Origin of the sequence: Alteromonas sp. 76-1 (genome assembly GCF_900654235.1) — a bacterium.
GTDB lineage: Bacteria > Pseudomonadota > Gammaproteobacteria > Enterobacterales > Alteromonadaceae > Alteromonas > Alteromonas naphthalenivorans.
The window spans coordinates 2998338-3229023 of record NZ_LR136958.1; the positions used below are offsets into that span (position 1 = coordinate 2998338).

Annotated in this window: 195 protein-coding genes, 7 tRNA genes, 3 rRNA genes, 2 pseudogenes and 1 other annotated feature (2 of these 208 only partly in view); of the genes and pseudogenes, 70 read left to right on the forward strand and 137 right to left on the reverse strand. The window is 43.8% G+C overall.

Annotated features, from left to right (window positions below; genetic code table 11):
* Positions 1 to 136 carry the final stretch of a DUF1439 domain-containing protein gene (locus ALT761_RS12945; RefSeq protein WP_129739271.1) on the forward strand. It extends 578 nt beyond the left edge of the window, so the window shows 136 of its 714 coding nt (coding positions 579-714); its start codon lies off the left edge, out of view; the stop codon is at positions 134 to 136.
* Here ALT761_RS12945 and ALT761_RS12950 read toward each other — a convergent pair.
* From ALT761_RS12950 to ALT761_RS12960, 3 genes are read right to left on the reverse strand one after another with little or no spacing between them, the layout of a single operon-like run.
* A complete protein-coding gene (locus ALT761_RS12950; protein ID WP_129739273.1) occupies positions 133 to 1572 on the reverse strand; it encodes a wax ester/triacylglycerol synthase domain-containing protein in 1440 nt (479 codons plus the stop codon). The genes ALT761_RS12945 and ALT761_RS12950 overlap by 4 nt on opposite strands.
* Before the next feature lie 3 nt (positions 1573 to 1575).
* Positions 1576 to 2250: a TetR/AcrR family transcriptional regulator gene (locus ALT761_RS12955; protein ID WP_129739275.1), complete on the reverse strand. Its 675-nt coding sequence runs from the start codon at positions 2248 to 2250 to the stop codon at positions 1576 to 1578.
* Positions 2251 to 3459, reverse strand: coding sequence for a DUF445 domain-containing protein (locus ALT761_RS12960; RefSeq protein WP_129739277.1), 1209 nt, complete (start codon positions 3457 to 3459; stop codon positions 2251 to 2253). It lies immediately after the preceding gene.
* A 215-nt stretch (positions 3460 to 3674) separates the two neighbouring features.
* Between ALT761_RS12960 and ALT761_RS12965 the strand changes: the two genes are divergently transcribed.
* Both ALT761_RS12965 and ALT761_RS12970 read left to right on the forward strand, forming a co-directional pair.
* The gene (locus ALT761_RS12965) at positions 3675 to 5135 is read left to right on the forward strand and encodes a DUF3336 domain-containing protein (RefSeq protein ID WP_129739279.1); all 1461 of its coding nucleotides are present in this window, start codon (positions 3675 to 3677) and stop codon (positions 5133 to 5135) included.
* A gap of 59 nt (positions 5136 to 5194) precedes the next feature.
* Positions 5195 to 6628 (forward strand): hypothetical protein, encoded by a 1434-nt coding sequence (locus ALT761_RS12970; protein ID WP_129739281.1) that lies wholly within the window; start codon positions 5195 to 5197, stop codon positions 6626 to 6628.
* Positions 6629 to 6832: 204 nt separating this feature from the next.
* On the opposite strand, the gene ALT761_RS12975 is transcribed toward ALT761_RS12970, so the two are convergent.
* From ALT761_RS12975 to fadR, 5 genes are all read right to left on the reverse strand, one after another.
* Positions 6833 to 7597 (reverse strand): hypothetical protein, encoded by a 765-nt coding sequence (locus tag ALT761_RS12975; protein ID WP_129739283.1) that lies wholly within the window; start codon positions 7595 to 7597, stop codon positions 6833 to 6835.
* Between the two features lie 154 nt (positions 7598 to 7751).
* Positions 7752 to 8111, reverse strand: coding sequence for a phasin-related domain-containing protein (locus tag ALT761_RS12980; RefSeq protein ID WP_057790879.1), 360 nt, complete (start codon positions 8109 to 8111; stop codon positions 7752 to 7754).
* A 91-nt stretch (positions 8112 to 8202) separates the two neighbouring features.
* Positions 8203 to 8595 (reverse strand): VOC family protein, encoded by a 393-nt coding sequence (locus ALT761_RS12985; protein WP_129739285.1) that lies wholly within the window; start codon positions 8593 to 8595, stop codon positions 8203 to 8205.
* Between the two features lie 115 nt (positions 8596 to 8710).
* Positions 8711 to 10816: a S9 family peptidase gene (locus ALT761_RS12990; protein ID WP_129740642.1), complete on the reverse strand. Its 2106-nt coding sequence runs from the start codon at positions 10814 to 10816 to the stop codon at positions 8711 to 8713.
* A gap of 311 nt (positions 10817 to 11127) precedes the next feature.
* Positions 11128 to 11838, reverse strand: a complete 711-nt coding sequence (gene fadR / locus ALT761_RS12995) for a fatty acid metabolism transcriptional regulator FadR (RefSeq protein ID WP_129739287.1) — start codon at positions 11836 to 11838, stop codon at positions 11128 to 11130.
* A gap of 441 nt (positions 11839 to 12279) precedes the next feature.
* On the opposite strand from fadR, the gene nhaB reads away from it, so the two are divergent.
* From nhaB to ALT761_RS13010, 3 genes are read left to right on the forward strand one after another with little or no spacing between them, the layout of a single operon-like run.
* Positions 12280 to 13863, forward strand: a complete 1584-nt coding sequence (gene nhaB / locus ALT761_RS13000; RefSeq protein ID WP_129739289.1) for a sodium/proton antiporter NhaB — start codon at positions 12280 to 12282, stop codon at positions 13861 to 13863.
* A 9-nt stretch (positions 13864 to 13872) separates the two neighbouring features.
* Positions 13873 to 14400 carry a disulfide bond formation protein DsbB gene (dsbB, locus tag ALT761_RS13005; RefSeq protein WP_129739291.1) on the forward strand — a complete coding sequence of 176 codons (528 nt, stop codon included), beginning with the start codon at positions 13873 to 13875 and terminating at the stop codon, positions 14398 to 14400.
* Positions 14397 to 14945, forward strand: coding sequence for a GNAT family N-acetyltransferase (locus tag ALT761_RS13010; RefSeq protein ID WP_063457483.1), 549 nt, complete (start codon positions 14397 to 14399; stop codon positions 14943 to 14945). Before dsbB ends, ALT761_RS13010 begins: the two co-directional genes overlap by 4 nt.
* Here the strand turns inward: ALT761_RS13010 and ALT761_RS13015 are convergent.
* The 13 genes from ALT761_RS13015 to ALT761_RS13075 all read right to left on the reverse strand — a co-directional run bounded on the left by ALT761_RS13015 (position 14942) and on the right by ALT761_RS13075 (position 28198).
* Positions 14942 to 15436: a YcgN family cysteine cluster protein gene (locus ALT761_RS13015; RefSeq protein ID WP_013783448.1), complete on the reverse strand. Its 495-nt coding sequence runs from the start codon at positions 15434 to 15436 to the stop codon at positions 14942 to 14944. The genes ALT761_RS13010 and ALT761_RS13015 overlap by 4 nt on opposite strands.
* A complete protein-coding gene (locus ALT761_RS13020; protein ID WP_129739293.1) occupies positions 15436 to 16098 on the reverse strand; it encodes a fumarylacetoacetate hydrolase family protein in 663 nt (220 codons plus the stop codon). The genes ALT761_RS13015 and ALT761_RS13020 overlap by 1 nt, the downstream gene beginning before the upstream one ends.
* A gap of 1 nt (position 16099) precedes the next feature.
* Entirely contained in the window at positions 16100 to 17089 is a 990-nt protein-coding gene (locus ALT761_RS13025) for a lytic murein transglycosylase (protein ID WP_129739295.1), read from the reverse strand.
* A gap of 2 nt (positions 17090 to 17091) precedes the next feature.
* Positions 17092 to 17388 (reverse strand): YcgL domain-containing protein, encoded by a 297-nt coding sequence (locus ALT761_RS13030; RefSeq protein WP_129740643.1) that lies wholly within the window; start codon positions 17386 to 17388, stop codon positions 17092 to 17094.
* A 21-nt stretch (positions 17389 to 17409) separates the two neighbouring features.
* Positions 17410 to 18567 carry a ribonuclease D gene (gene rnd / locus ALT761_RS13035; RefSeq protein ID WP_129739297.1) on the reverse strand — a complete coding sequence of 386 codons (1158 nt, stop codon included), beginning with the start codon at positions 18565 to 18567 and terminating at the stop codon, positions 17410 to 17412.
* A gap of 56 nt (positions 18568 to 18623) precedes the next feature.
* Positions 18624 to 20276 carry a long-chain-fatty-acid--CoA ligase FadD gene (gene fadD, locus ALT761_RS13040; RefSeq protein ID WP_129739300.1) on the reverse strand — a complete coding sequence of 551 codons (1653 nt, stop codon included), beginning with the start codon at positions 20274 to 20276 and terminating at the stop codon, positions 18624 to 18626.
* Between the two features lie 119 nt (positions 20277 to 20395).
* Positions 20396 to 21235 (reverse strand): alpha/beta fold hydrolase, encoded by an 840-nt coding sequence (locus ALT761_RS13045; RefSeq protein ID WP_129739302.1) that lies wholly within the window; start codon positions 21233 to 21235, stop codon positions 20396 to 20398.
* 158 nt (positions 21236 to 21393) lie between these two features.
* Positions 21394 to 22038, reverse strand: a complete 645-nt coding sequence (locus tag ALT761_RS13050; protein WP_232043453.1) for a Slp family lipoprotein — start codon at positions 22036 to 22038, stop codon at positions 21394 to 21396.
* Positions 22039 to 22398: 360 nt separating this feature from the next.
* Positions 22399 to 22701: a hypothetical protein gene (locus tag ALT761_RS13055; RefSeq protein WP_013783440.1), complete on the reverse strand. Its 303-nt coding sequence runs from the start codon at positions 22699 to 22701 to the stop codon at positions 22399 to 22401.
* A 367-nt stretch (positions 22702 to 23068) separates the two neighbouring features.
* Positions 23069 to 23797, reverse strand: a complete 729-nt coding sequence (tsaB, locus tag ALT761_RS13060; protein ID WP_129739304.1) for a tRNA (adenosine(37)-N6)-threonylcarbamoyltransferase complex dimerization subunit type 1 TsaB — start codon at positions 23795 to 23797, stop codon at positions 23069 to 23071.
* Positions 23798 to 23800: 3 nt separating this feature from the next.
* Complete coding sequence (locus ALT761_RS13065; RefSeq protein ID WP_129739306.1) at positions 23801 to 25720, reverse strand: ATP-dependent DNA helicase; 1920 nt, start codon at positions 25718 to 25720, stop codon at positions 23801 to 23803.
* 224 nt (positions 25721 to 25944) lie between these two features.
* Entirely contained in the window at positions 25945 to 27285 is a 1341-nt protein-coding gene (locus ALT761_RS13070) for an alpha-amylase family glycosyl hydrolase (RefSeq protein ID WP_129739308.1), read from the reverse strand.
* Positions 27286 to 27331: 46 nt separating this feature from the next.
* Complete coding sequence (locus ALT761_RS13075; RefSeq protein ID WP_129740645.1) at positions 27332 to 28198, reverse strand: sulfite exporter TauE/SafE family protein; 867 nt, start codon at positions 28196 to 28198, stop codon at positions 27332 to 27334.
* Positions 28199 to 28375: 177 nt separating this feature from the next.
* Between ALT761_RS13075 and ALT761_RS13080 the strand changes: the two genes are divergently transcribed.
* The 9 genes from ALT761_RS13080 (at position 28376) to ALT761_RS20895 (ending at position 34109) form a co-directional block, all read left to right on the forward strand.
* A complete protein-coding gene (locus ALT761_RS13080; protein ID WP_129739310.1) occupies positions 28376 to 28861 on the forward strand; it encodes a DUF2244 domain-containing protein in 486 nt (161 codons plus the stop codon).
* A 150-nt stretch (positions 28862 to 29011) separates the two neighbouring features.
* Entirely contained in the window at positions 29012 to 29263 is a 252-nt protein-coding gene (locus ALT761_RS13085; RefSeq protein ID WP_129739312.1) for a DUF6482 family protein, read from the forward strand.
* Positions 29264 to 29508: 245 nt separating this feature from the next.
* On the forward strand, positions 29509 to 30393 hold the full coding sequence (locus ALT761_RS13090; protein WP_232043454.1) for a TraB/GumN family protein: 885 nt from the start codon (positions 29509 to 29511) through the stop codon (positions 30391 to 30393).
* A 160-nt stretch (positions 30394 to 30553) separates the two neighbouring features.
* A complete protein-coding gene (locus ALT761_RS13095; protein ID WP_129739314.1) occupies positions 30554 to 31126 on the forward strand; it encodes a YSC84-related protein in 573 nt (190 codons plus the stop codon).
* 401 nt (positions 31127 to 31527) lie between these two features.
* A complete protein-coding gene (locus ALT761_RS13100) occupies positions 31528 to 31947 on the forward strand; it encodes a GNAT family N-acetyltransferase (protein ID WP_129739316.1) in 420 nt (139 codons plus the stop codon).
* Between the two features lie 151 nt (positions 31948 to 32098).
* A complete protein-coding gene (locus ALT761_RS13105; RefSeq protein ID WP_129739318.1) occupies positions 32099 to 32698 on the forward strand; it encodes a thiamine biosynthesis protein ThiC in 600 nt (199 codons plus the stop codon).
* 33 nt (positions 32699 to 32731) lie between these two features.
* Positions 32732 to 33226 (forward strand): arsinothricin resistance N-acetyltransferase ArsN1 family B, encoded by a 495-nt coding sequence (locus ALT761_RS13110; protein ID WP_331903085.1) that lies wholly within the window; start codon positions 32732 to 32734, stop codon positions 33224 to 33226.
* A 23-nt stretch (positions 33227 to 33249) separates the two neighbouring features.
* Entirely contained in the window at positions 33250 to 33762 is a 513-nt protein-coding gene (locus tag ALT761_RS13115; protein ID WP_129739320.1) for a flavodoxin family protein, read from the forward strand.
* 215 nt (positions 33763 to 33977) lie between these two features.
* Positions 33978 to 34109: a hypothetical protein gene (locus ALT761_RS20895; protein ID WP_269472488.1), complete on the forward strand. Its 132-nt coding sequence runs from the start codon at positions 33978 to 33980 to the stop codon at positions 34107 to 34109.
* Positions 34110 to 34203: 94 nt separating this feature from the next.
* On the opposite strand, the gene ALT761_RS13120 is transcribed toward ALT761_RS20895, so the two are convergent.
* The gene (locus ALT761_RS13120; RefSeq protein WP_129739322.1) at positions 34204 to 34560 is read right to left on the reverse strand and encodes a hypothetical protein; all 357 of its coding nucleotides are present in this window, start codon (positions 34558 to 34560) and stop codon (positions 34204 to 34206) included.
* 231 nt (positions 34561 to 34791) lie between these two features.
* Positions 34792 to 34910, forward strand: a sequence feature (His leader region).
* 59 nt (positions 34911 to 34969) lie between these two features.
* Here ALT761_RS13120 and hisG point away from each other — a divergent pair.
* The 9 genes from hisG (at position 34970) to ALT761_RS13165 (ending at position 42817) form a co-directional block, all read left to right on the forward strand.
* A complete protein-coding gene (gene hisG, locus ALT761_RS13125) occupies positions 34970 to 35872 on the forward strand; it encodes an ATP phosphoribosyltransferase (RefSeq protein WP_013783426.1) in 903 nt (300 codons plus the stop codon).
* Positions 35873 to 35885: 13 nt separating this feature from the next.
* Positions 35886 to 37202: a histidinol dehydrogenase gene (gene hisD, locus ALT761_RS13130; protein ID WP_129739324.1), complete on the forward strand. Its 1317-nt coding sequence runs from the start codon at positions 35886 to 35888 to the stop codon at positions 37200 to 37202.
* The gene (gene hisC, locus ALT761_RS13135; RefSeq protein ID WP_129739326.1) at positions 37202 to 38290 is read left to right on the forward strand and encodes a histidinol-phosphate transaminase; all 1089 of its coding nucleotides are present in this window, start codon (positions 37202 to 37204) and stop codon (positions 38288 to 38290) included. The genes hisD and hisC overlap by 1 nt, the downstream gene beginning before the upstream one ends.
* The gene (hisB, locus tag ALT761_RS13140) at positions 38287 to 39357 is read left to right on the forward strand and encodes a bifunctional histidinol-phosphatase/imidazoleglycerol-phosphate dehydratase HisB (RefSeq protein WP_129739328.1); all 1071 of its coding nucleotides are present in this window, start codon (positions 38287 to 38289) and stop codon (positions 39355 to 39357) included. The genes hisC and hisB overlap by 4 nt, the downstream gene beginning before the upstream one ends.
* Positions 39357 to 40001 carry an imidazole glycerol phosphate synthase subunit HisH gene (gene hisH / locus ALT761_RS13145; protein WP_129739330.1) on the forward strand — a complete coding sequence of 215 codons (645 nt, stop codon included), beginning with the start codon at positions 39357 to 39359 and terminating at the stop codon, positions 39999 to 40001. The genes hisB and hisH overlap by 1 nt, the downstream gene beginning before the upstream one ends.
* Positions 40001 to 40738, forward strand: coding sequence for a 1-(5-phosphoribosyl)-5-[(5-phosphoribosylamino)methylideneamino]imidazole-4-carboxamide isomerase (hisA, locus tag ALT761_RS13150; RefSeq protein WP_129739332.1), 738 nt, complete (start codon positions 40001 to 40003; stop codon positions 40736 to 40738). Before hisH ends, hisA begins: the two co-directional genes overlap by 1 nt.
* Positions 40720 to 41529 (forward strand): imidazole glycerol phosphate synthase subunit HisF, encoded by an 810-nt coding sequence (gene hisF, locus ALT761_RS13155; protein ID WP_013783420.1) that lies wholly within the window; start codon positions 40720 to 40722, stop codon positions 41527 to 41529. The genes hisA and hisF overlap by 19 nt, the downstream gene beginning before the upstream one ends.
* Entirely contained in the window at positions 41526 to 42143 is a 618-nt protein-coding gene (gene hisIE / locus ALT761_RS13160) for a bifunctional phosphoribosyl-AMP cyclohydrolase/phosphoribosyl-ATP diphosphatase HisIE (protein ID WP_013783419.1), read from the forward strand. The genes hisF and hisIE overlap by 4 nt, the downstream gene beginning before the upstream one ends.
* A gap of 224 nt (positions 42144 to 42367) precedes the next feature.
* Positions 42368 to 42817, forward strand: coding sequence for a GNAT family N-acetyltransferase (locus ALT761_RS13165; protein ID WP_129739334.1), 450 nt, complete (start codon positions 42368 to 42370; stop codon positions 42815 to 42817).
* 129 nt (positions 42818 to 42946) lie between these two features.
* Here ALT761_RS13165 and ALT761_RS13170 read toward each other — a convergent pair whose 3' ends face one another.
* Positions 42947 to 43414: a hypothetical protein gene (locus tag ALT761_RS13170; protein WP_129739336.1), complete on the reverse strand. Its 468-nt coding sequence runs from the start codon at positions 43412 to 43414 to the stop codon at positions 42947 to 42949.
* Positions 43415 to 43775: 361 nt separating this feature from the next.
* Between ALT761_RS13170 and lepB (ALT761_RS13175) the strand changes: the two genes are divergently transcribed.
* A complete protein-coding gene (gene lepB / locus ALT761_RS13175) occupies positions 43776 to 44417 on the forward strand; it encodes a signal peptidase I (protein ID WP_129739338.1) in 642 nt (213 codons plus the stop codon).
* Positions 44418 to 44709: 292 nt separating this feature from the next.
* Positions 44710 to 47298: a TonB-dependent receptor gene (locus ALT761_RS13180; protein WP_129739340.1), complete on the forward strand. Its 2589-nt coding sequence runs from the start codon at positions 44710 to 44712 to the stop codon at positions 47296 to 47298.
* 38 nt (positions 47299 to 47336) lie between these two features.
* Here the strand turns inward: ALT761_RS13180 and ALT761_RS13185 are convergent, their stop codons facing one another.
* The 5 genes from ALT761_RS13185 to ALT761_RS13205 form a co-directional block, all read right to left on the reverse strand.
* Positions 47337 to 47732 (reverse strand): MAPEG family protein, encoded by a 396-nt coding sequence (locus ALT761_RS13185; protein ID WP_129739342.1) that lies wholly within the window; start codon positions 47730 to 47732, stop codon positions 47337 to 47339.
* A gap of 114 nt (positions 47733 to 47846) precedes the next feature.
* Positions 47847 to 48491: an adenylate kinase gene (gene adk / locus ALT761_RS13190; RefSeq protein ID WP_013783409.1), complete on the reverse strand. Its 645-nt coding sequence runs from the start codon at positions 48489 to 48491 to the stop codon at positions 47847 to 47849.
* 312 nt (positions 48492 to 48803) lie between these two features.
* Complete coding sequence (gene htpG / locus ALT761_RS13195; protein WP_129739344.1) at positions 48804 to 50726, reverse strand: molecular chaperone HtpG; 1923 nt, start codon at positions 50724 to 50726, stop codon at positions 48804 to 48806.
* Positions 50727 to 50835: 109 nt separating this feature from the next.
* Entirely contained in the window at positions 50836 to 51435 is a 600-nt protein-coding gene (recR, locus tag ALT761_RS13200; protein WP_129739346.1) for a recombination mediator RecR, read from the reverse strand.
* Between the two features lie 97 nt (positions 51436 to 51532).
* Positions 51533 to 52480: a hypothetical protein gene (locus ALT761_RS13205; RefSeq protein ID WP_013783406.1), complete on the reverse strand. Its 948-nt coding sequence runs from the start codon at positions 52478 to 52480 to the stop codon at positions 51533 to 51535.
* Between the two features lie 475 nt (positions 52481 to 52955).
* Between ALT761_RS13205 and ALT761_RS13210 the strand changes: the two genes are divergently transcribed.
* Positions 52956 to 54416: a choice-of-anchor L family PEP-CTERM protein gene (locus ALT761_RS13210; protein ID WP_129739348.1), complete on the forward strand. Its 1461-nt coding sequence runs from the start codon at positions 52956 to 52958 to the stop codon at positions 54414 to 54416.
* 22 nt (positions 54417 to 54438) lie between these two features.
* A complete protein-coding gene (locus tag ALT761_RS13215) occupies positions 54439 to 55059 on the forward strand; it encodes a peptidoglycan-binding domain-containing protein (protein WP_129739350.1) in 621 nt (206 codons plus the stop codon).
* A 171-nt stretch (positions 55060 to 55230) separates the two neighbouring features.
* Here the strand turns inward: ALT761_RS13215 and ALT761_RS13220 are convergent, their stop codons facing one another.
* The 6 genes from ALT761_RS13220 to ALT761_RS13245 all read right to left on the reverse strand — a co-directional run bounded on the left by ALT761_RS13220 (position 55231) and on the right by ALT761_RS13245 (position 61556).
* Entirely contained in the window at positions 55231 to 55557 is a 327-nt protein-coding gene (locus ALT761_RS13220) for a YbaB/EbfC family nucleoid-associated protein (protein WP_062087580.1), read from the reverse strand.
* 38 nt (positions 55558 to 55595) lie between these two features.
* Positions 55596 to 58451 (reverse strand): DNA polymerase III subunit gamma/tau, encoded by a 2856-nt coding sequence (gene dnaX / locus ALT761_RS13225; RefSeq protein ID WP_129739352.1) that lies wholly within the window; start codon positions 58449 to 58451, stop codon positions 55596 to 55598.
* Positions 58452 to 58468: 17 nt separating this feature from the next.
* Complete coding sequence (gene apt / locus ALT761_RS13230) at positions 58469 to 59005, reverse strand: adenine phosphoribosyltransferase (protein ID WP_013783400.1); 537 nt, start codon at positions 59003 to 59005, stop codon at positions 58469 to 58471.
* Positions 59006 to 59350: 345 nt separating this feature from the next.
* Positions 59351 to 60100, reverse strand: coding sequence for an HvfC family RiPP maturation protein (locus tag ALT761_RS13235; RefSeq protein WP_129739354.1), 750 nt, complete (start codon positions 60098 to 60100; stop codon positions 59351 to 59353).
* A complete protein-coding gene (locus tag ALT761_RS13240) occupies positions 60097 to 60948 on the reverse strand; it encodes an HvfB family MNIO-type RiPP peptide maturase (RefSeq protein WP_129739356.1) in 852 nt (283 codons plus the stop codon). Before ALT761_RS13240 ends, ALT761_RS13235 begins: the two co-directional genes overlap by 4 nt.
* Positions 60949 to 61019: 71 nt before the next feature.
* The gene (locus tag ALT761_RS13245) at positions 61020 to 61556 is read right to left on the reverse strand and encodes an HvfA family oxazolone/thioamide-modified RiPP metallophore (RefSeq protein WP_129739358.1); all 537 of its coding nucleotides are present in this window, start codon (positions 61554 to 61556) and stop codon (positions 61020 to 61022) included.
* 234 nt (positions 61557 to 61790) lie between these two features.
* Here ALT761_RS13245 and ALT761_RS13250 point away from each other — a divergent pair, with 234 nt between their 5' ends.
* The 3 genes from ALT761_RS13250 to ALT761_RS13260 all read left to right on the forward strand — a co-directional run bounded on the left by ALT761_RS13250 (position 61791) and on the right by ALT761_RS13260 (position 66105).
* A complete protein-coding gene (locus tag ALT761_RS13250; protein ID WP_129739360.1) occupies positions 61791 to 65060 on the forward strand; it encodes an nSTAND1 domain-containing NTPase in 3270 nt (1089 codons plus the stop codon).
* A gap of 12 nt (positions 65061 to 65072) precedes the next feature.
* Positions 65073 to 65438 carry a DP-EP family protein gene (locus ALT761_RS13255; protein ID WP_013783395.1) on the forward strand — a complete coding sequence of 122 codons (366 nt, stop codon included), beginning with the start codon at positions 65073 to 65075 and terminating at the stop codon, positions 65436 to 65438.
* Positions 65439 to 65796: 358 nt separating this feature from the next.
* A complete protein-coding gene (locus ALT761_RS13260) occupies positions 65797 to 66105 on the forward strand; it encodes a hypothetical protein (RefSeq protein WP_129739362.1) in 309 nt (102 codons plus the stop codon).
* 39 nt (positions 66106 to 66144) lie between these two features.
* Here the strand turns inward: ALT761_RS13260 and ALT761_RS13265 are convergent, their stop codons facing one another.
* Positions 66145 to 67101, reverse strand: a complete 957-nt coding sequence (locus tag ALT761_RS13265) for a sensor domain-containing diguanylate cyclase (RefSeq protein WP_232043455.1) — start codon at positions 67099 to 67101, stop codon at positions 66145 to 66147.
* Between the two features lie 492 nt (positions 67102 to 67593).
* On the opposite strand from ALT761_RS13265, the gene ALT761_RS13270 reads away from it, so the two are divergent.
* Positions 67594 to 68385 (forward strand): EF-hand domain-containing protein, encoded by a 792-nt coding sequence (locus tag ALT761_RS13270; RefSeq protein ID WP_129739366.1) that lies wholly within the window; start codon positions 67594 to 67596, stop codon positions 68383 to 68385.
* 233 nt (positions 68386 to 68618) lie between these two features.
* Here the strand turns inward: ALT761_RS13270 and rrf are convergent.
* From rrf to pssA, 6 genes are all read right to left on the reverse strand, one after another.
* Positions 68619 to 68734: ribosomal RNA gene (rrf, locus tag ALT761_RS13275) — 5S ribosomal RNA — on the reverse strand.
* Between the two features lie 235 nt (positions 68735 to 68969).
* Positions 68970 to 71847, reverse strand: a 23S ribosomal RNA gene (locus tag ALT761_RS13280).
* A 734-nt stretch (positions 71848 to 72581) separates the two neighbouring features.
* Positions 72582 to 72658, reverse strand: a tRNA-Ile gene (locus ALT761_RS13285).
* A 4-nt stretch (positions 72659 to 72662) separates the two neighbouring features.
* Positions 72663 to 72738 (reverse strand) — tRNA-Ala (locus tag ALT761_RS13290).
* Positions 72739 to 72838: 100 nt separating this feature from the next.
* Positions 72839 to 74371 (reverse strand): 16S ribosomal RNA (locus tag ALT761_RS13295).
* The 16S, 23S and 5S rRNA genes sit together here with 2 tRNA genes alongside, the layout of an rRNA operon.
* 635 nt (positions 74372 to 75006) lie before the next feature.
* Positions 75007 to 75840, reverse strand: coding sequence for a CDP-diacylglycerol--serine O-phosphatidyltransferase (pssA, locus tag ALT761_RS13300; protein ID WP_129739368.1), 834 nt, complete (start codon positions 75838 to 75840; stop codon positions 75007 to 75009).
* 251 nt (positions 75841 to 76091) lie between these two features.
* Between pssA and xdp1 (ALT761_RS13305) the strand changes: the two genes are divergently transcribed.
* The 3 genes from xdp1 (ALT761_RS13305) to prsT all read left to right on the forward strand — a co-directional run bounded on the left by xdp1 (ALT761_RS13305) (position 76092) and on the right by prsT (position 80976).
* A complete protein-coding gene (xdp1, locus tag ALT761_RS13305; RefSeq protein WP_129739370.1) occupies positions 76092 to 76973 on the forward strand; it encodes an exosortase-dependent surface protein XDP1 in 882 nt (293 codons plus the stop codon).
* Positions 76974 to 77179: 206 nt separating this feature from the next.
* Positions 77180 to 78055 (forward strand): exosortase-dependent surface protein XDP1, encoded by an 876-nt coding sequence (gene xdp1 / locus ALT761_RS13310; protein ID WP_129739372.1) that lies wholly within the window; start codon positions 77180 to 77182, stop codon positions 78053 to 78055.
* A gap of 86 nt (positions 78056 to 78141) precedes the next feature.
* Complete coding sequence (gene prsT, locus ALT761_RS13315) at positions 78142 to 80976, forward strand: XrtA/PEP-CTERM system TPR-repeat protein PrsT (RefSeq protein WP_129739374.1); 2835 nt, start codon at positions 78142 to 78144, stop codon at positions 80974 to 80976.
* A gap of 104 nt (positions 80977 to 81080) precedes the next feature.
* Here the strand turns inward: prsT and clpB are convergent, their stop codons facing one another.
* The 3 genes from clpB to rluD all read right to left on the reverse strand — a co-directional run bounded on the left by clpB (position 81081) and on the right by rluD (position 85533).
* Positions 81081 to 83657: an ATP-dependent chaperone ClpB gene (gene clpB / locus ALT761_RS13320; RefSeq protein ID WP_129739376.1), complete on the reverse strand. Its 2577-nt coding sequence runs from the start codon at positions 83655 to 83657 to the stop codon at positions 81081 to 81083.
* Between the two features lie 99 nt (positions 83658 to 83756).
* The gene (gene pgeF / locus ALT761_RS13325) at positions 83757 to 84491 is read right to left on the reverse strand and encodes a peptidoglycan editing factor PgeF (RefSeq protein ID WP_129739378.1); all 735 of its coding nucleotides are present in this window, start codon (positions 84489 to 84491) and stop codon (positions 83757 to 83759) included.
* A 58-nt stretch (positions 84492 to 84549) separates the two neighbouring features.
* A complete protein-coding gene (rluD, locus tag ALT761_RS13330; RefSeq protein WP_013783383.1) occupies positions 84550 to 85533 on the reverse strand; it encodes a 23S rRNA pseudouridine(1911/1915/1917) synthase RluD in 984 nt (327 codons plus the stop codon).
* A gap of 168 nt (positions 85534 to 85701) precedes the next feature.
* Between rluD and ALT761_RS13335 the strand changes: the two genes are divergently transcribed.
* Positions 85702 to 86469, forward strand: a complete 768-nt coding sequence (locus tag ALT761_RS13335; protein WP_013783382.1) for an outer membrane protein assembly factor BamD — start codon at positions 85702 to 85704, stop codon at positions 86467 to 86469.
* Positions 86470 to 86575: 106 nt separating this feature from the next.
* Here the strand turns inward: ALT761_RS13335 and ALT761_RS13340 are convergent, their stop codons facing one another.
* From ALT761_RS13340 to ALT761_RS13350, 3 genes are all read right to left on the reverse strand, one after another.
* Positions 86576 to 87304, reverse strand: coding sequence for a ChrR family anti-sigma-E factor (locus tag ALT761_RS13340; protein ID WP_129739380.1), 729 nt, complete (start codon positions 87302 to 87304; stop codon positions 86576 to 86578).
* Positions 87297 to 87908 (reverse strand): sigma-70 family RNA polymerase sigma factor, encoded by a 612-nt coding sequence (locus ALT761_RS13345; RefSeq protein ID WP_013783380.1) that lies wholly within the window; start codon positions 87906 to 87908, stop codon positions 87297 to 87299. Before ALT761_RS13345 ends, ALT761_RS13340 begins: the two co-directional genes overlap by 8 nt.
* 129 nt (positions 87909 to 88037) lie before the next feature.
* On the reverse strand, positions 88038 to 88613 hold the full coding sequence (locus ALT761_RS13350) for an LON peptidase substrate-binding domain-containing protein (protein ID WP_126873470.1): 576 nt from the start codon (positions 88611 to 88613) through the stop codon (positions 88038 to 88040).
* Positions 88614 to 88901: 288 nt separating this feature from the next.
* On the opposite strand from ALT761_RS13350, the gene ALT761_RS13355 reads away from it, so the two are divergent.
* Genes ALT761_RS13355 through ALT761_RS13375 form a run of 5 tightly spaced genes read left to right on the forward strand, consistent with a single transcriptional unit; the run spans position 88902 to position 93310 of the window.
* The gene (locus ALT761_RS13355) at positions 88902 to 89327 is read left to right on the forward strand and encodes a nuclear transport factor 2 family protein (RefSeq protein ID WP_129739382.1); all 426 of its coding nucleotides are present in this window, start codon (positions 88902 to 88904) and stop codon (positions 89325 to 89327) included.
* A complete protein-coding gene (locus ALT761_RS13360; protein ID WP_129739384.1) occupies positions 89324 to 90043 on the forward strand; it encodes an SDR family NAD(P)-dependent oxidoreductase in 720 nt (239 codons plus the stop codon). Before ALT761_RS13355 ends, ALT761_RS13360 begins: the two co-directional genes overlap by 4 nt.
* Before the next feature lie 12 nt (positions 90044 to 90055).
* Complete coding sequence (locus tag ALT761_RS13365) at positions 90056 to 91321, forward strand: NAD(P)/FAD-dependent oxidoreductase (protein WP_129739386.1); 1266 nt, start codon at positions 90056 to 90058, stop codon at positions 91319 to 91321.
* Entirely contained in the window at positions 91321 to 92049 is a 729-nt protein-coding gene (locus ALT761_RS13370) for a DUF1365 domain-containing protein (RefSeq protein ID WP_172602888.1), read from the forward strand. Before ALT761_RS13365 ends, ALT761_RS13370 begins: the two co-directional genes overlap by 1 nt.
* A 7-nt stretch (positions 92050 to 92056) precedes the next feature.
* Positions 92057 to 93310, forward strand: coding sequence for an SAM-dependent methyltransferase (locus ALT761_RS13375; RefSeq protein ID WP_129739390.1), 1254 nt, complete (start codon positions 92057 to 92059; stop codon positions 93308 to 93310).
* A 124-nt stretch (positions 93311 to 93434) separates the two neighbouring features.
* Here ALT761_RS13375 and ALT761_RS13380 read toward each other — a convergent pair whose 3' ends face one another.
* Together ALT761_RS13380 and pomA are read right to left on the reverse strand one after the other, a co-directional pair.
* Positions 93435 to 94364 (reverse strand): flagellar motor protein MotB, encoded by a 930-nt coding sequence (locus ALT761_RS13380; RefSeq protein WP_013783373.1) that lies wholly within the window; start codon positions 94362 to 94364, stop codon positions 93435 to 93437.
* Entirely contained in the window at positions 94364 to 95128 is a 765-nt protein-coding gene (pomA, locus tag ALT761_RS13385) for a flagellar motor protein PomA (RefSeq protein ID WP_013783372.1), read from the reverse strand. Before pomA ends, ALT761_RS13380 begins: the two co-directional genes overlap by 1 nt.
* A gap of 282 nt (positions 95129 to 95410) precedes the next feature.
* Between pomA and xseB the strand changes: the two genes are divergently transcribed.
* Genes xseB through dxs form a run of 3 tightly spaced genes read left to right on the forward strand, consistent with a single transcriptional unit; the run spans position 95411 to position 98491 of the window.
* Positions 95411 to 95662, forward strand: a complete 252-nt coding sequence (xseB, locus tag ALT761_RS13390) for an exodeoxyribonuclease VII small subunit (protein WP_372339273.1) — start codon at positions 95411 to 95413, stop codon at positions 95660 to 95662.
* 28 nt (positions 95663 to 95690) lie between these two features.
* Positions 95691 to 96581 carry a (2E,6E)-farnesyl diphosphate synthase gene (ispA, locus tag ALT761_RS13395; protein WP_129739394.1) on the forward strand — a complete coding sequence of 297 codons (891 nt, stop codon included), beginning with the start codon at positions 95691 to 95693 and terminating at the stop codon, positions 96579 to 96581.
* A 32-nt stretch (positions 96582 to 96613) separates the two neighbouring features.
* Positions 96614 to 98491: a 1-deoxy-D-xylulose-5-phosphate synthase gene (dxs, locus tag ALT761_RS13400; RefSeq protein ID WP_129739396.1), complete on the forward strand. Its 1878-nt coding sequence runs from the start codon at positions 96614 to 96616 to the stop codon at positions 98489 to 98491.
* 113 nt (positions 98492 to 98604) lie between these two features.
* Here the strand turns inward: dxs and ALT761_RS13405 are convergent, their stop codons facing one another.
* The 10 genes from ALT761_RS13405 to lpxD all read right to left on the reverse strand — a co-directional run bounded on the left by ALT761_RS13405 (position 98605) and on the right by lpxD (position 107328).
* The gene (locus ALT761_RS13405; protein WP_129739398.1) at positions 98605 to 99105 is read right to left on the reverse strand and encodes a phosphatidylglycerophosphatase A family protein; all 501 of its coding nucleotides are present in this window, start codon (positions 99103 to 99105) and stop codon (positions 98605 to 98607) included.
* Positions 99106 to 99123: 18 nt separating this feature from the next.
* The gene (thiL, locus tag ALT761_RS13410) at positions 99124 to 100089 is read right to left on the reverse strand and encodes a thiamine-phosphate kinase (RefSeq protein ID WP_129739400.1); all 966 of its coding nucleotides are present in this window, start codon (positions 100087 to 100089) and stop codon (positions 99124 to 99126) included.
* A gap of 46 nt (positions 100090 to 100135) precedes the next feature.
* Entirely contained in the window at positions 100136 to 100558 is a 423-nt protein-coding gene (gene nusB, locus ALT761_RS13415) for a transcription antitermination factor NusB (protein ID WP_013783366.1), read from the reverse strand.
* Between the two features lie 13 nt (positions 100559 to 100571).
* Positions 100572 to 101045: a 6,7-dimethyl-8-ribityllumazine synthase gene (gene ribH, locus ALT761_RS13420; protein WP_013783365.1), complete on the reverse strand. Its 474-nt coding sequence runs from the start codon at positions 101043 to 101045 to the stop codon at positions 100572 to 100574.
* 302 nt (positions 101046 to 101347) lie between these two features.
* Positions 101348 to 102448: a bifunctional 3,4-dihydroxy-2-butanone-4-phosphate synthase/GTP cyclohydrolase II gene (gene ribBA / locus ALT761_RS13425; protein WP_013783364.1), complete on the reverse strand. Its 1101-nt coding sequence runs from the start codon at positions 102446 to 102448 to the stop codon at positions 101348 to 101350.
* Positions 102449 to 102470: 22 nt separating this feature from the next.
* Positions 102471 to 103133, reverse strand: coding sequence for a riboflavin synthase (locus ALT761_RS13430; protein ID WP_129739402.1), 663 nt, complete (start codon positions 103131 to 103133; stop codon positions 102471 to 102473).
* A 15-nt stretch (positions 103134 to 103148) separates the two neighbouring features.
* On the reverse strand, positions 103149 to 104240 hold the full coding sequence (gene ribD / locus ALT761_RS13435; RefSeq protein WP_442858149.1) for a bifunctional diaminohydroxyphosphoribosylaminopyrimidine deaminase/5-amino-6-(5-phosphoribosylamino)uracil reductase RibD: 1092 nt from the start codon (positions 104238 to 104240) through the stop codon (positions 103149 to 103151).
* A gap of 134 nt (positions 104241 to 104374) precedes the next feature.
* Positions 104375 to 104824: a transcriptional regulator NrdR gene (gene nrdR, locus ALT761_RS13440; protein ID WP_013783361.1), complete on the reverse strand. Its 450-nt coding sequence runs from the start codon at positions 104822 to 104824 to the stop codon at positions 104375 to 104377.
* 83 nt (positions 104825 to 104907) lie between these two features.
* Positions 104908 to 106164, reverse strand: coding sequence for a serine hydroxymethyltransferase (gene glyA / locus ALT761_RS13445; protein WP_013783360.1), 1257 nt, complete (start codon positions 106162 to 106164; stop codon positions 104908 to 104910).
* A 135-nt stretch (positions 106165 to 106299) separates the two neighbouring features.
* Positions 106300 to 107328, reverse strand: coding sequence for a UDP-3-O-(3-hydroxymyristoyl)glucosamine N-acyltransferase (lpxD, locus tag ALT761_RS13450; RefSeq protein ID WP_129739404.1), 1029 nt, complete (start codon positions 107326 to 107328; stop codon positions 106300 to 106302).
* 212 nt (positions 107329 to 107540) lie between these two features.
* Here lpxD and ettA point away from each other — a divergent pair, with 212 nt between their 5' ends.
* Together ettA and ALT761_RS13460 are read left to right on the forward strand one after the other, a co-directional pair.
* Positions 107541 to 109208: an energy-dependent translational throttle protein EttA gene (gene ettA, locus ALT761_RS13455; RefSeq protein ID WP_057790703.1), complete on the forward strand. Its 1668-nt coding sequence runs from the start codon at positions 107541 to 107543 to the stop codon at positions 109206 to 109208.
* Positions 109209 to 109488: 280 nt separating this feature from the next.
* A complete protein-coding gene (locus ALT761_RS13460) occupies positions 109489 to 109911 on the forward strand; it encodes a PilZ domain-containing protein (protein WP_013783357.1) in 423 nt (140 codons plus the stop codon).
* Here ALT761_RS13460 and radA read toward each other — a convergent pair.
* Positions 109878 to 111245 carry a DNA repair protein RadA gene (gene radA / locus ALT761_RS13465; RefSeq protein ID WP_129739406.1) on the reverse strand — a complete coding sequence of 456 codons (1368 nt, stop codon included), beginning with the start codon at positions 111243 to 111245 and terminating at the stop codon, positions 109878 to 109880. The two genes, ALT761_RS13460 and radA, sit on opposite strands and share 34 nt — an antisense overlap.
* Positions 111246 to 111488: 243 nt before the next feature.
* Between radA and ALT761_RS13470 the strand changes: the two genes are divergently transcribed.
* A complete protein-coding gene (locus ALT761_RS13470) occupies positions 111489 to 114047 on the forward strand; it encodes a PilZ domain-containing protein (RefSeq protein ID WP_129739408.1) in 2559 nt (852 codons plus the stop codon).
* Positions 114048 to 114169: 122 nt separating this feature from the next.
* Here ALT761_RS13470 and serB read toward each other — a convergent pair whose 3' ends face one another.
* A complete protein-coding gene (gene serB / locus ALT761_RS13475) occupies positions 114170 to 115168 on the reverse strand; it encodes a phosphoserine phosphatase SerB (RefSeq protein WP_442858150.1) in 999 nt (332 codons plus the stop codon).
* Positions 115169 to 115294: 126 nt separating this feature from the next.
* Between serB and ALT761_RS13480 the strand changes: the two genes are divergently transcribed.
* On the forward strand, positions 115295 to 115912 hold the full coding sequence (locus tag ALT761_RS13480; RefSeq protein ID WP_129739412.1) for a hypothetical protein: 618 nt from the start codon (positions 115295 to 115297) through the stop codon (positions 115910 to 115912).
* Between the two features lie 102 nt (positions 115913 to 116014).
* Here ALT761_RS13480 and ALT761_RS13485 read toward each other — a convergent pair whose 3' ends face one another.
* The 10 genes from ALT761_RS13485 to rpoE form a co-directional block, all read right to left on the reverse strand.
* Positions 116015 to 116824, reverse strand: a complete 810-nt coding sequence (locus tag ALT761_RS13485) for a TatD family hydrolase (RefSeq protein WP_129739414.1) — start codon at positions 116822 to 116824, stop codon at positions 116015 to 116017.
* Positions 116825 to 116849: 25 nt separating this feature from the next.
* Positions 116850 to 117488, reverse strand: coding sequence for a pyridoxamine 5'-phosphate oxidase (pdxH, locus tag ALT761_RS13490; RefSeq protein WP_129739416.1), 639 nt, complete (start codon positions 117486 to 117488; stop codon positions 116850 to 116852).
* Positions 117489 to 117638: 150 nt separating this feature from the next.
* Complete coding sequence (era, locus tag ALT761_RS13495) at positions 117639 to 118550, reverse strand: GTPase Era (protein WP_129739418.1); 912 nt, start codon at positions 118548 to 118550, stop codon at positions 117639 to 117641.
* Positions 118534 to 119223: a ribonuclease III gene (gene rnc / locus ALT761_RS13500; RefSeq protein WP_126873449.1), complete on the reverse strand. Its 690-nt coding sequence runs from the start codon at positions 119221 to 119223 to the stop codon at positions 118534 to 118536. The genes era and rnc overlap by 17 nt, the downstream gene beginning before the upstream one ends.
* Complete coding sequence (gene lepB / locus ALT761_RS13505) at positions 119223 to 120128, reverse strand: signal peptidase I (protein ID WP_129739420.1); 906 nt, start codon at positions 120126 to 120128, stop codon at positions 119223 to 119225. The genes rnc and lepB (ALT761_RS13505) overlap by 1 nt, the downstream gene beginning before the upstream one ends.
* Positions 120128 to 121924: a translation elongation factor 4 gene (gene lepA / locus ALT761_RS13510; RefSeq protein WP_126873446.1), complete on the reverse strand. Its 1797-nt coding sequence runs from the start codon at positions 121922 to 121924 to the stop codon at positions 120128 to 120130. Before lepA ends, lepB (ALT761_RS13505) begins: the two co-directional genes overlap by 1 nt.
* Before the next feature lie 206 nt (positions 121925 to 122130).
* A complete protein-coding gene (locus ALT761_RS13515; RefSeq protein WP_129739422.1) occupies positions 122131 to 122571 on the reverse strand; it encodes a SoxR reducing system RseC family protein in 441 nt (146 codons plus the stop codon).
* On the reverse strand, positions 122571 to 123773 hold the full coding sequence (locus ALT761_RS13520; protein ID WP_129739424.1) for a MucB/RseB C-terminal domain-containing protein: 1203 nt from the start codon (positions 123771 to 123773) through the stop codon (positions 122571 to 122573). Before ALT761_RS13520 ends, ALT761_RS13515 begins: the two co-directional genes overlap by 1 nt.
* A 35-nt stretch (positions 123774 to 123808) precedes the next feature.
* Entirely contained in the window at positions 123809 to 124408 is a 600-nt protein-coding gene (locus ALT761_RS13525; protein ID WP_129739426.1) for a sigma-E factor negative regulatory protein, read from the reverse strand.
* A gap of 89 nt (positions 124409 to 124497) precedes the next feature.
* A complete protein-coding gene (gene rpoE, locus ALT761_RS13530) occupies positions 124498 to 125076 on the reverse strand; it encodes an RNA polymerase sigma factor RpoE (RefSeq protein ID WP_013783342.1) in 579 nt (192 codons plus the stop codon).
* Between the two features lie 195 nt (positions 125077 to 125271).
* Between rpoE and nadB the strand changes: the two genes are divergently transcribed.
* Positions 125272 to 126933, forward strand: coding sequence for an L-aspartate oxidase (gene nadB, locus ALT761_RS13535; RefSeq protein ID WP_129739428.1), 1662 nt, complete (start codon positions 125272 to 125274; stop codon positions 126931 to 126933).
* A 392-nt stretch (positions 126934 to 127325) separates the two neighbouring features.
* On the opposite strand, the gene ALT761_RS13540 is transcribed toward nadB, so the two are convergent.
* From ALT761_RS13540 to ALT761_RS13550, 3 genes are read right to left on the reverse strand one after another with little or no spacing between them, the layout of a single operon-like run.
* Entirely contained in the window at positions 127326 to 128180 is an 855-nt protein-coding gene (locus tag ALT761_RS13540; RefSeq protein WP_129739430.1) for a MaoC family dehydratase, read from the reverse strand.
* Positions 128170 to 128631 carry a protein YgfX gene (locus ALT761_RS13545; RefSeq protein ID WP_129739432.1) on the reverse strand — a complete coding sequence of 154 codons (462 nt, stop codon included), beginning with the start codon at positions 128629 to 128631 and terminating at the stop codon, positions 128170 to 128172. Before ALT761_RS13545 ends, ALT761_RS13540 begins: the two co-directional genes overlap by 11 nt.
* A gap of 34 nt (positions 128632 to 128665) precedes the next feature.
* A complete protein-coding gene (locus ALT761_RS13550) occupies positions 128666 to 128923 on the reverse strand; it encodes an FAD assembly factor SdhE (protein WP_013783338.1) in 258 nt (85 codons plus the stop codon).
* Between the two features lie 212 nt (positions 128924 to 129135).
* Here ALT761_RS13550 and ygfZ point away from each other — a divergent pair, with 212 nt between their 5' ends.
* Positions 129136 to 130179, forward strand: coding sequence for a CAF17-like 4Fe-4S cluster assembly/insertion protein YgfZ (gene ygfZ / locus ALT761_RS13555; RefSeq protein WP_129739434.1), 1044 nt, complete (start codon positions 129136 to 129138; stop codon positions 130177 to 130179).
* 53 nt (positions 130180 to 130232) lie between these two features.
* Entirely contained in the window at positions 130233 to 130718 is a 486-nt protein-coding gene (locus ALT761_RS13560; protein WP_129739436.1) for an FKBP-type peptidyl-prolyl cis-trans isomerase, read from the forward strand.
* Positions 130719 to 130817: 99 nt separating this feature from the next.
* Here the strand turns inward: ALT761_RS13560 and ALT761_RS13565 are convergent, their stop codons facing one another.
* Positions 130818 to 131156, reverse strand: a complete 339-nt coding sequence (locus tag ALT761_RS13565) for a P-II family nitrogen regulator (protein ID WP_129739438.1) — start codon at positions 131154 to 131156, stop codon at positions 130818 to 130820.
* 5 nt (positions 131157 to 131161) lie between these two features.
* On the reverse strand, positions 131162 to 131995 hold the full coding sequence (nadE, locus tag ALT761_RS13570) for an ammonia-dependent NAD(+) synthetase (RefSeq protein ID WP_129739440.1): 834 nt from the start codon (positions 131993 to 131995) through the stop codon (positions 131162 to 131164).
* A gap of 267 nt (positions 131996 to 132262) precedes the next feature.
* Here nadE and ALT761_RS13575 point away from each other — a divergent pair, with 267 nt between their 5' ends.
* Entirely contained in the window at positions 132263 to 132832 is a 570-nt protein-coding gene (locus ALT761_RS13575) for a GspH/FimT family pseudopilin (RefSeq protein ID WP_129739442.1), read from the forward strand.
* Between the two features lie 51 nt (positions 132833 to 132883).
* Here ALT761_RS13575 and ALT761_RS13580 read toward each other — a convergent pair whose 3' ends face one another.
* Positions 132884 to 133270: a type IV pilin protein gene (locus tag ALT761_RS13580; protein ID WP_129739444.1), complete on the reverse strand. Its 387-nt coding sequence runs from the start codon at positions 133268 to 133270 to the stop codon at positions 132884 to 132886.
* 79 nt (positions 133271 to 133349) lie between these two features.
* Between ALT761_RS13580 and ALT761_RS13585 the strand changes: the two genes are divergently transcribed.
* From ALT761_RS13585 to ALT761_RS13600, 4 genes are read left to right on the forward strand one after another with little or no spacing between them, the layout of a single operon-like run.
* Positions 133350 to 133865, forward strand: a complete 516-nt coding sequence (locus tag ALT761_RS13585) for a prepilin-type N-terminal cleavage/methylation domain-containing protein (protein WP_129739446.1) — start codon at positions 133350 to 133352, stop codon at positions 133863 to 133865.
* On the forward strand, positions 133859 to 134458 hold the full coding sequence (locus ALT761_RS13590; RefSeq protein ID WP_129739448.1) for a hypothetical protein: 600 nt from the start codon (positions 133859 to 133861) through the stop codon (positions 134456 to 134458). Before ALT761_RS13585 ends, ALT761_RS13590 begins: the two co-directional genes overlap by 7 nt.
* Complete coding sequence (locus ALT761_RS13595) at positions 134448 to 135410, forward strand: hypothetical protein (RefSeq protein WP_129739450.1); 963 nt, start codon at positions 134448 to 134450, stop codon at positions 135408 to 135410. Before ALT761_RS13590 ends, ALT761_RS13595 begins: the two co-directional genes overlap by 11 nt.
* A complete protein-coding gene (locus tag ALT761_RS13600; protein ID WP_129739452.1) occupies positions 135397 to 135936 on the forward strand; it encodes a PulJ/GspJ family protein in 540 nt (179 codons plus the stop codon). The genes ALT761_RS13595 and ALT761_RS13600 overlap by 14 nt, the downstream gene beginning before the upstream one ends.
* 4 nt (positions 135937 to 135940) lie before the next feature.
* Here ALT761_RS13600 and ALT761_RS13605 read toward each other — a convergent pair whose 3' ends face one another.
* The 11 genes from ALT761_RS13605 to murJ all read right to left on the reverse strand — a co-directional run bounded on the left by ALT761_RS13605 (position 135941) and on the right by murJ (position 150188).
* Positions 135941 to 136408, reverse strand: a complete 468-nt coding sequence (locus ALT761_RS13605; RefSeq protein ID WP_013783327.1) for a type IV pilin protein — start codon at positions 136406 to 136408, stop codon at positions 135941 to 135943.
* Positions 136405 to 140487 carry a PilC/PilY family type IV pilus protein gene (locus ALT761_RS13610; protein ID WP_129739454.1) on the reverse strand — a complete coding sequence of 1361 codons (4083 nt, stop codon included), beginning with the start codon at positions 140485 to 140487 and terminating at the stop codon, positions 136405 to 136407. Before ALT761_RS13610 ends, ALT761_RS13605 begins: the two co-directional genes overlap by 4 nt.
* Before the next feature lie 14 nt (positions 140488 to 140501).
* The gene (locus ALT761_RS13615; protein WP_013783325.1) at positions 140502 to 141065 is read right to left on the reverse strand and encodes a PilX N-terminal domain-containing pilus assembly protein; all 564 of its coding nucleotides are present in this window, start codon (positions 141063 to 141065) and stop codon (positions 140502 to 140504) included.
* On the reverse strand, positions 141065 to 141907 hold the full coding sequence (locus ALT761_RS13620; RefSeq protein ID WP_129739456.1) for a PilW family protein: 843 nt from the start codon (positions 141905 to 141907) through the stop codon (positions 141065 to 141067). Before ALT761_RS13620 ends, ALT761_RS13615 begins: the two co-directional genes overlap by 1 nt.
* Entirely contained in the window at positions 141904 to 142536 is a 633-nt protein-coding gene (locus ALT761_RS13625) for a prepilin-type N-terminal cleavage/methylation domain-containing protein (protein WP_129739458.1), read from the reverse strand. Before ALT761_RS13625 ends, ALT761_RS13620 begins: the two co-directional genes overlap by 4 nt.
* A gap of 205 nt (positions 142537 to 142741) precedes the next feature.
* Positions 142742 to 143686, reverse strand: coding sequence for a 4-hydroxy-3-methylbut-2-enyl diphosphate reductase (gene ispH / locus ALT761_RS13630; protein WP_129739460.1), 945 nt, complete (start codon positions 143684 to 143686; stop codon positions 142742 to 142744).
* Positions 143687 to 143688: 2 nt separating this feature from the next.
* Positions 143689 to 144156 (reverse strand): FKBP-type peptidyl-prolyl cis-trans isomerase, encoded by a 468-nt coding sequence (gene fkpB / locus ALT761_RS13635; RefSeq protein ID WP_129739461.1) that lies wholly within the window; start codon positions 144154 to 144156, stop codon positions 143689 to 143691.
* Between the two features lie 11 nt (positions 144157 to 144167).
* Complete coding sequence (lspA, locus tag ALT761_RS13640) at positions 144168 to 144713, reverse strand: signal peptidase II (RefSeq protein WP_013783320.1); 546 nt, start codon at positions 144711 to 144713, stop codon at positions 144168 to 144170.
* Complete coding sequence (ileS, locus tag ALT761_RS13645) at positions 144706 to 147525, reverse strand: isoleucine--tRNA ligase (protein WP_129739463.1); 2820 nt, start codon at positions 147523 to 147525, stop codon at positions 144706 to 144708. Before ileS ends, lspA begins: the two co-directional genes overlap by 8 nt.
* Before the next feature lie 109 nt (positions 147526 to 147634).
* Positions 147635 to 148555, reverse strand: a complete 921-nt coding sequence (ribF, locus tag ALT761_RS13650; protein WP_129739465.1) for a bifunctional riboflavin kinase/FAD synthetase — start codon at positions 148553 to 148555, stop codon at positions 147635 to 147637.
* A 76-nt stretch (positions 148556 to 148631) separates the two neighbouring features.
* Positions 148632 to 150188 carry a murein biosynthesis integral membrane protein MurJ gene (gene murJ, locus ALT761_RS13655; protein ID WP_129739467.1) on the reverse strand — a complete coding sequence of 519 codons (1557 nt, stop codon included), beginning with the start codon at positions 150186 to 150188 and terminating at the stop codon, positions 148632 to 148634.
* Positions 150189 to 150598: 410 nt separating this feature from the next.
* On the opposite strand from murJ, the gene rpsT reads away from it, so the two are divergent.
* On the forward strand, positions 150599 to 150862 hold the full coding sequence (gene rpsT, locus ALT761_RS13660) for a 30S ribosomal protein S20 (protein ID WP_013783316.1): 264 nt from the start codon (positions 150599 to 150601) through the stop codon (positions 150860 to 150862).
* 117 nt (positions 150863 to 150979) lie between these two features.
* Here rpsT and ALT761_RS13665 read toward each other — a convergent pair whose 3' ends face one another.
* From ALT761_RS13665 to ALT761_RS13680, 4 genes are read right to left on the reverse strand one after another with little or no spacing between them, the layout of a single operon-like run.
* Positions 150980 to 151732, reverse strand: coding sequence for an SDR family oxidoreductase (locus tag ALT761_RS13665; RefSeq protein ID WP_129739469.1), 753 nt, complete (start codon positions 151730 to 151732; stop codon positions 150980 to 150982).
* The gene (locus tag ALT761_RS13670; protein ID WP_129739471.1) at positions 151729 to 152805 is read right to left on the reverse strand and encodes a phosphotransferase family protein; all 1077 of its coding nucleotides are present in this window, start codon (positions 152803 to 152805) and stop codon (positions 151729 to 151731) included. The genes ALT761_RS13665 and ALT761_RS13670 overlap by 4 nt, the downstream gene beginning before the upstream one ends.
* Before the next feature lie 3 nt (positions 152806 to 152808).
* Positions 152809 to 153708: an SDR family oxidoreductase gene (locus tag ALT761_RS13675; protein WP_232043456.1), complete on the reverse strand. Its 900-nt coding sequence runs from the start codon at positions 153706 to 153708 to the stop codon at positions 152809 to 152811.
* A 42-nt stretch (positions 153709 to 153750) separates the two neighbouring features.
* Positions 153751 to 154656, reverse strand: coding sequence for a bile acid:sodium symporter family protein (locus tag ALT761_RS13680; RefSeq protein ID WP_129739473.1), 906 nt, complete (start codon positions 154654 to 154656; stop codon positions 153751 to 153753).
* Between the two features lie 226 nt (positions 154657 to 154882).
* On the opposite strand from ALT761_RS13680, the gene ALT761_RS13685 reads away from it, so the two are divergent.
* From ALT761_RS13685 to ALT761_RS13695, 3 genes are all read left to right on the forward strand, one after another.
* Entirely contained in the window at positions 154883 to 155788 is a 906-nt protein-coding gene (locus ALT761_RS13685) for a LysR family transcriptional regulator (protein ID WP_129739475.1), read from the forward strand.
* 113 nt (positions 155789 to 155901) lie between these two features.
* Entirely contained in the window at positions 155902 to 156702 is an 801-nt protein-coding gene (locus tag ALT761_RS13690; protein ID WP_129739477.1) for a UDP-2,3-diacylglucosamine diphosphatase, read from the forward strand.
* Between the two features lie 128 nt (positions 156703 to 156830).
* Entirely contained in the window at positions 156831 to 158567 is a 1737-nt protein-coding gene (locus ALT761_RS13695) for a GNAT family N-acyltransferase (protein ID WP_013783309.1), read from the forward strand.
* Between the two features lie 139 nt (positions 158568 to 158706).
* On the opposite strand, the gene dapE is transcribed toward ALT761_RS13695, so the two are convergent.
* From dapE to ALT761_RS13755, 12 genes are all read right to left on the reverse strand, one after another.
* Complete coding sequence (gene dapE / locus ALT761_RS13700) at positions 158707 to 159870, reverse strand: succinyl-diaminopimelate desuccinylase (RefSeq protein WP_129739479.1); 1164 nt, start codon at positions 159868 to 159870, stop codon at positions 158707 to 158709.
* 628 nt (positions 159871 to 160498) lie between these two features.
* Positions 160499 to 162391 (reverse strand): SurA N-terminal domain-containing protein, encoded by a 1893-nt coding sequence (locus ALT761_RS13705; RefSeq protein WP_129739481.1) that lies wholly within the window; start codon positions 162389 to 162391, stop codon positions 160499 to 160501.
* Positions 162392 to 162676: 285 nt separating this feature from the next.
* Positions 162677 to 162949, reverse strand: coding sequence for a nucleoid-associated protein HU-beta (gene hupB, locus ALT761_RS13710; RefSeq protein WP_012518978.1), 273 nt, complete (start codon positions 162947 to 162949; stop codon positions 162677 to 162679).
* Between the two features lie 303 nt (positions 162950 to 163252).
* Entirely contained in the window at positions 163253 to 165607 is a 2355-nt protein-coding gene (gene lon / locus ALT761_RS13715) for an endopeptidase La (protein ID WP_013783306.1), read from the reverse strand.
* Between the two features lie 420 nt (positions 165608 to 166027).
* Positions 166028 to 167305: an ATP-dependent protease ATP-binding subunit ClpX gene (gene clpX, locus ALT761_RS13720; protein WP_057790625.1), complete on the reverse strand. Its 1278-nt coding sequence runs from the start codon at positions 167303 to 167305 to the stop codon at positions 166028 to 166030.
* Positions 167306 to 167383: 78 nt separating this feature from the next.
* Entirely contained in the window at positions 167384 to 168013 is a 630-nt protein-coding gene (gene clpP / locus ALT761_RS13725; RefSeq protein ID WP_013783304.1) for an ATP-dependent Clp endopeptidase proteolytic subunit ClpP, read from the reverse strand.
* A 98-nt stretch (positions 168014 to 168111) separates the two neighbouring features.
* The gene (tig, locus tag ALT761_RS13730; protein WP_013783303.1) at positions 168112 to 169416 is read right to left on the reverse strand and encodes a trigger factor; all 1305 of its coding nucleotides are present in this window, start codon (positions 169414 to 169416) and stop codon (positions 168112 to 168114) included.
* 310 nt (positions 169417 to 169726) lie between these two features.
* Positions 169727 to 169803 (reverse strand) — tRNA-Pro (locus ALT761_RS13735).
* A 54-nt stretch (positions 169804 to 169857) separates the two neighbouring features.
* Positions 169858 to 169942, reverse strand: a tRNA-Leu gene (locus ALT761_RS13740).
* A 7-nt stretch (positions 169943 to 169949) separates the two neighbouring features.
* Positions 169950 to 170025, reverse strand: a tRNA-His gene (locus ALT761_RS13745).
* Between the two features lie 97 nt (positions 170026 to 170122).
* A tRNA-Arg gene (locus tag ALT761_RS13750) sits at positions 170123 to 170199 on the reverse strand.
* Between the two features lie 25 nt (positions 170200 to 170224).
* A tRNA-Pro gene (locus ALT761_RS13755) sits at positions 170225 to 170301 on the reverse strand.
* A gap of 386 nt (positions 170302 to 170687) precedes the next feature.
* Between ALT761_RS13755 and folD the strand changes: the two genes are divergently transcribed.
* The 6 genes from folD to ALT761_RS13785 all read left to right on the forward strand — a co-directional run bounded on the left by folD (position 170688) and on the right by ALT761_RS13785 (position 176690).
* Positions 170688 to 171542, forward strand: coding sequence for a bifunctional methylenetetrahydrofolate dehydrogenase/methenyltetrahydrofolate cyclohydrolase FolD (folD, locus tag ALT761_RS13760; RefSeq protein WP_129739483.1), 855 nt, complete (start codon positions 170688 to 170690; stop codon positions 171540 to 171542).
* Between the two features lie 9 nt (positions 171543 to 171551).
* A complete protein-coding gene (locus ALT761_RS13765; RefSeq protein WP_172602890.1) occupies positions 171552 to 172115 on the forward strand; it encodes a DUF1415 domain-containing protein in 564 nt (187 codons plus the stop codon).
* 157 nt (positions 172116 to 172272) lie between these two features.
* A complete protein-coding gene (tsaA, locus tag ALT761_RS13770) occupies positions 172273 to 172995 on the forward strand; it encodes a tRNA (N6-threonylcarbamoyladenosine(37)-N6)-methyltransferase TrmO (protein WP_129739485.1) in 723 nt (240 codons plus the stop codon).
* 85 nt (positions 172996 to 173080) lie between these two features.
* Complete coding sequence (locus ALT761_RS13775; protein ID WP_129739487.1) at positions 173081 to 174745, forward strand: proline--tRNA ligase; 1665 nt, start codon at positions 173081 to 173083, stop codon at positions 174743 to 174745.
* A 101-nt stretch (positions 174746 to 174846) separates the two neighbouring features.
* The gene (locus ALT761_RS13780; protein WP_129739489.1) at positions 174847 to 175692 is read left to right on the forward strand and encodes an MBL fold metallo-hydrolase; all 846 of its coding nucleotides are present in this window, start codon (positions 174847 to 174849) and stop codon (positions 175690 to 175692) included.
* 53 nt (positions 175693 to 175745) lie between these two features.
* The gene (locus tag ALT761_RS13785) at positions 175746 to 176690 is read left to right on the forward strand and encodes a phospholipase A (RefSeq protein WP_129739491.1); all 945 of its coding nucleotides are present in this window, start codon (positions 175746 to 175748) and stop codon (positions 176688 to 176690) included.
* Between the two features lie 41 nt (positions 176691 to 176731).
* Here ALT761_RS13785 and ALT761_RS13790 read toward each other — a convergent pair whose 3' ends face one another.
* The 5 genes from ALT761_RS13790 to guaB form a co-directional block, all read right to left on the reverse strand.
* Positions 176732 to 177628, reverse strand: a complete 897-nt coding sequence (locus ALT761_RS13790; RefSeq protein ID WP_129739493.1) for a histone deacetylase family protein — start codon at positions 177626 to 177628, stop codon at positions 176732 to 176734.
* A 109-nt stretch (positions 177629 to 177737) separates the two neighbouring features.
* Positions 177738 to 179360, reverse strand: a complete 1623-nt coding sequence (locus ALT761_RS13795; protein ID WP_129739495.1) for a methyl-accepting chemotaxis protein — start codon at positions 179358 to 179360, stop codon at positions 177738 to 177740.
* A 193-nt stretch (positions 179361 to 179553) separates the two neighbouring features.
* Positions 179554 to 181476 (reverse strand): acyltransferase family protein, encoded by a 1923-nt coding sequence (locus ALT761_RS13800; RefSeq protein WP_129739497.1) that lies wholly within the window; start codon positions 181474 to 181476, stop codon positions 179554 to 179556.
* Positions 181477 to 181744: 268 nt separating this feature from the next.
* Positions 181745 to 183322, reverse strand: a complete 1578-nt coding sequence (guaA, locus tag ALT761_RS13805; RefSeq protein WP_129739499.1) for a glutamine-hydrolyzing GMP synthase — start codon at positions 183320 to 183322, stop codon at positions 181745 to 181747.
* A gap of 95 nt (positions 183323 to 183417) precedes the next feature.
* Positions 183418 to 184887 (reverse strand): IMP dehydrogenase, encoded by a 1470-nt coding sequence (guaB, locus tag ALT761_RS13810; RefSeq protein ID WP_013783293.1) that lies wholly within the window; start codon positions 184885 to 184887, stop codon positions 183418 to 183420.
* A gap of 100 nt (positions 184888 to 184987) precedes the next feature.
* Between guaB and xseA the strand changes: the two genes are divergently transcribed.
* Both xseA and ALT761_RS20655 read left to right on the forward strand, forming a co-directional pair.
* Entirely contained in the window at positions 184988 to 186343 is a 1356-nt protein-coding gene (xseA, locus tag ALT761_RS13815; protein ID WP_129739501.1) for an exodeoxyribonuclease VII large subunit, read from the forward strand.
* A gap of 10 nt (positions 186344 to 186353) precedes the next feature.
* On the forward strand, positions 186354 to 187604 hold the full coding sequence (locus tag ALT761_RS20655; protein WP_172602891.1) for a hypothetical protein: 1251 nt from the start codon (positions 186354 to 186356) through the stop codon (positions 187602 to 187604).
* A gap of 151 nt (positions 187605 to 187755) precedes the next feature.
* Here the strand turns inward: ALT761_RS20655 and der are convergent, their stop codons facing one another.
* The 18 genes from der to iscR form a co-directional block, all read right to left on the reverse strand.
* Positions 187756 to 189201 (reverse strand): ribosome biogenesis GTPase Der, encoded by a 1446-nt coding sequence (gene der / locus ALT761_RS13825; protein WP_129739505.1) that lies wholly within the window; start codon positions 189199 to 189201, stop codon positions 187756 to 187758.
* A 163-nt stretch (positions 189202 to 189364) separates the two neighbouring features.
* Complete coding sequence (gene bamB, locus ALT761_RS13830; RefSeq protein WP_083820133.1) at positions 189365 to 190621, reverse strand: outer membrane protein assembly factor BamB; 1257 nt, start codon at positions 190619 to 190621, stop codon at positions 189365 to 189367.
* 31 nt (positions 190622 to 190652) lie between these two features.
* On the reverse strand, positions 190653 to 191273 hold the full coding sequence (locus tag ALT761_RS13835) for a YfgM family protein (RefSeq protein ID WP_013783288.1): 621 nt from the start codon (positions 191271 to 191273) through the stop codon (positions 190653 to 190655).
* 12 nt (positions 191274 to 191285) lie between these two features.
* Positions 191286 to 192566 (reverse strand): histidine--tRNA ligase, encoded by a 1281-nt coding sequence (hisS, locus tag ALT761_RS13840; protein ID WP_129739507.1) that lies wholly within the window; start codon positions 192564 to 192566, stop codon positions 191286 to 191288.
* Positions 192567 to 192643: 77 nt separating this feature from the next.
* Complete coding sequence (gene ispG, locus ALT761_RS13845; protein WP_013783286.1) at positions 192644 to 193762, reverse strand: flavodoxin-dependent (E)-4-hydroxy-3-methylbut-2-enyl-diphosphate synthase; 1119 nt, start codon at positions 193760 to 193762, stop codon at positions 192644 to 192646.
* 8 nt (positions 193763 to 193770) lie between these two features.
* Positions 193771 to 194838, reverse strand: a complete 1068-nt coding sequence (locus ALT761_RS13850) for a RodZ domain-containing protein (RefSeq protein ID WP_129739509.1) — start codon at positions 194836 to 194838, stop codon at positions 193771 to 193773.
* Between the two features lie 8 nt (positions 194839 to 194846).
* Positions 194847 to 195875, reverse strand: coding sequence for a type IV pilus biogenesis/stability protein PilW (pilW, locus tag ALT761_RS13855; protein WP_129739511.1), 1029 nt, complete (start codon positions 195873 to 195875; stop codon positions 194847 to 194849).
* Between the two features lie 24 nt (positions 195876 to 195899).
* Positions 195900 to 197018, reverse strand: coding sequence for a bifunctional tRNA (adenosine(37)-C2)-methyltransferase TrmG/ribosomal RNA large subunit methyltransferase RlmN (locus ALT761_RS13860; RefSeq protein ID WP_013783283.1), 1119 nt, complete (start codon positions 197016 to 197018; stop codon positions 195900 to 195902).
* 481 nt (positions 197019 to 197499) lie between these two features.
* Positions 197500 to 197931 carry a nucleoside-diphosphate kinase gene (gene ndk / locus ALT761_RS13865; RefSeq protein ID WP_013783282.1) on the reverse strand — a complete coding sequence of 144 codons (432 nt, stop codon included), beginning with the start codon at positions 197929 to 197931 and terminating at the stop codon, positions 197500 to 197502.
* A 212-nt stretch (positions 197932 to 198143) separates the two neighbouring features.
* Positions 198144 to 198554, reverse strand: coding sequence for a SufE family protein (locus ALT761_RS13870; RefSeq protein WP_013783281.1), 411 nt, complete (start codon positions 198552 to 198554; stop codon positions 198144 to 198146).
* A gap of 16 nt (positions 198555 to 198570) precedes the next feature.
* Positions 198571 to 199104: a putative Fe-S cluster assembly protein SufT gene (gene sufT / locus ALT761_RS13875; RefSeq protein WP_129739513.1), complete on the reverse strand. Its 534-nt coding sequence runs from the start codon at positions 199102 to 199104 to the stop codon at positions 198571 to 198573.
* A 23-nt stretch (positions 199105 to 199127) separates the two neighbouring features.
* Complete coding sequence (locus ALT761_RS13880; RefSeq protein WP_013783279.1) at positions 199128 to 199484, reverse strand: HesB/IscA family protein; 357 nt, start codon at positions 199482 to 199484, stop codon at positions 199128 to 199130.
* A gap of 9 nt (positions 199485 to 199493) precedes the next feature.
* On the reverse strand, positions 199494 to 200711 hold the full coding sequence (locus ALT761_RS13885; RefSeq protein ID WP_129739515.1) for an aminotransferase class V-fold PLP-dependent enzyme: 1218 nt from the start codon (positions 200709 to 200711) through the stop codon (positions 199494 to 199496).
* A complete protein-coding gene (gene sufD / locus ALT761_RS13890) occupies positions 200708 to 201964 on the reverse strand; it encodes a Fe-S cluster assembly protein SufD (protein ID WP_013783277.1) in 1257 nt (418 codons plus the stop codon). The genes ALT761_RS13885 and sufD overlap by 4 nt, the downstream gene beginning before the upstream one ends.
* Complete coding sequence (gene sufC / locus ALT761_RS13895; RefSeq protein WP_129739517.1) at positions 201961 to 202722, reverse strand: Fe-S cluster assembly ATPase SufC; 762 nt, start codon at positions 202720 to 202722, stop codon at positions 201961 to 201963. Before sufC ends, sufD begins: the two co-directional genes overlap by 4 nt.
* Before the next feature lie 3 nt (positions 202723 to 202725).
* Positions 202726 to 204162: a Fe-S cluster assembly protein SufB gene (gene sufB, locus ALT761_RS13900; protein WP_129739519.1), complete on the reverse strand. Its 1437-nt coding sequence runs from the start codon at positions 204160 to 204162 to the stop codon at positions 202726 to 202728.
* Between the two features lie 263 nt (positions 204163 to 204425).
* Complete coding sequence (locus tag ALT761_RS13905) at positions 204426 to 205604, reverse strand: IscS subfamily cysteine desulfurase (protein ID WP_129739521.1); 1179 nt, start codon at positions 205602 to 205604, stop codon at positions 204426 to 204428.
* A 29-nt stretch (positions 205605 to 205633) separates the two neighbouring features.
* The gene (iscR, locus tag ALT761_RS13910) at positions 205634 to 206119 is read right to left on the reverse strand and encodes a Fe-S cluster assembly transcriptional regulator IscR (RefSeq protein ID WP_129739523.1); all 486 of its coding nucleotides are present in this window, start codon (positions 206117 to 206119) and stop codon (positions 205634 to 205636) included.
* Between the two features lie 348 nt (positions 206120 to 206467).
* On the opposite strand from iscR, the pseudogene ALT761_RS13915 reads away from it, so the two are divergent.
* Positions 206468 to 206713 (forward strand): annotated as a pseudogene (locus tag ALT761_RS13915) (integrase core domain-containing protein); the annotation flags it as partial.
* Positions 206714 to 206776: 63 nt separating this feature from the next.
* Here the strand turns inward: ALT761_RS13915 and ALT761_RS13920 are convergent.
* The 7 genes from ALT761_RS13920 to ALT761_RS13950 all read right to left on the reverse strand — a co-directional run bounded on the left by ALT761_RS13920 (position 206777) and on the right by ALT761_RS13950 (position 224532).
* Entirely contained in the window at positions 206777 to 207655 is an 879-nt protein-coding gene (locus ALT761_RS13920) for a thioredoxin fold domain-containing protein (RefSeq protein WP_172602892.1), read from the reverse strand.
* Positions 207656 to 207659: 4 nt separating this feature from the next.
* Positions 207660 to 208091, reverse strand: coding sequence for a hypothetical protein (locus tag ALT761_RS13925; protein WP_129739527.1), 432 nt, complete (start codon positions 208089 to 208091; stop codon positions 207660 to 207662).
* 18 nt (positions 208092 to 208109) lie between these two features.
* On the reverse strand, positions 208110 to 218483 hold the full coding sequence (locus tag ALT761_RS13930; protein ID WP_172602893.1) for an Ig-like domain-containing protein: 10374 nt from the start codon (positions 218481 to 218483) through the stop codon (positions 208110 to 208112).
* Positions 218484 to 218589: 106 nt separating this feature from the next.
* The gene (locus ALT761_RS13935; RefSeq protein ID WP_129739531.1) at positions 218590 to 219156 is read right to left on the reverse strand and encodes a hypothetical protein; all 567 of its coding nucleotides are present in this window, start codon (positions 219154 to 219156) and stop codon (positions 218590 to 218592) included.
* A gap of 2 nt (positions 219157 to 219158) precedes the next feature.
* Positions 219159 to 220322 (reverse strand): hypothetical protein, encoded by a 1164-nt coding sequence (locus tag ALT761_RS13940; protein WP_129739533.1) that lies wholly within the window; start codon positions 220320 to 220322, stop codon positions 219159 to 219161.
* Positions 220315 to 223782: a carboxypeptidase-like regulatory domain-containing protein gene (locus tag ALT761_RS13945; protein ID WP_129739535.1), complete on the reverse strand. Its 3468-nt coding sequence runs from the start codon at positions 223780 to 223782 to the stop codon at positions 220315 to 220317. Before ALT761_RS13945 ends, ALT761_RS13940 begins: the two co-directional genes overlap by 8 nt.
* A gap of 93 nt (positions 223783 to 223875) precedes the next feature.
* Complete coding sequence (locus ALT761_RS13950; protein WP_172602894.1) at positions 223876 to 224532, reverse strand: PEP-CTERM sorting domain-containing protein; 657 nt, start codon at positions 224530 to 224532, stop codon at positions 223876 to 223878.
* Between the two features lie 281 nt (positions 224533 to 224813).
* On the opposite strand from ALT761_RS13950, the gene ALT761_RS13955 reads away from it, so the two are divergent.
* Complete coding sequence (locus tag ALT761_RS13955) at positions 224814 to 228161, forward strand: CRTAC1 family protein (protein ID WP_129739539.1); 3348 nt, start codon at positions 224814 to 224816, stop codon at positions 228159 to 228161.
* On the opposite strand, the gene ALT761_RS13960 is transcribed toward ALT761_RS13955, so the two are convergent.
* From ALT761_RS13960 to cysE, 3 genes and pseudogenes are all read right to left on the reverse strand, one after another.
* Positions 228139 to 230157 carry a multiheme c-type cytochrome gene (locus tag ALT761_RS13960; RefSeq protein ID WP_129739540.1) on the reverse strand — a complete coding sequence of 673 codons (2019 nt, stop codon included), beginning with the start codon at positions 230155 to 230157 and terminating at the stop codon, positions 228139 to 228141. The two genes, ALT761_RS13955 and ALT761_RS13960, sit on opposite strands and share 23 nt — an antisense overlap.
* Positions 230158 to 230300: 143 nt before the next feature.
* Positions 230301 to 230548, reverse strand: a pseudogene (locus ALT761_RS20805) (PhoH family protein); the annotation flags it as partial.
* A 61-nt stretch (positions 230549 to 230609) separates the two neighbouring features.
* Positions 230610 to 230686 carry the end of a serine O-acetyltransferase gene (gene cysE, locus ALT761_RS13965; protein WP_129739542.1) on the reverse strand. 748 nt of this gene lie beyond the right edge of the window, so only the last 77 of its 825 coding nucleotides appear in the window; its start codon lies off the right edge, out of view — the gene reads right to left on this strand; it ends in the stop codon at positions 230610 to 230612.

The window sequence follows — 230686 nt, forward strand, 5'->3', positions numbered from 1 at the left end:
AAAAGCCATATTGGATAAAATGGCCACACTTCCTCTTCACCATATAATGCGCGAAGATCAATGGCGGGAAGTACTTTTTGCACGCTATGGAAAAGCAGTTAGGGTCGAACCATCTTCGTTACGGTTCTATTTTTAGTGTTCGCTGACAATCGACACAGGCACCGACTCTTCATGTTCCCCTATATCAGTTATGCGCAGCCGAGGGTTATCTATGCATGCCTCCAACATCTCGAAAGCTTCTTGCACATAACCGGCTAACGGCTTCAGTGTACTTATATTTTTGTTGCAGCAAACAATACCTACATTGGCCACCCCTGCGTAGGTCATCAATGTGATATTTACCCCGCCGCCTGGGGTCATGGTGGAAATGGGATAACAGGCAAGTAGCTTACTGTCTTTTAAATACCGCGTATCTCGTGGGCCAGGTATGTTCGATACCAAAATATTAGCGATAGGTTTAACCACATTGGAAATTTTAAGCCATTCAAATACCAAGGCTAAAGATTGGATCACGATGGTGTAACCACTAAAGGAAGCTGGGCGGGCTCGCATCGCGGCATGTTTTACGATTCTATGGTTAATAATAATCTGGCGTAAACGAAGATAAGGGTCTTGATCGCCATGGGCTAGCTGTACCGGCACAATAGCAATTTTATTGCCTGTGGTTTTCTCTCCCGGTTTTCTAAGGTTGATAGGCATATTCGTAAACAATGCTTTTTTAAAAACCTGACCATGATCTTGAAGTAACCGGTGAACCCCAATATCAAAAGCGCACAGAAGAATTTCATTGGCTGATGCTCGCGTGCGTCTGGCTAAGGCTTTTACACGTTTAAAATCGATATCTGTGGTAGTGACTACCCTTCCCGCTTCCACCTGCCCCGTTAGCACGGTTTTCGTGCCTGAAAAAGGCACAGGCATGTAATGAGGGTTCACTCTCAACAGTTTTAAAAAAATGCGTATTAAAATGATTAGCAAATCGAAGCCCGTTTTTATGGCGCTTCCTACACTCACTAAGCGTTTGTAGAAACTGGTGGAAACATTGCGTTTATGACGTAGTCGTTTTACCGCCCAAATAGGCGTGAATTCAGAATTATTGGAAGCCGACACATAACAAGACTGAAACCACCTTACTAAGGTCGCGCCATCGCCATACATATGGTGTACCTTGGCGTAAATGGCATAAGTACTACTGTTAGTATCGAAGATGAAATGGTATTGCCACAGAGGTTTATCAGGGTCTAATCGTGCAGCGTGCAATTGCGCAACAAAATCATCTAGGTTCTGTCGGTCACTCACATCGTCAATGTGATGCAATTGAACATGATAATCCATGTTCAAATGTTTCACTGGCGAAAGCCCTACCGGATAGCCTAACACGGTTTTTACAACGCAATTAAACGGTGACGTCCCTTTTGCAAACCCTTTAATTTCATTATAAATAGCAGGTACATATTCAGGGCTTTTCGCGCCTTCGGGCATCTCAAGTAGCTGAAGACATCCAACATGTTTAGGGTTGTCGTCGGATTCCGTTATCCAAAAGGACTTATCAAGAAAACTAAGTGTTTTACTCATCGACTATTCCTTTGTATTAAACATATCCTGTGGCACATGCTCTGTGACATTGGCTAATGCATGTGAATGCAACGCCTCTAAAATACTATTTTGTTGTGCTTCACTGAGTACTAATCGTGGAAGTAAGCTCACCATCATGAGCGACAGCGCATGATAACGCTGAGATGTTTCATCCATATGGCTGTTAGTTTCATCAAATTGACAAGACTGAGTAATGATGAGGCTAAGTAAATCTACCAGCAACGTCAGATCTGAAGGTGATGCGACCAATACCTTCTTATGGCTTAATGTAGTCAGTAATTGAGAAAGCTGCTTGCGTAAACTTGAAAGAATATTTTTACGGGGCTTTTCAATTAACGGATATTTTTCAACAATATCCGCTGGGCTTCGATAAAAAAACCGAAATACGTGCAAGCTGTCTACCAGCAGATACAAATAATACATTACCTCTTCGGCGGTAAGTGAATCTAAAGCGTTGGGTACCAGCACACGCTGCATTTGCTTTTCATGCATACGCATGAGCGCACTCACCATGCTTTCTTTGCCCTTGAAGTGGTAATACAAATTGCCGGGGCTAATATCTAACTCCATGGCTATGTCTACACTGGTTACACCATTCTCGCCATGTCGATTAAACAGGGTGAGCGCCGTCAGTAAAATCCGCTGCGATGTCTTCATTTACGAAAACACCAAATATAACTGCGCGAAGCCAGCGAGTAGGCCTAATAAGGCACCTGTGACGATGAGCTTCCACTCGTCTTGTTGATAAGCGGGGCGTAACACCCCTTCAAACTCTTCAGCGCTTAAGGCTTGCATTCGTTCGCATAAATCTTGGCCGACGTGCAAAGCATCGTTAGCGTAGTCATAGGCATACAACAGATATTTATCAGAATTATCAAATATCTGCTTTACCGCCAACGCTTTCATTTTGTGATAGTTTTCAGACCCCACACCTAGAGCAAAGTATGGCTGAGTAATAGCGACATAGCGTTCTATAGCATCGTTAACGTGTAGCTCAATTAGCTCCAAAAATTGCGCTGAACCCGAGCCATGCATTATTACGTGGGTAATATTTTTAGGCGTGACCAGCTTCTGTTCAATAATTTCAGCGTACACCTCAGACACTTCTTTTTGCCGTTTAAGAAACATCCCTTGTATGGTGATTGGGCCAAACTTAATAGGTCGTTTAGGCTCAAATATAATTTTTATCGCAATCCAATTTGTTGCGTAGCCCACTAAAAGACCGCCGAGGGGTAAAATCCACCAGTTTTGAAAGAAGTACCATAAAATCATAGTAGGTAGCCCGAACAGGAAACCAAAATAGAAACCTGAGCGCACAATAAAGGGGAATTCTTTGCTGCCTGCGTTAAGAAAAATTTCATTGATTAACGAAGGTGAATTTACCAGTTGCTCAACCACAAGTTCTTTTATGTCGAGAATTTCAGCTACATTGTGCTGAAAGTCATCCACCATCTTGTGAACCACATTGGGAATATCATTTTCGATACGTTGATATACAAGGTTTTTTCCTTGCACGGGAAGCGCTGCCCACAATTGAGGGGCAGACTCAGACATAACGTCGTTAACGACTTTGCGGGTAACTTGCCCAAGCCGTCGTTCTATTGCTTTGGTGAGTTCGCTAGGGTTGATACGCTGTGCGAGTTCTTCAACGCTCAGCAACTTGCCTAAAACAAGCTCAACTTCAATCTCCGCCATTTGTCGGCGCTTGGCAGGAATTAAACCCTGCCAACCAAATATGGGCTTCATCCCGACAAACTCGATGGGATAAAACATCATCTTTACCGCGAGGTAATTCGTTAACCAGCCTACCAAAGCGCTTATCAGCGGAATTGACAGCAAACTCAGTGTTTCTAAATTCCATTCCATATGGCGAACAACTTGCTCGAATTATTTTTCTTCTCTTTCAGGCTACTGAGTGCTTACGAATTGGTCAATGTTTTATCTCTAAATGCGCCAAGGATTGTGAAATTTATTAAAATACGTCAAGTAAAGCCTTCTTGATTTTGGTTACTTTTTGTTAGGTAGCGCATTCTAAATTTCCTTTGTACACTTTTTGTATGCTCACTTGAGACACTGAAAATATGGCTTTATTTGACTTACGTTTAAAAAAATTAGACCAAGACATTGCCCATGCTTCAAGCTATCAAGCGTACCAAGAGGCTTGCTTAGCGCATGACGAAATTTCCGGTGCAGAAGCGTGGAAAGCCGATGATGCATCAGATGATTACGACTACATACTTATTCAAAAACGGGTACAACGCCTGAAAATTGCCAGAGGCAATGGCGACATGCATGCGCTTATGTCAATTATTCATGAAGGCTTGCATGGGAATTTAGGCAATATTGCAAACCCGGCTATACGCCGCAAATGCAAGATGGGCACTAAATATCTTATCGTGCAATTCATTGAAGAGGTAAAGCTAGCCCTCGACCAAATTTACCAAGCTGATGAAGACGATGTAGACTTTTACGAGAAACTGTCATTTTTTGAAGAAACCGCCCATGCATTCGGGCGCAGCTGCCTTATGTTATCGGGAGGAGCTGGGTTGGGGTTCTTTCATTGCGGTGTGGTAAAGTCGCTAAATGAGAAAGAGCTGTTACCTTCTGTTGTGTCAGGCGCAAGTGCGGGTTCTATTATTGCTGCCTTAGTAGGCACACGTACTCATGATGAGCTGCTCGATGCATTAAGCGCTGAAAATATTTATGAAACCTTCAAAAAATGGCGTAGTTGGGCGGGCTTTGGCAAAAATAGTTTGTTTGATAGCACTGCGTTAGAAAATGCGTTAATCAGTCTTTTTGATTTAACCACCTTTGAAGAAGCGTATAAAAAGACCCGTCGCCATGTAACCGTAACCGTATCGCCTGCAGATTTACACCAGCATTCTAGGCTACTAAATGCCAAAACATCGCCCAACGCCATTATCACCCAAGCGGTAAGAGCGTCTTGTGCCGTGCCAGTAGTATTTAGCCCTGTACAGCTTCGCGCTAAAACACCTGCGGGTAATATTGTTCCGTATATTCCTAACCGCCGTTTCGCAGACGGCTCGCTAATGGCCGACTTACCCTTTGATAGACTTGCTAGGTTGTACGGTGTTAACCATAGTATTGTTAGCCAAACCAATCCGCTCGCCGTGCCCTTCATTCAATCTGCACGTATCAACCCTCAATCACTGTGGGGGTTATCAACCCGTCACGTGGGGCAGCTATTAAAAAGCAACAGTATTTTTGCCATCGATATTATTGAAAACATGACTGACAATAAAGGCGCTAAACTTGCTATTCATAAAGTGAAGTCTATTATCGATCAACAATATGTAGGAAACATAAACATTCTCCCCAAGCAACAAATTCGTAATTTGACACAAGTTATTGCTAATCCAAGCCTTGAAAGTATAAATGCGCTCATAGTGAGTGGAGAAAAATCAACTTGGCCACAGCTCGATGTTATTGAAAAAAATACCAAAATTAGCGAAAGTTTGCGGTATTATCTTGGCAAATTGAAACAAAGAGAAGCGGTTGAATTAGGACACAGTGCCTATTAACCCACCCAACGCAGGAATCTGACTGGCATTGGGGTTGAAAACATACACGAAGGATATCGGTGAGCGCACAAATTCAAAGCCCAGACAGCATCTACACGCAGCAAGTTAAAGAGTTAATAAACATGGTCTACCCGCAAGAGGTTGGCTATGGCTCAGTCTTTGAAGATGCGAAACATTTTTTTTCGTTAACCCCTGAGCTAGAAGCCCATGTTGAGGAGTTGAAGGTACAGCTAAAAAAAGCGGAAGCTTCAACTAAGAAAGAAGTTCTTGTAGATCAGCTCAAAAAACAAATTAAAAATTCTAGTCAAAAGCTTGAAGAGGAACGCTTGGCGCGGCTTGCTCGCGTTGATGCAGTGAGCACTAAGCTTATCAAGCTATGTGAGGGAGATAGCTGGCAAGAAACTCAGCAGCTAAGTGCAAAGTTTCTTGGCACTTTAATGTTACTTACCCAAGGTCCAGAGGGTAAGTTTGCCCGCATTCACCAGCGCTTTAAGCCTTTGTATAAAGCCGTACTAGTGTTAAGACTTACTGATAAGTTACTTGATCACGACACCATTGCGCACAAGTACCTTTCAAAATATCGTGATGCGATTTCTCGTATGCGTGGAAACCGCTATTGGCGTGAAAAATGGCGTATAGAATTAGGCCGCCCATTAATTACTGCCTCTTTGCTACAAGACGTAGGTTTACAAAGCCCAGCCGCATTAACGATATTACGTGGTGCAGACAACAAATTAGATGAATTCCGATTACTCGAAGAATCTCAGCGAAGAGACTTGTTGAAGCTGAACTATCACTTCACCATGAAGTACATTACTGAAGGGTTAGGTATTCCAGCCTATGTGGGGAACGTGAGGGAAGAACGTGACCGATTTGTGCAAACCCACAACGAGGCCAATGACTTTGTTAGCCAGTTGGTAAAAGATGCCTTTGTGTCTAAAACTGGCTTAGGTGAGCTGATCAAAATACCGCAAATTTATGCGTCTGTTATTTTCTCAACAAAAGCTGATTACAGCCGAAAAAATTTACCCAAAGGCTACTTACTTATCGAGCAGCTATCTAAAAAAGGCGCGTTAAACAAAAAGCTCGCAGAGGACTTTATTGATCTGGTCGGTTACTTCCCGCAGGGCTTCGGTATTACGTTTATTCCCGTTAACGAAAACGGCCAAGAAAAAGACCAGTATGAATGTGCTGTGGTGATAGGTTTAAATCCAACTAAACCTGCTGAACCCATTTGTAAAGTGACCACGCGCAATCAAAAGCATATCAGCAGCGGTCATATCGAAGTGATTGAGAAAGGCAGAAACCTCTACTTCCCTGCTAGCAGAAAGAAATTGATGAATGTTGATAAAGCGCGCTTGAAAGAAATCATGAGCCAGCTTTCCAGCAATTTCACCTCAGACGCGGTAGATGAATTGATCCCCAGTTTTTGGGAGCCTCACGACTATTTTAGTTTCAAGAAACACCAAAATCTGTGGAGCAAATCGAGCTAGCCCTATAGCGAAAGCGTTAACGCCCGTGACGAAGGGTAAACGCCGTGGCGACGTACTAACGCCCGTGGCGAAGCATTGATAGCCCTGTCGAATGCGACTGCAAAAAAAGAGAGTGCCTACTCTCTTTTTTGTTGCGCCTAACGGTGTAGCCAACAACGTACTACCAAACACTGTCTATCTGCAACACACTATCGTGCTACAGACTTACGAGTCACTATCGGTCTTACTATCGCCAGTGGTTTTGGTTGCCGCTGATGTGCTGCTTGATGTTGAAGGCTGCGCTGCCTGGGGCTTGGCTTCTGTAGCCTTAGCCGAGGTCGCATTCGTCGCAGCTGGCTTCGACGCAGTTGAAGCCGTAGTGGTTGATTTAGTAGCGGCAGATGCTTTTTTAGCTGTGGTGGTTTTACTGGCCGTTCCACTTGACTTAGTGGCTGCAGCTGTCGATTTGGTGGCAGGTTTTGAGGCTACTTTAGGTGTAGCTTTTGCCGCTGTTTTTGGGGTGGCTTTCGCAGTGGATTTTGGCGCAGCCTTTGTTGTCGACTTAGGGGTCGCTTTTGCAGGTGCTTTTGTTGGCGTTTTTGTTGGTGTTTGGGCTTTCTCTGCAGCTTTTTCTGCAGCACGCTTTGCCGCAAGTAAAGCTACTTGCTCTACCAACAAGTCAACTTTAGCGGAAAGTAGTGCTATTTGATGCTCTCTTTCAACCCGTGCTTTCCCACCAGAAAGTAAGCTAAACAGTGGTGTAGACATCACCAACTGTTGTGCGCTATCAACTAATGAAACTGGGTTAAATCGACGTTTCAATTCACCTTCTACTTCAGCGCCCTTGCGCTGCATAGCCTCAATTGAGGAGTGAGTATCATCAATTTTTTTACTTACTGTACTAGCTGTACTTTCAAGTTGTGCTGATATTAAATCAGAACTTGCTGTAAGCCATCCAAATAGTGGTGATGATTTGTGATTATTAGGCATGTAACCTCCCGCTTCAAAACGAATAGGGCAAGGTAGTTATTACGTTCTATTAGTATCAGTATTAGCATTGGCACTAATACCTTTGTAAGTAACAGGACTACAAGAAACTACAGCAACTACCTTGCTAAAAAATAGCAACCAAAAAACTTATATGCTATTTATTCGCCGCTAGCTTAGCTACGGCTTCCGTCAACGCATCAATTTTTGCTGAAAGCTCTTCAATACGATGATCTGCGGGGTCGGTATCTAAGCCCAGTTTTTTACGTACATCCGCCACACGGTTTTCAACATCATTGGTGGTCGACTTAAACTTACTACGCGCATCGTCTTCTAGCGTTTCACCTTTGGTTACTAAGTCATCAAACATTTTGTTCGCGTCTTCACTTAGCTTTTCGTAACGACCTTGTGCTTCTTCTACGCTTTTTCCGTACGCGCCAAGCCCTGCTAGCCAAATTTTGCGAGCCATGTCTTCTGCTTCGTTAATTTTACCTTTAATGGTATCAGTGGTTGTCATCGTCAGCTCCTGTGAATGTTCGATTACAGAATCACTATACAAAGTACAATTAGAAACCGCATACTAATAAAAAAACAAAACCGTAAAAAGTTTACGCTTGGGAATGAAACCCAATCATATTTCCCTCGGTATCAATGGCTAACGCAATAAACCCATATTCACCAATTGCCATTTTTTCTTTCTCAAGAACGCCTCCTGCGTCAGCTACCCTACCCGCTTCAACGGCGCAGTTCTCGCATGCAAAATAGACTAATGTGCTATTTTTACCGACTGGAGCGCCCTCCATATGAACTAATGCACCACTAGCGCCATAGTGTTCCATATCAGAGGGGAACGTCATCATACTGAATGCGCCTTGTGATTTATCTGCTGAGGGGTCTTCAAGTGCTTCCAAGGAAACCTTCAGCACGCTTTCGTAGAAAGCCTGCGCGCGAGGCATGTCTTCAACATAAATTTCAAACCAACCAACGGGATTACTGTTCATAGCACGTTTCCTTTTAGTGTTAACCAATGCCAAATGTAAAAACAGGCAAATGCTGAAGCATTTGCCTGTTCGTTATGTCAGTAAAACATAGTGGAGCTAGCTTAAATCTCGTCAGCTAGATTTCTATACCTGCCAGGTAAAACACGAATGCATATTCTAGCGCTGTTGACTCAAAACGTTTGAACCGACCAGATGCACCACCATGGCCTGCTTCCATATCTGTTTGAAAAAACAATAAATTATCATTTGTTTTGTAGTCACGTAGTTTCGCAACCCATTTCATCGGCTCAAAGTATTGCACTTGTGAGTCGTGAAGCCCTGTAGTCACTAACATGTGAGGGTAATCTTGGGCACTCACTTGATCGTATGGTGAATAAGATAAAATATAGTCGAATTCATCTTTGTTCGCAGGGTTACCCCACTCTGTATATTCCCCGGTGGTTAAAGGAATGGTGTCGTCACTCATGGTAGTAACAACATCCACGAACGGAACATGCGCAGAAATCCCTAAATAAAGTTCAGGTGCCATATTCGCAATTGCGCCCATTAACAAACCACCCGCACTGCCGCCCATCGCGAACACACGATTAGGATCGGCATATTGCTTTTCAATCAAGCCTTTTGATACGTCGATAAAGTCGGTAAATGTATTAATTTTGCTGTGCATCTTACCGTCTTCATACCACTGTCGGCCTAACATCTGCCCGCCGCGAATATGGGCAATTGCTACCACAAAGCCTCTATCTACTAGCGATAACCAGCTACTTCTAAATGTGGGTTCAATCGTGGCCCCGTAAGAACCATACGCATACTGATACAGAGGATTGGTGCCATCTTTATTAAACATGTCGTTACGATAAACCAACGAAACGGGAATACTTGCCCCATCTTGCGCTTTAATCATGACACGTTCAGAGGTATATGCCGCTGAAGAAAATGTATCAGAAACCTTAGTTTGTTTAAGGACTTCTTTATCGAAGGTGTTTAAATCGATATCTACAATGCTTGCGGGCGTAGTTAACGAACTATAATAAATACGCAAGGTATTGGTATCTTGCTGAGTGTTACCGGTAAAGTAAGCGCCGTAAATAGGGTCATCAGTGGGTATTTCTGCGGTTTTATCAGTGTTTAGATTGTGCGCAACCAGACGTAACACACCGTCTTGCTTCTCTTTTACTACCAAAAAGTCGCCTAACACTTCAATATCTTGAATGAATACTTCAGGGTTGTGGCTAATCACCTCTTCCCATTTGGACATATCATCGGTTGCAGAAGCTGGCGCTTTCATAACTCGAAAATTAGTTGCTGCATTGTTAGTCAGAACAAAGTAGCTATCACCCGACTTTTCAATGCTGTATTCCTCATCTTCTCTAATAGGCAAGAATGGAACTGGCGCTTCAGTAGGTTGGTTCGCATCTATTAAGGTCACTGCGCTTTTGTCTGTGTGACTATGATGAATGTAAATCATGTCATCATCTTTGCTTTTACTAATGTAGGTATAAAACGTAGGGTCAGTTTCCTCAAACACTAGCGTATCGTCTTCTTGGGCTGTGCCAAGTACATGACGATAAACCTGAAAGCCTAATAAGGTTTGCAGATCTTTCTTCACATAGAAAAGATGTTTATTGTCATTCGCCCACTCTACTGAACCAGAGGTACCTGCCAGTTCGTCTGACAGCAACTCGCCCGTGGCTAAATTTTTCACAAAAATGGTATAAACTCGGCGGCTCAATGTATCTTCAGAATACGCGAGTAAGTTATTGTCGGTGCTTACTGAGTAGTCGCCAATATTATAGTAGTCATGACCTTCGGCCATCACATTCATATTCAGTAATACCTGTTCCTCTGCATCCATCGATGGTTTACGCAGATAAATAGGGTATTCATTTTCCCCAGAGTATTCGGTGAAGTACCAATAATCATTTTTTAAATAAGGAACCGTTGTATCATCTTTCTCAATTCGGGCAATCAGCTCTTCGTACAAGGTTTCTCTGTTATCTTTTAATGGCGCCATAACAGTGTCTAAATACGCATTTTCTTTTTCTAAGTGCGCTAACACTTTCTCGTCTTCACGACTATCATCTCGCATCCAGTAATAGTCATCATTACGAACGACACCGTGAGCCGTTAACTCATGAGGAATTTTCTGTGCAACCGGTGCTGGAGTATCAGTAATCAATTTAACGCCTTGCTGTTTTTCTATTTGAGAGGATTGTTCCATGCTAGTGCTGTTATCGCTACACGCCCCTAGCGAAAGACTCGCCGTCAACGTCATACACGATGCTATCCATAAAGATTTCATGATAGTTCCTATTCCGGGAGATGATAAGTGGCAAAAGTTAACTCCAAAGTATAGGTAATTTTTAACGTTAATATAGGGCTTTAAGGCACTAATGCGGCCAAACTGAGCAGTAAATAGTTACAAGCTGTGTCTAAAACAAAAAAACGCCCTGAAAGGACGTTTTTTTATAAAACTAAAATAACTTCATATTTAGCTAGCGGGTGAATTTGCTTTCCCCTACAGCCATTGCGCTAATCCACAATATCTTTAGGCATACTGTCACGTACTTGCTGCCAAACTTTACCACTTTCAATACCATAGTCTCTTACCACTACAGGTACTTTATCGTGTCTTTCGTTTTCTGCAGCATCAAGTAACTTAGCGTAATAAGCTTTTGCTATATCTCGCGCTTGTTCATGATCGAAATAGAAACCACCGATACGAGAATACATTCCCCTGAAACCATTCATCATCAACACAAATACATTGTTGTTTGATGCTAATGCTAAATCATGGGTCATTTGATAATCGAATTGCGCAAAAGCAGCGCCGTCTTCTTCCACGTTTTTATAACGTGCGATAATCTCTGCTGATTCTTTGGGGTTGTTACGAATTGCACCTCGAATAAACACAGCACTTAAATTTGTACGTGCCGCTAAGAGGTTGTCTACTAGCTCAGGAATACCTTCTTGATCAAGACGGGCTAACGTTTCTAGAATGTTCAAGCCACAGCTTTCCCAAAAGTTATTCACTTTTGTGGGTTTACCATGCTGAATGGTCAACCAACCGTCACGAGCCAAACGTTGCAAAACTTCACGCAAGGTTGTGCGTGTTACACCAATAAGTTCTGAAAGCTCTCTTTCGGCAGGCAAAATTGTACCCGGCGGGAAGCGTCCACTCCAAATCGATTCAACAATATATTCTTCGGCAAATCCAGCGGGACTCTGCGCCTTATAAATCATAACTAATCGCCTGCACGTTATTGTTATTCTGCGACTGATTGTACCAGATGCGCTTTTATTATCACAATGAAAAATCCCCTGCCAACAACATTTGTTAACATTTCATTAAAATAATCCTAAAACTTTTGCGTTAAACGTTTTTTATCACGCAAAAGCAGACTTACTCAGCGCAATAAACTACATTGTTAGGTTGATTAACAACCTAACGTGAGTAATTCCGCTAACTTTCCTTTTATGGGGTCTGTGAATTGCTTTCTCAAGGTTGTAATATCATGTACGCTTAATTTCGGACTATTATAATGAAAGCAGCAAAACTGCCCGATTATCGACAACTTGCAATCACTTGCCCTCGATGAAAGTCAGTTTATGTGTGCAATAACCAGAAATTCAAAACGTAAAGACGCAACGTTAGCGGCTTTGTTGTAAAAGGAATAGGAACTCATGCAAACCTCAATGATCTCGGCGGTCTTTAGTAACTTTCTGGGACACGCACCAAATTGGTATAAGCAGACCATAATTGCCTTCCTCATTATCAACCCAGTATTGTTTATGGTTGACCCCTACTTGGCGGGTTGGACATTAGTGATCCAATTTATCTTTACACTTGCCATGGCGCTCAAATGCTATCCGTTGCAGCCAGGTGGTTTACTACTCATTGAGGCCATGTTCATTGGGATGACTACGCCCGGGCACATGATGCACGAAATTGAGGTTAACCTTGAAGTACTATTACTTCTGGTCTTCATGGTGGCCGGTATCTACTTTATGAAAGACCTACTGATGTTTTTATTCACCAAGTTAGTGATTGGGGTTAAAAACAAAATGGTCTTGTCACTGTCGTTTATCTTTGCATCAGCCTTTTTATCGGCATTCCTTGATGCGCTAACCGTGGTTGCAGTAATCATCAGTGTGGGTTTAGGTTTCTACTCTATTTACCACAAGGTCGCTTCAGGTAAAGAGTTCCACTCAGATCATGACCACACGAGTGACGACGGTGTAGATTCGCTAGGCAGTAATGACCTAGAAAACTTCCGCGCCTTCCTTCGTAATCTAATGATGCACTCTGCGGTAGGTACTGCACTGGGCGGCGTGATGACCATGGTAGGTGAACCGCAAAACCTAATTATTGCTGATAAAGCTGGGTGGGATTTCGTTGAATTCTTTATCCGCATGGCCCCTGTTAGCTTACCTGTTTTCGTTTTCGGCTTGTTAACCACCATGCTTCTAGAGAAAACAGGTTGGTTTACTTATGGTGCAAAACTACCAAATTCAGTGAGAAAAATTCTTACCGATTACAGCGAACATATGGATAAAAGCCGCAGCAAACGTGAAACGGCTAAGCTAGTGGTTCAGGCACTAATTGGCGTATGGTTAGTAGTAGGCTTGGCTACGCACATGGCGTCAGTAGGGTTAATCGGCCTTTCTGTTATTGTACTAGCAACATCGATGAGCGGTATTATTGAAGAGCACGCTTTAGGTAAAGCGTTTGAAGAAGCCCTACCGTTTACTGCATTGCTTTGCGTATTCTTTGGTGTTGTGGCTGTGATTATCGACCAAGGCTTATTCCAACCTGTTATTCATTGGGTACTAAGCTTTGAAGGTGAAACCCAGATGGTGATGTTTTACCTCGCCAACGGTGTGTTATCTATGGTGAGTGATAACGTATTTGTAGGCTCTGTGTATATCACAGAAGTAACCGCAGCCCTGCAAGCTGGCCAAATTACTCGTGACCAGTACGATATGCTAGCGGTTGCGATTAATACAGGTACTAACTTGCCGAGTGTTGCTACACCTAACGGTCAAGCTGCATTCTTGTTCATGCTAACCTCTGCGATTGCACCTTTACTACGCTTGTCTTACGGCCGCATGGTGATGATGGCATTGCCATACACCATTGTGCTAACCATTGTGGGCTTGGTAGCTACCTATGTAGGCTTAGCCGATGCAACCCAATGGCTGTACGACATGCACTTAATCGAACATCATACCGCGACAGAAGCTGTTAGCGGTGTGGTTTCACACTAGGAAATAGACATGCGTTCAGTAGTACATCGCATTAGTCGCTGGGCAGAGCACAAGTCTTCATGGCTTGTGCTTTTTGCCACCTCTCTGGGGCTAGAACTAGCTGCACTTTATTTTCAATATGGTATGGGCTTGAAACCCTGCATTATGTGCATTTACCAACGAACTGCCATGTACGGCATTGTGTTGTCAGCACTTTTTGTTTTGATTAAAAATAACGGCCTTACCCGTATGGTAGGTTTTGCCGGTTGGGCAGTATCTGCTGGCTGGGGCTTTTTAATCGCTAAAGAACATATTGGTATTTTAAATGCGCCGAACCCTTTTTTCGCAAGCTGCGAAATCGTGCCTAACTTCCCATCATGGCTTCAATTGCATGAGTGGATACCTGCCATTTTTGCCGCACAAGGTGATTGCTTAGAAGACAGTTGGCAGTTTCTTTCAATGGGAATGGCACAATGGATGCAAATTCTGTTTGCCGCTTACTTTGTGGTATTTGCAATTGTGTTTGCATGTAGATTGCTGGATAAGAAACCCTTTTGATAGACCTTTCTATTTTGCCGTCTAGGCTCCCTCCTATCCACACAGAACAGGGGCCAGTGACAATACAGCGCATAGCCCCTAAACATGTTGAAGCCTTATGCGAGGCTTCACAGCAATCTATTCACCATGTAAAACCTTGGCTTGGCGCAGCGTTGTGCCCAGTTACCCCCGCTTTAGCGAAACAGTGTATTCAATCTATGGAAGCCGCACGAGAGTCAGGTTATGGCTTAACCTACTTGCTTATGCACGATGAGCGCTGTTTGGGCATGGGGATTATCAACTACATTCACCACACCCATTTAACCGCGAATTTGGGTTATTGGCTTCGTTCAGACTCATGTGGAAAAGGCCTAGCAACGGCCATTTGTGAAGCGTTGAAAAAGTTAGCCTTTACACAAATGAATTTACACCGATTAGAATGTCTCATCGAGCCTAACAACAAAGCCAGTTTGCGCGTAGCCGAGAGAATTGGTGCTGAAAAGGAAGGACTGTGCCGCAAGCGCATTTTTGGGCGAGATGCGCTGCTTTACAGTATTACCGCTTAATCTAAATCTTCCAACGGCCAAATGGCAATATAATCTTCGAAGGCATCTAAATTCACATCGGTTTCAAACACCGTTTTGTTTCGAACAGACATGCCATTTTTGTGCATCACATGTTTTTTGCCCTTATTCAACAGTGGATGCCAAGACGGCAAACCTCGCCCTTCATGCAGACGGCGATAAGCGCAACTTGTGGGCATAAAGAAGATATCTTTTAGGTTCGCTTTAGTTAGCTGAACACAATCAGGAACAAGCTCAGTACGCTTCGCATATTGGGTACATTCACAACTTTTTGTATTTAGCAGAGAACAAACAATATTAGTGTAGTGAATTTGCTCGTTGGCATTGATGTAATCTGTAGGCGCTTGCGCTTCCTCGTTTTCATCGTCAATGAACTTGTGTAAGCAACATTTTGCACAGCCATCGCATAATGACTCCCATTCCTTTTGGGTCATTTCTTCAAGGGTTTTGGTTTCCCAAAAAGGGGCAGTCATTAGCGTACAACCTTTGTATTAACAGTCATTTTATCGTGTAAGGTAGCGTCGATAGTGTCACCCACAAGCAATGGCCCTACCCCTTTAGGGGTGCCAGTTAACACTATATCACCCGCATCAAGGGTAAAAGTCTGCGACATGTGAGCGATTAAGGGCACTATTTTGTGTAGCATCATTGCGGTATGCCCTGATTGACGCACTTCACCGTTTATACTTAACGTAAAATGTAAATCTTGTAAGTCAGTGATGCTATCGATTGGAACAAAGCCTGACACTGGACAACTTAAATCGAAGGACTTTGCCCGTTCCCAGGGTTGCCCTTGCGCCTTAAGGTCGCGCTGAACATCACGCAAGGTTAAATCTAAACCAAGCCCAATACCCCAAATGGCCGCTAACACCTCATTTTCTGTTGCTTTAGACACCGTGTGCTTTAGCAGCACAGCAACTTCCAGTTCGTTATGGCATTCACCTTGTTCGGTAGGAATACTGAGCGATTTGCCCATGTCGCACAACGCCGCTTTGGGTTTTAAAAACAACAAAGGTGATGCTGAAACTACGGATTTCATTTCTTCAATATGATCAAGATAGTTGCGACCGATGCACGCCACTTTTCCTACTGGCAAGGCAATGGGATTGCCCTGAACATCTAAATGTTGATACATATTAGTACCCTCGTTTTATACGTTCTGAAAGGTAACCTACCGACACACCGAAGTAACTAGAGCGGTTCCATTTCATCAAGGTATGAAAGTTATTATAGACAAGATAAACACGTCCTTCGCTGCCATCAGGCATAATGAGAGAAGCCGGAATATCAACATTAGGCAAATCGCTACCGTCGAAACGTCTAACGCCGGCTTGTTGCCAATCGGCTAAGGGCTTATAAAGGCTTTTTGAAAGCCCGAACTCTTTTATAGGCTGAGTTAAAGATACCTGCCTACCCCACGTGCCGTTATTATCCCACCCTTCTGATGAAAGGTAGTTTGCAATAGAAGCAAAAACATCGGCTTCGGTTTGCCATATATCCTTTCTGCCATCACCATCGTAATCTACCGCGTAGTTTAAAAAGGAGATTGGCATAAATTGGCTTTGCCCCATGGCACCAGCCCAAGAACCTTTCAACGCATCAACGCTGGTATGCCCTTCATCAAGAATAGTTAACGCGGCAAAAAGGTTGTCTTTAAACAGTTTTTCTCGGCGGCCTTCGTACGCCAGTGACGCCAAGGCAGACAGCACACTGTAATTACCTTGAATACGCCCAAAATTTGATTCATTCCCCCACAGCGCGACAATAAATCGGGGTTGTACCTGAAACTTCTGACCTATCTCTTCAAGCAGTGGCTTGTGCTTGTTGTACATTTCAACCGCTTGCTGCACTTTCCAGTCAGGCACACGACTGGCTAAGTAACTATCAAGTGTAATTTTCTTTTCAGGTTGATTTTTATCAGATTTAATAACTGTTGGGCGGAAACTAATATCACTAAAGGCGTCGTTAAGTAATGATTCATCAAAGCCCTTTTGCCGGGCTTCGGCTTTTAACGCTGTTACGTACTCGGCAAACCCTTGTGCTGTTTTGTCTTCGGCTTGGGCAAACCCAATGCTTGCCAAAACACCCGCGACCATAAGCAGCGATGCTTTTAACCATTTACCCATTTCTAAAACTTTTTATCTGGTGTGGCTTGTAAACCCAAAGACTTGCGATGCGCCATCAATAAGTCGTCTTCTTTAGGTGGTAACTGAAGGTAAAAACCTTTGTCTTCAAGTTCAGCAACCAGCTTTTGCTTGTCGACTCCAGCTAGTTTCTCGTGCTTATCTAATGATAACACCGTGACTAACTCGGGCTTGCCAAACTTCTCTTTAAGTATTTCAGGCACATCTTCAAATTGGTCTTTATTAGGCACGTATAAATACATGCCTAGGTGTTTTCGTGATTTATAAATCGCGCACAACATCATTTCGTAAACTCTTCAACGTTAGAGACTAGGCTTATTACCTAATAACTTTTCTAAATGGGGTTCAAATAGTGGCGCTCTCCAACCAGATAATACATCTGGCTTAAGACCTAGCACTCGGGTTTCGTCATTGTCGAACCAATACCATTTTAGCACTTGGTTTAATTGTTTTTTAGAGGCAATGACTTCAGGCGATACATTATTTTCGTTGGCAATTTTATCACTGACCGTTTTTAGCGATGCTAATGTTTGCTTGTAGCTTGCAACGTCAATCAAACGACTGACTTTAGGTAACCTCTGTGACTCAGAAGTAGCGGCATATTTATCTCGAGCTTCGCTTATTAGCGTAATGATGGTCTCACCGTAGCGCCTAATCGACTGTGGGTTCACACCGTGTAGTTGAGACAAACCCGATTTGCTTGAAGGCATTAAACGCGCAGCTTCATAAAGATGTATTTCTTTAAATACAAAATTCAATGCCATGTCTTTTTTACGGGCAGTGGCGAGTCGCCATGCAGCAAGAGCTTGTAGTACGGTAAGCTGCTCTTTTGATAAACGCCAGTTGTTTTTAATTTGCATATACGCAAATTCTTCCGGCATTTGACTACGCTTTTTATCTGCTAACTGGGCTATTTCTTGGTATACCCACTCTAACTTCCCGGCTTCATTTATTTTTTCTACTAAATGTTCGTAGCAAGGCAATAAATACAATACATCGTTGGCCGCATAGCTAAGCTGTGCTTCCCTTAAAGGGCGTGCTATCCAGTCAGTACGTGACTCGCCTTTATCTAGGCTTACATCGCACAATAACTCCACCAGCTTTGCGTATCCTAGCGATGCACCCAAGCCTAAAATACTCGCCGCAAATTGACTGTCGAATACGGGTGTTGGTACGGTGTTAAAGGCGGTCAGGAAAGTCTCGAGATCTTCTGAGCATGAGTGCAGCACTTTAACCACACTGGTATTTTCCATTAAGGCAATAAATGGCGAGAGATCATCAATCGCAAGCGGATCGATAAGTACTAACTGATGCCCATCATATAATTGGATTAAACCAAGATGCGGAGACAGGGTTCTCGTGCGAACAAACTCAGTGTCTAGCGCTACCGCTTTTTGTTGCTGGGCAAGATTGCACACGCTATCGAGTTTTTCAAAGGTGGTTACTAATTCATATTGCATAATAATAAAAAGCCGGCTTACGCCGGCTCTACAGTTTTCCTAATTCACTTACCGAATTAATCTCGTAGTTCCCGACGCAGAATTTTACCTACATTGGTTTTAGGTAGATCTTCTTTGAAGACTACCTGCTTGGGCACTTTATAGCCCGTTAAGTGTTCTCTACAGTGCGCAATAACCGCTTCAGCAGTAAGCGAGTCGTTGTTGCGAACAACAAACAACTTAACCACTTCACCACTCGCTTCGTTTGGCACACCAACCGCTGCTGACTCAACAATGTTGTCATGCATAGCAGCCACTTCTTCAATTTCGTTTGGAAACACATTGAATCCAGAGACGAGGATCATATCCTTTTTACGGTCAACAATATAGAAATAACCTTCATCGTCTACCGTAGCGATGTCTCCGGTGGCAAGCCAACCATCTTTAAGAATTTCGTCAGTGGCTTCTGGGCGGTTTAAATACCCTTTCATCACCTGAGGGCCTTTCACCCAAAGCTCACCTGGTTCGCCTTTTTCTACCTCGTTACCGTCATCATCAAGAAGTTTGATGTCGGTAGAAGGTACTGGCATACCGATAGCGCCTTTGTACGCGTCAATTTGTGGTGGGTTTACTGTTACAACTGGTGAGCATTCCGTAAGGCCATAACCTTCTAGAAGTACAGTACCGGTAACCTTTTCCCACTTTTCAGCAACAGGACGCTGAACAGCCATGCCGCCGCCTAAGCCAAACTTGAAGTTCTTAAAATCAAGTTCGCTAAACCCTGGTGTGTTTAATAAACCATTAAACAAGGTATTTACACCTGGAAGAATAGTGAAAGGGTATTTACTCAATTCATTTACAAACCCTGGCATATCACGTGGGTTAGTAATCAGTAAGTTTTGGCAACCGTATTTAAGGAACATCAGGCAGTTCGCAAGCAATGCGAATATATGATAAAGCGGCAACGCCGTTACCACAAAGTCTTCGCCTTCATCTATTACGGTTTCTAAAATGCCAGAAACCTGCTCAAGATTCGCAATCATATTGCGATGTGTCAGCATGGCGCCTTTAGATACACCCGTGGTTCCGCCGGTGTACTGCAAGAAAGCCAGTTCATCGTTGGTTAAATTGGGGCGTGTGTAGGTTAACGATTGCCCTTTCTTTATTGCGCTGGTGAACGACGTGGTAGCAGGCAAATTAAAAGCCGGCACCATTTTCTTCACGTACTTCACTACCGCATTCACTACCCAGCGTTTTGGTACAGGCAGCATATCGCCTAACGAAGTAAGAAACACTTCTTGAATGTTTGTTTCGCTGATCACTTCTTCAAGCGTACACGCAAAGTTTTCAACAATAACAATGGCCTTAGCATTCGCATCGTTCAACTGATGCTTCAACTCTCTTGCGGTGTACAGTGGGTTTACATTTACCACAACCATACCAGCACGAAGCACACCAAACATGGCAACAGGGTACTGAAGCAAGTTAGGCATCATTATCGCCACGGCATCGCCGCGTTTTAACCCACTATTTTGTAGGTAAGCAGCATATTGTGCAGATAATTTGTCGAGTTCGCCAAAGGTCATCGACTGACCCATGTTGATAAACGCAACTTTGTCTTTAAACTTTTTTACTGATTGTTCGAATATATCGACAACGGATGCGTAACGATCTGCATCAATTTCTGCAGATACACGAGGGTCGTAAAACTTGAGCCAGGTTTTTTCCACCAAAACCTCCTTCACTTATTTTTAACACAAAGGCGCGTGAAGTCTCACGCGCGTTTGAGCAACTGGTCTAATAACTTGCGAATAGTATAGGAAGTGTAAAAAAAAATAAACTATACAGTTTACATTTGCTCAACAAACTGACGGATTAACATGCCAACTTCGTCAGTTTTTTCCATGTGAATATGATGGCCGCCTGTTAATTGCTCAAACCGAGCATTTTTAAACCAGGATTGCCTTTTTTCATAAACACTGTCCAAGGTTTTAAAGCTACTTGACGCGCCTATAAAAAGTATAGGACAAACTATCGCACTCATGATGTTTTCTGCTTGATCTTCGGTTAAGCGAAGTACAGATTTGGTGCGAAGACGCGGGTCGCTCGACCAAAAACAATGGCCACCGGCATCTTGCGTAAGATTCCTTTCTAGAATTGCGCGTGCATGCTCAGCAGGAATATCAGAGACCTTACAGCGGGCTTCAACTGCATCATCTAAATTAACCAAGGTTAACTTATTGCGCTGTTTCTTCTTTCTGCTAATAATAGCTTCCCGCATTTGCGCTTGGCTGGTGTTCGCCTCTAGCGTTAAAGGACCACACGCATCAAGGCTTATCACGCCCTTCACTTTTTCAGGAAATAACCCAGCATATAACGATGCTAAAATACCGCCCATAGAATGCCCAAGCAGTATAACCTGTTCCCACTCTTGCTCTTCTATCAATGCATGCAAGTCTTGCAAATAATCAGCTTGATTATAGTGCATGCCTATCGGCCTGTGCGATGAACGGCCATGCCCAGCAAGATCAAGGGCGATAAAGCGTTGAGATTGCAGATATGGCGCTAGCAACCTAAGGCTTTCTGCATTATCCAAATACCCATGTAGCCCTATCACTACGGTGCCAGCACCTTGGTTTTCTAGCGCAGTTAAGTGTAAATTTCCTGATGTGAATTCAGTTTCTATCATGTTGCTCCCTCACACAATATGTGCGGCAATACTTTGCCCATAAAGCGCAAAACATTGCCAGATAAAAAAATAGGGAGGCAATATCTTGCCTCCCTAGTAAATACATATTTTTATTTAAATACGATTATCTTTACGAAAATTTTCATCTGGTAGCCTACTTATTTCTCTTTATCCTTGCGCATTTTTTCATGCGAGGTTGAAATAGCATTAGACCGACTCTTTGAAGGTTTAGGGCTAGAAGGCGAATTATCGTAGCGTGTTACTCGCACCCTTCTATAGCTTGGGTAGCCCCAAGGTCTGTGCCGCATAAACGGTGAATACCAACCCGTACCATAATCAAAATAATACATGTTCACGTCGTAAACCTCTTGTTTACGCCACATGTGGTAGTCATCAGCCAATATTGTAGGATACATGTAGGGCTGTTCACCTACCATACCTGATGTGGGTGGTACCAATTTGCCAACAAACGTGGCCGAACGACCTTCTTCAAAAACGATAGGGTCGACAAAACCGTCTATTTGCACTTTAAAGCGCCCGACGGTTTCTCCGCTACTATTAGGCTTGCCATAGTTATTTAGTGGAAAATGAACAAGTTCGATGAAGGTTTTGTTTGGCTTATTTTCAACCCCAACAATAACACCGCCCCACCGCGCCATTTTACCTTGAGCATTAGCGCCAGAGGTAACGGCCTTGGAATAAGAAACTAGCTCAGTACCTTTAGGCACCTCTACGCTTTCTGGCACAATCGCACAACCTGCGAAAAGTACCACACTTACTATCACTAACATTCTAACCAGCATGAAGCCTCCTTTTGGCCGCCTAAGCACTTTTAACTTGTAACTGATACTAAGCGCCGAGAAAATATATAGTACTACAAATAGTAATGAATCGAACCCTAATGCGCTGAGTAACGGTGTCACCCTGTTAACCCCCATTTTCACCAGAGACTATCAATGAAAAATGACCTTACCAGTAGGGTTCTTTGGCCTAAAAGTTAGCATTGATACTCAGCAAATACCATAAAGAACATTGATTTAAACGATTGTTAATCTTTAGACGGGATTTTTGGCAAAAAGTTTAACTGGGTTTTATAACACTGAGTTGGAGGGCATTAAATTAAGGCACTAACGCGCAAGGAATTCACTGATTTAATATGAATGCTAAGCGTATATATCTACACCGAACATGCTTTGTACCGACTCACGCTCTTGCTGTTTTTCAAAGCTGGTATACGAAGCAATAGCCTGCTGAGAATAGCCGGCACTATCTTCTCGAACGAAACGTTGATAAGCCTGTGCATTGTCGGTGCCTTGTGCATCTGGGGCAACGACAATATGGTTATTCTGCTGCTTGCCTTCATTATTGCTTTGCTGTTGCGCATCTTTATTAACTTTAGCAACGCGCCCTTGTGAGGGCTCTGATTGATGCGATGAAGGTATCGAAAAATTGTTAGTTATATGCATACCAAAAACGTGTCAGTCTTTTAAATGAAATCAAGTAGGTGAAGTAATGAGATGAATACAACGTATCTTAAGTTGTAAAAGCCATTCCTGAACACTACATCGCCCAATATTAAGGTGCTACTTGCAAAAACCTTTGCAAGAATCGCGCCTGAACACTATGACTTTTCACTGCTCACCTGAGGGCCTCGTTTTAGAGGCTCGTAGTATACGGAGCCGTTAGTGGCTGAGAGTTCGGTTTAACTTAGACTAAAAGGCGCTTGAATAAGGCGCTCGAAGTATGCTCTTGAAGAAACATTTGAAAAAGCTCTTGAAGACGCTCTCGAATGAAGAGCCTCAAAAAGTTATCAGGCCTGAGGCGCTTACCCTCTTATTCGCGGCCCGGTAACTTTTTCCACGTTACTTTGTCTCGAAGATATACAGGTTTTACATCACTGGCCACTTGAACATCGCCTTTGTTCGCGAGTTGCTCAGCAAGTGGAAGCATGTAAACCGCATCAGGAAATTCAATAGACACTTCATGATCATCAGACAGCAATGCTTCAAGTTCTGGGTAAGCCTGCCAACCAGTACCAACAGGCTCAAACTCACTCACGTTCTCACCTTGGTTGGCCGCTATAGCGTCATTGATCAGTTCCACAGCAACTTCAGGCGGGCACACTTGCTCTGCCACAACTTCTTCCAATAAACCATTTTCAGATTTGTAGATGGCAAAGTAAACTTCGCCCATGCGGGCATCGGTAGCACACACTACCCATGAAACCTGCTTAGCTGTCGTCTGGTTATTGACTATCGCTTGCTGCGCCATAGCTGCAAGCGTGCTTACGCCAGCTACCTTCAAACCAGTGCCAAGCGCTAGACCTTGAATCATTCCTGTGGCAATACGCACGCCAGTGAAACTGCCAGGGCCTCGGCCAAACGCTAGTAAATCCAAATCGCCAAGAACAAGCCCTGCGTCTTTTAACACTTCGTCCAACATTGGCAATAGACGCTGACTATGTTGCTGAGGGCAAATTTCAAAACGTGAAACGACAGCGTCGCCGGTATTTAGTGCTACTGAACAGGCTTCAGTTGCCGTGTCGATGGCTAAAATCTTCATTTTTTACTCTTCATCAATTCTTGCAAGAAAAGACTCTACTTCGTCTAGACTGCGGGTTCTGCGCATATTCGGCAAGCTACCTATAAAAGTTTTCGCATAGGGTTTGGTGACTAAGCGATTATCGCAAATTACCAATACACCTTTATCGGTAGGGTCGCGAATTAAGCGCCCTGCACCTTGTTTTAACGCAATGACGGCTTGGGGTATTTGAATAACGCCAAATGGATTAGCGCCGCGCTTTTTAACATCGTCCATTCGTGCTTGCAATAACGGGTCGTCTGGTGATGCGAATGGCAGTTTATCGATCATGACGCACACCAAATCATTTCCTCGTACATCTACCCCTTCCCAAAAAGCGCCCGTGCCCATTAACACGGCTTTTTCGTCGGCCAAGTACGCATCTAATAACGCCTGCTTCGTTGTTGTGCCTTGCACTAACAGCGGATTATCAATTTCATCTTCTAGCTTGCCGGCTATTTCACGCAGCATGGCATGACTGGTAAATAACAAAAAGCATCGGCCTTTACTGGCTTTAATTAACCTTTTTGCCGTATTCAGCAAGGTTTCACGCATTGAAAAACTATTTGGCTCGGGCAAATACCGAGGAACACATAACATGGCTTGTTCTGGGTAGTTAAAGGGGCTATCTAAGCCTAACGTTCTTGAGTCTTCTAACCCCATTCTGCGCTGAAAGTGTTCAAAGCCGCCGTTAACCATTAAGGTCGCCGAGGTAAATACCCACCCGCGAGGCGGCGATGCGACAAAACGGCGGAACTTGGCTGCAATAGACAACGGCGTTAAATGCATAATTAAATGGCGCGTCGTGGTTTCATACCACAAGCTCACATTTTCTTGTTTCTCATCGCTTAACGAGTCAAGTTGCTCCCTAACGGACACTATTCTTTCATATAGATTATCTAAATCTTTGTCGCGACCAATATGCAGCTTACACACTTCATGTAATACCCCTAGCGCCTCTGCTAGCTTACCCACTTGTAAGCGCACATCGTCGCGCATCAAGGCTTCGGCCCAGTTTCCTCGTTGAGTAGTATCGGGAAACAACAGGCGCAAATCTGCAGCAATCATGCGGCATTTGTCGGCAGCTTTGTCTAACTGTGCCGCGTCTTTCAACACGGTTCTAAAAATAAGGGTAATATCTTTGGCTAAATCTTGAATTTGGCGCGTGGAAAGCGATTCACCAAAGTAGTCTGCGGCAATATCGGGTATTTGATGGGCTTCATCAAATATAATGGCATCGGCCTCTGGGATAAGCTCACCGAACCCTGTGTCTTTCAATGCCATATCAGCGAAAAATAAGTGGTGATTGACCACAATAATGTCGGCATCTAACGCTTTACGCCGAGCCTTAACCAAATAACACTCTTCATAATCGGGACAGTCGCGACCCAGGCAGTTATCTACCGTAGACGTAACTAATGGTAGCACCCGAGCATCTTCAGGTAAGCTTTTCAGCTCGCCCATATCGCCGGTTTTGGTGGTGGTAGACCACAGCTTCACTTCAGATAGTTGCCCTAACACCTCTTTCTCCACTAACGTGGAGTTACCGCCATGTTGTTCTAGTCGGTGCAGGCAAAGGTAATTCGCACGACCTTTTAACAACGCCGTTTTACGCCTGCTGCTAAGGGCTTTTTTTACTAAAGGTAAATCGCGATGAAATAACTGCTCTTGCAGGTTTTTCGTTCCTGTCGACACTATCGCTTTGCCTTCAGCTAACAGTGCTGGTGCAAGATACGCGAAGGTTTTTCCCGTACCGGTCCCGGCTTCAACCACTAGGCTGCCGGTTTCATCAATCGCTTCTTTTACCGCCTGCGCCATTTCTGTTTGCGCTTCACGGGGAACAAAACCATTGATAGTCTTAGCAAGTAAACCCGTGGAAGAAAAGATGTCATCGATAGTTGGCATAGTGTACTTAACGTAAAAGTGAAGATTTGGCCGCTAGGCCACAAAGCGGTGCATTATGCCAAAGTTTTTCGAAAAATGGTTAGTATTCATAAAAATTCCATCCCGAATGACAGATTTCACTTACCACTAGCGTTTACTCACCCCTAGTTTCGGATGTATGCGAGCTCTACCATATGAGCTCAGCCATGCAAGCTCTGCCAAATAAGCTCTGCCATACTTGCCAATTAATAAGAGCTAATCCATACCTGATAGCCCCACGGGTCAATTTCAACGGCCTTATTTATATGCAAATGTTCGGTTTCGCTTTTACTCTCGTGGTGGTAAGAACCTGAATCGAGCGTGCACTTATAATAATGACCATTAAGAATAGGGTCATTAAACGTGACGTTGCATAAAGCGTCTGACAAATTGATGATAACTAACACTTTGTTATGTTCATCCATTCTCACAAAGCTGAATACCTGTGACATAGCGTTACTTGGCACCTGAATCATACGGGCACCAAACTCCCCATTGCCTAAGGCAGGAATGGATTTTTTTATTTTAATTAAGGCTTTGTACAAATCACCAATGCGATGAGGTTGCCATTCAATGGGATCACGTTCGAAAAACGCTAAACGCTTTGTTTCCCCTGCTTCTTGCCCATTGTGAATAAGCGGCATACCTTCACCCAACACTGATAACACAATGGCAGCCTCTAACGCATCGCCAAACTGCTCTGCCTGAGTACCATCCCACGCATTTTTATCGTGGTTACTTACGAACGTCATTCGATAAGCACTGTGCGGCCACGCCCGTTCATTCCATGAATAATATTTTCTCAGTCTATCAAGAGAACATCGCCCATGAGCGAGCTCATGCATGGTTTCATTCCAGCTCCATGCATAAGTCATGTTAAAAGCGGTTTCGTGTAAATCGCGATTTTCCCACTCTGCCAACATAAATACGGGTTTTATGGCATCTAAGGCAACACGCGCTTGATACCAAAAATCGTTCGGCACATACCCCGCTACATCACATCGAAAGCCATCAATGTCAAAGCGTTCAACCCAATAGCGCATGGCATTAATCATATACTCACGTAGCGCAGGTTCGTCGTAATCAAACTCGATAATATCTGACCAATCCCACCAAGGAGAAGGGCGAAACTCACCATGGTGATCTCTGGCATACCAATGAGGATGAGTATCCACTAGAGGGTTGTCCCAAGCGCTATGATTAGGCACCCAGTCTAGGATAACTTTTAAATTTCGGTTGTGCGCTTCTTGCACCAACTCTTGAAAGTCGTCTGCATTGCCAAACTCAGGGTTAATGTCCAAATAGTCTTTAACCGCGTACGGACTACCAAGTTCACCTTTTCGATTTTTTTCACCTATTGGGTGAATAGGCATAAGCCAAAGAATATCAGTACCTAAATCACGAATATGATTTAAGCGTTTGGTTACCTCTTTGAATGTACCAGATACAGAAAACTGGCGAGTGTTCACCTGATAGATAACGGCTTGTTTCGACCATTCGGGCTGCGTTACACGATAAATTTTCTTGGGAGTTGTCTGATATGTCATCCATGCATCCTTTTTTTGCCAAACTATTCCTCTACAAAATATGCACTTAGAAAATAGGTAAACCAGATACGCCGAGCAAAAGAACCCAAGTGCCAAAGAAAAGTTTAAGTTTTTGGGGTGAAAAAGCCAGCACAACATACTTTGCTAGCATGCCACCGATAATCGCTCCTGCACCTGCAAATATCACTACGTCCCAAACTACGGCCTGGGTTACTAACACGTGGTAAATCACAGCGCCCCAAACGGTAAAGGCTGACAAGATGACTGCAACAGCAATCGACATCGTCACATTGAATCCTCTAATGATAAGGTAAACAGCCACCAGCTCGCCTACCCCTACAGAAAGCCAAGCGGTAACAATTCCCCCGAAAAAAGAAATAATTGGCAGCGCGACAATATCGAATTGCTCAGCATCTTGTTTTAAGGCAACCCGTTTTAAAAAAGGAATAGAGGCAAAAATAGCCACAGCAAGCAATATAGAAAATGCGCCAAACCCCAAGTGAATCTGTTCTATTCCGCCTTTTAAGGGTGAAAGCACACTAAACTGCTCTGGGCCAAACTGAGCGAACCACACACCACACAGTGAGGCAGGCACGCTTAGCATTAAGCTTGTAGGTAACGCGCACCATTGACTGTCGGTTTGATGATGACAACGTTTATAACGCCACCACGTGATAGCGCCAGCAGTCATGCCGCAGCATTGGATAGCGAAACTGGTGGCTACCACACTCTGTGAGGAAAACGCTAAGTGGTTAAAAAAAGGAACAAATACCACGCCCCCACCCGCGCCGGTCGCGTTGGCGAAAATAGCGCCAATAATGCCAAGCAAACTAAAAAGGCTATTTTCGGCAATAAGCACTAGCGGCGCGGATTGAGAAAAAATCACCACTACCCACAGTACAACCAAAAGCATTTTTAATGGGCTTTGTATTACCCATTGAAATAAACGATTCAACACATTCTCCTAAACGGCGCATGGAGATGGAACTCTCGTGTACGGCTAGTGTTTTTATTTAAACAAATCACGACGGCAAAATACCCAATGCCTACTAATATTACTAGGTAGTTCCCGTTTTATCCTTTGAACTTTATGTTAGAAACAATCTCACTCCAAGGTAAAAAAAGATTACGGCTCACGCCTAACCGTTCAGCAAGCTGGCAAGATACTAAATGGCTGATGTTAATTTTTGCCGTTGCTGTATTCACTATCGCTATTGGCTGGGCGGTGGTGGGAGTTTGGGTAATATTACCCTTTGCTGGTGTAGAAGTTGTATTGCTTATTTTTATCATGTACCAAGTATCCCGCAGTACGTATCGGTGGGAAACTATTGATATTGCTCCACACACTATTCATTTTTGCACACGTCACCGCACACTCATTTTTACTCGTCCGTCTGCGCATATTGAATTTACCGAAGTTGAAAACGACTGGCGCCTTCCCACTGTCAGCCTAGTGGATGGCGAACAACGTATTGTGTTGGGGGAGTTCCTTAACCTTGAAGATCGCGCATTACTAAAAGAATCACTAGGTAACGAAGGCATCATGGTATGCCGTAATCATTGGTGGAAAACCTAGCTTAGCATCTAGCGATACGTGTAAGCGCCGCTTTGGTTTTAGCGCTCGTTTTAGTGAGGCGATGCGAAGTTTAAATTAAATTTAATATCCGTTTTCACGCCTACGAACTATAAATAGTAGTGTCTAGTCGTGTTATATCGGAGAACAATCATGAATCTGTACATAGAGTCAATTGAAGGCGGTAGCTATTTAGCGGCAACAGGGCTAGGTGCATCCCGCACGTTAGTAAGAGACAAAACGTCTCGACCAAAGACATTTCATTGTCTAAATGAAATTAAAGACCACTTTAATTCCGAGGAGTTTGAACATGTTTGGCTGCGCCAATCTACCCCTTATGAGGAAATGGTAGGACAGTCACAAATTCCAGATGCGCTGGAGCTAGAAATTGATTGGCACCGTTAGCAGCTCTCCTTTTGACTGCACTTCTATTACCAGGTTTGTGTAAGCTTCCTTTGTGTTAGCTATCCTTGTGTTAGCTATCCTTGTGTTAGCTATCCTTGAGTTAGCTACCTAGGTATGAGCAGCCTCGATATTTGCTGTTCCGTGGCTAGCGTGTAAGAAAGTCATTGAATGCTGATTAAATAGACCTAAGTTGAATAGAGGTAATTTACTCGGTAAAGTGGCTGATTATCATCTAATAGGACAATATGATGAAATTCAGCCCACGTGCTTTTAGCTTAGCGCTTTTACTTACAACTTATGTAGTAGGGCTAACCACACCAGCCTTTTCTGCCTCGGTTTTCAAAGTTAGTAACGGTGAAAACACTCTTTATATAGGCGGTACGCTTCACTTACTCAGCGAGAGTGACTACCCCCTTCCTGACGCTTACGACACCGCTTACCAACAGTCAGAAACCTTAGTGTTTGAAACAGACTTAGACGCCTTAGAAACACAAGCATTTGCGCAGTCTATGATGAACAAGCTAACTTACTCCTCAGGTAACAGCCTTGCTGATGAGCTTTCAGAAAAAACCATAGCGAATTTATCAGCACATATGGAAGCCCGTGGTTTATCACTTTCTAATTTTATGATGTATAAGCCTGCATTTTTAAGCATTACTTTGAGCATGATTGAACTACAAATCATGGGGCTAACCAGTGAGGGCGTAGATAAACATTTCTTTAATCGCGGCAAAAACGACGATAAAACCATTCTTTGGCTAGAAAGCCCCGAGCAACAACTTTCATTTATTCAGCAAATGGGCCATGGCGATGAAGATGCGTTTATTCAATACACCCTTGAAGATGTTGAAACCCTCCCTCAGGTTTTACCTAAGTTAAAATCGAGTTGGAAAGCAGGCGACCTCGACACAATGTACGAAGAAAGCATGGCTGATTTCAAATCCGAATACCCTGATATATTCAATACGCTTCTATCATCTAGAAACAAAGCGTGGATGCAATTTTTAGTGAAAGCATTGGCAACTAAACCCACTGAATTTGTATTGGTAGGCGCATTGCATTTGCCAGGTGAATTGGGCGTATTGAACATGCTAGAACAGCAAGGTTTCAAGGTTGAGAAGGTAAAGTAGCAATAACATTTACATTCAAAACTAACCTTTGAGCACATTTTTTGCGTACTAGAATTGTAGCGACATGCAATAAACGATTAAACCGACCCGTTTAGGTTAATTTAATACCTAAACCCTGAGTTTAGACAGTACGTTTTAAAATTGAATCGAAGGAAAAAATATGAATTTCAAAAGCTTAACTTCACTTTCATTGGTAGGTTTAGTTTTACTTGCAGTAACTGGTTGTGCCTCTATGGGTGACGGTAGTGTTGCTGAAAAGCGACAAGCTATTTTAGATATGCAGCAAGATGCACTGGCTAAACTTTATATCGAAAAGCCTGATACTCGCTCTCAAGTGCGTGATGCAGCGGGTTATGCAGTATTCACCAACGCAAACATTAACGTTATTTTCTTTGCTGCAGGTACGGGATATGGTGTAGTAAACAACCAAGTCACTGGTACAAAAACCTATATGAATATGGCTGAAGGCGGTGTTGGTCTTGGACTAGGGGCGAAAGATTACCGTGTAGTGATGGTTTTCCACACGCAAAAAGCCATGAACTACTTTATCGAGAATGGTTGGACTGTAGGCGGTAACGCTGATGCCGCGGCTAAAGCCGGTAACAAAGGTATGTCAGCGGAAGGCGAAGGCTATTTAGGCAATGTGACGGTTTATACCATGACCGAAAGCGGCTTAGCCTTGCAAGCCACGGTGAAAGGTACCAAGTTCTGGGTGGATAAAGAACTTAACTAATAAAAGCTAGATTGCGCTAAAAATAACAATCTGGCGCTGGGCCCTTTTTAATTTTTATTATAGAGGCCGGTGCCAGTTTCTCTTTTAAGAAAGCGATTTACACACTGGTAAATAGCCTCAACTTCAGTGAATTCCATTCCCGCAGCCTTGTGTCCTCTGCTCCCACCTTTCCAGTTGTAACGGCCGACAACACATCTGAGATATTGCTTTATTAAATTATATATATGGTTTTGATTTTTGCTATTCAGCTATAAAATTATGGCATTGATTTCACTACCAAAATATAACATATTGATGCAGTATAGAATTCTCGAGAAAGACTAAGCGTTAGCAATAAAAAAGGATTTGGCTTAGGTTATTTACAACCATTTAACTGAAGAGCAAATTAATGGGGCAATAGAATGTCAGCATCCCAGATTATTTTGAAAGACGATCCCCCGAAAGTTGTCGACTTCGCGTCACTTCGAAGCATCGTAGGTTGGGAAAACCCAGAACTTTCAATCATTCAAGCTAGTATAGATTCCTCTTTATTCTGGGTTTCACTTTATTTAGAAAATCAACTTATTGGCTGTGGACGGGTAATAGGTGATGACGCTATGTACTTCTATGTTCAAGACATTATTGTTAACCCTGAACACCAAAAACGTGGCTTGGGTTTTCAAATCATGCAATCCATCAACCGCTATCTCACTTTGCATTGCCCTGTTGGTTCAACCGTTGGATTACTTTCAGCGTATGGTAAAGAGAAATTCTATGAAAAATTTGGGTTCACATCCCGTGACGGTCAAACACTAGGCCTAGGCATGTGTAAGTTTATTTAGCAATTTGCTGTAACAAGGCTTTTTATTGGGTCTAGGTTAGACTGCGGCGGCTAGCGCGCACAAGAAGCCCTATCTGAAGTGTTAGGGTAGATATTTTAAATGTCTCTACAAACTAAATAGAGAGACGTTAGACAAAAAACAAAGGAAAATCATGAATTTTACGAATAAACATACGGTTAGGGCGACATCGTATTTGCTCTTTTTGTTGGCGGCTACCCAGGCGCTATATACCCTACTTCGCATGGCTGGCATCGATTTTCCTCGGCAGCTATTTTGGGGAACGGAAAGCATTCTTTTTACTTTCCTTATGGCCTTTGCCGGCGCTGCGATGGTGCGCGCTAAACATTACCATGTAGGATGGTCTGCCATTGCGTTCAGCGCAGCCCTTAATTTAGTACAAGTGAGTGTTGGCCTTACTATGTTTACCCCCTTTCGTGAGGCTGCTGGTCAAAACGAGAGCATAGGGCCATTAGCCGGCGCAGTAGTAGCCTTGTCTTTCATGATTTATTACGCTGCCAAGCTACTGCTGGGTTTTGCGGCACTTATTTTTGGCATTGCAAAAATGAAAGATGGCGCTAAGCCCTTAGGTGGACTAACTGCGCTAGTGGGTGTTGTTGCAATACTCGCCAATGGAATTTTGATTGTATTTGGCCGTAACGCCTTCTTACCATCAGCGGTGGCTGGAGGATTTGGTGTGCTCGCAACCCTGCTTCTGGCTTTCTGTCTGATGCGTGCTACCAGTGATGATTAGACGATATGCGCTCCGTCAATATTTGGAGAGAGAATGATTATTAGAGATGCGGTTTTAGAAGACTCGCCCGAAATAGCTGAAATCTATAATTTCTATGTTGCGAATACCTGTATCACCTTCGAAGAAACTGAAGTGACAAGCAACGAGATGTCTAATCGATTAAGAAAAGTGTCAGAAGCTTCATTACCATGGATAGTGGCAGTTAAAGACGAAGCAGTCATAGGGTATGCATACGCTACCAAATGGAAAGAAAGGACGGCTTATCGTTTTTCTGTAGAGTCAACGGTTTACCTTTCTATCGAAGCCCAAGGAAATGGATTAGGCACTGAACTCTATGAAGCACTTTTAGATAAATTAAAGCTTCTGGGTATCAACAGTGTAATTGGTGGCATCACTCTGCCTAACCCCGCCAGTGTTGGTTTACACGAAAAATTAGGTATGGAAAAAGTAGCACATTTCCCTAAGGTCGGGTTTAAATTTGGTGAATGGTTAGATGTTGGATACTGGCAGCTAAGCCTTCATGCCTAAAAAATTATAGTGTTAGGAAGTCGATGACTACTGGATTGAAACTTACCATTTTTTTAGCAAGTTCCCGCTCAAACGGAAATACTTCGAAGTTAGCGCAAGCAGTGGCAGCCGAGCGACAAGCAAAAATTATCGATCTTAATAAATTTTCCATTTCATATTTTGACTATGAGCACGAAAATACAAGCGATGACTTTTTACATTTAATTGAAATACTAACTGAGTCAGATCATGTTATTTTCGCTACACCTGTCTATTGGTATTCAATGTCTGCGCAACTGAAGACGTTTTTCGATAGGTTTACGGACTTGCTGACTATCAAAAAAGAACTAGGCAAAAAACTTAAAGGCATGCCTATATCGGTTATCGCTACGGGTACGGATGAAGCGATGCCTTTAAGTTTTACTCAGCAATTTGAATCAATTTCTGATTACTTAGGTTTTCAACTTGGCTCACAACTTTATTGTCGTTGCCCAACAGCTTTCGAACTACAGCAACATAAAAAAGCAATTCAAGCATATGTTAATAATATCGAATAAACCCCATCAGCGCTCGCTTACAAGCATCGTGAGTTAGTAACCATTCGTGAGCTTTCTCTTCGCTTACCACCAATAACTTGCGATTAGTCAATTAGTCTAAAAACGCCTGATTTTTAAACTAAAGTTGGGTAGCCTACCCCTATTTTGTACACACTGAACTGGTAATATTGGGGTGTAGTTTATTACATCCCTTTTCAACGCCTAGAGGTATTATTATGACAGCGCTACTTTCTTTAAATGCAGATGATTTGTTTATTGTGACTGGTATCGCGCTTATGTTTATCAGCTATGCGTTTTTACTGCCTACAGAACTAAAGCGTGCAATCAAACAACGGGGCTGTAAATAATATAAGCTCGCAGAATGCGTCTTTGTTACTGCAGAGATACTGAGGGCAACATTTAATAGATGACGGGAAGGAAGCCGAAAGCAGTCTGCTGCGGTTAAATGGTAATATCCACATGCTTAATGCCCCGCGGTATTTTAGTGCCTGTTGCATCTGCGGTATCTAACTCACTGCTTTCACTTTCGCTCAATTGCTGTCCTATCGATTTATCGCCTTGGCTGTCTTCTTGTTGGCGATTTTCTTGGTTGCTCGGGTGTTCTTTCTTTTCATTTTCTTCGTGCCGTTCCCGCTGCGCCATTTCATCAACAATGTGCACTTCATCATGCTGCTCTTTTTCATCTTGATTGAGTGCCTCTGCCTTTTCGCTGCGCGCCACTTTTTTAACCCTATTATCAGATTCGATGGGCACTTTGGTGTTGCGCGGTAAAATGGAAAAAATTAAGTCATTACTCATGGCTACCCCAACCCGTTAAGGTCAATTTTGTGATATTTCATCGTCTACATTACTTAATAGGGAAAACGATCACATTGGCTCAGATCAAAAAGTTTTACTATATACATATTAATTTAGACTGAAACTGCAAAAAGAGTTCACTTTCGCCTTGCAAAATAGGGGGCAAACCGCTAATGTTTCAGCCGTTCGGAAATAGGTATTAAGAAATCAAATGAATAACTGCGCTGTAAAACATCACCACCATCATAAAGCATAGCCTTTCAGGTTCGTGCTGGAAGGTCTATTATTCCTTCCAGTGGCGCAGATAGAAAAAATTCTCGACCCTCGGAAGGAAACTTCCGGGGGTTTTTCGTTTTAGGCGTAATCGTTAAGACAGTAAAAAGTAGTACAACGTGAAAGGAACGTTTCAATGAGTAACAGCAAAAGACTTCGAATTGCCATACAGAAATCAGGCCGTTTAAGCGATGACAGCATCGCGCTACTTAAGGCTATTGGCATTAAATTAAACATTCGTGATCGCCTGCTGATTGCGCATTCTACCAACGAGCCTATCGATTTATTACGTGTTCGCGATGACGATATTCCAGGGCTAGTAATGGACGGCGTAGCCGACCTTGGCTTCATTGGCGAAAACGAACTTGAAGAAAAAATGTTAGAACGCAAAGCATCTAACAAGCCTTCTGATTATGAAGTATTACGTCGTTTAGACTACGGCGGTTGTCGCTTGTCTATCGCCGTGCCTACTGAAATGGACTACACCAACATTCAGTCTTTAGAAGGCAAGAAAGTGGCTACCACTTACCCATTCCTATTAGAGCGTTATTTTGCAGAGCAAAAAATTAATGCTAAAGCAGTCATGCTTACAGGTTCGGTTGAAGTTGCACCACGCGCAGGCGTTGCCGACGCTATCTGTGACTTGGTATCAACGGGCGCTACCCTTGAAGCGAACGGCCTAGTAGAAGAAGATGTCATCTTCCGCTCAAAAGCAGTATTAATTCAACGTGCCGATGGCAACATGAGTGATGAAAAGCAAACGCTTATTAATCGCCTTATGCCACGTGTTGATGGTGTATTGCTAGCGAAAGAAAGCAAGTACATCATGCTTCACGCACCAAAAGCTTACCTAGAACAAGTGAAAAGCTTGTTACCGGGCGCTGAAAACCCAACCGTATTGCCTTTGTCTGGCAATGAAGAGCATGTGGCTATTCATGTTGTTTCTACTGAAACCTTGTTTTGGGAAACCATGGAAAAATTAAAAGCACTAGGCTGCTCTTCAATATTAGTTATGCCTATCGAAAAAATGATGGGCTAAAAGGCAAAAGATTATGATTATCTGGTCATCTCTATCAAAGCTTGAGAAAAAAACGGCGCTTTCGCGTCCGGCTATGGCCAATAGCCAACAGTTAAAACAAACCGTGGGCGACATTATCGCTAGCGTTGAAAGTGAAGGCGATGCCGCTGTTATCGACTTCACTCGTCAGTTTGATTGCCCTGATTTGCAATCGTTAGTGTTATCGCAAGAAAGCATCGACACGTTAGCAAGTTCGGTTACCGCTGAAGTAGCAGGTGCGATTGATATTGCATTTAACAATATTAAAGCGTTTCACGATGCCCAGCTGCCAAGTGATATTGCGCTAACCACGACACCTGGTGTGAACTGCGAATTGCGCTTCACCCCGTTAGATGCCGTAGGTTTGTATATTCCAGGTGGCAGTGCACCTTTGCCTTCAACGGTGCTAATGCTAGGTGTACCAGCGCTGGTAGCGGGATGTGAAAACAAACTGCTTTGCACACCACCAAACAAGCAAGGCTTGATTGCCCCTGAAATTGCCTATGCCGCAAGAAAATGTGGCATTGAAGCCATATATCTTTGTGGCGGCGCGCAGGCCATTGCAGCGATGGCATTGGGCACAGATACTATCCCGCAGGTTGATAAAATATTTGGCCCGGGAAATAGTTTTGTGACTGAAGCCAAACAGCAAGTAAGTTTGCGTGCTGATGGTGCGGCTATTGATATGCCAGCAGGCCCGTCTGAAGTATTGGTGTTAGCAGATGAATTTGCCGATGCTGAATTTGTTGCCTCAGACTTACTTTCTCAAGCAGAGCATGGCCCAGATTCTCAAGCCATTTTAGTGTCTAACAGCGAAGCACTGATTGAAAGTGCGAAGGCAGCGGTTGAACGTCAATTGTCTACCCTTTCACGTGCCGACATTGCTCGCCCTGCAATGGAGAATGCCCGCTATATTTTGGCCGACTCAATAGATGACGCTATTTTAGTAAGCAATGCCTATGCGCCTGAACACTTGATAGTGCAAATTGAAGATGCCCGTAGCTTACTGCCGAAAATCAAATACGCAGGTTCAATATTTTTAGGCCCTTGGTCGCCTGAATCTGCCGGTGATTATGCCTCGGGTACAAATCACGTATTACCTACTTACGGCTATGCGAAGAACTATTCTAGCTTAGGCTTACTTGACTTTATGCGTCGTTACACCATTCAAGAGTTATCCGCAGACGGCATGCGCAACTTAGGCCCAGCTATTATGGCATTGGCTAGCGCTGAAGGGCTTGATGCTCACGAACAAGCAGTAGCGCTTCGTATGCAAAAGCTAGCGAACGTTAGCGATAAGGGAGATGCTTAATGCCTGCTCTTGTAGATACCCTTATTGATAACCTAATTAACGACAATTTAGTGCCGCTTAAGCCTTACGAGTCGGCCAGGCGTTTGTATTCAGGTGGCCAAGATTGGCTAAATGCCAATGAATCGCCCTATGCAAATGAATATGCGATAGATGCAAGTAACTTTAATCGTTACCCGTCGTGTCAGCCTTCATCGGTGGTAGAAAGCTATGCAGCCTATGCAGGTATTGATACTTCTCAGTTGATGGTTACCCGTGGTGCAGACGAAGGCATTGAATTACTTATTCGTACCTTTTGTACTCCAGGTAAAGACAACATAGTAATTTGCCCGCCCACCTATGGCATGTACGCCATTAGTGCAGAAACTTGTGATGTGGGTATTACTACTGTGCCGCTAAATGGTGATTTTAGCCTAGACGTTGAAGGTGTGTGCGCAATTGATAACGCCAATGTTATCTTTATTTGTGCGCCAAATAACCCAACGGGCACACAGGTTGCCAGAGACGATATACGAGCGGTACTCAACCACTTTGCTAATAGCGCTTTAGTGGTAGTGGATGAAGCCTATATTGAGTTCGATGCCGATAATACCTGGGCAAATGAAATAGCGGATTACCCTAACCTAGTAGTACTACGCACGCTTTCAAAAGCCTTTGCGTTAGCAGGGCTTCGCTGTGGGTTTACTTTAGCCCAAGCGCCAGTTATTCAAGCGTTGCTAAAAGTCATTGCACCCTACCCTATTGCAGAGCCTGTGGCACAAATTGCTGCACAGGCATTATCTACCGATTCACTGACATTAATTCAGTTGCAGGTAGATACCATCAATAGAGAAAAAGACCTACTGGCAACCGCGCTTGCCGATATTGACGGCTTTGAATTGGTTGGTGATAGAAAAGCAAACTTTGTGCTATTTCGCTACGAGCGTGCTAGCGAACTCATGCAATATTTAGTGAGCAAAGGGTTATTAATACGCGACCAATCTAAACAGCTTAACCTTACAAATTGCTTGCGAGTAAGCATTGGTACTGAAGAACAAAACCAGCGTTTATTGCAACTGATCAACGAATTTAAAAAGGAGCTAGCGGCATGAGTCAGCAAGCCATTTTATTTATCGACCGCGACGGTACACTTGTAGAAGAGCCGCCGGTAGATAAACAGCTAGACAGTTTAGAAAAGCTGGTTTTCGAGCCAAACGTTATTCCTGTGCTGTTAAAACTAAAAGCAGCAGGCTTTAAGTTTGTCATGGTCACTAACCAAGACGGCTTAGGCACGGACAGCTTTCCACAAGCTGATTTTGACGCGCCTCATAATGCCATGATGGCCATTTTCAAAAGCCAAGGTATTACGTTTGACGACGTGCTTATTTGCCCGCACTTTGAAGAAGACAACTGTACTTGCCGTAAGCCTAAACTGGGGTTAGTGAAAGACTACCTTCAGCAAGGAAAGGTTGATTTCACCCGTTCATACGTGATTGGCGATCGCATGACCGACATGCAACTTGCCGAGAACATGGGTATTAAAGGGTTGCAATATAACCCTGAAACCTTGAACTGGGATCATATCCAAAAAACCTTGTTGTCGTCTTCACGTATTGCCGAAGTTATCCGCACTACCTCAGAAACCGACATTAAAGTACGCGTAGATTTAGACTCTACCGAGAAGTCGCACATTCACACTGGTTTGGGTTTCTTCGACCACATGCTTGATCAAATTGCGACCCACGGCGGTTTTGAATTAAACGTAACCGTAGATGGCGATTTGCACATAGATGATCACCACAGTGTGGAAGACACTGCATTGGCATTAGGTGAAGCCCTTAAGAAAGCCCTTGGTGATAAACGTGGTATTGGCCGTTTTGGTTTTGCCCTGCCTATGGATGAGTGCCGCGCAGAATGCATTATGGATATCTCAAACCGTCCTCACCTTAAGTTTGAAGCTGATTTCAGCCGTGACCAAGTGGGCGAAATGGCCACTGAAATGGTGCCACACTTTTTCTATTCATTGGCGCAAAGCATGGGGCTGTCGCTTCACCTTTCCACCAGCGAAGGGAATGCTCACCACCAGGTAGAAAGTTTATTCAAAGTATTTGGCCGTGCGTTACGTCAAGCCATTACGCGACAAGGCGATGCATTGCCTAGCAGTAAAGGAGCGCTTTAATGCCTGAAATACAAAAATCACAACGACAAAAAATAGTCATTGTGAACACAGGCTGCGCAAATATTTCATCGGTTCGCTTTGCGCTAGAGCGTTTAGGCGTAACCGTTGAAGTATCTGACGACAAAGATGTGATCACCCGCGCCGACAAAGTATTTTTACCCGGTGTTGGTACTGCAGCTGCTGCCATGGCAAGCATTACGCAAAAAGACTTATCAAGCACATTACAAAGCCTAACTCAGCCAGTACTAGGCGTGTGTTTAGGTATGCAGTTAATGGTTGAAAGCAGCGCTGAAGGTAGCTTAGAGAACCGCTTAGGAGACACGCAGGATGACATTCCTTGTTTGTCGCTAATGCCTGGTCGTGTTGCACGAATGGAAGCGAATGGCTTGCGCTTGCCGCACATGGGTTGGAATACGGTTTCTCATAATGACGACACCTTGTTTAAAGGCATTCCTCAAGATACCTATTTCTATTTTGTGCACAGTTTTGCCGTACCAGAGTACGCCCATACCCTAGCCAGCTGTAACTACGGTAACCCGTTTTCAGCGGCCATTAATAAAGACAACTTCTTTGGCGTACAATTTCACCCTGAACGTTCCAGCGATGCTGGTGCGCAACTACTGACTAACTTTGTGAACCTATAATGATTATTCCAGCAATTGATCTTATCGATGGCAGCGTAGTGCGTTTGTATCAGGGCGACTACGAGCAAAAAACAAAATACGAATTCGACCCGGTAGACGTGGTAAACGACTATGCCGACCAAGGCGCTACATGGTTGCACATTGTTGATTTAACTGGCGCGAAAGACACCAGCAAGCGCCAGCTTACCTTGATTAAATCAATGGTAGACACCAAGCGCATGCAGTTTCAAGCAGGCGGTGGTATTCGTAGCGAAGAAGAAGTAGCCCAGTTACTCGATATCGGCGTAAGCCGCGTGGTGATTGGATCGCTCGCGGTTAAACAGCCTGAACTGGTGAAATCTTGGGTAACCAAATACGGTGCTGAACATATCGTGCTAGCCCTAGATATTAACATTAGCGAAGACGGCGAAAAGCTGATTGCCACTCACGGATGGCAGGAGAATTCAGGGGTAGCCCTAGAAGACTTGCTAAACGACTTTGCATCGGTTGGTGCTACACATGTGCTTTGCACCGACATTAGCCGTGACGGCACGCTGCAAGGCGCTAATGTAGAGCTTTACGAAGAGATGAGTGCACGCTTCCCTAATGTTAGCTGGCAAGCATCTGGCGGCATAGGTAGCTTAAACGACATTTCGGCGTTGAAACCAACCAACGTTGGCGGCGTTATTTTAGGTCGTGCCTTACTTGAAGGTAAATTCACCGTGAAGGAGGCTATCGCATGTTGGCAAAACGCATAATTCCTTGTTTGGATGTTCGCGACGGCAAAGTCGTTAAAGGCGTTCAATTTAGAAACCACGAAATTATTGGCGACATCGTACCCTTAGCAGAGCAATACGCAAAAGCGGGCGCTGACGAACTGGTGTTTTACGATATTACTGCAAGTTCAGATGAGCGCGTGGTAGATAAAAGCTGGGTAAGCCGTATTGCACAAGTTATCGATATTCCATTTTGTGTTGCCGGCGGCATTAAAAGCATTGAAGATGCTGGGCGCATTTTAGAAATGGGGGCAGATAAAATTTCGATTAACTCCCCTGCCCTAAACAACCCTGCATTAATTAATGCCATGCATGACGTGTACGGCCAGCAGTGTGTGGTTATTGGGGTAGACAGCTTTTACAACGACGCCACTGGGCAATATGAAGTGTATAAGTTTACTGGCGATGAGAACCGCACTCAAAAGAGCCAATGGCAAACTCTAGACTGGATAAAAGAAGTGCAGTCACGTGGTGCCGGTGAAATTGTGCTTAACTGCATGAACCAAGATGGTGTAAGAAAAGGCTATGATATTGCACAACTAAGCGCAGTGCGTGAAGTGTGCGAAGTACCCCTTATTGCTTCTGGCGGCGCGGGTGAAATTTCTCACTTCAACGATGTATTTCAACAAGCCGATGTTGATGGCGCACTAGCCGCTTCCGTATTCCATAAAGGCATTATTAACATTGATGACCTAAAGGCCGATTTAACCGCTAATGGCGTACCTATGCGTAAGCGTCACGCCCTACCAAACGCACAAGGAATAAAGCCGTGATTGTAACTTCCGAAAACAGTAATACCCTAGCATGGGAAAAAATGGACAACCTGCTTCCAGCCATAGTACAAGATGCCCTTTCAGGCAAAGTACTGATGCAGGGTTACATGAACCAAGATGCACTAGCCACTACATTAGATAGCGGTAAAGTCACTTTTTTTAGTCGCTCAAAACTGCGTTTGTGGCAAAAAGGCGAAACCTCAGGCAATACGTTAGATTTAGTCAGCGTAGCCGCCGATTGCGATTTCGACTCGCTATTAGTGTTAGCCAACCCTAACGGCCCAACATGCCACACAGGCGTTGAAAGCTGCTGGTTTGAAGGCAATACGCCTAGTTTTACCTTTTTGGCTGATTTAGAGCGCTTATTGGCTGCCCGTAAAGGCGCAGATCCGAAAAGCAGCTACACTGCTAGCTTGTACAATAAGGGCATTAAGCGTATTGCACAAAAAGTGGGTGAAGAAGGTGTTGAAACGGCACTTGCTGCTACCGTACACGATAAAGAAGAGCTTAAAAACGAAGCTGCTGATTTGTTGTATCATCTAACCGTTTTGCTACAAGCGAGCGACATGTCGCTTGATGATGCGTTGTCGGTATTGCGTGAACGTCAAAAGTAAGTGTTAAGGCTATTCGCCTACAGCAATTAAAATAATCTGTGATATATACAATATACAGTTTAGCAAAGGAGTAAGTTACCCCCGTAACTTGCTCCTTTTTTTATGAGATGCTCTACATTTTGAAACATTTGTTATTTATTTTTCCTCGCAGCATTGCTTTTCACCTCTACGCCTAAATATGCTTTTCTCTATCTCTTTTTGGAAGCGGAAGCACTGAGATTCATATGGACATTAGTTTACGAGAAGTCACCAAGGACAATTGGCTAGATATTATTCATTTAGAAATTACTAAAGAGCAAGAAAACTATGTGGCGTTAAATTCGGAATCTATCGCCGAATCAAGTTTCTATCCCCACTATATCAATAGAGCCATTTATCAAGGTGATGAGGCTGTAGGCTTTATTCAATATTATCAGGAGCTAGAAGAGAACCTACCTGACGAGTTTTATATTGCGCAATTTATGGTCGACGTCAAACATCAGGGGCAAGGCATCGGAAAAATCGCAACCGAACAAGTGATAGAAGAAATGAGCGCAATGCCTGAATGTAAAAAAATAACCATACTTTATATGCCCGGACACCATGCAATGCGAAAGTTCTATGCACAGTTCGGCTTTGTTGTAACCGAGGAAGATGACGAAGACGGTGTTGTGATGGAGCTTAGTGTTAAATAACCCAATCTGCTATTAGGCTTTTTTTGCCAAGCTTTTAGTGAGCATCACCTTAGGGTGAAACGTGTGCCAAAGGCTGCATCGTACAAAAAACTTCAATTTTGCCGCTTAGTTAAACTCGAAGAATTAGCATTATCCTAATTCATTTGACGAAACGGCGTCTTGTTGTTCAACCTCGGTTGCGCCGCAGCAGAGTAATAACCAACGTAAGTCGTCAAACCCCGAAATTGGCCACCCCACTACTTGCAGATAAACATCTATGTAATCATTCCCCCTAACGTGGCCTGTCCACCAAAACCAGTCACGCTCTTCGTGAAAGTATCTTACTTTGCCAACCTGACTACAGAGTTGTTCATCTTCCACATCACAGAGTAAATTTGTTTTAAACCAAGTTTCTAATAATTCATAGCTGTTTTCGGTGCGCCACTGGTCATGGTATTCACAAATCTCTTCTACCGACAAAATTAGCACTAAGCATTCTTTAATTCGTTCAAATACAAGCTCTGCATTGCCATTACACTCAACGCTAACATGCAGTAAGTTGAGCTCTTTTGGACTAGTAACATCAAAAACTAAGCGTTTAAGTTCATCATTTAACATTGTTATCTCTCGGGCTAGTCACTTGCGCTAGTATTCATCGTTAGTTTATCAATAAAACGCTTCCTATAAATAGGATGGGTGCAAATGTTTGCGCATAGAGTGAATGCACTCGAATGGCTACTCTACAGACTGTCAGAACCGAGTCATAACCTTTCAAACACTAGCACTAGCACTAGCATGAAAACTGTTATGTAGCGTAAAACAAGTCACACACATCTTGAAACACTTATCGTATGAACTGTTTTCAATCTGCGCTTTCTATATTTAAATCAACTTTAGCGGCCGTTACAGTCGAAATTATCTTGTACATGGTAATAGGCTACCGTTATACCGTATTAACCACCTATTGTTAGGAATAAAAATGAAGCAACAAGCTGGCTCGTTTATTAAAAGAAACCTACCTTTCATTCTATTTGTTGTACTGATGTTTTCATTCAGGAGCAGTGTAGCAGATTACTATCATGTACCTACGGGTTCTATGGAGCCCACTATTCAGGTGGGAGATCGCATTGTGGTAAATAAAAGTGCCTACACCCTCGAACTGCCTTTTACCAATGTAGTGCTTGCCCAAACGGGTGATATCGCTCGTGGTGACATTGTGGTTATTCAAAGTAGCGCGGCCGATACGCGGTTAGTTAAGCGCGTTGTCGCTATTGCTGGTGACACGGTTAGCTTGAGTAACAACACGCTAACCGTGAATGATGAGCACGCCGTAATACACAGGCTCGACAACTATGTATTCCAAGAAACTATGGGCGATAGTCAGCGCAGCATACAGCTATTACCGGTTAAAGGGGCGCGCTCGTCATTTAATGAAGCTGTTGTACCTGACAAGCATGTATTGGTAATGGGTGACAACCGAAATAACAGCGTAGATTCACGTTATTACGGCTTTATTCCCGTTGAAGAGATTCAAGGCCGTGCTACCCGTGTGGCTTTTTCATTAGACAAAGAAAATTACTACTTACCAAGAGGAGAGCGTTCTTTGTTAGCGCTTCAATAATATCAGTTCGACAGGCATGCCTTAAACGGGTATGCCCGCTCTCTTATCTCTGCCTTACCCAACTTGCCTAAACTTGCCGTAACTTACGGGTTACTCTACGTCAACACAGAGCTTCAGCACTTATAACCTTCTCTCATTTTCCATTTGTACACAATTTGTAACTAACTCTATTCAAAAACAATAGCTTGCTAGCTTGCTACTTTACCCGCGTTAATGCTATTGATTAATCAGCGACCATTCACGTTGCTGAAATAATAAACAACAAGTTAAATGGAACCATAAGGAAATCACAATGAAACATGGTGTTAAACTTAGTGCGCTTACACTCGCACTGGCTGGACTCTCTTCAATCTCTTACTCACAAGCTCAAGAAGTAGAAGAAAAAGCTGAGGGAGTAGAACGCATAGCAGTAACAGGCTCTCGTATCAAACGAACTGACATTGAAGGCCCCTCTCCTATTCAATCGATAGATGCCACTATGATTAAAGGCATGGGGTATGAAAACTTGCAACAATTACTAGAACGTATGCCGGCTACCGGTGCGGGTACTTTCTCAACACGTAACAATAGCCAAGACTCTACTGCAAATGGTGCGGCCTCTGTGTCCCTTAGAGGCATGGGTCCAGATGCCACCTTAGTACTTATTAATGGCCGACGTGTTGCCATCAGTGCATTTGCAGAAAGCATTACCAATTCATTTGTTGATATTAATGCTATTCCCGTATCGGCCATTGAACGCATCGATATTTTAAAAGACGGTGCATCAGCTATTTACGGTTCAGATGCCGTGGCCGGTGTAGTGAATGTTATTTTGAAGAAAGACTATGATGGTTTAGAAGTAAACGTAGGCTATGGCGGTACCACAGGGCCAAGCTACGGCGAAACCACGGCTAATATGCTGTGGGGCAGCCAAAGTGAAAAAAGCAGCGCTACTGTCATTCTCGATTACTTTAACAACAGCCAGTTAGGTGCTGATGAAATGGGTCGGTTTGGCACTGCCAACCAATCACCTTATGGCGGTATGGATTTTCGTTCTTCTCGTGGGTATCCAGGTTATTTCTATGTTGATGGTGTTAAAACTATCGATCCCGATTGCCCAGCCGATAGCGCAACAGCCTCAGGAAGTTGTTTGTTTGATTATGGCCCATACGGCCTCACTATTCCTGAATCGGAGCGTGTAGGTTTTATTGGCCAATTCGATTATAAAATTTCGTCAGATGTTACCGCGTTTATGGAAGTCGCCGTACAGCACAATACGTCTGAAGCTGGCGGTGCAGCCACGCCGCTTGATGAAGACGCGGGCTTAACAGTACCTGGTACCCATCCTGATAATCCTTTCGGGCAAGATATTGATATTGGCCGTTACCGCCCTGTTGATGCAGGCGCCAGACGCTGGGATATTGAAACCGATACCCTTAGGTTTGTTGCAGGCTTACGAGGCCAAATTTTTGACTACGATTGGGAAGCGTCTATCCAAAAAGGAAGAAGCCGCTCAGAACAAAGCGGCGATCAATCGCAAGGTTGGGTTCGCGTAGATTGGCTACAGGAACAGATTGACCTAGGTAACTACAATCCTTTTGGTGGTGTAACTAACTCACCTGAGGTTATTGATGCCATCACCACCAGCTTGGTTCGCCGAGGTGAATCACGCATGACTAGCTTTGATGCACACATCACTGGCGAAGCGTTTGCGTTAGGTGATGAAATGGTCATGATGGCAGCGGGTATAGAGTACCGTGAAGAGCAAGTATCAGACATTCCAGACATTCAATTCCAGCAAGGTCTCATTTTTGGTACTGAATCTGTTTCTGCTAACGCAGAGCGCGATCAATACGCCGCCTATTTAGAATTATCTATTCCGATCTCTGATCAACTAGAGCTTCAATTGGCGGGTCGTTACGACGACTACAGCGACTTTGGTAACACGACCAACCCGAAAGTTGCGCTACGCTGGGCGCCAAGCGATGAAGTTACTCTTCGTGCCTCTTGGGCGCAAGGATTCAGAGCACCGTCATTGGCACAAGTAGGTTTAGGTCCTTCGCAGAAGAGTGTGTTCTTTGTGGATAGATACCGCTGTGAAGCAACAGGTCTAGACTGCGAATCGTTAGATTACAATATTGAGTTTGCGGGTAACCCAGATTTGGAAGCGGAAGAGTCTGAATCTTGGAATGTGGGCGCTATTTGGGCACCTACACAAGAACTTGGTTTAAGCGTTGATATTTGGAGTATCACTCAAGATAACAAAATTGATGAGCAGCAATTTGGTTTGGTATACGACACCGAGTGTAATAACCAAGATAGCGAAATTTGCGTACGCTTAGATCCACAAGGCAGCGCTAGCTTAGGGGTTATCCAAAAGATATTTAACACCTATCAAAATGTATCTTCGCAAGAAGCTGCGGGTATCGATTTAAGTGCAAACTACATGCTTACCCTAAACGACTACGGTGACGTGAAGTTCAATCTTGATTGGTCTTATCTTACCGAGTTTGAAAAAGACGGTTTAGATTACACTGGTGAGTATGGGTATCCTGAGCATCGCTGGTTGTTTGGCACGACGTGGAGCAAAGGTGCATTTGACGCTAACTTGAATATTAGCTTTGTGGGTGAATTTGAAGATACACCGGATATCGACTTCGACGGTGTGTTAGATTTTGAAGAAAATACATCCCGAATGGTCGATTCACAAGTGCTAGTGGATATTCAAGGTGGCTACAACGTGACTGATACTATCCGACTTGTACTTGGCGTAAACAACGTACTTGATGAAGAACCACCTTTTGCTATTGGCGATGGCGATAGCGACCTTTATGGGTATGTGGGTAGTATCCACAATCCACGCGGCCGCTTCGTATATACCAAAGCTACGTTTAGGTTCTAAACGCTAGCGCTAACTGTGATTGCCTGAATGTCAGGCAATCACAATCCAAAATGAATTAACATTAAGTTGGCAATGGCCGCTACTAGCATGGCCAAAAAGGTCAGCATCATTCCCGCAATGCGTTGCCAACTTGCCCCAGCATGATGCCTCAATCCATAGGCATGGAAAATACGTCCAAACAGCAGTGAGCATGCAAGTGCATGTACTGCCCAACCTTGCCCTGTATTCGCTTCAAAGCAAGCGACCATAATGAGGGTAATAGGAACATATTCACTAAAATTTCCATGAGCGCGACTGAGCCTTTTCAGGTCTTCATTACCACCGTCACCCAAGCTAATTTGATTTTTTCTACGAACCCCTATCACTAAAAAAGATAAGTATAAGTAGCAAATCCCCAACAGACTGGCATAAAACGCCGTTATAGGTAATACCATGAGTTAGCTCCACGTTTATATTAGTTATTCTGCAATTATTAAACGCTATTCGCTTATAACATACAAGTAACAAAAAAGGCCGCAACTGCGGCCTTTACAAATCAACAAGCTTAATTAACCTAGAAGTTCAGCAAGCTCTGCGCTTACTTCATCTACTGGGCGTGTGCCGTCTAATTTGTGATATTCGCAGTTGCCCGCATCAGCTTCAGCACTATAGTAATTAACTAAAGGCTTGGTTTGCTCATGATAAATTGCAAGGCGTTTACGTACTGTCTCTTCTTTATCATCATCACGGATAATAAGGTCTTCACCAGTATCATTGTCTTTACCTTCCTCTTTAGGTGGGTTGTAAACAACATGGTAAACACGACCTGAAGCAGGGTGAACACGACGGCCACCCATACGCTCAACAATCACATCATCTGGTACATCAAACTCAATACAATGATCGACAGAAACACCTGCTTCTTTCATTGCATCCGCTTGAGGGATGGTACGAGGGAAGCCATCTAACAAGAAACCATCTTTACAATCGTCTTGTGCGATACGCTCTTTAACTAACCCGATAATGATTTCATCAGATACCAGCTTACCTTCATCCATTACACGCTTGGCCGCAAGGCCCATTTCCGTACCTGCTTTTATAGCAGCACGGAGCATGTCACCGGTAGAAATTTGGGGGATCCCATATTTGCCCATTAAAAACTGAGCTTGTGTGCCCTTACCCGCGCCAGGAGCGCCGAGAAGAATAATTCGCATGAGTGCGTTCTCCGCTTATGATTTTGAACTTTTTTACTTGGGGCACTTTACACATTCAGCACCACAGTGACAAGTCTAAGCCCCACTGTAGAGGGAAACTAAACACTTATGATGAATATATATACTACTTATGGCCCGTTATAAAATCCGACTTTGGTCTTAACTCACTGCTTACTTTCAAACGTACCGAATGAAGTTAGCTAAACGGGTAAAATATAGCATAAATTAACGTGCAAAATAGATTTAAAGACCCTAGAAACAAAAAACGGGCATTACGCCCGTTTTATATTAATTAACTTTAGAAATTAACGCTTATTTTGCTAACTTCATTAACAAAGTGTTCAAGTTTTGCACAAACGTTGAAGGGTCTTTTAAACTACCCTGTTCAGACAATGCTGCTTGGTCGAACAACACGCTAACCCATTGCTTAAACAAATCTTCGTCTTGCGTATCTGCTAGAGTTTTAACCAATGAATGCTCTGGGTTAAGTTCGAATACGTACTTAACGTCAGGCACAGGCTGACCTGCAGCTTGCATCAACTTCATCATCTGTGTGGTCATGCCGTTGTCATCTGCAACAATGCACGCCGGAGAATCAGTTAGACGGTGGGTAAACTTAACGTCTACTACTTTATCGCCAAGGGCTGCTTTAGCACGCTCAACAATACCCTCTACTTCTTTCTCTGCTTCTTCTTGGGCTTTCTTAGTGTCTTCATCTTCAAGGTCGCCTAAATCTAAGTTTGCTTTCGCAATAGATTCAAACTGCTTCTCGTTGAAATCAGTTAAGTGCGACATTAACCACTCGTCAATGCGCTCACCCATTAGCAATACTTCAATGCCTTTCTTACGGAAGATTTCTAGGTGCGGGCTAGATTTAGCAGCTTGTAAGCTGTCTGCCGTTACGTAGTAAATCTTATCTTGGCCTTCTTTCATGCGTTCAATGTAATCTGCCAACGACACAGTTTGTGCATCAGATGTACTATTGGTTGATGAGAAGCGAAGTAAACCGGCGATTTTTTCGCGGTTACTATGGTCTTCAGAAGGCCCTTCTTTAAGCACGTTACCAAATTCATTCCAGAATGACTGGTACTTTTCAGCATCGTTCTTAGCCATTTTCTCAAGCATTTGAAGTACGCGCTTAGTACAACCTTGACGCAATGCTTGGGTTACCTTGTTGTCTTGTAGAATTTCACGAGACACATTAAGCGGCAAATCGTTGCTGTCTAGAAGACCTTTAACGAAGCGCAAGTACGTGGGCATAAACTGCTCGGCGTCATCCATAATGAAAACGCGCTGAACATATAACTTCAATCCATGTGCTTGGTCGCGGTTCCACATATCAAACGGGGCTTTAGAAGGAATGTACAACAAACTTGTATATTCAGTCTTACCTTCAACTTTGTTATGCGCCCATGCAAATGGATCGGCAAAGTCATGAGAAATGTGTTTGTAGAATTCTTTATATTCTTCCTCAGAAATATCTGATTTTTCGCGGGTCCACAAAGCCGTCGCTTTGTTTACTAATTCCCACTCGCCAGGCTGCGCTGGCGTCTTCTCGCCATCAGGGCCTTCGCTTTCAGGCACTTCTTCTTTCCACATTTTAACTGGAATGCTGATGTGGTCAGAGTATTTGCTAACAATTGAGCGTAAACGCCAATCATCAGCGAATTCTTTTTCGTCTTCACGAAGGTGCAATACAATTTCAGTACCGCGAGTAGGCTTGTTGATTTCTGCTAAAGTGAATTCACCCTCGCCTTCAGAAATCCACTCAACGCCTTGTGATGCGTCTGCGCCAGCGGCACGGGTGCGAACAGTTACTTTATCAGCAACGATAAACGCAGAGTAAAAGCCAACACCGAACTGACCAATCAGTTGTGAGTCTTTTGCGTTGTCGCCAGAAAGCTTACTGAAGAAATCTTTAGTACCCGACTTCGCGATAGTACCTAAGTTAGCTATTACTTCGTCGCGGTTCATACCAATGCCGTTATCAGCAATAGTTACCGTGCCCGCTTCTTTATCAACACTAATTTTTACGTTTAGGTCGCCATCATTTTCATAAAGGCTGTCGTTTTCTAGTGCGCGGAAACGTAGCTTGTCTGCTGCATCGGCAGCGTTAGACACAAGCTCACGTAGGAAGATTTCTTTATTTGAATACAAAGAATGAATCATCAGATGTAGAAGTTGTTTTACTTCCGTCTGAAAACCGTGGGTTTCTTTATGGGCTGTTTCAGCCATAATCCAATATCTCCTCGTTGAATGGATCACGTTACTTTCAAACAGGTAAGGTCGAACTCGCAGTTTTCAACAGCAAAGCGAAAAAATATTATTGGGGAAGCGCCGCAATTTAGAGTTTGCGGCGACCAGAGAAGGCGTGAGTGAGGGTATTACCATCTATATATTCAAGCTCGCCACCAACAGGCACACCATGAGCAATACGAGATGCTTCAACATTATGTGCCGCACAAAGCTGGGCTATATAATGCGCAGTGGCTTCACCTTCCACCGTGGGGTTGGTGGCAAGGATCACTTCGTTAATGCCACCTGCACTAAAACGAGTTTCTAATTCATTGAGGCCAATTTCTTCAGGCCCTACTCCATCGATGGGCGACAAATGCCCCATCAATACAAAGTACTGGCCTTTATAACTAAGCGTTTGCTCGATTGCCAAAACATCTTGCGGGCTTTCAACAATGCATAACAAGTCACTGGCCTCGCGCTCGGGGTGACGGCATATTTCGCACAGCTCATCTTCCGTAAACGTTCTGCAGCGCTGACAGTGGTGAATATGCTCCATGGCGTTGTGCAGCACATTACTTAAATCTATCGCCCCCTTACGATTACGTTCCAAAAGATGAAACGCCATTCGCTGGGCACTCTTATTACCTACCCCAGGAAGGCAAGTTAACGCTTGAATTAATTCATTCAGTAACGGGCTAAACTTCATACAAACTACTTATCATGTTAAATCGGTTACGAAACAACTACGCATGTTACTCACTAAAAGTTCTTGTTGCACACTCTCAATAAAAGTTTGCTATAGGCTAGTTTGGCTCAATTATTTTTTCTTTTGGCTTTGCTGCCTTTCGAATCAATTTTTTATGCACTTCATCGAGTTTAATCACATACGCATTTCCGCCGAAAATACCTTTAAATTTCTCGTCGGTAAATATAATGGTGTTGTCGTCTTTAAAAGTGACCGCCTCTTTTTGCGTAATCAACCCTAAATCGATGCGGTAAACATCGCCGGAGAAGAACTTATCCCCTTTGAAGTTTTCGAATAACCAAATACTAGTGGAATCCAATAGCGCTAGCTTAGTTCTGTCAGGGCTTAATGCCGCCGACGTTATCCAGCACAGTTTCTCCATGGTAGTACAGGTTTTAAAAGAGTCGATTAATTCGGCATCAAAGTTAGCCGCGTGATCACCCACTTTATATACGTTAGTAATACCATCAAAGGGCTCAGTTCTATTCTTGGTGAATAAATAAAGGTGGCGCCCTAGCGCAACAAAGGCTTCTAAATCGAAGTTACGATCATTCGGTTTAACCGGTGTTTTCCCGTCCATTTCAGGGTAGGTAAACTTAATAATTTCAGCGTTTGTCGACTCGGTTTTAATATCGATAGGGTTTTCTATTTTATAGATAGTTAGCCATTTTCTGTCGTTATCATTATTACCAAAATCGCCTAAGAAAAAGTGCCCAAAATCGTTTTGGGTAATATCTTCCCAATCGATGTTTTTCGCATTGGCTACCATAACTTCCTTGGTAATGTCGCCGTTATCATCTAAACGATATAATTTGGGATCATCCCCACTATCGTTAATAGCCCAAAGAAATCCTTTTTTGTCGTACTCGATACCAGAAATTTCATTCAATTTAGGGTCTACGGATAACTGCTTTTTGCTATATAGCCTGTGAGTTGAAATGCCAAATAGGGTAATGGCTACGACAGCGACTACTGTCACCGACAGGATAATACTTTTTTTCAGCATGAAAATGTTGATATTTCTGAACGTTAAGATGGGATGTATTATTACTGATGGTCTACCATAACTAAAGCGTTTTATGTCGAACCTACTGACCAATCCGTTGAAGCTGCTTAATCCCAAACAATAGGTAAGGCCCGATCCTATTAAAAAGCTCATGCTAGTCTACGTAAAGGCAGCGCAGCCCCAGCATAAAAGTCCAATTATAAAATACATAAACCATTAAAATATATACATTTAACTTACTTAAATTTCTTTTTTAAGCACTTATAGGAGAATATAAATTTAAGTGATAGAAACAATACATTTCCCAACCACCCTCTATACCGTCAAAATTTTTTACACTAAAGGGTTTAAAATTAAAAATAACAAGTAAATTCAATAGATTAAAAACTGGCCAGTTTCTTGCTGAGGCATCTCGGAACTTTACAAATAGATCACTCACAAAAATAAAATTTTTAGAATATCAGGGATGTAGTAAATGCCTACCTTTAAAAAAATCATAAAAATTAGTACCTTTTCTTTCAGCGTTTTATTTTCTGCTCAATATGCGAATGCAATTGTTATTGAAAGTAGTGACTCAGCCGAATTTTTAACCGACTCGCTATTTATTAATAATTCAGGCTTAACCATTACCGAGCAATCGCTGTCGGGCCAATTTGGTCAAGCTGGCGTTTACACTAACAATTCAGGAACCTACGGTCTTCCCAGTGCTGGCGGTATTGTCTTTAGTACAGGTCAAGTAGGCGATTATGTCGATGGGCCGAATGAATTTATCGAAAATGGCTTTGGATTAGTAGAAAGTCCCCTTCCACCTTCTGACAACGGTAATGAGCTAGAGGCGCAGTTCTCTAACAATCCTGTTGCTTATTTTGAGCAAGATGAAGCGAATGAAGATGGAAATGAGCAGCCAGGGCCAGAAGATGGTGGCGGCGAGGAATATGTACCTCAAAACCCAGCCTCAGCGGCACAAAACACAATTTTAACCCCAATTACCGGGCAAGCTGAACATTTCGATGCTGTGCAATTAGATATAACCTTTGATGTATCTGATGATGTGAGTACTGTGTCATTTATTGCTGCGTTTGGTTCTGAGGAATTTCCAGGCTATGTTGATAGTGAATATACCGACGGCTTTGCGCTATTGCTTAACGGTGCTAACGTAGCTTTTGCACCTGTGGCAGAGCTTGCCGTAGACGATGGGCTTGCCCCTATCTCAATCGACCACCCTGACTTCGAGGCCATTGAAGGCACAGAATTGAACGGTTTATTAGCACCAAATGGCATTCCGCTTTTACAATTCGATATTCCCGTAGAGCCAGGCAGTACTGGAAATACGTTTACTATGTTGCTAGCTGATGCATCAGACGATGCATTAGACACAACAGTATATTTAAGCAGCTTTGGTAATTTTGCCGTAGAAAATGGTGAGTCGGAATTTACACCGTTAATGCCGGATGAAGATGTTGAAGTAGGTGAAGAGAGCGAATTTGTATTCACGCTACCGGAGGTTGATGCAGGCGAAACCATTTGGTTCGATCCAGATGTATCGACCGGTTACACGTACACCGCTGGGAACAGTGGTCAATTTGCCAGTGTTACCGCACCGACTTTACTCAGCGTAAATGATGCAGACGGTTATTTAATTACCATTACTGACTTATTAGGTGTGGAGTACACAGAAGCACTAATGGCAGGTCAAACCTTCGACTTCCCTTTCCCTGTCTCAACGTTCACCCTGACAGGTATTAATGAAGACCTTATGTTAGACCCTACAGATCCAACAGCATTCGTTACCGGTGTTTCTTTTGCTGACCCAGGTTCGTATACAATAACCCAAGCTGCTATTGTGACATCTACCACCAGCGTGCCAGCACCTTCAACGATTGCAATATTCTTACTTTCACTTGTTGGCATTTCGCTAATTCGTAAACGCAAGTAAACGTAAAAGTAATGGAGAGGGGGTGCTAAACCCGCCCCCGTATTTAGTAAAGATGAAGAAGTATGTCGTAACCTTAGTAGTTATTTTATTCTCTTTTTGTGCCGTAGCGGCAGATGAAGAAGGCGCGTTCAACACAAAAGGGGCAGCGAAACGCAGCTGCTCTGAATTTGCAAGTACGTATTCTGAGCAAGGTTCAAAAACGTATTTATACGGCGGCTGGTTAGAAGGTTACATCACGGCGTTCAATGCGTTGCAGCAAAAAACGTTTGATATAACGCCATGGCAGACTACTGAACTAATGTTATTGATGCTAAATAAACATTGCACCGATAATCCAGATCAAAAATTTCTAGATGCCACTAATATTATGCTGCAAGCGTTTTTGCCAACTCGTTTGGCGACGCGTTCCGATATTATTGAGATGTCAATAAACGACAGCACAATTTATATTTATCAGAGTGTACTTGATATGACCACCGACGCGTTAAAAGCGAGAGGTTTCGATGTTGATATGGCTGAAAGCGAATTTAATGCATCTTACGTGAAGGCTATTACTCAATATCAACAGATAAAAGGTATTGCAGTTACAGGTTTCCCCGACCAGCAAACGCTAGTGAATTTGTTATTGGTGCCCATCAAGTAATATACAAGGATACTGTGAACATAAGCAGTTGCCAAATATAGAAACAAGACTGATACAAAAAAGCTCAAGAATTAATTCTTGAGCTTTTTTTTTCGAATCACATTCAGTACCGCTAAAGCTTTATGAAAATGAATCTTTTTATATGGTGCTTCTTTATAAGGCAAAGATTGCCTAAAACGGCATTTTGAAGCCTGGTGGAAGTGACATTCCGCCAGTAACGTCACCCATTTTTTCTTTACTGGTTTCTTGAACGCGGCGAACGGCATCGTTAAATGCAGCGGCAACCAAGTCTTCAATCATGTCTTTATCGTCTTCCATTAACGAGTCGTCAATGTCTACACGGCGAACGTTATGATTACACGTCATGGTCACCTTAACCATGCCTGCACCGGCTTCACCTGTGACTTCCAGCTTAGCCAAATCGTCTTGCACTTTTTGCATACGATCTTGCATTTGCTGAGCCTGCTTCATCATGTTGCCCATTCCACCTTTAAACATATTCTTTTCTCACTTTGTCTTAGTGTTAGTTAATATTGCTATCGCGCTTTAACCGAGTCGGTCACTATTGATGCGTCGAACGCTGATAACAACGCTTGTATTGTTTCGTCGGTATGTACTACCGATTGTGCATGCGCTTGGCGCATAGCAATAATGTCTTGTTGCAACGCATAGGGCGTTTGTTTTGGCGAGCCAAGGGTGATGGTAATATTCTCCCCTTCGCCAAAACTATGATGCAATACATCAAGCAACTGTTGTTTTGCACTGTCTTTTAGTAGATGCGCCTGACTATTATCAATTTCAAGCGTTATACCCTGATCATTTCGCAAAAAAGATGCATGAAGCACTAATTGTTTTAGCAAACCTGCAATAGGCATTTGCTCTACGTCATTGCTCCACTTATCAATTTGGCTCGCATGAACAAGCTTACTACCATCATCCAGATAAGCGGCTAACTTACCTTGATACTGACTTGTGAACTGATTTACTGGCTCACCACTAAATTCATTACGGGTATCGCTTGGCCCTGGTTCTAAAGGCTGAGGCTCATTACGAGCTGTTTCGCTATTACCGCCATACTGCGCCGCGTCAGGCATTGGTGAATCAAAGTGGGTATCTTGCTCGTTGGCAGTAAAAGGCTCATCATCATGCTGTGTACCCGTATCCCATGGGGGCATATCGGTTTGGTTTTGCATGCTAGCGTTAGAGCCAGCATCTAAATTTGAATTTGCATTTAAAATATCAGAGCTTGATGGCGCAGTTGCCGGTGCAGTAGTTAATTCTTGTTGAGCACTGCTGTCGTCAGCCGTGCCTTTAAATTGCCTATCATCTTGGCCCTCATTCGAAGGGTCAAGTGAGCCTTGGCTTGAAGCCTTACTCATTCTATCTACAAAGCTAGTAGTTTCGTTCGTCGCTTCAGGCTTTTTCGCCGCTTGTTCTGCGTTTTCATCACGTTTTTGCTTTAACCGCTGTCGTAGCGCGAGCATATCAGCAGTGGATGTTAACTGTGCCTCTGGTGTGGGCGTAGTGGCTGGCACAGAATCACCAGCTTGCTGCGAAGCAAAATGTGTAGATTGCGTGTCAGGGCTTTCATCAGATAGCGGTGCATTTGTCAGCTGAGCATCGGCGAAATCAGGCGGCACAAACGACGATTCATCATCATCGTAAGGCGGTGGCATATCGTCCATGTATGCATCTGCTGGCGGCATATCATTAAACGGGGCCAAATCTGAAGGAGTATGCTCTGACGCCAAACTTCTGACTGGCTTGCCATGCTCACCTGCAGGTTGATTGCTACCCGTAAGCTGATCGTTGCCTGTAAAATGATCATTACCTGTAGGCTGATTATTTATTACTGACTGATTGGCATCAGAAGGCTGGTTATCTTCTGAATGCGCTACCGGCTGGGAAGGCTTTACCTGTTGCGAAGGCTCTGCCTGTTCAAAAGACGCTACCTGTTGCGAAGCGACTTCGCCATACGACTCTTTTTCATGAGCCGAGGCTTCTGGTTCAGAGGTTTTATTCTGTGAGGTGGCTAAGTCTGCGAAGTCAGGCGATGATGAAATATCGTGAGTTAGTGCGCGGTCGGTTTTACCAGCAGCAGTTTCTGCATCTTGTTCATTGCTGAAAACCTCTTCATCCGCTGAAGATGACCCAGCGTCTGCGCTTTCAGCACTAAGAGAATTAGCGGTAGAAGTCGTGCTTTGCGCGTCTTGCTCAGAAATTAGTGTTTTTTTTTCCGCCGATGCAATAGGCAACGAACTATCAACCGTTCCGCTGGCTATCTCAGATGGCGCATCAGCTAAAGGCGTACTAGGTGCAAACGTCATCATACGCATTAACGTCATTTCTAATGCGCTCCTGCCGTCTGAAGAGAATGGTAAGTCCTTTCTTCCTTGCAGCGCAATTTGATACAACAACTGCACTTGTTCAGCAGAGATTGATTTAGCAAGTTGGTAAATAGCTTTGGCTGAAGTCGTTTCTAATTTACAGGCTTCAGGTACCCATTGGGTTAACGCTATTTGATGCAGCGTACTGCCTAATTCAGCAAGCACATGATCGTAATCTGGTGCTTGTTCCGACATATCCTGAACCAATTGCATGACATCGGCTGGCGTTTTACTCACCACCGCATGCAATAACTTCACAAGCTGGTTTTTATCCATCAAGCCTAGCATATCGGTCACGACAGAGGCATTAACCGCATTACCACCTTGTGCAATAGCTTGGTCGGTTAAGCTTAAGGCATCACGCATACTCCCTTGTGCAGCGCGGGCTAATAACGCAAGCGCTTGCGGCTCAAAGGGTAAGGTTTCTTGCTCTAGAATATGATTAAGCTGCCCAACTATTTGCTCTCGCGACAATGCTTTTAAATTGAACTGCAAGCAACGAGATAAAATAGTAATAGGAAGCTTTTGTGGATCGGTCGTGGCCAGTAAAAACTTAACGTGAGGCGGTGGCTCTTCTAACGTTTTTAACAACGCATTAAAGCTATGCTTAGAAAGCATGTGTACTTCATCAATAAGGTACACTTTATACCGGCCGCGGGTAGGCTTGTATTGAACGTTATCAAGTAGCTCTCGGGTATCTTCTACCTTCGTGCGTGATGCCGCATCAATTTCAAGCAAATCAACATAATTACCCTGTTCAATTTCTTTACAGGTATTACATCGACCACAGGGATTAGAACCCTGCCCTTCTTCGCAGTTTAAACTCTTGGAAAATATACGAGCAATGGTGGTTTTACCTACCCCTCGCGTACCGGTAAATAGGTACGCGTGGTGCAAGCGGTCGTTATCCAACGCATTCGAAATAGCTGAAACAACATGTTCCTGCCCTACGAGTTCACTAAACTTACCCGGGCGCCATTTACGTGCTAATACCTGATAACTCATTGCCTGTATTTTTATCCTTATTCGCCGTCGAACTCACAAAGCGTGAAACTTTTGATACCCATCGCGGTTAGCTTTTCACGACCACCTAGTTCAGGTAAGCCGATAACAAAGCCAGCATGCTCAATGGTGCCGCCTAATGTACGGATTAGCTTTGCTGATGCTTCGATGGTACCGCCAGTTGCTAACAAGTCGTCGATAAGTAAAACTTTATCGCCAGGCTGGATAGCATCTTTGTGGATTTCCAACGTATCAGTACCGTATTCAAGGTCGTAGGTTTCACTAACCACTTCACGGGGTAATTTGTTGGGTTTTCTCACTGGAACAAAACCAATGCCCATCTCAATGGCCAATGGTGCGCCGAATAAAAATCCGCGCGCTTCAGTCCCTGCTACTTTGTTGAATCCCATATCTTGGAATTCTTCAAGCAACAATGCGATACAACTACTGAAAGCCTTATGGTCTTCTAGTACGCTAGTAACATCTCTAAATAAAATACCTGGCTTTGGATAGTCAGGAACGGTTTTAACAACTGATTTTATATACTGTGCAGTCACAATTATGCCTTGAATGTCTGCGTTATAACCAGAAGGTAAACCAGCCGCAGATGACGTGCATCAGCGGAAACGCGAGTAAAGTTACGATAGAAGCTAGAAAGTACCACTTATTGTAGACTTCTTTGAAATCTGAATTGTCTGCCATATGCACTACCTAAACAATTTAACTAACAAAAAAATGGTCGTAAATGTTAATCGAAAGCAGACCGGATTGACAGCGCTATTGTAGTCAATTGCCTACTTTCCCAACATTTAACAGCCAAAGCTATACACTCGCGTACAACTTTAGCCTTTCTGCACTTAAGTGCCAGTTAAAAACTGGTGATTTAGTGTTCAGCAAACTGCTCAGCTAGGTAACAAAATACCTTTTTGCAGCATATCGCTTACTATTTGCTGCATACCTTGAAGCACAGCTTGTTCTGGTAGGTGGTTTAATTGCTTACAAAGCTGCTCGCCTAAGGCCTCTATTTCTATACCTTGTTCCTGCTGTTCAATGGTATGCAATAAAACTGCAGTCAGCGGATTTAAATGCACGAATTCTACGTGCTGTTCTTGATTCCGATACACCACATAGAACTGTTGCTCGGGTGCGGGGTTTTCGGGAATATAGTCCACACCAATTAAATGCACGGGGTATGAATATGATGCAATGGTGGCCAGCGGGGAAACGCTCACCATTGTTACCTGTTCGTCAGCATCAAAATACACCACCTTATGAGGAGTTTTTCGAATACTGACATCTAATTCTAGCCATTCATAGTGGGCAAGCTCAGGGGCGAACTCAGGTAATTGAAATGCGAGTTCTGGATTTGCTGACAAATACTCTACGAATTCTTTGCTAATGTCTGAAAAATACGGTGAACGGCTCTCGTGATGAATAAAAAAGGCGCGCACCAAATCATTCCAATTGTCTTCACTTACCAATGACTTTAACACCGGAAAACCTGTGCTTATAAAACCCATAATGTTATTAAAGAAAAGGGACTGATAAATATCCATGCGGCGTTTAATGTCAGCGTCGTTTGTTTCAAACGAATCTGGATCTTTAATCGCATTAACAAACTTTTGCTGGACGGTTTTAAAATTCTCGCTCATGCAGACTGCCCTGCAAAAACGGTTTGGTGATTTGCAATACTCTGGGCTTGTATCGCTTTAATACGCTGCACTTCTTTTACTAATACTTCCATCGCGGGAATATTAAAATCACGTTCTAATAATGTAGGGAATACGCCATGAGCTTCATAAGCGTGCTTTAGTAAATCCCATACGGGTTCAATAACATCGGCGCCATGGGTATCTACTTTTAAATCTGGGGCTTCATCGAAGTGACCTGCGATATGGCCATATACAATTTTATCGCTAGGTAAGCGGTTTATAAAATCGTAAGCATTATATTTGTGATTAATACTATTTACATAAACGTTGTTTACATCAAGCAGTAACGAGCAACCTGACTCCGCTAGTACCGCATTGGTAAAATCTAATTCAGACATCTCTTGCCCAGGCGCCAAATAATAAGACACATTTTCTAGCACCAATGGCCGTTCGATAATGTCTTGAACCTGCTTTATGCGGCCTACCACATGTTTAACTGCATCTTCAGTAAACGGTATTGGCATGAGATCATACATATGCCCGTGCCCAGAACAGTAACTTAAGTGCTCGCTATATAAATCGATATTGTGGGTGTCTAAAAAGTGCTTTACGGTTTTAACGAATTCGATATCAAGCTTGTCGCTACTACCAATTGAAAGAGACAACCCGTGAGTAGTGAAAGGCGCTTGTTGAATACTTTGGGCAAACTGGCGTTCGTATGTTCCGCCTAAAGGGATCCAGTTTTCGGGCGCAACTTCCCAAAAGTCGACCTCACTAGGCAGTGTTGGTAACACCTCATCTAACATCTCGCGACGAAAACCTAAACCTGCACCTTGAATATGCTTCATTATTTCACCCCAATTTCACACTAAAAAGGCCATCGAATGACGGCCTTTTTTATACTGCACTTGCCGTAGCGTTACATGCTACCGCATTTACCTTCACCACATTTTCCTTCTTTAGCTTTTTCCATTTTACCTTCGGCCATGCTAGCTGCTTTATCGCCACCGCACTTGCCTTCACCACACTTGCCTTCTGTCGCTTTTTCCATTTTACCTTCAGCCATGCTAGCTGCTTTATCGCCGCCACACTTGCCTTCACCACACTTGCCTTCTGTCGCTTTTTCCATTTTACCTTCAGCCATGCTAGCTGCTTTATCGCCGCCGCACTTGCCTTCACCACATTTACCTTCGGTTGCTTTCGCCGTTTTGTCGCCACCACACTTACCTTCGCCGCACTTACCTTCAGCTGCTTTGCCATCTGCAGATTTGGCAGCTTTATCACCACCGCACTTGCCTTCACCACATTTGCCTTCAGCAGCGAATTGGCTATAGCCAGATTCTAATGACTGCATTGAAAATGGGTTAACTTCAGCCATAGCAACCGTAGATGCTAACGAGCCAATAACAACCGCACCGAGTGCCGTAGCAACAGAAGATTTTTTAATTTGTTTCATTTTATCTACCCTCAAAAGTATAAGTCTGGTTTTAACGTGCGGTAAGCACGTGTAGTAGTATAGACCTAGAGGGTGAGGATCAAATTTCACTTATTGTTAATATTTTTTATATTATTAAAATTTAAAGGTATTTTTAGTTAAATTTATAGTACCGAACACAGTGTAACTCGTTTACCTTACAACTAAAGTAGGTTAGGTTTGTTCTGATTGGTTTCTACTGAGCAAATTTAATACATGTTGAAGCAGTTTTATTTGGGCGACTGGCAAGTTGAACCAGCCTCAAACACCCTTATATTAGGCAAAACTAAACGCGCTATTGAGCCCAAAGCAATGGACGTTCTGTTGCTATTGTGTCAGCAAGCGGGTGAAGTGGTTAGCGCCGACGACATTATTACCCAGTGCTGGCCAGGTGCTCCCATTGGCGATAACCCTATTCATAAAACTATAACCCAATTACGTAAAGCATTAGGTGATAAAGCCAGCGCCCCTTTATTTATAGAAACCATTCGAAAGCGGGGATATCGGGTTGTTGCCGATGTTCAGTTTTTAGAAGATGAACAAACACGTGCTGCAGAAACCGATTGGCAAGGTCAATCACCGTTCCCTGGTTTAACCGCGTTTACGCAACAAGAAAGCCAAGTGTATTACGGTAGAAATGCGGCAGTAAAAAATTTACTGGCGAGGCTTTCGGATCAATTTACCAAAAAACGTCCTTTTACCCTTATTATCGGCCCTAGCGGTTCAGGTAAAAGCTCGTTAGTGCACGCAGGTTTATTACCTAGGTTATTAAACAACAAGGGCGCCAATGGTGTTCATGCCATCGATTACGCCAGTATTGATATTGCAGATATTCAGGCAGCACAGATTGTGGAAGAACTTGCCGCCTGTATGCTGGATTGGGATATTAATGATGCCCCCTTATTTGAAGGGGAAAGTGCAGATTCGTTAGCGGCAAAACTGAAACGCGACCCCAAGTCGGTTATCAATATAGCAAAAACTAAACTTACAACTGCAAGCCAGTACAATAACGTCGCTTTCCCTTGCTATGTAATAGTACTCGATCGCCTTGAAGCCTATTTGGCCACTAACCATGTTAATAGTGCCCTAAAGGAAGCGGTGTTTACGCTGCTTGAAGCATTAGCAGAAAGTGGCTTCATTCTAATGCTTTTAGTATGTCGGAATGATTTTTACCATCACTTAGCTGCCTACCCCACCCTAATGAAAAATAAAGAGCGGGGAGCACATTTCGACCTTACGGCCCCCTCAGCCAGTGAATTAAGCCAAATGATACGCCTTCCAGCTATTGCCGCAGGGCTAGAGTGGGAAGAAGATAGTAATACTGACGTAACGTTAGACGACATTATATTTACCGATGCCGCGGCTGAACCCAACTGCCTTCCATTATTGCAATATACCTTACAAGAACTGTACTTGCAGCGAACAGACAACTTACTACAAGTTAGTACCTACAAACAGTTGGGCGGTATAGAAGGCGCAATTGGCCACAAAGCTGAACAGCTTTACCAACAGATGCCGGCGTTAGTGAAAACGGCACTCGACCGCGTGCTTCCTCTTATTGTTTCACTTACAAACGATGGCAGCAATTTAACGAGCCGTACCGCATTGTGGAGTGAACTTAGTAACGATAACGAGAAAAAATTTGTCGAGCTAATGGTAGAGCATCGTTTATTTGTATCGCACCTTTATCAAGACAAAGCCTGCTTTAAAGTGGCGCATGAAGCCGTGCTTAGGCGCTGGCAACGGGTGCAAACGTGGCTACAACTACACCAAAGCGCGCTGGTGAGCAAAGGCCGACTAGAACAACAAACCAAACAATGGCTGCAAGATAACAAAAGTAAGGCGTTTTTACTTACACAAGGTAAGCCCTTAACTGATGCTTTGGCGTTAAAAGCCGATACTAGCTTAACACTGACGAATGACGAATTAGCGCTCATTCGGGCGTCACAGAAAACGGTGCAACGCAAACGTATTATTCGCGGGGTTACCTTTGCAGCCCTTGCTTGTTTAACGGTCATTTCGTTTGGCGCCATGCTACAAAGTCAGCAATCGCAACAACTGGCCGAAAGGAAGCGATTAGAAGCTGAAAATTTAATGGGCTATATGATAGGTGACTTTGCCAATAAACTACGTAGCGTAAAACGTATGGACTTACTGGAAGGTATCAGCGAACAAGCACTGAGTTATGTTCAACAAGCCCAGCAAACGAGTGAATATGGATTTTTTACCATTAGCCCGCCAAAACCTAGTTTCGAACTGCGTTTTCAACACGCCCTATCACTGCAAGCGATGGCAGAAGTACGATTTTATAGAGACGATGTAGCCACCGCGAAAGAAGCTTACCAAGAAGCCGATGTACATATTAAGGCGCTGTTGAGCGATGCACCCAATCACTTCGAGCTACTTAAAGCCGCGGGTGCAAACGCATTTTGGTTGGGCCACATCGCTTATAACGATGGCTTGATGGACATAGCCAGAACGGCATTCGAGCGTTACCTAACTTACAGCGAACGTATGCTAGCGATAGCCCCAGATAATACTGACGCCATGATGGAAGTGGCTTACGCACAAAATTCTTTAGGATCTCTTGAATATGAAAACTTCGAATTTAGTAAGTCGATTGAATACTTCAGTGCATCACTAAAGCTCAAACAATATATCGCTGAACAAAACCCTGATGATTTTGATGCTCAACTTTATGCTGCCGATACCCTGTCGTGGATAGCGTCGGCTACTGTTCATACTGGGGAATATGAAAAAGCTTATGGATTGTACGAGGATGCTGAACAAGCTTTTGAAGATATATATATACTTCATAGTTCTAATGCTGCCGCCATTGAACCTTATGTTGCAGTTCTTGTTCAAAAAGCGCTCTTAGCTAAAAAGTTAATGCTGAAAAAAAACTACGGCACAACACTAGAGAAAAGTTATACAATTGTAAAACAGGCGATCTCGCAAGATATTAACAACAGTGAATGGCAATTGGCTTTTTTTCGTATAGAAGCACTTTTACTAGTAAGTGATTCAAGTTTTAAAAGCTCTATTGATGCTCAGCAGGTATTAGCCAAGGTAATTGCATCTAATGCAGAATGGATACTTTTTCCCTTAATTGAATACTTTCAAATGAATTCGCACTGGGAAATTATTACTCAAATTCAAAAATATATACGCTCAATTACCCCAGAAATTATTGAGTCTTCATTAAAGTCCCGTGAGCCAAGCTTTACAGAATATAGTCTAAAAACAAAAAAAATATTATCTCAATTTATTAGAAGTGAAAACATTTTTACCGATGAGCGCAAAAGTTTACTTTGTCATGAGCTTCAACTTACCACATCGAAAATCGTCGAAAAATCTTATCACCCCGATGCAATTTTACCGCATTTTTTTGCGAGTCAATGTACTAACAATACTTCTAAAATAAATGGTACTTTGAAAGCTCACGCAAAAACTTTGACCAAACCTTTCTACTTTGATTATTTATAAAAGGAATAAAATATGTCTAATCCAACACCGATATTTCAGTTTATGGTTTCAGTATTTACGGACGAAACTCCACCTCGATATGCTATTTATGATACCTCAGGCAACCCTGCAACAGGTAATGTAACAGTAACTGAGTCCAGTAGCATGATAATGTATACTTTGAAGAAAGAGTCTAGCGATTTACAATTCGTGGGCCCAGTCATATCTGGTGATTTAGATAATGACTTGACTTACAGTATAACTGAAGATGGGCAAACCATTATCTTTGTAGATTCAGACTCAGCAACAGAAAGTATTTGTATGAAACTAGTTACAGCACCTAAGTCGAGCGTTTATACCAGTCAAGATCCACAAATCATTAATAAACAGAAAAATTAATTTTATAGAATTGGCGGCTGTTAGCTGCCAATTCTGATTTAAAATGCGCTTTAATATCTGAGGACTTACTTAAGCCTCCCTATTTTTATTCTATACATCAAACAAATTTGATATAGTTTTTATGCGCTAAAAGTAGCGTGTTTATTTTTCAATTTTTGAAGGGAATAAAAATGAAGCCTATATATAAGAATAGTAAGATAATGCTTAAGCCATTGTTTTTTTAGCGGTAGTACTCTCTTTCTCAACGTTAGCACAAGAAGCCACATCAACAACAAATTCAACTGAAACGACTAACACGGCCACCTTTACCTTACAGCTTTGGGCACCGGATGAAGTACCGCCTGCCGATGCCAAACATGTGGAAATTGGTGAAGGCTACTACTATCGCTACACACCCGAAGCGATTGCATTTGAAAGCAATACCAATCGTAAATTGAATATCGAATTTTCGCCCGCTTTAAATGACCGTTACGCCTTTCGTTGGGTTACCGCAACCAGCCCTGGTGATGTAACCTTAGAAGATAAAACCGACTCCGGTATACAAATTGGTGTTGATGACGGTGACGATGTTGCCGACGACATTTACATAGAAGTATGGGTACTTGATAAACAAACCAATATACGCTTTATGTGTGATCCACAAATTATAAATAAAAAACCGAGTTAAAATTTTCGGGGCTTTTTATTAGAAGCCCCTAACTCTATTTTACAAAAAACAAATCTGATCTCTTCCCTGAGACTTAGCCTGATAAAGCAATGTATCAGCCGCGTTCAACAAACCTTCTTTTGAACTGTAGCGATTCTCCATTTGCGTTGCTACACCCATGCTTACTGTTAACTCTGATTCTTGCGATAACGCAAACTGCCTGGTACTTAATTGCGATATATGTCGCTTAATACGTATCGCTAATAATTGGGCGGTCTGTGCTGAACATCGGGGCAACACCAAGGCAAACTCCTCACCGCCATAGCGTGCGGCTAAGGTATCGCGATTGGGAAGGCTTAATGAAATAGTTTCCCCTATTCTCTTTAAGCATCTATCCCCCGCTATATGACCATATTGGTCGTTGAAGTCTTTAAAGTGGTCGATATCAATAAATATAATACTTAGCGGTACATCGTCTTGCTCGCAAACATCCCACTGTTTATCAAGGTATTCGGCAAACCTATGGCGGTTAGCTAGCCCTGTTAAATAGTCGGTATTAGCTTTGTGTAATAGCGAACCATACTCTGCCTTGTGAAGCGTAAGGTCGCGGAGTATACAAAGATACAGTGTATTAGCCGATGAGAATGCTTCTGGTAACGTTGATATCGACATTTCAACACACACATGTGTTTGGTTGTCTTTGTCTGCTTGAAGGTTAACTTCCATAGGAGGGGCGGAAATTAAATCTCTTTGGCCTGCATCTAAGCTCTCAATAACATAAGTCTGTGACTTACCCGTATCATCTATAACTAGCTCAAGTAAATTATGTCCTAGCAATTTGTCTTTTTCTATTCCCAGTAATGAGGCGGATGTAGAGTTAAGCATTTCAATAGTGCCGTTAGCATCTATAACGATAACTGCTTCATTGAGAAAATTAATCATGCGCGAAAGTGAAGAATCCTGGTAAAAGTTAAAAAGCTTCTCTGTGGGTTTTTTACTAATATTTTTACTAAGCATTGTTGAAAACATTCCTTATCCCCTAGCTTTGGGCTGTATTGATGGAACAAAGCTTACGGATAAATCTCAAATTAAACCTTCTGGTTACCTTACGAATTAAAACACTGATTTAATTGAAAATTTCAGAGTCAGGAAGGTTAAATCTCGAACCAATTAAGAAGGGCATGAAGCTTTTAAGCGGGAATGCCAGGGCTATGTTACACAGTGCATATATTTCACAGCTTGTGTCTTTTTAACACTTTATTTACCTATACCGTTCATGCAAATCAAGAAAAGTGCATTGAAATCATTATGTTAATGCTTGGCACAAAGTATGAATTATAAATCAGGAATGAAACAGAGTGATTTACTAAACAGGAATAAAGATATGTAGGAGTAGAAGTACGGAAATACCTTCGTGCCTTTTAGATTGTCGCCAATACCGTGAACGGTTTCGACATTCACTTCTCATATTTAACCCAAAGCATTACACATGCAAAGAAGGAATTTATTATGAAAAAGCTAACGTTAGCAATGGTTATTGGCGCAGTAATGTCTACTTCTGCTTTCGCTGCCCATCATGAATCTAGAATAACCTCAGACTTTGAGGCACTAGATGCAAATGGCAACGGCATGCTTTCCAAGGAAGAGGTTAAGGGAAGTATTACTGAAGAGACTATGTCTAAAATAGACTCAAACAGTGATGATATGATTAACCACTCTGAGTTTACTGCCTACATAAAGTCTAAACCTGAAAGGTTTACTGACGAATTAGTGGTTAAAGAAAAAACAAACCACGATGGTAAAGCCAATAGCGCGCACCAACCCATGGACGAGAAAGAGGCTATGGGAACAGATGGCGATGTGATTAGCGAAGCAAATAAAGAACTCCGCTCTGAAATGAAAGCCAATGAAAGCCATGATTCAATGAGCAAGGCATCCGCCATGGCTAAAAAGGATTCTATGGGTGCAGACGGCGATGTAATTAGTGAACAAAATTCAGAAATGCGTTCTGAAATTAAAACTAGCGACACACAACACTCGATAAAACATGGTGGTGCCATGGACGAAACGGGTGCTGTGATCAGTGAAAAGAACAAGACATTACGTACCGAAGTTACGGATGCTACGAATATGCGATTCGATGAAGCCGATGCTAATAAAGATGGTGAACTATCTAAACGTGAAATTGAAAACGCAGGTATTAAAGGTGATTTCATGACCATGGATAAAGATGGCAACGAACTTATTACTCGTATGGAATACCGTAGATATTTTGAAGAAATTAAGACAATGGGCCAGTAATACTAAGCCTAATAGTCGCATAGTTTAAGCCCCGCCCCTGCGGGGCTTTTTATTGCCCGTTCACTTTCTTACTGGCATAAAAAAAGGGCTATCCGTTAGGCTAGTTTTCGTTGTGAAGCAATCGTTGTGAAGCAATTTCTTCGAATGGGACCTAGTATGCGCTAATACGTTTCACTTTCAATCACGCATAAAAAAAGGGCTATCCGTTAGGATAGCCCTTTCTTCGAATGGGAGCTTGGCAGTGTGCTACTCTCACATGGGGAAACCCCACACTACCATCGCCGCTAATACGTTTCACTTCTGAGTTCGGAATGGGATCAGGTGGTACCGTATCGCTATGGCTGCCAAGCATAAATCGTGCAGAATCATGATGCTTTTTATCATGACTTCTGCGCAAGGAGGACCAACATTATCTCACGGCTGTAAAGCTCATGAGTCTATGTCATCATCGTTGCGTAAATAATTAACAATTTAGGAATTCTGATATTCACGTAATCAATCTTTTGAGCACTGAGTACTACTACTCTAGTTGCTATTAGCTTTGTCTTACAACACTCAAGATTATAAAGCCTCTTGGGCGTTGTATGGTTAAGCCTCTCGGGCAATTAGTACAGGTTAGCTTAACGCCTTACAACGCTTCCACATCCTGCCTATCAACGTCATCGTCTATAACAACCCTTCCGGACTTTAAAAGTCAGGGATGACTCATCTTTGGGCCGGCTTCCCGCTTAGATGCTTTCAGCGGTTATCCGTTCCGAACGTAGCTACCGGGCAATGCCATTGGCATGACAACCCGAACACCAGCGGTTCGTCCACTCCGGTCCTCTCGTACTAGGAGCAGCTCCCATCAATCATCCAACGCCCACACCAGATAGGGACCGAACTGTCTCACGACGTTCTAAACCCAGCTCGCGTACCACTTTAAATGGCGAACAGCCATACCCTTGGGACCGACTTCAGCCCCAGGATGTGATGAGCCGACATCGAGGTGCCAAACACCGCCGTCGATATGAACTCTTGGGCGGTATCAGCCTGTTATCCCCGGAGTACCTTTTATCCGTTGAGCGATGGCCCTTCCATACAGAACCACCGGATCACTATGACCTACTTTCGTACCTGCTCGACGTGTCTGTCTCGCAGTTAAGCTAGCTTATGCCATTGCACTAACCTCACGATGTCCGACCGTGATTAGCTAACCTTCGTGCTCCTCCGTTACTATTTGGGAGGAGACCGCCCCAGTCAAACTACCCACCAGACACTGTCCATAATCCCGATAAGGGACCAATGTTAGAACATCAAACATACAAGGGTGGTATTTCAAGGACGGCTCCACACAATCTAGCGACTGTGCTTCGAAGCCTCCCACCTATCCTACACATGTAGGTTCAATGTTCAGTGCCAAGCTGTAGTAAAGGTTCACGGGGTCTTTCCGTCTAGGTGCGGGTACACAGCATCTTCACTGCGATTTCAATTTCACTGAGTCTCGGGTGGAGACAGCGTGGCCATGGTTACACCATTCGTGCAGGTCGGAACTTACCCGACAAGGAATTTCGCTACCTTAGGACCGTTATAGTTACGGCCGCCGTTTACCGGGGCTTCGATCAAGAGCTTCTCCGAAGATAACCCCATCAATTAACCTTCCGGCACCGGGCAGGTGTCACACCCTATACGTCCTCTTGCGAGTTAGCAGAGTGCTGTGTTTTTAATAAACAGTCCCAGCCACCTGGTCACTGCGGCCCTCATCTGCTCAAGGAGCAAGTCCTATCACAAACAAGGGCGTACCTTCTCCCGAAGTTACGGTACAATTTTGCCGAGTTCCTTCACCCGAGTTCTCTCAAGCGCCTTAGTATTCTCTACCTGACCACCTGTGTCGGTTTGGGGTACGGTTCATATAATCATAAGTTTAGAAGCTTTTCCTGGAAGCAGGGCATCAACAACTTCACTACCGTAGTAGCTCGTCTCGCATCTCAGCTTTAAGTGTCCGGATTTACCTAAACACTCGGCCTACTTGCTTTCACTTGGACAACCAACGCCAAGCTTGCTTAGCCTTCTCCGTCCCTCCATCACTGATTATATAAGTACGGAAATATTAATCCGTTTCCCATCGACTACGCATTTCTGCCTCGCCTTAGGGGCCGACTTACCCTGCCCTGATTAGCATGGGACAGGAAACCTTGGTCTTCCGGCGTGGGAGTTTTTCACTCCCATTATCGTTACTCATGTCAGCATTCGCACTTGTGATATGTCCAGCAGACTTCTCAATCCACCTTCATCCACTTACACAACGCTCCCCTACCATACGTGTAAACACGTATCCGCAGCTTCGGTATATTGCTTAGCCCCGTTACATCTTCCGCGCAGGCCGACTCGACTAGTGAGCTATTACGCTTTCTTTAAAGGGTGGCTGCTTCTAAGCCAACCTCCTAGCTGTCTATGCCTTCCCACATCGTTTCCCACTTAGCAATATTTTGGGACCTTAGCTGGCGGTCTGGGTTGTTTCCCTCTTCACGACGGACGTTAGCACCCGCCGTGTGTCTCCCGGATAGTTCTCATTGGTATTCGGAGTTTGCAAAGGGTTGGTAAGTCGGGATGACCCCCTAGCCTTAACAGTGCTCTACCCCCAATGGAATTCGTCCGAGGCTCTACCTAAATAGATTTCGGGGAGAACCAGCTATCTCCCGGTTTGATTGGCCTTTCACCCCCAGCCACAAGTCATCCCCTAACTTTTCAACGTTAGTGGGTTCGGTCCTCCAGTTGATGTTACTCAACCTTCAACCTGCCCATGGCTAGATCACCGGGTTTCGGGTCTATACCTAGCAACTAAACGCGCAGTTAACACTCGCTTTCGCTACGGCTCCGCTATTCGCTTAACCTTGCTACTAAATATAAGTCGCTGACCCATTATACAAAAGGTACGCAGTCACAGAACAAGTCTGCTCCCACTGCTTGTACGTATACGGTTTCAGGTTCTATTTCACTCCCCTCACAGGGGTTCTTTTCGCCTTTCCCTCACGGTACTGGTTCACTATCGGTCAGTTAGGAGTATTTAGCCTTGGAGGATGGTCCCCCCATATTCAGTCAAGATAACACGTGTCCCGACCTACTCGATTTCACAAAAACAAACACTTCGTGTACAGGGCTATCACCTTGTATCGCGCCACTTCCCAGAGGCTTCCACTACGTTCATAATTGCTTAAGGGCTAATCCCCGTTCGCTCGCCGCTACTAGGGGAATCTCGGTTGATTTCTTTTCCTAAGGGTACTTAGATGTTTCAGTTCCCCTCGTTCGCCTCGTTGTACTATATATTCATACAACGATACCTATAAATAGGTGGGTTTCCCCATTCGGACATCTGTGGCTCAAATGCATTTTGTCGGCTCACCACAGCTTTTCGCAGACTTACACGTCCTTCATCGCCTCTAACTGCCAAGGCATCCACCGTATACGCTTAGTCACTTAACCATACAACCCCAAATGGCCTTCGTTAACACTTCCTATTCTTCCTAAATTTTCCTCGTTCGCTCAGTTACATACTAAAAGTATGTGCCTTCGCTTACTCGTCGATTTAGTCGACTAGAAACTGTTACCTCGACCATTGCACTAATACACACCGAAGTGATATTAAAACAATGATTGAGCGAAGAACTCTCCCGCCTTTTGATATCAGGACTGGATGAGATCTAACTCAGTTATATGCATGACAAGCTAATCGTGAAATTGCCTTGCTATCAAATAAAGATTGATAACAAGCAATTCAAGTCAAGTAGAGTAGTAAGTACGTCTTTCGACTTCTCAATTACTCAAATTTTGATTGATTTACTAATTAAATATCAGCTTTCCAAATTGTTAAAGAACGTTGGAGATTTCATGCTAAAAGCATTACTTTCTTCCTTAGAGTAAAAAACCCTAATCAATGCTTACTCAATCGAGTAAATATTCATTAGGATTTATGGTCCAACATGACACAAAAACAAGCTTTCTATATTAGTTTATAACTACCGCTAACTTTAGCGAGTAGAAAAACCGTCAGGAAGCTCCGCTTCCGGTTAAGCGGATTTTTCACGACCACTTGCAAAGCAAGTGATAAAGAAAATGGCATCCAGTTCGCTTGGTACAGGTAGTTTCAACGCGAGAAACGCAGTGTGCGCTAGCACATGAGTATCGCAGCGATTGAAAATAACAAAACCAAGTAGAAATGGTAGGCTTGGGCAGACTTGAACTGCCGACCTCACCCTTATCAGGGGTGCGCTCTAACCAGCTGAGCTACAAGCCTGTAGTGGTGGAGCTAAGCAGGATCGAACTGCTGACCTCCTGCGTGCAAGGCAGGCGCTCTCCCAGCTGAGCTATAGCCCCATTTTCTGTATAACTACAAAAAACTTCGTGTCGTTCTTCATTTAATAACAAAACAATCTGTGTAGGCACTACATCAACAATGTCACCATCGACATTTTGGTAAGGAGGTGATCCAACCCCAGGTTCCCCTAGGGTTACCTTGTTACGACTTCACCCCAGTCATGAAACACAAAGTGGTAATCGTTCTCCCGAAGGTTAAACTAACTACTTCTTTTGCATCCCACTCCCATGGTGTGACGGGCGGTGTGTACAAGGCCCGGGAACGTATTCACCGCAGTATTCTGACCTGCGATTACTAGCGATTCCGACTTCATGGAGTCGAGTTGCAGACTCCAATCCGGACTACGACATACTTTAAGGGGTCCGCTCCACATCACTGTCTCGCATCCCTCTGTATATGCCATTGTAGCACGTGTGTAGCCCTACACGTAAGGGCCATGATGACTTGACGTCGTCCCCACCTTCCTCCGGTTTGTCACCGGCAGTCTCCTTAGAGTGCCCAACTAAATGCTGGCAACTAAGGACAAGGGTTGCGCTCGTTGCGGGACTTAACCCAACATCTCACGACACGAGCTGACGACAGCCATGCAGCACCTGTGTTTGAGTTCCCGAAGGCACGAAACTATCTCTAGTAACTTCTCAACATGTCAAGTGTAGGTAAGGTTCTTCGCGTTGCATCGAATTAAACCACATGCTCCACCGCTTGTGCGGGCCCCCGTCAATTCATTTGAGTTTTAACCTTGCGGCCGTACTCCCCAGGCGGTCTACTTATCGCGTTAGCTTCGCTACTCACGACTTAAAGTCACAAACAGCTAGTAGACAGCGTTTACGGTGTGGACTACCAGGGTATCTAATCCTGTTCGCTACCCACACTTTCGCACATGAGCGTCAGTCTTTGGCCAGGGAGTCGCCTTCGCCACTGATGTTCCTCCAGATATCTACGCATTTCACCGCTACACCTGGAATTCCACTCCCCTCTCCAAGACTCTAGTCTGCCAGTTCTAAATGACCGTCCCAGGTTGAGCCCGGGGCTTTCACATCTAGCTTAACAAACCGCCTGCGTGCGCTTTACGCCCAGTAATTCCGATTAACGCTCGCACCCTCCGTATTACCGCGGCTGCTGGCACGGAGTTAGCCGGTGCTTCTTCTGTTGTTAACGTCACGGCTAGCAGGTATTAACTACTAACTTTTCCTCACAACTGAAAGTGCTTTACAACCCGAAGGCCTTCTTCACACACGCGGCATGGCTGCATCAGGGTTTCCCCCATTGTGCAATATTCCCCACTGCTGCCTCCCGTAGGAGTCTGGGCCGTGTCTCAGTCCCAGTGTGGCTGATCTTCCTCTCAGAACAGCTAGAGATCGTTGCCTTGGTGAGCCTTTACCTCACCAACTAGCTAATCTCACTTGGGCCTCTCTTTGCGCCGGAGCCTAAGCCCCGTTTGGTCCGAAGACATTATGCGGTATTAGCAGTCGTTTCCAACTGTTATCCCCCTCGCAAAGGCAAGTTCCCAAGCATTACTCACCCGTCCGCCACTCGACATCATCTAGCAAGCTAGACATGTTTCCGTTCGACTTGCATGTGTTAGGCCTGCCGCCAGCGTTCAATCTGAGCCATGATCAAACTCTTCAATTAAATATATCGAATATGAATCGTCGTTGTGTGACACTCTTAATGAGTGCCCACACAGATTGTCTTGTTATAAATTGTTAAAGAACTATCGTGCAAAAATCATAATGCGAAGCATTCTGTTTTTGCGCAAGGAGGACTAACACTACATATAGTTGCTTAGACTTCCTTACCTCACCCGAACAGCCATTGCCTTTTCGATGAGCGCTTCTCTTCGAAGCGGATGCGCATTTTACGCGTTTCGTTTTCAGTGTCAACATTTTTCGTAAATTTCTTTTCGAACCGTTGTTAACTCCAAAGAGTTAATGAAAACTGCTTTTCCAGTGTTGTTACCAACTCCTTGAAGCGAGGCGCGCATTCTACGCGTTTCGGTTTTCATGTCAACACTTTCAGAAAATTAATCTCAAAAGCATTTCCTTGTAAACCTTGCCAGTACTGCCTTTCAGGTTGTAGTGACTTGCTTTGTCAGTGTAAGTTATTTCACTTTCCTGTCGAAGCGGATGCGCATTCTAGAGATTTCTGAGGCAAGGTCAACCTCTTTTTGATAATTCATAAAAAAAGCGACCTAGAAGGTCGCTTTTTAGTCGTTTGGTATATTAATACAACTAACTCATCACGATTAATGACTGAGAGGCGTGTTTTTACACTTTATTAGACGACTCTCCGCCTTCCTGCCCTTCGCTACTATCAACAGTATCGGTCGCATTATTAGCATCAGCATCAAAGTCTGCATCTTCTTCTTGCTCACCTACTACGTCGTTCAATGTAACTTTATCGACGGTTCTAAATGTATTGATTGGGCCAGCAAGCGCGTAAAGAGAAAACACAATAAAGAGTACTAAAGCAGGCTCTGTTGCTACCACTACAAATATAAGTAGCACAATAAGCAGCCCTACGAAAGGAACCTTCCCATGCCAATTCAATTCTTTGAAAGAATTGTATTTGAAGTTACTCACCATTAGTAGGCCAGCGAAACCAGTAACTAACGCCACTACAATTCCGTAGTCTGTACCTACAGCATCATATTCAACGCCTACCCAGACTAAGCCAGCAACGACTGCTGCTGCAGCTGGGCTAGCCAAGCCTTGAAAAAAGCGTTTATCGGCAATACCAACCTGCGTATTAAATCGTGCTAAACGTAAAGCGGCACCTGCCACATAAACAAAGGCAGCTAACCAGCCGAACTTACCGAGCTCAGTTAAGCCCCAGTTGTATGCGACTAACGCTGGCGCCATACCAAATGACACCATATCAGCCATTGAGTCATATTCAGCACCGAAATCGCTTTGCGTATTCGTCATACGCGCAACGCGGCCATCTAATCCATCAAAAATCATGGCAACAAATATAGCTACCGCTGCTGCTTCAAATCTTCCAGTCATCGAAGACACTACTGCAAAAAAGCCTGAAAATAGACCCGCAGTGGTTAGTAGATTGGGAAGAAGATAAATCCCTTTTCGCTTTTGTTCAGACATAAGTCCTCATATATACATAAATAACTAATTCAATTATTTCATAGTTCATTGCTGGCGCATAGATAACATTCTTAGTCAGCCTTTAACCGCAACTGATATGTAGGTATTTAACCATATACGTAACGTCGCTCCCCGTTTAGTTATCATATAAGCATCATGTTGAAGTTCACGATGTCTACTCTGCCTGTAAAAAGTAGAGCTAAATATCGTACGAACTACACCTTTATATATTTAAAGAAGGTCTAGTTATAATGCGTTTACTTAATGTATCGATACTTACCGCGGGCTTTATTGGTTTAACCCTATTGCCACTTTCCGCTGCTGAAGCAGGTTCTAACAAATGGCATAATTCCGACTACTCAGGGTGCAGCTCAAATAATAGCTCATCTAACAACGATTTATGCGAATCTGCTTTAGGCGAGAATATCTATGACCTCGTTGATGATGGCGTTCAATCAGGAACAGATCCTCTCAATAGCACCATTTCGGTTAACGGAGTAAACATTTCTGTCTCCGCTTGGTCTGATACCTACGGTAAAAACGATGACCTTGTTGTAGATGCGAAGTTAGAAAAAATTTCTGACTACTATGGGTACGGTGTAACAAATGATGATTGGGAAACTTACTATAACCCCGATCACGCTATAGACAATGTAAATAAAGTAAACGGTAACGTCACAGACTTCGATTTCGTTTTGTTGTCATTCGACCAGGCCGTTTCAGTAACAGGCGCAAGCTTTTCCTGGCTATACAGCAACAACGACTCACAAGTATCTGTGGCCGCACTTGATTCCATTTCAGGTTTAACCTCAGGCAGTCAAACCTGGAGCGATATTGTTGCAGATGCACTAACAACTGCCTCTTATGATATAGAAAATTGTGACTATGTAGAACATAGGGCAGATTTCGATATTTCAGACACTTCCCAGTATTGGTTAATCGGTGCTTATAATACAGTTTTTGAAAATATCGGAGGTTATGTTGGAAATGATGCCTTTAAGCTTTCATCAGTTGGATTTTCTGTAGCAAATGATAGTCCACCTGCCCCCTCAGCTGAAGTGAGTGAGCCAACCACATTAGGCTTATTGCTCGCAGGTGTCTTTCTTATTGCTTGGCGTAGAAAACAGCTTTGAATGGCGTTTACGTAAGAAGTGCTACTTTAGTTTAAAAATGACAGGTATTACCTGTCAGTTTTTTTTACTACTTAGTTTAAAAAAGATAAACTTTAAAAACAAAACAAAAAAAGCCTCGATTAAACAGCAAGATAAAATACTGGCACACACCATGCATTAATTAACACTCAATAGTAAGAATTCAGTTCAAAAGTGGAAATATAGCCATGCAGTATCTACATAAAGCTCTAATATCCTTAGTAGTTTTGTCAACATTAAGTGCACCTGCGTTTGCAGGCGGTAGTCGAGGCGATGGAGATCGCGGCACAACTGACCCAGTTGATAGTTCTCTCGCTGAAGGCTATTACGATTTAACTGATTTTGACGAGTCTGTAGTAACGTCCGCTACTGGGGTAACTATTGGTGGTGTGAATATTACTCTTACCGGTTGGTCTGATACAGGTAATGGCTTAGATCCTGAAGACTTCGACCAAATAGTGAAAACTGCTTCTCCTTATGAAGTATCCAGCTTTTACGGCTATGGTGTTTTGAATCAAGACGGCGAAGGATCAACTAGCCCCGACCACTCTATTGATAACTACTACTGGAATGGTAAAGACACGGCCGCAGGAATAGCATACGCTGACTTCGATTTCGTATTATTCTCTTTCGATTCTGATGTAACACTTGATAGCATTGATTTTGGCTGGGCAAACAACAATGGTACTGACCAACAAGTTTCAATTGCTGCATTAGATGATAGCCAGTTAGGTTTACTCCAAGGCGAGTCCAGCAGCTGGTCTGAAATCATTACTGGAGCGGTTTCAGGTTCATTCAATATCACTAAAACTGGGTCGTACAGCTATACTACTGGCGAGCTAGAATTAGTCGATACAGCCAAGTATTGGTTGGTGGGCGCCTATAATACAGTGTTTGGCAGCATAGATGGTGCTTCAATGTACAATGATGGATTTAAAATTACCTCTATCGATTTTACTGAGGGTACTCCGCCTCCCGTTGCTGAAGTTCATGAACCTGGCGTTTTTGGCTTAATGCTAATGAGTTTTGCTATTCTGGTATGGCGTAGAAAACGCACTGCGTAATAGTTTCAAATTATATAAAAAACACGTATCTTTAGAAGGTGGCCTTGGCCACCTTTTTTTATGGCAGTTAGCAGGATAATTTAATAATGAATTTAGGAACTGGACGTTCGCGTATTTGGCGTTCTACATTGGCCTCGGCAATATTAGCATCGGCATTTGCAGGAAATTTTTTAAGCACCGCTCATGCTACGACTTCGGAGGATTATGAAAAGGCACTTACTGCATTTAATGCAGATAAGTATAACGAAACCTATATTCACTTGAAAAATAGCTTAAAAAAAGATCCTGAGAACTTAGCGGCAAAAATCCTAATGGGAAAAATACTTCTCATTAACGGATATTTAAATGCAGCAGAACTTGAGTTTGTAGAAGCAATAGAGATGGGAGCAGACATAAACCTGCTCGCCGAGCCTTTGGGCAATACTTGGCTCTTTCTCAATAAATACACAGACATCGTCAACTTTAATCAAACTAGTAAACTCACCAAGGAAAGCAACCGAGCTTGGCTACAAATACGCGCCACAGCATGTATACGACTAGATGATCTTGCGTGTGCCGAAACTGATTATTCACAAATACTTTCTGATACCCCTAGCTACGTTCCAGCTATTAATGGAATGGCTTCTATTGCGCTTCAAAGAGATAATTTACCATTGGCCAGTAAACTTATTAATGACGCCGAGAATATAGAAAAAGAAAATGCAATTACTTGGCGCTTAAAAGGCCAATTGGCCTATCGCGAGGGAAATACCAAAGCGGCTACTGAATACCTTCAAACCGCACTGTCATTTAACCGTGAAGATCCTATTGCACTTAGGAATCTTGTTGACCTTTATCTACAAGCTAAAGACTATGACCAAGCGAAGCTATTTGTCGATGAAATTATTGAAGATACGCCCAACGACCCCCTCGCCATTTTGTTAAATAGCTGGTTGCAAAGCCGTAATACCGAAACTGCTATCGACAATGAACAGTTACTTCAGCTCAATGAGTTTATGAGTCAATTAGATCCTGAAATAATTGCCTCTCAACCTATGTTGCTGTACATAAGCGGGCTGACAAATTTTTTCAATAACAATATGGAAAAAGCAGCGAAGGACTTCACAAGCTACCTGCAAAATGAACCTGATGACATTCAGGCGGTTATGATGTTATCTCAGGTTTATCTCTCTACGCAACAAGGTAAACAAGCCCTACTTTTGTTAGAACGTTATCAGGATGTATTGCTAGAAAATCCTGATTCGGCACTTATTTTGGGCGATTTGTTTATAAAAGAGAATAAAGCCTTTAAGGCAGAAAGGTTGTTGCAGCAACTAGAAGCACGATACCCTTCGGAAAGTAAATTACAGCTTTTTAAAATCAGATTAATGGCAGCAAGAGGTAAACAGGATAAAGCCTTGGCTATCCTCGAACAAAATTTTGCTAAGTTTAAAGACAGTCCTTCGTATCTTTTCACCTATGCATTAATGAACCTTCAAGCCTCACGTTACGACCAAGCACTTCGCAGTGCGAGCCTACTTGCAGATAAGTTTCCAGAGGATCCTGAAGTTTATAATTTGCAAGCGGGAATTCTTATACGGCAGGGGCAGTTAGTAGAGGCCAAGTCGAGGATTGAAAAAGCATTGGCAATTAACCCCGCGTTATTTCCAGCAAAATTCAATTTGGCTGCTACTGAAAGCAGATTGGGTAACCTAGAAGTATCTTCACAACTCGTTGAAGAATTACTTACTCTGTCACCAAAGCATAACGAAACACTGCTACTTAAAGCACACAATTTGACACGTCTTGGTAGTACACAAGAAGCCAAGCAAATTTACATTGATATACTTACGTTAACCTCGGAAAACATAGCCGCCAAGGAGCGGTTAGTGGCTATTTACCAACGTGAAGGTGATAGTAAAAGCGCTCTTTATCATTTAGATAGACTTATCAAAGATGAATTCGACAACCCTGATTACCTTCTCAGCAAAGCCGGATTATTAATTGCGTTAAAAGATTATGAGAACGCGAAAAAAACGCTAAATATTGTTGAGAACTTTATACAGCAAGACGCCACTAGGTTACTTCGATTGAGTGACCAACTTTTGTTAATAAATGAAGAAGATAGAGCGCTTGCAGCAATGGAAAAGGCACAGTCAGCTGCACCAGAGTCTTCAATTATAGCGCTTGCTCATGTACGCCTTTTATTGAAGTTAGATAAAGTTAATGATGCAAACGAGCTACTGGCGTCTATTGCAACTGCACAGCAGGACAATGCCAATTATTGGTTGCTCAAAGGCAGAGCATTGACAGCTGAAGAACGTGATGAAGAAGCCATTGAAGCTTTTCAACGAGCTCTGAGATTAGATAGAGATTTCGCCCCACCGTTAATCGCTATTTACAACTACGCACTTAATGAGCGCTATGTAGATACGTTCATTGAAGAGTCAGAAGTAATTATCAAGCAAAACCCAAAAAATCTTCTGGCCAAAAGCTTGCTTGCTCAATATCTCTATTTCATTCGTGATTTTGAGGCAGCAACAGCTTTATATATTGAGTTAGTAAAGATACCCGAAACACCCAGCCCAGCACAGGCTTACAACAGGTTAGCTATTATGGCAATGGAAATGGAAACGGAAATTGCCGAGAGTGCTGAAAGCTATATCAGCAAAGCCTATGAACTCGCCCCCTCGTCTTCGAAAATTCTTGATACGTTTGGCTGGTTAAAAGCACAACAAGGGCAATATGAAACCAGCCTTAAACTATTACGCGACGCCTATGCACGTGATGCCAATGATCCTAACATTCGCTATCATTTGGGTTATACATTGGCTAAGTTAGGCAGAATTGAAGAAGCAAAAGAAGAATTAATCTTTGCGGTAAATGTGAAACGACCTTTCTTTAAACGTCCTGAAGCACAAAGCCTGCTCGATAGTCTTTAGCTACGTTCGTTAACCTTTTCTCACGTAGAAAAAAGCCACACTATCTATCAAGATGTGTGGCTTTGTTTTATCTACACAGTCACTACTGCGGCATAGCTAATCAATCACTGGTTTGAAATCACTAGCTTCTCGTTATCCACATCTATTCTGATAACAGAATCTGGCACCAAATCACCAGAAAGTAACTTTTGTGCTAGCGGGTTTTCTATATGAACTTGAATTGCCCGTTTGAGTGGCCGAGCACCATATACTGGGTCGAATCCAGCATCAGCAAGTTTATCCATAGCTGCGCCCGATAAATTAAGCTTATAGCCTTTTTCTACTAACCTGGCACGTAGTGCTGCCAGTTGAATTTTGGCAATAGATTTAATTTCGTCTTTGCCAAGTGGATGGAATACCACAATGTCATCAACTCGGTTGATAAACTCAGGGCGGAAATGTTGCCCTACCACCGACATGACTGACGCTTTCATTTCTTCGTACTGACTTTCTTCATGCTGATTTTGAATGATGTCAGAACCTAAGTTAGACGTCATGATCACCACAGTATTTTTAAAATCTACAGTGCGGCCTTGTCCATCGGTCAAACGGCCGTCGTCTAACACCTGTAGTAAGATATTAAAAACATCAGGATGCGCTTTCTCTACTTCGTCGAGCAAAATAACAGAGTAAGGTTTTCTGCGTACCGCTTCGGTTAAATAGCCGCCTTCTTCATATCCAACATAACCAGGGGGTGCCCCAACTAATCGAGCAACAGAATGACGCTCCATAAATTCCGACATATCAATACGCACCATGGCGTCTTCGGTGTCGAACATGAAACCGGCTAGTGCTTTACATAATTCAGTTTTACCAACCCCTGTTGGGCCTAAAAATAAGAATGAACCGATAGGACGGTTAGGATCCGCAAGACCAGCTCGAGAACGTCTGATTGCATTAGATACAGCCTCAACCGCTTCCCCCTGCCCTACTACACGTTTGTGTAATACATCTTCCATCTTAAGTAATTTATCACGCTCGCCTTCTAGCATTTTAGCGACAGGTATACCTGTCCAGCGGGACAATACATCGGCAATTTCAACATCGGTGACTTTGTTTTTAACTAGCTTAGTTTCTCGGGTTTCATTTTCAGATGCCCGCTCTAGCTTCGCTTCTAACTCAGGAATTCTGCCGTACTGAAGCTCAGACATACGATTTAAATCAGATGCTCTGCGCGCAATCTCTAAATCGAGCTTCGCTTGTTCAAGTGCCGACTTAATAGTTTGGGTGCCTTGCATGGCCTCCTTTTCATCAAGCCACACTTTTTCAAAGTCATTGTATTTTACTTCCGCCTGCTCTCGCTCCAGCTCAATCATTTCTAGTCGTTTATGGCTGGCGTCATCAGTCTCTTTCGCCAGCGCTTGTTCTTCCAGTTTCAATTGAATAATACGGCGCTCTAATCTGTCCATATCTTCAGGTTTTGAATCTATTTGAATACGAATACTTGATGCTGCTTCGTCAATCAAATCGATAGCTTTATCGGGTAGTTGCCTATCACTGATGTAACGGTGCGACAACGTAGCTGCGGCTACAATCGCGGGATCGGTAATATCCACCGAATGGTGTAACTCATACCGTTCTTTCAACCCCCGCAAGATAGCAATGGTGTCTTCTACGCTGGGTTCATCTACCACTACCTTTTGGAATCTGCGTTCAAGAGCGGCGTCTTTTTCAATATATTGGCGGTATTCATCAAGGGTTGTGGCGCCCACACAGTGCAATTCACCTCGGGCTAGCGCGGGTTTTAACATATTCCCCGCATCCATAGCGCCGTCGCCTTTGCCGGCACCAACCATGGTGTGTAATTCGTCGACGAATAAAATAACGCGGCCTTCTTCTTTAGCTAATTCATTGAGTACCGCTTTAAGGCGCTCTTCAAATTCTCCACGGTATTTTGCGCCTGCCACCAGTGCGCCCATATCAAGAGAAAGTACACGCTTATTCTTGAGCCCTTCTGGTACTTCACCGTTAATAATTCGCTGTGCTAAACCTTCAACAATCGCGGTTTTACCGACTCCAGGCTCACCGATTAACACGGGATTATTCTTGGTTCTACGCTGCAAAACTTGCACTGCACGACGAATTTCGTCATCACGACCAATAACGGGGTCGAGTTTGCCTTGTTCTGCGCGTTCAGTTAAATCGGTGGTAAATTTTTCCAGTGCTTGACGTACGTCTTCGGCATTAGGATCGTTTACGGTTTGACCGCCCCGCATAGAATCAATGGCATTTTCAACGTTATCTTTGGTAATGTTAAGCTGCTTTAGAATTTCGCCTAAACGGCCATTGTCTTGAATAGCGGCAAGTACGAAAATTTCAGAGGTAATATATTCATCTTTACGCTGCTGAGCGATTTTGTCGCACAGGTTAAGCAATATGCCACTTTGTTTACTTAGCTGTACATCACCGCCAATGCCATCAACACTAGCAATGCGGTCAACCGCTTCACTTAATGCCGAGCGAAGTGCATTCACATTTACATTTGCTTGGTCAAGTACGGGTCGTACCGAACCACCTTGCTGATTTAGCAAAGCCGTCATTAAATGTACAGGTTCGATGTATTGATGGTCGCGCCCAAGCGCTAAAGATTGAGCATCCGAAATGGCAAGTTGGAACTTATTGGTGAATCTGTCTAATCGCATAGCTAAACCCTAATAATGTCAAAATACCCTATACATTAGTTATGGGAGCTTATTGAATGAGATTCAAGAGAAACGATTAAAGTTTCGTAAACCTTTGATTTAGCGCAAACCTATTACACTTACCATTCTACCGGTAGATGGCTTGCCTTGATGCGTGGCCCTGCGGTGGGAGTAAAACTGTTTTTCATTGCAGTAGGTGCAAAGCTGACTATTAATGACGGTACCCACATTGAGCGATGCTAACTGCTGGGCTGCAATGGCGGGTAAATCCAATTGAAACTTAGTGGGAGCATCACCTTGGCATAATGCTGACGGATAATCTGCGAAGCGTTGTGCTAATGCTGCATCTACTTCATAGCATTGTTGACAAATAGCGGGTCCAATCCAAGCCATTAACTCTGAAGCTTGGCTTGAAAAGTGGTTTACTGTGCTGCTAATAATTTCAGACTCAAGCCCTTTCCATCCGGCATGCACGGCTGCTACTTCTTTACCCGCATTATCACAAATAAGAATAGGTACGCAGTCAGCGGTCATTACCGCACAAAAATGCGTAGTACTCGTGGTATAAGCTGCATCGCCTTCTGTCTCGCTAGAAGGCAACGTAACAACATGGTTACCATGAACTTGGTTTAACCACGTAATAGCATTGGCATAGGGCAAACCTGCACGATTTAATGCCACGGCTTTTTTGTCATCACCCACGTGGTCACCAACATTGCACTGGGCATACTCACCACGACTGGCACCTGGGTTGTCTTGGTTACAGCCACTACCATCGCGGGTAGTGGTGTAAGCAACCACGTTATTAGGGCTATTCCATTGGGGCGTTATCATACCGAGTTCCGAGATGCAGTAACCATTATACGTGATTCAGACATACCAGTTACACTGACTAAATCATATCCTCAGGATTTTCTTTAGAGTCTAGGCGTACCGCCGCTAATAAGTCTTGCATATCTTGCGGCAGTGGCGCTTGCCATGTCATCCATTCTTCCGTTTCTGGATGATATAAAGAAAGCTGAGCTGCGTGTAAAGCCTGACGCTGGAAACCCCGTAAGGTGTTAACAAAGTCATCAGATGCACCTTTGGGTAAGCGAGGTCTTCCACTGTAGGTAGGGTCGCCTAGTAACGGATGCTTAATGTGGGCCATATGCACACGAATTTGGTGGGTCCTGCCTGTTTCCAGCTTTAAGCGCAAATGCGTATAAGCACGAAACTTCTCAATGACACGAAAGTGAGTTACTGCAGGTTTACCATTTTCACGCACGGCCATATGTGTACGCTTAGTTGCATGGCGGCCAATAGGCTCATCCACTACACCACCCGCTACCATAGTACCCATTGCAACGGCCTCATACTCTCGGCTCATGACCCGCGTTTGAAGCTGGTCTACTAGGTGGGTTTGCGCTGGTAAGGTTTTCGCTACTACCATCAAGCCAGTTGTGTCTTTATCTAAACGATGCACTATACCGGCCCGCGGCACTTTATCGATGTCTGGAACATGATTAAGCAATGCGTTTAGCACGGTGCCACTTGGATTGCCCGCACCAGGATGAACCACTAAGTCAGCAGATTTGTTAATGACTAAAATATGTTCATCTTCATAAACAATATCCAATGCGATATCTTGCGCTTGGCTCGTGACCTGAATTTCTATTTCAGCGCTAACAGTCACCACCTCATCCATTTGCATTTTATGGCGTGGTACTGTGATAACCTGTCCATCAACGGACACATTTCCGCCTTGGATCCAAGTTTTTAGCTTAGAACGTGAATATTCAGGGAACAAATCAGCTAAAACCTGATCTAACCGAAGACCAAAGTGCTCAGCCCCTGTGGTTGCTTCTAATTGTAATGTGTTGTCCGACTCTGTCATAACACCGATTATTAAGTGTAAAAAGGGTATTATAACAAGCTTTCAATCGGTACACTGCGTTGTTTACGAATTTGTATGGTTTTTATCATCGCGAGTACGTTAGAATAAGTGAACATGAGCTTAGACAGCGAAGTAATCAATACTGTTTAGCAGGAAAAAAGAACTATTATGAAATCAATTCGATTACTAGCACCTGTGTTATTAGGTGCGATGGTATCTGTCGCAGGCTGTAGTAGCTCCTCCGACGAAGAAGAAAAAGCCGTAATGGCTAATATGGGTGCGCAACAGCTATATAACCGAGCCAAGCAAAGTATGGAAGTAGGTAACTTCAGTGCTGCAGCCCAGACGTTAGGCGCGTTAGACTCTCGCTATCCATTTGGTCCGCTTTCGCACCAAGTACAATTGGACCTTATCTACAGTTACTACAAATCAGGTAAAAGTGATGAGACGTTGGCCACTATCGATAGGTTTATTCGTCTTAATCCAAACCACTCAGATGTTGATTATGCCTACTATATGCGCGGCCTGACCAACATGGAGTCTGACAGTAACCTGTTTCAAGATTTAATGAACATTGATAGGACTGACCGAGATCCTTCGAAATCTCGTCAGGCATTTGAAGATTTCAGACGCTTAATGCAGCAATACCCTGACAGTAAATATGCTGCAGACGCTCGCAAGCGCATGCTTCATATTAAAGACAGGCTTGCACGATATGAAATTGCTATTGCCCGCTTCTACATGCGCAGACACGCTTATGTTGCAGCAGCTAACCGTGGTAGATATGTTATCGAGCACTTCCCTGAAAGTACGCAAATTCAGCAAGCGCTTGAAATCATGGTGTCTAGTTACGAGCAGTTAGGGTTGGACGATTTACGTGGAAATGCAATGAAGACATTGAAGCTAAACTTCCCTGAAAGTGATTTTATTAGCTAAAGATGCTAATAACGTTATCAAAAAAGCGCAGTTCATTATCAACTGCGCTTTTTTTTGATTTTAAACTTTTACAGAGGAAATATTTGGATGCTGCTATTGCGAAAGGTTAGCGAAAGAAAAGATGACTAAAAGGATTGAGAAGGCGCGCTATACCAGAAGTAAAATGCAAAGGCTGATCGACAATAGTAAAAACCAGGCAACCTTGGGTGTTATCTGACCGAGGTGTGTGAGTATTTTGGCCATCCATAAAGATAAAATCGCCGGAGTCGTAGTTGTTAAGCCCGTCACTGAATTCGCCGTTAATGACTAACGTATATTCAGTGCCTCGGTGGGTATGTTCGGGCACACTCCCCCCTTTACCCATATAGATAAAGTTAGCAACACCTTGGCTACCTAAATCTACTGGTGCCTGCCACAACTTCCCTACTAAGCTAGACCAACCTCCTGTCTTCTCTATATATCGCTGAAGTGTTCTTGGAAGGACAAAGTTTCTACCATCAAGCTCAATAGAACCCTTAGCGGCAATGCTAACTTGAGTGCTTTCGCATTGTTTGCGGTTGGACTGCTTTTGATTTTCACCAGTATCCGCTTCGACGGATGATGGCGATTGGGTAATTTGCGCAATCATCGCGCTATAATCAGCTTTAAGATCAACTTGCTTAAAACCATTATCTTCTAGTAATGAACCAGCAAGGCGCTCGGTTTCTTGCTCCACAAACCGCTGACATGTGCTACACATATCACAGTGTGCGGAAACCATCAGCGAAACGGCCGGCGATAAATCCCCGTCCACAAATGAAACAAGTTGTTGAGCACTCGGGTGGAACCTAATCATTACTCTGCAACATACCTTTTAGTCTTTGAAGTGCCAAACGGGTTCTTGATTTAACTGTACCCAAAGGAATATCTAATTCATCAGCGACTTCTTGCTGTGACTTACCATCGATATAAATTGCCTCAATCACTGCTTTTTGTTTTACAGGAAGCGATTCAAACAAATAACCGATTTGTTCTAATGTAACTTGCTCATCAAGAGGTGCTTCGTTTAAATCTGCAGTTTGTTCACACAATACTGGCCATAAATCATCAGAACACACATCTTCTTTTCGGTTTTGAAGCTTACGAAGCATATCAAAACGAATATTTCGAGCAATAGTGAAAATCCACGTAGATGGCGAACCTTTTTCCGCATTAAACAAATGCGCTTTTTGCCACACGTTCGACATGGTGTCTTGGACTAACTCCATAGCAAGGGCTTCGTTACCCATCTGCTTTAAAGCATATGAACGAAGTCTTGGAGCAAAGTAATTAAAAACTCGCGCAAAAGACGCTTTACAACGCTTTTGGGCAACTTCTACTAGGTAATCTGACATCTCAACCGCGCATTCTTTCGGTTTAATCGTACTCTTACTTTGTTCTAAAGGAATTCCAACTAACATAAGGTTTCGTCCGTTTATCCGATTCGATTAATATAGTTTACAAACAAACGATGAAAGAAGTTCGAAAAAATCGCCAAATCCACATTACAATTGTTTAATGGAATTTAAGAAGTTATCTCTTAATTCGTTTTATCGAATTAAAGCACAAAGATAATTAAGTAAGTTCTTGTCACCACCTTTATTAAGAAACTGCTGCTTTTGTCCACCATCAACAGGTAACAATTCAAGCCACCGTCTTAACACCCATGTAGGGTCGTCAAACCGGGTTTCTTCGTAAAGTGATGCTATCTCCGTATACTTCGCAAAAATTTCTTTCAAACGCTCATTTATAGGCGCTAATTGCTGAGGTGATATTTCGCAGTTCCAAGGCGATACAGAACGACAATGGCCTGTACGTAACCCATCTGATTCAACTGCTACATCAGTTACCTCAACTAACTCTAATCCAGCAACCTTTATGCCAAGCAAGCCGTCATCGAGTAAATCGAAGTCGACAACCTTAGCGTAGGTACCAATCGGATAAATATGTTCATTACGGGATTTATCACCTGATGCGTTGAGCATACACATCACAAACCCTTTGTTTTCAGCGCATGCCTGCTTAACCATGCGCGTATATCTGGGTTCGAAAATACGTAATGCCATGCGTCCTTCTGGAAGCAAGTGGGCAGATAATGGAAATAGTGGAATCGGTGTATTACTCATAAACTCTTAACTCTTTTGGTCATAAGCAATTACGCCACTGTGAACAAATTGGATCGCTAGGGAAAAAATTTCACACTTTAGTCTAAGGACAATGATCCTACGCGCCGCTTTATTTGTAGAATGACTATATTAAGAAAACGTTAACTCACTCGGTTACGCTTGGAATAATAGAACGATAATCAAAATAGCGTGTATAGTAGTTACAAACATACTTTATCGAGTATTAGCAATAGTAACAAAGAGTTACATAGCTGTTTTACGTTAGCAAATTAACAAAGTGAAGAAGTAATGACTGTATTAGATAGATTCTCAACCATGTACGCCGATATATGCCAAATCACTTTAGATGACTTATCCGATATATATGCTTCCAACGTTACATTTGTTGACCCTATCACTACCCACCATGGCCTAGATGATGTTCAGAAATATTTTGCGAACTTGCTAGAACAAGCCGAGCGTTGTCAGTTTGACATATCGATGATTGCGCCAGTGAGTAGTAACAGTGTGACCCATATTGTTAACTGGACGATGAACCTCAAACTTAAACAAAGTGATAAGTTGATTACCGTGGATGGGACCACCCAACTAACGGTAAAGGATGACATTATTGTTTATCACAAAGATTATTATGATTTAGGGGAAATGGTATATGAACACATTCCTCTGTTAGGCTTCTTTGTGAAGAAAATTAAAAAGAGGTTAGCGAAATGAAGACATTACTCATTACAGGCGCCACCTCGGGTATTGGCAAAGCCTTAGCACTTCAAGCCGCAGAAAAAGGCTATCAGGTAATTGCATGTGGTAGAAACCAAGATGTTCTAAATGAGCTAGCGTCGAAGCCGAATATTCAGCCGCTTCAATTTGATGTAACTTCTCTTGAGGATGCAAAGCAGGCGCTTCACAACGTAAACTGCGACATTGCTATTTTAAATGCAGGCACTTGTGAATACGTAGACATTGATAAATTCGAGTCAGATATGTTTAGGCGCGTTTTCGAGCCCAACTTCTTTGGGGTGGTTCATTGTGTAGAGGCGCTCATTCCTTCATTAAAGAAAGGGAATAAGCTAGTCATCGTGGATAGTATGGCTCGCCTTCTCCCATTTACCCGTTCTCAGGCTTATGGGGCAAGCAAGGCAGCCCTTCACTATTTTACGAAAAGCTTAGAGGTCGATTTACACGACCGGGGTATAAAGGTTCAAGCGGTATCACCAGGGTTTGTTGAAACCCCACTTACCGACAAAAATGATTTTGATATGCCAATGAAAATTACGGCCACTGAAGCGGCGGAGTCTATGCTTAAAGGTATTGAAACCGACAAGCAAAACGTTTTTTTCCCCCGCATGTTTGGTTTCATCTTAAGGTTTATGCATATTTTACCTGTAGGATTACAAAAAAAATTATCGCTATCAATGCGAGAAAAGCAGTAGAGCACAATAACAATGACAAAAAATGTAGCGATTATTGGGACAGGCATTTCAGGCCTGACTTGCGGGTATTTGTTAAATAAAACGGCTGATATAACGGTTTATGAGGCCAATGATTACATTGGCGGGCACACCGCCACTAAGAAAATCATTGATGATGGCATTGAACGAAATATCGATACCGGTTTCATTGTATTTAATGATTGGACTTACCCCAGATTTATAAAGCTGATGAAGCAACTTGATGTTGCATACCAGCCTACCGAGATGAGCTTTTCTGTTACCAGTAAGAAAGCTAACATCGAGTACAATGGCAATACAATAAACAGTTTATTTGCCCAGCGTCGAAATATATTACGCCCGAGGTTTTGGCGCATTGTACGCGACATTCTGAAGTTTAATAAAGCTTGTAAAGCTTTTGTCGCCGAGAAGCGAGACACTTCTTCAATGACACTTCAAGATGTCATTAACGAGTTAAAATTAAGCGATGACTTTGCGCGCTACTATATTTTGCCCATGTGCGCCGCTATTTGGTCTGCAAGTCTTGCTCAAACTAGGCAGTTCCCGCTGACTTTCTTTCTTCAGTTTTTCAACAACCACGGTTTACTCAACATAAGTGACAGGCCTCAGTGGTATACCATTAAAGGTGGCTCTAGCACTTATATTCCCCCGTTAATTGCCAGTTTTCAAGACAAGATAAAATTATCATGTGGCGTTACTAATGTTAAGAAAGTGGGTGATACGTGGCAGGTTACTGACACATCTGGCGCTCAAGCCATATTTGATCACGTTATTTTTGCTTGTCATAGCGACCAAGCACTAGCAATGCTAGATACCCCCACCGAAGCGCAGCAAGCTGTGTTGGGCGCCATTGGCTTTGCTGAAAACGATGTCGTCATGCACAAAGATACAAACCAACTTCCTAAGCGAAAGCTTGCATGGGCAAGTTGGAATTACCGCTTAAAAGACGATGCTGGCGAGGAGGAAAGACCGGCCTCGGTGACTTATGATATGAATATTCTTCAGCGATTAGACGCGCCCAACACCTACTGCGTTACCCTAAATAACACGGATGAAATTGATACAAGCGCGTTACTGGGTAGTTATCAATACGCGCACCCTCAATTTAGTGAAGTTATGGTGAATGCACAACAGCGCCGAAGCCAAATATGTGGTGTTGATAATCTGCATTTTTGCGGCGCCTACTGGTATAACGGCTTCCATGAAGATGGTGTGCACAGCGCATTAGATGTATGCGAGCGATTTGGAGTTAACCTTTGATGGATAGCGCTATTTATGAAGGAAAGGTGTATCACGAGCGCTTTTCACCTACCCAACATAAGTTCGACTATCATATTTATTTGTTCTGGATAAAATTAAACGAAGTCGATGCATTGCCAGCAGCCTTGAAGCACTTCTCTGTTAATTCTAAAGCAAGAGTGCGCTTTAAACGTGAAGACTATTTAGGTGATAGCGCCACGCCATTAGACCAAAGCGTACTAGAAAAAATGAATAGTTTAAGTGAGGATACCTTAAGCGGTGATGTATATATGCTTGGGCAACTTCGTATGTGGGGAATGTACTTCAGCCCTGTTAATTTTTACTATTTAAAGGGGGAAGACAATTCTTTTACCCATGTATTAGCAGAAGTCAGTAATACCCCTTGGAATGAGCGGCATTATTATTTGGTCGATTTAGCCTTACAAGCAGATACACCGAAAGCATTTCATGTATCGCCGTTTAATCCCATGGACATGACGTACAAATGGCGAATTACGCAACCTAGCCAACGTCTCGCGTTAACGATGGACTGCGTTCGAGGCGATAAAGAATTTAGTGCTGGAATTAATTTAACACGGCTTTCATTAGATAATGCGAATCTAAGTCGAGTTATGAAACGTATACCTAGTATGACCATTAGAACAATGATTGGCATATATTGGCAGGCGCTTAAGTTACTTATAAAGCGAACGCCACTTTATAACCACCCTAAGAAAAGTCAGGAATAATAACTACATGTCTTCCGGTGAATCTGTATTTAGTACCCCTTCAGAAGCGTCTCTTTTAGACAAGGTTTGTAGGCGCGCATTTTTAAAGTGTTTAGAGAAACTTCCACATGGTTCACTTACCATTATGGAAAATGGCAGCAAAATTGCCTCAATGGGTAACCCAAATGACGACTTGCACGCTACGATTAATTTCAAAGACGTAAAGGCGTATCGCCAGTTATTATTAGGCGGTAGCGTGGGTGCAGGTGAAGCCTATATGGATGGCCTGTGGGAAAGTGACAATGTGACGGCAGTTGTACAAATATTTGCGCGTAACCTATCTACCCTTGATGCTTGGGAAAACAAGTTCAAGTGGATTTCCATGCCTATTCTGAAAATTCAGCATTTTGCCCGCCGCAATACACAAGACCAAGCCAAGAAAAATATTGAAGCCCATTACGATTTGGGTAATAAGCTTTACACTCGTTTTCTTGATAACACTATGATGTATTCATCGGCTATTTATCCTGATGTGAACGCCAGTTTAGAAGAAGCGCAAAATCACAAACTTAAAACAATTTGTGACAAGCTTCAGTTAACAGAAAGTGACCATCTTTTAGAAATTGGCACTGGCTGGGGTGGTTTAGCGGTATATGCAGCCAAGCATTATGGTTGTAAAGTGACCACCACCACTATCTCTGAAGAACAATATGCGTGGGCAGAGCAGTGGATTGAGCGCGCACAAGTGTCTGACAAAGTCACTTTACTGAAAAAAGACTATCGCTTGCTAGAAGGTAAATACGACAAGCTGGTTTCAATTGAAATGATTGAAGCTGTAGGAAAAGATTACTTAGGTAACTTTTTTGAGAAGTGTTCTTTGTTGCTGAAAGACGATGGGCTAATGTTGCTACAATCCATCACTATTGATGATAGACGTTACGAAAGTTACGCCAGCAGTGTGGACTTCATTCAAAAATATATTTTCCCTGGTGGATTCCTTCCCTCACAGTATCAGTTAAACGCTCATTTAAAGCGCTATAGCGACATGATGATTAGAGACCTGCATGATATCGGGTTAGATTACGCCCAAACCCTTAATCATTGGTACGAAGCCTTTGTTAGCGCCAAAGAAGCGCTACTCAACGACGGTTACGATGAACGTTTCATGCGTATGTGGATTTACTATTTAAAATACTGTGAAGGCGGTTTTTTAGAAAGAACCATTAGCACTGTGCAATTGGTAATATCTAAGCCACATCACAGGGAGGCCCTGCAACGTTAGTTGCCTATAAAAAACAACGCTAGTTGCCTATAAAACACAACGCTAGTTGCGTCTAGGACAACTTCAAACGAAAAGGGCGAATCATTTGATTCGCCCTTTTTGATTTTGTATTTTGCTTAGCAACCTATTCATCAACCACTGATATAGGTTGAGAAGTCATTGGTTTACCTTGATTGATATTAATCTCTACCCGTCGGTTTCGTGCTCTATCCGCCGGCGTTGTCGCATCTTCCACCATAGGGTCGGTATCGGCCTTGCCGACTACAGACATTCTGCTTTCATCGAACCCCGGCGCTGTTCGCATGGCTTCAGCTACGGCTACGGCACGCTGAGACGATAAATCCCAATTAGAACGATAGAGTTCATTAGCAATGTGTTGTCCGTCACTGTGCCCTGAAATTTCTATTTCCCCTGGAACGTCTGCTAATAACACACCAATTTTGCGTAAAATAGGCTGAAACTGAGGTTGTAAAAATGCAGAACCGGCAGAAAATGAACCGTTCTCTCTAATGCGAATAGTCAACTGCTGACCTAAAGATTCTAATTCTACTGCGCCATCGAGAATTTGCTTTTGTAACTGCTGCGCTACTTTTTTCATTAACTCAGCAGTTTGTGTTTGATCTGAACTTTGCGACTCCGAGGACGACTGATCGGTGGCGGTTTGTTGTGACTGCCCCCCTCGCTGCTCACCCCTTTGCTTCTGCCTACCGCCGGATGAATCTTCGTCACCCGCTTGGAACTCTAGCATCTGCTGAGTCATTTCGATTGTTTGTTGCTGAATAGTGTCGATGGGCGACGGATCTGGACGACCGGGCCTAAACTCCATCGCTATAACACTCGTGCCTTTTGGGATGTCTTTCACTTCAATTTTGTTTTGCACACCAAAGGCAAACTTCATTGAGCCGGCGATTTGCTTGAACTTCAGTACATCCATTTCTGAAAATGAGAGCAACAGTACGAAAAAGCACATGAGCAACGACATCAAATCAGCAAAGGTCCCCATCCATGCAGGAAGCCCCTCGGGAGGACATTTTGGGCACTCTTCTTCAGCCATTATTCGTCCTCAGCGCCTGTACCGCGTTTACTCGCCGCCAGATAGTTTTTCAATATACCTTCGATAACACGCGGGTTTTGCCCATCGGCAATCCCTACAATGCCATCGAGCACTAACATTTGGTTAAGCTTTTCTTCTTGTGCGCGGTTTCCGAGCTTTACCGCCATGGGTAGACAAATAATGTTGGCAAGAAATGCACCATACAAGGTGGTTAATAGTGCTACCGCCATTGCTGGCCCAATTGATTTGGGATCATCCATGTTAGAAAGCATGGCCACAAGACCAATCAGCGTTCCAATCATTCCCATTGCTGGTGCGATATCACCCATGCCTTTAAAAATGGTGGCACCAAACTCGTGTCGCTCGGTGGTCATGGAGATATCTTTCGCTAAGGTTTCTCTGACCACTTCTATGTCGTGGCCATCAACCAACATGTCTACGCCTTTTTGCATAAACGGATTGTCTATTTCAGCTTCTTCTAAGGCAAGAAAACCGCCTTTACGCGCTGCATCTGCCATCTCAACAATTTTTTCAATAAGATCTTCAGGCGTATCAATCTTAAACATGAATGCTTTGCCTGCAATTTTACCTGCACCAAAGAACTGCCCTAAAGTGTATTGGGATAAAATAACGAAAAGGGTGCCACCAAATACAATCAAGATAGACGGTACGTTGATGAACATGGCTATACTGCCACCCATAACCATGGCCATTACTACAAAGCCGATGGCGCCCAACATACCTATGACGGTTGCTAAATCCACTCACTCTTCCTCATTTTTTGCAGACGCTGCATAACTATTACTCGTATTCTATCGGCATTGTATAGAATTTCTATAACAAGATTATCGCAAATTGCCTTAATTATTGTATACATAATGACGTTAGTCGAACTTTAGGCGGTAGTTTTTAATACACAGACCTTATTCATAATGCGTAATCATAGATAGCTGCTATTGGGCATATATTGACAAACCATTTGACCCATTGGCTACCCTCAGTTAATGTGCGCGTAATCCAAAAAACGCCTAAAAATGAGTGCGATTGTGACGAAAGTGACGAAAAAGACAGATTCTCCCTCGTTTGAGGAAACCCTTACCGAATTAGATGCAATCGTTAATGAGATGGAAAACGGTGAGTTGCCATTGAACGTTGCACTAGAAAAATTCGAGCGAGGCATTGCCCTTTCCCGCGAAGGTCAGAAATCGTTAGAGCAAGCCGAGCAAAAAGTTAAAATTTTGCTTAATGAGCAAGGCGAAAGCGCATTACACCCTCTTCCTGAAGACGAGCAACCTTAAGCCTCGTGTCGCAACAAACAGGTATAGTATGAATTTCACTGCATTGCATCAGCAAGTTAAGCAGCAGACCGATGCGTCGTTAAATACGCTTATTGATGACCTTCCCCACGACGCGCCGCGGCTTAAAGAAGCAATGCGTCACGCGTTGTTGGTGGGCGGTAAACGCATGCGACCTTTACTGGTTCAAGTTATCGGCAACACCCTGGATGTGCCTAAAGGCGATCAAATGGCTATCAGTATGGCCATTGAGTGTGTGCACGCTTACTCGCTTGTACATGATGACTTACCAGCCATGGACGATGACGATTTGCGTCGCGGCCAGCCGACTTGTCATATTGCATTCGATGAAGCCACCGCAATATTAGCTGGTGATGCATTGCAAGCGCTTGCTTTTAGCACGTTGGCAGATGCGCCTTTAAGTGATTTCGCAACCAATAAACGTGGCGAGTTACTTTCTGTGTTAGCCCGCGCCGCTGGCTATCGCGGTATGTGTGGCGGGCAAGCAATCGATTTAACCAGCACGGGTGAAGAAATAAGCCTTGAGCAGCTCAAACGACTGCACAATTTAAAAACCGGCGCCCTACTTCGTGCATGTGTTGAAATGGTATCGATTGTTTCTCAAGACCTTGATAGCAACAGTAAAGCAGACTTATTAGCCTATGCCGATGATATTGGTCTTGCATTTCAAGTCCAAGATGACATTCTTGACGTAGAAGGTAATAGTGAGCAATTAGGAAAGCCAGCAGGCTCTGACATTGCTTTGGGTAAGAATACCTTTCCTGCCAAACTTGGCATTGAAGGTGCAAAACGAGAACTTGATAAGCTGCATCAGAATGCCCTTCAAGCCTTGGCTCGTTTACCCTACAATACAGACAGTTTAATTGCGTTTAGCGAACTATTGGTAAAACGAGACCATTAGTTCTGCAACCATGTTGAAAAAGATAATAAATAATGAGTTTAGACCTCCAACATTACCCCACGCTTGCTATTGCGCAAACGCCGGATAAGTTAAGACAGTTACCGCAAGAGAAATTGCGTGAGTTGTCAGATGAATTACGAGAATATTTACTAAATAGTGTAAGCCAAACCAGTGGACATTTTGCGTCGGGCTTAGGCACGGTCGAGCTTACTGTGGCCTTACATTATATTTATAACACGCCTATCGACAGATTGATTTGGGATGTGGGTCATCAGGCCTACCCCCATAAAATTCTTACGGGTCGCGCTAAGCAAATGTCGACGATTCGACAAAAAGACGGCTTACATCCCTTCCCTTGGCCTCCTGAGAGCGACTACGACACTTTTGCTGTAGGCCATTCGTCTACGTCTATCAGTGCTGCACTTGGCATGGCTGTTGCCGCCGAGCAAGAAGGCAAAAACCGTAAAGTGGTTGCCGTAATTGGTGATGGTGCGATTACCGCGGGCATGGCATTTGAAGCGATGAACCATGCTGGTGACATCAATAAAGATATGGTTGTGGTGTTAAACGACAACGAAATGTCTATTTCTGAAAACGTAGGTGCGCTTAATAGTCACCTAGCTCGCTTATTAACGGGTAATGTTTTTAACTCTATTCGTGACGGTTCTAAGAAGCTATTAAGCAATGTGCCGCCTATCAAAGAATTCGCAAGTCGCGCAGAAGAGCACCTTAAAGGTATGGTAGTGCCCGGCACAATCTTTGAAGAGCTTGGCTTTAATTACATAGGCCCTATTGATGGCCATGATGTAGATGCCGTTGTAGATACCTTGCGTAATATGCGCAAATTTAAAGGTCCGCAACTGCTTCACGTGGTCACTAAGAAAGGTAAAGGGTACGCCCTTGCTGAAAAAGACCCGATTAAATTCCACGCGGTGCCTAAATTTAATCCTGCCGATAACGCATTACCAAAAGCGAAGCCTTCAGCGCCTACTTTTTCTGCTATTTTTGGCGATTGGTTGTGCGATATGGCAGCGCAAGATCCTAAATTGATGGCGGTAACGCCTGCCATGCGTGAAGGTTCAGGCATGGTCGCGTTTTCGCAGCAATACCCTGATCAGTATTTCGATGTCGCCATTGCAGAACAACATGCGGTTACCTTTGCTGCGGGCTTAGCCAAAGACGGGTGTAACTCAGTAGTAGCGATTTATTCGACCTTTTTGCAGCGCGCGTACGATCAACTTATTCACGATGTGGCGTTGCAAGACTTGCCTGTTTTATTTGCCGTTGACCGAGCCGGTATTGTGGGGGCTGATGGCCCTACTCACCAAGGTGCGTTTGATATTGCCTTTTTGCGCTGCATACCAAATATGATTGTGATGGCGCCGTCTGATGAAAATGAATGCAGACAAATGCTTTACACAGGTCATAAAGCACAAAAACCTGCGGCGGTACGCTACCCTCGAGGCTCTGGAATGGGCATTACTCCCGACACCGCAATGACCGAGTTACCTATTGGTAAATCGAAGATTAGCCGCGCTATTACCGGCAAGCCATCGAAAAAAGCAGCTATATTGAATTTTGGCACACTCTTACCTAATGCATTGGCAGCTGCCGAAGCTATTGATGCTACGGTTATTGATATGCGCTTTGTAAAGCCACTGGATGGCCAGGCTATTGAGAAAGCGGCTGCAGAACACGATATGCTTATTACTTTAGAAGATGGGTGTATAGCCGGCGGTGCAGGCTCTGGTGTGCTTGAATACTTGCAACAGCAAGGCATTATGAAACCTGTTCGTACGTTAGGGCTTCCAGACAGCTTTGTTTTACAAGGTACGCAACAAGAAATGTACAAAGAGCATGGACTTGATATCGAAGGTATTACCTCCACACTTAAAAGCTTACTGAGCTAGCGGTTTGCTTTCTCACTCGCTCAATAGCGTTAAAAACAAAAAGCCCGCATTTGCGGGCTTTTTAATATGTACAATTTTTTACGTATTATTGCACGAACTTACCGTCGTCCAATTTAAAACAAGGTGGTAAATGCCGGCCACATTATCATCATGATATGTAAACACGCACACGCCATAGCCCCAGCCACAATGTCATCAAGCATAATGCCTGTACCGCCGTGTAAGCGCTTGTCGATAGGCCCTATTGGCCACGGTTTTAAAATATCGAATATGCGAAACAGCACAAATCCTGCTAGCAAAGACGGTGCAGTAATAGGTACAAATAAGAAGGTAATAAACATACCTGCCACTTCGTCCCACACTATAGAACCGTGATCATGCACCTGCATATCATCAGCGGTTTTCCCGCACAAATAAATACCAAAAATAGAGGCGAAAACAGTGAAAGCGATAAATACCATCACTGGCATATTTGCCGACAATATAAGTAGTGGTATTGCTGCCGCAGAACCAAAGGTCCCAGGCATTAAGGGGATAAGGCCACTACCAAAACCAAGTGCTAAAAAGTGCACTGGATTTTTCATGCTAATTCTAGCGCGATATTCTTTTTGCATAAAATGCTCTATTAGCTTCTAGAAAGTATGTTCGTAGCCATTTTCATTGGTTGGCGTAAACGGCTGATTATCTTTAAGCAAAGACAACTGCCCCACCTGCCCAGTAAGCTGACCAATACAGGTGGCTTTCACACTACTACCGCCCATTGAGGTTTCAAAGTTACCTCGCTGTTCTTCGCCTACGGTAAAGATGAGCTCATAGTCGTCGCCTGCTGACAGTGCATATTCAATCGCTTGAGCATTATCTACGGCGCTGGTTAACGCTCTCGATAAAGGAAGCTTATCAACATGTACATTGGCACCACAGCCTGATGCTTTCAAAATGTGGCCTAAATCAGAGATTAATCCATCAGACACATCAATACATGAGGAAGCAATACGACGAAGTGCCGTACCCATTGCTACTCTAGGCGTAGGGTAATAATGACGATTAATAAGCACATCTCGTGCTTCACCGGCCACATTAAGTTTATTCTGCAGAATATCCAAACCAGCACCTGCATCGCCTAAGGTGCCTGTAACATAAACCCAATCACCGGGTTTTGCATTACTGCGGGTCAGTTCGGAACCGGGTGGTATAAACCCTTGCGCCGTAATGGTCATTGCCATTGGGCCCTTAACGGTATCGCCACCAATTAACTGCACAGAATAATATTGTGTAAGCTCGTACAAACCATCTACGAACTCGCTAAGCCATTTATCATTCACTGTTGGCAACGACAGCGATAAGCTGATCCAAGCAGGTTCAGCGCCCATGGCAGCTAAATCGCTTAAATTCACCGCTACGGTTTTATACGCCACTGACTTTGCCGGCGCATCTTCTAAGAAGTGCACTCCAGCTACCAAGGTGTCTGTAGTAACAGCAAGTTGTTGGTTACTAGGAACGTTAGTTACGGCACAATCATCGCCAATACCAATAACAACGTCTTTACGAGTATGGCCGCCATCAGAGAAGTAACGGCCGATAAGATCAAATTCTTTCACGATAGTCTATTAAACCCTTTGTGACATCCAATGCCACTGGACAAGGTTAATCGCGTTCGTCTTTACGCAACGAGCGAACCGCTTTATCAAGCGCACCATTGATGAATTTATGACTTTCTTCGGCCCCAAAAGACTTCGCAAGTTCAATCGCTTCATTAATAATTACGCGATAAGGCACATCCTTACGCTCTGTAAGTTCCAGTGTCGCAATGCGTAAAATAGCCTTTTCGATTGCATCTAGTTCTTCAGGCAAACGACCTAGGTACGGCTTAATAGTCGTATCTAAGTGGCTAGCGCTATGCGCCACACCGCGAAGCAGTGCCTGAAAATAAGCCATATCAACTTTCTTCATATCGTTACTGGTCGCAAGCGCCAGTTCAATTTGTTGAATATCGTTATGACTCATTTGCCATGAATAGATGCCTTGAAGGGCAAGTTCACGGGCTTTACGACGAGCTGAAACTTTCACTTAATTTTTTACCTTAAAGCTTTTCAACAGCATCGATAACGTTAACCATCTCAAGCGCACCTAAGGCTGCTTCAGCGCCTTTGTTGCCTGCTTTGGTTCCAGAACGCTCGATAGCCTGTTCAATAGAATCTGTTGTGATAACGCCAAAAGATACCGGTACACCGTATTCTAGCGATACTTGCGCTAGGCCTTTGTTACATTCGCCTGCAACAAAGTCAAAATGAGGTGTGCCGCCACGAATTACCGCACCTAGTGCAATAATGGCGTCGAAAGATTTTTTCTCAGCAAGTTTCTTAGCAACAATAGGCAACTCATAAGCACCTGGAACACGAACCACTGTGATATCGTCTTCGTTCACTTCGCCGTGACGGTCTAATGTGTCTAATGCGCCTTCCAATAAGCTCTCAACAACAAAGCTATTAAAGCGTGCAACAACAATAGCAATCTTCTTACCGGTCGCTCTGATATTACCTTCAACTACTTGCATGATTTCATTCCTCGAGAAAAACGGCGCGAAGTATACCACAACTACGCCCAAACTAAATCGATTGTTTTTGTTACTGGCTGACAAGTCCGTTAGCCCGAATAACAAACGGCAAGGTGGGGATAGGGCTCCGTAAACACGCGGTAAATACTTCCCTGTACGCTCCGCCACCGCATCCATGCGGTGGAGGGTTTACTGCGCCCTTTCCCCACCTTTCCTATAAATTACTTACGTAAATTGCATTAGCTTGTGGTAATGACTTTTCGTGAACAGAGCCTTACCAAGAGCTTCTGATTTACCACCACTTAATCGTGTACGTACTCAACCACTTCTAAGCCATAGCCTGATAAGGCATGGTACTTAATTGGCTTGCTTAGTAAGCGCATTTTTTGAACGCCAATAGACGCTAAAATTTGGCTACCTACACCAATAGTACGTGACGAGCCCTGCCAATCAGCCCCCGTTGGACGCTCGCCTCTATCTTCTGCAGCAAAGCGGCGAACCTGTTGTTCAATTTGCTCATCTTTACCAAGCAATACCAGAACACCGCCTTCATCAGCAATTTTTTGCATACCTTCAGATAAGGTAAGCGAACGATGAATACCACGAGTAGAACCCAGCAAATCACTGAAGGTATTATGCAAATGCACGCGAACTAATGTTGGATTTTCGGCGCTAACTTCACCTTTCTTCAAAGCAAAGTGTAGCTGATTATCAATACTGTCTTTAAAAGTATGAAGCTCGAAATCACCATATTCTGTAGGCAGGTTGCACTGAGCAACTTTTTCAATGGTAGTTTCGTTTAGATTTCTGTACTCGATTAAATCGGCAATGGTGCCAATTTTAAGGTCGTGCTTTTCGGCGAACTTCTCAAGCTCGGGGCGACGTGCCATTGAGCCGTCTTCATTTAAGATTTCAACGATAACACCGGCCGGCTCTAACCCTGCTAAGCGCGGCAAATCGACTCCCGCTTCGGTATGCCCTGCGCGGTTTAATACGCCGCCTTCTTTAGCAATTAGCGGGAAAATATGCCCTGGCTGCACAATATCGGTAGCTTTTGCTTCTTTAGCAACAGCGGCTTTAATCGTTACAGCACGGTCAGCTGCGGAAATACCAGTAGTAACACCTGTTGCGGCTTCAATCGATACGGTGAAGTTAGTCGAAAACTGCGCTTCGTTTTTATCCACCATTAACGGAAGATTAAGGCGTCTGCAGCGTGCTTCGGTCATCGGCAGGCAAACTAAACCTCTGGCGTGCGTTACCATAAAGTTAATGGCTTCTGGCGTGACATGTTCTGCTGCCATAATAAGATCGCCTTCGTTTTCACGATCTTCATCATCCATCAAGATAACCATTTTACCTTGACGAATGTCTTCAATAATTTCTTTCGAGGTGTTAAATGCCATAGTTTTTATACTTCTTGTAGGGTTACTTTCTCAAAAATCCGTTCTCAGCCAAAAACGCCATATCAATGTCTTTTGATATTGGTGACGCTGCTTTATCACCCATCATTAAGCGTTCAAGATAACGTGCTATTACATCTACTTCTAAATTTACGGCGGTGCCTACTTCGTAATTTCCCATCACCGTTTCTTTCAACGTATGAGGAATTATCCATAGCATAAACTCAGCACCGTTGACTTCATTCACTGTAAGGCTCACACCATCAACAGTGATGCTGCCCTTATGAGCAATGTACTTGGCTAAAGATGTAGGTGCTTTTACCCAAAATTCAACATAGTCGGTGTGTTTTATAATTTTACTGATCTCGCCCACGCCATCGACGTGACCCGAAACAATGTGTCCGCCCAGCCGGTCAGTGGGTCGCATTGCCTTTTCAAGGTTCACAGTAGAACCCGTACCATAATGGGCAAATCCGGTAAGTTTTATGGTTTCAGCCGACACATCAGCGCAATAATAATCGCTACCCATATCAGTGACGGTAAGGCATACCCCATTGGTAGCAATACTATCGCCAAGCGCTACATCGGTCATATCCAGTGTAGTTGATGAAACCGTTAACCGTATGTCACTACCTCGGTTATCGAGTTTGGTAATCTTGCCTAAAGCTTGAATAATTCCAGTAAACATAATGTTCCTATAAGGCTATTGAGGCGTGTTAAGGGTGTTAAGAAGGTAACGAAGCTTAATATCGTTACCTATTTGTCGACTTTCAATCAGCGACAATTCAATAGCTTGATTCAATTCGGTAAAGGTGGGTAAAGATACCATACTCACCCCTTTGTCTCCCAATAGCTTAGGTGCTTGATAACAGATGAGTTCATCTACTTCACCGGCCATCAGTAATGCGCCAACTAAACCTGGTCCTGCCTCTACCCACACTTCATTAAATTGCATGTCGCCTAACTGCAGCATCAATTTACTGATATCCACTTTACCGTTCATCGCATCAACGGTTAGGTGTTGGCGATTGTCAGTATCGGCGCTATTTTGGGTAGATGCCACGAAGGTTGGATGACCATCGTTCATGCACGTGTAGTCCCTTGAAAGATCATCGGCACTATTCACAATTATCCGCACTGGCTGGCGAATAGCCTCCAATGGGTAATGTGCAAACTTCGCTTCGTCTGATCTGACTAATAGACTAGGATTATCGGCTTTTACCGTTCCCGATCCTGTTAACACAGCGCAGCTCTGTGCACGATAATGCTGCACATCCCTTCTAGCTTCTGGCCCAGTTATCCATTGACTGTTACCATTTTGAAGCGCAATTTTTCCATCCACACTTATGCCTAATTTCACTCGTACATAAGGTTTGCCAGTTAACATACGCTTGATAAAGCCCGGGTTCAAAGCGGCAGATTCTGCCGACATAATATCGGATGACACCTCAATGCCCGCATCTTGTAACATGCGAATACCATTACCGCTGACATTGGGATTAGGATCAGTCATGGCAATAACCACCCGCGACACTTGTGCTTTTATCAGTGCTTCTGCGCAGGGGGGCGTTCGTCCATAATGACTACATGGCTCTAGTGTCACATAGGCTGTAGCGCCTTTTGCGTTTTTCCCGGCTTCACGAAGGGCATGAATTTCTGCGTGAGGGGTGCCGGCTTGGACATGAAAGCCTTGGCCAATAGATTCATTGTTATTATTAACAATGACACAGCCAACACGGGGATTAGGAGAAGTTGTAAATTGGCCTTTTTGCGCCAATCGAATGGCTTTGGCCATCCAATAATAGTCAATCTCTACCGCCCTATTAGGCAGGACACTGGTTGAACTACTGTGTTTTTTGCCTAAGTCGGTGTTTGAGCCGCTATTTATATAAGCATGGGTAGTATTAATTGACACTGCGTATCCCGTGGTTAATCCCCGAGTCTGGCTATTTCCTCACCAAACTCTCGGATATCTTCAAAGGAACGATAAACAGAGGCAAACCGCACATAAGCGACCTTATCTAGCTCTTTGAGCGCTTTCATAATAAGGTTGCCTAACAGTTCACTCCCCACTTCTCGTTCGCCGGTTGCCCGAAGCTCTGATTTAAGCGACAAGATACACTGTTCAACTTTTTCTGTACTCACTGGGCGTTTTTCTAGCGCGCGCTGTAAGCCTGCACGAAGCTTATCCTCGTTGAAAGGCTCTCGTGAACCATCACGTTTAATAACACGCGGCATGACGAGTTCTGCACTTTCGAAGGTAGTAAAACGTTCATGACACATTGCGCATTCACGACGCCGGCGCACCTGATGCCCCTCTGCCACTAGGCGAGAGTCAATCACTTTTGTTTCTTGTGCTGAACAAAAGGGGCAAAACATGAGCGATCCTTAACTGACTATTTACTACGCGTTAGCCTGTGTTTGTATAGACTAACGCGCGGTAACTTTCTTATCTAGGCTGCTTACGCGTAAACAGGGAACTGTTCACAAAGTGCAACCACTTCACTTTTAACACGGTCAATAACGCTGTCATCACCCATATTATCTAACACATCACAAATCCATGTAGCGACTTGTTTGGCTTGTTCTTCTTTAAAGCCACGACGTGTAATTGCTGGGCTACCGATACGCAATCCACTTGTAACAAACGGTGAGCGAGGATCGTTAGGAACCGAGTTCTTGTTTACGGTAATGTTAGCCGCCCCAAGGGCAGCATCAGCATCCTTACCAGTAATATCTTTATCAATAAGATCTAACAGGAACAAATGGTTTTCAGTACCATTAGATACAATTTTGTATCCGCGTTCTTGCATTACCGCCACCATCGCTTTTGCGTTCGCAACAACCTGTGTTTGGTATTCTTTAAAGTCAGGCTGAAGTGCTTCTTTAAACGCTACTGCTTTTGCTGCAATAACATGGCACAAAGGGCCACCTTGGTTGCCTGGGAATACTGAGCTTTGAAGCTTTTTATAAATGGCTTCGTCGCCACAGGCTGATAAGATTAATCCACTACGTGGGCCCGCTAGGGTCTTATGCGTAGTTGTAGTCACTACGTGAGCGTGTGGCAGTGGGTTAGGATAAACACCCGCAGCAATCAAACCTGCAACGTGCGCCATATCAACTAACAGGAAAGCGCCTACGCTGTCGGCGATTTCACGGAACTTTGCCCAGTCAACAACACCTGAGTAAGCTGAGAAACCACCAATAATCATTTTTGGTTTATGTTCTTCTGCTAACGCAGCAACCTGTTCGTAATCGATTTCACCGGTTTCGTGGTTCAAACCATACTGAACGGCATTGTAGGTTTTGCCCGAAAAGTTAACATGAGAACCATGCGTTAAGTGACCGCCTTCAGAAAGGCTCATACCAAGCACAGTATCGCCAGCATCAAGCAATGCCATAAATACCGCTGAGTTAGCTTGTGAACCTGAGTGAGGCTGCACGTTAGCGTAATCTGCACCGAAAAGCTCTTTTGCACGGTCGATAGCCAATTGCTCAACTACGTCTACGTGCTCACAACCGCCGTAATAACGCTTGCCAGGATAGCCTTCAGCATACTTGTTAGTAAGTTGAGATCCCTGTGCTTCCATAACGCGGGGGCTACAGTAGTTTTCAGAGGCGATAAGTTCGATATGCTGTTCCTGACGGACAACTTCTTTTGCCATTGCATCGGCTAATTCTGGGTCAAAGTCAGCGATATTCATTTCGCGAGGTAACATGAGGGCTCCTTAACGGCATTGATTGATGGCTTGTTCGTGGCATATTCTAGTCATTTTCAAGGGCTTGTATACCGCTTTATGACCAATTTAATTTAAATGGCGCAGGTTTAACGTAACGCCTGCGCTCCATTGAGATCAGACCTGTTTTTCTAGCGCCTTCACGCGGTCAAATAAACTGCCTATTTTTTGCAGTCTTATGGTATTTCGCTTCCATTCTCGGTTAGACGTTGCTGGCTGACCTGAAGAATAAACCCCGGGTTCCGTGATATCTTGAACAATCATGGAGTAGCCGGTTATTTGCACTTTGTCGCAAATAGAAATATGGCCGTTTACGCCCACACCACCGCCGATAACAACGTACTTTCCTATATGGCAACTGCCCGCAATACCAGTTGCACCGCAAATACACGAATGATCGCCAATAATGCAGTTGTGACCTATTTGTACTTGGTTATCAATAATCACATTTTTGCCAAGCACAGTATCTTCCATGGCACCGCGGTCGATGGTACTACTTGCACCAATTTGACTGTCGTCGCCAATTTGTACAGACCCTGTCTGCGGAATAGGAAGCCATACGCCTTTATCATTCGCGTAGCCAAAGCCTGCAGCACCGATAACCGTTTGGCTATGCACTGCTACACGTTTTCCTATAACAACATCGTGGTAAACAGTAACATTAGGGTGAATAACACATTCTTCCCCTATTTGCGTACCTCTACGAATGACAGAATTCGCACCAATAGTTACCCTATCGCCTATCACCACGTTATCTTCAATAATTACATTGTGGCCTAACGACACATCACTACCAATATTTGCCGAGGGCGCAATAATGGCGGTGTCGGCAATACCACTTGCTACTGCTGGTGTGGTATCAAAAAGCTGAGCGATGCGTGCAAACGCTGCATGAGGATTGTCTACCACAAGCGCTGGGCACGGGGCCGTGTCTTTCAGACTGCTGTGAAGAATAACCGCACCGGCAGAGGTATCACTTAATTGTGATTTATATTTCGGATTAGTAAGAAATGAGATTTGATGGCTGGCAGCGCCTGCCAGCGTTCCTACCGCAGAGATAACGACACTGCCGTCTCCCTCTACAACACCGCCTACATGGCTGGCAAGTTCCGATAGGCTGTAAGGACGTTTGTTCATTGTAGTCATACAGTGAATACCTATTATTTCATTAAAGCGTATGCTAGCGAAGTTTACCTCAATTTGTTAAAGGTGACCGCCGTATTATTCGTACTTTTCGCCTTCTTTTTACTTCAATTGAACAAAATACCATCAAGCATGAGGTTGTATGGCGGTTCACACTGGCACAGACTATCCTGTTACGAGTACAATGATGCTTTATTTTCTGGCAAGGACACAGCATGGCTCAATACGTTTATAGTATGCATCGCGTGGGGAAAATTGTTCCACCGAACCGTCAAATTCTTAAAAATATCTCTCTTAGTTTTTTCCCCGGAGCCAAAATTGGCGTATTGGGTTTAAACGGGTCTGGTAAATCTACGCTGCTTCGTATTATGGCCGGACTAGACACTGAAATTGAAGGTGAAGCACGCCCTCAACCAGGGCTAAAAATAGGCTATCTACCTCAGGAGCCTCAACTCGACGAATCAAAAGATGTACGCGGAAATGTGGAAGAAGCGTTAGCTGACGTTAAGCACGCGCTAACTCGCTTAGATGAAGTGTATGCTGCTTACGCAGAAGCTGATGCCGATTTCGACGCCCTTGCTAAAGAGCAAGGTGAACTTGAAGCGATTATTCAGTCGAAAGACGGACATAACTTAGAGAATACCTTAAACCGTGCTGCCGAAGCCCTTCGTCTTCCGGCATGGGATGCAGACGTTAGCAAGTTATCAGGTGGTGAGCGCCGCCGTGTTGCCTTATGTCGCTTATTACTCGAAAAGCCAGAAATGCTTCTTCTCGACGAGCCAACCAACCACTTGGATGCTGAATCTGTTGCTTGGTTAGAACGCTTCCTCCACGATTATGAAGGCACAGTGGTAGCGATTACCCATGATAGATACTTCCTTGATAATGTTGCAGGCTGGATATTAGAACTAGACCGTGGTGAAGGTATTCCATGGGAAGGTAACTACTCTTCTTGGTTGGAACAAAAAGATCAGCGCTTACAGCAAGAAGAACGTAGTGAAAATGCCCGTCAAAAGAGTATTAGACAAGAGCTCGAATGGGTTCGCTCTAATCCAAAAGGTCGCCACGCAAAAAGCAAAGCGCGGATGGCTCGCTTTGAAGAGATGTCTACGGGCGATTACCAAAAGCGTAACGAGACGAACGAACTCTTCATTCCACCTGGTGAGCGTTTAGGTGACAAGGTTATTGAAGTTGAACATCTTAATAAATCGTACGGTGAACGTGTACTTATTGATGACTTGTCATTCAAAGTACCCAAAGGGGCAATTGTAGGTATTGTCGGGCCAAACGGTGCAGGTAAATCTACCCTATTTAGAATGCTTACCGGTGCAGAACAACCTGATTCAGGCGACATTAGCTTGGGTGATTCTGTGAAGATTGCCAGCGTTGAGCAGTTCCGTGACCACATGAATGAAAACACCACGGTGTTCAAAGAAATTTCAGAAGAACAAGACATTATTCGTATTGGTAACTTCGAAATTAATAGCCGCGCGTATTGCAGCCGCTTTAACTTTAAAGGCAACGATCAGCAAAAGTTCATAAAAGACTTATCGGGTGGTGAACGAAATCGTGTACATTTAGCTAAGCTGTTAAAAGCAGGCGGTAACGTATTGTTACTCGATGAACCAACCAATGACTTGGATGTTGAAACCTTACGAGCCCTAGAGAATGCGTTATTGGAATTCCCAGGCTGTGCCATGGTTATCTCGCATGATAGATGGTTCCTAGATAGAGTGGCCACACACATCATGGATTACCGCGACGAAGGTAATATCAACTTCTTTGAAGGTAACTACTCTGACTACGAAACCTGGCTTAAAGCTGAATTTGGTCAAGATGCAGTTGAACCTCACAGATTAAAATACAAGCGCATAGCCAAGTAATTTATCTGTAAGCTGCTAATTCAAAGCAGTCAATTGAAAGAATTGAAAGGAAGGCGATAGGAAAAAGTAACGTTTATGAAAACACAAACACCATTATAACGTTAGCAACATCGCCATTAGCAGTAAAAGTAATTTTTTGTTACATAAAACGGGCTCTTATTAGCCCGTTTTTTTATGTCTTATCGACTAGCTTTACATTACTACACTTATTGCTAGTTGCCTTGCGTACTAACATCACTAATACTGAGTGAATCAAAGATTTTTCAAGCTTGAGGAAGTTATGTCAGACAAACGCTTATTTACACGTATTCCATTGGCCGTAAAAGGAACACTTGCTCATCATAATAAGCGCATTGATGTCATTATTATTGATGTCTCTCTTCAAGGCGTAAAATTAAGCGCAAACGAAGATGCACTTAACGAATTACCCTTTGACAGTCACGACCCTTACACGGCCACATTCAGAGCAAATGAAGATAGCCCTGTTATCACCCTGCATATAGAGCAACTGTATCGGCAAAATGATAACCGCAAAGATTCGGTTTCTTTGGGCTGCAAAGTTTCTCAAATGGATGTAGACAGCATAAGCGCACTTAGACGCTTAATACTGCTTAACAGCCAAGAGGCTGATTTAAATGAAAAGGAATTAAACGCGTTAATTGAAGCGGTTTATTCTAATGCGTCTAACGCATCGCTAAGTTGAGCCACAGGAATAACTTTCATACCGTTTATTGCCTGTTTAGGTGCATTCGCCTTTGGCACAATCGCACGTTTGAAACCATGTTTAGCGGCTTCAATAATACGCTCAGTGCCATTGGGAACAGGCCTAATTTCTCCGGCTAGCCCCACTTCTCCAAACACAATGAGATCTTTGGGCAACGAACGATTTCGAAAACTCGATACCATTGCTAACAGTAACGCTAGGTCAGCACTGGTTTCGCTCACCTTCACGCCGCCTACCACATTTACAAAGACGTCTTGGTCGTTCATTTGCACATTACCGTGACGATGCAATACTGCTAGCAACATCGACAATCGGTTTTGATCTAACCCCACCGCAATCCGCCTAGGGTTCGACATTTGTGAGTAGTCCACCAAAGCCTGTATTTCTACCAACAGCGGCCGCGTGCCTTCCCAAATAACCATAACACTCGACCCAGGGGTTTCATTTTCGCCTCGGCTTAGAAAAATAGCCGAAGGATTATTCACCTCTTTTAGGCCTTTTTCTGTCATCGCAAAAACGCCTAATTCGTTTACAGCGCCAAAGCGGTTTTTATGACTACGTAAGGTACGGTAGCGCCCATCGCTCTCCCCTTCGAGCATCATAGAACTGTCAATACAGTGCTCTAACACTTTCGGGCCAGCTAAGTTGCCATCTTTGGTTACATGACCTACAAGAAACATTGAGATGTGGTGTTGTTTTGCAAAACGGGTTAGATAGGCCGCACTTTCTCTCACTTGGGATACACTGCCCGGGGCAGATTGCACATCGGCCACATGCATCACTTGGATAGAGTCGATAACCATGATTTTTGGTTTTTTGGTTAACGCCAAGTCGCAGATAGTTTCTACGCTGGTTTCTGCCAACATCATTAGTTTATCATCAGGTAGGTTCAAGCGCTTTGCCCGCATAGCGACTTGCTGAAGCGACTCTTCCCCAGTTACGTATAAAGCCGTTTCAGTTTGTGCCATTTGACACATTACCTGAAGCAACAGGGTGCTTTTACCGGCCCCAGGGGAGCCGCCAATTAACATAGCAGCGCCTGGCACTATTCCGCCGCCTAGAACCCTATCGAGCTCTTTAAACCCTGCGCTAAATCGCGGTAGTGATTCCAAATCAATCGCATTGAGCATTTCTATTTTAGCGGCAGTTTGCCCGGCATAACCTGATAAGGTTGGTTTTGAATTGGTTTTGGCGCTACTGACTACAAACTCGCTAATGGTGTTCCATGCTTTGCATTCAGAACACTGCCCCTGCCAGCGTGGAAATTCAGCCCCACAATCTGAGCATACATAAGCCGTTTTTCGTTTTGCCATATTCCAGTTTTATCCCAGCGTGAAAAGGAGTATTCTATCTTATAAAGGACATCAAGGTACATTAACCCAAGTTAAACCCAAGTTAACCAAACCCACTTTGCAGGCTATCTAACCGTTATATTAGATTTTTCTACTGCGGTTGTTCGTGCGTCAAACTGCAAAATGCTGTTTATTAATGGGTTTAGCACTAGTGCCGATAATAATAATGTCTATAATAATAGAAAGTAACTAAGTTGTGCATACATGAGCCAAGATTTACAGCAATACGCTGACATAATTGAGCAATTGAAACCCCTAGTAAATGAACCTGAATTTAATAAGGTGCTTTTACAAATTGGTGGTGATATTCCCAAGGAAAAACGCTTTCTATTAAAAATGGAAGTGAAACGCCTTGCGAAGCCCTGTATGCGTTCCATTGATTTACGTGGCCAAGTAGACGGTAAATGCAAAAGCTATTTGCATGATGGCAGAACCCATTACATGGATGAAATTGCTGTCGATAAATTCGAAGAGCAAATTAGAATATTTGGTGGGTATACATTTGGTGTATACGAAGCCGTTCAAAATACTGAAAACAATTACCGTATCATTCGTGAGAAAGCAGAAGAAGCCCGCGACACAGGCTCAACTTCAAATGCCCCTCGCAAAAAAGGCTCTGCAATTTTAGAGCAGTTTAAAGTGCCAACGGTAAACCTACTAGATTATCGTCAACGCAACACAGAACGTATGAACTTTGCTGTTGCGGTTGAGCTATTTAATGAAAGCAACCACTCAATTAAAGGCTTAAGCGTTGATGTGTCGCTTGAAGGCCTGCAAGTCAAACTCACCAAAGAAACGTTGTTTAAGCAAAATGAGCTTTTACAAGTCTACTTCCGTGGGCTTGAAGGCGAGTTTGCCATGGATAAGAAAAATGGCATTGCTTATCGCCTCGTAAAAACAGTTCGCAAAAAAGACGTTATTTATTTAGCTTTACAACGTGCGACAGAGCGTCCAGCGCCCAGCTTCGATAAGTTTTTAGAAAGCTTTATTCACGGTAATAAACGCCGTTATAAAGTGAATATGAACAACACCATTGAAGCGATAACCAGCAAAACTTGTGAACAGTACTTTTCCCCAAGAAGCCCAACGTTACCGATTTATGTCGATGTAATTGAAGATAGGCTTATTCCACGCTTCGCTATGGTTAACGAAGTTAACCGCGAGACGGTGAGCTACTGGCAAGACGAGGAAGATGAGTGTCGCTTAGGTTTTCTGCTGTCGCAAAATAGATTGAACACCTTGCACGCTAAGCCTGCGCACCGTCGCGAAATATTTGTATTCAGCTTTACCCACTTACAAAACGACAAAGTCTTTTTTTACTCGGCCTCTTACGAACAACTTATAGAAAAAGACATGCTAAAACAGGTTTTCTTAGGCTTTGGCTCCAAAAAAGTCAGCTGGCGAGTATTTAAGTTAACCTTGACCGACATGTTGCCCGAACAAGCCCATACCCCCTTATCTATTCCTGACTCTGTGGGTACGAAAATAAAGCGGCAAAATACACCGCCTTCGCCTCGGGTTATGTCGAAGTTAAAAAACCTAAAATACTTGCTTCATGTGACCGACGTAACCTCTATATATGGGCAGCAGGCGTATAACGAATTAAAGTTCAATCGCGATAACCTCTCTCATCTGCGCGTTTTTGGACACCCGAGAAACCAGAAGACCTCAAACATAGAGTTGTTCCGATTTAAATATGAAGATCAGCGTTTAGAGTCTCGCTACCGTTTGCGCTCTCAAATAGAGCTTAGATTATCTCATGACGACAGCGTACACGTTGGCGTAAGTGAAGATATCTCTGTTCATGGATTGGGGCTGCGGGTTGAGTTAAATAAAGAGTACGACGGTGAATTAGAAGGCCAAGTTGAAGTATCCTTCCCTCGCCTTCAGCAGATTACGCAAAACTTTGACGTAATGCATTTGCAGTATTCGGTAATTTACCACAATGCTGAGAAAAACATTTTGCACCTAAAAGCCATGAACGGTGAAGCAGGAAAAAGTGCAAGGGCGTTTTTTGAAGAATTGATTAAAAAGAACAAACACAGCTTAGAAGAAGACTCTGGTGAAGAAGAGTTGCCTGGCATGGGTCAAGCACTTCGCTGTATTAATGCTCGTAATGCTACGTCTTTATCCTTCTTAATGAGTAAAGAAGGAGTTAGGTACACGCCGCAAGCGGGCATTATCGGAAAGCAAGACCAGCGGGTTTCAAGCCTTGTCACCTACTTAACGGAAAAGCGTCAAGTAAACTTAGAGTTCTTATTCAGAGACAGAAAGCTAGATACCCCTTTCATGCAAAGCGGTATTAAGCAGGTGAAATTGGAAAATATGCCCTTGCGTCAAGAGCTTCTAATCTCTTTTGATGCCAAGCAAAAAGATCCTCGCATGGCCATTATTCCACGGTATTCCCACCGGTTTGAAAATAATGAGCAGCGTAAGACCTTTATTACTGAAGCGTTAAACAGAGGACAATTCATTGCTATTCACGTGATGCTTACCACCACAGGTAAGCCGGATTTATCCATGTTACAAACAGAGATAAATTACGTTAGCGTGTATGCTATTCACCGGGCAAAAGAACTTGAAAATAAACTTTGGAGCTTAGCTGCCTGTTCGCACTTAATTGATGTAACAGATGAAGTATTGATTAGATATGAATTCGATGACGACACGATTAGCGCTAACCGAGACACTAAAGCGAAACTAGAAGCGCCCGCTCAGTCCGGTATTCAAGCATTATTACAAGACCAAGCATTTGCGAAATAAAGACAAGCTCTGAAGGCTCTTATATCATCTTCAGAGCCTGCACTCGCTATTTATTCTTCGCGCTTAACACTGCGCCGCTAATATTCGAATATACACCCTAGTCAAGCTTAGCTATTACGCTACTAAGATAGAAAGTACAATAGACAATGTAAACTGCCCAATCGAATAGCAACGTCAGCTTTTTCATTCACAACTGGCTTTCCATGGCACGCCACACCTAACGCCGATTCGGCCATCATCACTAAATCGTTTGCGCCGTCACCCATGGCAACCGTTTGAGCGCTCGGCACTCCCCAACGTTCGGCCAACGCTTTCACGGTTCGCGCTTTCACGTCAGCATTCACAATTTCGCCAGACACTTCGCCGGTCAATATGCCCTGCTCTATCACCAACGTATTTGAAACCGCTTCATCAAGATCTAAACGGGCTTTTAAATGGTTTGCAAAATAAGTAAAACCACCTGAAGCGATTGCAAGCTTCCAATTGTGTTGTTTTAGAATGGCAATCAGCAACTGTACACCTGGCATGATGGGCAAGCTATCACGTATTTGTTGAAGCTGTTGTTCTGGTACACCATCTAGGCAGGCCACTCGATGGTTCAAGCTATCGTTAAATGCTATTTCGCCCCGCATGGCCTTTTCGGTTACCGCAGCCACTTTTTCACCAACGCCCGCTAGTTTGGCAATTTCATCAATGCACTCAATGTCAATTAACGTGCTATCCATATCCATCACAAGAAGACCTGGTTCGTTAAGCGATGGCTGCACATCTTGAATACCTAAATCCACATGATAACGGGCTGATAACGACGCGACTAGGGCTGGCACTGTAGTCTCAGTTTGGGAGTCGGCGTTTTCACTTAAGCGACCTTTCACTACCACCACACCATCACCGAGTTTGTTGTGTAACGGATGTAAGTGAATTGATTTGGCTTGAAAAACTTCACTAACCCCTTCAACAACCTGACTAACAATGTATGGGGTTAACGCTTGACCAATAATGGTTAAAATTGAAAGACCAGCTTCATCCTCACTGGGTGACTTTGTGGTAAGCTGCGTAGATAAAAAAGAGGTATCATGCATTGCATGAGGCGGTATTTCGTCTAAAAACGTGATCACTATTTATTCAAACCTTTGTTAGTCTTGCCCATATGCTACCCAAACATTACACATGTGGAAATACACACTTTCAAATTAGTCAAAATTACCCTACTGTTAGCGCATAAAGATAAAGGAAATTGAGGCGAAATGCTGAACCACTTAGAAAGCGAACGCATTGCTCACAAACACAGCGTTTCACACTCGGCTTACACGGCGTTCAAGCGGCTTATCCATACTATTATCATGGCTACCGCTGTGGCATTGGCAGTGGGTTTATTTCTCATGTACCAGCAGTACCAGTCCCATTGGGTTGACGTACAAACGGCCCAACCGGGTTCCAGCATTAGCAGTCAATATTCAAAAATTTTACAGCCAGCTTTAGTGGCACAAGACACGGTTCAACTAGCCCGTTTAATTACCATTGCATTAGAAGAACCCGCCGTTATCTCTTTAAGCGTATTTAATGCCCAAGGCATATATATTGCGCCCTTACCAAGAGTCGATAGTGTAGTAGCACTAGCCAGAGAACGAGACGTTGCTCCCAGTACTCATGTTGAAAAAATTCTTGGTGATGACGGCAAGGTAATTGGCTACTTGAACGTTAACATCGACACTGAAATTGTACTTTCCAGTCCGCTAACACTTCGCCAGCAACTGTGGCTTATTATTAGTGCTGCTATTGTGCTGGCATTAATTGTGGGTGTTTATATAACGCGAGGGTTTTATAAGTTTCGCCCTTGGATAATTAACGTTTTTCAGTCTTAAACACCATTTTCGCTAACCTCAGTGTGTTCAAGCCAGCGAACTTTGCTTGTTTTTAGGGCTATTATTGTCTGTTACAAAAAAGCCCGTTACGACACCGCTTCTTTATGAAAAATCCCCGTTATGAAAAAGCGTAAGATAATTTTGGGTGGTAAGTTCGTTTAGGGCTTGCCCATCATACTCCCCTAGCTTACCGAGCGCGGCCAGTACATCCCCAAGATATTCAGGGCTGTTGCGAGCGCCTTGTCGCCCCTGCATTGGCATATCAGGTGAATCAGTTTCAAGAAGTAATCGGTCTGGGTGGTGCTGAAGCAAGTATGCGATGGTTTCTTTCGTTTTCTTTGCTCTGTCATAGGTAATGGTTCCCCCTACGCCAATATAAAAACCTTTACCGATATACGCTTTGGCCACCTCTACACTGCCAGAAAATGCATGAATAACGCCGCCTTCTGTAAATCCTGTATGTTTGAGGCTTTCAAAAATAAAATGATGGCTTTTTCGGTGATGTAAAATGACAGGAAGGGCATATTCACTCGCTAATCGCAATTGCGCTTCAAACATCGCTTTTTGAAGCTGCATAGGTATCGCTATATGCCCATCTAAGCCGATTTCCCCTACCGCGACAACCTCACTACTAGATTGGGATAAAAGACACGCTAGTGCGCTTAAGGCTGTGGCATTATCAGTTTCGCTAGTAGACAAAAAGTATGGATGAAGACCACACGCTATATCTATCGAAATAGCGTGCGTATTTTGGTTCGCAAAGGATTGTATAGCGTGTTGAGTTGACCACTGCGACACTTGCGTACCAGGAATAAGAATGCGTGTTAAGCCAGCGCTGATGGCGTGGCTTATCACCGACTGCCAGTCAGCTTGAAATGCTGGTAAGTCTAAATGGCAGTGGCTATCAATCATTAAAGAATGCCAAAATTAATGCCTCTTAAGGCATCAAACGTTGAGTATTCCAGTTACCATTTTCGTCACGGTTATATTCGAACCGGTCATGCAACCTGTCTTCACCGCCCTGCCAAAATTCTATTTGGTGAGGAACAATACGAAAGCCGCCCCAGAAGTCTGGTGCGGGTAGCGTTTTATTCGCAAACTTTTGTTTCATTTGGGCAAACTGAGTATGCAAAAGCTCGCGACTGCTAATAGGTTTACTTTGCTCAGAGGCATAAGCCGCCAACTGGCTGTCTTTAGGGCGAGAAAGGAAGTAGGTCGCGTTTTCCTTAAAGGAAAGTTTTTCTACTACACCGCACACTCTCACTTGTCGCTCCATAAAAAACCAAGGGAAGTGGCATGAAACTTTGGGGTTTTGACCAAGCTCTTGTGCTTTGCGGCTGCCTAAATTAGTGAAAAAGACAAACCCAGCTTCACTTACATCTTTCAATAGCACGATACGCTGAGAAGGCTGACCTGTAGCATCAACAGTCGCTACGGTCATGGCGGTAGGATCGGGAATTTCAGCGGTGATGGCATCTTTTAGCCAACGGTCAAATAATGAAAAAGGATCCGCAGTGAGATCGGTATCTTGCAGACTCCCTTTTGCATACTGTCTGCGCATATCAGAAATTGCCATACCTACCCCTTTTTATTGCGTTGTGAATAATGGATGCTAGCTGATTTTTTAGATGATACGTTTGGGCTTATGATTTGGGCTACACTTTTGTAAACTATGTTTTGGACTAACGCGTGTTCGGTTGAGCCCAAAACAGATAATTGCTGAGTGCTAACTATCGTCTGAATAACCTAACGAACGCAGAGCACGTTCATCGTCAGCCCAACCTTGTTTCACTTTAACCCACATTTCTAAGAAAACTTTATTATCAAACAGGTTTTCCATATCTTTGCGGGCATGTTCACCAATGGTTTTCAGGTGCTTTCCCCCCTTGCCTATAATCATACGCTTTTGCGTTTCACGCTCTACAAGAATAAGACCGCTGATACGGTATACACCGTTTTCAGCTAGCTTAAACTGTTCAATTTCTACGGTAGTAGCATAAGGAAGTTCATCCCCAGTAAAGCGCATTAGCTTTTCGCGAATGATTTCAGCGGCCATAAAGCGACTTGAGCGATCGGTAATATAATCTTCGGGGAAGAAAAACTCACTTTCAGGCAAGCTATTCGCCACAAGTTCTCGGATGTCATCCACCATTTTGCCCTGTTTAGCGCTAATGGGGATAATATGTTCGAACTTATATTTTTCTGATAGGCCTTGAAGGTGAACCATAAAGGCTTCTTTATCCTCTACTTTATCCATCTTGTTGACGATAAGGTAGCAAGGTAGACCTGAAGCTTTCACTTTAGACAACACCATTTCATCGTCGTCGTTCCAGCGTGTACCTTCTATCACGAACAACACCAAACCCACTTCGGCAAGCGAACTTGAAGCGGCTCGGTTCATATAACGGTTCATGGCGCTTTTTTCTTCGCTATGAAGGCCTGGAGTATCTACGTAGATGGCTTGATAATCGCCTTCAGTGTCGATGCCTAAAATACGGTGACGGGTAGTTTGTGGTTTACGCGACGTAATACTCACTTTTTGCCCGAGCAATCTGTTAAGTAGCGTCGATTTACCTACGTTGGGGCGCCCTACAATAGCGACCAAGCCACATCGGGTTGTATCATTTGGCTGTGTCATCGAGTGTCTCCAAGGTAAGTCTAGCTGCTTCCTGCTCGGCTTTTCTTCGGCTATTTCCAGATGCCGAAACGGGCTTATCTAACGTTGTCACTGTGCAGCTAACTTCAAAAATTTGAGCGTGGTCTTTCCCTGAAATAGAGATAACTTCATAAGAAGGTAACGGTAGCTTACGACCTTGCAGGTATTCTTGAAGACGGGTTTTGCTGTCTTTAGGGTGGGCATTGGGGTTCAACGCTTCAATACGGCTTTCCCATAAATGGTAGATAACGTTACAAACCTCTTCCATACCTGAGTCCAAGTAAATTGCGCCTAACACCGCTTCCACCGCGTCTGCCAATATTGAACTGCGACGATGACCACCGCTTTTAAGCTCACCGGGACCAAGATGTAGTAATTCACCCATACTCGCTTCACGGGCCAGTTCGGCCAACGTATCACCTTTTACTAAGGTGGAACGCATACGAGTAAGCTTACCTTCAGGCACATCGGGGAAACGCTTAAACAAGGTTTCACCAATGACCATACCTAAAATAGCATCGCCTAAAAATTCTAATCTTTCATTGTGCTGCTTTGCAGCACTTCTGTGGGTTAACGCCTGCTCTAGCAAGGCTACATTATTAAATGTGTACCCTAACGCTTTACTTAAGCGAATATATTTATCAATACCCTGCATTAATTAATGCCACCTACGCGTTCAAATCTAACGCCCGTTGGGATCCATGTTGGTAAAACACTGTCGCGGTCGCGTTCGAATTCAAATGAAATCCAAATGGCAACAGCTTTACCTACTAAGTTTTCGTCCGGTACAAAGCCCCAAAAACGGCTATCTCTGCTATTGTCACGATTATCGCCTAGTACGAAATAATGACCATCAGGTACAATCCATTCATTGCTGCGTGTACCTGGCTGAGTATAGAAGTTACTTGAAGAAATTTCTCTGACGGGGTGACGCAGTATGTCGTGTTCTTTGTCGCCTAGCGTTTCTGTGTAACGCATCAGCTTAGCCATGTCCTGAACAAATTCGTCTCGACCTACAAAATCTAGCGGCATAGCGGTAAGCTTTCCGCAGTTATTTGCAGCACCTTCGCATTTCGACTTGATATAAACCTGTTTATCTTGATACACCACGGTGTCGCCGGGCAGTCCTATAACACGCTTGATGTAATCTACTGAAGTATCTTCAGGATATTTAAATACCACCACATCACCACGTTCTGGCACGCCGGTTTCCACTAGTTTACTGCGAAATACAGGGTCTTTTATCCCATAAGAAAATTTCTCAACCAGAATAAAGTCGCCCACCAACAAGGTTGGCATCATCGAGCCTGATGGTATTTGAAATGGTTCGTAAATAAACGAGCGCAACACCAATACAAAAGCGATAACTGGGAATATTTGCTGCGAAGTATCAACCAAGTACGGAAGCTGTGGCTCACCTGCAAAATTAGCCCCTTCTGCTTTTGCCAATGCTTGTAACCGCGCCTTTCGTTTTGGTGCAAACACCATACTATCCACCAGCCATACCAGCCCAGTAGTTAGCGTTAGAAGTACTAAAATAAGCGAAAAGTAATTGGCCATTACTTACCTACCTTCAAAATTGCCAGGAATGCATCCTGCGGTAATTCAACATTACCTACCTGTTTCATTCTTTTCTTTCCATCTTTTTGCTTTTGAAGCAGCTTTTTCTTACGACTCACATCACCACCGTAACATTTAGCGATAACGTTTTTACGTAACTGTTTCACCGTACTACGGGCAATAATGTGGTTGCCAATAGCAGCTTGAATAGCGATATCAAACATTTGGCGAGGGATAAGCTCTCGTAGTTTTTCAACCAATTCACGCCCGCGGCCCTGTGAATTATCTCGGTGAGTGATCATGGCTAGCGCGTCTACGCGCTCGCCGTTAATCATAATATCTACGCGTACCATGTCAGAAACTTGGAAACGCTTAAAGTTATAATCAAGTGAAGCAAAGCCGCGGCTTGTTGATTTCAAACGGTCAAAGAAATCAAGGACCACTTCAGCCATAGGCAGTTCATAGGTAACAGCAACTTGCTTACCGTGATACGTCATTGCGGTTTGCATACCACGCTTTTCAACACACAAGGTAATCACGTTACCTAGGTATTCCTGTGGTACCAGAATATTCGCTTCAACCAATGGTTCGCGAATTTCGGCAATATCATTTACCGCTGGTAATTTAGACGGGTTATCACAGCTTAAAATTTCGCCCTTTGTGGTTTCTACTTCGTAGATTACCGTGGGTGCCGTAGTAATAAGACCAAGATCGTATTCACGTTCTAAACGCTCTTGAATGATTTCCATGTGAAGCATGCCAAGGAAGCCAATACGGAACCCAAAGCCTAGCGCTTGCGAACTTTCTGGCTCGTAGAACAATGAAGCATCGTTCAAGCTTAGTTTAGCTAATGCATCACGGAAATCTTCATAGTCATCTGAACTGATTGGGAAAATACCGGCGTAAACCTGCGGCTTCACTTTCTTAAAACCAGGTAAAGCGCCTACAGCAGGTTGTTTTGCTAGGGTAATAGTATCGCCAACCGGTGCGCCTTGGATGTCTTTAATGCCCGCAATAATAAAGCCTACTTCACCCGCGCGAAGAACGCCTGTATCTAAAGCTTTGGGGGTAAACACACCAATCTTATCAACTTGGTGAGTTTGGCCATTCGACATAATTTGAATTTTGTCTTTCTTAGAAAGCTCACCTTCTACGATACGAACTAATGACACTACTCCTTGGTAGTTGTCGAACCATGAATCAATGATAAGCGCTTTTAGCGGCTCTTCACGGTTACCGCCCGGAGGAGGAATTTTATTTACAATAACTTCTAGTACATCTTCAATACCAATACCTGTTTTCGCCGAGCAGCGCACGGCGTCAATGGCATCTATACCAACAATGTCTTCAATTTCTTCGGCAACACGTTCTGGTTCAGCCTGTGGTAAATCTATTTTATTTAAAATAGGCACCACTTCCATGTCCATGTCCATGGCGGTATAGCAGTTGGCTAGTGTCTGTGCTTCCACGCCCTGCCCTGCATCAACTACCAGCAACGCACCTTCACACGCGGCAAGTGAGCGAGATACTTCGTACGTAAAGTCTACGTGCCCAGGAGTGTCGATGAAGTTCAGCTGATAGACTTCACCATCTTTAGCAGTGTAATTAAGCGTTACGCTTTGTGCTTTAATAGTAATTCCACGCTCCCGCTCCAAGTCCATTGAATCAAGAACCTGTTCGGCCATTTCACGATCGGCTAGCCCGCCACAATGTTGAATAAGACGGTCAGACAGAGTCGATTTACCGTGATCGATATGAGCAATAATACTGAAGTTACGAATGTGCGATTGTTGCATAATGCTGGAAATTACCTGCAGAAAAATTCATTAATATAAAAAAGACTGGTAGCTATAGTTTGTGTTGTAGCTAGCGCGTGCGGATTTTACCCATTTCTTTGCACAAAAGCGAATAAGCTTGTGGGTTATATTGCCAAAGATTGAAATAGTGTAAGCCAAAGTAGCCATTTTGGTAATAATATTGCCGAATTAGCGCAAGTATTACGCTAAATAGTATTCAACAGCACGGGTTGAAACTTACCTTTATCAAGCCGTTTAAGCTTAAATGCGATGGCTTTATAAGCTACAAAGGTAAACGCTGCGCCGGGGAGCAAGCCCCACAATTCATGACTAAGCCCGATGGAAGATAACGTGGCATTCGCAAGGGCAAAGACCGCGATAAAAACCATTAAGGGAAGCAAATACAACCACGCGGAGGCACTCAACACCCCTTCCTCTGGCACACCTACTGTTACGTCTTGCCCTATCACTACCGGCATAGGTGAGCGTAACGTTAGTTGCTGAGTTTTAGGTGCTAATGCTCTGGATATGGCACCCGTACCGCAGTCACTTTGCGCTTGGCAACTACTACAGGTCGATTTAATCGCGGCCTCGACGGTAACGAGATCACCCTCTACAGCAACAACACGGGCGGTTTCAGTAATCATTATTTATCTGCCGTAGGGGAAAGCGAGGTAGCAATAGCATTCGCGGTTTGCAGTGGAATTTCACCCACCACTGTCACTTGCGTGTTGCCATCGGTAAGGGTTAAAAACGTACTTAAATCATTCCTAAGCACCAAATCCCCCCCAAGGGCATCTTTTGCTGGTTGCACGTAAACAGATACATCTACTAACCCATCACTGTACATTTTATACTCTACCACTTGGCCTGTTAGGGCGAGACGACGAGTATCACCGCGCACTTCTTCCATACCGTTGGGTAAATACTTAACTTCCCAGTTAGGTTGGCGAGACTGCTTTTGCGTTAATGCCATCGGCTTGGGTAAAGATGCCTGGTTAATACGTGCGAAATAGTCATCCGGGGCATCGGTTATTTTAAGCGAAGTGACTTGAATTTGCTCTAATAACCCGCCCTGTAAATCCAGCATGTTAAGTTTCAGTACCATCCCTGAATCTTCATCTAACCATAGTTGGTAGCTAAAGCGACTATTGTCGCGACTAACAATGCGGATTTGTTGAGCAGGTCTTCCTGCAACACGAGCTCTGCCCACAGAGACAAATTCATAACCGCTTTTCAGTCTATCAGGATGATGGAGCAGTTCGCTGGGTATAGGCCCATTAATAAATTCAGAGCGAAGACTATAGGGCGACACGTCAGGTTCAAACACACTCACAATACCATTGACGCGAATTTGCTCACGGCCTGGCCCATTTTGTAAATTGAGTTGCTCCATACTGGTGCCATCTTCCAATACACCATGACGCCACAAAAAAGGAATAGTTTCACGGCCCGCACGGCTCTGAACAAAAGCAACCTCGAAGTTTTGGGTTTTCACCACTTCGCTTAACTGCATAAGCCAATCTGATGTGGTTTGAGGATGCGTATTCACTACGACCAAATCAGTGGCTTGAGGTACTGCTTGAGGTACTGTCTGAGACGAAGCTTGTGAAGCATCTGTAGGCAAAGACAAAGTTGTAGATGAAGTTTCAGCACTTTCAGAAGGTGTATCTTTTACAGACTCTATTTCTTGCGCTGTGGTGCCAAACGATAAACCCAAAGACGTTATAACGACATAGGTCATGGCTTTGATGAAGGCCCGCGGGCAACTACTGAAATTTACGTTGGCTAAAAACACGCGTACCAGCACTAAAAGCGCTGGTACGTTATTACGATAATCTATTTTCATTAAACGATATTCTTATTGAGCGTCGTATGAACTACTTACGGGCGGTTATCTGCACTCGCCTCGACATCGTCAGTTTCAGATTCTTGCGCTTGCTTCAATTTCACTTGCTGCTCGTGATCGGCAATAAGGGCGTTGATTTTGCGCTTTTTCTCTAATACTTCATTCATGTCATTGCGAGGCAATGCACGTGTTTGCTCTAAACTAACTGGCGCTAAACCGCCTTGTGGCCCTGCCGTAGGTGCTGTCATGAACGGCTCAGTTGGCGCAGGTTGATTGAAGTGTTGAACACCTAAAATCACGGCTACCGCAACTGATGCAGCAACGGCAAACTGGCCAGACTGCTTTGCAAAAGGCACTACACCGCTAGAAACTAGACTGCCGAGTACTGGAATTGAACGCCAACGTGAAGCTTTTGGCGCGACAATAGCAGGCTCATTTTCAAGCGCGGCGGCAACACTAGCAGTAATATCTAACTGCGGTGCGACACTGGCCTCTTTGCGCATTGCGCCCCTAATGACATGGTAGCGTTTCCATTTGGCCTGCAAATCTTCATCTTGCTTAATCGCATCGATGATTGCATCGCCATCTATTTCGCCATCCATGAAAGCGGACAAATTTTCTTGCTGTTGCGTCATAAATTCATTTCCTGATCAACTGTGATCAATTAATACCCTAACACAGCTGTTAGTCTGCTCAATATAACGAAAGTTCATTTTCATTATATTTAATTTTCTAACAATGGCTGAATCACTTTATCGATAGCCTCTCGCGCTCGGAAAATTCGTGAACGAACCGTACCTACTGGGCACGCCATCACGTTCGCAATTTCCTCATAACTTAGCCCTTCTATTTCACGAAGGGTTATCGCCATACGAAGGTCATCAGGTAACTTTTCCACCACTTTAAATAAGGTTTCTTCAATTTCATCCGTCAACAAACTGCGTTCTGGCGTGGATTGCTCTTTAAGCGCATCACTGCCTTCGTAGAAGTCTGCTTCGTCTGCGTCGACATCACTAGCGGGTGGCTTCCTTCCCTGCGCAACAAGATAATTTTTAGCACTGTTTACCGCGATACGGTACAACCAAGTGTAAAATGCACTGTCGCCACGAAAGTTTGGTAATGCCCGATAAGCTTTTATAAACGCTTCTTGGGTAACATCAGCCACATCACCGCTGTTTTTTACATAGCGCGATACCAAATGCATGACTTTATGCTGATAGCGAGTTACCAGTAAGTTAAATGCATTTTTATCGCCACGCTGTACTTTTTCGACCAATTGTTGGTCGGTTATCTGCTCGCTCATTCGAGCCATTACTCCTACTTCAACTACCCAATAGCTCTAACAAGCATTGATATAGACGCGTACTGTTACAAAAAGTTCTGTATTAGCATTAAAAATATTTAAAAATGCTGAGGGAAAGCCATTTGGATCATTGTGTTTTGCCACTCATCCTTTAGACTTGCCGAACCTTTGCTCGTTTAATATATACAAAAATACATGAAATCAGTGTCATCTTCACTAACTTCCACATCAAATTCAATTGAACATCGATGTGATGTACTGATTATAGGTAGCGGCGCAGCGGGGCTTAGCCTTGCACTTAGGCTTGCCGACCACTGTCAGGTTATTGTGCTCAGTAAGAGCGATCGTAATGAAGGGTCTACCCGTTATGCCCAAGGCGGCATTGCTGCGGTGTTCGATGAGCAAGACTCTATCGATGCGCATGTACAAGATACGTTAAAAGCGGGCGGCGACCTATGCGATGAACCTGCCGTACGCTTTACTACCGAACGAGCCAAAGAAGCATTGAGCTGGCTGATTGGTTACGGTGTGCCGTTTGATACCGAAACCACAGAGTCTGGTGAAGAGCGTTTCCACCTTACCCGCGAAGGTGGGCATAGTCACAGACGCATTCTTCACGCCGCCGATGCCACCGGTGAAGCACTGCAAATAACATTAAACGATGCTGTCTCTGCTCACCCTAACATACATATTTTTGAACGTTACAACGCTATCGACCTAATTCCATCGAAGGATGATAAAAAGCGGGTTATTGGTGCGTATGTATGGAACCGCCAACAAGAGCACGTTGAAGTTATTCGAGCGCCCTTTGTCTCATTGGCAACTGGCGGTGGAAGCAAGGTATACCAATATACCTCAAATCCAGATGTTTCCAGTGGTGACGGTATTGCTATGGCTTGGCGTGCAGGTTGTCGTGTAGCCAATATGGAATTTAATCAGTTTCACCCAACTTGCTTATTCCACCCGCAAGCCAGAAACTTTCTTATTACAGAAGCCCTACGTGGTGAAGGCGCGAACTTATGTCACGCCGATGGCACCCGCTTTATGCACAAGTTTGACGAGCGTGGCGATTTAGCACCCCGGGATGTAGTTGCACGTGCCATCGATTATGAAATGAAGCGCCTTGGCGCTGACTGTATGTATTTAGATATCAGTCATAAACCCGCTGACTTCATCGTTAAGCACTTCCCTAATATTTATCGTAAATGCCGTTCGTTAGGTATAGATATTACCCGAGAGCCTATCCCAGTAGTGCCCGCAGCCCATTATAGCTGCGGCGGCGTTGTAACCGACTTCAATGGAAAAACAGATTTAGCCAATGTGTACGCAATAGGAGAAGTCGCCTATACCGGTTTACACGGGGCAAACCGCATGGCATCTAACTCTCTGTTAGAATGTGTTGTGTTTGCCAGCGCTGCCGCCGAGCATATTATCTCAACGTTACCTTCAGCCTCGTGTGAAGAAGCCATTTTGCCTTGGGATGAAAGTCAGGTATCAGATTCTGATGAAGAAGTTATTATTCAGCATAACTGGCACGAACTACGCTTATTCATGTGGGATTATGTAGGCATTGTTCGAACCGACAAACGGTTAGAGCGCGCCATGCGCCGAATAAATCTGCTGGAACAAGAGATTGCCGAATACTACGCACACTTCAGGGTAAGCAACAACCTTCTTGAATTAAGGAACCTAGTGACTGTTGCTGAATTAATTGTGCGCTGCGCTATGCAACGAAAGGAAAGTCGAGGTCTGCACTTCAATCTAGATCACCCTGGGCAACTTGAAAACCCTCAACCCACCTTTTTGTGCCCTGAAAAAGATGCTTTGCCAACGGTACCAGGCACACTTATTTCTTAACGGTTTCGGGTGAGTTAACACCTAGCCTTAGCGTTTTTAGCGTGGCTGCAAAGACAATAACAATACTATAGAAATACAAAAGCTATTTATTAAAGATACGAAAAAGCCCACTTCCTAATACCGCGTGTTCAGTACACTACATTAGGAATGTGGGCTTTTTTATTTATATTGCGATGTTGAGCTGCACTCGGCTTATTTCTTTTTAATAAATCGAATACAAAGTACCGAAATTACAGCACGAAGACCTAGCAGCTCATGGCTAGCAGCTCATGACTATCAGATCATAACTAGCTGGTCATAACTAGCTGGTCATGCAAAGCACCGAACTAAACAGACCGACCTATCGGCTGGTAATAATAACCTTGTTACTGTTTCGTAATATCAGCTTCAACCTACAGCGTTGATATCTCTGCATCTAGGTGTACTTGCTGCTCGTCACTGCTCGTAATTTCCAAGATAGAGCGGTCTTCATCTCGGCACATTTGATAGATATTAATGCTGCAAGGCAGCATAACGGGTCGTTTAAAACGGCAAACCACATCTGAAATATGCTGACCGTCTGATACGGGTACAAATGATAACGCGCGGGCCAGTGTCCACATTCCATGGGCAATCGGGCGTTTAAAGCCAAATGCTTTGGCGCTTAGTCCAAACAAATGGATGGGGTTATAGTCGCCAGAAATTTTCGCGTAACGTCTGCCGGTATCGGCTGTAACATCAAGCTCTGCAAGCAGGTTCTTAGGGCTATCGACACAAGCTTCAGTGGTATCTTGCACAGGCGCTCTGGGCGCAACGTGTACCGCTTTCACCTTCACCAAGTAGCTACTGATTGCTTTATAAACACAGCGCCCTTGTTGAAAAGCCTCTAAGGAAACATCTACTTCCCAGCCACGTGAGTGCGGCCTGACATCGCTGAATCGAACCCTGCATTCAAACGTTTCGCTCAAATCGCATTCTTCTAGCACCTCTACGCGATTAGCCGCATGTATTAACCCTAGTAATGGAAACGGGCTTTTCTTATCGAGCAAACACTGCATTTGAAGGGGAAGAGACAGCATTTGCAGATACAAAGGATGCATGGTTGCAGCATCTTGCCACGCCACTTCTTGACAGAATGCACCGTAGTGCTTGTTATCAATATTAAGTTGTTTGGTGTAAATGCGAGGCGGTAATGTGGGTGGTTTGAATTGCATTAACTGTCGGGTATCGACACGTTTAAATAAAGCTTTTGCATACTCACGAAACATCAATGTTATTCCTTGTTTGGCCTGCTCCTTGAGCGAAGATTATCGCTCGGCATAGCCGTCGATAATCTGCTTCAGAGCATTCACCTTTTAATACCCAGCGCACATGCTCGTAATACGGCTGGTACCATTTTCGCGCAGTTCGTTCTACATGAAGACTTAGACCCCATGGCAACAGTAATGACGACTTGTGAAGATTCACTGCTGGCGAATAAATCTCTTCTCCCGATACCATCAACGCCCGCAAAGAACCATTGTCCGTGAGCGTGTAAACATCATTAGATAGCACCGTCGTCGGTTTGCTCAATTTACGCCATACACTCAAGCAGGAAGCGATATACATTGGCAAACACACAAGCTCGCACAACCAAAGCCAACTTGGACTTACCCACGTCCACAAGGCTTCAGGTAAATTTATAATACTGAAGCCAAAAGCGGCAATAAGAATTAGCATTCCTACTATTTTTCGCCACGGCGAATAAGTGAGTTTAACCCTGTACTTTGACACGATTAACGATAGTAGACACCATACCAGCAAGTTCTGGATCTTGGCATTGTTGATGGCCCATAAACCATGCAAACAAGTCTGGATCGTCGCTGGTAAGTAAGCGTTCGAATATTTCTTGTTGTTCGTAATCAAGCGAGTCGAAGGCTTCATCTACAAAAGGCATGAGTAACACATCAAGTTCCAACATCCCTCTGCGGCATGCCCACTTTAATCTAGCACGTCTTTTTGGCTCAAACATATATTCACATTCTTAATTATTGTTTTAACACTGTCATCATATTACCACGGTGATGGGCGAAGGATCACTGCCCTTTTAGACAGAAAGGCGTTTCAATAGCGCCGTGGATAGCACGAATTACCCACAAAACACGATAATCTTAAGGGTTCCCCTTGATAAAGCGCACAAACCCCTCACCTACTACATTATAAATTCTTCATTCGGAATCTTTGATGACAGCGTTAACGACTCTTTCTGATTTACCTTCGCACTATGCAATTAAGTTAAATGACAACATGCTGATAAAGTTGGAAGGCGAGCAAGCTGACAGCTACTTGCATGGTCAAGTGACAGTCAACATAAACGCTTTAGATGAGAATACGGTGAGGCATTGTGCCCATTGTGACAACAAAGGAAAGACCTGGTCTATTTCTTTTGTGGGTCGCCATGATAATGGTCGCCATGATAATGGTCGCCAAGAAAATGGTCGCCATGGAAATGCTATCTTCATGCTAACTAATAAAGACTCTGGTGCGCACTCCCTTGCGCAGTTGAATAAGTATGGTGTGTTCTCAAAGGTAGATATAACCGATGAATCAAACCAGTACACGCAATTCTTTCTAGGTGAAAACCTTGGACAGATGTTACTTAGCAGTTATTTCGACACCCTTCCTAGTGAGCCATTAACCAGTGTACACAGTGATGTAGGGTGGGTATTTAAAAGTGATACTCAGCGCGCCGGCTATTATGTGGTACTGAATTCTGAGCGAGCCCCTGAATTTGAGCAAAAAGTGAAAGACACCAACGGCTCAATTTTTGAACAAAACGTATACGATGCTATTATGATAGAAAGTGCGATACCTTCTATCGAAGAAACTGGGGTCAGTGAATACGTTCCCCAAATGATGAACGTGCAGGCACTTAACGGAATCGATTTTGACAAAGGCTGCTATATGGGTCAGGAAGTGGTTGCTCGCACTCGATTTTTAGGTAAAAACAAGCGGGCAGCCTATAGTTTTTCAGTGCCAAAAGCGTTTCACATTAACACTGGCGATACGCTAGAAAAGCAATTGGGCGAGAACTGGCGTCGCGCAGGCATGGTAATTCGTAAGGCTGAACTTAGCGAAGAAACATGGTTTATGGCAGTGCTCTCAAACGACACCACTGAGCAAGATATTCATCGCCTAGCTGATCAAGTTGAAATTACCTGCTACCCTAGCCCTTTACCGTACAGCATTGAGCAGGCTAAGAGCTCATTGGTGAAAAACCGTAAATAATCTTTAATAAATTTAAAACCATCGCCCAGTAGGGCAAAACTACAGGACAAATTATGACTATAACCTCTGACAGCGTTGTCACCCTTCACTACACCGTTTCAACTGAAGACGGTACCGAGCTTGATTCTTCAGCCGGTAAGGAGCCGCTTGTAGTGCTTCAAGGGCGCCGCTTTCTTATTGAGGGGCTAGAAGAAGCATTGGTAGGTAAAGAGAAAGGTGAAAAGTTCAACTTGTCTGTTGAGCCAGAAAAAGCCTACGGTGAACGTATTGATGAACTCGTTCAGCGCGTACCTAGCTCAATGTTTGAAGGCATGGACGTTGAAGTTGGCATGTCTTTTCGTGCAACCACACCAGAAGGTGAGCAATCGGTTATTATCATCGAGACATCTGATGACGAAGTAGTTGTAGACGGTAACCACCCACTTGCAGGCATTCCGCTTACTTTTGATGTAGAAGTGGTTGATGTACGCGATGCAACTGCTGAAGAATTAGAGCACGGCCATGCCCATGCGCCAGGCGGCTGTGGTCACGACCACTAATATTGTTGCTTCGTGATAAACGCACTGACTAAAAAGGGAGCCTAAGGCTCCCTTTTTTGATATTGACTGCATTACAAAGTGTTAGTCAATTCCGCCTATTTATATCGCGTCTTCGTTTTGCTCACCCGTACGAATTCGTACTGCTGCTTCAACGTTAAATACAAAGATTTTGCCGTCACCAATTTTGCCGGTTTTTGCTGAGTTTTCGATGGCTTCAATCGCCTGTTCAACTCGCTCGTCATCGAGCACTAGCTCAATTTTAATTTTAGGCAGAAAATCCACTTGATATTCAGCACCGCGATAAAGCTCAGTATGTCCTTTTTGGCGTCCGAAGCCTTTTACTTCAGACACTGTCATTCCAGCAATACCGACTTCGGCTAATGCTTCCCTTACATCGTCCATCTTGAACGGTTTGACTATCGCTTCAATCTTTTTCATGGTAACTACTCATCATAAATGGTTGGAATAGGTACGCGCTTGTGCTGAGTACGCTGATAAATGTACAACAACTTTTCATCCACCTCGGCAGAAACTGATTTGCCTTCTAAGAAGTCATCAATTTGATCGTATGTCATGCCAAGAGCTTGTTCATCAGCTTTTTGCGGCGCGAGTGTTTCGAGATCGGCGGTGGGCGCTTTAGTGATAACAGTTTGGGGGGCACCTAAGTGCGAGGCCAGTTGTCGAACTTGGCGTTTACTCAACCCAAACAAAGGTGCTAAATCGCACGCTCCATCGCCATACTTTGTATAAAAACCCGTAATATTTTCAGCTGAATGGTCAGTGCCTAACACTAATCCATCAACCATTCCGGCAATTTCATACTGAATCACCATACGGGTTCGTGCTTTTACATTACCTTTAACGAAGTCACGCTTTGCTTCACTTTCAGGTAATAAACCAGCGCTTGATAATGATTCAGTGGTAGAAGCATGAATAGCATCTGCACCGGGCTGAACATTAACCGTCACAGAATGGGAAGGCTCAATAAAATCTATCGACAACTGAGCATCAGCTTCGTCGGCTTGCGTTTGATAAGGTAAACGAACGGCGACAAACTGAAAATTCTCGTGCTGTTCTTGGTTTAACTCATTCACTGCTAACTGAGCTAATTTACCCAACGTACAAGAATCGATACCGCCACTAATACCTAGCACCAGTGAATTCAAACCTGACGTAAGAAGCTGCTTTTTAATGAAAGCCACTCGACGAGTAACTTCAAATGCCACATCAATTTCAGGCAGCACTTTCATTTCTTCAATAACTGCTTGTTTTTGCATTATAATGTCCAATTAGTGAGTGGGCGTCCTGATACCCGAGTTTACGATAAACTCGCCTTAGATGTTAGTGGTAAAAGAATTCAAACTTCATTAATCGCTGAAATTCACTACTTTTTGTATCTTTGGGCATGCCTACACGCCTTTTTTTATACCCATTTCGAGGCAAATTGGTTTACCTTGAATGTTCGCGCGCGTTGACCTTTATTGTTGTAATAATAGAGGCTAACGTTAATATCATTGTTACATTAACCTAGTAAATAAATCTCAGTGAAAATAAAGTCTTCTAGCGCTATACGTCTTCAATACGGCCTGACTCTTTTAGAGATGCTAATTACGGTAGCCATTTTGGCGATATTAGTAGGAGTCGTTGCCCCATCTATTAATACTATTTTAGTCAAAAATAGAGTAACCGGCGACATCAATACGTTGAGCGCTATTGCACAGCAAGCTAGGTTTAGTGCCATTAACGAACAGTTTAACGTGATACTTTGTCCAACCACGAGTTATAGCGCTTGTGTCAGCGATTGGGCCAACGCGAAGATGGTCTTTATTGATGAAAACTCAAACGGAAGCAGAGATAGCAGTGAACCACTTATTGCCAGCAGCGACCCGCTGAACTCAGGCAATACAATTAGTGGCATTTCGGGTGCTATTTCGTTTTCTGAACAAGGCAGTATTAGTAACAGTGCAACCATAACCATCTGCCCAAAGAGTAAAGATGCCTCTTATGCTTCTGCCCTGCTATTGTCACTCTACGGTAGAATATCTGTTGCCATCGACAGTGACGACGATGGCATTAATGAAGATTTATCTGGCACCGCTCTAACTTGTCCTTAATACCTTGCCATGACCTGATTAGCAGCTGACTAATGATAAGTCCGTGATAGGCTACCTCCCCCAACATCCATGGGGTAAGTTCTCGTAAGGGGTGATAGTTAGCAACCGACAAGGGTTAGATTTGTCCAAAAATCCTAAAGACGCAACAATGCTGTAATTCCCATTCTTAGATTCGCTGTATGTCAGTGTAACACCGTCGATATTGGGTGCCGGCAATCCACTAAGCCCCGAGTATTTACCTTCACTCAACCAATACCGTTCTTGCTTTATTTGCAAAGAGAGCAAATAGCTAATGGTTTCATGCTTATTCGCAAGCGCGATGGTTGATGAGTAACTGGGAATGGCGAACATAGAAACAATCCCCACAATCGCAACGGCGACCAAAAGCTCGATTAACGAAATCCCCCCCATTTTAATTAAATTGATTTTCCCTTCCATGGTACAGCAGCCCTCTATTTGTTGATTCGCTATGCTGTAAACCTAACAGCGAATAAATGACAAATAACCGGACTAAGGCATGGTTTTAATTAAAGCAGATGGATTTACATTGTTAGAGTTACTTGTGGTGCTTTGTATTGTGGTCATTATCTCCGCCATAGCTGCTCCTTCTTTTGTTGAATGGCGACAAGCCATCGCCATAAAAAGCGCTTTAAAGCATACCGCTGACATCGCAAAATACGCCCGCACGCTTTCTATCGCTGAGCGTAAGGCGATTACCCTAGTCGTAGACGCTTCAGCAAATCATTGCATCGGCTTAACGTCAGCAAGTGACTGTGATTGCCATGTAGCAAGCAGTTGCCACGTTTTTAGCCAGCAGAAGCGGCTTATTATGCAAAGTTATAATTCAGTCATTGCTAGTCCAGCCAATAAAAAGGCGTTGCTGACGTTCGATGGAACTCATGGCATGAGTTTCGGCAGCGCAATGACAGTCACCATAAGTAACGCTCGATACACCGGCAAAGTTATCATTAATAATCTAGGCCGTGTACGGTATTGCACTTCTACTTCACTAGAGGGAATTCCGCTATGTTAACGTCCTCTGGTATTAGCCTAGTAGAGCTCACCATAGCCATGGCCATCAGCACAACATTGGTTCTTTTTTCTGCCATGGGCGCTGCGACTATCTCTAAAGAACTAGGTTATTTTCAGCAACAATTAGCGCTGCAAAGTGAGTTACGGCTTATTAGCCATTCTCTTTCTCTACAACTCCAGCGGGCAGGATTCGTGGCGCGCCCCTTTGAAGAAATTTTTGCCAACAACGCATTACTACCACCTGCTATCGACATTAGCCATCATCCGCTAGAGGCCGAAAACTCTTGTGTCTTATTTTCCTATGATAAAAATGCTGACGGCGACATTAGTCATGAAGCCCCCGCAGAATTGTTAGGTTTTCGATTGCGCAATAAAGCCCTTGAGTACCGTGTAGCGAGCAAAAGTTGCGAGCAAGGTGGATGGCATGATCTTACCGACGCATCAGAATTAAACGTCACTCAATTCACTATATCTTTGCACGGCGAGATAAACCATGCCCCAGTTTACAAAGTTGAGCTTGCCCTACAAAGTAAGGCGTCCGCAGAACTCACCGCCGAGCAATATCTGTATTTACGAGTTGCCAATGCGATATAGCGCCGATTTTTACTCACCCCCACTAGTCGTTCAAAAACATGTGATAGGTGCAAGAGGCGCAAGCGCTTGGCAATGTCCTCGTAAGGTAAAAGGCGCCGTATTGTTAAGTGTGGTGGGTATACTGTTAAGCTTAATAACTTTGGCACTTTGGGCAACCAGCTCACTACTTACCAGTGAGTTTCAAGCCAGTAAGCGCAGCATTGCTTATGTTGAGATGATGAATACATTACACAACGACATGACACAATTAACCGAGCAACTGCGTACCAGCGAAGATTGGCAACAAACCGCAAGTCTATTTGCGCGAGCATCAGTGACGGCGACTCACTATTTAGGAAGAGATTCTCAGTTTTTAACCCTTTTTACCGTGACCATGACTCACCCTGTTACGTCGCTATTCATCAGACAAGGTTTTTTACGCCACCCCGCAATAGTTCGACTTCCTGTCAGCGGTGTAGTAACCGGTGCGACTAACGCTATACTGCCTCACCTTTTCGAACGACATCACAGTAACTTTACGCCGATGTTTTTTCCAAAGCCGCTCATAACAAACGACTGCGACGATCTTACTCGCCATCTCGTGTTTTGGGTGCGTGGTGACTGCCATATTTCGCCCAGTGGAATTATAGGCTCAGCGAGTCAACCTGTTTTACTTGTAGTAGAAAAAGGTGATTTTACCCTTGATACCCATGCTCAAATTTACGGGTTAGTAGTGATATTAGGCGACACCAGTGTGCCTTCCAGTTCTACTAGTAGTTTCACCCCTGCCAACCCCGTCGCCACTATCGCCTCTTCGGCCAAGCTTGAAGGCGCCATGGTAAGTAATGAGGAAGTATCTAGAGTTTTTGACGGGCATATCAATTTTAATCTAAGTGTATTACGCACTCTTCAACAATCTAGCGGTTTGCAAAAGATGCAACCCATACCCGGGAGTTGGCATGACTTTAATTAAAAAGACACAAGGGTTTTCGCTCATAGAGGTAATGATTGCATCAGGACTCTTTGCGCTGACCTTTACCGCCGGACTAAAGCTTTACCAGCAACTATACGGACAATGGCAGCAACTTAACGCAGTGCAACAAGCTCGACAACAACTTGAAGCCGACCAAACGACGCTACTAACCAATGTAAATGCCAATCAAGATGCATATATCGCCATTACGCCCTCGTCTACCAAGAGCTCAGCAAAAGCCGTGACCTTAGAACAAGTTGTAGAACCTTTACCCCAGTTGAACCATACGGATGAAGCGTTACGTGCAGACGAAACGCTTAGTGAAGAAAGTGGGTTAACGACTGAAGAAAAACTAAGTGAAGAAGAGGCCCTTGATGAAGCGCAAGAGCTCAACGAAAAAGTAAAACCTGAAAGCCAAGCTATTACCCAACAATTGAAGGTTGTGGTGGCATCGCCGTATCAGTCGCGTTGGCAAGATATCGCGATCATCGGGCCGTTAATACCACTTCCCCCCGCAACACCCTAATGAATTAACAAGACCAGCAATACTCGCCCGCCGCCAACGAACCATTGTTGTTTACGTCCCAGCCTTTGCGGCCATCACTAAAATAAAACAGCGCTCCATCAGAAGCCTGTGCGGTGCTGCTTACGGGTGTTGCTTTAAGCTGATAACTGGTTGCATCGGCAGACACTATGGTCAGGTCGTAGCGTTTATTGCCCGCCGCTTCTGTAGAAGGGGAGTAAGTGGCAAATATGGTTGGTGCCCCTGTATTTGCGCCACCTGCACCCGCACCTTGATAACTGAACGAGCCACTATGATGACGCTCCATTGCAGCAGCAAATGCCAGCATGTCTGCCTGCGCCGAGCCTCTATACCCATCAGTCATAAAAGACTGATATGACGGGTAAGCAATACTGGCAAGAATGCCAACAATAGCCACCACGATCATTAATTCAATAAGGGAAAAGCCTTTATATTTTTCGTTACTACTAATCACTGAGATGTATCCTCTCGCTCAGTTTCAGAATGCCAACTGCCTCGTTGTATACGTTCAAACTTACCATAAATATTTTGCGCTAAGCATTCAAACGCTGAACCACAGGGCTCTTCGTTGCCATCATCGTCGACACTGATAACAGTAGAAGCACACTCGGTACCAAGGCACACCACAGGACTGGTTATATCTTCAATAAGAATTTTAGTCTCTGGCGCGATCCCCGTTTGCTGTAACTCAACTGATCTGTCTGAACTATCAAGTTCGCCATTATTATTAAGGTCTGATACAGCATTCGCATTAAATAGGTTAACGAGATAAGCACGGCTATTTCCAGATGGCGGCGCGCACAAACTGGTGCTACTTACCGCAGGCACATAAGTCGTAAAGAATATTTTGTAATCTACTATTAGAGGTGATGCTAATACTTTTTCGCCATCGGTGGTAAGCTCGATATACCAGCCCGCTTTATTTGCAAAGCTTGATGCTGCCACCCCTTGCTCGGTTTCATCGCTACTGGTGAGCAAATGTTCGGTGGCATTATATAAATCGGACTCAGACACCGTGCTCATAAAGGTAAATTGACCACTCGTGTCGCGACTAAATACCCCCTCGTCTTTAAGCATATAAAAATTATCTTCTACTGTGACATCTAGCGGTGATGCGCGCCATCCACTTCCCATTGCAACGGCATAATATAACTCGTCACCCAGCGCGACCTCTGAAACATCGGGGCCATAGTAAAAGCGACGATTAGTTTCAGCGGTGTCTCCAGCAAAATTAGCCAACCGGGCTCCTTTTATAAAGTTGCTGCCCGACTCGCCATTATAAATATCCATCCGGAACAGCTGCCCGCCCATGTCTCCTACATACATATGGTCAGCGAAGCCATCGTTGTCTCTGTCGATTACGGATATACGACCTGGGATGCTGTAGTTCATATCAACTAGATTCAAATCTGCATCAGCGTTACTGGCGTGCCAAAGCAAGCTTCCAGTGTCTGCATCGAACATATAAACCGCATTTCCAATATTATCAGCACTTCTTACTAACTTATCATCTTGCGAGTCGTCGTAACCGCCACCGATGATCATGACATTCTTCTCTTCGGTGCCGTAGCGAACTTTAGTGATAGTAGGGCGCGACCATGTTTGTCCTAATTTCTCAAGGCCCGTACTGCCGCCTTCAATCACAAACTTAACCGTAGGTGACGTCTTCTGTGTCACATCAAATACATAATAATTACGACCACCTCGGCGCATACCTAAATACAAGTAAGTCGACGTTCCCACTGTTCGCAACACCATCTCGCCGTCTAAGCCATAAACGTGATTAAACGTAGAGATATCCTCATAAAAATGGTGCAGGTTAGGCAGTAGCGCTTTAGGCATAATTCCAAAATTTTCTTCACCGGTTTCTGCATCAAACGAATGCAGCATACCTTGGTTTGTAGCAACCAATATGGCTGAGTCTGTGCTCCCGTAATTAACCACTACAGGCTGAGAATGGATGGGGTCGCCCATTTGAAGACGGTAGTCCGCTGTATCGCCGTCGCCATCATTATCTTTAACATCTATGCCTCTTGCCCATTTAAGCAGTACTTCGCGAAGCGCTTCTGCATCGAGTTCGTCATCCACACCTAGCAATGCTGTCGTAATTTCGCTGTTGTCTTCATGCAATTCGTTACTAGATTGAATGATATTTCCAGTACCGTCGAAAACATACAAGTTACGGTTAGCAGTCATTTTACTTGCGGTACCGCCCTCTCGAACATCACTACCATCAGCGAGAGTTGACCAGTAGCTATGAGAAGTATCTTTAAAAAATCCCGTATCACCATCGACAGCAACCAATGAGTTTTGATCTAAAATATTCTCACCATCTAATCGATATCGCTTAAGATTACCTGGCCAGATAGCACCTTCACTTGGCTTAAATAACGCAAAGTAAAGTTCGTCGTTATGGGTCAAGCGATTAAGTTGATTCACCGCTACACCCGGCGATACAAAGGTAGAATTAACATCTTTTACAGAACGAAGAATAGTATTGAATGCCTCAAGCAGCTCAGTGCTGTCATCGGCTTGATAGAATCCACCACCACTTTGCACTGCCAATTGGTTTAAGAAGTTGTTGGCGGTACTATTCGCCGCAAACCCAATCGTATGGGTAATCACGCGACGATCAATAACCGATGTCTCTGAGTCACTGACATTTTTTACTAGGCTTAAACCACACTTTTCACCGCCACTACCGGTACAACTTTCACCCAGTAATGACTCGATAAGTGAGACACTGTGATTACTGTTTGCCTCACCGTCAGACAGTAAAACAATATGGTTGTTGGTCTGGCATTGCAGGTCACTCACCGGTGATATATAAGTTGCCCCACTAGGAATATATTCATTTATACAGTCGCTGTCAGACAGGTTGTCATCGGAACACCCTGCTGGCTGAACGGCATCCCCGCCCAAATAAGCGCTTCTATGACTGACACGCGTATTCTTCCTCACCGTGTCTGATACATTATAATTACCACGGGTTAGTCCATAATCAACGTCTCTGCCGCCGTAATAATTAACCGCCTCATATAATGTATCTACGATGGGTGTATAACCGCTAGCAGTAAGCTCATCAACTTTACTGATAAGGTGTTCTCTTACTGTCGATGTCTGTCCAGGTGTGGCGGAACCATTAAACTTAACGACCAATTTTGCGGCAGACGACTGAGAGCCACTGTAGGTATACGCACCTCGATAACCAGTGAAATCACTAAACACGAACGCCATTGCATTACCGGATTGCCATCCGGCTCTATCTACAATCTCTTCAACTACACCTGATAAATCGGGTGAGGCGTAATCGTTACCCGATGAAAATGACCCCATAGACCAGGTTACACCTGACGTTTTGCCAATATTTCTAAGCAAATATCGATTTCCAGAAGAAAAATCGTCAGCATCATTAGCAGCAACACCACGAATTAACATGCTCGAGTTGTTCTGGTTATAGCTGTTATAGGCTGTTAATTCTATGTAGGCCTCGGTAATTTCAGCCCCTTGAGGGATGTTTACATTTTGAAAGCGAACGCCTATGTAGCTGTTGTAATTACTTGAGAAAGTAAGCTCTGAGCCTGTATTTTCATAACCGTTGTTACTTTCTTCTATGTTATCGTTAGAACGGCTGACTTGGTAAACACTTTCACCGCTGATACAACCTGTAGCGGTTGTATCATCATAAGACACCACCAACTGCGGCGACCCGGTTTGGCCAGAGTCAAATGCTCGGGCTTCTCGGCTACTGGCAGCATCTGAACTTGTGCCTTCCATAAGAATGTTGAGGTCGTTCCCCCCGCACCACTGTGGTAAATCTACAATTTCTTGAATAATCGATGAAATATCTGGCGTGGCAATGACCTCATCAGCAGAAGGGAAATCATTGTTACTTATCCATTCAACTTCTGATGCAGTTTTAGTTCTTGACGAAAGATTGTTATATGCCGTGGAAAATTCCGTGCTAGTAGCCGACGCCTCTCCACTTATCGTGAGTGTGGTGCCCGCTATATTAAATTTTTCTGATGTAAAACGAAGGTGCGCACTGAGTATCGTTGCCCCTTGAGGAATATTCATCTCAGTAAAACGCATTCCGGATGTGACTATATTCGTGCCAGAGCTCAACACCAGGTCGTTAGCCGTAGTATTTACTGTACCGTTGATTTCTGACGCATCGTGGCTGCTTGCACCCGTTGAGGTGATAAGCTCCGGTTGAATAGCATCGTCAATTCCGCTTACTGGAAAGAGTATAGGCCCGCCATAGTCGGAAAAACGCATAAGGCCGGCATCTATGTTGGTGGCTGACGTTAACGCCTCTTTAAGTGCGTTTTGTACTCTTAGAATGCGTGATTGGCCGGTACCATCTTTGCCCGTCATACTGCCTGACGTGTCCATGATAAAGAGTACATTTGGATTATAAGTAGCAGACTCTGACGCCGTGCCTAAGTAAATATCCAAATCATCACCGACAGCGGAAAAGCCAATGCAAGAAAACATCACTACCGAGACAAAAAAACTACTCACGCGCTTCATAATTATTACTCTTTTTATTGGGACGCAGGGCCAAACACTGATGCCGCTAGGGAGTTCGCAACCACCGTAGATTTACCACCTACTTTGCCGCAGCCTCTAATAATAAATACGTGGCAATTTACGTTACTACCACCAATAACGTTGCTTGAACCTCGACATGCTTGCTCTCTTATAAACGCTGTACGAGACCAGCTTTTGGTACTCGCCATAGTTTGATAAGTACCATTTGTCGTGTGTTCATTACCCCACGATAGACCACCTTCGGTCATGTACCTATCAGTCCATTCATTTTCATCGAAACAGCTCATTGTTTCTGTTTCAGGTTCGTAGGGGTCAAGCTGGCGTGCCGCAGAAAGAGGGTCAACTTTAGTGCTATCTTGTAACAGGGATTCATCCTCCGACTCAAAAAACACCCCCGCAATAGCCGCTTCCGCAGCGTCGAATGCTAGCCCCGTCTGCTGCATTGACATTGCCATTTTAGATTGGGATAGGCTACTGGTTACCGCACTTACGCCTAAAATGGTGAGAGAGAGCAACACTAACAATGCAAACACCATTACTAATCCACGCTGTTTCATTAAATGCTCCTAACAAAGTTTTTCATATTTCTAAGTGACACTGTTTTAGTAAAAACCTGATAATAATGGCTCGAGTCTAACGTAACTTGATTCTCGTTTAGTAATGCAAATGTAGGGGCTGAAGTTTGCTGAACTTGATTTTGATAGCTTTTAAGTAAGATCCCCCAGCGCAATGCAACCACTTGTTGATTCTGTGCTCGTAGCGCAGCCAACTTATCGGCTGTCACATAGGTTATCGCTTGCCCATTAGAATCCTCAGCAACATCACTAACGCCATATTGAAGTTGGAAGTTACTTACATTGTCTAGCAAGGTCACAGTATTCGGTGAAACGGATTGTGTTTTTAGGCCCCGTAATACTCGCCCATCGTAGCCTGTACATTTAAATTCATTGCCGCTAACGTAGTATCGGTTAACCACATGAAACTCATCACCTGCGGCATAACCATGCTTACTGCCCGTACAGTCTGTAGAGGCAAGCAAATTCACCACTAACACGTCATTTGCACCACTTGATGCTTGCGTGCTTCCGAGCGTACTGTTTGAGACGAAGTCTCCGGCTAACCCAATTGGCTTATTCTCAATAAATCCAGCCTCCGCCACCGTATCAACTGAGTTATCGATAGAAGCGACAATAGTGTCATAGCGACCAATTTCGTAAAACTCACTACTAAGCCGGCTTGTTATATAACGTCCAGACTCCTGAACCTGCGCCACCGCTTGATTAAGTTTGTTCGTTACACTACTACTCACTAATACCTGAATTATCGCGCCAGATATCACCAGCCCTAAGGCTAATGAAATCATTAACTCTACAAGCGAAAAACCCTTTACGCGCTTCACAAGGTTAAGTCCTTAATCACACAGGCGTTACTGTCTGAGTCATTTGGATTGCAACGCGTATTTAAGGTGTAGTTTTGATTCCCTGCTGATGCAACCGGCCACGCTAGAATAACTTGCAGCCGTGAGCCCGCACTGCAACTGTCAACATCTGCTACGTTATTATCTGTACAGGTTAATGACAGTGTGGTTTGAGGGTTTGTTTGCACTGCTGCGCATGAGAGTGCCCAGCCATCGTATTTAGCCATATCCAGTTCGTTGCAGGTGGCGGTTTCACAATTGGGCACCCCAGAAGGACGACTCAAACAAAAACATTTATAAGGATGGGTGGAACCCGAGCAGGTGAGCCCGGTGAAGTTGTAATTACTTGCATTGAAATATTGGTTGTTAACCACAATGCCATCACCTACCGTTGCCACACGCGCAGCAGCACGTAAGCGCTCCGCAACTTGAGCCGCAACAAATTCGCTTTGCGTGCGGCTAATCGCATCTTTGTTCGCAAAGGAACCGGTGAACTGAAGTGCAGCCACCCCGAGTAAACCAATGGCAAGAATGAACATAGTGACAAGCACCTCAATTAGGCCAACGCCTTGTTGCTTATCTAATCCACTAGTGTTTATCGTTCGATTCATAGTCCCTGCATTGCCCGGTGGCATTCACGCTAAAATTTAGACACAACCTTATGTTTAGCATTCTATGCTAAAAAAATCCCGCTCAAGGTATAAGCGATCATAAAACGTATTAAATTGTATTACCATTAGACGATAGCGTAAAAAAAAGCACCGCATATCAATGCGGTGCTTTTAAATTCAGACAAATTTTTATACCTAAAAGGTGCTAGCTTACTTGTTTGACTCTAAGCTCTTTAGGAACCGCGAATTCAACATTTTCTTCTCGGCCTGCACGTTCAAAAGCAGAAACCGCTCCCCATGCTTTAAGCTTATCAACCACGCCTTGAACTAACACCTCGGGTGCAGAAGCACCTGCCGTTACTCCAATATGCTCAACATCTTTAAGCCAACTTTCCTGTATACAATTCGCATCGGCAATTAAGTGCGCCTTCGCACCAATTTTTTCGGCTAGTTCACGTAAACGATTCGAATTTGAGCTGTTTTGAGCGCCAACCACCAACAGTACTTGGCAATCTTGAGATAAATCCCGCACGGCGTCTTGACGATTTTGGGTGGCATAGCAAATATCGTCTTTACGTGGACCTTGAATATCAGGGAAACGTTCACGCAATGCATCAATAACATCTGCGGTATCATCAACAGATAAAGTCGTTTGGCTGCAGTAATAGAGATTTTTAGCGTTTTTCACTTCAAGGGTAGCTACATCGGCTTCAGATTCGACAAGGTAAATACCGCCTTCGTCATTACTGTATTGCCCCATAGTACCTTCAACTTCTGGGTGCCCTGCATGGCCAATCAAAATACACTCGGTGCCAGTCTTACTTGCTCGGGTCACTTCCATATGCACTTTAGTCACTAACGGACAAGTAGCATCGAATACCTTTAAGCCACGATTTTCAGCTTCTTTTCTTACCGCTTGAGAGACCCCATGGGCAGAAAAAATAACAATGCAATTGTCGGGCACTTCATGTAATTCATCTACAAAAATAGCACCACGCTCACGTAGCCCATCAACCACAAACTTATTGTGAACGACTTCATGGCGAACATAGATAGGCGGCTCAAATATTTCGAGTGCTCTTTCTACGATTGTGATGGCTCTGTCTACACCGGCACAAAAACCACGAGGGTTGGCAAGATGAATTTGCATAATTACTGATCACCTTTTGATGTAGGTGCAACTTTAACATCGACAATTTCAACATCGAAAATAACCGTTTGCCCAGCTAATGGGTGGTTAAAATCTACCGTTATCGAGTCGCCCGCTACACTTCTGATAATACCGGGTATTTCTGAGCCATCTGGCTGAGAAAACGCAAGAATAGCACCTTCTTGAATTTCCAAGTCAGCACCAAAACGGCTTCTATCCATGTAATGGATATTGTTAGGGTTAGGCTCACCGAAGGCATCGTTCGCGGCTAAGGTAAACGATTTCTTCTCACCCTTTTGAAGTCCTAGTAAGCAAGCTTCAAAGTTAGGGGTAAGACTACCGTCACCCATTACCATTTTCGCGGGCTTATTATTTACGCGGGTGCTGTCAGCGGCTGAGCCATCTTCAAGTTTTAAATCAAAGTGAAGAATAACTTCGCTGTCAGAACCAATAATTAGGTTGTCGGTCATTGTGGCTCCGGTTACTGCTTTGACGTGCTTGTTGAATCGGCGCTTTTATGTTTCTCGCCGTTCTTAAACATATCAATAATTAATAGGGCTGCACCAATAAATATCGCGCTATCGGCAATATTGAAGGCAGGCCAGTGCATGTTATTTACATGAAAATCGAGAAAATCGATTACATATCCATGCACTAAACGGTCGTAAACATTACCTAGCGCGCCACCCAAAATAAAAGAAAAGGCGACAGGCAACAGGGTCTGATTTTTGGGTGATTGTTTTAACCACCATAAAATAACCACACTGACGACAGTAGCGATGGCAGTAAAAAACCATCGCTGCCAGCCACCGGCACTATCAAGAAAGCTAAATGCCGCGCCGTAATTGTGTACGTAGGTTAAATTGAAAAACGGTAATACCTCTATCGATTGATAAAGTGACATACCGCCTAACACAGCGTATTTGGTAACCTGATCTAGCGCAAATGCAATCAAGGTTATCCAAAGAAACCGTAAACCGGTTTCACTGAATAACTTAGGCTTGGTATCCGCCGTAGTATTAAGCATACTGACGCGTTTCCCCTTCGCCATCAATGTTGGTTACACAACGGCCACATAATTCTTCGTGCCCCTTATGAGTGCCAACATCTTCACGATGGTGCCAACAACGAACACATTTGTCGCCGCTTGCTTTGTTTACACTTAACCATAAACCTTCAACATCGGTAGCCGCAGCGTTGTCAGGTGCGCTTTCTACTTTTGTCAGGTTCACTGCTGATGTAATCAATACAAAGCGCAGTTCATCTTCAAGTGAAGCCAAGGTGTTAAACAAAGACTCTGTAGCATACAAGTCAATCTTAGCTTCTAACGAACCGCCTAACTGACCGTCTTTACGCGCTTGTTCCATCGCTTGGTTTGCAGCGTCTTTTACGCCTAATACCTGATGCCATAGTTCATCGTTAAATACGTCACTTTGCGTGAAGCTGTTAAAGCCTTCGTACCAGGTTTCGGTAAATACAAATTCACTACGCTCGCCCGGTAAAGCTTCCCAAATTTCTTGCGCCGTAAAGCTTGTGATGGGTGCCATCCAACGAACTAACGCTTCCATAATATGGTAAAGCGCAGTTTGACAAGAACGGCGTGCATTGCCATCAGATTTCGCCGTGTACTGTCTGTCTTTAATTACATCTAGGTAGAATGAACCTAACTCGATGGAACAGAAGTGCATAAGCTTTTGCGTAACGACCAACAAATCGTACTTTTCAAACGCTTCAACAAGTTCTTCTTGTAGTGCTTTCGCACGCGCCACAATCCAGCGGTCTAGTGCCACCATCTCGTCTTCTGGCAAAGCATCTTCTGGCTTAAAGCCATTAAGGTTTGCTAGTAAGAAACGTGACGTGTTACGTAAACGACGATATGCATCAGCAGCACGTTTTAAAATTTCATCAGACACCGCAATTTCACCGCGGTAATCAGTAGAGGCAACCCATAAGCGAAGAATGTCTGCGCCTAGTTTGTTCGTCACTTCTTGCGGTGCAACTACGTTACCTACCGACTTCGACATCTTTCTGCCGTGAGCATCAACGGTAAATCCGTGTGTCAGTACTTCTTTGTAAGGCGCATGACCGTGCATAGCCGTAGATGTCATTAGCGATGACATAAACCAACCACGATGTTGATCTGACCCTTCAAGATACAAATCTGCACTCGCGGGAATGTCTTCACGTTGGTCAACCACAAAGTAGTGCGTTACACCTGAGTCGAACCATACGTCTAGGGTATCGGTGACTTTGTCGTAGTTATCGGCTTCGCTACCTAGTAATGCAGCATCATCGATATCCCACCAGGCTTGAATACCTTTAGTTTCCACCTCAGCGGCCACTTTTTCCATAAGTGCAACTGACTCAGGGTGAAGTTCACCAGTAAGTTTGTGCACGTATAAAGGAATAGGAACGCCCCATGTACGCTGGCGAGAAATACACCAGTCTGGACGACCTTCTACCATTTTCTGGATGCGGTTTTCGCCCCACTCTGGGATCCACTTAGTTTGTTTAATTTGTTCGATTGACTCAGCACGTAAGCCTTTTTTATCCATGCTGATAAACCACTGCGGCGTAGCACGGAAAATGATAGGCGTTTTATGGCGCCAGCAATGCGGGTAGCTGTGCTCATATTTCACGTTAAGCACTAGGTTACCGTGCTCTTTTACCGTTTCAACAATGGTATCATTGGCTTTAAATACGAACTGGCCGGCAAATAAAGGCGTGTTTTCTAAATACACACCGTTGTTACCGACTGGGTTGTACACTTCAATGTCGTATTGTTTACCTACATTGAAATCGTCAACACCGTGAGCAGGCGCGGTGTGAACACAACCTGTACCTGATTCAGTGGTAACGTGCTCGCCCAAAATTAGCGGTACTTTTAAATCTAAGAACGGATGATTAACTAGCAGTTTATCTAAGCTTGAACCTACACAGGTCGCTACTTCACGATACTCTTCAATACCGTAGCGCGTCATGCAGCTTTCAAGCAAATCTTGCGCAACCACTAACCATTCGTTCGTCGACGTAATTTCTACAATCGCGTAGGTTAATTCTGGGTGCAAGCTGATGGCGCGGTTGGCAGGCAGCGTCCACGGGGTCGTTGTCCAGATAACCACGCCCGCTTTGTGCGCGGTTAAGTCTTCACTCGTTACTCCAAACGCAGCCGCAATAGCGTCTACATCAGCAACAGGGAATTTCACATCTATAGCAGGTGAGATTTTGTCTTGGTATTCTACTTCTGCTTCTGCCAACGCAGAACCACAGTCTGTACACCAATGAACTGGCTTAAAGCCTTTTTCTAAATGGCCCGATTCAACCACTTTACCCAGTGCGCGAATAATGTCGGCTTCTGAGCGAAAATCCATGGTTTTATAAGGATTATCCCAGGTACCGAATACACCAAGGCGCTTAAAGTCAGCCATTTGGCCATCAATTTGACGTTGTGCGTATTCGCGGCACTTTTGGCGAAACTCAGCAGCCGTCACTTTTTTGCCCGGCTTACCCACTTTCTTTTCTACCATCAATTCGATAGGCAAACCGTGACAGTCCCAACCCGGCACATAAGGCGAGTCGAAATCAGACAAGGTTTTAGACTTAACAATAATATCTTTAAGAATTTTATTTACTGCGTGACCAATATGAATATCGCCGTTTGCGTACGGAGGGCCATCATGAAGAATGAAAGGCTTCTTACCTTTCTTCGCTTCTCTAATCTTTGTGTATACCCCTTTTTCCTGCCAGTCTTTAAGCATTTTAGGCTCACGCTGAGCAAGGTTACCGCGCATTGGAAAGGCGGTTTCGGGTAGGTTTAATGTGGCTTTATAATCACTCATATAATTGTATTATCCGGTTACCTTTAATAATACCCAACGCCTCGTTAGGCGCTGTATAGGCTTGCATTGGTCGACGCTATATTAAGCGTGGTGACTTTATCACGTTTCACTATTCTAATAACAGGCGCGCCTTAGCGGCATCGGCCTGAATTTGTGCTTTTAGTATCTCAAACGAGTCAAATTTCTGTTCATCTCGTATTTTTGCAACAGGAAACACGGTCATTGGTTTCCCGTACAGGTCGGCTGACATATCGAAGATGTGCACCTCTAACTGGTTTCGCACCCCGTTTAACGTGGGGCGAGTACCAATGTTTGCCACGCCATTGAATTTTTTTCCATCTACAGCAACATGTACCGCGAAAACCCCGTGAATAGGCGCTCTGCAACGCTTCAGCATCACATTTGCGGTAGGGAACCCTATAGTGCGCCCTTTCTTTTCACCATGTACAACTCGGCCATACACAGCAAACGGCCTACCTAACATTTCTTCACTAAGCGCAAAATCAGAATCAGCCAGTGCTTCTCGCACTGCAGTAGAGCTAATCCGATGAGCATGCATCATAAAGCTTTGTGTGCTAACCACTTCAAAGCCGTACTTTTGTCCAGCGGCTTGCAGCATGGCAAAGTCGCCTTTACGACCTTGACCAAAGCGAAAGTCATCACCGACCACAAGAAATTTAACCCCTAGCTTATCCACCAGCAAATCATGCACAAAGGTATCGGCACTTTGACTGGCAAAAGCTCTGTTAAAACGCACAGCCAATAAACGATCGACGCCTTGCTGTTTCAGCAATTCGTACTTTTCACGCAATGGACTGATGCGTGCAGGCGCTCTATCGGGTGTAAATACTTCCTCGGGTTGAGGTTCAAACACCATCACCGTGGCCGGCAACCCCAGCGCTTTGGCTTTTTGGAGCACATTACTCAGCACTGCCTGATGGCCCAGGTGCACGCCATCAAACTTTCCTATGGTAAGTACACACCCGCTGTGCTGCGGTTTTACGTTGTTTAGCCCGCGGATAAATTCCACTATTAGCCACTGCCTTTAGTTACGACTGAAAATTTAAAGCTCGCGATTATAAACGAGCCAGCACGGAATACCAATATTAGCCGCCCCCACTTTTGAAATGACGACGTCTTGCACCCAATAAAATCATGCATGAGAAGAAAGCAGCGGCAGATAATGTGATAGTAATAGCGACATCCACCACTTGCACCGCCCATTCAAGGTCGAAAAATGCCACGCCCTTATCGCGATAATAAATCACTGCCCCCATCACTGCGCTGGCAATCAGTACTCTAATTATAAACATCACCGATGTACGGCTAAGCACAAATACCCCTTGCTTGTGCAAAGTAATATAAAGCAATGCGGCATTAAGTGTGGCCGACATGCTTGTAGCAATTGCTAAACCCACGTAGCCAAACCAAATTGCTAAAAGGTTGAACACCATATTGGCGACCATGCACCAAATACCAAATTTAACCGGGGTTTTAGTGTCTTGGCGCGAGTAAAAACCGGGTGCGAGTACTTTTACTAGCATAAAACTCAATAAACCAAATGCGTAAGCGGTTAATGAATAAGAGGCCATGGTAGCCGTTTCAGCCGTAAAGGCACCCCGCTGGAATATTACCGTTAAGATTTGTCGCGCCATGGTGGCTAAGCCTACGGCGGCTGGAATACCAAGCAAACACACCATACGAAATGCCCAATCTATATTGGCTGAAAAAGCTTTGGGGTCTTTACTTACATGATTGCGCGACAGCGCTGGCAATATCACCGTGGCGATAGCGATACCAAACAGCCCTAACGGGAACTCCAGTAAACGGTCGGAATAATACAACCAGCTAATAGAGCCTGTCATCAGGAAGCTGGCTATAAAGGTATCGAACAGCAAGTTAATTTGCCCTACCGAGACCCCGAATAAAGCAGGGATCATAAGGGTGCGTACTTTTACGACATTTTCATCTCGCCAGCCCCATTTAGGCTTTACTAATAATCCCGCCCGATACAAAAATGGCAGTTGGAAGGCAAGTTGTACTATACCGCCTATAAACACCCCCCACGCTAATGCAAAAGCGGGTTGCTCCATATCGGGGGCTAAAAAGACCGCACAGGCTATAATGCATACGTTAAGTAGCACTGGCGTAAACGCTGCTACTGCAAATTTATTTAGTGTATTTAAGATAGCCCCTGCCAAGCCTGTTAACGATACAAAGGCAAGATAGGGAAAAGTAATTTTCAGCATGGTTGATGCGAGTAAGAATTTATCTCCTGCCTCATCGCCCTGTACCCACGCAATAAACCACCCTGTACCGAACAGCGCGGCTAAAACTGGCGACGCGATAACGCCTATAAGGGAAACCACAAACACAATGGCTCCAAGCGTGCCGGAAATTTTAGCAACAAATGCTTTAAGCTCTGCTTTCTCGTGGTTTTGATGTACTTCGGTTAATACCGGAATAAATGCTTGCGCGAATGCACCCTCGGCAAATAATCGGCGCAGGAAGTTAGGTATTTTATTTGCAAAGAAAAACACATCGGCGGCAGCGCCATCACCCATTAGCCTTGCCACTACCACATCGCGCACTAACCCTAATACGCGGGATATCAACGTCATTACGCTGACAATAAGGCCTGATTTTAATAACTTCCGTGACACTAAGACTATTCCAATAGATACATTTCATTCAGTTAAGCGCTCAATCATAACGAAACCCTGTTACCGGCGAAACGTATTATTCAAAATATAAGTGCATCTCATGAATTTTTTTTGCTATAATCCGCGCCCGTTGTGGGTATGGTTTCGTACTGTTTCATTTGTATCTGTGTGCTGTATCTGTGCACATGAGTACATATGTACAATAGCCATTTCGTTCTGCACTTTTTATTTGGCGCTTTTATTAGCGCCTTTGTTAAGAACAGGCCGAAAAACAAAAGCATTCGATAGACATCTTATCTAATGTAGAAATTAACTTTCTACTTATTGGGTTAAATCGTTTGACTTTTGGCTGGATGATAGGCAAAATCCGCACCCTCGTTTTTGACATGAATTTATTTGGGAGTTACACCTTGGCTAACATCAAGTCTGCTAAGAAACGTGCAATCCAAGCCGAAAAGCGTCGCCAGCATAATGCTAGCCGTCGCTCCATGACTCGTACAAGCTTGAAGAAAGTAGTAGCTGCTATCGCTAGTGGTGATAAAGAAGGTGCACAAACTGCATTTGCTGCTGCAACTCCGATTCTTGACAGAATGGCTACTAAAGGTTTGATTCACAAGAATAAAGCTGCTCGTCATAAGAGCCGCCTAGCTGCACAAATTAAAGCTTTAGCTTAAATTTTACAGTTAGTAAAAAAGCGCCTATTGGCGCTTTTTTTGTGTCTTTTTTTTGTGTCCTTTGTTCGAGGCTTTTATTTGAAGCTTTTATTTGAAGCTTTTATCAGAGCGTTGGCACTAACTCATTTTGCGAATGGTGCTTGAAGGCGCAATACGTAGTACCCAATGTAATAATGCCCACGGCCAACTTGGCACATAAGACACCGCTTTTTCCTTATTAATGGCTTTTACCAACGCCTTACAACCTGTTTCGGTATCGACAATAAACGGCACTTTTTCTACCGTTTCATTAATTTCGGTACGAATAAACCCTGGATGTACGCAACTCACCTTAATTGGCGTATTCATCACATCTAAGCGGATACCCTCTGTCATAGACGTAAGCCCTGCTTTAGTGGCGGCATACACCGTCATAGCACGTCTGAAGCCTCTTACCGCACTAATTGATGAAATCGTTACTAGATGACCTTCATTTTGCGCTCTGAAGATAGTCATGGCCGCTTCGGCTTGTGCCAGTGCTGCCACAAAATTGGTCTCTGCGGTTTGCTTATTTGCATTAAAAAAACCCGTGCCAATAGAAGCGCCCTTGCCCATGCCCGCATTAACAATAACTCTATCGAGTTGCCCCATCTCTTGTTTAAACGCATCAAACACTTCAAATACTGCGTTATGGTCATTTACATCAAGCGACTTAATTAGCACCTTGATGTTAGGATTTACCGCTAGCAGTTCGCTTCTAAGTTCTTCTAAGCGGTCTAAACGTCTTGCACACAATGCTAAGTTGCTACCTTGCTTTGCGAACTCCGCCGCCATTCCTTTACCAAGGCCTGAGCTTGCGCCCGTGATCAGAATATTTTGTCTTATTGTCATTTTCTTTTTCCTGATTTACGAATGGCCTTTTTACAACGCCACATTAAGTAGTGAATGAATATCCAAAAGTTTTTAAACGCGGGATTATTGGTTTGACCGTGGTGATAGCGATAGTAAATTTGTTGTGCAATACCCGCTAATCGAAACAAGCCGTACACTTCATAAAAAGTGAAATCATCAACGTCAACATCCATTTGCTTGCAGTAATAAGCTACCACTTCATCTCGTGTCATCATGCCAGCCAGGTGAGTTGGCTGCCTGCGGGTAGATTGGGCTAGAAAATCATCATCTGCATTCACCCAATAGGCTAACGTATTACCTAAATCCATTAACGGATCGCCAAGGGTGGCTAACTCCCAATCCAGCACACCTAAAATATTCGTGTAGTCGTTAGGATCTAGCACTACATTGTCGAATCTAAAATCGTTATGGGTAATGCAAATACGCTCATTGCTTGGCATATTAGCCTCAAGCCAACGCATAACGCCTTTGCCCGAGGGGACATTCCAGGTTTTTGCTTTTGTATAGCGCTCACTCCAGCCTGTAATTTGGCGCTCTATGTAACCGCTGCCTTTACCAATCGTGTCTAAACCAGCCGCTTTATAGTCAACCTTATGTAGTTCTATTAAACTATCGAGTACATTTTTACACAGCTGATGGGTCTGTTCTGGGGAGGTCTTTAAGTCACGAGGGAGATTCTTACGTGGAATAACCCCTGTCAGCTTTTCCATGATATAGAATTCTGTGCCAATTACGGCTTCATCATCGCAATATGCCAGCATATCGGGCACATAGCTATACACCGGCTTCAGCGCTGCTTGAAGGCGATACTCTCGCCCCATATCATGGGCACCTTTTGCTTTAGTGCCCGCGGGCGCACGGCGTAATATTAACGACGTATTTTCGTATTCAAGACAGTAAGTCCAGTTAGACGCACCGCCTGAATATTGGGTCACCGTAGGTGTGCCGATGAGGTCTGTAATATGATTTTTTAGCCACCTATCGACAACATTAACGTCTAGCTCTTCGCCTTCTCTTACTGATACTGCTTTATCTAATACTGTATTCGTCATAGGTTACCGTCTTTCCATTGCACGTTTCATCGCTTTGGTTTGTTTTAGCATGTTGTTAATGTACATTTGGGTAGGAAGTAGTTTCTTCATCAAAAATGCGCGCTTGCCCAATTTATGGGTAAGGATTAAAAATCGCTTTTGGGCAACCTGATCGCAGATACTTTGCGCAACCTGTTCTTTGGTCATATCTGCTTTTTTAAAAAACCGCGCCATCATTTTGTGCATGGCAGGGTTATCGCTACGCATCGACTCATCAAGATTAGTTTTAAAGAAGCTAGGGCAAACCACACTCACATCGATATTATCAGGCGCAAGCTCTAGCTTCATGGTCTCAGACAGTGATACCACCGCCGCCTTCACCGCGTTATAGCTGTTCATGTAAGGAATTGGCGTTAGCCCCGCTTGGGAGGCAATATTGACAAAATAGCCCGATCTCTGTGCTTTAAACAAGGGCAGCATGGCCTTGCTGACGCGAACCATGCCTAATAGGTTGATATCGAAAATCCACTTCCACTGCGCAATACTTTCATCGCTTAAACTACCGCCTGACGCAACGCCTGCGTTATTAAACACAACATCAACACCGCCCCATCGTGCTTCTATCGCGGTAACCAAATTAGCGACATCATCATCTTGGGTAATGTCGCATGGTTGATAGAAAGCCTCTGTGCCTTTTTCCGTTAGTAGCGCTAGGGTTTCTTGCCCTCGCTGCTCATGGATATCAGCGATACAAACTTTTAATTTTTCGCCGTTTTTACCGTATTGTTCGCTTAACGCAAGGGCAATAGCTTGCCCTAATCCCGTGGCCCCACCGGTGATAAGGATGCGCTTTTCTTTATTATCTGTTTTTAGGTTATTTATTTTTAGGTTATTTGTTTTTATGTTATTGGTTTCTGTGCCCATGTTTTGTACTCGTATGTTTTGCTCTTATGGTTAACGCGCAGCCTAGGCTTTTTGAGTAGCGAGTGGTTTGTCCTTACCGTCACTTTTAGTTTTATTTTTCAAACGCTTCGACCACACAGCTAAAAGTCCCGGGCCTGCATACATCGTTAGACCGTAAACTCCAGCCGCCACGGCAAATTCAGGCGAGTTCAAAAAGGTAATGCAAATCAACATAGCAAGCGCAGCGTTTTGTACGCCCACTTCTATCGACAGTGTAATACCGTCTATCTTTGACAACTTAAAGGCGAAAGCCAAAATAAGTCCCAGCACTACTGCTGAAATATTCAGTGCTAAGCACACCAGCAAGGCCTCTTCCAATGACGCCATTAAATTCGCCCGCTCACTGATTAATATGCCAACGATCATGGCAATCATGAACCATAATGAAAAGGTTCTAAAAAAGCCCTCTACCTTAATAGAAAATGCAGGTTTGAAGTGGCGTATTGCCATACCAATGATGACTGGCACTATTGATACGCACACCAAGCCGACGACGGTAGTGACGATTGAAAATGAAGGCGCGTTCTCACCGGCGAAATAATCCATTGAATAATGAATAATAAAGGGAGTAGAGAATACACAAATAAAAGTCGATAGCGCGGTTAAACTTACAGATAGCGCTAGATTTGCCCGCCCTATATGACTGATTAAGTTACTCATAGTGCCGCCGGGGCACGCTGATAAAATCATAATACCAATCGCCATCGCCGGATTAAGGGAAAATGCCAAACACAAACCAAACGCCAATAAGGGGAGCAATACAGTTTGCCCCACCAGCCCCACTACAATGGGTTTAGGCGCTTTAAGTAACCGGGTAAAGTCAGCTACGGTTAACGTAAGCCCCATACCAAACATCACGAAAGCCAAAGCCAGTGGAAGAAGTATCTCGGTAAAAATCGAGGCCTGCATATATGCCCTTTGTTATTGTAATAATAGTAAATAAGCCAGTTTACAAACTGCCCCTAAACGTTCTGTTTACGTCATGGCCGAAACGTCATTCTGACAGCAGCCCTCGGCCCCCCAAGCCTCCTGCGTAACAGTTTAGCTACAAAACCACACTTTAATTAACATTTAAACCAGTGTAACCTCGAATAAAATAAATAGAAATGATACTTTTTTATGGAATTTCATAAATATGATGCATGGGAAAATAGATCTAAATTTGTTTTTTGTTCTTAAAGCTGTGTATGAAGAAGAGAGTATTACTGCGGCCGCTAAAGCATTACATTTAACTCAACCGGCAGTAAGTCATGCAATGTCGCGTCTACGAGATAAATTTGATGATGAGCTATTCGTGCGCCACAGCAGACGAATGGTGCCAACCCCGTTGTGCCAATCAATCATTCAGCCTATAAAAGAGGCTCTCGCGCACTTAGAGTCTACGCTGTCAGACCCCATCGATTTTGATATCAGCCGCTACAAGAGAGAATTAAGATTAGGACTAAGAGATATTCTTGAGTCAACATTCTTACCGGCACTTATTCCCGAGCTTTTGAAAAACGCAGCGAATATTACGGTAACTAGCAGACGGGTCACCCGCCCTGAACTCGAGAGTGCGCTTACCAATAAAGAGCTCGATATCGTTATCGACGCATTGGTGCCTACTGGCCCAGATATTCGTTCAACACTGGTATGCGACGAGCATTTCGTCCTTATCTGTGCGACAGAACACCCCATTTTAAAAGATAAAACGCTAGCCAATTATGTATCAGCGTCCCATGTGCTGGTGACCTTGAAAGACTCACGATTAGATACAGTAGACTTAGCGCTAGCGAAACAAAATGCGACCCGACAGTTTGCCCTGCAGTGCGAACATTACTTCGCCGCTGCAAGCGTAGTCAGCAAATCAGATTTATTACTTACTGTACCAAGTCGCTATGCAGAACAAATTACCAGTAGCTTACCGGTTGCCGTTACCACACTGCCCTTTGACGTGCCACCTATGCCCATTCACATGTACTGGCACAAGCAAGCGGATGAAGATTTAGTGAATAAATGGATGCGAGAGAAGTTACTAACACTGGCTAACGAGCTTCTGTAAAACAGATTTTGTTGAAATAGACACCTGTAACACTATCGTCAAACAAGCGTCACCATTTTGTCAATTAACCACCATATAGTGGCGTTCCAAGGCAATCGCTTTGGGACCTTGCTATGAAAAAAACACATTACCGCACACTTTGGCTTTCTGATATTCACCTTGGCAATCGTGATTGCAAAGCTGAATACCTACTTTCATTTTTAAACAGCGTCACCGTCGACACCCTTTATTTGGTTGGCGACATTGTCGATATGTGGCAAATGACAAAACAATTTCGTTGGCCACAAGCGCACAATCAAGTTATGCATAAGCTAATGGCGATGAGCCAAGATGGCACCCGCGTTGTTTATCTCCCAGGTAATCACGACGAACCCATTCAGTCTTATTCCGGCATGGCATTTGGTGATATTGAAATTGAGCGTCAACTTGTTCATACCACGGCCCAAGGCAAACGTTACCTTGTGTTACATGGCGATCAATTTGATGGCGATGTCACTATGGGTAAATTTCATGCATGGATTGGCGATAAAGGTTACGACTTACTGCTGTTTTTAAACCGCGAGTTCAATCGTGTTCGTAGCTGGCGTAAACGTGAGTACTGGTCACTTGCCGGTTACATTAAAAAGCATATCAAAGGGGCAAACGAAGCGATTGCTCGCTACCGTCAGGCTTGCTGTTCACGGGCAGCAGAAATGGGACTTGACGGGGTAATTTGCGGTCACATTCATCACCCTGAAAGCACAATGGAAAACGGTATTCATTACATCAACGATGGCGATTGGATGGAAAACTGCAGTGCCTTGGGTGAAGACGAAAGTGGAAACCTAACGCTAATCTATTCCCTTGAAACCATGAACAACGCAGATAATGTTACGCCACTTAAAGTGAAAACTTCACCATCGAAAGCAGCATAAGCATATCACTTCAACCCGCGTTTCATGATGCACGAAACGCGGGCGTCTGCATTGTCAGATAACTGACATCAAACTGTGTGAAAAACGTCATATTCCCCTGCTATTGTTCGCAAAAACCGAGAAAGACTATGTTTACTGTTGATGAAGTACTAAATAAACACTATCCCCAAGTGGCTAACAACCCCTTGTTGTTTAGGTCTTTATCGTTTGTGCTGCGCCACCTTTTGCATGAACGAGAAATAATAGAGTTCGGCGAAACCTATCCTCATTACGAAGACATCGATTTTGTAGAGCAAGTGCTCGAATACTTCAATATTAGTTACTCCACCCGAGATGTAGAGAAAGAGCGCATTCCCTCACAAGGTCGTGTTGTGATTATTGCCAACCATCCTATCGGCTCACTAGATGCCCTTGCGCTAATTAAACTGGTTAGTGAAGTGCGTCACGATTTAAAAGTAGTGGCAAACCAAATGCTCATGGCCATTGAGCCTTTGCATGACATGCTGTTACCAGTCAATAATATGCAAGGCGGGACGCCGAAACAGCATTTAGGGGCTATTCAAAATCACCTGCAATCAGACGGCGCTATTTTAATATTTCCCGCCGGAGAAGTGTCACGTTTGCGGCCTCAAGGTGTGCGTGACACCCTATGGCATTCAGGCTTTTTACGTATAGCCCGACAAGCCAAGTCCCCTATTCTTCCGGTTTATATTGATGCCAAAAATAGCCCGCTGTTTTATGGGGTATCTATGGTGTACAAACCCTTAGCCACCGCGCTGCTGGTGAAAGAAATGTTTAAGCAACGCAAGAAACACCTTCCTATGCGAATAGGCGAACTTATTCCTTTTGAGTCTTACCAACAAACCAGCATAGCGCTAAAAGATCAGGTAAAACTATTTAAGCGCCACTTATACCGCATTGGCAGTAACAAGAAAGGTATCTTTGACACGCAAGCTCCTGTGGCCATGCCGGAAGATAGAAAAGAGCTTTCCCGTGCAATGAAGCAGTGCGAACACTTAGGCCACACTAGCGACGGCCAGTCGATATATTTGTACCAACATAAAAACTGCTCACCAATTATGCGTGAAATTGGCCGCTTAAGAGAAGTGGCCTTTCGTGCGGTAGGTGAAGGTACTAACAAACGCCGCGATATAGACCAATACGATACTTACTACTATCACTTAATTCTTTGGGATGAGAGTAATTTAGAGATTGTGGGGGCATATCGTTTTGGCGATGCTGAGTTACTGAGTCATAAAGACCACCCTACCGGTTTATATTCGGCAACGTTGTTCGACTATGGAAGTGAGGAAAGTAACAGCACCTTGTTCAAAGAGGGGCTCGAACTTGGTCGTAGCTTTGTCCAACCCTGTTACTGGGGCAAACGTAGTTTAGATTATTTATGGGTTGGCATAGGTGCATTTTTAAATCGCTACCCGAAATATCGATACATGTTTGGCGCGGTATCTTTAAGTAATGCTTACCCACAACCAGCTAAGGACTTAATTGTACAGTTCTACTCTACGTATTTTCCGGCTAAGTTTGGGCAAGCCACTTCTAAGCGGCCCTATCAAATGTCGCAAGATCCCTTGTATACCTTTACCGGTAACGACTATAAATCTGAGTTTACTCAGTTAAAGCATTTACTCGCCAATATGGGCGTGAACGTACCTACCTTATACAAGCAATACAGCGAACTATCGAAAACCGGTGGCGTTGCGTTCTTAGATTTTAATGTAGACCCTGACTTTAACGACTGCATAGACGGCCTAGTGGTGGTCGATTTAGAAGCGTTAACCCAAAAGAAAAAGGAACGCTATTTAGGAGCAACACAATTAAAACCTGAGCTTAAAAAGTCAGCGTAGAGGTTTACAAATGGCTAATATAGGTGGCTTGATTACCTGATTTACGTCAACCACCCTATATAAGACACTACACTAAAATAAGAAAAGCGCCCGATGGCGCTTTTCTTATTCTCGTTGGCATATGAATCTAATACAGGCGTTACAGACTCAATAAAATATCGGTGAATATATCTTCTAAGGTTACTATATCCGATAAATGCACATGTTCATTAACTTGGTGGATGGTGGCATTTGGCACCCCCACTTCTACCACTTGGGTTGCGTCTGATGCAAAAAACCGCCCGTCAGAGGTACCGCCAGACGTACTGACCACAGGGTAACGACCAGTGGCTTGTCGAATGGCTTTTTCTGTAATATTAATTAAGCACCGCTTTTCAGTATTGCTTCGACTCAAATAGGATTCACAAGGTCTAGACCAGCTTATCGAAGCACCGCTATCTACTTCAGCGATAATACGTGTTAGTAACTTAACTAAGCTATGGCGGTTAAATTGCCATGCATAACGCACATTAAATTCAATACGGGTGCTGCCCGACACCAAATTATCAGTAAACGCGCCCGTATCTACGTGAGTAACTTGCAAAGACGTACCTGGAAAGTCGAGACTACCTTGTTCAAACTCGTAGGAGGATAACGCCTGTATGATACGGCTTGCTTTGTGAATTGCGTTATCGCACGTATGCGGGTAAGCAACATGCCCTTGTTTTCCCGATACCAAAATTGTGCCCGACAATGAACCTCTGCGGCCTACTTTAATGGTATCGCCGGTAGTTTGCGTAGCAGTAGGCTCGCCTACTAAGCACATATCAAGTGTAATTTGTTTAGCATCTAAAAAGGCCTTTATCCATTTAGAGCCATATTCCGCCTCACCTTCTTCATCACTGGTAATCAACCACCAATACGTATATTGGTTCGAATCCATTGATGGTAGTGCTCTTTCTGTTGCTGCTAGCATGGCAGCAACCCCCGTTTTCATGTCGGCAGCGCCGCGACCATAAAGCTTGTTTTGACTTATCACTGGGCAAAAAGGGTTAGATTTCCATTTTTCTAATGGGCCTGGAGGCACTACATCGGTGTGACCAGAAAAAGCAAAATGGGTAGGCCCATCACCCCATTTAGCGATTAAATTAGTCACCCCTTCAACCTTGTGCTTTTCACATGCAAAGCCTAGCTTTTCTAACCGATGCATTAGATAGCTTTGACACCCTGCATCAACTGGGGTTATGGATTCCCGTGCCATAAGCACCTCAGCAAAATGAATGCTTCTAGCGTGGTGGACCAACGAAAGCGCAGTATTGTTCATAAGAATAAATGAAGTCTAAGTTTGCTTACCTGTTATTACACAAAGTAAAGATGACACACAGATAACAAAATTAAGACAAGGAAATGACAAGGCTAAACTGATTTCCCCTTATATACTGTAGTCATATATAGTTAGGGTTATAGATGATTCTATCGATAAACTTGTATTTAGGCAGCGAGCTTAAGTTATTACTAGAAGCGGTTACCCTACATAAAATTTAATCCCCCTTTACCGATACAACGCGAGGTCGAGTTTTGCTAAAGATTATTGTACTAATACCACTTATCTTGTCTTTATTGTGGTTTGGCTACTTGAGGGTGAATAGCTATTCCCTAGCACAAGGTAAACAAGGTTTTACTTACATACTGGTACTGTCGAGTGTTATTGCGGCATTTTACGCGCTTATGCTCGTCCTGACTCATTAGCATTTCTACTAACCAAGAAAAGCGCCCACAAAAAAGCCAGTGTTGGCGAAGCGATAATAACATCGCTTGTTCAACACTGGCTTTTTTAGCGTATTTTTCACTTACCGTTAAGGCGAGGAATAGCGCTAGGCTTAATATATAACGGTTTTACGTTTCAAACTGGTTATATTCTCACAAGCCCTTAAACAGTAAGATCAATAATACTAAAGGCTTTCAGACACCGTAACATCAGCATCAGCACGTAAAGCTTCAATGAACTGCTGGTAAACACGTTGACCTTGCATCTGTGCTAAACGAGGTTTCAGACTTTCTGACATCTCAGCACTTAGCGCAGGCGCACTGTTCACTTTAACAAGCTCAACAATGGCAACGTCACCGTTCACGGTTGCTACCACATCTACACGCTTTTCAGCTTCGGTAGATAAGGTGAACAGTTTATCAACGATACTGCGGTTTAATGTACTACCACTTCTCGCCACTGCTTCAGCACTTTCCCAGCTCAATGATTTTTCCGATAATGTAGACTCAACACTTTCGCCTTGTTTCAGCGAATCAACAATGTCAGTAGCCCAGCTTTCAGCAGCTTCTTGCGCCTTCTGTGCTTTCACTGTTGATACAATTCCATCACGAACTTCGTCTAGGGCTTGAGTACGCTGTGGCAAGTGCTCTACAACACGCACAACAACTACCGTTTCATCATCTAGTTCGATAATGTCACTGTTCACGCCTTCATCGATAAGTTCAGAAGAAAACGCTACGTCAGTCAGTGCTGGTGAGCTCATATCTACTGGCACAGTGTTACGGCTAAACAAACCCGTTTCCTGCACTGGTAAATCAACTGCGTTAGCAACATCTTCTAGTGTATCAGGCACTTCAAATGCAATTTCAGCCATGGTGTTTTGCAACTCGAAGAATTCTTCTAATGCTTTATCGGTAAGCAATGTCTCGCGAATTTCTGCTTCTACGTCTTCAAACGCTTGAACTTGCGCTTCTTTAAGTTCAGTCAATTTAATGATGTGAAAGCCGAATTCAGTTTCAACAACGTCGGTATAGTCACCCACATTGGCTAAACTAAACACCGCTTCATCAAACGCATCATCCATCATTCCAGGGGTGATGAAATCTAGATCACCACCATTTTCAGCTGAAAAAGTGTCATCAGAATTACTTTCAGCTAACTCAGCAAAATCAGCACCATCGTTCAGTTGGTCTAATAGTGCTTGAGTTTTCGCTTTTGCTGCATCAGCGTCATCGCCTGCCTCGATAAGAATATGTGAAACTCGACGCTCTTCTTCTTTGCCATAACCGCTAAGGTTATTGTCATAGTAAGTGCGAACGGCTTCTTCATCGACGCTTACGCGGCTTTTAACGTCTTCTACTGTGAGTGATACATAGGCAAGCTTAATTTGCTCTTCGGTATCAAATGCAGTGATGTTAGCGTTGTAATATTCAGCAATATCATCTTCTGTTACTTCCACCGACTCGGCGAATGAAGCAGAATCAATCATCACGTATTTAGCGTCACGAGTTTGAAGCTGTAATGCATTTGCACGTTCAGCTTCACCAGGCAACGCAAACTCAGAATTGGTTAACGCTGCAGCCAATTGATTTTGTGTCATTTGAATGCGTAAATAATCACGGAAGTCAGCAACCTGAAAACCGTTTTGACGCAAAATAGTTTGGAAACGGTCGTTGTCGAACTGACCACCGAACTGAAACTCTGGCATTTGTACGATAGTTTCACGAATTTGAGCATCGCTAACGCGTAAGCCCATTTCCTGTGCTTGTTGCTGAATAAGTTTTTCAGCAATAAGTCTATCTAGTACGTTACGACGAAAGTCACTTAAATACTGTTCGCTTGAAAACAACTGGGCAATGCTCTCGCCAAATTGTGATTCCATTTGTGCCCGTTGGTTCTGATAACCGCGTTCTAATTCCTGAGCAGAAATTTCTTCGCCATTAACTGTTGCTACTGCCGTAGTACCTGAAGACGTCAGGTAGCTTCCTACACCAGCAAACACGAAACTCAATACGATTAGGGCAATAATTGCCATTGCCCATGGGCCTTGAGAACCTTCTCTGATTCTTTCTAGCATGATTGTTCTTCAACTCCGTTGCTTACTACACTTGCCCTTTAGCGTTGGATAATGCCTACGCTAACATCATGGCAAAAAATAAGCGGTGATTATAACCTAATACCTGTGAAGATAAACGGCTTAACAAAAACTAATCCTTCTATTGTCCAATAAAACCGCAGCGTGGTGCGCAATGCACTGTCGCGCTATAGGTGAGATAAAGAAAATAGTGGGAAATGATAAATTCGGCGTTACAAATAAAAAAGGCGATGGCATAAGCCATCGCCTTTTTCTTGCAAGTTTTGCTTAGTTACAAGCGTCTTTCAGAGCTTTACCAGCTTTGAAAGAAGGAACTTTCGCCGCTGAAATCTGAATAGTCTCACCAGTTTGTGGATTACGACCACTACGAGCAGAGCGCTCACGTACTGAGAAAGTACCGAAACCGACTAGTGCCACTTGGTCACCGTCTTTAAGTGCTGCAGTTACTGAGTCAGTGAATGCATCTAGAGCGCGGCCGGCAGCTGCTTTTGAAATATCTGCGCCAGCAGCAATTTGGTCGATAAGTTGAGACTTGTTCACTATTATGATCCCCTTCGATTGTTATTATACTGTTTGTCCAAAACGATTTGATTGAACGTTATAGCAAGCTTGATTCTGAACATCAAGCATCTGTCACAATTAATTAACTTTTATTGAATCGCTGCAATCCCTTTTGTGGCAAGGCTTCAAGCGAATACAAATTAAAGGTAACACAACTCTTGCGACAAGAAAGCCCTATTTTGAAAAAAATAGGCGAATTGGCGAAGGTATGCACACTTTTTAATCAATTATTGCAAATTTAAGGCTGCAAGCCTTTAAAATTAGGACATGCAGCCAACCATTTTAGCTTTTAGTTGCAACCTCAAAAGACTCTACTGGCTCTTGAAGTGCAATATCAAGCACATCATCAATCCACTTTACAGGGTGAATTGATAAATCTTTTTTCACATTTTCTGGAATTTCTTCCAGATCACGTTCATTTTCTGCTGGAATAACCACCGTTTTAATTCCACCACGGTGTGCGGCTAGTAGCTTTTCTTTCAAACCACCAATGGCCAACACTTCACCACGCAGCGTTATTTCACCGGTCATAGCCACATCGCATTTAACGGGATTACCTGTTAACGATGACACTAAAGCTGTACACATTGCGATACCCGCACTTGGGCCATCTTTTGGTGTAGCACCTTCAGGCACATGCACGTGAATATCGCGTTTTTCATAAAAATCTTCGTTAATACGAAGCTTTTCAGCGCGACTACGCACAACCGTCATTGCAGCTTTGATAGATTCCTGCATAACATCACCAAGCGAACCGGTTGATGTCATCTTGCCTTTACCTGGTACTGACGTGGTTTCGATAGTCAGTAAATCTCCGCCTACCTGTGTCCATGCTAATCCGGTAACTTGGCCAATTTGATTGTCTTTATCTGCTTTACCGTAATCGAAGCGTTGTACACCTAAGTAATCTTTAAGATTATCTTGAGTCACTGACACTTTATCTTTGCTCTTAGTCAGCAAGATATCTTTAACGGCTTTACGACATACCTTAGAAATCTCACGTTCTAAGCTACGAACGCCTGCTTCACGGGTGTAGTAACGAATCATGCCGATAATGGCAGATTCGGTAATCTCAAGCTCTTTAGACTTAAGCCCGTTACGTTCCATTTGCTTACTGATTAAGTGACGTGTTGCGATGTTTAGCTTTTCGTCTTCGGTATAACCAGAAAGACGGATAACTTCCATACGATCAAGTAATGGGCCTGGAATATTCATACTATTCGAGGTCGCCACAAACATTACATCAGATAAATCGTAGTCCACTTCTAGATAGTGGTCACTGAAACTATTGTTCTGTTCTGGGTCAAGCACTTCGAGTAACGCAGATGCAGGGTCGCCACGCATATCAGACGACATTTTATCAATCTCATCTAATAGGAAAAGTGGATTTTTAACTCCAACTTTTGCCATTTTCTGTACTAATTTACCAGGTAATGAACCTATGTAGGTACGTCTGTGCCCACGAATTTCAGCTTCATCACGCACGCCGCCTAATGCCATACGTACATACTTGCGCCCTGTCGCTTTCGCAACAGATTGGCCAAGAGAGGTTTTACCCACACCAGGAGGCCCTACAAGACACAAGATAGGCCCTTTCAGCTTTTTAACACGCTGTTGTACCGCGAGGTATTCTAGAATGCGTTCTTTGACTTTCTCTAACCCGTAATGATCTTCATTTAAAACCACTTCAGCGCGAGATAAATCTTTCTTCACTGGTGAGCGCTTATTCCACGGTACGTTGGTTAGCCACTCAATGTAACTGCGCAACACGGTAGCTTCTGCCGACATGGGCGACATCATCTTAAGCTTTTGCAACTCAGACTTAGCTTTATCCAACGCTTCTTGCGGCATTTTGGCGTCTTCGATTTTCTTCGCTAACGCTTCAAATTCATCTGGTGCATCATCAAGTTCACCGAGTTCCTTTTGAATGGCTTTCATTTGCTCATTCAAATAGTACTCACGCTGACTTTTTTCCATTTGCTTTTTAACACGGGTGCGAATTTTCTTCTCGACCTGTAGCAAATCGATTTCACCTTCCATCAAGGCCATTAAATACTCAAGGCGTTCATTCACCCCTTTCATTTCTAGCACTTTTTGTTTTTCGGTGAGTTTAAGCGGCATGTGTGCAGCCATGGTATCTGCTAAGCGTGCAGCATCTTCAATACCATTTAGCGACGTAAGTACCTCAGGCGGTATTTTTTTGTTTAGCTTAACGTAACCTTCAAACTGCGATACCGCAGAGCGAATAAGCACTTCTTGCTCGCTCTCATCAATAGCACCGTCTTCAATTTTATTTACGTTAGCTACAAAGAATGGCTCTGATTGCTCGTAACCTTCAACTTCACCACGCACACTCCCTTCAACTAACACTTTAACCGTGCCGTCAGGAAGTTTCAAAAGTTGAAGAATGGTAGCAATAGTACCAACGGTATAAATGTCATCGGCATCGGGTTCATCCACACCGGCGTCTTTCTGGGCCACTAAGAAAATCTGTTTCTCGTTTTCCATTGCCGCTTCAAGACAACGAATCGATTTTTCTCGCCCGACAAATAAGGGTATGACCATATGCGGATAAACAACCACGTCCCTTAAGGCAAGCACAGGAATTTCAATGCGATTTTCTCGCTCAACTGTCATACGTGTTCTCTATTAGTTAGCATTGTCGATTGATATGGGGATGCTAGCGCAAAGTTCAAATAAAACATTATTAATGTACGTAAATTCGCTGCTTTCCCTGCTTTTCTTTACCATTATCGATTTTAGACCGTATGGCAATAGTTTGTTGCCGAATCTATCAGAAAGGATAGGTTAAACGGGTTTGTTTGCTTAAATAACCAACAAGTTGTTTTTTGAAAGACGAAAAAACGCTGATTTTGGCTATACGCGAAAGCGTAATATTTGAGTATTATTTTTATGGCTTTGAAGTAAATGATCTTGAATGTTGAGGTTCAGGGTGAAAGTAAGCTTGAGATTAACAAAGCCTAACGCAGAAAATAGTGATGTGCTGTTAGAAAACAAAAAAGGCCCCGAAGGACCTTTTTTAGAAAGTAAAACAACCTACTCAGAAGCTGCTTTTTTATCTGTATTGTCGTAAATTAAAATAGGTTTTGATTCGCCTCGAATGACGGTTTCATCAATAACCACTTTGCTTACGTCTACCGCAGACGGTAATTCGTACATGGTATCAAGCAAAACTGCTTCAACAATTGAACGAAGACCACGGGCACCCGTTTTACGATCCATCGCCTTTTTAGCGATAGCATGCAGTGCGTCGTCACGGAACTCAAGTTCCACATCTTCCATATCAAATAAAGCTGAATACTGCTTCGTAATCGCATTCTTAGGCTCTTTAAGAATTTGAATTAAGGCTTCTTCATTCAATTCTTCAAGGCTAGTGACCACAGGTAAACGACCGATAAATTCAGGAATTAACCCGTATTTAACTAAGTCTTGTGGTTCTACTTGCTTGAACAACTCGCTAATTTGCGCGGTGTTTTCAGATTTAGACTTAACAGCCGCACCGAATCCAATACCCGTACCTTTCTGCGCACGTTGTTCAATAACCTTATCAAGGCCTGCAAATGCGCCACCACAGATAAACAGAATCTTAGAGGTATCTACCTGCAAAAATTCTTGCTGTGGATGCTTACGGCCACCTTGTGGAGGAACCGAAGCAACAGTACCTTCAATAAGCTTAAGCAATGCTTGTTGTACACCTTCACCCGATACATCACGAGTAATAGATGGGTTATCTGACTTACGCGAAATTTTATCAATTTCATCAATGTAAACAATGCCGCGCTGAGCTTTTTCAACGTCGTAATCACACTTTTGCAGAAGCTTTTGAATGATATTTTCAACATCTTCACCTACATAACCGGCTTCGGTTAATGTAGTTGCATCTGCCATTGTGAAAGGAACGTCAAGCAAACGTGCAAGCGTTTCCGCCAGTAATGTTTTACCACTACCCGTTGGGCCGATAAGTAGGATATTACTCTTACCAAGCTCCACACCATCGTGCACATCACCATTACGCAAACGTTTGTAGTGGTTATATACCGCTACAGACAATACTTTTTTGGCGTGCTCTTGACCGATAACGTAGTCATCTAAGTGTGCATGGATTTCATTTGGCTTTGGTAAAGCATCCTGCTTCTGCTTAGGCGCGATTTCCTTGATTTCTTCGCGAATGATATCGTTACATAACTCAACACACTCGTCGCAAATAAATACCGACGGGCCTGCTATTAACTTTCTTACTTCGTGTTGGCTTTTGCCACAAAACGAGCAGTACAGTAACTTGTTATCACCGTCACCGCTTTGTTTATCACTCATTACTATTGCCTCTGCCTTGCCTGAACCGAAAACCAAATCGTGCCAAGCACTAGTTCAGGTCTACTATCTATAACTATACTACTTAGTTGCAGCCGCGTCAGATCGATTTGTCATAACTTGGTCGATAAGACCATACTCTTTAGCTTCAGTTGCACTAAGGAAGTTGTCACGATCAGTATCGTGTGCAACTTTCTCGTAATCTTGTCCAGTGTGTTGCGCCATCAAGCGGTTCAACTTCTCTTTAATAGACAGGATTTCTTTCGCATGAATTTCAAAATCTGATGCTTGACCTTGGAAACCACCTAAAGGTTGGTGAATCATCACGCGGGAATTCGGTAAACAGTAACGCTTACCTTTAGCACCACCAGATAGCAAGAACGCACCCATGCTGGCCGCTTGACCCACACATACTGTGCTTACGTCTGGCTTGATGAAATTCATGGTGTCGTAAATTGCCATACCCGCAGTTACAGAACCGCCAGGTGAATTGATATAAAGGAAAATGTCTTTTTCTGGATTTTCAGCTTCCAAAAATAGCATTTGAGCCACAATCAGGTTGGCCATGTGGTCTTCTACCTGCCCTACTAAGAAAATAACATTTTCTTTTAGTAGACGAGAATAGATGTCGTACGAACGTTCACCTTTGGAAGTCTGTTCAACTACCATAGGAACAAGTGCATTCATTGGATCAAATGGGGTATTAGTCATAGCTACCTTGATTATCTAGCGTTAAAAACAAAAATGCTCGGAAGGCTCCGAGCATTTAAGCAGTTGCTGACAGGTGAAGTCAATCAGACAGTAAAAAATTACGCCTGTTTGTTCATAACCTCGTCAAAAGCTTTAGTTACTTCGGTAACTTTAGCTTGCTCAAGTACCCACTCAACCGCCTGCTCTTCTAATGCAACATTTTGCATTTGCTGCATAAGCTCTTGGTTGTTGTTGTAATATTCTACAACTTCTTGAGGGTCTTCATACGCAGAAGCAGCAGTTTCGATCATCTCGTTTACTTTTGCTTCGTCAGCTTTAAGTTCGTTTTGCTTAATTACTTCACCTAATAATAGGCCAATTGAAACGCGACGCTTAGCATTATCAGTAAATAATTCAGCTGGCAACTCTGGAAGGTTTTGACCACCGCCCTGTTGGCTGAAACGCTGTTTAGCTTGTTCACGTAAAGCGTTAACTTCTTGGTCGATAAGTGCTTGAGGAATATCAAGCTCGTTAGCGTCAACCAATTTAGCAATAACGTCTTCTTTAACCTGAGTTTTAAGTGTTTGATCTAGCTCGCGTTGCATGTTCTTACGAACTTCAGCTTTAAGCGCGTCAACACCACCTTCCTGAACACCGAATAAGGTAGCAAACTCTTCGTCAACTTTAGGAAGTGACTGGCCTTCTACTTTTTTCACTGTTACTTGGAATACCGCGTCTTTACCTTTAAGGTTTTCTGCATGGTAATCTTCAGGGAAAGCAACTTCTACTGTTACTTCTTCGCCCGCTTTCGCGCCTACAAGTGGCTTTTCGAAACCTGGGATCATGCGATCTTGACCTAGTTCAAGTTCGAAATCTTCAGCTTTTCCGCCTTCAAATTCTTCACCGTCGATAGAACCAACGAAATCGATAACAACTTTATCGTCTTTCTTCGCTTTACGTTTAACTTCTTTCCAAGAAGCGTGTTGCTTCTGTAGCGTTACCATCATGTTATCAAGATCTTCGTCAGTAATTTCTACTACTGGCTTTTCGATTTCAATATCGTTGATGCCTTTAACTTCTACTTCTGGATATACTTCAAAAGAAGCAACAAATTCCAAATCCTGACCATCTTCATCTTTAGTCAGTTCGAAATTTGGCATACCAGCTGGCTGAATTTTTTCTTGAACGATAGCCTGGTAGAAGTTTTGCTGCATTACATCACCAGCAATTTCTTGACGCACTGCTTGGCCGAAACGCTTTTTGATTACGCTTACTGGTACCTTGCCTGGGCGGAAACCGTTAATACGTTGCGTTTTCGCCAACTGCTGTAGGCGAGATTTAACAGCTGAATCAATAGCGTCAGCTGGAACGGTGATAGTAAGACGGCGTTCTAAACCCTGGGTCGTCTCGACTGAAACTTGCATTATATTACCTCAACTTTACGCCTATTTAAGCGCTTTGTTCTCAATCCCCTCTCCCGTCATGTCTATGTGACATATCACACCGGGGTAGAGGTCGTTTCCGACGTTTGCACTAACAAAACACCACACAATACTGTGTTAATCGCGTATTTGTTACAAACATACGAGTTAAAAAAAGACGCCGTAGTATACAGTCGCAGAGAACGAGAGTCGAGAGGGAAACACAAGTTTGTAACACGCTTTTGAATGATAAGTGTGCAAACGGATAAAAATAAGGAATTTAGTAAGGAAAATATAACGAGGATAGAGTAAATGGTCGGTGAGATAGGATTTGAACCTACGACCCCTTGTACCCAAAACAAGTGCGCTACCAAGCTGCGCCACTCACCGACAATACTACTTAAAAAGCACTTACAACAGCTTTTGTGAAAAAAGCCTAAAACATGGTGCGGAAGGAGAGACTTGAACTCTCACGCCGTGAAGCACTGGAACCTAAATCCAGCGTGTCTACCAATTCCACCACTCCCGCGAAAAAGTGGGGTGGACGATGGGGCTCGAACCCACGACAACCGGAATCACAATCCGGGGCTCTACCAACTGAGCTACGCCCACCACTGAGGTGCTTGCAATAAATAAACATGTTGAATTGATAGTACATGTTTATCTTTAAAGATTCGACCAATCCGAATCAGGTCCTACCTGACTCGCATGGCGCGTCCGGCAGGATTCGAACCTGCGACCCACGGCTTAGAAGGCCGTTGCTCTATCCAGCTGAGCTACGGACGCTCGGCGAATCTTCGCTTGCAAAAAATGGTCGGTGAGATAGGATTTGAACCTACGACCCCTTGTACCCAAAACAAGTGCGCTACCAAGCTGCGCCACTCACCGACTGCGTAACGATACGTTTGAAGCAATTTGCGTCTGTGCCGTTACGGGGTGCGAATATTACTGACAAGACCCCACCTCGTCAAACACTTTTTTAAATAAAATATTCAACCGCTCATAAAGCACGCATAATTGTGCTTTTTTGAGCACTTTGGGCATTTTTCAAACTAACCGAAACTTAAAAACCAATAATTTAATGCAAACTTTAAGGTAGGAGGTGTATTCGTTCATCGTAAACAACTTCACTATTTATCGAAATTTACTTTTTATAAGCGCAAATCTTTAAAAGTTTTCTCGATTTACAGTAATTGTATGTTTCTACTGGTCGCCACATGCAGTTTTATGAAACAATAATTAGCACTTAATGACCACACATTATAATCACTTCTATGACAGCTCATTTAATTGACGGCAAATTAATTGCCAAACAAGTACGCCAGCATGTTGCTTCTTATGTAGATTCACTTATAGACGCAAAGAAACGTCAACCTGGTTTGGCCGTGGTATTAGTCGGTAGCGATGCCGCCTCTCAAGTTTATGTTTCTAACAAACGTAAAGCATGTGATGAAGTGGGATTTGTATCTCGTTCTTTTGATTTACCCGCTGACACTACAGAAAACGAACTGTTAGCGCTTGTCGATCAACTAAATGACGATAAAGAAATAGACGGGATTTTAGTGCAGCTGCCCCTACCTGCCGGTTTAAATGCAGAAAAAGTATTAGAGCGCATTCACCCACTTAAAGATGTTGATGGGTTTCACCCTTATAATATAGGTAGATTGGCACAACGTATCCCCGCACTTCGCCCATGCACTCCAAAAGGAATCATGACCATGATCGAGGCCACTAAGCGCCCCGTTAAAGGTTTAGATGCGGTTATTGTGGGTGCTTCTAATATTGTGGGTCGCCCTATGAGCTTAGAACTATTGCTTGCGGGTTGTACGGTCACTACTTGTCATAAATTTACACAAGATTTAAAAGCCCATGTAAGTCGTGCTGACCTTCTTGTGGTCGCGGTAGGCAAGCCAAACTTTATTCCTGGTGACTGGATTAAGCCCGGCGCTATCGTTATCGATGTTGGCATCAACCGTGTGAGTGACGGTTCATTAGTTGGCGACGTAGATTTTGAGCCTGCTAAACAACGTGCGGGGTGGATTACCCCGGTTCCTGGTGGTGTGGGCCCTATGACAGTCGCTAGCTTGATTGAAAACACCCTAGAAGCTTACGTCAAATACCATTCTTAAGTTGAATTTGTGAACGATACACAGTTTATAGAAGCCACTATGCGTTGGGTTGATGACATTGTCATCAACCACAACTTTTGCCCCTTTGCAGGTTTTGTACGTCAACCGGGCCAAATTCGCTGCGTCGTGGTTAAAGGAGATGCAGGCGATGTTATTGCCTCGCTTTTCGATGAGTGTAAACGCTTAGACGAACAAGACGATATTGCTACTACCCTTATCATCGCACCTTCATCACCTACAGCTTCCTTCGATGATTACCTGGATGTATTAGCGATATGTGACCGTATGCTATCTGATTGGGGGTACACTGGCGTGTACCAACTTGCCAGTTTTCATCCTGACTATCAATTCGATGGCGAAGCTAAAGACAGCGTAGCGAATTATACCAACCGCTCTCCCTACCCTCTACTTCATTTAATTCGCGAGCGAGATATTGCCCGCTATATGAAAAACGAAGATGATGCAGAGAAAATTTACACTCACAATATTGCCAAAGCCAATGAATTAGGTTGCCCTTATTTTGAAAAAGTATTGAAGGAAATGCGAAGCGCTAAAAATAAAAACGGCCTGTAAATGTACAGGCCAAAGGGTTTAATTGGGTCCAGGGATGCCAAATACGGCAGCCCCAAATGTCCGTAATTGGTTCAAGGTTTTAAACTTGAATTCGTACTCTACGTAAACTATGTGAGAATTTTATGACAGTGCGCTATGCAAATAGGATTTTAAGGTAATGCCCCCTAGTCAGTTTCCTCTTTCTGCTATCGGGCATATACAAACGCCGTTTAAACAAAAGTTTGCTATTCCCCGACAGCCCAATTTAGCCAAGGCGAAAGGGCAAGTAGTATTAGCGCCTGACTTTGATGATCCCCGTGTGTTTAAAGGTTTAGAAGTATTTAGTCATGTATGGCTACTCTTTCTCTTCCATGAGAATTTAGATAAAGGCTGGAAACCCTCGGTGAAAGCCCCTCGTTTAGGCGGAAATGCAACGCTTGGGGTGTTTGCTTCAAGAAGTACGCATCGCCCAAATGGTATAGGCATGTCGGCAGTGAAAAATTTAGGTTCTGAGGTTGTAGATGGAAAGCTTACCTTGCACGTCGAAGGAGTAGATTTGTTAGATGGCACCCCAATTATCGATATTAAGCCTTATTTACCCTACGCCGATGCGCTCCCCCATGCATCGGATAGCATGGCAGAACTGAATCATGCAGCTCCCATACCCAACTTAGAGGTAATAATTAATCCACTCGTGCAAAACATGTTACACGAAGCCGCATCGCAGCACCCGGACCTACCCACACTACTAACAGCCGTGCTGGCTCAAGACCCCCGCCCCGCTTATCGTCATAAACTATTAAGTGATGAAAAGACCTACCATACCGCACTGTATAATTATGACTTTGCCTTCACAGTAAAAAATAGTGTGGTCGAAGTCATTGGGATTAACACGCTTTAGTCGCACGTGGTTGTAGCACTATTGCTCACAGTTAATTAGAATACGCTCAATTGTATTTTTCATAGTTATAGGAAGACCGCTTCGAATGCGCACTAGTCAATATTTACTTGCCACGCAGAAAGAAACTCCGGCCGATGCTGAGGTTATCAGTCACCAGTTAATGTTACGTGCTGGTATGATAAGAAAACTGGCTTCAGGCCTTTATACGTGGTTGCCAACCGGGCTTCGCGTATTGAATAAAGTGGCAAACATCGTTCGTGAAGAAATGAACAAAGCAGGCGGTGTAGAAGTGTTAATGCCAGTAGTCCAACCTGCTGATTTGTGGGAAGAGTCTGGCCGTTGGGAAGAATATGGCCCAGAGTTACTGCGCATTAAAGACCGCCACCAGCGAGACTTTGTGCTAGGTCCTACACATGAAGAAGTGATCACATCGTTAGTTAGAAACGAAATCAGTAGTTACAAACAACTACCAATCAATCTTTATCAAATTCAAACTAAATTCCGTGATGAAGTGCGTCCTCGTTTTGGCATTATGCGTGGACGTGAGTTCACCATGAAAGATGCTTACAGCTTCCACTTAGACGATACGTGTTTAGATAAAACTTACCAAACAATGTATGAAGCCTATGGAAATATCTTTAATCGCATGGGCTTAGACTACCGTGCGGTTATTGCAGATTCAGGCTCAATTGGTGGAAACCATTCCCATGAATTCCACGTCCTTGCCGAGTCCGGTGAAGATGCCATTGCCTTTGCAAGCGACAGCGACTACGCCGCAAACGTTGAAATGGCGGCTACGGCAATGCCAGAAAAACAACAAGCTTCAGGCGCAGCAGCTGAAGTCGTAAGTGGTAAAGCTTCAGATAGCGCACTTAGCATTTATGTTGTTAAAGGCGAAACGGAAGAAGAGAGCACAACTGAACAGTGGGTTGTATTAGTATTGCGCGCAGAACACGCGCTTAACGATGTTAAAGCGGAAAAAGTCACTGGCGTAGCTAGTCCGCTTGTTATAGCAAGTGAAGAAAAAGCCACTGAAATCTTAGGCGCTCATCCTGCTTTCGTTAACCCTAATGATGTTACGTTGCCAATGCATGTCGATTTTAGTGCCGCAGCACTTGCTGATTTTGTTTGTGGTGCAGGCGAAAATGGCCAAATCACGAAAAATGCAAATTGGACTGTGGACTTACAAACGGCAGATTTACGTAACATTGTGGCTGGTGACGCTTCACCAGACGGCAATGGTACTATTGAAATAAAGCGCGGCATTGAAGTGGGCCATATTTTCCAACTAGGTAGCAAATACTCAGAAGCGATGAATTGTGGCGTACTAAGCGAAACGGGTAAACATCAAACGCTTACCATGGGATGTTACGGAATTGGTGTTTCACGTATTGTTGCGGCGGCTATTGAACAAAACCATGATAAATACGGCATTATGTGGCCTGATCCAATCGCGCCTTTTAAAATTGCATTAATTCCAATGAATATGCATAAATCTCACCGCATCAAAGAAGCTGCTGAGGCACTATACGAACAACTGATTGCGTTAGGTATAGACGTGTTATTTGACGATCGTAAAGAACGCCCAGGTGTTATGTTCAATGACATGGAATTAATTGGTATACCTCATAGCATTGTTATCGGTGAGAGAAACCTCGACAATCAACAAATTGAATACAAAAACCGCCGTACAGGTGAAAAGCAATTATTAGATTTAGATTCGGCTAAAGACTTTGTTGTTAGTCTCTAACATTGTCTATTATTGAAAGATAAATATTAGTAATTTTGCATTTGACCTTGTATACAGCTATGCAGTAGCGGTTAGCTACAAGAATAAAAAACGGTGAACATATGCGGTTAACATTTTACGGCGTGAGAGGCTCTGTTCCTACTCCTGGAGAAGCCTATGCTCGCTATGGTGGCAATACCGCATGCGTTCACATTGAATTAGCCGATGGCACCGATATTGTGCTTGATTCGGGAACGGGTATCAGGCTGTTGGGGAACAAACTTCGCAGCAAAGATACCCCTATTCACTTGTTGCTCAGCCACAATCACTGGGATCACATACAAGGTTTTCCATTCTTCAGCCCTATCTTTCAAAAAGACCGAGATATCTATATTTACCCAGGGCAAACGACCTTGCCCGAACACGATCAGATTTTAAAGCAAATGGAAGGCTCAACGTTTCCTGTCCCTGTCAGTGCGTTACAGTCAAAACTCCATCTAACCATTATTCCGCCAGAGCAAGATATTTGGGAAATTGGTACTGCTACCATTCGCCGAATCCCTATTAATCACCCTGGTAAAGGTAGCGCCTATAGTATTGAAGAAAAAGGCATAAAAATCGCCTACATTACTGATAACGAACTCTACCCGCCGTATAAAAAAGAAACCGACTTTTTAACGTTTGTCGATTTTGCTAGAAACGCAGACGTTATTATTCATGATGCACAATATATGATGTCAGATATGCCTGCTAAAACGGGATGGGGTCATTCGGTAGCTGAAGAAGCCGTAAAGCTTGCCATGGCGAGCAATTCAAAAAAATTAGCGCTATACAGCCATGATCCAGATCGCACAGATAAGGATATTGATAAGGTGGTTGAACACTGCATGGACTACATCACCATTGCAGAGTCGAACCTAGAAATATTTGCATCAGCGGAAGGCCAGTCACTGGATTTCACTAATTAAAATAGATTAGCAAAAAAAAACAACAACGACTTACCTAACGGAGAACACCACCAGTGTCAGTGTTTAAGCCATTTTTAATATTGGCTGCAGTCAGTCTGTGCAGCATAAATGCTCTTGCTCAAGAAAATGCGCAAGATGAACAAGAGAGTGATATTGAAGTTATTGATATCATTAAACGAGATACCACTTCTGAAAGCGCGCTTGATAACCGCTTAGAAGCTGACAAGGAAGCAATTGATAACGTTTTTGCTATTACTCAGCATAGACAGAACTATTTACTTCCTATGACTTACATTACCAATCCAAACTCAAACGGTAATGAAGAGCTCACAGAAGAGAATGTCGATAAAAAAGAAGCCAAATTTCAGGTTAGTGTGAAACTACCTCTTTATCTGGAAGATACTGGATTTGATGGCGTTTATCTTGGTTTTACCCTCACCTCATTTTGGCAGTTATATAACAGTGAAGTGTCTAAACCCTTTAGGGAAACCAATTATGAGCCAGAGATATTTTGGCAAGAAACAGCCGATTACTCGGTTTTAGGCTATAAATTTAATACCTTTCAATTAGGGTTTAACCACATGTCTAACGGACAAAGTGGCCTTAGCTCTAGAAGTTGGAACCGTATTTTCGCCTCTGTTGTGTTTAGTGACCAAGACGATATTTATTACCTAAAAACTTGGTATCGTATTCCTGAAGATGAAAAAGAAGACCCACTTGATCCTACTGGTGATGACAACCCAGATATCGAAAACTATTATGGTCGTGTGGAATTTGGTTATGGGCGCAAGCTTGGCAATTTTAAAGTAATGGCATTGCTTCGAAATAACCTTAACTTAGGAAATAACCGGGGTAGTATCCAGCTTGATTTAACCTATCCGCTCACCGACCGTTATGAATTATTATTTCAATATTTTAACGGCTACGGCGACTCGCTTATTGATTACAACCGCTCTCAAGAACGGGTAGGACTAGGCTTTCAGCTACTTTTCCTATAAGCATATATTTAATGAGAGGCCTTACTTAATAGGCCTCTTGTTTAAATGACGCCAGCCGCTTTGTACAATTGAAGATGAACTTCTACTAACGCATCTATGTCACGCTGATACCCGCCACCAATAACCGCCGCAATGGGTATGCCCATACGTTCAGCGAACGCAAAAACCATATCGTCTCGGGCGCTAACGCCTTCAGTCGTGATGTTTAATAAGCCCAAATCATCATTGATATGAATATCTACACCAGCGTCATAGATAATGGCATCTGCTTGAAATTGCATAGCAACCATGACGAGCGTTTCTTGCACCGCATTTAAGTATTCGTCATCTTCACAACCCTTCGCCATGCCTATATCGATGTTTGAATGCTGCTTTCGATAAGGGAAGTTTTTCTCACCATGAACTGACACGGTGAAAATACTATTATCGTATTGAGTAAGCTTAGCGGTACCGTCACCCTGATGGACATCAAAGTCGATAATTAATACATTGTCTATACCGATAAATTTTTGCATGGCTTTCGCCGCAAGAAATAAATCGTTAAATAAGCAAAAACCTGATCCAAAATCTGAAAAAGCATGATGGTAGCCTCCGGTTAAATTTAACGCCTTTCCCTGTTTTATCGCCAATTCAGCAGTTAAACATGTGCCAGCCACTGCCGTAAGCGTGCGTTCGATGAGTTGATCGGACCAAGGAAAGCCAATACGACGCATAGCTTTTGTATCTAACGTGCCGCTTGTTAACTGCTGAACATAGTCTTTGTCGAAATGACACTCTAATTCCGTTATCGCTAACGGTGAAGGTGTGTGAAATACACTGTCAGCAACACCGTGAGACGATAACGCGTTTCGAATGCCCTGGTATTTATCAATGGGGAAACGATGGCGTTCAGGTAGGCTAAGTTGGCTATAAATAGGATGGAATACCAATGGGATCATAACGTCTCAGTCACTACCTTATTTTATTTGCGGCGAAAACCCCAGTGAGTTTATGAAAACGGAGCATGCACTTAAACTAACTCCGTTTTATTATACGCAATATCAAGTGTTAGCGGGTTAAACTGTTCACCACTTTTTCAACATTGTCTGACATGCTTTTCATCGACTGTGCCATGTCATCACGTTGTGCCAATTTATGATAGCGGTCAGATGATGCCACCACGTTCGCAATAATACTTTCCACCTGCGACAACACTGTCTCTTGCTCGTCTGCGGCGTGATTAAGTGCTACCACCACACTGGCCGTTTCCTTAATGTCCTCAACCACATTATTTAAGGTTTGTAATGCGGTGCCTGCTTCAGCCGCATTGCTGTCTGAAAGCTGTTTACCTTCTTCCATGGCTAGTACGGCTCCATGGGCTTCTGCTTCAAAGCTGCTAAGAATATCGTTTATTTCTTTCGTTGATTGTTGTGTTTTCGCTGCCAACGCCCGTACTTCATCAGCCACCACGGCAAAACCTCTACCGTGCTCCCCTGCCCTAGCGGCTTCAATTGCCGCATTCAAAGCTAATAAATTGGTTTGATCGGCAATTTCATTGATAACATTAACCACTTTAAGAATATTCTTACTACGGCTTTGTAGGTCGCTTACAATGTCACTCGACTCTGTTACCGTTTTTGCTAGTTGTTTAAACCCAGCATTCGCCCGCTCAAAAGTTGAATAACAACTTGCTACGTTATCCTGTGAATTTTTGGTGGCCACAGCCACTTGGTCGGTAATGGCGACCAAGTTCTGCACTATCCCTTTTAATTTATCTGTGGTGGCATCTAAAGAGAGTGAAGCATCGCGCTGCTCTACCGCACCATCCATTATTGACTGCCCCACATCGCCAAGGGCAACAAAAGCACGCTCCATTTCTAATTCGGTTTGATGCAACTGGGTAACCGAGGCTTTTAACTTGCTTTGTAATGCTCTAGCAGAGTCAGCCAAAATGCCAAGCTCATGCCCACTTGCATACGTCAGGGAGTAATCGTACTGACTGGTAGCTAGATTAGAAATGCATGCAGCCACTTCACGGGTAGGGTTAATTACCTGCGTACGAAGACGACTAATTACATAAGTAACAGATAGCAGTGACAGCGCGATAGCAGCAAGCAAAATCAGCCATAACATTCTTCGCGTACCGTTTTTCAAATCAGTAATGGCTAGCTCAGATTGATGTGCTATTTCATCGGCAATACTTTCAAGTAGTTTCGCAGGTTCACGGTCAATACCACGAACGTAGCTATCCCCTATTTTCGGGTCTAAACCCGATGCTATAAAAGCCGCATAGCCTTCTCGATACTTTTCAGCCATGTAGGCGTGCGCTGTTTGGAATTTTCGAATATCCGATTTGGCTTTATTACTCACTACAGGGTTCGCCAACATTTGGCTAAATTGCTGCTTTATCTCAGCTTCCCGCTTTTGAAAGCGAGACCAGTACTTTTCGCGGTCGTCGTCGTTGTGCCCTCGCAGCAGTGTATTTTTCCACTCCTGAACTTGGGTTTTAAAGGTATTTAAGGTTGCGTTAACGTCTCGTTCTGCCTGAACAAGTGTATGCTCTAGTGATTCGAAACTGCTCAACAGCGAAAAAGATTTATAAATAGATGCGGCGTTTAAAAAGACCAATAAACATAAGCTCGCAAGCACAGGGGTAATGACCAATCGACTGATACTGGTATAATTGAACACAGCGGTTAACCTTTAGTCTAATGAAAATTCGAAAATCGTGAAACGCCGCCATTAAATGATATGTTAATGACAAAAATATTACAGGTAACGTATCACTCTGCATACCTTTAAATACGCATTAATACGAAAGAATTATAGAACTAAAAGCAGATTTTGAAACTTTCTTCTCTGACGATAAGAGTTGCGCTAACAACTAGGGTTTCAACCAATTTATACGGCCAACCTCTTCACCAAAGTACTTAGCTCCCGCTAACGTGTGATGTCCATAATCGTAAAAGAGTTTTTCTAAAGATTGATTAACGCCAGCACACTGTTTTAAGGCAGGCTTACAAACATAGTCCATTCTATCAAGCAGCGTGACCTCTGGGAATTTTTTAGCTATAAGGTCGATCGCTTCGTTAATCTCTTTCACGGTTCCAATAGAATCTTTTCTTTCTGCCATGTTGCCCGCAGAGTAAGCGTTAAAATATTCTGCATTTATACGATAAGCCAGTGCGTCGTTGGAATTGATCGACATATCATCTCTGACGTCATAAGCAATAAATTCTGCAAGAGTCCAACTACGGGTTCTGTATTCAGGAAACTCATGAATATTGTTAACTAAGATAACGCCTTTTCCACTATCAATAATTTTTTCAATGACAAACTCTAAAGAAGCAATATCGTTTAGATCATACCTAGAGGCTATAATTATAGTGTCGGCATGTACAAAATTCGGGAGGTGCCTAAATTCGATAAAATTATCTTGAACGCTACTTATTTGTGTACCGTAACGAGCGAAAGAAAATCCCGAGTCATTATATTTTGAATGTACCAGTACGTTATATAAATCTTTGGAATGCGAGTTACCTATAATCAATGCATTTTCATGGTTTTTATCTAAATCGAACCACAGTTCATTTTCGTTGTGTTGACGGACTAAACGCCAAGACTCTTCTCTTAAAACTGTATTGCTTCGAGATGCCTCTGAAATTTGAAAGCTATTTAGCGTATTAAAACGACCTGGATTTAATTTTGTGGAAAAAGTTGCACTACTAGCGCCAATTACAATAAAACCGATTAATGATAAGCAAGAGTACGTGAATATTGACTTACGGCTTATCTTATCTTTGAATCTAAAGGGTGTTTCTACATACTTCCAACTTCCATAGGCTAGCAACATAGTCAACAAACTAAGGGATAACATTAGACCATGGGAAGGCTCTTCCACTGAAAGTATTCTGGTAAAGGCGAAGATAGGTTGATGCCAAAGATAGGCTGAATAGCTTATTAAGCCTATTCCTACGAATAATCTAAGGCTAAGCAAGCGGCCAACTAATGTTTTAGTATCGGCAAATAAAACGATTAACACCACACCAATCACGGGCACTAACGTATAAAAACTAGGAAATGGCACGAAGCTATCGAAGAAAAATGTAGCATAAAGCACCATTATAAGGCCGATGGAGGCCGCGACATTATTAGATCTCACACCATGTTTCTGCACGATAAAAGCAGTGAGAGAGCCAGCTAACAGTTCCCAACCACGAAATGGCGCGAGATAAAAATTTGCACTTGGACTGTTTCGATAGCCCCACTCGCATGCCAGTAAACTCATCGCTGCAATAAATGCTATCAACAAAAAAAGCCGCTCTCTTTTAAAACCTTGTCGCCATGCAAACATAAGTAGTAGAGGGAATATCAGGTAATATTGCTCTTCTACCGCCAAACTCCATGTGTGAAGCAAAGGCTTCTCTTCAGCAGCGGCTTCAAAGTAGCCGCTCTCTCGCCAAAAAAGAATATTAGATGCGAAAAGGCTTACTGCAATAATACTATGGGAAAACTCTTTAAAACTGTCGACGGTCATGGTGAGCCATGCAACCGGCATACATAGCACAATAACAAATACCAAGGCAGGTAATATTCTTCTAGCACGCCGTTCGTAAAAATTCACTAAGCTGAATTTTTCACGCTCAATTTCGACGATAAGTATAGAGGTAATTAAATAACCGCTGATAACAAAGAAAACATCGACACCGACGAAACCACCAGCAAAGAATTTAAATCCGGCATGAAACAGAATGACAGGCAACACGGCTAATGCTCTTAAGCCGTCAATCTCGGAGCGATATTTCAAAACAAAGTCCTTTTAGGAAGTATCTATTATTTCCGCTGCTTAGATAACATCTCTAACATTGCAGTAATGGAGATGACACATTCAGAGAGGTTTATATTGTTATATTCTATTTTCACGTAACGCTAGAAAAATTAACACTGGTATTTTTGAAGTACCCTCAAAAATTGTGCGCTTTTGAGCTTAGTAGAGCATCAAAAGCGTTCAATGCAATTAAAGTAAACTACATTGGTTACACCTTAAAGCGCACAATAATGAGGTTTTTACTTTTTTATTCCCACTCAATCGTAGCAGGGGGTTTACCCGATATGTCGTAAACGACGCGGGAAATACCATCAATTTCATTAATAATACGATTCGACACTTTACCTAAGAAGTCGTAAGGCAAGTGCGCCCAGTGAGCAGTCATAAAGTCGATTGTTTCTACCGCGCGAAGTGATACAACCCAATCGTATTTGCGGGCATCGCCCATTACGCCCACAGAGCGTACAGGCAAGAATACGGTAAAAGCTTGGCTCACTTTCTGATATAAATCGGCGTTATATAATTCTTCAATGAAAATAGCGTCTGCGCGACGTAGTAAATCGCAATACTCTTTTTTCACTTCACCAAGCACACGTACACCTAGACCAGGCCCTGGGAATGGGTGGCGATAAAGCATGTCGTACGGTAAACCGAGTTCAAGACCGATTTTACGTACTTCATCTTTAAACAATTCTCGTAATGGCTCAACCAAACCTAGCGCCATATCTTCTGGCAAGCCACCAACATTGTGGTGAGACTTAATCACATGGGCTTTACCTGTTGCTGAACCGGCTGATTCAATAACATCAGGGTAGATAGTGCCCTGCGCTAGCCATTTCGCATTGGCCAGCTTTCCAGCTTCTTCGTCGAATACACGAACGAATTCATTACCAATCGCTTTACGCTTGAGCTCTGGATCTTCAATATCTTTCAAACGCCCTAAGAAGCGCTCTTCAGCGTCAACACGGATAATATTAAGACCAAAGTGGTCGCCAAACATTTCCATCACTTGGTCAGCTTCGTTTAAGCGAAGCAAACCATTGTCTACAAACACACAGGTAAGGTTTTCACCAATAGCACGATGAAGCAGCATGGCAGTAACCGATGAATCGACACCACCCGATAGACCGAGAATAACGCGATCATCGCCTACCTTCTTCTGGATACGCGAAATGGCATCTTCGATAATGGCATCGGCAGTCCATAACTTTTCGCACTTACACACATCCATGACGAAGTGGCTTAGCAAACGCATACCTTGCTTAGTGTGGGTAACTTCAGGGTGAAATTGAACACCGTAAAACTGCTTTTCTTCGTTATACATAGCAGCGTGTGGGCAAGAGGCTGTTTGCGCAATAGTTTCGAACCCAGCAGGTACAGCGGCAACCTTATCGCCGTGACTCATCCATACATCAAGTAACGCATTGCCATTCTCGCCAATGCTATCTTCAATATGACTAAGTAAAGACGTTGGTTTAATAATCTCTACTTGCGCATAACCAAACTCTCGCTTGTCTGAGCCTAAAACACCACCACCCAGTTGCGCTGCCATGGTTTGCATACCGTAACAAATACCAAAAACAGGCACGCCAGCTTCGAATACGTATTCAGGAGCGCGAGGCGAATTCTCTTCTGTTACTGACTCAGGGCCGCCCGATAAAATAATCCCTTGTGGATTAAATTCTCGAATTTGCTCTTCGGTCACGTCCCAAGCCCAAAGCTCACAATAAACGCCTATTTCACGTACACGACGTGCGATAAGCTGCGTGTACTGTGAACCAAAATCTAAAATAAGAATGCGTTGGTCGTGGATATTTGTGGTCATGTTTTTACCCGTTTTATAATAGAACGAAGGCGGCAATAAGGCGGGAAGCTACCCGCCTCTCAATGCGCTGTATATAAATATAACTTGTCGTGAATCTAGCCTAGACGGTAGTTTGGCGCTTCTTTAGTAATGCTAACATCATGAACGTGTGACTCGCCCATACCTGCAGAGGTAACACGAACAAACTGCGCTTTTGTACGAAGCTCGTCAATACTGCCACAACCGGTTAGGCCCATGGCTGAGCGTAGCCCGCCCATTTGCTGATGGATGATATTCGCAATAGGCCCTTTATAGGCTACGCGACCTTCAATACCTTCAGGCACAAGCTTTTCTGCATTATTTGATTCTTGAAAGTAACGATCAGATGAACCGTGATTTTGGTTCATTGCACCAAGCGATCCCATACCGCGATACGATTTAAAGTAACGACCTTGATAAAGCTCAACTTCACCTGGCGCTTCTTCTGTTCCCGCTAACATACTACCTACCATTACGCAGCTTGCGCCAGCCGCTAGGGCTTTCGCGATATCACCAGAAAAACGAATACCGCCATCGGCAATAACCGGAATGTCCGTACCTGCAAGTGCATCAACAGCGTCCGATACCGCAGTAATTTGTGGTACACCACAACCGGTCACTATACGGGTAGTACAAATCGAGCCAGGGCCAATTCCTACTTTAACTGCATCAACGCCTGCATCAGCCAGTGCTTTTGCACCATCACCGGTTGCAACATTACCCGCAATAATTTGTACATCAGGATAATCACTTCGCACTTTCTTAACGCGGTCAATAACGCCCTGTGAGTGTCCGTGAGAGGTATCGATAAGTAAAACATCTACACCGGCTTCAACTAAAAGTTGAATACGCTCATCAGTACCTGGCCCAACGCTAACTGCTGCACCAACACGTAACCGACCCAATGAATCTTTACAGGCATTCGGTTTGTTTTCTGCTTTTTGGAAATCTTTAACGGTAATAAGACCAGTAAGCTTGAACGCATCATCAACCACAAGAATTTTTTCAATGCGGTGTTCATGCATAAGATCGAGTACTTGATCTGAACTTGCACCTTCTTTAACAGTAACAAGGTCGTCTTTACCCGTCATAACATTACTGATTGGTAGTTCTAGGCGCTTTTCGAAACGTAAATCTCGACCAGTCACGATACCAATTAAATTATTTTGATGATCGGTTACCGGAAAACCAGAGTAACCTAGACGCTTAGAAAGGGTAATAACTTCGCCGATAGTGGCGTCTTTAGCAACCGTAACGGGGTCTGAAACCACGCCACTTTCGTACTTTTTCACTTCACGAACATGTTTTGCCTGCTGCGCAGGTTCCATGTTTTTGTGAATGAAACCGATGCCGCCCTCTTGAGCAAGTGCAATCGCTAGGCGTGCTTCAGAGACGGTGTCCATCGCTGCAGATACCATAGGGATATTTAACGTGACACCACGAGTTAGACGAGTTTGAAGTTTGGCAGTATGTGGAAGAACTGTCGAGTGGCCGGGAACCAGCAACACATCGTCGAACGTCAGGGCTTCTTGGATGATTCGTAGCATGCAACAACACCTATTCAGTTGAGGGTTAATTGCGGCGCAATTGTAGTGTTTTTTAGATTTCAGGTAAACTCTATTTTATTAAACCAGACGATTTTTTCTTATGTTTACATCTTCACCCTCTACATCGCGACAAATTTTAACAGTTACTAAGCTTAATCGGCTCGCTCGAACCGTGCTTGAAAGCGAAGTGGGACTTATTTGGTTATCCGCTGAAATATCTAATTTTGTGAGTGCCGCTTCCGGTCATTGGTATTTCACGTTAAAAGATAACAAGGCACAAGTGCGTGCTGCCATGTTTAAAAATACGAATCGTGCTGTGAAACAGCGCCCGAAAGAAGGCGATAAGGTGCTCGTAAGGGCATCTGTAGGTATCTACGAAGCACGTGGCGACTACCAGCTTGTCATAGAGCATATGGAGAGCGATGGCGAAGGTGCCCTGCAGCAAGCCTATGAAGCGTTAAAAGCAAAACTCAACGCTGAAGGCTTATTTAGTGTTGACCGCAAGCGCCCCATGCCTGAGGTTATTAATCGAATTGGTGTTATTACCTCCTCAACAGGCGCGGCACTGCATGATGTACTTAGTGTATTGAAACGCCGTAGTCCACAAACTGAAGTCATTGTTTACCCTTCTATGGTGCAAGGTGAAACCGCGCCTAATCAACTCATTAACGCCCTTCGCACTGCGAATCAACGAAATGAAGTAGATGCACTCTTGCTAACCCGTGGTGGTGGCTCGTTAGAAGACTTATGGTGTTTTAACAATGAAAACCTTGCTAGAGAAATTGCCGAGTCACAATTACCGTTAATCAGCGCCGTTGGGCATGAAGTTGATTTTACTATTGCTGATTTTGTTGCCGATTTACGCGCCCCTACCCCTTCGGCGGCCGCGGAAATATTGAGCCAAGATACGAACGCGCTCAGCGAGAGCTTAGTTCAATATAAGCAGCGCTTAACCCGTGCCATGCTGCAAAAACTTAGTCACTTAGCTCAGCAACATAAACTGCAGCATCAACGATTGCAGTCAGTACACCCGCAAAGCAAAATACAAAATCAGTGGCAAGCCCTCGACAGACTACAATTGCGTTTAAGCCATGCTATTGACAATAAACTCGCTATCGAAAATAAACGGTTTGAGTCTGTCGATAATCGCTTAGCGCGACAAAACCCCACAGAGCGTGTGAATCAAGCTAAAGCGCGCATGATACAAACCCATAAAGCGCTATGTAACAACATGAAGCAGTTAGTAAATAGTAAACAACAAGCTTTTGCTGCAAAAGTGGGTTTATTGCAGTCGGTTAGTCCGCTTTCTACATTGTCGCGAGGCTACAGTATTACGATGTCAAACGGAAAGGCAGTTACCTCTGTAGATACCGTTAAAGAAAACGATATACTTATGTCTCGAGTGACTGATGGAGAAATAACCAGTAAAATAGTGGAAATTCGTCGTCATCAATAAAGGTTGGCCTTTGTTTCCTATTTTTTCGCGTTCGGGCTGGTTGCTACTTGCGCTAGCCTCTTTATGCGCTCCGGCAGTTTATGGTCAACAACAAGCAGTATTATCTGAGTTACCGGTGTTGCCTGAACCCTCATCTTTATCGGCACCTGCGCCTGAAGTTCCTGCAATAGCAGTTTCTCTGGCGGTCTTTTCTACTTACCCCAGTGAAACCCTTTTGGATGCCTGTGGCGATACAGAGACTACTCAGGATTGTATTGAAGATACTATTACCCCAGAAGCATTTATCTCAGCACTGATAGCAAAGTCTTGGTTTACTGAGATTAAGCCTTTTGGCAATGACTCAGACTACGAACTACTTATTGCCAACGTGGCTAAGCAAGATGAAACTTCCACTATGAGTAGAGCGCTTAGTGAGGCGCTACTTGAAGAGCTAGATGAAGAACTAGACGAAGAGCTAGATGAAGAACTAGACGAAGAACTAAACGAAGAACTAAACGAAGAGAAACACTTCACTGAATTAACACTGCAATGGCGAGGAATAGAGATTGATTCTTTGGTTATTAGCAGTCAGGTGAATAGCAATGAAACGGCAACAAAGAAAGCCATAGAACCGCTACTATCGTGGTATAAACATGCTACCGAAAACGGGCTGTTCACCCCAGAGTTTTTATATCATGCGTTAAACGCGAGCGATTACGGCAACCATCTAAGTGTGCCGGAGTCTTTAGGTGATTTCACCAGACTTGATACTCAGCTGTACCCAGACCCCTTCAAAGGCTCAATTACCAGGTATACCCACCCTTTCTTTGAAGATGCGTTAGTTGATGTAACGGTTTATCCCATATTGGCTAAACTCGACACGAATACGCCAAGTAATCAAAGGAAAACGGCCAGCACTGCTAATACTGAAAACTCAGCCCGCACCGACGCTTTGCTTCACCAGCAATTAGATGAAGATTGGAACAAAGCTGACCACGTTGCCCACGCGCGTAATTTAACCTTGTCTCAAGCCCAGCCGATATCCCCTTTCAATGTAGTAGGTTTTGCCAATGGGTGGCGCTTAGCGCTTAAAGCTGAGTCAGCAGTAGACGATCCTATTTTCGCGACAACCTATGTATTTACGCGCAAAGATAAGATAGTAAAAGTGGCCACCACCTTCCCTAGTGACTTCTCTGACAACTTAGCCCACGAACTCATTGCACATATCACAGTGCCAGAAGAATCTATGCTTATGCAGCAAGTTCGCGCCATGCTCAAGTAAATAAACGCGTGAAGTACACCCCACATAAAACCAAAAAGGTCGGCGCTATTGATAGCGCCGACCTTTTTATATGTTTGGAATAATAACGTTTCAAACCTGCATATCGCCATTGCCCAAAACGCTTAATTACCAAGCTTTTTCCGATTAAGTGTTACTTTTTCTTACTATGATAAGACAGTAAACGCTTACGTTTACGTTCTTGAGTAAGCGTAAGCTTGTTCTTTTTGCCTTCAAACGGGTTAGCCCCTTCCCTAAATTCGATGCGTATAGGCGTGCCCATCACCTGAAGCGCTTTACGGAAGTAGTTCATCAAGAAGCGCTTGTACGACGTAGGTAAATCATCAACTTGGTTACCGTGAATAACAATGACAGGCGGGTTATAACCACCAGCATGTGCATATTTCATTTTAACACGACGACCGCGAACTAGCGGCGGCTGATGGTCATCTTGAGCCATTTCCATAATTTGGGTAAGCATGGAAGTATTAATACGCTTAGTGGCGCTTAGGTAAGCTTCTTGTACAGATTCGAATAAGTTACCTACACCGGTGCCGTGCATTGCAGAAATAAAGTGCAAACGTGCAAAGTCGATAAAACCAAGACGGCGATCGAGTTCTCGTTTGATATCGTTTTTGATATCTGTGCTAAGTCCGTCCCACTTATTCACTGCAATCACCAGTGAGCGACCTGAATTTAACACAAAGCCGAGTAAGCTTAAGTCTTGGTCGGTAATGCCCTCTCGGGCATCAATAATCATCAGCACAACGTTCGCTTCATCAATCGCTTGCAATGTTTTAACGATAGAGAATTTTTCAACCGCCTCATTCACTTTTCTGCGTTTGCGAACCCCAGCGGTATCGATAAGAATATATTCACGGTCGTCACGTTCCATTGGAATGAAAACGCTATCGCGGGTGGTACCTGGAAGGTCAAAAACAACAACCCGTTCTTCACCTAAAATACGATTCGTTAACGTAGACTTACCTACGTTAGGCTTTCCAACAATGGCCAGCTTAATAGGCTGTTCTTGAAGACGCTTAAGCTGTTCTTCAGCATCAATCTCTTCTTCTTGAACTTCTTCAACAATACGCATGTCAGGAAAAGACGCTTCAAGTGGCACTAGAGCATCTTGAAGTAACTGGCTTACACCACGTCCATGAGCCGCGGCGATTTGCTTAACCGTGCCTAAGCCCAGCGCGTAAAAGTCAGCGCTTTCGCTATCGCCATCAATGCCGTCGACTTTATTTGCAACAACAAACACTTTTTTATTGAGGCGACGAATATGGTCAGCGATCCCTTGATCTGCAGGCAGTAGGCCTGCTCTGGCATCAACAAGTAATAAGACTACGTCGGCTTCTTCAATGGCTAAAAGTGACTGCTGCGCCATTTCAGCATCAATACCTTCTTCGTCACCCGTGATACCGCCGGTATCCACCACGATGAATTGACGCTGCTCAAACTTAGCCTGACCGTACTTGCGGTCACGGGTAAGCCCTGGGTAATCAGCGACCAGCGCATCTCGTGTATTAGTTAAACGATTAAACAAGGTGGACTTACCCACATTAGGGCGGCCTACCAAAGCAACAACGGGCAACATGTATCAAATCCTAAAGGAAAAAAGCTAAAAAACACAAACCGCAAGTAAGCATAGCTTACTTGCGGTCAGAGTGTGATTGGGCATTATACCTGTTTAGGTATGATGCGTCAGCCTAACAGAAGATATTAGACCAACAATCCAACAAATTATGTTGTTGAACAGGCTACAACGTAGAAATGGCTGCCACTACGCCGTTACGGGTCATGGTTACTACCACACCGTCAACGTTTAATGGTGCATCGTATATAGCATCGTCTTCATCATCGCCGCCTACATCAACGCGAGCCACTATTTGGCCAGTTTCTTGTTCAATCCAATGAACGAAACCCCAGTTGTCACCAACAACAATATGCTCACCCACTGGCGTTGCCGCAGTAACAGAACGAGACTTCAGGCTACCTTGTGACCAAAGCTCTACACCGTTTCGTCTGTCTAGAGCATAAATATTAGAGTTGTTATCTACAACAAAAATACTGTTTCCTTCAATGCTTAGGTTGCGATACGAACCGTACTCACGCTTCCAGATAATACGACCACTGCGCAGCTCTACTGCTGCCAGCGTACCATTGTAAGAAACCGTATAAATGGTGCCACCAAAAAGCACGGGGGTGGTATCAAGGTCAACAATACGCTCCAACTCTGTCGCGCCCGTTGGCGTGGCAATAACGGTTTCCCAAGCAAGAATACCTGACTCAAGTAAGTTAACTTGCAACTTACCCGTAGGGGTTCCTATCAAGGCGCCGCCGTTTGCCGCTACTGGGCCAGAAATACCACGAAGGGTTAATGGCGGTGTATCGCCTTCATGTCGCCATAACTGTTCACCAGTTCGAGTATCAAAGCCAAATAAGGTACCCGCGCCGGTATTAACAACTAAAATACCTTCGTCAGCAGAAGGCGCCGCTAACACTTCACCAGGAACAGACGCTTCCCATTTGGTTTCGCCGGTTTCGTAATCAAGTGCCATTACAACGCCGTTTTCTGTGCCTACAAATAACAATCTGTCGGCAACGGAAATGCCACCAATACGCGCACTTGCTCCACTACGCCAAAGGCGTGCAATAGAGTCCCACCAACCATCACCTTCGAATACAGCGAAGTCACGTTCCCATAAAACATCACCGTTCTCTGGGTTCATAGCCACAACACTGCCATGGCGGTCAGCGGCATAAAGGTTTTCGTAAGCATACACTGGGCGAAGGCGAGAGAAATAATGATCAACACCGTCGCCGATGTCTCTGTCCCATTTTACTGAAGGCGTAAACTTCGCATCGATTGGTTTCAAACGGCGAATTTCGAGCTCTTCTTCATCTGCAAACCAATCAGAGACGGTAGAACAACCAGAAAGCGTTACAGAAATGGCCAATGCCATGCCCATCGCCCGAGCAAATCGGCCCTTACGGCCACACGTATTGTGAAACAAATTGCTTACCTCTTTATTTTTATGTACCAGCTTATTGGCCCGCAGCAACGGCTAAGTTGTCTAACTTCATTTGCAATAACGGGTTGTTGGCATTTTTTTCAAGCGCACCTGAGTAGGCTAAACGAGCATCATCAAATTTACTTTGTTGCTGATATACATCACCTTTCAGTTCAGATACTTCAGCAGCAAATGCTTCGTTCGTAATATTGCCTAGCGTAGACAACGCTGCGTCTAGCTGGTTCATTTCAATTTGTACTCGTGTTAAACGAATAGCGGCTAGCGCTTTTAATTCTTCATTTTCAGCAAAGGTAACCACACGATTTAGGTGTGATGCAGCGGCGTCAAAATCGCCAGCATCTACAGCTTGTTTTGCTGCCAAAAGGCTAGCAACACTGGCGTAACCTGAGTCTTCGTTTGCGTTAATAAAGGCGGTAATTTTATCTGCGCTACCTTCTTCACCATAGGTTTCAACTGCATTTTGGTATTCCACTGATGCCGCTTCTTTGGTTGCCATCTGCGTATCAGAGTAATAACGCCAGCCCCAAAGGCCACCTAGCCCCAATGCTGCGCCAACAATAATGGCGGTACCGTGCTCTTTCCAAAAGCGTTTAATCGCTTCTACTTGTTGATCTTCTGTTGCGAATTGTTCCATGATTTCCTCTTATTATGCGTTCAGCAGGTCGGCAATAGTGCTCGACAACGCATTAAAAGCGATTGTCTGTTGCTCTTGACCATCACGTAACGGCTTTACTGCTACTTCACGTGATTGCATTTCTTGTGACCCTAACAACAAGGCAAAACGTGCCCCTGTTTTGTCACCGCGTTTTAATTGTTTTTTAAAGTTTCCGCCGCCACAGTGCATCATCACCCGTACATTAGGCAAGGTGTCACGAAGGTGTTCTGATACTTCCAAAGCATAAGCCTGAGCATCATCGCCCATCGCGGTAACGTACACATCAGCACTACTAGTATCTAATGCGTCTTCACTTAATGTGGTAAGCAAGAGTACTAAACGTTCCATACCCATAGCAAAACCTACCGCAGGTGTGGCTTTTCCGCCTAGCTGTTCTACCAAACCGTCATATCGGCCGCCCGCACAGACTGTGCCTTGTGAACCTAAGCTTTCGGTTACCCACTCAAAAACGGTGCGATTATAATAATCCAGCCCACGCACTAAGCGAGGGTTAATTTCAAATGAAATACCTGCTTGTGTTAAGCGTTCACATAAGCTGTCAAAGTGAGTTTTAGATTCTTCATCTAAATGATCAAGTAATGACGGCGCATCAGCAATGGCTGCTTGCACATTCGGGTTCTTGCTATCAAGTACACGAAGTGGGTTTGACTCTAACCGGCGAAGCGATTCTTCATCAAGCTTATCTGCGCGTTCTTTCAAATAACTAATTAAAGTTTCACGATAGGCCTGACGGGCTTCGTTTGAACCTAATGAGTTAATTTGCAAGGTAACGTGCTTTTCAATACCAAACGCTTTCCATAGTCGAGCGCTTAATAAAATGACTTCCAAATCGATATCGGGGCCATCAAGGCCATAGGTTTCAACACCGAACTGGTGGAATTGGCGATAACGACCTTTCTGAGGGCGTTCGTGGCGGAACATTGGCCCCATGTACCACAAGCGTTGCTGTTGGTTATATAACAAACCATGCTCATTACCGGCACGCACCGTGCTGGCAGTACCTTCAGGGCGAAGGGTTAAACTGTCGCCATTTCTGTCCTCAAAGGTATACATTTCCTTTTCGACAATGTCGGTCACTTCGCCAATAGAGCGCTTGAACAAGTCAGTGCTCTCTACAATAGGCGTGCGAATTTCTTGATAACCATAACTGGCCACCACTTGACGGAGTACAGATTCTACTTTCTGCCATGTACCGGATACTTCCGGCAGGCAATCATTCATTCCGCGAATTGCCTGAATAGTCTTAGCCACGTGAAATTCTCATACTGCTAAATAGTGAAAAGCCCCGCATTATAGGGGCTTTGTAGATAAACAACAATCGTACAGGCTTAGTCTTTCACCGATACCTGTATTTTGTTGGCTTCGCTCATACGGGTTGCTTTAGCTCGAATTCTTGCTTCAAGCTTATCGATAAGGTCATCGTTGGCTAATCGCTCTTTCACACGCTTACCATCTTCGTATAAACCGCTCATGTTTCTGGCGCCGGTTAAACCTAAGTCTGATACCTCAGCTTCACCAGGACCATTCACGACACAGCCGATAATAGAAACGTCCATAGGCGTTAGAATATCTTCAAGGCGTTGTTCTAACGCGTTTACCGTACCGATAACATCGAACTCTTGTCTTGAACAACTCGGGCACGCGATGAAGTTAATGCCGCGAGAGCGGATTCGGAGCGACTTTAAAATGTCGAAACCCACTTTAATTTCTTCAACCGGATCGGCAGCCAGTGAAATACGAATAGTATCACCAATACCTTCTGCCAAAAGCATACCTAGACCCACAGAGCTTTTCACTGCACCTGCACGTTGACCGCCCGCTTCAGTGATACCCAAATGTAGTGGTTGATCGATTTGCTGCGCTAATAATCGATAAGCCCCAACCGCCAGAAACACATCAGAGGCTTTTACACTCACTTTGAATTGGTCGAAGTTAAGCTTATCGAGTATGTCTACATGTCGCATAGCCGACTCAACCAAAGCTTCAGGCGTAGGTTCGCCATATTTCTCTTGTAAGTCTTTTTCTAGCGACCCGCCATTTACGCCAATGCGAATGGGGATATTTTTGTCTTTGGCACAATCAACCACGGAACGTACTCGTTCCATATTGCCAATATTACCAGGGTTAATTCGCAAACAATCAACACCGTACTCGGCCACTTTAAGCGCAATGCGATAGTCGAAATGAATATCAGCGACCAAAGGCGTGCTTACTTGTTTGCGAATTTCTTTGAATGCTTCAGCAGCGTCCATGGTAGGTACGGAAACACGAACAATCTCACCACCTACGGCAACAATACGATTAATTTGATCGACCGTCGCAGCCACATCAGTGGTACGAGTATTCGTCATAGATTGAACGGCAATGGGTGCACCATCGCCAATAGGAATATTACCTACATTAATACGCGTGGACTTTCTGCGTTTGATAGGACTTTCTGCAAACATCTAATTACCTACATAGGAAGCGAGAATCGCGCTATCTGGCCGTTTTGAAAGGCCGTGATATCCACGGGGTCGCCATTAACTGATATACGGACATTATCCGGTTTGCCGAGTGTAACTGCAACAGGAGGCACACCTTGAATTTCCATTACGCGGCCAGATTGCTTAACACCGTAAGCAATTGCCTCACCGGTTGCGTCTTTTATGTTCACCCAGCAATCATCGTCAAAGGTAAATGTCATCGAAATAGGCACTGCCCCACTTTGACTACCTGAACTCGATGAGTTGCTAGCAACTTGGCTACCTAAGCGGATTTCACCGGAGTCGGAATCGCTCACCAATGCAGTCAGGTTATTACTTTCATTAATACCTGCAGACGGCGGTAAGCTTTCATCATCTGTATTACTGCTATTACCTTGACTATTGGATGGTGAAGGCACAACGCTATTGTTTACGTTGCTATTACCATCGATAGATTGAGGAAGTGCAGTGCTCTGCACATCAGTGCCCGTATTAGTACTTGTTGCTGTATTAGTACTTGCGCCGTTTAACACACCCGAATTAGTGCGGTTAGTTGCTTGAGGAATGGGGGTGTTGGCAGCTTCTTCTTTAATTTTTTCAAGATTAGGCGCTTCAACGATAGCTTCATCACTAGGTTGTTGAACCCACCAGGCTACAATACCACCGATTATCAGCAATAAAATAATATAGGTAACCATCATCCAGCGATCGTCGTGTGTCTGTTTAGCGACACGACGAGAGAAACTCTGCAGTTTGGCCGGTGGTTCTACACTTGTATGATATTGCTCGAAGGCAGCAACAACATGTTCGGCATTTAATCCTAGTTGTTTTGCGTAGTTTCTTACGTAGCCTTTTGTAAAAGTAATAGATGTGGTTTTATCCACAGCATCTTCTTCTAAGGCATTGATTTGAGTGACTTTCAAGAAAAGCTTATCAGCAATTTGTTGCTGCGTTAGCCCTAGCGATTCCCGTCGCTCTCGAAGCATTTTACCTGGGCTTGGCACGGTAGATTCTTGTGCTAAACCTGCTTCTTCAGTCGTTTGTTGTTCTGCCACCATTCGACTTCCTATTCCCCTTGCATGTGTTGTGGTACTAACCAAAGCTTCATACCGGCAAAAATCGAGCCAGCATTTTCAATGTTGTTCCACTCCTTCAGCGAGGTAATTTTAATGTTATGCTTCAGAGAAATACGATAAAGGTTTTCGTTCGCCTTTACTATGTGGAATTGCGCTTGCTGGGAAGACAATCCCGTTTTTGTTTCTGTATTCGCATGTGCTGAGTTAGATACTGTATCAGCATTAGTATCTTCCCCTTTTACTTTTCGTTCAACCTGTGGAGTATGCTGCGCTAATATATTCTTATATTCCGCTGTATACGGGCTGTCAGGAAATAAGGTTGATAATTTATACCCTACTTCTTTTGCCCCTTCCCAGTCGTTTGTTCCTTGGTGTATTTCAAAGGACAACCATAAGGAATCGGGAGAAGGTTTAGCAACGCGTTGGTACTTGTCTAACGTGTACTTCGCTGATGTCCACTGCTCGGTGGCAATATAAAGCTCTGTCAGTAAATATAAACTTTTAGCACGTAAGGGTTGGTGTTTAAGTGCACTTTGAAAGTAGGTAATAGCATCATCAACATTGCCTTGGCTTTGTGCACATAAGGCGAGATTTTCGTAAGTTTCTGCTGAATTAGCATATTGTTGATTACTCACGGCCTTAAGGAAGTACTCCTTAGCGCCCTCGTAATCACCATCTTGACACTTAAACGCGCCATAGCTGTTTGCGATATCACCGTTATAGGGTGCTAACGACATTGCCGTTTGATAGAGATCATCTGCTCGCTTAACGTCCCCTACCAGTTGATAGTAGTAAGCAATTGCATAGTTGACCTCAGCCGAACGCGGATCGTACTCCAACGCTTGGTCTAAGTTCACTTTAGCTTGTTTATAATTATTGTTTTTAAGGTAGGTTAACCCTAAAGACATACGAGTTTTAGCAGCTTCCTGGCGGTCAAAGTTACTATTGTAACTCCCAGGTTGCGAGTTGCTTACGCACCCCGCTAAAAAGACTACAGCTGCTATCAATCCTATTCGCATGTTATTACCCTAATATCTTAATGATTATTGGGCCATTTTTACCGAAATCGCTTCGCCCTTCACCTGTTTTTTTAATAATCGCTTAGTTCTGTCTACAACATCACCTACTAATTGCCCACAAGCCGCATCGATATCGTCGCCTCGTGTTTTGCGTACAACAGTGGTAAACCCATAATCCATAAGAACTTTTGAGAATCTATCGATACGCGAATTACTTGAACAAAGGTACGGTGAACCCGGGTAAGGGTTAAATGGAATTAAGTTTATTTTACACGGTGTATCTTTCAATACTTTCGCTAATTCATGCGCTTGGTCGGTGCTGTCGTTAATATGTGAAAGCATAACGTATTCAACCGTCACTCGACCTTGATTAGCTTTCGATTTTTCAAGATAACGGCGTACGCCAGCCAAAAAGGCTTCAATATTGTATTTTTTATTCACTGGTACAATTTCATTGCGCAGCTCGTCATTTGGCGCATGTAATGAAATCGCCAAGGCCACGTCAATTTGATCGCCCAGCATATCAAGTGCAGGTACAACACCTGAGGTACTTAACGTTACGCGGCGCTTAGATAGGCCAAAACCAAAATCATCTAACATAATGTTCATGGCTGGCACCACGTTTTTAAGGTTAAGCAAAGGCTCACCCATGCCCATCATGACTACGTTAGTAATAGGACGTTTGCTGGTATCTTTTGATAAGCCAAGAAAAGTGGCTACACGCCATACTTGACCAATAATTTCACTCACGCTCAAATTACGGTTAAAACCTTGTTGAGCGGTAGAGCAGAACGTACATTCAAGAGCGCAGCCTACTTGTGACGATACACACAGCGTTGCACGGTCAGCTTCTGGGATCCATACCGTCTCCACTTCCTGACCGCCCTCAAGCGCTAACGCAAACTTAATGGTGCCATCGCTAGCTTCTTGAAAATAGGCAATCTCTGGCGCTTTCACTTCACAGTGTTCTATCAGCATAGCGCGCAGGTTTTTATTCAGGTTGCTCATTTTCTCAAAATCGCTTTCGCCCTGCTGATAAATCCATTTCATTACCTGATCGGCACGAAATGGTTTTTCTCCTTTTTCTTTGAAGAAATTACGCAAGCCTTCGCGATTAAGATTTAACAAATTTGTCTTTGCCATAAAATGATGACCCTTTTACCTATTCAAGGCTATTGCCTTGTACTGCTAATATGATGACGCGAACGGACATTAGGAGGTTCGAATCCATGTTGCTCTAAATCTACTTGGGTTATAAAGCTAAAGCTTCATGAGCCTCTATCGGGAGCTTCTAGATAACGAGTTACTCTTAAAGCAAAAGTAGTGAAAAGCCGTTCACTTGTAGGACGTAAGCAGAAGCAATACTGCTAAGAAAAACGTTACGCCCAAAACGGTCAAAAGTCATAGACCAAAGCCGTTCAAAATTTGCGCGGATTTTACCATACTTGTTCAAGTAGAAAAAGCGTAACCCACAGACTAAATACAGGGTGTAACTTGCTACATTGTTGCGGCTTCTTGACGAAGCTAGCCAAAACTAGAGGCCGGACAATAAAGCTGAAAAAATAGACTTACAGAAACAAAAAACGAGGCCGAAGCCTCGTTTTTTAGATTCGGTCGTTTGCGATTAACGCGTACGAGGACAAATCTCTTCTTCAGAGAAGAAGTAAGCAATTTCACGTGCAGCTGATTCTGGTGCATCAGAACCGTGACATGCATTTTCATCAATTGAAGCAGCGTAGTCAGAACGAAGTGTTCCAGCAGCAGCATCAGCTGGGTTAGTTGCACCCATGATTTCACGGTTTTTAACAACAGCGTTTTCGCCTTCAAGAACCTGAACCATTACTGGGCCAGATGTCATGAAATCAACTAGAGCGCCGAAAAAAGGACGTTCTTTATGTTCTGCGTAGAAACCTTCAGCTTGTTCTTTGCTCATGTGGATCATCTTAGATGCCACGATGCGAAGACCAGCAGATTCGAAACGGTTGTAAATTGCACCGATAACGTTTTTAGCTACCGCATCAGGCTTGATAATCGAAAAAGTACGCTCTAGAGCCATTGTTTTCTCCAAACAAATTTAAGTCTTATGAATTTTTGGCCGCGAATTATAGGCAATTATTAACGGCTTGACCAGCGGCGATTTCAACACCCCATGGCGCTCTACTACACGTGATAACGGTGACACTATTATGACAGCGTTTATAACGCACTCGGTTTTGGACGCATATTACACTTAACTTTACCTAACGCCCGCCACCAATTTTTATCTAACTAACTGTTTTCTTTAGCAAGATGTTGAATTTTAGACACAATTGCACGAAGACCATTTCCACGAGTCGGCGTAATATGGCGCTCTAAATCTAGCGCTTCGAAATAGCCATCAATATCAAATTCAAGGATATCTTTCGGCGATTTATTATTATAAGCCGCCAAAACTAACGCTAATAAGCCTTGAACAATCACTGCGTCACTGTCTACTTCGAAGGTAATTAGGTTATTGTCGTAAGATTCAACCAGCCACACACTGCTTTGGCAACCTTTTACCAGTCTGTCTGCCGTGCGCTTGTCTTCTGGCAAACCAGGCACAGATTTACCTAAATCGATAATATATTGATAGCGCTGTTCCCAATCATCGAAAAACGCTAAATCATCAATTATTTCTTCAGTAGAGGGTAATGCCATGAATAATCCTGTGTTATTAAAAGAAAAGGCCCGCTTCTAGCTGCGCTTCTTCACTCATCATTTCTCTTGACCACGCTGGGTCAAATACTAACTCTACATTTACAGCCGTAACGAAGGGAACGAGTGCTACACGATATTCAACATCGCCTACCAATACCGGCCCCATGCCACAACCTGGCGCGGTTAGCGTCATATCAATATCAACTTCGCCGCTATCTTGGTTAACGTTAACCTTATAGATAAGCCCTAGCGATACTAAGTTAATTGGTATTTCAGGGTCGAAGATAGTTTCAAGCGCGTCCCAGACCTGCTGTTCACTCACTTTGCCATCTTCAGGCTGAGCGAAGTTAAGTACTTGGGCTTTACGGCCAATTGCATCGGCATCGGTGCCGTCAATACGGTACATATTGCCACGCCACGTAACCGTGTAGTTTCCACCTAAATCTTGCGTGATCGTAACAAACTCACCTTCTGGTATGGTTGCAGGGTTTCCTGCTGGAACAAGACGTGCTTTACACTCTCGTTCTGTCACCACCATCTTCTGCTTCATGCTATAACTTCTTAATATTGCAGTTAGCCAACGTTGAAGCTTTCGCCACAACCACACTCATCAACCACATTTGGGTTGTTGTACTTAATAATGCCGTTCACGCCTTCAGTTACGTAGTCAATTTCTGTACTACGTACTAGCTCGGCAGCATCTTCTGATACCGCAACACGAAGGGTTGGTGAAATTTCTACAATTTCATCGCCGTCTTTCGCGCTATCAGCAAAATCAAGTTCGTATGCATAACCGGTACAGCCACTTACACGGGTAGACAAGCGAATTAACTGACCCGGCTTGTCTTTAAGCTTGCTTTCAAAATGCTTAATGGCGCTGTCGCTCAAGGTAATAAGCTTTGTGCTAGGAACAAATGTTTCAACACTCATAGTGCCTCCTTAGGCCAACATCATTTTCGCTTTCTTAAGTGCAGCAAATAAGCTGTCTACTTCTTCAAGCGTGTTGTAAATTGAGAACGATGCACGAGCAGTGCCTGGAATACCAAAGCGCTTCATCAGCGGCTGAGCACAGTTATCGCCCGTTCTTATTGCTACGCCTTGCCTATCAAGAATAAACCCAACATCACCAGGGTGCGCACCGTCTAATAAAAAGCTTAAAACACCCACTTTATTAGGCGCAGTGCCAATTAAACGCATACCTTCAAAGGCAAGTGCTTGTTCAGTGGCGTAGCTTAATAGTGCTTGTTCATGGTTATGTAATGCGGCCATATCAAGATTTTTAAACCAGTCAACAGCAGCACCTAAACCAATAGCGCCCGCAATATTAGGCGTACCTGCTTCAAGCCGATTCGGTAATTCGCCCCATGTGGCCTCATGGTAAGACACGTCTTTAATCATTTCGCCGCCGGTTTGCCATACTGGCCAGTCTTCTAGCACCGATTTACGGCCCCATAAAACACCAATACCAGTCGGTCCGAATAGCTTGTGCCCAGAGAAAGCGTAAAAATCGCAACCTATGTCTTGTACGTCAACGCCGCCGTGAGCAATGCCCTGCGCGCCGTCCACTAACACCCATGCACCTACTGCTTTCGCTTTTTCCGTTAGCAGTTTAATAGGGTTAACCGTACCTAATGCATTTGATACATGCGGAAACGCTACCATTTTGGTGCTAGGTGTTAAGAGTCTATCGAAAGCGTCGATATCTAGCTCACCGTTATCGAACACAGGCACAATATTTAATGTTGCGCCTGAACGTCGACACGCTTGCTGCCACGTAACCAAGTTCGCGTGGTGCTCTAGTTCTGTCACCATGACTTGGTCGCCTTCGCGAAGCAACTGCCCCAACCCGTTAGCCACAATATTAATGGCTTCAGTGGTCCCGCTGGTCCAAATCACTTCTTCCCGCGCATTGGCGTTAATGAAGCCCGCTACACTCGTGCGCGCATTTTCATAACGACGGGTCGCTTCATCAGATAAATGATGGGCGCCGCGATGCACGTTCGCATTGGTGTTCGTATAGAAATCGACAATGGCATCAATCACCACTTGTGGCTTTTGTGTTGTAGCCGCATTATCGAGGTAAACCAGTGGCTTACCATCTACCATTTTAGCAAGGATTGGAAACTGGGCGCGAAGCGCAGCAACGTCTAAGCTCATTTAACCTCCATGTGTGCAAAGCGCTCGCTTAGCACAGGAAGTAACCAATCGCGGATAGCCGCATTTGGCATATCGTTAATTAGCTCTTGTATGAAACCAAAGTTCAACATCACCAAGGCTTTACTGCGCGGTACGCCGCGAGTCAGCATGTAATAAAGCGCTTCACCTTCAATTTCTGCCACTGTTGCACCGTGAGCACAGCGCACGTCGTCAGCATAAATTTCAAGTTCAGGTTTGGTGTTGATAACACCGCGACGAGACAACAATAAGTTACGGTTGTTAAGCTCTGCCAAGGTCTTTTGTGCGTCACGGTGAATGTGAATACGGCCATTGAACACAGCGCGCGCTTTATCACCCACAATCCCACGCGCATTTTCTTCTGTGGTGCCGTTAGGCATGGCGTGCTCAATGGTTGAATGTAAGTCAAATAACTCACCTTCAGCCAACAAATAAATCGCGTTCATTTTGGCGTTAGCAAATTCACCGGCATGATGCATATCTACATCTAAGCGAGACAACTCACTGCCATAGCCCACTAGGGTGCTATTTAAGGTTGAGCGGTCGTGCAACATAAAGTGACTACCACCAAGTTGCTTGGCGCTGCCTGTGAACATAGCAAAGCGGTAGTGCTCTAAGTGCGCATCGTCAGCAATATCGTATTCTGCGAATGCGGTGGTAAGGCTATCGGTATCACCTGAACCTTGTTCAATGATAACCGCACTCGATGCGTTACCTAGCTTAACCAATACGCGAGTATGTGCATCCACGTTCTTAGTCGCTAAATTCACTATGCGAATAGGCTTGGTTACTTTTGCGCCATCTGCCACATTAATGAAAACACCGTGCTGACAAAGTGCATCGTTAACGCGACCAAATAAATGGCGTGTTGGCTTCACTTGTCCGAACACACTCGCAATCGCTTGCTGTGTAGCCGCATCGTCAACATTTAGCGATGTAATAGCCATACCTTCTGGCACATCTAGCGTATTAATTTGCGTAACTAATACACCGTCGACAAATACAATATCTAACGCGTTTAGGTTATCGATGTTTGGCACAGGTACGCTGTCAGCCTGAGTAGCAATAGCAACGTTACGCTTTTCAACGGGCGTAAGTGGCGTATTGATCCAGCTTTCGTTGCGGCGTTTCGGCCAACCATCGTTTTTTAATTGTGTTAAGGCCTGCTGACGCACGGGCGCCAGATAATCATCTAGCGCTGCCCCATCAATGACCTGTTCTAGCCATTGACTCATACTTCAGCCTCCTCGTAGGCTTTACCTAAGAAGGCATAACCGCTTTTCTCTACTTCTAGTGCCAGGGATGCATCACCACTTTTCACAATTTTGCCATCAGCAAGAATGTGTACAAAGTCAGGTTTGATGTAATCAAGCAAACGCTGGTAGTGAGTCACTACGATAAAGCTGCGTTCGCCATCACGCTGGCTGTTTACACCATCAGCAACCACTTGAAGTGCATCAACGTCTAAGCCTGAGTCAGACTCATCAAGAATACAAAGCTTTGGCTCTAACAAAATCATTTGCATGATTTCGTTACGTTTTTTCTCACCACCAGAGAAGCCTTCGTTAACACCACGTTTTAAGAAATCTAGTGGCAATTGTACTTGCTTGCAGGCTTCTTTCGCTTTCTTTAAAAACTCTGCAGCAGTAAGCGGGTCTTCGCCGCGCTGTTCACGCATGGCGTTTACAGACTCTTTCATGAATTCCATGTTGCTTACGCCTGGAATTTCTACTGGATATTGAAACGCTAAGAACAAACCTTCACGGGCACGTTCTTCCACTTCTAAATCGAGCAAATCTTTACCGTTCAGTGTCACTTCACCTTCGCTAACTTCATAACCATCACGGCCAGAAAGCACATAACCAAGGGTACTCTTACCGGCGCCGTTAGGGCCCATGATAGCGTGTACTTCACCTGGCTTAACTTCTAGGTTAAGCCCTTTAATGATGTTTTTCTCTTCTACGCTGGCATGTAAATTCTTGATACTAAGCATTGATTACCCCACTGAACCTTCAAGACTAATTTCGAGCAGCTTGCCGGCTTCTACGGCAAATTCCATCGGCAGCTCTTTGAATACTTCTTTACAGAAACCGTTAACAATCATGGAAACGGATTTTTCTGTGTCTAAACCACGTTGCTGGCACAAGAACAACTGCTCGTCGCTTACTTTCGACGTTGTTGCTTCGTGCTCAACAATGGCACTTGGATTTCTACTTTCGATATACGGGAACGTATGCGCGCCGCATTTATCGCCGATTAACAGCGAGTCACACTCTGTGAAGTTACGCGCGCCATCGGCACGAGGGCCCATCTGCACTAATCCACGGTAGGCGTTGTTACTGTTACCCGCTGAAATACCTTTAGAGATAATGGTAGAGCGCGTGTTCTTACCAAGGTGAATCATCTTAGTACCAGTGTCGGCTTGCTGCCTACCACGGGTTAACGCCACTGAGTAAAACTCACCTACACTGTTATCGCCTTTAAGCACGCAGCTTGGGTATTTCCACGTAACCGCTGAACCCGTTTCGACCTGAGTCCAAGAAATTTTTGCGTTTTTATGGCAAATACCACGCTTAGTCACGAAGTTGTAAATACCGCCTTTACCGTTTTCGTCACCTGGGTACCAGTTTTGTACTGTTGAGTACTTAATAGTGGCATCATCCATAGCAACTAATTCAACCACAGCAGCGTGTAATTGGTTTTCGTCACGCTGAGGCGCAGTACACCCTTCTAGGTAGCTTACATAGCTGCCTTCTTCGGCAACGATTAGCGTACGTTCAAACTGACCGGTGTTCATTTCGTTTATACGAAAATACGTAGAAAGCTCCATAGGGCAGCGCGTGCCTTTTGGAATATAAACGAATGACCCATCGGTAAATACGGCGCTGTTTAGTGCGGCAAAGTAGTTATCGGTGCGCGGTACTACCGAGCCGATATACTTTTTCACTAAATCTGGATATTTCACCAGTGCTTCAGAGATAGGGCAAAAGATAACGCCCGCTTCTTCTAGCTTGCTTCGAAAAGTCGTTACCACTGAAACTGAGTCAAATACCGCATCTACAGCAACACCCGCAAGCATTTCTTGTTCATGCAACGGAATACCTAGCTTTTCGTAGGTACGCAGTAGTTCAGGATCAACTTCATCTAGTGACTGAGGCTTATCTTTCATACTCTTTGGTGCCGAGTAATAAGAAATGGCTTGATAGTCAATTTTAGGATAATCGACATGGGCCCAATCAGGCTCTTCCATTTCAAGCCACGAATGATACGCCTTTAAGCGCCATTCTAGCATCCACTCTGGTTCGTTTTTCATTGCTGAAATACGGCGAATTACTGACTCGTCGAGGCCACTTTCAAAAGTCTCAGATTCGATCTCTGAATAAAATCCAGCATCGTACTTTCTTTCTAACGCCTGTTCGATCTGTTCACTCATGTTGGGATCTCACTTGTTTGCCTGCGTTTGCTGCCTTCACTACTGGCCTCTCGGTCTTGCCAGTAAGTCACGTTGCCGTTTTAGCTACTTACGTATTTGCCAAAACGTATTTGCGATATTCCTATCGAATATCTAGACAGCCTAAAATTTTGGAGCCGTATTATATAATACCTGAGTATTTCACTCAAATATTCAACAGCCCAGTTAAATAAAAATTAAATATCATACCAATCGGTAATTACGATAACGTGCAATAAAAGGTGCTATCGGCTTGCGGCCAATACAGTCGCCTCACGCAAACGGGTAACAACATCTGTCACTTTATTGATGACGTAAGTGATGTCATCTAATGTGGTGAACCTACCTATACTGAAACGTATTCCAGCGTGAGCCAGTTCACTGCTTCTGCCAATGGCGCGTAATACGTATGAGGGTTCTAAGCTGGCCGATGTGCAGGCAGAGCCAGACGATACCGCAATATCGTTCATCGCCATCATCATACTTTCCCCATCCACACCACCAAAACTCACATTTAAAATGTTCGCTATACGCTGAGTTTCATGACCATTAAGGTAAATATCATCTAACTGGCTTAGCCCGTCCCACAACGCAGTTTTCAACTTGCTAATATGGGCGGTATCATTCTCTAGCTGCTGATAAGCAAGGTGTATCGCTTCGCCCATCCCCACAATCTGGTGTGTTGCCAACGTGCCTGAACGCATACCCCGTTCGTGCCCGCCACCGTGAATTTGGGCAGCTAAGTTAATTTTGGGTCGACGGCGAACGTATAACGCGCCCATGCCTTTCGGACCATAAATTTTATGCGCTGAAATAGATAACAGGTCGACTGGCAACGCTTGCAAGTCAATAGGAAGCTTACCTACGCTCTGCGCAGCATCTACGTGAAACAGGATGTTCTTAGCACGGCATAGCTCACCAATAGCACTAATATCTTGAACAACACCTAATTCGTTATTTACGTGCATTACTGACACTAAAATGGTGTCTGTAGTTATTGCTGCTTCAAGCTGTGAAAGTGAAACAAGACCTGACGTATCCACATCTAGGTAAGTCACTTTAAAACCTTGCTTTTCAAGGTATTCACACGTATCTAAAACAGCTTTGTGTTCGGTATTAACGGTAATGATATGTTTACCGTTATTCACATAGCCTTCTGCTACACCTTTAATGGCCAAATTATTTGATTCTGTCGCACCCGAGGTGAATACGATTTCTCGCGGATCGCAGTTCAGTGCATCGCTTATTTGATTGCGGGCTACATCTACCGCTTCTTCCGCCATCCAACCAAAACGATACGAACGAGAAGCTGGGTTACCGAAATTGCCATCTATCGTCAGGCACTGCACCATTTTCTCTGCAACCTTTGGGTCGACAGGTGTGGTAGCGGCATAATCTAAGTAAATAGGTGTTGAACGAGACATAGCGATTAATACTTTCTCTAAAGCTGATGTTATAACTGAAAACTAACTTCGATATCGTTGGCTACATTACGTAAAGACGTACTTTTATCTTGACGCCCAGCCACTTCTTGAACATCGCGCTTGGCCATTAATTCACCAAGGGTAATATCGTTTAAAAAAGAGCTTATACGATCGCTCAAATCTTGCCATAAACTATGGGTTAGGCAACGGTCGCCACTTTGACAATCCGCTTGACCTTGGCATCGGGTAGCATCTACCGATTCATCTACCGCACGAATAACTTCACCAATTGATATATTGGCAGCATCGCGCCCTAGTAAATAGCCACCACCTGGTCCACGAACACTATCGACTAGCTGATCTTTACGTAATCGAGAGAAAAGCTGCTCTAAATAAGATAGCGAAATAGCTTGGCGTTCAGAGATATCAGCGAGAGGCACAGGACCGCGTGTCGAATGCAATGCTACATCAAGCATTGCCGTTACTGCGTAGCGCCCTTTAGATGTTAATTTCATAGAATCCTCCCGCTATTAATATAGCAAGAATTTTCACATACCTGACTAAATTGGTCAAGTATAAGACCTAGTAATTTAGTCAAGTATTTGTAGTTTCCATTCCAAAGCAAGAATGGTTTCTAACAAGTCTGGAATGCTCACGCAGAATGTGCGTAGAACCAAGCCATGGTGTTTTAGCAGCCTCGTATTCTTTTTCTATCTAAGCACATAATGTAGCCGATCGCGGGTAATGCGTTTATTTGGGTTAGTTTAATTACCAAGTTAGGTGGCAGTTTCACTCCCGAGCAAATTTCTCTTGGTAATCATATCGTGCCGATAGAATTGATTCATATTCTATCAATAGAGTGTCATCCACAGACTAATGGGATCTGTGAACGCTTCCACAAAACCAATCTCAACGAGTTTTATCAGGTCACATCCAGCAAGAAAATTTATGATTCGCTGGAGATGTTGCAAAAAGATATATACGAGTAGCTGAATTATTACAATAGTGAACAATCTCATCAAGGCAAAATATGCTGTGGCAGAACGCCAATGGAAAAATTAATTGGTGGGAAACAGAATTGGGCTGAAGATAATTTAGCTCAAATCTAATCTGACGATGCCCCTAGAAAAACTGGGTAACTGTCAGATCAGGTCTGAGCTAGGACAGATTAACTAAAGAACATTGATCGCATTAATAGAGTCATTGCTTAGATATTGATTGATGCGTTCTGATTGAATAACCATACCATCGATCGCTAAAGCAATTTGAGCACCTTCTGGTACATCCATTAATAGTCTCAGCTCTGCCGAGCGATTTGATTCTTCGTCTTTTGTACAATTTTTGTTTTCACAAGTACTCTGCGCAAGATGCCAGTTGTAACGAAAGTCATTTTCCAGTGAAGAAATGAGACTCTTATTGGTAGACAACTCATTAGATACAAATAGGATTGCGTTAGCTAACCCTTGATTTCCACTCTGCTTTAAACGCAATGTTTCATATCGTGCCCAATCCAGTTGTACTGGTGTAATACCATTGGTGAGTTGTTGCTTGAACTTTTTCAACGAGCTCAGATATACTTTTTGCCCGCCGAAATAATAAGAAGGCACTGACTGAGGGTTGTAATTTTGAACAATTTCTTTATTCAGTTGTTGCAACCTGAAATGTTCGTGGTTGAGGGCATCCGAACTTTTGCATTCAATTGGCTTGCGAGTAATAACGTCATCAAAAACGCCCTGACTAATCGGATCATCACACTCCATAATAGCTGCAACACGTTTGTCACTGTAATCACCCAAGATCGGAGACCAAAACATAAACACATTGTAGTCTTTGTATTTATCTAGCGCCTTCAGTGCACGAATACAATAACCACAATTGGGATCTTTAAAAACAATTACGCTGGGTGCACTCGGTTTCCAAGGCTCTATTAAAAAGTCACCATAAACCTCTGGGGTAGGGATTATTTTTGCGTCTAGTTCGTTTGTCTCATTTGCTTTAGCGAAACCACTATACCCCAACAAAATACTTAAAAAGAGTATTAGGTACTTCATACTGCTACAAGTCTCCATTCTTTAGCTTCTGCAGGATAGCCTTTTTCTTTGCTTCACGTGCTTCCTGGTTTTGTTCTATTATTTCTCTTTGCGCTGTTGGATCGTCTAGTACATCGTTGAAAGAAGTAATAGCTGCAACAAGCTTCTCTTCAGATTCCTGTAGCATAGCATCGACATTAGCGTTGTTTTTCTCGGTGCTAGCACTCGCATTTTGTTTTGCAACTTTCGGACGATAATCAGGATACTCCACAGGAACATTTACGATATTACTATCCCTGTTCTTATCTATGGTCTGTTCATCAAGTTTTTCATTACCAGCAAGTGATTGCAGATTTTCGCTATGTTCACTATTTTCGCTGAAAAACAGGTAACCCAGTGCCGCTATAGCTAAGACACCGACACTTACTACTATGACTCCGTTTTTTTTTGTTTCCATTGTCTTTCCTTAAACGACTTACAAGGTTTGCGTTGTGAACGAATAACTTCTGCAACAATATGAATTTCCAACGCGGTCTTTAATATATCGTAAATAAATCGTAATTTGCGTATTTTGCGGCAACGGATTGGTCGGCCAAAAGGTAACGACATCACCATTGAATGAGAAAAAACCGTCGTAATAATTTGACCCCGAATAAATTCGAATCTCACCACCTGAATGATTAGACGTAATATTTCTAATATCAAGTGGCTCACTGAAAGTCATCTCGATAGGCGCATTAACCGCATTGCCTGTTGAGCTATGTGCTGGCGTCATAACTGTAAGGGTTGGGTAAGAATTATCCACTACACCCGTGTTTTCAGTGGTAAACGCCAAGCGATACTCAGCAACTTCATTACCCGCTACATCACACACGCCCGCAACAAGTAGCTCATAATCTTCACCCGCCACCAGATATTCATCCGGCGTAAACGTAATCGTTCTGCGATCACTACTCAGTGCCACACTGCCCGATACTGTACCTGTACTATTTTGGAGCGATACCGTCTCTTCATTCACACAGTGTGCCGCTAACGTCTCATCCAGAAACAGTCTCACCGGCGCATTCACTGGCACATCCGTTAACCCTTGCGACAGGTTGTTTGCTATCACACTCGGCGCCTGCGCGTCTTCACTGTCACCTGCCGTAAACGTATACTGATGATAACTGCCCACGTTATTACCTGCGATATCCTTCAGGTAGCTACCCCAACTGATATACACGTAATAATGATGCCCTTCTTCTAACAATGCATCCGGGGTTAACGTCACACGCTTACCGTCTACACTTAGGCTCAATGTCGCAGCCTCATTGCGTTTTTCCGTATTGTTATACAACCTGAATGACTCACTGGTCAGTGATGTCGGGTCAATACGCTCACTGAAGTCTGCCGTAATCGTCGCATTCAATGCCACGTCCGTTGCACCACTTTTCGGGCTGTAACTTATCAATGACCCTGTTTGTGTATCGATACCCAGCTCTGTTGTGAAGTTGATATTGATGTCTTCTACCTGCACGTTATCTGCCAGGTCTTTCACACCGCTTACATTCAAGCTTAGCGTCTCACCCGCCGGAAGCAGGGTCACCGGGGTGAGCGTGACCAGCGTATGTGAGCTATCCAGTGCACGATTTACCGCAATCTGCTCACCGTTATGAGTCAGGGTAATGCCACCCAGTGATAAATGACTTATCATTTCACTAAACTTCACTCTCACTCGGGCATTTACCGCCACATCGGTTAAGCCTTCGTGCACTGATGTGCCTGTTACAACAGGTGCTGCGGTATCTTCTTCCAAACTGGTATAGAAGTAGAAGCTATCTGATGAGTTTGTATTACCACTGATGTCCGCCACACCGCCGAGCCGTGCATTAAACCGTCTACCTGCTGTCAGTACATTGTCTGGTACCCAAGTGATTGTCTTGCCATCCTGACCAATACTGGCACTACCCGCGACATGAACCGAACCATTGTCTACATCTCGTACATATACGGTGCTGCTGTTCACCGTGAGTGGATCAACAACCTCGTTCATTACCCAGATCACACTACTATTTACTGCAACTGTACTGTTCGAGTAAGGTAGATAAGTACTGTAATTCGGACTTGTCAGGTCTGGCCCTGTTCCGGTTGTAAAGGTTTCACTGTGTGAAACAACTTTATTGCCCGACAAGTCTTCTACCTGTGTAATTGTTTCTGTGTATTCCGTACTCTCTAGTAATGGTGAGTAACGGTGGTACAACACTTCAGTATTACTTGCACTGTACGAGATACTCATATCTGCTATGCGTTCGAAGCTGTATGGGTTAATCGCTTCATCAAAGCGCACGTGATAACGCGGATTCAATGCCACGTTTTCCATTCCCGTTGCCGGACTCATCGCAGTTACTCGTGGGGCCTGCAAGTCTTCTACCGCTACTTCACCTGTGGTGAAGCCATAACTGCGACTCCAGTACTGACGATCACCATCTGTATCCAGAATGTTACTTGACAGACTCACATAATAGTAACTGTCAGCCGATAAGAGTGATTGCGGCGTGATTTCCACTGTACGTAAATCATCTGCCAGACTTATCGTAGCCGGAAAGGCACTGCCATCATTGTTTCGCATCACAATGAATTCATCAGTAATGGTAGTCTCATCCATATCTTGGTTATAAACGATACGCATGCTCGGATTTAGCGACACATTGGTTAAACCGTTACTTGGCAGATAAGCATTAGGCGTTGGTCGCACCCCTGCGGTTGCCGTAGTTGTCGCCATGCGGAACTGACCTTGATAATGGTTCATCGCATTACCTGAATCATCACGCGCTGTGCTATCCAGATAAACATGAACGAGTGCACCTTCTACAAAGGCTTCATCCGGTGTAAATTCGATTGCCTGACCTGATGCTGACAGCGTAATCTGTCCCTCTACCAGTACACCGTTTTCCGCTACATGGAAGGCATCATGTAAGGAACTTTCATCCATTGGCTCTGAGGTGTACATCACTATACTGCCGACACTCGGTACATTATTGGCACCACTGTTCGGGTATAGGCGTGAGACACTTGGCCTACCGTTGTCATTATCTACCACTGCTGTGCTAAATAGGCTGACATAATCCGCCATTGCATTACCGCTTAAGTCCTGCACATCGTCCGTGACGATTACTGACAGTGACTTTCCGGCTGGCCAGGTGCCACGCAAGGTGATTGTTTTACTGTCTGCAGAGCGGTAAACGCTCGGCGTAATAATGCTGCCCTCTGAATACAACTTGAAGTGATTACTGTTGACCGTAGCTGCATTTAACGATTCATTGAAGCTTAGTACGATTGGCGTACCTACTCCTATATCCATGGCTCCGTCTGCCGGACTGATACTGCTTACGGTTGGTGCTGTAGTATCAAGCTCGTCTTCTGTTGTGAAGTAATAATTCCAACAACATGCACTATTTCCAACTCTATCTTTGACGTAGTAAATACTTGTTCTGATTTGTGTACTACCCGGTAATGGCTCACTTGGCGTAAACGTCACCACGCTGCCTTCTACCTGATAGTCACCCGCTACATAACCACTTTGGCCATTCACCTGAACTCGCACTGCATCATTAATGTTTAGTGCATCGACTGCTTCGTTAAAGGTCACCACAATCGCTGTGTTAACTGATACATCTGATGTATTGTTTGTCGGTGTAACACTGCTTATTCTTGGGTAGGCAGTATCAACATTGCCGCTACTATCGGCTGTGAAGTCCATGCGATACTCAGCAACTTCATTACCCGCTACATCACACACGCCCGCAACAACCAGCTCATAGTCTTCACCCGCCACCAGATATTCATCCGGCGTAAACGTAATTGTTCTGCGATCACTGCTCAGTGCCACACTGCCCGATACTGTACCTGTACTGCTTTGGAGCGATACCGTCTCTTCATTCACACAGTGTGCCGCTAACGTCTCATCCAGAAACAGTCTCACCGGCGCATTCACTGGCACATCCGTTAACCCTTGCGACAGGTTGTTTGCTATCACACTCGGCGCCTGCGCGTCTTCACTGTCACCTGCCGTAAACGTATACTGATGATAACTGCCCACGTTATTACCTGCGATATCCTTCAGGTAGCTACCCCAACTGATATACACGTAATAATGATGCCCTTCTTCTAACAATGCATCCGGGGTTAACGTCACACGCTTACCGTCTACACTTAGGCTCAATGTCGCAGCCTCATTGCGTTTTTCCGTATTGTTATACAACCTGAATGACTCACTGGTCAGTGATGTCGGGTCAATACGCTCACTGAAGTCTGCCGTAATCGTCGCATTCAATGCCACGTCCGTTGCACCACTTTTCGGGCTGTAACTTATCAATGACCCTGTTTGTGTATCGATACCCAGCTCTGTTGTGAAGTTGATATTGATGTCTTCTACCTGCACGTTATCTGCCAGGTCTTTCACACCGCTTACATTCAAGCTTAGCGTCTCACCCGCCGGAAGCAGGGTCACCGGGGTGAGCGTGACCAGCGTATGTGAGCTATCCAGTGCACGATTTACCGCAATCTGCTCACCGTTATGAGTCAGGGTAATGCCACCCAGTGATAAATGACTTATCATTTCACTAAACTTCACTCTCACTCGGGCATTTACCGCCACATCGGTTAAGCCTTCGTGCACTGATGTGCCTGTTACAACAGGTGCTGCGGTATCTTCTTCCAAACTGGTATAGAAGTAGAAGCTATCTGATGAGTTTGTATTACCACTGATGTCCGCCACACCGCCGAGCCGTGCATTAAACCGTCTACCTGCTGTCAGTACATTGTCTGGTACCCAAGTGATTGTCTTGCCATCCTGACCAATACTGGCACTACCCGCGACATGAACCGAACCATTGTCTACATCTCGTACATATACGGTGCTGCTGTTCACCGTGAGTGGATCAACAACCTCGTTCATTACCCAGATCACACTACTATTTACTGCAACTGTACTGTTCGAGTAAGGTAGATAAGTACTGTAATTCGGACTTGTCAGGTCTGGCCCTGTTCCGGTTGTAAAGGTTTCACTGTGTGAAACAACTTTATTGCCCGACAAGTCTTCTACCTGTGTAATTGTTTCTGTGTATTCCGTACTCTCTAGTAATGGTGAGTAACGGTGGTACAACACTTCAGTATTACTTGCACTGTACGAGATACTCATATCTGCTATGCGTTCGAAGCTGTATGGGTTAATCGCTTCATCAAAGCGCACGTGATAACGCGGATTCAATGCCACGTTTTCCATTCCCGTTGCCGGACTCATCGCAGTTACTCGTGGGGCCTGCAAGTCTTCTACCGCTACTTCACCTGTGGTGAAGCCATAACTGCGACTCCAGTACTGACGATCACCATCTGTATCCAGAATGTTACTTGACAGACTCACATAATAGTAACTGTCAGCCGATAAGAGTGATTGCGGCGTGATTTCCACTGTACGTAAATCATCTGCCAGACTTATCGTAGCCGGAAAGGCACTGCCATCATTGTTTCGCATCACAATGAATTCATCAGTAATGGTAGTCTCATCCATATCTTGGTTATAAACGATACGCATGCTCGGATTTAGCGACACATTGGTTAAACCGTTACTTGGCAGATAAGCATTAGGCGTTGGTCGCACCCCTGCGGTTGCCGTAGTTGTCGCCATGCGGAACTGACCTTGATAATGGTTCATCGCATTACCTGAATCATCACGCGCTGTGCTATCCAGATAAACATGAACGAGTGCACCTTCTACAAAGGCTTCATCCGGTGTAAATTCGATTGCCTGACCTGATGCTGACAGCGTAATCTGTCCCTCTACCAGTACACCGTTTTCCGCTACATGGAAGGCATCATGTAAGGAACTTTCATCCATTGGCTCTGAGGTGTACATCACTATACTGCCGACACTCGGTACATTATTGGCACCACTGTTCGGGTATAGGCGTGAGACACTTGGCCTACCGTTGTCATTATCTACCACTGCTGTGCTAAATAGGCTGACATAATCCGCCATTGCATTACCGCTTAAGTCCTGCACATCGTCCGTGACGATTACTGACAGTGACTTTCCGGCTGGCCAGGTGCCACGCAAGGTGATTGTTTTACTGTCTGCAGAGCGGTAAACGCTCGGCGTAATAATGCTGCCCTCTGAATACAACTTGAAGTGATTACTGTTGACCGTAGCTGCATTTAACGATTCATTGAAGCTTAGTACGATTGGCGTACCTACTCCTATATCCATGGCTCCGTCTGCCGGACTGATACTGCTTACGGTTGGTGCTGTAGTATCAAGCTCGTCTTCTGTTGTGAAGTAATAATTCCAACAACATGCACTATTTCCAACTCTATCTTTGACGTAGTAAATACTTGTTCTGATTTGTGTACTACCCGGTAATGGCTCACTTGGCGTAAACGTCACCACGCTGCCTTCTACCTGATAGTCACCCGCTACATAACCACTTTGGCCATTCACCTGAACTCGCACTGCATCATTAATGTTTAGTGCATCGACTGCTTCGTTAAAGGTCACCACAATCGCTGTGTTAACTGATACATCTGATGTATTGTTTGTCGGTGTAACACTGCTTATTCTTGGGTAGGCAGTATCAACATTGCCGCTACTATCGGCTGTGAAGTCCATGCGATACTCAGCAACTTCATTACCCGCTACATCACACACGCCCGCAACAACCAGCTCATAGTCTTCACCCGCCACCAGATATTCATCCGGCGTAAACGTAATTGTTCTGCGATCACTGCTCAGTGCCACACTGCCCGATACTGTACCTGTACTGCTTTGGAGCGATACCGTCTCTTCATTCACACAGTGTGCCGCTAACGTCTCATCCAGAAACAGTCTCACCGGCGCATTCACTGGCACATCCGTTAACCCTTGCGACAGGTTGTTTGCTATCACACTCGGCGCCTGCGCGTCTTCACTGTCACCTGCCGTAAACGTATACTGATGATAACTGCCCACGTTATTACCTGCGATATCCTTCAGGTAGCTACCCCAACTGATATACACGTAATAATGATGCCCTTCTTCTAACAATGCATCCGGGGTTAACGTCACACGCTTACCGTCTACACTTAGGCTCAATGTCGCAGCCTCATTGCGTTTTTCCGTATTGTTATACAACCTGAATGACTCACTGGTCAGTGATGTCGGGTCAATACGCTCACTGAAGTCTGCCGTAATCGTCGCATTCAATGCCACGTCCGTTGCACCACTTTTCGGGCTGTAACTTATCAATGACCCTGTTTGTGTATCAGTTTGAGTACCTGTGATGAAAGAAGTTGATAGTGCAGATTCAAGCAGATTACCACTAAGATCAGAAATACCATCAACAACTAGGGTATAGCCTGTCTCAGGCTCCAAGTTTAACTTAGGCTTTAAGGTTGCTGTGCGCAGATCACTGCTATTGGTAAGGTCTACTGCAACAACTTCATCACCCTTAAAGAGTTGTATGTTCTTAGTTGAATAGCTGTTTATCGCTTCATCAAACCTCACATTCAACCTGGCATTAACAGGTACAGATGTTTCTCCTTCATTAACACTGATACTACTGATCAGAGGAGCAACACCATCAGCATCAAACGCTGTAGTAAAATAGTAATTACGGTTAGACATGGAATTACCAAAGAGGTCTTTAATTCCACTTCTCAAATATATTCTGTGTTGCCTTCCTACAAGAAACGCCGCATTAGGGGTAAAAGTGATAGTCGTGCTATCGTCCTTAACATCTATTAACCCTTCAATACGTTCTCTTGTCGAGTTATCTTCGATATAGAAGCTATCACTGGTTACACTTTCCGGGTCGATCCGTTCACTCATCACCACAGTTAATGCAATATTAACGGGAACGTCTTTTGCGTTGTGAACTGGGTTAATATTGCTAACAGTTGGTCTAACTGTATCAACAGTATTTCCGGTTTCGAAAGTAAACTGTTGTTCTTGTGCCAACGGATTACCTGCAGTGTCTTTTACAATACCGATAACAACTTCATGCACTGTGTAATCTGCCATTAGTGCATTAGGCGTAAACAATACCTGCGTATCACCGCCAATTAACTTAACGTTACCCGGAACTGGTACTCCACCGTCTCCATACACACGAATAGAATTAGCGTTGACAGACTTACGCGATAGAGCCTCTGAAAAAGTAACAATAATAGCACTGTTTTCCGCCACCTCAGTTTCATCAGTAGTCGGCTCAGTTGCAATTGTGGTAGGCGCAATAATATCGGGGTTCGCTGGGTCGGTACCTGCTGCAACCTCATCGCCGTCCTTTCTGCCATCGCCATCGGAATCCTGATTGTTAGGGTTAATCCCACGCGCTACTTCTTCCCCGTCTGTCAGACCATCCCCATCGGTGTCAGGGTTATTGGCGTCCGTCATCCAGGTATTAGCTTCTTCTTCATCACCGAGACCGTCACCGTCTTCATCATTTTGCACTTCAAGCGTAACGGTAACCGTTGTTGTACTGTTAGAGCCCAGATCTGTCGCTACTGCTTTAACCGCAATATTTCCAACATTCTGAGGAACAGTGAAAGGAACGGAATACGGATAGGTAGTGTCCTGTGCAACGAGCAGATTATTGACATAAAAATCGACTTTGCCAACGGCAATGTCATCCTGTGCATCTGCAGTTAACGTTAGTCTTGCACCTTCAACTGTAACGCCGTCTGATGCAGGCTCAACTAGCGAGACTGTTGGAGGTATTCCATTCGCATCGTTTAGCTCTCTATATTGCGCGATAAACAGTTTCGTATCGCCCGTCGCTTTATAGTCTGAGCTCACAACATATCTTTCTTCTGTAATAAAAGCATGGGTTGCGTTAAGCGCAATGCCGGTACCTGCGTAATCACCTAAAGGAGAAAGGTTGATCGTATCCTGGAAGAAAGGTTCGTCAGGATTTTTAGTGTTCACATAGGCAACAACATTTGGGAATAATTGCTCAGCAAAGAAGGTAAAGCCATTTGTCACCGCAACATCGCGTGGAACGAAGGTCCTGTCTCCGCCTTTGAGTTCCAACATTCCAGCATCCGTAATCTTATAAATACGATAGCCAGTGCTGTAGGCTGCAACATAAACATATTCATTACTGATTTCGACGTCTTTAACTGTGCCGATATTAACCGAAGAAAGGTGTAATGGCGCTGATGGGTCTTCAATATCAAACAAGGATAACGTTGTACCTCCCACGGCGACCATAAAGTTGTTTTCTACAGCAATACCTTTTACATCTGTAAGGTGTTCGGTAGAACCAACTGCAAAAGGTTTGTTAGGATTTGCAACATTGAATATTTCGATACCGGCAGAGCCATCCGCAACAAAAACGAAGTCTCCTTTTACCGATAAGTCTTGCGCAGTGCCAGCAGTGTCAAGTTTTGATACAATTTTCGCGTTTTCAGGTTCAGATATATCTACTATTTGCACACCCTCAGAACCGTCAGCCAAATAAGCGTAGGATCCAACTGCTTTAACATCGATGCTAATACCCTGTGTATCTACACTTCCAATGATTTCAGGATTTAAGGTATCTACGACGCTAATCACTTGCAGCCCAGAATCGCCAGCGGCTATATAAGCTAAGTTACCTTGAATATCGACATTATTTGCGTAGCCCGGAATAGACACCGTAGATTGCACAACTGGATCGAACTGAGTCACCGTCACATTAACAACGAAACTCTCGTCACGGTTGGTCACCGTTATTGTCGTTTCGCCTGATTGACCCGCAAAAATTTCGCCGTCTGATAAGCCGAAGTTAGCAATGGTTATATCGTCGGTAGTATAGCGAGTACCACTAGATTGCTGAGTTAAATCTACAGAAGTGCCGTCAAGCATGTAGCCTGTGACAGAAAGCTTGCCGCTAGCTTCACCATCAATGGCATTATAAGTTAGGAGTAAGTTCTCTGGGGATACCGTTATGAAATCAAGATAGTCTGTCAAATTGCCGCTTTCTGAATCATTCGGATCTGAACCACCGGCTATTTCCAGCCCATCAGAAATACCATCTCCATCGGAGTCAGCTAAAAGCGGATTAGTAACAAAACCATTCGTTCCACCAGTAAGTTCTTCTAAATCAGTAAGACCATCACCATCTGTGTCGGCTTCAAAAATGTTGGTACCCGCCTGATACTCTTCGAGCGCCGATAACCCATCGTTGTCGTGATCTTCTAACGCATCAATTGGGTCATTTGGATTAAGTCCAAGCGCACGTTCTGCATCATCCGGAATTCCGTCTGAATCCATATCGCCACCGATTCTGACTTCTACTCGACGGCTTGCTAGCACGCCATCCTTCCTAGCACTGATGAGTGCAACACCATTAGCTCTAGCTGTAACCACACCGTCTGTACTAACAGAAGCAATCGTCTCGTTTGTACTTGAGTAGTTTGTTCCTTTGTCCCCTGCAGTTAAGTCATCTACACTGCCATCGGCAAAAAAACCAGTGACGGTTAAAGGGAAGGTTTGTTTTGGATTGTCTAGAAGGAGCGTATCCGTTGTCGAAAAACGCAATGATACGGGGATAGGATCCAATTTTTCAAACTTGATATCACCAACTTTTGTAATGCCGTTACGTACCACATTAAAATAATCACTTTGACCAGAGACGGTGCGGCCATCTTCCAGTTTACAGGTCGCTCTGGCTCTGATTTGCCCCATATTGGAAGGAACGTTTGGTAAAGCCCAGCCACCATCTTCACTTACTTGAATGGTACGATTTAAAATATTTATGACACAGTTTTTATCAAGCTCTGTTGCATTAGTCTTGAGAAAAAATGCTGAAAAACATAAACCAGTGAGTAAAAGTAAGTTTAATTGTCCCTTTCTCATCTCTATCCCTGCGACACTCATTGTGGTGTATATTGGTTAACTTAAACAAGCAACTTTACTGCAATTGCAATCATTTTAATGTGAGCAAAACTAATTATTGGGGGTGTCAAGCCTCTAGACTTTCCACTTCTAATCCCAGTATTTCAGCGAGTACATCTGAATCATTTTGGATTTGGTGATAATCACTGTGATACATTAAAACAACTCTTTTTTGGTTATTGGTTAGAACGCTTAGTTCAAAACAAGTGAGTGGCGACTCAGTACTATATATTCGAGTTGTAATAAGCAGAAGCTTTTCAAACGAATCAAAAGCAACTTTAGTTTTCGGGCTATTCGAACTGCCGACATTCAGCACTCTTTCGTTTAGGTCAAAATAGAATTTTCTTCTGCTTCTTCTGCATATAAAGGCCGTACCTAAACTAAAGAGTCCCCCCAGTGTAAACACGACAATAACGAATTCGGTTTTCGAATCAAGGTTTGGCTCCAACTGCCAAACTTTAACCGACATAAATATGCACACTGTCCAACAAAATATGTGTAATCCCCATTCAAACAAATAACTTCTGAGGTTAGGAGTGATAGCGACTACATCTTTATTTATGTTCAATTTGGCGTTGCAATAACTAGAAGCAACTAGGTTGCCTGTAGCATCAATTTCGTCGCCCGCTTTCAAATTTAAGCTCTCTTATTAACGATAGAAGCCATTTTTCTATAAAACTCTGGAGAATTAACAATCTCTTGAAGTTTAAAGTTGTTTGGTGTTTGTTTTAGTTTTTTAGTTTTTCGATCCAAAGTAATAATAACTAACTGCTGTTGATTTAGTAGTGAAGCAGTAATGATGACGTACATTTCATTTCTAGCATGAAGTACCCCCTCAACTTTCACTTCATCAATTTTGGACAACCTGTCCAAATAAGCAACAGGCGTGTAGTTGCTTAGGCTATAACCCAAGCGAGGATCTATCACAGGAATAAGATTTCTCGTAGAAAAATCGAGCCAATGGGCATCTAAAGACGTTTTATATGTCTTTTCTTTAACTATTCTTTTTACTGTATCTCCGCGCACAGCCCAAAGTTCTCTCAGGAATGACTCTAAATGTGTGAACTGAACATTCTTATCTTGTAGTTTACTTTTTTTATCTGCATTAAAGTTCAATGGCTCGTTCAACCACTCAACTTCAAAATTAAAAACGAGCGCATTTTGATTAGAATCACTAATTGGCTTGGGTCTATAGCTAACAGAGTATGGCAGGTTTGGCACTTTTTTTAGTGGCTTAGCGTAAACATCTGTAAGCACACTGGAGAAGATAGAACTCGAAGTTTTCCCATTAAGCAATAAATTGCTGATGTGGCATTGGCTATTTTCTGCACATATAACCGCCTCGTACCAGCTCATAACTTTCTGAGGAGCTTCGGTGAACCAATCAACAATAAAAAGTTCGTAATCACCCCAAAACAATTTGTGAGTGGCATCAGCTTTTCGCAACTTAGCAAACCCCTCGAATTTATCAGGGATATTATTCAGTTCTCTACTCATCCAAGAATAAGAACCATCTTTAACATACGACAACTTTCGCAACTTTGCCTTGTCGTTTTCCTTCGCAAGTGTGTAATACCTAGATAAGGTTTGAATACTATTTTTAGTATCGCTCTCATTCAACGACAGTTGAGTTTTATGAAACAAATTATCTACAACAATGCTACCAGCAACTGAAACCTCACCTCTGGGCGATTCAGCCAAAATAAATGAGGTTCTCTTTTGCTCTGCTAATGCACCAATTGAATATGAGCTTAAGAAAATACAAAAAAATAAAGTTTTAAAAATTCTCGTGCTATCCACACGTACCTCCTGATCCAGCCTCACCAAAAGTTACTGAAACTTCGTTTTGATATTGATATTTATATAACCCACCTACTTCAACTTTATACTGAGCATTTGCTTTAAACTCCGCTTTGCCATAGCTATAGCTATAACAATCAGAGCTGGTGCATTTTTCACCTTTATAGTCTTTGTAATCTGCAGAAGCACCAACATTAATAGTTGATGAAGCTTCAGCTTCACCTGCAATTAATTTGTCACAGTCTTGTTGATTAAAAATATTACAGTATTCGACCGCGCCTGCGACCTTTGCAAAAACACCTAAAGCTAGCGACCCTGAGGTTCCGAGCTTCAATAAACCGCACGTTTCTGGGTCACACTCTGATTCTTCTGTTGAACCAGATGCAGAAACACCTAAATTACCTTTCGCACCAGGCCCAAACTCAACCTCACCACCTAGTTTAACTGGGCCATAGGTTTTGATTGGCAACTTGTACAATAGGCCTAGTCCAGGAACAATAAAGGTCGCTTCCAGTGAACCTGAGCCCTTTAATTCGGTTTTAGTGTATGGTTTCGGGTTTTTGCCAATAGAGCAATCTTTGCAGCACTTTTCACCACTTTCTTCGTTTAATGCAAATGAACCTTTCATTTCAAGCTTTGCGTACGGCATACCATTGTTTAAAACATCAAGTCCTTTTAACAAAGGGTGATCGCCTTTTACCTCAATGGACTTTGTTGTTTTTTCATTACTTGCTTCGCAATGGTTTCCACAACTTCCATCTTTACAGGTGTAACACGCTTTAGCATCGGAACCGTCACCACATTCCTGTTTATTCTTACTTTCATCTGGCACTTTTTCACCGCCAGAGCACATTCCGCACTTTTTGTCGTCTTCAGATATATCTCCATCATCTGGAACATCAAAAATTGGATTTTCCCCATCGCACCCTGGCTTTTTGCAATCGTATTTCACATCTGCACTTACCGGAATGTCGCCCGGATTTGGTTTAGAGCCCTTGCACAACTGTGTTTTACAATCTTCTGGCGTCTGCTGAGAACGAGGTTTATTATCCTGTGCAGGATCTCTTACACATGAACTGCCTTGACACTTCTGACACTCTGGACAGTTGTGGGCTGTACCTGAACCGCCCGGCTGTGAACCACAGTGCCAGCCTGCTTTCACAACACCCACACCAGGGTTGGATGAAACAACTGAGCCATCTTCCGAAACTGTACCCAAACCTATTGCTACGAATTCTTCTAAGTCGTGATCAAAAGAATACATTTCAACCTGTGCACCTGGCGCATGGCCATCTACATTAGGTAGCGTTAATTTCGCAGCAGGAGAGAAGGTCGCGCCAACTGGCTGGATTGTTACGATGAATTGAGGTTGCATGCCATTGGGCGGCGCCATTGGTACTTTTGAAGCATTTACAGGTGTGACTGAAATAATCCCTTCACGCGAACCGTCTGGGAATGTCACTGAATCTTTTGCGATTTCCAGTTTAAATCCTGGGAAGTTATCAAGAGTAAGTACTACGTCTTCTTTACCCGCATACACACCATTATCTGTGTCTAGTTTGACCATGTAGATCGGGCCAGAAAGTGGGTTGTCCACACCTGACACGGTTACAATATGATAGCTTAACGTCGGATACTCACCAAAAGCAGTCGTGGTTGAGCCATCCACGATTAAATGAACCGGTCCAACTGGCGCTTGATTAACAGTGAACTGACCTTGTTGATCTGTAAATGCAGTCCTGTCTGTGCCTTCTATACGCACCGTCACACCGGGCAAAGGTTTGTCTTGATTGTCCAGTACAACACCACTTACGCTAGTGATTCCAGCGTCTGCTGGTACAAATGCTGTCGCAGAGAAACCTGCCAATAAATCCATACCCTCAAGAGAGTCAATCAATACAGCTTCAACACGCTGGGCATCTATGCCCGTAAGTGGACCTAAAGTAAGTTGCGCCGACGCTCGACCATCGCTGTCGGTCGAGGTTTCATAGCTGCTTTCTTCATTTTGGAAAACACCCTCGCCTTTAATCACATCAAATCGTACACGTGCCCCTTGCACTACATTGGCACCACTGTCTGTTACTGCAACAACAAACGGGGCTGGTAAGGTTTGCCCTACAACACCACGCTGATTATTACCTGAGTTAACGCTGATTTTGTCGCCCGTTACGCTGGTTGCTGAAGCAGGGAAAACAACCTCGTTTTCAACCCCAACAACTTTAGCGCGAACCTTATGGTTAGCGACACCTGTGCGGTAGCCCACCTGAAATTCAGTGCGTGCCATACCTTCAGCGTCAGTCGTCGCAATGATAGCTCGGCCGGATGTTTCTGGCGTGCTGCCAACAATTCCCGCACCTTGCGTTACCCTGAAAACAACAGTTGCATTTGCGATTGGCGCATCAGAGCCATCAACCAATTTTACAATTAGTCGTTCAGGTAGTTTATTGCCGATTTGTGCAGTCTGGTTTTGGCCACTTACCAATACTAAGCGTTTATCTGTTGCAATTTTGTAGATAACTTTTTGCGATATAGATGCGCTGTTGCCTGATTCATCGATAGCGGTAACCGTAAGAACATTTTCGCCCTCGTTTAAGGGCACATCCGTTGCAGCATAGCTACGGTTAGACACAGTCGCTTTAATGCCATTAACTTCAACTGTTGCCTGTTCTTCAGAGACGGTTCCGCGCACAATATCATTAACTAGGCCTGTTACAGTTATTTTGTCACTGTAAACTTCTTGTGCTTCTGTATGAGATTCGATTGTTATGTAAGGAGGGGTTAAGTCCAGTGATACAGAAATAGAATCAGTTGTTTGCTCACCACTTGCATTGGTCGCTCGTGCTACGACGGTATTAAATCCTTCGATTAGTTCAACATTGGCACTAAATTGTTTGCCATCATGCGCAATTACTGCACCATTTAATGTTAATTCCGCATTTTCCTGATTAATAGTACCCGTAACATTTACTGGCGAACTTCCAAAGGTGGACAACGTGGTGGGTGAAAGGATATCCACTTCCAGTGCCACAGGCTCTAATGATACCTGAACATAGGCAGAGCCACTGATATCGAAGCTGCTGCGCCCACCAACAATAGTGATGGGACCAACCGTCAGGCTTTGACCGGGTTCCAGTATCTGGTTTTGCGGAAGTGCTACAACATAGTCCAGTTCGCCTAACTCGCCGTCAGCATTGCCAACCGATATAGTAGCTGGCGTAAGCGATTCGATAACAAAGCGGACCGGGCCGTTTATCGGTTCATCACTATTGTTTGTGATTTGTGCCGTAACGGTAGCATCGGGTGAGCGCCTACTACGTGTTGGGTTATTCCAGCTTACTTCTATATTTGTATCTTTTACCCAACCATCTGAATTCGCTTGCGCATTCGCCTTACCTACGTTCACGAGTAAAGCAGCAACCGAACAAACGAATATGAAAAGTAGTGACTTAACCGTGTTCAAACTTTTATCTCCCTGATAACTCGATCTTTTAAAAGAACGAGCGTCTTCCTTAAAAAGGACCTAATTAGCCCCTATAATAAATTTGTTTTTTGTTTACGCAGACTTGCGACAACGAGCTAACAGCGTGAGACCAACGAGTAACATAATGAAGGACTCTGGTTCCGGCACAGGCACCGGCGTGTTATTGTAAGTAAAGAGGACATTGTCTACTGAGTAGGAAAGATTAAAACCATCATCTTCATCGGCAAGTTCAAATGAGATGGCAATTCCTCGGCCTAACCAATCACTCATATCAAATAAGAAGGTTTCAGCTACATTTTCAAGTGCAGGAATTTCAAACACAGCATCAAAGGTGTAGTCAACCGCATCATAAATTGCCAAAAAAAGCGTGTCACTGAAAGCAGAGCCGCCTTGCTCTGTTGGATCAAAAAGCATACTTAGTAGCGCCGCATCGACACTTAACATTGATACATTAGGGTCAACCATGATTGGAGAATCAAAAAGGAAGCTTCCATCATCACCTTGTATTAGGACGGCTGCAAACGGGTCAGTATTATCACCTGATGATAAAATAGCCTGGCCGCCATTCTCTGTCACTGAGCCAGTGAAACTCGCGTCGCTCCAGTCATTCAGTCCTGATGAAAAATCACCATTATTAATTAGGGTCGCAAGTGCTGCCGTACTAAAAAAGAGAGATTGCACAAGACATAAAAGCACAATACAAGCTTTAGTTATTTTACTGCTTTCCATAAACCGCATCCATTCTGTTATTATTTTCCGTACAAATTACGCCCAGCCTACACCCACGGGGTCGTATTTCATCAGCCTTAAGACCTAGTGCAAATCATCGAAGTATGAATAAAGCACTAAAAGTTGTATATTTTTCACGCCAACCTGTAAATATTACACTTGTCACTTTTTCAAGTAAAGAATATTCTTTTTTCTTGTTGCTATTCTGTGAACAGAATAGACTTTCGTTAAAGGCATCTTCCCCGTAAAGTGTTACAGTTTATTGAAAAACAAGGATTGTTGTGAAAAAAGCTCTTCTTAATATCAAAGTACTATCTACCTTTGGATTGATAAGTGTTATCTGTTTATCACTAAATCTCATTTTTGATTTTACTTTTTCGACAACCTCCAAGTCCGTAAATCCTATCAGTTTTCAAACTGAGCAAACGCCTGTTCAATTTGTAGAATCAGCCTTTGTAAAGGGCATCATGTTCAAACATATTCAGCGCACTGAAAAGCTATCCGGTATCAAAGATGCAATGGGTTCAGGTGTATGTGTCATAGATTTCAATCAAGATGGGTATGAAGATGTATTTGTTGTGGGTGGCGAAGGCGTTACTCGTCGATATGGAAAACAACATTGGTGGAACAACCCGACAGGTTCCAAGCTTTATCAGAATATCGCCGGAGAGTATTTTACAGATGTCACCACCTTAGCAGGAGAAGCGCAGTTACCTGGTGGATATGGCTGTGCTGTTGGCGATTTGAATGACGATGGATATCCAGAGCTAGTTTATGGTAAAACTAACGAATTAATCTTGCTCACTAACATAAATGGCAAAACTTTTAGTCGGTCCACAATAGGTGAGATCCCAAAACCTTACTGGCCGCTATCGATCACTATTTGGGATCACAATTTAGATGGCAGGCAGGATATTCTCGTCGCCAACTTTCTAGATTATGAGAATGACATAAAGATAGGGAACCAGGAATACGGTTATGAAACCGATTCGCAATTTAATGCTGAAAACTACAATGGATTAAGAAACGCAATTCTGCTGAATAGCGGTACCCAAGCCAATACACCTACTCCTCTATTTGAAACTCTGCAACTATCAAGTTATGACCGAACTTTAAGTATTATACCCAAACAAATTATTGCCGGAAATAAGTCCGCTTCAAGCGGCTACTATATTGCAAACGGCTCAGGTTCAAATTCAGACTTTATTGATTTTGGCGATAACCAGACAAGTGACCTCTTTACCAAACTATTGAGTTTTAAGAAGTCCCCCAACGTTCAACTCAGTTCTATAAAGGTTGCAGATAAAACTGCATTGTTGTTCATCCCCTTTGGAGGGGGAAGCACTCAATTGCATTTGGCAGGTGAACAAGTAAACAAGGACAGAGCTTGGCAATTATTCGCAACGTCCGATAAGGACGCTTCAGTGCAATCTTGGGGAGCAATTGTTGAGGATTTAAATAATGATGGCCGTGAAGACTTCATCATAGCAAAGGGCAACGCAGAACCCCATATTGACACCCCTTATGTGCCAGTAGGAAATGTCAATTCCGGAAGACTTCAGATAGCCAATGGGCGATTTGAGTCAACTTTATTTTCCCAGTTTCCCACACTAAAACGTTCCTCCCGAGGGATCGCGTCTGCTGATTTTGACAACGATGGGAAACTTGATTATGCCGTAAACAACAATAATGGTGTGCTGTCACTGTATATGAATCGCACTGACACCAATAATAATTGGATATCTTTCACCTGTCAGCCAATAAACCTCTGTAATCTAGTAGAATTTACGTTAAACACTGAGTCAAACACGCAGTTAGCAACCAAGACATTAGTGAAGCCTCAGCCCTTTCTGTCTTCAAGCCAACGCAGGGTGCATTTCGGCCTAGGTCAATTTGATTCTGACGTATCTCTTAAAGTGACAGGAACTAATAACAAAAATATTTTTGAAAACTTAGCACTAAACAACATTTATCAGTTGAGTTTGGCACAAGGCAAGATCGACATTATCTCGAAAAAAACAAGAAGGCATAGTGACTCAATTGAGGCCGGCCATTACAATTTGTTTGCGTATATAGATTTACCGGTAAATGAACTTATTCCCGCTCTATCGCAAACAATTGATCCCTCGCTTAGCTCACTGCTGACATTTGCCAGACAATTACACCATGATAAATTTGTAACTGTGAAAATTTCGCAGGCGAGAAGTCAGGAAGTCATCACACTAATCAGTTGGTTATTTAACCAGATGCAGCGATTTCCGCCATCGCTGCAGCGTGGTGAACTTTATGCCATGCTTATTGAGTTAATCAGCAAAACCGAAAGTGATCTGTTTGTCGAACACTTGGATTATTTGATTCGTTCACTGCCAGAATCGCAATTTTGCCAACTAACAGATAACCTTAATTACTGGTTCTGGGAAGAAGAGGTGGCTCCATTAAATAAGCCAGCACTGAAGTCTCAGTTATTGCACCGCGCGCTGAGAACGCCCTTCGAATCTGAGACAATTTGTGCGCTTCACGCTTTGAGCGCGAGCGAAGACCCAACAATAGGCGCTTCGCTCATGGCATTTCTTCGCCAGGACCAACAGAATCAACACGCATCAAACGCCCTAATTGCATCCGTCATTAGAACAATTGGCTTTTTGAAGTACCGAAAAGCACTAGCCCCATTAACGCAGATCTGTTCCAACGTTAACGAACCAGTTCTTAAAGCCGAATGCGTAGTGACGTTAACTAAACTTGACGTAAAACCTGGCAGGATAAAATCTATTGTTGAGCGGACTGAAAATGATGAATTGGTATTCAGCCTTCATACTGACAGACTTGTTTTACAAAACGTTTTTGGGCACACAATGACGACGGAATCGAACCCAACTAAAACTTCGTGGGTCAGCACCTACCTTAATTCGACTCTGTTTAGTCATTTTTCCATCGCCCATACTATCGATATTGTCTCAGCAGCAACAGAGCAGGATAAATTGCGAGCGATAAGTCATCTTAATCGGTTGCGCTCAGAAAAGGATATTGAACGCATTATCTTAAAAATGAACCAACTCGGTCTGCCCCTGTCTGAAAATTACTCACAGTTACTTCTAGAGCATTATCCTGAACAATCTTGGTTTATTCCTTACTTAACCTTGCAAAGCTTAAAGTCCTTTTTCGAAAACCAAGATTTAAACCAGTACTCCCAAGCATTTCAGTCAGCTATATCAAAGGAGTGTCGTATTCGCGCTTCTTTAACAGATTATTGTAAGCAACGCTTTGAGCCAGACATGAAGTACCTTAGAAGTGGTTTTAGTGCTATTTTGGAAGACAACCCCATGGCACTTAGTTACTTGATGCAATCCGACTCAAAGGTGAAAAAACGGGTAGTGATAAATCAACTGGCCCGTGCTGCGCGAAATGTACACAAAGAAGGGTTAACAGAACAAAGCCCACAGCTGACCAGAATTTTTGAGTTTTTGTATCTTCAGCACAGTTACACCGATGTCTCTACTAATCAGGTAAATAATGTTTGGATTGCTAGCTTTATCCGTTACGCGCAAGCTAAAGGTTATGTACTTGATTCGCAGTGGCGCCGGCATTATGGGCTCGCATCAAAAAAAGCTACTGACTCGCTGGTGCTTTGAGCACTTTTACGCTGACACTGTCTCGTGCAATATCTATAATTGGATTCGTATCAACTGATTGTTTTAGATTAACCCAATCTAAATACTTCTGGTTGAGTTTGCGAAACTTAAGTGTGGCTGAAATAGTAAGTGGTGATGTGGCCCAGTCTGGCACTATGAGATCAAATTCTACGACGTCAGTAGACCCCGCAGGGATCACATTAACATAACTTCGCCCAACCATATTGAACAAGTCGTGACGCCATACTTCTTTACCGTGTCTGTCGATTGCGATTTCTTTGTAAACAACCGTGTCTGCCCCCAAGGACCCGTCTGTTTGCAACTGACCACTGGAGGTGACAAGACGTTGCTGTCCGTCATATACCTTAAAGTCAATCCAAGCTTCATTTAAGTCTATGGTACCACCGGGAAAACTATGCCCAACGCCTTGATTCGTCAATAACACTTTGATTTTTTTGTGCTCTCCCCGATACATCGCAACCGGATATTTGTGCTGGTTTCTCAGCTCAGCTTTAAGGTACAGTGCGCTTTGTTTGGCCTGCTCATCTTCGGGAGGCTCAATCGACAACTGAATTTTGTCTTGCTGCAGAAATTCTTTGGTCATTTCAAATAATGTTTCGTTATCGAAATGTTTCGCCAACATTACGTTGGCACCGACAAAGTAGTGAGAACGTACTTGCCCTGCGCCATCGGCTGCGATGTCTTCAGCCTTTATCATCGGCATGTGGCAGTCTTGGCATTGTTTGTTTTGTGGATGAGAAAACCTCAGCTCTTTAGGCGAATTAAACTTACTGTTTGACCAAGCTAGAAATTCATCCTGCATTTTTACCCAGCCCCAGTTATTCATGGATTTATCCATAAACTGGATATGACATGAACTGCAAAATTGCGACTCTTGCAGCAGCGGTGATAAAAGATCCTTCGCATGACGCTGTGGAACCAACTTTAGCGCCTGTTGATGTAAAAAATTAAGAGGCCATACATCCACATTGGCAAACAGATATGATTCTCTGGGGGAAAAATGATAACTTGCCACCCCTTCTGAGCTAGTTAAGTGACTCACGCCATGACATGACATGCAGCTGATCCCTTCTTTGTTTGCAACAGTACCTAGTTTACCTCCATGGCTCCCCCCCGGTGTTAACTGTCCAGTTAACAAAGCCACTGGTGCGTGACACCCCTCACAATATCGGGTTGGTGCAATGCCCTTAGATTCCGTCAGCAAATTCACGTTTCGTACGTATGTAGGGTCATCCGCCGCATGTCTGTGCGTAGAAGCCATCCATTGCTCACCTATCCCTTTATGGCATTCAATACATTGTGCAGATTCTGCAATATGCCTTCGTTGTACAAAAGTACCACTCTCGGTCATAGTTAAGCTGGGCAAAAAAGGACCGTCGCCATAAGCATAAAGATAATCGTCCACCGTATTATTTGGGTAGTTATTTTGGATTAAGTAGTTTCCAATCAACAGGGTAATGGTGATAGCACATGCAACCCCTACTACAACTAAAATAGGTTTGATTATTTTATTAGAAAGCGTAACAAACCCAGACGGAACGCTTGAACGTCTGTTTCTTGGGAATGTTATGTAATGCCAAATTAAATGAACGACTAACAGGAAAAGCGTTAGGATTGCACACACTATGTGGCTGTCGAGCAACCAAGCTTGTTTTTTTAATACTCCGGTAAAACTGATCAGAACACCTGTTAGCGCGAGATAGCAGATTGCAAGAAATAAAATCACGCCAAGAATGATCGAGCCAGTCCGTCGAAAACCCACCGTTCGTTTAAAATGCTTATAGGAGTAAAAAAAGAAAATGGCACCAATTACATAACCTGCAAACAGGTGCACAAGGGCTAGCGCCTGACGAAGCCATCCCCAACTTAGGTTCAGCGCATAAGAAGTAAAACCACTAACAACGAGAATTAAGAAAAGGGCAATAAAGCCGTGTAATAGAGAAATTTCCTGTTTATGTTTGTCTGGTATTCCCACTACGGCACGTCCATGTTACTTCTGGCCTTGTTTATTGAGCATGGAAATATATCAAGGGGAGGTTCGAACAGCCAGTTTTAATTTTATCGGTATGGCGACATGAAGTCAGTGATCGAACAATAATAGCGTTGGCCTTTCGGTCAATACAGACTGTTGGCTTTTTTCAGAATGTAGTTCACAGGCCTTTAGCGTTCTCGTCATGTTTGTGAAGCACTTGAAGTGAATCGGTTATAGCCGCCAGCCAGGGCAGCAATTTTTCTTACTCTGTTCGGTAGAAAGCCAATGGAATAGGTAATTTCTGTCAGACACGCGCGACAATGATTTTGTCATACATGTCGCGCTCTACTACCATTTCTCGAGCAGCGGCTAGCGTAAGAAGGGTTTTACCGCTGAACTATTTATGCTCTAAAATTAGTAACTTAAATACCGTTAGTTTAACAAACCTCTAATGATTAGATTGTTGGGTCAAACGCCTCTTGGCCAGCTTTAGCTTTACTCTCATCCGCAAACTCAATACCCGTATCGGCGA

Coding starts and splice junctions, on each gene's coding strand:
- fadR (WP_129739287.1), bottom strand. CDS start 11,838: ATGATTTATAAGGCGCAGAGTCCCGCTGGATTTGCCGAAGAATATATT.
- dxs (WP_129739396.1), top strand. CDS start 96,614: ATGAGTTTAGACCTCCAACATTACCCCACGCTTGCTATTGCGCAAACG.
- ALT761_RS13695 (WP_013783309.1), top strand. CDS start 156,831: ATGTTTACTGTTGATGAAGTACTAAATAAACACTATCCCCAAGTGGCT.
- ALT761_RS13045 (WP_129739302.1), bottom strand. CDS start 21,235: ATGATAGAAACTGAATTCACATCAGGAAATTTACACTTAACTGCGCTA.
- nadB (WP_129739428.1), top strand. CDS start 125,272: ATGAAATCAGTGTCATCTTCACTAACTTCCACATCAAATTCAATTGAA.
- ALT761_RS13380 (WP_013783373.1), bottom strand. CDS start 94,364: ATGGCTGAAGAAGAGTGCCCAAAATGTCCTCCCGAGGGGCTTCCTGCA.
- ALT761_RS12985 (WP_129739285.1), bottom strand. CDS start 8,595: ATGAACAGTAATCCCGTTGGTTGGTTTGAAATTTATGTTGAAGACATG.
- ALT761_RS13080 (WP_129739310.1), top strand. CDS start 28,376: ATGTTAGAAACAATCTCACTCCAAGGTAAAAAAAGATTACGGCTCACG.
- ALT761_RS13870 (WP_013783281.1), bottom strand. CDS start 198,554: ATGGCATTACCCTCTACTGAAGAAATAATTGATGATTTAGCGTTTTTC.
- ALT761_RS13065 (WP_129739306.1), bottom strand. CDS start 25,720: ATGCCAACTATCGATGACATCTTTTCTTCCACGGGTTTACTTGCTAAG.
- ispH (WP_129739460.1), bottom strand. CDS start 143,686: ATGCAAATTCATCTTGCCAACCCTCGTGGTTTTTGTGCCGGTGTAGAC.
- sufB (WP_129739519.1), bottom strand. CDS start 204,162: ATGAGTGAACAGATCGAACAGGCGTTAGAAAGAAAGTACGATGCTGGA.
- ALT761_RS13030 (WP_129740643.1), bottom strand. CDS start 17,388: ATGTTGTGCGCGATTTATAAATCACGAAAACACCTAGGCATGTATTTA.
- tsaA (WP_129739485.1), top strand. CDS start 172,273: ATGCCCCCTAGTCAGTTTCCTCTTTCTGCTATCGGGCATATACAAACG.
- ALT761_RS13015 (WP_013783448.1), bottom strand. CDS start 15,436: ATGACTGCCCCTTTTTGGGAAACCAAAACCCTTGAAGAAATGACCCAA.
- ALT761_RS12975 (WP_129739283.1), bottom strand. CDS start 7,597: ATGCCTAATAATCACAAATCATCACCACTATTTGGATGGCTTACAGCA.
- hisG (WP_013783426.1), top strand. CDS start 34,970: ATGAGTAACAGCAAAAGACTTCGAATTGCCATACAGAAATCAGGCCGT.
- sufD (WP_013783277.1), bottom strand. CDS start 201,964: ATGAGTCAATGGCTAGAACAGGTCATTGATGGGGCAGCGCTAGATGAT.
- ALT761_RS13550 (WP_013783338.1), bottom strand. CDS start 128,923: ATGTTTGAGCCAAAAAGACGTGCTAGATTAAAGTGGGCATGCCGCAGA.
- nadE (WP_129739440.1), bottom strand. CDS start 131,995: ATGCAAAAACAAGCAGTTATTGAAGAAATGAAAGTGCTGCCTGAAATT.
- ALT761_RS13110 (WP_331903085.1), top strand. CDS start 32,732: ATGATTATTAGAGATGCGGTTTTAGAAGACTCGCCCGAAATAGCTGAA.
- sufC (WP_129739517.1), bottom strand. CDS start 202,722: ATGCTTAGTATCAAGAATTTACATGCCAGCGTAGAAGAGAAAAACATC.
- ALT761_RS13245 (WP_129739358.1), bottom strand. CDS start 61,556: ATGAAACAAATTAAAAAATCTTCTGTTGCTACGGCACTCGGTGCGGTT.
- htpG (WP_129739344.1), bottom strand. CDS start 50,726: ATGGCTGAAACAGCCCATAAAGAAACCCACGGTTTTCAGACGGAAGTA.
- ALT761_RS13350 (WP_126873470.1), bottom strand. CDS start 88,613: ATGAGTAATACACCGATTCCACTATTTCCATTATCTGCCCACTTGCTT.
- ALT761_RS13235 (WP_129739354.1), bottom strand. CDS start 60,100: ATGAGCGAGAATTTTAAAACCGTCCAGCAAAAGTTTGTTAATGCGATT.
- tsaB (WP_129739304.1), bottom strand. CDS start 23,797: ATGAAGATTTTAGCCATCGACACGGCAACTGAAGCCTGTTCAGTAGCA.
- ALT761_RS13220 (WP_062087580.1), bottom strand. CDS start 55,557: ATGTTTAAAGGTGGAATGGGCAACATGATGAAGCAGGCTCAGCAAATG.
- pssA (WP_129739368.1), bottom strand. CDS start 75,840: ATGTCTGAACAAAAGCGAAAAGGGATTTATCTTCTTCCCAATCTACTA.
- ALT761_RS12950 (WP_129739273.1), bottom strand. CDS start 1,572: ATGAGTAAAACACTTAGTTTTCTTGATAAGTCCTTTTGGATAACGGAA.
- ALT761_RS13055 (WP_013783440.1), bottom strand. CDS start 22,701: ATGCATATAACTAACAATTTTTCGATACCTTCATCGCATCAATCAGAG.
- ribH (WP_013783365.1), bottom strand. CDS start 101,045: ATGCAAGTAGTTGAAGGTAATATCAGAGCGACCGGTAAGAAGATTGCT.
- ALT761_RS13885 (WP_129739515.1), bottom strand. CDS start 200,711: ATGAGCTTAGACGTTGCTGCGCTTCGCGCCCAGTTTCCAATCCTTGCT.
- ALT761_RS13210 (WP_129739348.1), top strand. CDS start 52,956: ATGCCTACCTTTAAAAAAATCATAAAAATTAGTACCTTTTCTTTCAGC.
- ALT761_RS13920 (WP_172602892.1), bottom strand. CDS start 207,655: ATGAAGTACCTAATACTCTTTTTAAGTATTTTGTTGGGGTATAGTGGT.
- lepB (WP_129739338.1), top strand. CDS start 43,776: ATGAAGCAACAAGCTGGCTCGTTTATTAAAAGAAACCTACCTTTCATT.
- ALT761_RS13020 (WP_129739293.1), bottom strand. CDS start 16,098: ATGTATCAACATTTAGATGTTCAGGGCAATCCCATTGCCTTGCCAGTA.
- ALT761_RS13680 (WP_129739473.1), bottom strand. CDS start 154,656: ATGCAGGCCTCGATTTTTACCGAGATACTTCTTCCACTGGCTTTGGCT.
- ALT761_RS13355 (WP_129739382.1), top strand. CDS start 88,902: ATGACTGTATTAGATAGATTCTCAACCATGTACGCCGATATATGCCAA.
- lpxD (WP_129739404.1), bottom strand. CDS start 107,328: ATGACTACAATGAACAAACGTCCTTACAGCCTATCGGAACTTGCCAGC.
- clpP (WP_013783304.1), bottom strand. CDS start 168,013: ATGACTAATACCCCATTTGATCCAATGAATGCACTTGTTCCTATGGTA.
- ALT761_RS13585 (WP_129739446.1), top strand. CDS start 133,350: ATGGTTTTAATTAAAGCAGATGGATTTACATTGTTAGAGTTACTTGTG.
- ALT761_RS13165 (WP_129739334.1), top strand. CDS start 42,368: ATGGACATTAGTTTACGAGAAGTCACCAAGGACAATTGGCTAGATATT.
- ALT761_RS13950 (WP_172602894.1), bottom strand. CDS start 224,532: ATGGAAAGCAGTAAAATAACTAAAGCTTGTATTGTGCTTTTATGTCTT.
- ALT761_RS13460 (WP_013783357.1), top strand. CDS start 109,489: ATGTCAGACAAACGCTTATTTACACGTATTCCATTGGCCGTAAAAGGA.
- ALT761_RS13850 (WP_129739509.1), bottom strand. CDS start 194,838: ATGGTGGCAGAACAACAAACGACTGAAGAAGCAGGTTTAGCACAAGAA.
- adk (WP_013783409.1), bottom strand. CDS start 48,491: ATGCGAATTATTCTTCTCGGCGCTCCTGGCGCGGGTAAGGGCACACAA.
- ALT761_RS13090 (WP_232043454.1), top strand. CDS start 29,509: ATGATGAAATTCAGCCCACGTGCTTTTAGCTTAGCGCTTTTACTTACA.
- ALT761_RS13120 (WP_129739322.1), bottom strand. CDS start 34,560: ATGAGTAATGACTTAATTTTTTCCATTTTACCGCGCAACACCAAAGTG.
- ribD (WP_442858149.1), bottom strand. CDS start 104,240: ATGGCCAAAGCCATTCGATTGGCGCAAAAAGGCCAATTTACAACTTCT.
- ALT761_RS13085 (WP_129739312.1), top strand. CDS start 29,012: ATGAATCTGTACATAGAGTCAATTGAAGGCGGTAGCTATTTAGCGGCA.
- ALT761_RS13595 (WP_129739450.1), top strand. CDS start 134,448: ATGCGATATAGCGCCGATTTTTACTCACCCCCACTAGTCGTTCAAAAA.
- lspA (WP_013783320.1), bottom strand. CDS start 144,713: ATGCTTAATACTACGGCGGATACCAAGCCTAAGTTATTCAGTGAAACC.
- lon (WP_013783306.1), bottom strand. CDS start 165,607: ATGACAGTTGAGCGAGAAAATCGCATTGAAATTCCTGTGCTTGCCTTA.
- ALT761_RS20895 (WP_269472488.1), top strand. CDS start 33,978: ATGACAGCGCTACTTTCTTTAAATGCAGATGATTTGTTTATTGTGACT.
- ALT761_RS13240 (WP_129739356.1), bottom strand. CDS start 60,948: ATGAAGCATATTCAAGGTGCAGGTTTAGGTTTTCGTCGCGAGATGTTA.
- rpoE (WP_013783342.1), bottom strand. CDS start 125,076: ATGAGCGAGCAGATAACCGACCAACAATTGGTCGAAAAAGTACAGCGT.
- lepA (WP_126873446.1), bottom strand. CDS start 121,924: ATGCAACAATCGCACATTCGTAACTTCAGTATTATTGCTCATATCGAT.
- guaB (WP_013783293.1), bottom strand. CDS start 184,887: ATGCTACGAATCATCCAAGAAGCCCTGACGTTCGACGATGTGTTGCTG.
- ALT761_RS12980 (WP_057790879.1), bottom strand. CDS start 8,111: ATGACAACCACTGATACCATTAAAGGTAAAATTAACGAAGCAGAAGAC.
- ALT761_RS13270 (WP_129739366.1), top strand. CDS start 67,594: ATGAAAAAGCTAACGTTAGCAATGGTTATTGGCGCAGTAATGTCTACT.
- ALT761_RS13205 (WP_013783406.1), bottom strand. CDS start 52,480: ATGCTGAAAAAAAGTATTATCCTGTCGGTGACAGTAGTCGCTGTCGTA.
- ALT761_RS13335 (WP_013783382.1), top strand. CDS start 85,702: ATGAAATCAATTCGATTACTAGCACCTGTGTTATTAGGTGCGATGGTA.
- ALT761_RS13375 (WP_129739390.1), top strand. CDS start 92,057: ATGTCTTCCGGTGAATCTGTATTTAGTACCCCTTCAGAAGCGTCTCTT.
- lepB (WP_129739420.1), bottom strand. CDS start 120,128: ATGGCCAATTACTTTTCGCTTATTTTAGTACTTCTAACGCTAACTACT.
- ALT761_RS13560 (WP_129739436.1), top strand. CDS start 130,233: ATGACTATAACCTCTGACAGCGTTGTCACCCTTCACTACACCGTTTCA.
- rluD (WP_013783383.1), bottom strand. CDS start 85,533: ATGACAGAGTCGGACAACACATTACAATTAGAAGCAACCACAGGGGCT.
- ALT761_RS13405 (WP_129739398.1), bottom strand. CDS start 99,105: ATGCAAAAAGAATATCGCGCTAGAATTAGCATGAAAAATCCAGTGCAC.
- ALT761_RS13360 (WP_129739384.1), top strand. CDS start 89,324: ATGAAGACATTACTCATTACAGGCGCCACCTCGGGTATTGGCAAAGCC.
- ALT761_RS13665 (WP_129739469.1), bottom strand. CDS start 151,732: ATGACAATAAGACAAAATATTCTGATCACGGGCGCAAGCTCAGGCCTT.
- folD (WP_129739483.1), top strand. CDS start 170,688: ATGACAGCTCATTTAATTGACGGCAAATTAATTGCCAAACAAGTACGC.
- ALT761_RS13480 (WP_129739412.1), top strand. CDS start 115,295: ATGCTGAACCACTTAGAAAGCGAACGCATTGCTCACAAACACAGCGTT.
- xseA (WP_129739501.1), top strand. CDS start 184,988: ATGTTTACATCTTCACCCTCTACATCGCGACAAATTTTAACAGTTACT.
- hisH (WP_129739330.1), top strand. CDS start 39,357: ATGCCTGAAATACAAAAATCACAACGACAAAAAATAGTCATTGTGAAC.
- ALT761_RS13115 (WP_129739320.1), top strand. CDS start 33,250: ATGACTACTGGATTGAAACTTACCATTTTTTTAGCAAGTTCCCGCTCA.
- ALT761_RS13590 (WP_129739448.1), top strand. CDS start 133,859: ATGTTAACGTCCTCTGGTATTAGCCTAGTAGAGCTCACCATAGCCATG.
- ALT761_RS13775 (WP_129739487.1), top strand. CDS start 173,081: ATGCGCACTAGTCAATATTTACTTGCCACGCAGAAAGAAACTCCGGCC.
- prsT (WP_129739374.1), top strand. CDS start 78,142: ATGAATTTAGGAACTGGACGTTCGCGTATTTGGCGTTCTACATTGGCC.
- ALT761_RS13930 (WP_172602893.1), bottom strand. CDS start 218,483: ATGAGAAAGGGACAATTAAACTTACTTTTACTCACTGGTTTATGTTTT.
- ALT761_RS13075 (WP_129740645.1), bottom strand. CDS start 28,198: ATGCTTTTGGTTGTACTGTGGGTAGTGGTGATTTTTTCTCAATCCGCG.
- ALT761_RS13050 (WP_232043453.1), bottom strand. CDS start 22,038: ATGCTGGTTAGAATGTTAGTGATAGTAAGTGTGGTACTTTTCGCAGGT.
- ALT761_RS13835 (WP_013783288.1), bottom strand. CDS start 191,273: ATGGAACAATTCGCAACAGAAGATCAACAAGTAGAAGCGATTAAACGC.
- ALT761_RS13345 (WP_013783380.1), bottom strand. CDS start 87,908: ATGTTAGTTGGAATTCCTTTAGAACAAAGTAAGAGTACGATTAAACCG.
- iscR (WP_129739523.1), bottom strand. CDS start 206,119: ATGAAATTAACATCTAAAGGGCGCTACGCAGTAACGGCAATGCTTGAT.
- clpX (WP_057790625.1), bottom strand. CDS start 167,305: ATGAGTGATAAACAAAGCGGTGACGGTGATAACAAGTTACTGTACTGC.
- ettA (WP_057790703.1), top strand. CDS start 107,541: ATGGCTCAATACGTTTATAGTATGCATCGCGTGGGGAAAATTGTTCCA.
- clpB (WP_129739376.1), bottom strand. CDS start 83,657: ATGCGATTAGACAGATTCACCAATAAGTTCCAACTTGCCATTTCGGAT.
- ALT761_RS13255 (WP_013783395.1), top strand. CDS start 65,073: ATGTCTAATCCAACACCGATATTTCAGTTTATGGTTTCAGTATTTACG.
- ALT761_RS12955 (WP_129739275.1), bottom strand. CDS start 2,250: ATGAAGACATCGCAGCGGATTTTACTGACGGCGCTCACCCTGTTTAAT.
- ALT761_RS13790 (WP_129739493.1), bottom strand. CDS start 177,628: ATGATCCCATTGGTATTCCATCCTATTTATAGCCAACTTAGCCTACCT.
- ALT761_RS13545 (WP_129739432.1), bottom strand. CDS start 128,631: ATGCTAATTCTTATTGCCGCTTTTGGCTTCAGTATTATAAATTTACCT.
- ALT761_RS13185 (WP_129739342.1), bottom strand. CDS start 47,732: ATGGTATTACCTATAACGGCGTTTTATGCCAGTCTGTTGGGGATTTGC.
- ALT761_RS13250 (WP_129739360.1), top strand. CDS start 61,791: ATGTTGAAGCAGTTTTATTTGGGCGACTGGCAAGTTGAACCAGCCTCA.
- ALT761_RS12965 (WP_129739279.1), top strand. CDS start 3,675: ATGGCTTTATTTGACTTACGTTTAAAAAAATTAGACCAAGACATTGCC.
- fkpB (WP_129739461.1), bottom strand. CDS start 144,156: ATGACCGACAACCTAATTATTGGTTCTGACAGCGAAGTTATTCTTCAC.
- ndk (WP_013783282.1), bottom strand. CDS start 197,931: ATGGCTCTAGAGCGTACTTTTTCGATTATCAAGCCTGATGCGGTAGCT.
- ALT761_RS13705 (WP_129739481.1), bottom strand. CDS start 162,391: ATGCTAGAAAGAATCAGAGAAGGTTCTCAAGGCCCATGGGCAATGGCA.
- ALT761_RS13265 (WP_232043455.1), bottom strand. CDS start 67,101: ATGCTTAGTAAAAATATTAGTAAAAAACCCACAGAGAAGCTTTTTAAC.
- ALT761_RS13470 (WP_129739408.1), top strand. CDS start 111,489: ATGAGCCAAGATTTACAGCAATACGCTGACATAATTGAGCAATTGAAA.
- ALT761_RS13685 (WP_129739475.1), top strand. CDS start 154,883: ATGATGCATGGGAAAATAGATCTAAATTTGTTTTTTGTTCTTAAAGCT.
- dapE (WP_129739479.1), bottom strand. CDS start 159,870: ATGAACAATACTGCGCTTTCGTTGGTCCACCACGCTAGAAGCATTCAT.
- ALT761_RS13690 (WP_129739477.1), top strand. CDS start 155,902: ATGAAAAAAACACATTACCGCACACTTTGGCTTTCTGATATTCACCTT.
- sufT (WP_129739513.1), bottom strand. CDS start 199,104: ATGAAGCAGAAGATGGTGGTGACAGAACGAGAGTGTAAAGCACGTCTT.
- ALT761_RS13525 (WP_129739426.1), bottom strand. CDS start 124,408: ATGACGCAACAGCAAGAAAATTTGTCCGCTTTCATGGATGGCGAAATA.
- ALT761_RS13780 (WP_129739489.1), top strand. CDS start 174,847: ATGCGGTTAACATTTTACGGCGTGAGAGGCTCTGTTCCTACTCCTGGA.
- ALT761_RS13340 (WP_129739380.1), bottom strand. CDS start 87,304: ATGATTAGGTTCCACCCGAGTGCTCAACAACTTGTTTCATTTGTGGAC.
- ALT761_RS13365 (WP_129739386.1), top strand. CDS start 90,056: ATGACAAAAAATGTAGCGATTATTGGGACAGGCATTTCAGGCCTGACT.
- ALT761_RS13370 (WP_172602888.1), top strand. CDS start 91,321: ATGGATAGCGCTATTTATGAAGGAAAGGTGTATCACGAGCGCTTTTCA.
- ALT761_RS13540 (WP_129739430.1), bottom strand. CDS start 128,180: ATGTTTCGTGAGTATGCAAAAGCTTTATTTAAACGTGTCGATACCCGA.
- ALT761_RS13070 (WP_129739308.1), bottom strand. CDS start 27,285: ATGACATATCAGACAACTCCCAAGAAAATTTATCGTGTAACGCAGCCC.
- ALT761_RS13485 (WP_129739414.1), bottom strand. CDS start 116,824: ATGATTGATAGCCACTGCCATTTAGACTTACCAGCATTTCAAGCTGAC.
- ALT761_RS13600 (WP_129739452.1), top strand. CDS start 135,397: ATGACTTTAATTAAAAAGACACAAGGGTTTTCGCTCATAGAGGTAATG.
- rnd (WP_129739297.1), bottom strand. CDS start 18,567: ATGCAATATGAATTAGTAACCACCTTTGAAAAACTCGATAGCGTGTGC.
- era (WP_129739418.1), bottom strand. CDS start 118,550: ATGACACAGCCAAATGATACAACCCGATGTGGCTTGGTCGCTATTGTA.
- guaA (WP_129739499.1), bottom strand. CDS start 183,322: ATGACCACAAATATCCACGACCAACGCATTCTTATTTTAGATTTTGGT.
- ALT761_RS13580 (WP_129739444.1), bottom strand. CDS start 133,270: ATGGAAGGGAAAATCAATTTAATTAAAATGGGGGGGATTTCGTTAATC.
- radA (WP_129739406.1), bottom strand. CDS start 111,245: ATGGCAAAACGAAAAACGGCTTATGTATGCTCAGATTGTGGGGCTGAA.
- ALT761_RS13670 (WP_129739471.1), bottom strand. CDS start 152,805: ATGACGAATACAGTATTAGATAAAGCAGTATCAGTAAGAGAAGGCGAA.
- ALT761_RS13095 (WP_129739314.1), top strand. CDS start 30,554: ATGAATTTCAAAAGCTTAACTTCACTTTCATTGGTAGGTTTAGTTTTA.
- ALT761_RS13905 (WP_129739521.1), bottom strand. CDS start 205,604: ATGTCTCGTTCAACACCTATTTACTTAGATTATGCCGCTACCACACCT.
- ALT761_RS13880 (WP_013783279.1), bottom strand. CDS start 199,484: ATGAGTGTTGAAACATTTGTTCCTAGCACAAAGCTTATTACCTTGAGC.
- ALT761_RS13860 (WP_013783283.1), bottom strand. CDS start 197,018: ATGGCAAAGACAAATTTGTTAAATCTTAATCGCGAAGGCTTGCGTAAT.
- recR (WP_129739346.1), bottom strand. CDS start 51,435: ATGAAGTTTAGCCCGTTACTGAATGAATTAATTCAAGCGTTAACTTGC.
- dnaX (WP_129739352.1), bottom strand. CDS start 58,451: ATGAGTTATCAGGTATTAGCACGTAAATGGCGCCCGGGTAAGTTTAGT.
- ALT761_RS13515 (WP_129739422.1), bottom strand. CDS start 122,571: ATGATTACTGAAACCGCCCGTGTTGTTGCTGTAGAGGGTGATCTCGTT.
- ALT761_RS13565 (WP_129739438.1), bottom strand. CDS start 131,156: ATGAAAAAGATTGAAGCGATAGTCAAACCGTTCAAGATGGACGATGTA.
- nhaB (WP_129739289.1), top strand. CDS start 12,280: ATGCAAACCTCAATGATCTCGGCGGTCTTTAGTAACTTTCTGGGACAC.
- ALT761_RS13625 (WP_129739458.1), bottom strand. CDS start 142,536: ATGAATCGAACGATAAACACTAGTGGATTAGATAAGCAACAAGGCGTT.
- tig (WP_013783303.1), bottom strand. CDS start 169,416: ATGCAAGTTTCAGTCGAGACGACCCAGGGTTTAGAACGCCGTCTTACT.
- hisD (WP_129739324.1), top strand. CDS start 35,886: ATGATTATCTGGTCATCTCTATCAAAGCTTGAGAAAAAAACGGCGCTT.
- ygfZ (WP_129739434.1), top strand. CDS start 129,136: ATGACAGCGTTAACGACTCTTTCTGATTTACCTTCGCACTATGCAATT.
- ALT761_RS13100 (WP_129739316.1), top strand. CDS start 31,528: ATGTCAGCATCCCAGATTATTTTGAAAGACGATCCCCCGAAAGTTGTC.
- ALT761_RS13925 (WP_129739527.1), bottom strand. CDS start 208,091: ATGGAAACAAAAAAAAACGGAGTCATAGTAGTAAGTGTCGGTGTCTTA.
- ribBA (WP_013783364.1), bottom strand. CDS start 102,448: ATGGCATTTAACACCTCGAAAGAAATTATTGAAGACATTCGTCAAGGT.
- glyA (WP_013783360.1), bottom strand. CDS start 106,164: ATGTTACCTCGCGAAATGAATATCGCTGACTTTGACCCAGAATTAGCC.
- rnc (WP_126873449.1), bottom strand. CDS start 119,223: ATGCAGGGTATTGATAAATATATTCGCTTAAGTAAAGCGTTAGGGTAC.
- dsbB (WP_129739291.1), top strand. CDS start 13,873: ATGCGTTCAGTAGTACATCGCATTAGTCGCTGGGCAGAGCACAAGTCT.
- der (WP_129739505.1), bottom strand. CDS start 189,201: ATGTTGCCCGTTGTTGCTTTGGTAGGCCGCCCTAATGTGGGTAAGTCC.
- ALT761_RS13105 (WP_129739318.1), top strand. CDS start 32,099: ATGAATTTTACGAATAAACATACGGTTAGGGCGACATCGTATTTGCTC.
- ALT761_RS13675 (WP_232043456.1), bottom strand. CDS start 153,708: ATGGGCACAGAAACCAATAACATAAAAACAAATAACCTAAAAATAAAT.
- hisA (WP_129739332.1), top strand. CDS start 40,001: ATGATTATTCCAGCAATTGATCTTATCGATGGCAGCGTAGTGCGTTTG.
- ALT761_RS13610 (WP_129739454.1), bottom strand. CDS start 140,487: ATGAAGCGCGTGAGTAGTTTTTTTGTCTCGGTAGTGATGTTTTCTTGC.
- ALT761_RS13180 (WP_129739340.1), top strand. CDS start 44,710: ATGAAACATGGTGTTAAACTTAGTGCGCTTACACTCGCACTGGCTGGA.
- ALT761_RS13170 (WP_129739336.1), bottom strand. CDS start 43,414: ATGTTAAATGATGAACTTAAACGCTTAGTTTTTGATGTTACTAGTCCA.
- ALT761_RS13615 (WP_013783325.1), bottom strand. CDS start 141,065: ATGAAACAGCGTGGATTAGTAATGGTGTTTGCATTGTTAGTGTTGCTC.
- hisB (WP_129739328.1), top strand. CDS start 38,287: ATGAGTCAGCAAGCCATTTTATTTATCGACCGCGACGGTACACTTGTA.
- nrdR (WP_013783361.1), bottom strand. CDS start 104,824: ATGTTTTGCCCCTTTTGTTCAGCACAAGAAACAAAAGTGATTGACTCT.
- xdp1 (WP_129739372.1), top strand. CDS start 77,180: ATGCAGTATCTACATAAAGCTCTAATATCCTTAGTAGTTTTGTCAACA.
- xdp1 (WP_129739370.1), top strand. CDS start 76,092: ATGCGTTTACTTAATGTATCGATACTTACCGCGGGCTTTATTGGTTTA.
- hisF (WP_013783420.1), top strand. CDS start 40,720: ATGTTGGCAAAACGCATAATTCCTTGTTTGGATGTTCGCGACGGCAAA.
- ALT761_RS12960 (WP_129739277.1), bottom strand. CDS start 3,459: ATGGAATGGAATTTAGAAACACTGAGTTTGCTGTCAATTCCGCTGATA.
- ispG (WP_013783286.1), bottom strand. CDS start 193,762: ATGTTTGCAGAAAGTCCTATCAAACGCAGAAAGTCCACGCGTATTAAT.
- pdxH (WP_129739416.1), bottom strand. CDS start 117,488: ATGGCAATTTCTGATATGCGCAGACAGTATGCAAAAGGGAGTCTGCAA.
- ileS (WP_129739463.1), bottom strand. CDS start 147,525: ATGAGTGATTATAAAGCCACATTAAACCTACCCGAAACCGCCTTTCCA.
- ALT761_RS13025 (WP_129739295.1), bottom strand. CDS start 17,089: ATGGGTAAATGGTTAAAAGCATCGCTGCTTATGGTCGCGGGTGTTTTG.
- pilW (WP_129739511.1), bottom strand. CDS start 195,875: ATGCGAATAGGATTGATAGCAGCTGTAGTCTTTTTAGCGGGGTGCGTA.
- pgeF (WP_129739378.1), bottom strand. CDS start 84,491: ATGATAACGCCCCAATGGAATAGCCCTAATAACGTGGTTGCTTACACC.
- ALT761_RS12990 (WP_129740642.1), bottom strand. CDS start 10,816: ATGGAACAATCCTCTCAAATAGAAAAACAGCAAGGCGTTAAATTGATT.
- hisC (WP_129739326.1), top strand. CDS start 37,202: ATGCCTGCTCTTGTAGATACCCTTATTGATAACCTAATTAACGACAAT.
- ALT761_RS13520 (WP_129739424.1), bottom strand. CDS start 123,773: ATGAAAATAGATTATCGTAATAACGTACCAGCGCTTTTAGTGCTGGTA.
- ALT761_RS13430 (WP_129739402.1), bottom strand. CDS start 103,133: ATGTTTACTGGAATTATTCAAGCTTTAGGCAAGATTACCAAACTCGAT.
- ispA (WP_129739394.1), top strand. CDS start 95,691: ATGAATTTCACTGCATTGCATCAGCAAGTTAAGCAGCAGACCGATGCG.